This window comes from Roseateles subflavus, from assembly GCF_030285365.1.
Classification (GTDB): Bacteria; Pseudomonadota; Gammaproteobacteria; order Burkholderiales; family Burkholderiaceae_C; genus Roseateles_B; species Roseateles_B subflavus.
This window is the reverse complement of record NZ_JASVDS010000005.1, coordinates 112,870-334,775: the sequence shown is the minus strand read 5'-3', so window position 1 is coordinate 334,775 and position 221,906 is coordinate 112,870. Positions and strand designations below refer to the sequence as shown.

General features: G+C 70.9%; 211 protein-coding genes, 5 tRNA genes and 1 pseudogene (2 of these 217 only partly in view). 86 read left to right on the top strand and 131 right to left on the bottom strand.

The window, feature by feature from the left end:
• Together QRD43_RS18320 and QRD43_RS18315 are read left to right on the top strand one after the other, a co-directional pair.
• On the top strand, positions 1–546 hold the 3' portion of the coding sequence (locus QRD43_RS18320) for a branched-chain amino acid ABC transporter substrate-binding protein (RefSeq protein WP_285983944.1). The gene continues 594 nt to the left of window position 1, outside the view; the window shows 546 of its 1,140 coding nt (coding positions 595–1,140); its start codon lies beyond the left edge, outside the window; its stop codon occupies positions 544–546.
• 274 nt (positions 547–820) lie between these two features.
• On the top strand, positions 821–1,711 hold the full coding sequence (locus tag QRD43_RS18315) for a hypothetical protein (protein WP_285983943.1): 891 nt from the start codon (positions 821–823) through the stop codon (positions 1,709–1,711).
• Here the strand turns inward: QRD43_RS18315 and QRD43_RS18310 are convergent.
• Positions 1,680–2,978, bottom strand: coding sequence for a mechanosensitive ion channel family protein (locus QRD43_RS18310; protein ID WP_285983942.1), 1,299 nt, complete (start codon positions 2,976–2,978; stop codon positions 1,680–1,682). The two genes, QRD43_RS18315 and QRD43_RS18310, sit on opposite strands and share 32 nt — an antisense overlap.
• 65 nt (positions 2,979–3,043) lie before the next feature.
• Positions 3,044–3,979, bottom strand: coding sequence for a histone deacetylase family protein (locus tag QRD43_RS18305; protein ID WP_285983941.1), 936 nt, complete (start codon positions 3,977–3,979; stop codon positions 3,044–3,046).
• Between the two features lie 72 nt (positions 3,980–4,051).
• On the opposite strand from QRD43_RS18305, the gene QRD43_RS18300 reads away from it, so the two are divergent.
• The 3 genes from QRD43_RS18300 to QRD43_RS18290 are packed head-to-tail and all read left to right on the top strand — an operon-like array spanning position 4,052 to position 8,154.
• Complete coding sequence (locus tag QRD43_RS18300; RefSeq protein ID WP_285983940.1) at positions 4,052–4,990, top strand: AAA family ATPase; 939 nt, start codon at positions 4,052–4,054, stop codon at positions 4,988–4,990.
• 6 nt (positions 4,991–4,996) lie between these two features.
• Positions 4,997–6,052 (top strand): DUF58 domain-containing protein, encoded by a 1,056-nt coding sequence (locus QRD43_RS18295; RefSeq protein WP_285983939.1) that lies wholly within the window; start codon positions 4,997–4,999, stop codon positions 6,050–6,052.
• A complete protein-coding gene (locus QRD43_RS18290) occupies positions 6,049–8,154 on the top strand; it encodes a transglutaminase TgpA family protein (RefSeq protein WP_285983938.1) in 2,106 nt (701 codons plus the stop codon). Before QRD43_RS18295 ends, QRD43_RS18290 begins: the two co-directional genes overlap by 4 nt.
• A 273-nt stretch (positions 8,155–8,427) precedes the next feature.
• Here the strand turns inward: QRD43_RS18290 and QRD43_RS18285 are convergent, their stop codons facing one another.
• On the bottom strand, positions 8,428–8,913 hold the full coding sequence (locus QRD43_RS18285) for a hypothetical protein (protein ID WP_285983969.1): 486 nt from the start codon (positions 8,911–8,913) through the stop codon (positions 8,428–8,430).
• Positions 8,914–8,966: 53 nt separating this feature from the next.
• On the opposite strand from QRD43_RS18285, the gene QRD43_RS18280 reads away from it, so the two are divergent.
• From QRD43_RS18280 to mltB, 8 genes are all read left to right on the top strand, one after another.
• Positions 8,967–11,555 (top strand): ImpA family metalloprotease, encoded by a 2,589-nt coding sequence (locus QRD43_RS18280; protein ID WP_285983968.1) that lies wholly within the window; start codon positions 8,967–8,969, stop codon positions 11,553–11,555.
• Positions 11,556–11,696: 141 nt separating this feature from the next.
• Complete coding sequence (locus QRD43_RS18275; RefSeq protein ID WP_285983937.1) at positions 11,697–13,307, top strand: helix-turn-helix domain-containing protein; 1,611 nt, start codon at positions 11,697–11,699, stop codon at positions 13,305–13,307.
• Entirely contained in the window at positions 13,300–14,904 is a 1,605-nt protein-coding gene (locus QRD43_RS18270; RefSeq protein WP_285983936.1) for an AraC family transcriptional regulator ligand-binding domain-containing protein, read from the top strand. The genes QRD43_RS18275 and QRD43_RS18270 overlap by 8 nt, the downstream gene beginning before the upstream one ends.
• Positions 14,905–15,035: 131 nt before the next feature.
• Complete coding sequence (locus tag QRD43_RS18265) at positions 15,036–16,388, top strand: Gfo/Idh/MocA family protein (RefSeq protein WP_285983935.1); 1,353 nt, start codon at positions 15,036–15,038, stop codon at positions 16,386–16,388.
• Positions 16,389–16,445: 57 nt separating this feature from the next.
• Positions 16,446–17,156, top strand: a complete 711-nt coding sequence (locus QRD43_RS18260; protein ID WP_285983934.1) for a DUF4386 domain-containing protein — start codon at positions 16,446–16,448, stop codon at positions 17,154–17,156.
• Between the two features lie 76 nt (positions 17,157–17,232).
• The gene (locus QRD43_RS18255; protein WP_285983933.1) at positions 17,233–18,030 is read left to right on the top strand and encodes a hypothetical protein; all 798 of its coding nucleotides are present in this window, start codon (positions 17,233–17,235) and stop codon (positions 18,028–18,030) included.
• Positions 18,031–18,040: 10 nt separating this feature from the next.
• On the top strand, positions 18,041–18,778 hold the full coding sequence (locus QRD43_RS18250) for an MOSC domain-containing protein (RefSeq protein WP_285983932.1): 738 nt from the start codon (positions 18,041–18,043) through the stop codon (positions 18,776–18,778).
• A gap of 277 nt (positions 18,779–19,055) precedes the next feature.
• Positions 19,056–20,264, top strand: a complete 1,209-nt coding sequence (gene mltB / locus QRD43_RS18245) for a lytic murein transglycosylase B (RefSeq protein ID WP_285983931.1) — start codon at positions 19,056–19,058, stop codon at positions 20,262–20,264.
• A gap of 10 nt (positions 20,265–20,274) precedes the next feature.
• Here mltB and QRD43_RS18240 read toward each other — a convergent pair whose 3' ends face one another.
• Positions 20,275–22,728, bottom strand: coding sequence for a DNA internalization-related competence protein ComEC/Rec2 (locus QRD43_RS18240; RefSeq protein ID WP_285983930.1), 2,454 nt, complete (start codon positions 22,726–22,728; stop codon positions 20,275–20,277).
• 67 nt (positions 22,729–22,795) lie between these two features.
• On the opposite strand from QRD43_RS18240, the gene QRD43_RS18235 reads away from it, so the two are divergent.
• The 3 genes from QRD43_RS18235 (at position 22,796) to ubiM (ending at position 25,399) form a co-directional block, all read left to right on the top strand.
• Entirely contained in the window at positions 22,796–23,263 is a 468-nt protein-coding gene (locus QRD43_RS18235; protein WP_285983929.1) for a RidA family protein, read from the top strand.
• Entirely contained in the window at positions 23,263–23,775 is a 513-nt protein-coding gene (locus tag QRD43_RS18230; RefSeq protein ID WP_285983928.1) for a disulfide bond formation protein B, read from the top strand. The genes QRD43_RS18235 and QRD43_RS18230 overlap by 1 nt, the downstream gene beginning before the upstream one ends.
• Before the next feature lie 367 nt (positions 23,776–24,142).
• Positions 24,143–25,399 carry a 5-demethoxyubiquinol-8 5-hydroxylase UbiM gene (gene ubiM, locus QRD43_RS18225; protein ID WP_285983927.1) on the top strand — a complete coding sequence of 419 codons (1,257 nt, stop codon included), beginning with the start codon at positions 24,143–24,145 and terminating at the stop codon, positions 25,397–25,399.
• A gap of 94 nt (positions 25,400–25,493) precedes the next feature.
• Here ubiM and QRD43_RS18220 read toward each other — a convergent pair whose 3' ends face one another.
• From QRD43_RS18220 to QRD43_RS18195, 6 genes are all read right to left on the bottom strand, one after another.
• A complete protein-coding gene (locus QRD43_RS18220; RefSeq protein WP_285983926.1) occupies positions 25,494–25,772 on the bottom strand; it encodes a hypothetical protein in 279 nt (92 codons plus the stop codon).
• Entirely contained in the window at positions 25,769–27,631 is a 1,863-nt protein-coding gene (locus QRD43_RS18215) for a gamma-glutamyltransferase family protein (protein ID WP_285983967.1), read from the bottom strand. Before QRD43_RS18215 ends, QRD43_RS18220 begins: the two co-directional genes overlap by 4 nt.
• Before the next feature lie 171 nt (positions 27,632–27,802).
• Positions 27,803–29,191, bottom strand: coding sequence for a DUF1501 domain-containing protein (locus QRD43_RS18210; RefSeq protein WP_285983925.1), 1,389 nt, complete (start codon positions 29,189–29,191; stop codon positions 27,803–27,805).
• An 11-nt stretch (positions 29,192–29,202) separates the two neighbouring features.
• Positions 29,203–30,960: a DUF1800 domain-containing protein gene (locus QRD43_RS18205; RefSeq protein WP_285983924.1), complete on the bottom strand. Its 1,758-nt coding sequence runs from the start codon at positions 30,958–30,960 to the stop codon at positions 29,203–29,205.
• Positions 30,961–31,227: 267 nt separating this feature from the next.
• On the bottom strand, positions 31,228–31,866 hold the full coding sequence (locus QRD43_RS18200; protein WP_285983923.1) for a CoA transferase subunit B: 639 nt from the start codon (positions 31,864–31,866) through the stop codon (positions 31,228–31,230).
• 39 nt (positions 31,867–31,905) lie between these two features.
• Entirely contained in the window at positions 31,906–32,607 is a 702-nt protein-coding gene (locus QRD43_RS18195; RefSeq protein ID WP_285983922.1) for a CoA transferase subunit A, read from the bottom strand.
• Positions 32,608–32,782: 175 nt separating this feature from the next.
• Here QRD43_RS18195 and QRD43_RS18190 point away from each other — a divergent pair, with 175 nt between their 5' ends.
• Together QRD43_RS18190 and QRD43_RS18185 are read left to right on the top strand one after the other, a co-directional pair.
• Positions 32,783–33,184, top strand: coding sequence for a PaaI family thioesterase (locus QRD43_RS18190; RefSeq protein WP_285983921.1), 402 nt, complete (start codon positions 32,783–32,785; stop codon positions 33,182–33,184).
• A gap of 11 nt (positions 33,185–33,195) precedes the next feature.
• Positions 33,196–33,750: a LuxR C-terminal-related transcriptional regulator gene (locus tag QRD43_RS18185; RefSeq protein ID WP_285983920.1), complete on the top strand. Its 555-nt coding sequence runs from the start codon at positions 33,196–33,198 to the stop codon at positions 33,748–33,750.
• A 10-nt stretch (positions 33,751–33,760) separates the two neighbouring features.
• Here the strand turns inward: QRD43_RS18185 and QRD43_RS18180 are convergent, their stop codons facing one another.
• Positions 33,761–34,030 carry a DUF2789 family protein gene (locus QRD43_RS18180; protein WP_285983919.1) on the bottom strand — a complete coding sequence of 90 codons (270 nt, stop codon included), beginning with the start codon at positions 34,028–34,030 and terminating at the stop codon, positions 33,761–33,763.
• 197 nt (positions 34,031–34,227) lie between these two features.
• Between QRD43_RS18180 and QRD43_RS18175 the strand changes: the two genes are divergently transcribed.
• Positions 34,228–34,713 (top strand): CBS domain-containing protein, encoded by a 486-nt coding sequence (locus QRD43_RS18175; protein ID WP_285983918.1) that lies wholly within the window; start codon positions 34,228–34,230, stop codon positions 34,711–34,713.
• A gap of 26 nt (positions 34,714–34,739) precedes the next feature.
• Here QRD43_RS18175 and QRD43_RS18170 read toward each other — a convergent pair whose 3' ends face one another.
• Entirely contained in the window at positions 34,740–35,303 is a 564-nt protein-coding gene (locus QRD43_RS18170) for a hypothetical protein (RefSeq protein ID WP_285983917.1), read from the bottom strand.
• A gap of 165 nt (positions 35,304–35,468) precedes the next feature.
• Here QRD43_RS18170 and QRD43_RS18165 point away from each other — a divergent pair, with 165 nt between their 5' ends.
• Positions 35,469–36,251: a hemerythrin domain-containing protein gene (locus QRD43_RS18165; protein WP_285983916.1), complete on the top strand. Its 783-nt coding sequence runs from the start codon at positions 35,469–35,471 to the stop codon at positions 36,249–36,251.
• Between the two features lie 77 nt (positions 36,252–36,328).
• Here QRD43_RS18165 and QRD43_RS18160 read toward each other — a convergent pair whose 3' ends face one another.
• The gene (locus QRD43_RS18160; protein WP_285983915.1) at positions 36,329–36,742 is read right to left on the bottom strand and encodes a hypothetical protein; all 414 of its coding nucleotides are present in this window, start codon (positions 36,740–36,742) and stop codon (positions 36,329–36,331) included.
• 269 nt (positions 36,743–37,011) lie between these two features.
• On the opposite strand from QRD43_RS18160, the gene glf reads away from it, so the two are divergent.
• Entirely contained in the window at positions 37,012–38,178 is a 1,167-nt protein-coding gene (glf, locus tag QRD43_RS18155; RefSeq protein ID WP_285983914.1) for a UDP-galactopyranose mutase, read from the top strand.
• Between the two features lie 144 nt (positions 38,179–38,322).
• Here the strand turns inward: glf and QRD43_RS18150 are convergent, their stop codons facing one another.
• Complete coding sequence (locus QRD43_RS18150) at positions 38,323–39,216, bottom strand: YihY/virulence factor BrkB family protein (protein ID WP_285983913.1); 894 nt, start codon at positions 39,214–39,216, stop codon at positions 38,323–38,325.
• Between the two features lie 98 nt (positions 39,217–39,314).
• On the opposite strand from QRD43_RS18150, the gene QRD43_RS18145 reads away from it, so the two are divergent.
• Positions 39,315–39,587 carry a GlsB/YeaQ/YmgE family stress response membrane protein gene (locus tag QRD43_RS18145; RefSeq protein WP_285983966.1) on the top strand — a complete coding sequence of 91 codons (273 nt, stop codon included), beginning with the start codon at positions 39,315–39,317 and terminating at the stop codon, positions 39,585–39,587.
• A gap of 60 nt (positions 39,588–39,647) precedes the next feature.
• Here QRD43_RS18145 and QRD43_RS18140 read toward each other — a convergent pair.
• Together QRD43_RS18140 and QRD43_RS18135 are read right to left on the bottom strand one after the other, a co-directional pair.
• Positions 39,648–40,805: pseudogene (locus QRD43_RS18140) on the bottom strand (cation:proton antiporter domain-containing protein); the annotation flags it as partial.
• A gap of 116 nt (positions 40,806–40,921) precedes the next feature.
• The gene (locus tag QRD43_RS18135; RefSeq protein WP_285983912.1) at positions 40,922–42,463 is read right to left on the bottom strand and encodes a UDP-glucose dehydrogenase family protein; all 1,542 of its coding nucleotides are present in this window, start codon (positions 42,461–42,463) and stop codon (positions 40,922–40,924) included.
• A 150-nt stretch (positions 42,464–42,613) separates the two neighbouring features.
• Between QRD43_RS18135 and QRD43_RS18130 the strand changes: the two genes are divergently transcribed.
• From QRD43_RS18130 to QRD43_RS18120, 3 genes are all read left to right on the top strand, one after another.
• Positions 42,614–44,452 (top strand): carbamoyltransferase family protein, encoded by a 1,839-nt coding sequence (locus QRD43_RS18130; protein WP_285983911.1) that lies wholly within the window; start codon positions 42,614–42,616, stop codon positions 44,450–44,452.
• 69 nt (positions 44,453–44,521) lie between these two features.
• The gene (locus QRD43_RS18125; RefSeq protein ID WP_285983910.1) at positions 44,522–44,728 is read left to right on the top strand and encodes a hypothetical protein; all 207 of its coding nucleotides are present in this window, start codon (positions 44,522–44,524) and stop codon (positions 44,726–44,728) included.
• 286 nt (positions 44,729–45,014) lie between these two features.
• Positions 45,015–45,587, top strand: a complete 573-nt coding sequence (locus QRD43_RS18120; RefSeq protein ID WP_491572017.1) for a YiaD family glycine zipper/OmpA-like lipoprotein — start codon at positions 45,015–45,017, stop codon at positions 45,585–45,587.
• 23 nt (positions 45,588–45,610) lie between these two features.
• Here QRD43_RS18120 and QRD43_RS18115 read toward each other — a convergent pair whose 3' ends face one another.
• The gene (locus QRD43_RS18115) at positions 45,611–45,844 is read right to left on the bottom strand and encodes a DUF6496 domain-containing protein (RefSeq protein ID WP_285983908.1); all 234 of its coding nucleotides are present in this window, start codon (positions 45,842–45,844) and stop codon (positions 45,611–45,613) included.
• Positions 45,845–45,958: 114 nt separating this feature from the next.
• Between QRD43_RS18115 and QRD43_RS18110 the strand changes: the two genes are divergently transcribed.
• Positions 45,959–48,484 (top strand): catalase, encoded by a 2,526-nt coding sequence (locus tag QRD43_RS18110; protein ID WP_285983907.1) that lies wholly within the window; start codon positions 45,959–45,961, stop codon positions 48,482–48,484.
• Positions 48,485–48,522: 38 nt separating this feature from the next.
• Entirely contained in the window at positions 48,523–49,341 is an 819-nt protein-coding gene (locus QRD43_RS18105; RefSeq protein ID WP_285983906.1) for a DUF2334 domain-containing protein, read from the top strand.
• A 29-nt stretch (positions 49,342–49,370) separates the two neighbouring features.
• Here QRD43_RS18105 and QRD43_RS18100 read toward each other — a convergent pair whose 3' ends face one another.
• Positions 49,371–50,546: a glycosyltransferase family 4 protein gene (locus QRD43_RS18100; RefSeq protein WP_285983905.1), complete on the bottom strand. Its 1,176-nt coding sequence runs from the start codon at positions 50,544–50,546 to the stop codon at positions 49,371–49,373.
• Positions 50,547–50,635: 89 nt separating this feature from the next.
• Complete coding sequence (locus QRD43_RS18095; protein WP_285983904.1) at positions 50,636–51,634, bottom strand: SDR family oxidoreductase; 999 nt, start codon at positions 51,632–51,634, stop codon at positions 50,636–50,638.
• Between the two features lie 115 nt (positions 51,635–51,749).
• Here QRD43_RS18095 and QRD43_RS18090 point away from each other — a divergent pair, with 115 nt between their 5' ends.
• The 5 genes from QRD43_RS18090 to QRD43_RS18070 all read left to right on the top strand — a co-directional run bounded on the left by QRD43_RS18090 (position 51,750) and on the right by QRD43_RS18070 (position 55,176).
• A complete protein-coding gene (locus QRD43_RS18090) occupies positions 51,750–52,130 on the top strand; it encodes a hypothetical protein (RefSeq protein WP_285983903.1) in 381 nt (126 codons plus the stop codon).
• Entirely contained in the window at positions 52,127–52,690 is a 564-nt protein-coding gene (locus QRD43_RS18085; RefSeq protein ID WP_285983902.1) for a hypothetical protein, read from the top strand. Before QRD43_RS18090 ends, QRD43_RS18085 begins: the two co-directional genes overlap by 4 nt.
• Positions 52,691–52,706: 16 nt before the next feature.
• Positions 52,707–53,627, top strand: a complete 921-nt coding sequence (locus tag QRD43_RS18080) for a DUF4142 domain-containing protein (protein WP_285983901.1) — start codon at positions 52,707–52,709, stop codon at positions 53,625–53,627.
• Positions 53,628–53,655: 28 nt separating this feature from the next.
• Positions 53,656–54,165 (top strand): CBS domain-containing protein, encoded by a 510-nt coding sequence (locus tag QRD43_RS18075; protein WP_285983900.1) that lies wholly within the window; start codon positions 53,656–53,658, stop codon positions 54,163–54,165.
• 132 nt (positions 54,166–54,297) lie between these two features.
• Positions 54,298–55,176: a PRC-barrel domain-containing protein gene (locus tag QRD43_RS18070; protein WP_285983899.1), complete on the top strand. Its 879-nt coding sequence runs from the start codon at positions 54,298–54,300 to the stop codon at positions 55,174–55,176.
• A gap of 120 nt (positions 55,177–55,296) precedes the next feature.
• On the opposite strand, the gene QRD43_RS18065 is transcribed toward QRD43_RS18070, so the two are convergent.
• Positions 55,297–55,566: a hypothetical protein gene (locus tag QRD43_RS18065; protein ID WP_285983898.1), complete on the bottom strand. Its 270-nt coding sequence runs from the start codon at positions 55,564–55,566 to the stop codon at positions 55,297–55,299.
• A gap of 133 nt (positions 55,567–55,699) precedes the next feature.
• On the opposite strand from QRD43_RS18065, the gene QRD43_RS18060 reads away from it, so the two are divergent.
• A complete protein-coding gene (locus tag QRD43_RS18060; protein ID WP_285983897.1) occupies positions 55,700–56,122 on the top strand; it encodes a hypothetical protein in 423 nt (140 codons plus the stop codon).
• A 15-nt stretch (positions 56,123–56,137) separates the two neighbouring features.
• On the opposite strand, the gene rpoN is transcribed toward QRD43_RS18060, so the two are convergent.
• Entirely contained in the window at positions 56,138–57,658 is a 1,521-nt protein-coding gene (gene rpoN, locus QRD43_RS18055; RefSeq protein ID WP_285983896.1) for an RNA polymerase factor sigma-54, read from the bottom strand.
• Positions 57,659–58,183: 525 nt separating this feature from the next.
• Between rpoN and QRD43_RS18050 the strand changes: the two genes are divergently transcribed.
• The 4 genes from QRD43_RS18050 to QRD43_RS18035 all read left to right on the top strand — a co-directional run bounded on the left by QRD43_RS18050 (position 58,184) and on the right by QRD43_RS18035 (position 62,674).
• Positions 58,184–58,489 (top strand): BON domain-containing protein, encoded by a 306-nt coding sequence (locus QRD43_RS18050; protein WP_285983895.1) that lies wholly within the window; start codon positions 58,184–58,186, stop codon positions 58,487–58,489.
• A 70-nt stretch (positions 58,490–58,559) separates the two neighbouring features.
• Positions 58,560–59,699, top strand: coding sequence for an AI-2E family transporter (locus QRD43_RS18045; RefSeq protein ID WP_285983894.1), 1,140 nt, complete (start codon positions 58,560–58,562; stop codon positions 59,697–59,699).
• Between the two features lie 35 nt (positions 59,700–59,734).
• Positions 59,735–62,098, top strand: coding sequence for an ATP-binding protein (locus tag QRD43_RS18040; protein ID WP_285983893.1), 2,364 nt, complete (start codon positions 59,735–59,737; stop codon positions 62,096–62,098).
• A 114-nt stretch (positions 62,099–62,212) separates the two neighbouring features.
• Entirely contained in the window at positions 62,213–62,674 is a 462-nt protein-coding gene (locus tag QRD43_RS18035) for a PA2169 family four-helix-bundle protein (protein ID WP_285983892.1), read from the top strand.
• A gap of 31 nt (positions 62,675–62,705) precedes the next feature.
• Here the strand turns inward: QRD43_RS18035 and QRD43_RS18030 are convergent, their stop codons facing one another.
• The 4 genes from QRD43_RS18030 to QRD43_RS18015 are packed head-to-tail and all read right to left on the bottom strand — an operon-like array spanning position 62,706 to position 64,294.
• Positions 62,706–62,876 (bottom strand): YetF domain-containing protein, encoded by a 171-nt coding sequence (locus QRD43_RS18030; protein WP_285983891.1) that lies wholly within the window; start codon positions 62,874–62,876, stop codon positions 62,706–62,708.
• Between the two features lie 52 nt (positions 62,877–62,928).
• On the bottom strand, positions 62,929–63,474 hold the full coding sequence (locus QRD43_RS18025; protein WP_285983890.1) for a hypothetical protein: 546 nt from the start codon (positions 63,472–63,474) through the stop codon (positions 62,929–62,931).
• Positions 63,471–63,983, bottom strand: a complete 513-nt coding sequence (locus tag QRD43_RS18020; protein WP_285983889.1) for a hypothetical protein — start codon at positions 63,981–63,983, stop codon at positions 63,471–63,473. The genes QRD43_RS18025 and QRD43_RS18020 overlap by 4 nt, the downstream gene beginning before the upstream one ends.
• Positions 63,980–64,294, bottom strand: a complete 315-nt coding sequence (locus tag QRD43_RS18015) for a hypothetical protein (protein WP_285983888.1) — start codon at positions 64,292–64,294, stop codon at positions 63,980–63,982. Before QRD43_RS18015 ends, QRD43_RS18020 begins: the two co-directional genes overlap by 4 nt.
• A gap of 270 nt (positions 64,295–64,564) precedes the next feature.
• Here QRD43_RS18015 and QRD43_RS18010 point away from each other — a divergent pair, with 270 nt between their 5' ends.
• The 3 genes from QRD43_RS18010 to QRD43_RS18000 are packed head-to-tail and all read left to right on the top strand — an operon-like array spanning position 64,565 to position 67,429.
• Positions 64,565–65,386: an SDR family oxidoreductase gene (locus QRD43_RS18010; protein ID WP_285983887.1), complete on the top strand. Its 822-nt coding sequence runs from the start codon at positions 64,565–64,567 to the stop codon at positions 65,384–65,386.
• The gene (locus QRD43_RS18005) at positions 65,383–66,012 is read left to right on the top strand and encodes a D-glycero-alpha-D-manno-heptose-1,7-bisphosphate 7-phosphatase (protein WP_285983886.1); all 630 of its coding nucleotides are present in this window, start codon (positions 65,383–65,385) and stop codon (positions 66,010–66,012) included. Before QRD43_RS18010 ends, QRD43_RS18005 begins: the two co-directional genes overlap by 4 nt.
• A gap of 46 nt (positions 66,013–66,058) precedes the next feature.
• Positions 66,059–67,429, top strand: a complete 1,371-nt coding sequence (locus QRD43_RS18000; protein ID WP_285983885.1) for a glycosyltransferase — start codon at positions 66,059–66,061, stop codon at positions 67,427–67,429.
• Here the strand turns inward: QRD43_RS18000 and QRD43_RS17995 are convergent.
• Entirely contained in the window at positions 67,348–68,919 is a 1,572-nt protein-coding gene (locus QRD43_RS17995) for a sigma-54-dependent transcriptional regulator (protein ID WP_285983884.1), read from the bottom strand. The two genes, QRD43_RS18000 and QRD43_RS17995, sit on opposite strands and share 82 nt — an antisense overlap.
• Positions 68,920–69,601: 682 nt before the next feature.
• Here QRD43_RS17995 and QRD43_RS17990 point away from each other — a divergent pair.
• Positions 69,602–72,520, top strand: a complete 2,919-nt coding sequence (locus QRD43_RS17990; protein WP_285983883.1) for an ATP-binding protein — start codon at positions 69,602–69,604, stop codon at positions 72,518–72,520.
• Between the two features lie 14 nt (positions 72,521–72,534).
• Here QRD43_RS17990 and QRD43_RS17985 read toward each other — a convergent pair whose 3' ends face one another.
• Positions 72,535–74,751, bottom strand: coding sequence for a hybrid sensor histidine kinase/response regulator (locus tag QRD43_RS17985; protein ID WP_285983882.1), 2,217 nt, complete (start codon positions 74,749–74,751; stop codon positions 72,535–72,537).
• A 317-nt stretch (positions 74,752–75,068) separates the two neighbouring features.
• Between QRD43_RS17985 and QRD43_RS17980 the strand changes: the two genes are divergently transcribed.
• The 4 genes from QRD43_RS17980 to QRD43_RS17965 are packed head-to-tail and all read left to right on the top strand — an operon-like array spanning position 75,069 to position 79,429.
• The gene (locus QRD43_RS17980) at positions 75,069–75,590 is read left to right on the top strand and encodes an adenylyltransferase/cytidyltransferase family protein (RefSeq protein WP_285983881.1); all 522 of its coding nucleotides are present in this window, start codon (positions 75,069–75,071) and stop codon (positions 75,588–75,590) included.
• Positions 75,587–76,519, top strand: a complete 933-nt coding sequence (locus QRD43_RS17975) for a bifunctional heptose 7-phosphate kinase/heptose 1-phosphate adenyltransferase (RefSeq protein ID WP_285983880.1) — start codon at positions 75,587–75,589, stop codon at positions 76,517–76,519. The genes QRD43_RS17980 and QRD43_RS17975 overlap by 4 nt, the downstream gene beginning before the upstream one ends.
• Complete coding sequence (locus tag QRD43_RS17970; RefSeq protein WP_285983879.1) at positions 76,516–77,145, top strand: D-sedoheptulose-7-phosphate isomerase; 630 nt, start codon at positions 76,516–76,518, stop codon at positions 77,143–77,145. The genes QRD43_RS17975 and QRD43_RS17970 overlap by 4 nt, the downstream gene beginning before the upstream one ends.
• Positions 77,146–77,164: 19 nt before the next feature.
• Positions 77,165–79,429 carry a glycoside hydrolase family protein gene (locus QRD43_RS17965; protein ID WP_285983878.1) on the top strand — a complete coding sequence of 755 codons (2,265 nt, stop codon included), beginning with the start codon at positions 77,165–77,167 and terminating at the stop codon, positions 79,427–79,429.
• Here QRD43_RS17965 and QRD43_RS17960 read toward each other — a convergent pair.
• From QRD43_RS17960 to QRD43_RS17930, 7 genes are read right to left on the bottom strand one after another with little or no spacing between them, the layout of a single operon-like run.
• On the bottom strand, positions 79,341–80,357 hold the full coding sequence (locus QRD43_RS17960) for an NAD-dependent epimerase/dehydratase family protein (protein WP_285983965.1): 1,017 nt from the start codon (positions 80,355–80,357) through the stop codon (positions 79,341–79,343). The two genes, QRD43_RS17965 and QRD43_RS17960, sit on opposite strands and share 89 nt — an antisense overlap.
• Positions 80,358–80,391: 34 nt before the next feature.
• Positions 80,392–81,342: a glycosyltransferase family 4 protein gene (locus tag QRD43_RS17955; RefSeq protein ID WP_285983877.1), complete on the bottom strand. Its 951-nt coding sequence runs from the start codon at positions 81,340–81,342 to the stop codon at positions 80,392–80,394.
• Positions 81,266–82,459, bottom strand: coding sequence for a glycosyltransferase family 9 protein (locus tag QRD43_RS17950; RefSeq protein ID WP_285983876.1), 1,194 nt, complete (start codon positions 82,457–82,459; stop codon positions 81,266–81,268). The genes QRD43_RS17955 and QRD43_RS17950 overlap by 77 nt, the downstream gene beginning before the upstream one ends.
• A complete protein-coding gene (locus tag QRD43_RS17945) occupies positions 82,456–83,475 on the bottom strand; it encodes a glycosyltransferase family 2 protein (RefSeq protein ID WP_285983875.1) in 1,020 nt (339 codons plus the stop codon). Before QRD43_RS17945 ends, QRD43_RS17950 begins: the two co-directional genes overlap by 4 nt.
• Positions 83,472–84,575, bottom strand: a complete 1,104-nt coding sequence (locus tag QRD43_RS17940) for a glycosyltransferase family 9 protein (protein WP_285983874.1) — start codon at positions 84,573–84,575, stop codon at positions 83,472–83,474. Before QRD43_RS17940 ends, QRD43_RS17945 begins: the two co-directional genes overlap by 4 nt.
• A complete protein-coding gene (locus tag QRD43_RS17935; RefSeq protein WP_285983873.1) occupies positions 84,572–85,243 on the bottom strand; it encodes a hypothetical protein in 672 nt (223 codons plus the stop codon). Before QRD43_RS17935 ends, QRD43_RS17940 begins: the two co-directional genes overlap by 4 nt.
• Entirely contained in the window at positions 85,240–86,658 is a 1,419-nt protein-coding gene (locus QRD43_RS17930; protein WP_285983872.1) for a glycosyltransferase, read from the bottom strand. Before QRD43_RS17930 ends, QRD43_RS17935 begins: the two co-directional genes overlap by 4 nt.
• Positions 86,659–86,843: 185 nt before the next feature.
• On the opposite strand from QRD43_RS17930, the gene QRD43_RS17925 reads away from it, so the two are divergent.
• Entirely contained in the window at positions 86,844–87,599 is a 756-nt protein-coding gene (locus QRD43_RS17925; RefSeq protein WP_285983871.1) for an outer membrane beta-barrel protein, read from the top strand.
• An 89-nt stretch (positions 87,600–87,688) separates the two neighbouring features.
• Here the strand turns inward: QRD43_RS17925 and QRD43_RS17920 are convergent, their stop codons facing one another.
• The 6 genes from QRD43_RS17920 to QRD43_RS17895 all read right to left on the bottom strand — a co-directional run bounded on the left by QRD43_RS17920 (position 87,689) and on the right by QRD43_RS17895 (position 93,716).
• Entirely contained in the window at positions 87,689–88,534 is an 846-nt protein-coding gene (locus QRD43_RS17920; protein ID WP_285983870.1) for an OmpA family protein, read from the bottom strand.
• A gap of 108 nt (positions 88,535–88,642) precedes the next feature.
• On the bottom strand, positions 88,643–89,044 hold the full coding sequence (locus QRD43_RS17915; RefSeq protein ID WP_285983869.1) for a DUF4398 domain-containing protein: 402 nt from the start codon (positions 89,042–89,044) through the stop codon (positions 88,643–88,645).
• 137 nt (positions 89,045–89,181) lie between these two features.
• A complete protein-coding gene (locus QRD43_RS17910; RefSeq protein WP_285983868.1) occupies positions 89,182–90,372 on the bottom strand; it encodes a glycosyltransferase in 1,191 nt (396 codons plus the stop codon).
• Between the two features lie 12 nt (positions 90,373–90,384).
• Positions 90,385–91,365, bottom strand: a complete 981-nt coding sequence (locus QRD43_RS17905; protein ID WP_285983867.1) for an amidohydrolase family protein — start codon at positions 91,363–91,365, stop codon at positions 90,385–90,387.
• Between the two features lie 12 nt (positions 91,366–91,377).
• Positions 91,378–92,667, bottom strand: a complete 1,290-nt coding sequence (locus tag QRD43_RS17900; RefSeq protein ID WP_285983866.1) for a glycosyltransferase — start codon at positions 92,665–92,667, stop codon at positions 91,378–91,380.
• Positions 92,668–92,819: 152 nt separating this feature from the next.
• Positions 92,820–93,716 carry a hypothetical protein gene (locus QRD43_RS17895; RefSeq protein WP_285983865.1) on the bottom strand — a complete coding sequence of 299 codons (897 nt, stop codon included), beginning with the start codon at positions 93,714–93,716 and terminating at the stop codon, positions 92,820–92,822.
• A 357-nt stretch (positions 93,717–94,073) separates the two neighbouring features.
• Here QRD43_RS17895 and QRD43_RS17890 point away from each other — a divergent pair, with 357 nt between their 5' ends.
• The 4 genes from QRD43_RS17890 to QRD43_RS17875 all read left to right on the top strand — a co-directional run bounded on the left by QRD43_RS17890 (position 94,074) and on the right by QRD43_RS17875 (position 98,115).
• Positions 94,074–94,430, top strand: a complete 357-nt coding sequence (locus tag QRD43_RS17890) for an HU family DNA-binding protein (RefSeq protein ID WP_285983864.1) — start codon at positions 94,074–94,076, stop codon at positions 94,428–94,430.
• Positions 94,431–94,647: 217 nt separating this feature from the next.
• On the top strand, positions 94,648–96,513 hold the full coding sequence (locus QRD43_RS17885; RefSeq protein ID WP_285983964.1) for a B12-binding domain-containing radical SAM protein: 1,866 nt from the start codon (positions 94,648–94,650) through the stop codon (positions 96,511–96,513).
• 11 nt (positions 96,514–96,524) lie between these two features.
• Positions 96,525–96,914 (top strand): hypothetical protein, encoded by a 390-nt coding sequence (locus tag QRD43_RS17880; RefSeq protein ID WP_285983863.1) that lies wholly within the window; start codon positions 96,525–96,527, stop codon positions 96,912–96,914.
• A gap of 145 nt (positions 96,915–97,059) precedes the next feature.
• On the top strand, positions 97,060–98,115 hold the full coding sequence (locus QRD43_RS17875; RefSeq protein WP_285983862.1) for a thioredoxin domain-containing protein: 1,056 nt from the start codon (positions 97,060–97,062) through the stop codon (positions 98,113–98,115).
• A 119-nt stretch (positions 98,116–98,234) separates the two neighbouring features.
• Here QRD43_RS17875 and QRD43_RS17870 read toward each other — a convergent pair whose 3' ends face one another.
• Positions 98,235–100,379 carry an alpha-amylase family glycosyl hydrolase gene (locus tag QRD43_RS17870; protein WP_285983861.1) on the bottom strand — a complete coding sequence of 715 codons (2,145 nt, stop codon included), beginning with the start codon at positions 100,377–100,379 and terminating at the stop codon, positions 98,235–98,237.
• 354 nt (positions 100,380–100,733) lie between these two features.
• On the opposite strand from QRD43_RS17870, the gene QRD43_RS17865 reads away from it, so the two are divergent.
• Positions 100,734–101,981, top strand: a complete 1,248-nt coding sequence (locus QRD43_RS17865) for an alpha/beta hydrolase (RefSeq protein ID WP_285983860.1) — start codon at positions 100,734–100,736, stop codon at positions 101,979–101,981.
• A gap of 21 nt (positions 101,982–102,002) precedes the next feature.
• Here the strand turns inward: QRD43_RS17865 and QRD43_RS17860 are convergent, their stop codons facing one another.
• The 4 genes from QRD43_RS17860 to QRD43_RS17845 all read right to left on the bottom strand — a co-directional run bounded on the left by QRD43_RS17860 (position 102,003) and on the right by QRD43_RS17845 (position 105,009).
• Positions 102,003–103,130, bottom strand: a complete 1,128-nt coding sequence (locus QRD43_RS17860) for a PLP-dependent cysteine synthase family protein (protein ID WP_285983859.1) — start codon at positions 103,128–103,130, stop codon at positions 102,003–102,005.
• A gap of 46 nt (positions 103,131–103,176) precedes the next feature.
• Positions 103,177–103,437: a hypothetical protein gene (locus tag QRD43_RS17855; protein WP_285983858.1), complete on the bottom strand. Its 261-nt coding sequence runs from the start codon at positions 103,435–103,437 to the stop codon at positions 103,177–103,179.
• Positions 103,438–103,584: 147 nt separating this feature from the next.
• Entirely contained in the window at positions 103,585–104,223 is a 639-nt protein-coding gene (locus QRD43_RS17850; RefSeq protein WP_285983857.1) for a YceH family protein, read from the bottom strand.
• Between the two features lie 3 nt (positions 104,224–104,226).
• Positions 104,227–105,009 (bottom strand): SDR family oxidoreductase, encoded by a 783-nt coding sequence (locus QRD43_RS17845; RefSeq protein ID WP_285983856.1) that lies wholly within the window; start codon positions 105,007–105,009, stop codon positions 104,227–104,229.
• A 265-nt stretch (positions 105,010–105,274) separates the two neighbouring features.
• Between QRD43_RS17845 and QRD43_RS17840 the strand changes: the two genes are divergently transcribed.
• Positions 105,275–106,960, top strand: coding sequence for an electron transfer flavoprotein-ubiquinone oxidoreductase (locus tag QRD43_RS17840; protein WP_285983855.1), 1,686 nt, complete (start codon positions 105,275–105,277; stop codon positions 106,958–106,960).
• A gap of 98 nt (positions 106,961–107,058) precedes the next feature.
• Here the strand turns inward: QRD43_RS17840 and QRD43_RS17835 are convergent, their stop codons facing one another.
• Together QRD43_RS17835 and QRD43_RS17830 are read right to left on the bottom strand one after the other, a co-directional pair.
• Entirely contained in the window at positions 107,059–107,655 is a 597-nt protein-coding gene (locus QRD43_RS17835) for a GNAT family N-acetyltransferase (RefSeq protein ID WP_285983854.1), read from the bottom strand.
• Between the two features lie 38 nt (positions 107,656–107,693).
• Complete coding sequence (locus tag QRD43_RS17830; protein ID WP_285983853.1) at positions 107,694–108,311, bottom strand: FMN-binding negative transcriptional regulator; 618 nt, start codon at positions 108,309–108,311, stop codon at positions 107,694–107,696.
• A 113-nt stretch (positions 108,312–108,424) separates the two neighbouring features.
• Here QRD43_RS17830 and pdxR point away from each other — a divergent pair, with 113 nt between their 5' ends.
• The gene (pdxR, locus tag QRD43_RS17825) at positions 108,425–109,930 is read left to right on the top strand and encodes a MocR-like pyridoxine biosynthesis transcription factor PdxR (protein WP_285983852.1); all 1,506 of its coding nucleotides are present in this window, start codon (positions 108,425–108,427) and stop codon (positions 109,928–109,930) included.
• Positions 109,931–109,935: 5 nt separating this feature from the next.
• Here pdxR and QRD43_RS17820 read toward each other — a convergent pair whose 3' ends face one another.
• The 8 genes from QRD43_RS17820 to cysS form a co-directional block, all read right to left on the bottom strand.
• Positions 109,936–110,559 carry a DUF4124 domain-containing protein gene (locus QRD43_RS17820; RefSeq protein ID WP_285983851.1) on the bottom strand — a complete coding sequence of 208 codons (624 nt, stop codon included), beginning with the start codon at positions 110,557–110,559 and terminating at the stop codon, positions 109,936–109,938.
• A 181-nt stretch (positions 110,560–110,740) separates the two neighbouring features.
• On the bottom strand, positions 110,741–111,535 hold the full coding sequence (gene map, locus QRD43_RS17815) for a type I methionyl aminopeptidase (RefSeq protein ID WP_285983850.1): 795 nt from the start codon (positions 111,533–111,535) through the stop codon (positions 110,741–110,743).
• Between the two features lie 95 nt (positions 111,536–111,630).
• A tRNA-Ser gene (locus tag QRD43_RS17810) sits at positions 111,631–111,723 on the bottom strand.
• A gap of 85 nt (positions 111,724–111,808) precedes the next feature.
• Positions 111,809–113,077 (bottom strand): aspartate kinase, encoded by a 1,269-nt coding sequence (locus QRD43_RS17805; RefSeq protein WP_285983849.1) that lies wholly within the window; start codon positions 113,075–113,077, stop codon positions 111,809–111,811.
• A 124-nt stretch (positions 113,078–113,201) separates the two neighbouring features.
• On the bottom strand, positions 113,202–114,611 hold the full coding sequence (gene tilS, locus QRD43_RS17800; protein WP_491572016.1) for a tRNA lysidine(34) synthetase TilS: 1,410 nt from the start codon (positions 114,609–114,611) through the stop codon (positions 113,202–113,204).
• Entirely contained in the window at positions 114,580–115,551 is a 972-nt protein-coding gene (locus tag QRD43_RS17795; RefSeq protein ID WP_285983847.1) for an acetyl-CoA carboxylase carboxyltransferase subunit alpha, read from the bottom strand. Before QRD43_RS17795 ends, tilS begins: the two co-directional genes overlap by 32 nt.
• A 109-nt stretch (positions 115,552–115,660) precedes the next feature.
• The gene (locus QRD43_RS17790; RefSeq protein ID WP_285983846.1) at positions 115,661–116,314 is read right to left on the bottom strand and encodes a DNA-3-methyladenine glycosylase family protein; all 654 of its coding nucleotides are present in this window, start codon (positions 116,312–116,314) and stop codon (positions 115,661–115,663) included.
• Positions 116,314–117,687 (bottom strand): cysteine--tRNA ligase, encoded by a 1,374-nt coding sequence (gene cysS / locus QRD43_RS17785; protein ID WP_285983845.1) that lies wholly within the window; start codon positions 117,685–117,687, stop codon positions 116,314–116,316. The genes QRD43_RS17790 and cysS overlap by 1 nt, the downstream gene beginning before the upstream one ends.
• A 203-nt stretch (positions 117,688–117,890) precedes the next feature.
• Here cysS and QRD43_RS17780 point away from each other — a divergent pair, with 203 nt between their 5' ends.
• The 5 genes from QRD43_RS17780 to QRD43_RS17760 all read left to right on the top strand — a co-directional run bounded on the left by QRD43_RS17780 (position 117,891) and on the right by QRD43_RS17760 (position 121,298).
• A complete protein-coding gene (locus QRD43_RS17780; protein ID WP_285983844.1) occupies positions 117,891–118,415 on the top strand; it encodes a tetratricopeptide repeat protein in 525 nt (174 codons plus the stop codon).
• Positions 118,416–118,521: 106 nt separating this feature from the next.
• Entirely contained in the window at positions 118,522–119,106 is a 585-nt protein-coding gene (locus QRD43_RS17775) for a peptidylprolyl isomerase (RefSeq protein ID WP_285983843.1), read from the top strand.
• Positions 119,103–119,621, top strand: coding sequence for a peptidylprolyl isomerase (locus QRD43_RS17770; protein WP_285983842.1), 519 nt, complete (start codon positions 119,103–119,105; stop codon positions 119,619–119,621). The genes QRD43_RS17775 and QRD43_RS17770 overlap by 4 nt, the downstream gene beginning before the upstream one ends.
• Positions 119,605–120,522: a UDP-2,3-diacylglucosamine diphosphatase gene (locus tag QRD43_RS17765; RefSeq protein WP_285983841.1), complete on the top strand. Its 918-nt coding sequence runs from the start codon at positions 119,605–119,607 to the stop codon at positions 120,520–120,522. The genes QRD43_RS17770 and QRD43_RS17765 overlap by 17 nt, the downstream gene beginning before the upstream one ends.
• Positions 120,516–121,298, top strand: coding sequence for a M90 family metallopeptidase (locus tag QRD43_RS17760; RefSeq protein WP_285983840.1), 783 nt, complete (start codon positions 120,516–120,518; stop codon positions 121,296–121,298). Before QRD43_RS17765 ends, QRD43_RS17760 begins: the two co-directional genes overlap by 7 nt.
• Positions 121,299–121,474: 176 nt before the next feature.
• Here QRD43_RS17760 and QRD43_RS17755 read toward each other — a convergent pair whose 3' ends face one another.
• On the bottom strand, positions 121,475–121,753 hold the full coding sequence (locus tag QRD43_RS17755; RefSeq protein WP_285983839.1) for a hypothetical protein: 279 nt from the start codon (positions 121,751–121,753) through the stop codon (positions 121,475–121,477).
• A gap of 2 nt (positions 121,754–121,755) precedes the next feature.
• Positions 121,756–121,998, bottom strand: coding sequence for a helix-turn-helix domain-containing protein (locus QRD43_RS17750; RefSeq protein WP_342399047.1), 243 nt, complete (start codon positions 121,996–121,998; stop codon positions 121,756–121,758).
• Positions 121,999–122,193: 195 nt separating this feature from the next.
• On the opposite strand from QRD43_RS17750, the gene QRD43_RS17745 reads away from it, so the two are divergent.
• A complete protein-coding gene (locus QRD43_RS17745; RefSeq protein ID WP_285983838.1) occupies positions 122,194–122,874 on the top strand; it encodes an XRE family transcriptional regulator in 681 nt (226 codons plus the stop codon).
• Between the two features lie 220 nt (positions 122,875–123,094).
• On the opposite strand, the gene clpA is transcribed toward QRD43_RS17745, so the two are convergent.
• Positions 123,095–125,428 carry an ATP-dependent Clp protease ATP-binding subunit ClpA gene (gene clpA / locus QRD43_RS17740; protein ID WP_285983837.1) on the bottom strand — a complete coding sequence of 778 codons (2,334 nt, stop codon included), beginning with the start codon at positions 125,426–125,428 and terminating at the stop codon, positions 123,095–123,097.
• Positions 125,425–125,793 carry an ATP-dependent Clp protease adapter ClpS gene (clpS, locus tag QRD43_RS17735; protein WP_269633306.1) on the bottom strand — a complete coding sequence of 123 codons (369 nt, stop codon included), beginning with the start codon at positions 125,791–125,793 and terminating at the stop codon, positions 125,425–125,427. Before clpS ends, clpA begins: the two co-directional genes overlap by 4 nt.
• Positions 125,794–126,083: 290 nt before the next feature.
• Here clpS and QRD43_RS17730 point away from each other — a divergent pair, with 290 nt between their 5' ends.
• Positions 126,084–126,308: a cold-shock protein gene (locus QRD43_RS17730; RefSeq protein WP_285983836.1), complete on the top strand. Its 225-nt coding sequence runs from the start codon at positions 126,084–126,086 to the stop codon at positions 126,306–126,308.
• Between the two features lie 210 nt (positions 126,309–126,518).
• On the opposite strand, the gene icd is transcribed toward QRD43_RS17730, so the two are convergent.
• The 3 genes from icd to hemN form a co-directional block, all read right to left on the bottom strand.
• On the bottom strand, positions 126,519–127,772 hold the full coding sequence (icd, locus tag QRD43_RS17725) for an NADP-dependent isocitrate dehydrogenase (protein WP_285983835.1): 1,254 nt from the start codon (positions 127,770–127,772) through the stop codon (positions 126,519–126,521).
• A 188-nt stretch (positions 127,773–127,960) separates the two neighbouring features.
• Positions 127,961–128,680: an urease accessory protein UreH domain-containing protein gene (locus tag QRD43_RS17720; protein ID WP_285983834.1), complete on the bottom strand. Its 720-nt coding sequence runs from the start codon at positions 128,678–128,680 to the stop codon at positions 127,961–127,963.
• 39 nt (positions 128,681–128,719) lie between these two features.
• On the bottom strand, positions 128,720–130,129 hold the full coding sequence (hemN, locus tag QRD43_RS17715; RefSeq protein ID WP_285983833.1) for an oxygen-independent coproporphyrinogen III oxidase: 1,410 nt from the start codon (positions 130,127–130,129) through the stop codon (positions 128,720–128,722).
• Positions 130,130–130,298: 169 nt separating this feature from the next.
• Here hemN and fnr point away from each other — a divergent pair, with 169 nt between their 5' ends.
• Complete coding sequence (gene fnr / locus QRD43_RS17710; RefSeq protein ID WP_285983832.1) at positions 130,299–131,045, top strand: fumarate/nitrate reduction transcriptional regulator Fnr; 747 nt, start codon at positions 130,299–130,301, stop codon at positions 131,043–131,045.
• A 130-nt stretch (positions 131,046–131,175) separates the two neighbouring features.
• Here the strand turns inward: fnr and QRD43_RS17705 are convergent, their stop codons facing one another.
• The 13 genes from QRD43_RS17705 to xseA all read right to left on the bottom strand — a co-directional run bounded on the left by QRD43_RS17705 (position 131,176) and on the right by xseA (position 143,570).
• A complete protein-coding gene (locus QRD43_RS17705) occupies positions 131,176–131,463 on the bottom strand; it encodes a hypothetical protein (protein WP_285983831.1) in 288 nt (95 codons plus the stop codon).
• 30 nt (positions 131,464–131,493) lie between these two features.
• Positions 131,494–131,760 carry a hypothetical protein gene (locus QRD43_RS17700; RefSeq protein WP_285983830.1) on the bottom strand — a complete coding sequence of 89 codons (267 nt, stop codon included), beginning with the start codon at positions 131,758–131,760 and terminating at the stop codon, positions 131,494–131,496.
• A gap of 9 nt (positions 131,761–131,769) precedes the next feature.
• A complete protein-coding gene (gene ccoG, locus QRD43_RS17695; protein WP_434063905.1) occupies positions 131,770–133,233 on the bottom strand; it encodes a cytochrome c oxidase accessory protein CcoG in 1,464 nt (487 codons plus the stop codon).
• 27 nt (positions 133,234–133,260) lie between these two features.
• Positions 133,261–134,175 carry a cytochrome-c oxidase, cbb3-type subunit III gene (gene ccoP, locus QRD43_RS17690; RefSeq protein ID WP_285983829.1) on the bottom strand — a complete coding sequence of 305 codons (915 nt, stop codon included), beginning with the start codon at positions 134,173–134,175 and terminating at the stop codon, positions 133,261–133,263.
• Entirely contained in the window at positions 134,168–134,347 is a 180-nt protein-coding gene (locus tag QRD43_RS17685) for a cbb3-type cytochrome oxidase subunit 3 (RefSeq protein WP_285983828.1), read from the bottom strand. Before QRD43_RS17685 ends, ccoP begins: the two co-directional genes overlap by 8 nt.
• 11 nt (positions 134,348–134,358) lie before the next feature.
• Positions 134,359–134,985: a cytochrome-c oxidase, cbb3-type subunit II gene (gene ccoO, locus QRD43_RS17680; protein WP_285983827.1), complete on the bottom strand. Its 627-nt coding sequence runs from the start codon at positions 134,983–134,985 to the stop codon at positions 134,359–134,361.
• A gap of 18 nt (positions 134,986–135,003) precedes the next feature.
• The gene (gene ccoN / locus QRD43_RS17675; protein ID WP_285983826.1) at positions 135,004–136,443 is read right to left on the bottom strand and encodes a cytochrome-c oxidase, cbb3-type subunit I; all 1,440 of its coding nucleotides are present in this window, start codon (positions 136,441–136,443) and stop codon (positions 135,004–135,006) included.
• 37 nt (positions 136,444–136,480) lie between these two features.
• Positions 136,481–136,663, bottom strand: coding sequence for a cbb3-type cytochrome oxidase assembly protein CcoS (ccoS, locus tag QRD43_RS17670; protein ID WP_285983825.1), 183 nt, complete (start codon positions 136,661–136,663; stop codon positions 136,481–136,483).
• A gap of 23 nt (positions 136,664–136,686) precedes the next feature.
• Positions 136,687–138,999: a heavy metal translocating P-type ATPase gene (locus QRD43_RS17665; protein WP_285983824.1), complete on the bottom strand. Its 2,313-nt coding sequence runs from the start codon at positions 138,997–138,999 to the stop codon at positions 136,687–136,689.
• Positions 139,000–139,185: 186 nt separating this feature from the next.
• Entirely contained in the window at positions 139,186–140,634 is a 1,449-nt protein-coding gene (locus QRD43_RS17660) for a sensor histidine kinase (RefSeq protein ID WP_285983823.1), read from the bottom strand.
• Positions 140,621–141,316 carry a response regulator gene (locus QRD43_RS17655; RefSeq protein WP_285983822.1) on the bottom strand — a complete coding sequence of 232 codons (696 nt, stop codon included), beginning with the start codon at positions 141,314–141,316 and terminating at the stop codon, positions 140,621–140,623. The genes QRD43_RS17660 and QRD43_RS17655 overlap by 14 nt, the downstream gene beginning before the upstream one ends.
• A 135-nt stretch (positions 141,317–141,451) precedes the next feature.
• Complete coding sequence (locus QRD43_RS17650) at positions 141,452–142,033, bottom strand: superoxide dismutase (protein WP_285983821.1); 582 nt, start codon at positions 142,031–142,033, stop codon at positions 141,452–141,454.
• Positions 142,034–142,196: 163 nt separating this feature from the next.
• Positions 142,197–143,570 carry an exodeoxyribonuclease VII large subunit gene (gene xseA, locus QRD43_RS17645; RefSeq protein ID WP_285983820.1) on the bottom strand — a complete coding sequence of 458 codons (1,374 nt, stop codon included), beginning with the start codon at positions 143,568–143,570 and terminating at the stop codon, positions 142,197–142,199.
• Positions 143,571–143,991: 421 nt separating this feature from the next.
• Between xseA and QRD43_RS17640 the strand changes: the two genes are divergently transcribed.
• From QRD43_RS17640 to QRD43_RS17610, 7 genes are all read left to right on the top strand, one after another.
• Positions 143,992–144,621 (top strand): MotA/TolQ/ExbB proton channel family protein, encoded by a 630-nt coding sequence (locus QRD43_RS17640; protein ID WP_285983819.1) that lies wholly within the window; start codon positions 143,992–143,994, stop codon positions 144,619–144,621.
• A complete protein-coding gene (locus tag QRD43_RS17635) occupies positions 144,618–145,049 on the top strand; it encodes an ExbD/TolR family protein (RefSeq protein ID WP_285983818.1) in 432 nt (143 codons plus the stop codon). Before QRD43_RS17640 ends, QRD43_RS17635 begins: the two co-directional genes overlap by 4 nt.
• Before the next feature lie 32 nt (positions 145,050–145,081).
• Positions 145,082–146,113: a tetraacyldisaccharide 4'-kinase gene (lpxK, locus tag QRD43_RS17630; protein ID WP_285983817.1), complete on the top strand. Its 1,032-nt coding sequence runs from the start codon at positions 145,082–145,084 to the stop codon at positions 146,111–146,113.
• 2 nt (positions 146,114–146,115) lie between these two features.
• On the top strand, positions 146,116–146,322 hold the full coding sequence (locus QRD43_RS17625) for a Trm112 family protein (protein ID WP_285983816.1): 207 nt from the start codon (positions 146,116–146,118) through the stop codon (positions 146,320–146,322).
• A complete protein-coding gene (kdsB, locus tag QRD43_RS17620) occupies positions 146,319–147,083 on the top strand; it encodes a 3-deoxy-manno-octulosonate cytidylyltransferase (RefSeq protein ID WP_285983815.1) in 765 nt (254 codons plus the stop codon). Before QRD43_RS17625 ends, kdsB begins: the two co-directional genes overlap by 4 nt.
• A 202-nt stretch (positions 147,084–147,285) precedes the next feature.
• Positions 147,286–147,942 (top strand): adenylate kinase, encoded by a 657-nt coding sequence (gene adk / locus QRD43_RS17615; RefSeq protein WP_285983814.1) that lies wholly within the window; start codon positions 147,286–147,288, stop codon positions 147,940–147,942.
• Between the two features lie 100 nt (positions 147,943–148,042).
• Complete coding sequence (locus tag QRD43_RS17610; RefSeq protein WP_285983813.1) at positions 148,043–148,801, top strand: 3-hydroxyacyl-CoA dehydrogenase; 759 nt, start codon at positions 148,043–148,045, stop codon at positions 148,799–148,801.
• A 99-nt stretch (positions 148,802–148,900) separates the two neighbouring features.
• Here the strand turns inward: QRD43_RS17610 and QRD43_RS17605 are convergent, their stop codons facing one another.
• From QRD43_RS17605 to QRD43_RS17585, 5 genes are all read right to left on the bottom strand, one after another.
• Entirely contained in the window at positions 148,901–150,154 is a 1,254-nt protein-coding gene (locus QRD43_RS17605) for a hypothetical protein (protein WP_285983812.1), read from the bottom strand.
• 70 nt (positions 150,155–150,224) lie between these two features.
• Positions 150,225–150,659: an ExbD/TolR family protein gene (locus tag QRD43_RS17600; RefSeq protein WP_285983811.1), complete on the bottom strand. Its 435-nt coding sequence runs from the start codon at positions 150,657–150,659 to the stop codon at positions 150,225–150,227.
• A 14-nt stretch (positions 150,660–150,673) separates the two neighbouring features.
• Entirely contained in the window at positions 150,674–151,102 is a 429-nt protein-coding gene (locus tag QRD43_RS17595; RefSeq protein ID WP_285983810.1) for an ExbD/TolR family protein, read from the bottom strand.
• 24 nt (positions 151,103–151,126) lie between these two features.
• Complete coding sequence (locus QRD43_RS17590) at positions 151,127–151,807, bottom strand: MotA/TolQ/ExbB proton channel family protein (protein WP_285983809.1); 681 nt, start codon at positions 151,805–151,807, stop codon at positions 151,127–151,129.
• Between the two features lie 252 nt (positions 151,808–152,059).
• Positions 152,060–152,701 (bottom strand): hypothetical protein, encoded by a 642-nt coding sequence (locus tag QRD43_RS17585; RefSeq protein ID WP_285983808.1) that lies wholly within the window; start codon positions 152,699–152,701, stop codon positions 152,060–152,062.
• Between the two features lie 857 nt (positions 152,702–153,558).
• On the opposite strand from QRD43_RS17585, the gene QRD43_RS17580 reads away from it, so the two are divergent.
• Positions 153,559–156,603, top strand: a complete 3,045-nt coding sequence (locus QRD43_RS17580) for a TonB-dependent receptor (protein WP_285983807.1) — start codon at positions 153,559–153,561, stop codon at positions 156,601–156,603.
• Positions 156,604–156,745: 142 nt separating this feature from the next.
• On the opposite strand, the gene QRD43_RS17575 is transcribed toward QRD43_RS17580, so the two are convergent.
• Positions 156,746–157,654 (bottom strand): LD-carboxypeptidase, encoded by a 909-nt coding sequence (locus QRD43_RS17575; RefSeq protein ID WP_285983806.1) that lies wholly within the window; start codon positions 157,652–157,654, stop codon positions 156,746–156,748.
• Positions 157,651–158,262: a tRNA adenosine(34) deaminase TadA gene (tadA, locus tag QRD43_RS17570; RefSeq protein ID WP_285983805.1), complete on the bottom strand. Its 612-nt coding sequence runs from the start codon at positions 158,260–158,262 to the stop codon at positions 157,651–157,653. The genes QRD43_RS17575 and tadA overlap by 4 nt, the downstream gene beginning before the upstream one ends.
• Before the next feature lie 209 nt (positions 158,263–158,471).
• On the opposite strand from tadA, the gene QRD43_RS17565 reads away from it, so the two are divergent.
• Positions 158,472–159,635: a DUF72 domain-containing protein gene (locus QRD43_RS17565; protein WP_285983804.1), complete on the top strand. Its 1,164-nt coding sequence runs from the start codon at positions 158,472–158,474 to the stop codon at positions 159,633–159,635.
• Positions 159,636–159,641: 6 nt separating this feature from the next.
• Here the strand turns inward: QRD43_RS17565 and QRD43_RS17560 are convergent, their stop codons facing one another.
• The 12 genes from QRD43_RS17560 to guaB all read right to left on the bottom strand — a co-directional run bounded on the left by QRD43_RS17560 (position 159,642) and on the right by guaB (position 172,030).
• Positions 159,642–159,863, bottom strand: a complete 222-nt coding sequence (locus QRD43_RS17560; RefSeq protein WP_285983803.1) for a hypothetical protein — start codon at positions 159,861–159,863, stop codon at positions 159,642–159,644.
• 109 nt (positions 159,864–159,972) lie between these two features.
• Positions 159,973–160,779, bottom strand: coding sequence for a FadR/GntR family transcriptional regulator (locus QRD43_RS17555; RefSeq protein WP_285983802.1), 807 nt, complete (start codon positions 160,777–160,779; stop codon positions 159,973–159,975).
• A 65-nt stretch (positions 160,780–160,844) separates the two neighbouring features.
• The gene (locus tag QRD43_RS17550; protein WP_285983801.1) at positions 160,845–161,891 is read right to left on the bottom strand and encodes an NAD(P)-dependent alcohol dehydrogenase; all 1,047 of its coding nucleotides are present in this window, start codon (positions 161,889–161,891) and stop codon (positions 160,845–160,847) included.
• Positions 161,892–161,918: 27 nt separating this feature from the next.
• Positions 161,919–163,274, bottom strand: coding sequence for an ABC transporter substrate-binding protein (locus QRD43_RS17545; RefSeq protein WP_285983800.1), 1,356 nt, complete (start codon positions 163,272–163,274; stop codon positions 161,919–161,921).
• Positions 163,271–163,756, bottom strand: coding sequence for a RidA family protein (locus QRD43_RS17540; RefSeq protein ID WP_285983799.1), 486 nt, complete (start codon positions 163,754–163,756; stop codon positions 163,271–163,273). Before QRD43_RS17540 ends, QRD43_RS17545 begins: the two co-directional genes overlap by 4 nt.
• Positions 163,757–163,832: 76 nt before the next feature.
• Positions 163,833–164,561 carry an ABC transporter ATP-binding protein gene (locus QRD43_RS17535; RefSeq protein WP_285983798.1) on the bottom strand — a complete coding sequence of 243 codons (729 nt, stop codon included), beginning with the start codon at positions 164,559–164,561 and terminating at the stop codon, positions 163,833–163,835.
• On the bottom strand, positions 164,558–165,289 hold the full coding sequence (locus QRD43_RS17530; RefSeq protein WP_285983797.1) for an ABC transporter ATP-binding protein: 732 nt from the start codon (positions 165,287–165,289) through the stop codon (positions 164,558–164,560). The genes QRD43_RS17535 and QRD43_RS17530 overlap by 4 nt, the downstream gene beginning before the upstream one ends.
• Positions 165,286–166,299 carry a branched-chain amino acid ABC transporter permease gene (locus QRD43_RS17525; RefSeq protein WP_285983796.1) on the bottom strand — a complete coding sequence of 338 codons (1,014 nt, stop codon included), beginning with the start codon at positions 166,297–166,299 and terminating at the stop codon, positions 165,286–165,288. Before QRD43_RS17525 ends, QRD43_RS17530 begins: the two co-directional genes overlap by 4 nt.
• A complete protein-coding gene (locus QRD43_RS17520; protein ID WP_285983795.1) occupies positions 166,296–167,153 on the bottom strand; it encodes a branched-chain amino acid ABC transporter permease in 858 nt (285 codons plus the stop codon). The genes QRD43_RS17525 and QRD43_RS17520 overlap by 4 nt, the downstream gene beginning before the upstream one ends.
• A 434-nt stretch (positions 167,154–167,587) precedes the next feature.
• A complete protein-coding gene (gene guaA / locus QRD43_RS17515) occupies positions 167,588–169,192 on the bottom strand; it encodes a glutamine-hydrolyzing GMP synthase (protein ID WP_285983794.1) in 1,605 nt (534 codons plus the stop codon).
• 12 nt (positions 169,193–169,204) lie between these two features.
• Positions 169,205–170,479, bottom strand: coding sequence for an MFS transporter (locus tag QRD43_RS17510; protein ID WP_285983793.1), 1,275 nt, complete (start codon positions 170,477–170,479; stop codon positions 169,205–169,207).
• A gap of 78 nt (positions 170,480–170,557) precedes the next feature.
• Positions 170,558–172,030: an IMP dehydrogenase gene (gene guaB, locus QRD43_RS17505; RefSeq protein WP_285983792.1), complete on the bottom strand. Its 1,473-nt coding sequence runs from the start codon at positions 172,028–172,030 to the stop codon at positions 170,558–170,560.
• Positions 172,031–172,344: 314 nt separating this feature from the next.
• Between guaB and QRD43_RS17500 the strand changes: the two genes are divergently transcribed.
• The gene (locus QRD43_RS17500; protein ID WP_285983791.1) at positions 172,345–172,875 is read left to right on the top strand and encodes a DUF4124 domain-containing protein; all 531 of its coding nucleotides are present in this window, start codon (positions 172,345–172,347) and stop codon (positions 172,873–172,875) included.
• Positions 172,876–172,964: 89 nt separating this feature from the next.
• Here QRD43_RS17500 and QRD43_RS17495 read toward each other — a convergent pair whose 3' ends face one another.
• Together QRD43_RS17495 and QRD43_RS17490 are read right to left on the bottom strand one after the other, a co-directional pair.
• Positions 172,965–173,318: an RnfH family protein gene (locus QRD43_RS17495; protein ID WP_285983790.1), complete on the bottom strand. Its 354-nt coding sequence runs from the start codon at positions 173,316–173,318 to the stop codon at positions 172,965–172,967.
• Positions 173,305–173,760 carry a type II toxin-antitoxin system RatA family toxin gene (locus QRD43_RS17490; RefSeq protein WP_285983789.1) on the bottom strand — a complete coding sequence of 152 codons (456 nt, stop codon included), beginning with the start codon at positions 173,758–173,760 and terminating at the stop codon, positions 173,305–173,307. The genes QRD43_RS17495 and QRD43_RS17490 overlap by 14 nt, the downstream gene beginning before the upstream one ends.
• Positions 173,761–173,806: 46 nt before the next feature.
• Between QRD43_RS17490 and smpB the strand changes: the two genes are divergently transcribed.
• Both smpB and QRD43_RS17480 read left to right on the top strand, forming a co-directional pair.
• The gene (gene smpB, locus QRD43_RS17485; RefSeq protein WP_285983788.1) at positions 173,807–174,271 is read left to right on the top strand and encodes an SsrA-binding protein SmpB; all 465 of its coding nucleotides are present in this window, start codon (positions 173,807–173,809) and stop codon (positions 174,269–174,271) included.
• 66 nt (positions 174,272–174,337) lie between these two features.
• A complete protein-coding gene (locus QRD43_RS17480) occupies positions 174,338–175,417 on the top strand; it encodes an adenosine deaminase (RefSeq protein ID WP_285983787.1) in 1,080 nt (359 codons plus the stop codon).
• Here the strand turns inward: QRD43_RS17480 and QRD43_RS17475 are convergent.
• The 4 genes from QRD43_RS17475 to QRD43_RS17460 all read right to left on the bottom strand — a co-directional run bounded on the left by QRD43_RS17475 (position 175,401) and on the right by QRD43_RS17460 (position 179,544).
• A complete protein-coding gene (locus QRD43_RS17475) occupies positions 175,401–176,603 on the bottom strand; it encodes a PLP-dependent transferase (RefSeq protein ID WP_285983786.1) in 1,203 nt (400 codons plus the stop codon). The genes QRD43_RS17480 and QRD43_RS17475 overlap by 17 nt on opposite strands.
• 100 nt (positions 176,604–176,703) lie before the next feature.
• A complete protein-coding gene (gene rimO / locus QRD43_RS17470; protein ID WP_285983785.1) occupies positions 176,704–178,104 on the bottom strand; it encodes a 30S ribosomal protein S12 methylthiotransferase RimO in 1,401 nt (466 codons plus the stop codon).
• A 75-nt stretch (positions 178,105–178,179) separates the two neighbouring features.
• Positions 178,180–178,758 (bottom strand): polyhydroxyalkanoate synthesis repressor PhaR, encoded by a 579-nt coding sequence (gene phaR / locus QRD43_RS17465; RefSeq protein WP_285983784.1) that lies wholly within the window; start codon positions 178,756–178,758, stop codon positions 178,180–178,182.
• A gap of 87 nt (positions 178,759–178,845) precedes the next feature.
• Positions 178,846–179,544, bottom strand: a complete 699-nt coding sequence (locus QRD43_RS17460; protein WP_285983783.1) for a S1 family peptidase — start codon at positions 179,542–179,544, stop codon at positions 178,846–178,848.
• Between the two features lie 415 nt (positions 179,545–179,959).
• Between QRD43_RS17460 and QRD43_RS17455 the strand changes: the two genes are divergently transcribed.
• Entirely contained in the window at positions 179,960–183,061 is a 3,102-nt protein-coding gene (locus tag QRD43_RS17455; RefSeq protein ID WP_285983782.1) for a beta-1,3-glucanase family protein, read from the top strand.
• Positions 183,062–183,162: 101 nt separating this feature from the next.
• Positions 183,163–183,693, top strand: coding sequence for a hypothetical protein (locus QRD43_RS17450; protein ID WP_285983781.1), 531 nt, complete (start codon positions 183,163–183,165; stop codon positions 183,691–183,693).
• Positions 183,694–183,744: 51 nt separating this feature from the next.
• Here QRD43_RS17450 and QRD43_RS17445 read toward each other — a convergent pair whose 3' ends face one another.
• The 4 genes from QRD43_RS17445 to QRD43_RS17430 form a co-directional block, all read right to left on the bottom strand.
• Entirely contained in the window at positions 183,745–184,635 is an 891-nt protein-coding gene (locus QRD43_RS17445; protein WP_285983780.1) for an alpha/beta fold hydrolase, read from the bottom strand.
• A 249-nt stretch (positions 184,636–184,884) separates the two neighbouring features.
• Positions 184,885–184,961 (bottom strand) — tRNA-Val (locus QRD43_RS17440).
• Between the two features lie 96 nt (positions 184,962–185,057).
• The gene (locus tag QRD43_RS17435) at positions 185,058–187,328 is read right to left on the bottom strand and encodes a RelA/SpoT family protein (RefSeq protein ID WP_285983779.1); all 2,271 of its coding nucleotides are present in this window, start codon (positions 187,326–187,328) and stop codon (positions 185,058–185,060) included.
• Entirely contained in the window at positions 187,325–188,191 is an 867-nt protein-coding gene (locus QRD43_RS17430) for an alpha/beta fold hydrolase (RefSeq protein ID WP_285983778.1), read from the bottom strand. Before QRD43_RS17430 ends, QRD43_RS17435 begins: the two co-directional genes overlap by 4 nt.
• 132 nt (positions 188,192–188,323) lie before the next feature.
• Here QRD43_RS17430 and QRD43_RS17425 point away from each other — a divergent pair, with 132 nt between their 5' ends.
• Positions 188,324–189,094 (top strand): 3-hydroxybutyrate dehydrogenase, encoded by a 771-nt coding sequence (locus QRD43_RS17425; RefSeq protein ID WP_285983777.1) that lies wholly within the window; start codon positions 188,324–188,326, stop codon positions 189,092–189,094.
• A 54-nt stretch (positions 189,095–189,148) separates the two neighbouring features.
• On the opposite strand, the gene QRD43_RS17420 is transcribed toward QRD43_RS17425, so the two are convergent.
• Complete coding sequence (locus QRD43_RS17420) at positions 189,149–189,880, bottom strand: SIMPL domain-containing protein (protein ID WP_285983776.1); 732 nt, start codon at positions 189,878–189,880, stop codon at positions 189,149–189,151.
• A gap of 194 nt (positions 189,881–190,074) precedes the next feature.
• Between QRD43_RS17420 and ompR the strand changes: the two genes are divergently transcribed.
• Both ompR and QRD43_RS17410 read left to right on the top strand, forming a co-directional pair.
• Positions 190,075–190,803, top strand: coding sequence for an osmolarity response regulator transcription factor OmpR (gene ompR / locus QRD43_RS17415; RefSeq protein WP_285983775.1), 729 nt, complete (start codon positions 190,075–190,077; stop codon positions 190,801–190,803).
• 74 nt (positions 190,804–190,877) lie between these two features.
• Entirely contained in the window at positions 190,878–192,206 is a 1,329-nt protein-coding gene (locus tag QRD43_RS17410) for an ATP-binding protein (protein WP_285983774.1), read from the top strand.
• 78 nt (positions 192,207–192,284) lie between these two features.
• On the opposite strand, the gene ispF is transcribed toward QRD43_RS17410, so the two are convergent.
• Positions 192,285–192,806: a 2-C-methyl-D-erythritol 2,4-cyclodiphosphate synthase gene (gene ispF, locus QRD43_RS17405; protein ID WP_285983773.1), complete on the bottom strand. Its 522-nt coding sequence runs from the start codon at positions 192,804–192,806 to the stop codon at positions 192,285–192,287.
• Entirely contained in the window at positions 192,806–193,516 is a 711-nt protein-coding gene (gene ispD / locus QRD43_RS17400) for a 2-C-methyl-D-erythritol 4-phosphate cytidylyltransferase (RefSeq protein ID WP_285983772.1), read from the bottom strand. The genes ispF and ispD overlap by 1 nt, the downstream gene beginning before the upstream one ends.
• 179 nt (positions 193,517–193,695) lie before the next feature.
• Here ispD and QRD43_RS17395 point away from each other — a divergent pair, with 179 nt between their 5' ends.
• Positions 193,696–195,012 (top strand): NTP/NDP exchange transporter, encoded by a 1,317-nt coding sequence (locus QRD43_RS17395; RefSeq protein ID WP_285983771.1) that lies wholly within the window; start codon positions 193,696–193,698, stop codon positions 195,010–195,012.
• Positions 195,013–195,047: 35 nt separating this feature from the next.
• Positions 195,048–196,178 (top strand): Rossmann-fold NAD(P)-binding domain-containing protein, encoded by a 1,131-nt coding sequence (locus tag QRD43_RS17390; protein ID WP_285983770.1) that lies wholly within the window; start codon positions 195,048–195,050, stop codon positions 196,176–196,178.
• Positions 196,179–196,301: 123 nt separating this feature from the next.
• On the opposite strand, the gene clpB is transcribed toward QRD43_RS17390, so the two are convergent.
• On the bottom strand, positions 196,302–198,905 hold the full coding sequence (gene clpB / locus QRD43_RS17385; RefSeq protein ID WP_285983769.1) for an ATP-dependent chaperone ClpB: 2,604 nt from the start codon (positions 198,903–198,905) through the stop codon (positions 196,302–196,304).
• Positions 198,906–199,011: 106 nt separating this feature from the next.
• Between clpB and QRD43_RS17380 the strand changes: the two genes are divergently transcribed.
• Complete coding sequence (locus QRD43_RS17380; protein WP_285983768.1) at positions 199,012–199,566, top strand: DUF1993 family protein; 555 nt, start codon at positions 199,012–199,014, stop codon at positions 199,564–199,566.
• 14 nt (positions 199,567–199,580) lie between these two features.
• Here QRD43_RS17380 and crcB read toward each other — a convergent pair whose 3' ends face one another.
• From crcB to QRD43_RS17365, 3 genes are read right to left on the bottom strand one after another with little or no spacing between them, the layout of a single operon-like run.
• The gene (gene crcB, locus QRD43_RS17375; RefSeq protein WP_285983767.1) at positions 199,581–199,961 is read right to left on the bottom strand and encodes a fluoride efflux transporter CrcB; all 381 of its coding nucleotides are present in this window, start codon (positions 199,959–199,961) and stop codon (positions 199,581–199,583) included.
• Positions 199,958–200,458, bottom strand: a complete 501-nt coding sequence (locus QRD43_RS17370; protein WP_285983766.1) for a molybdenum cofactor biosynthesis protein MoaE — start codon at positions 200,456–200,458, stop codon at positions 199,958–199,960. The genes crcB and QRD43_RS17370 overlap by 4 nt, the downstream gene beginning before the upstream one ends.
• On the bottom strand, positions 200,451–201,170 hold the full coding sequence (locus tag QRD43_RS17365) for a Crp/Fnr family transcriptional regulator (RefSeq protein ID WP_285983765.1): 720 nt from the start codon (positions 201,168–201,170) through the stop codon (positions 200,451–200,453). The genes QRD43_RS17370 and QRD43_RS17365 overlap by 8 nt, the downstream gene beginning before the upstream one ends.
• Before the next feature lie 123 nt (positions 201,171–201,293).
• On the opposite strand from QRD43_RS17365, the gene QRD43_RS17360 reads away from it, so the two are divergent.
• The gene (locus tag QRD43_RS17360) at positions 201,294–201,836 is read left to right on the top strand and encodes an Mpo1 family 2-hydroxy fatty acid dioxygenase (RefSeq protein WP_285983764.1); all 543 of its coding nucleotides are present in this window, start codon (positions 201,294–201,296) and stop codon (positions 201,834–201,836) included.
• 9 nt (positions 201,837–201,845) lie between these two features.
• Here the strand turns inward: QRD43_RS17360 and QRD43_RS17355 are convergent, their stop codons facing one another.
• The 20 genes from QRD43_RS17355 to QRD43_RS17260 form a co-directional block, all read right to left on the bottom strand.
• The gene (locus tag QRD43_RS17355) at positions 201,846–202,427 is read right to left on the bottom strand and encodes a nitroreductase family protein (RefSeq protein WP_285983763.1); all 582 of its coding nucleotides are present in this window, start codon (positions 202,425–202,427) and stop codon (positions 201,846–201,848) included.
• A 4-nt stretch (positions 202,428–202,431) separates the two neighbouring features.
• Positions 202,432–203,526, bottom strand: coding sequence for an iron-sulfur cluster carrier protein ApbC (gene apbC / locus QRD43_RS17350; RefSeq protein WP_285983762.1), 1,095 nt, complete (start codon positions 203,524–203,526; stop codon positions 202,432–202,434).
• A gap of 111 nt (positions 203,527–203,637) precedes the next feature.
• Positions 203,638–204,252 carry a LysE family translocator gene (locus tag QRD43_RS17345; protein WP_285983761.1) on the bottom strand — a complete coding sequence of 205 codons (615 nt, stop codon included), beginning with the start codon at positions 204,250–204,252 and terminating at the stop codon, positions 203,638–203,640.
• 34 nt (positions 204,253–204,286) lie between these two features.
• Positions 204,287–205,876: a glycosyltransferase family 39 protein gene (locus QRD43_RS17340; RefSeq protein ID WP_285983760.1), complete on the bottom strand. Its 1,590-nt coding sequence runs from the start codon at positions 205,874–205,876 to the stop codon at positions 204,287–204,289.
• 218 nt (positions 205,877–206,094) lie between these two features.
• A tRNA-Lys gene (locus tag QRD43_RS17335) sits at positions 206,095–206,170 on the bottom strand.
• 39 nt (positions 206,171–206,209) lie between these two features.
• A tRNA-Lys gene (locus QRD43_RS17330) sits at positions 206,210–206,285 on the bottom strand.
• Between the two features lie 21 nt (positions 206,286–206,306).
• Positions 206,307–206,382, bottom strand: a tRNA-Lys gene (locus tag QRD43_RS17325).
• Positions 206,383–206,485: 103 nt separating this feature from the next.
• Positions 206,486–207,301 carry a tRNA threonylcarbamoyladenosine dehydratase gene (locus QRD43_RS17320; RefSeq protein ID WP_285983759.1) on the bottom strand — a complete coding sequence of 272 codons (816 nt, stop codon included), beginning with the start codon at positions 207,299–207,301 and terminating at the stop codon, positions 206,486–206,488.
• 105 nt (positions 207,302–207,406) lie between these two features.
• A complete protein-coding gene (gene ybgF / locus QRD43_RS17315) occupies positions 207,407–208,195 on the bottom strand; it encodes a tol-pal system protein YbgF (RefSeq protein WP_434063903.1) in 789 nt (262 codons plus the stop codon).
• A gap of 1 nt (position 208,196) precedes the next feature.
• Positions 208,197–208,721 carry a peptidoglycan-associated lipoprotein Pal gene (gene pal / locus QRD43_RS17310; RefSeq protein WP_342399046.1) on the bottom strand — a complete coding sequence of 175 codons (525 nt, stop codon included), beginning with the start codon at positions 208,719–208,721 and terminating at the stop codon, positions 208,197–208,199.
• Positions 208,722–208,899: 178 nt separating this feature from the next.
• Positions 208,900–210,213, bottom strand: coding sequence for a Tol-Pal system beta propeller repeat protein TolB (gene tolB, locus QRD43_RS17305; RefSeq protein ID WP_285983756.1), 1,314 nt, complete (start codon positions 210,211–210,213; stop codon positions 208,900–208,902).
• A 116-nt stretch (positions 210,214–210,329) separates the two neighbouring features.
• Entirely contained in the window at positions 210,330–211,811 is a 1,482-nt protein-coding gene (gene rng, locus QRD43_RS17300; RefSeq protein ID WP_285983755.1) for a ribonuclease G, read from the bottom strand.
• 129 nt (positions 211,812–211,940) lie between these two features.
• Positions 211,941–212,543, bottom strand: a complete 603-nt coding sequence (locus tag QRD43_RS17295; RefSeq protein ID WP_285983754.1) for a Maf family protein — start codon at positions 212,541–212,543, stop codon at positions 211,941–211,943.
• Between the two features lie 5 nt (positions 212,544–212,548).
• On the bottom strand, positions 212,549–213,016 hold the full coding sequence (gene rlmH, locus QRD43_RS17290; RefSeq protein ID WP_285983753.1) for a 23S rRNA (pseudouridine(1915)-N(3))-methyltransferase RlmH: 468 nt from the start codon (positions 213,014–213,016) through the stop codon (positions 212,549–212,551).
• A gap of 3 nt (positions 213,017–213,019) precedes the next feature.
• The gene (gene rsfS, locus QRD43_RS17285) at positions 213,020–213,817 is read right to left on the bottom strand and encodes a ribosome silencing factor (RefSeq protein WP_285983752.1); all 798 of its coding nucleotides are present in this window, start codon (positions 213,815–213,817) and stop codon (positions 213,020–213,022) included.
• On the bottom strand, positions 213,818–214,453 hold the full coding sequence (nadD, locus tag QRD43_RS17280) for a nicotinate-nucleotide adenylyltransferase (protein WP_285983751.1): 636 nt from the start codon (positions 214,451–214,453) through the stop codon (positions 213,818–213,820).
• Entirely contained in the window at positions 214,444–215,379 is a 936-nt protein-coding gene (gene hemF, locus QRD43_RS17275) for an oxygen-dependent coproporphyrinogen oxidase (protein WP_285983750.1), read from the bottom strand. Before hemF ends, nadD begins: the two co-directional genes overlap by 10 nt.
• A complete protein-coding gene (locus QRD43_RS17270; RefSeq protein ID WP_285983749.1) occupies positions 215,376–216,056 on the bottom strand; it encodes a 1-acyl-sn-glycerol-3-phosphate acyltransferase in 681 nt (226 codons plus the stop codon). Before QRD43_RS17270 ends, hemF begins: the two co-directional genes overlap by 4 nt.
• Before the next feature lie 11 nt (positions 216,057–216,067).
• Positions 216,068–217,348: a phosphoribosylamine--glycine ligase gene (gene purD, locus QRD43_RS17265; RefSeq protein WP_285983748.1), complete on the bottom strand. Its 1,281-nt coding sequence runs from the start codon at positions 217,346–217,348 to the stop codon at positions 216,068–216,070.
• Complete coding sequence (locus tag QRD43_RS17260; protein ID WP_285983747.1) at positions 217,345–218,070, bottom strand: YebC/PmpR family DNA-binding transcriptional regulator; 726 nt, start codon at positions 218,068–218,070, stop codon at positions 217,345–217,347. Before QRD43_RS17260 ends, purD begins: the two co-directional genes overlap by 4 nt.
• A gap of 133 nt (positions 218,071–218,203) precedes the next feature.
• On the opposite strand from QRD43_RS17260, the gene QRD43_RS17255 reads away from it, so the two are divergent.
• From QRD43_RS17255 to QRD43_RS17240, 4 genes are all read left to right on the top strand, one after another.
• Positions 218,204–219,799: a helicase HerA-like domain-containing protein gene (locus tag QRD43_RS17255; RefSeq protein ID WP_285983746.1), complete on the top strand. Its 1,596-nt coding sequence runs from the start codon at positions 218,204–218,206 to the stop codon at positions 219,797–219,799.
• Between the two features lie 136 nt (positions 219,800–219,935).
• Positions 219,936–220,451 carry a DUF6622 family protein gene (locus tag QRD43_RS17250; protein WP_285983745.1) on the top strand — a complete coding sequence of 172 codons (516 nt, stop codon included), beginning with the start codon at positions 219,936–219,938 and terminating at the stop codon, positions 220,449–220,451.
• A 24-nt stretch (positions 220,452–220,475) separates the two neighbouring features.
• Entirely contained in the window at positions 220,476–221,627 is a 1,152-nt protein-coding gene (locus QRD43_RS17245; RefSeq protein ID WP_285983744.1) for a sensor histidine kinase, read from the top strand.
• Positions 221,624–221,906, top strand: the 5' portion of a protein-coding gene (locus tag QRD43_RS17240) for a LytR/AlgR family response regulator transcription factor (protein WP_285983743.1). The gene runs 530 nt beyond the window's last position; the window shows 283 of its 813 coding nt (coding positions 1–283); it begins with the start codon at positions 221,624–221,626; its stop codon lies beyond the right edge, outside the window. The genes QRD43_RS17245 and QRD43_RS17240 overlap by 4 nt, the downstream gene beginning before the upstream one ends.

Genomic DNA, 221,906 nt, shown 5'->3' with positions numbered 1-221,906 from the left:
GCCTCCCTGGACGCCAAGACCACCACCTTCGACGACCTGATCGCCAAGATGGCGGCCGCCAAGATCGACGGCGTGATCACCACGCTGGCCGACTTCCAGGTCGAGGCGCTGATCAAGGGCATGGCCAAGGCCGGTCTGCGTGATGCGGTCCTGCTGGGTGGCGACACCATCAAGACCAATCTGCTGCCCAAGATGGACATGCCCATCCGCGGCGTCTACTCCACCTCGCCGGTGATCGAGCCCTACGAGTTCAGCGCCGGCCGCAGCTTCGAGACCCGCTTCGCCGCGGCCACGAAGCAGGAAGTCGTGTACGGCGCCCACTACGCCTACGACGCCGTGCACTCCATCACCCTGGCCATGATCCGCGCCGGCAGCGCCGCGCCCGCCAAGGTGCTGGCTGCCATGAAGGAGCTGGACCTCCACGGCCCGGTGACCGCCAGCCTGCGCTACGACGCCAACGGCGAGCAGGCCTTCGGCACCATCAGCGTCTACGCCATCGAGAAGGGCCGCTGGGCCTCGGTGATGCGCACCCGCGACTGGGACTGAGCCTCCCCTGCCCCACGCAAACGCGACCTCCGGGTCGCGTTTTTCATGGGCGGTCGCCAGCGTCGGTGGCGCGGGTCCGCGCCGCTGGCCGCGCCCTCCCGGACGACAGGGGCGCCGCGGCAGTGGACGGTCGTTCGCTGACCGCCCATCGCTCCACGTCCCCGCAGGATCCGTCAACGATCCGTCGCGCCATCGCTCCTACACTGCGCCACCGTCGTCCTGAGCGACCGTCCGCCCGGAGCGGACTTTCTTTGGTCTTTTCCTACGAACCATCATGCAAATCCTGAAGCGCCGCGTTCTCCTGTCCAGCTCACTGGCCCTCGCCTCGGTCCTGGCGGCCTGCGGCGGCGGTGGCGGCAGCAGCGGTAGCAGCAACAGCGGTGCAGGCACGCCGAGCACCCCGACGCCCATCGCCGCGACCATCAACGAAGGCAACTACCTGAACGCCGTGGCGCTGACCGGCCTGGCCGCCGACCGGCTGGACGACGTCAACACGATGATTGCCTACCTCTACAGTGCCGTGATCGCGACCCAGGGCCTCACCGGCAGCTATCCCTGCCCCCTGGGCGGCAGCGTCAACGTCGGCCTGCAGGGCAGCTCCTACACCTTCACCGCGCAGGGCTGCCGCTTCGCCAGCTACACCGTGCAGAGCGGCACCATCACCGCCACCGGCGCCAGCGCCAGCCTGGTCAACGGCGTGTACTACCTGATGGGTGGCAACTTCGCCTTCACCGACGTGGACTACCTGAGCCAGGCGCAGTCGGGCAACCAGGTGATGAACGGGCAGTTCAAGCTGGTCCGCAACGGGGACCTGAGCCTGGACGCCAGCGGCCAGGCCAGCGTGCGCCGCAACGGCCGCACGGACACCTACACCCAGCTGCAGGTCCGCACCGGCACGCCGGACACCCGCACGCACGAAGTGCAGATCGACAAGCTGGCCTTCCGCCTGGAGACCCCGCGCTTCCCGCTGGCGCTGACCGTGGCCGGTGACAGCCGCACCGGCACCATCACCGCCACCGACAGCTCGAGCATCACCTTCACCCAGCAGACGACGGCCTACAAGTACGAGCTGCGCCGCACCACCGGCGCCGCCCCGTTCTACACCGCCACGCTGACCGACAGCGACGCCGCCTTCAAGGCCGCGCTGGAGGAGATGCTGAAGTAAGCCCGGCCGCCTGATGCAGCACCCGCTGCGGATAGGGGATCTCCACCCCCATCCGCCGCAGGGTGCGCAGGATGCTGAGATTGACCTCCGAGCGCACGCCGCCCTGGCCGTTCTCGGGGTCGCAGATCCAGAAGACGACGGTCAGCTCCAGGCCGTCGGCGGCGAAGTTGCTCAGCTGCACGGTGGGCACCGGCTCCTGGAGCACGCGCGGCACGCCGGAGACGGCCTCCACGAGGGCCGGCATCACGACGTCGAGGTCCGCCGCGTAGTCGACCTGCACGAGCGTGGTGATCAGCACCTTGGGGTCGGCCAGGGAGGAGTTCTCGACGCGCGTCGTGATCAGCGTCTCATTGGGCACGATGGCCTCGCGGCCGTTCAGGGCGCGGATGACGGTGTAGCGGGTCTTGATGTCGGAGATGCGGCCCTCGAAGTTGTCGACCTTGACCATGTCCCCGATGCGCAGCGAGCGCTCGGCGAGGATCACGAAGCCCGACACGTAGTTGGCCGCCAGCTTCTGCAGGCCGAAGCCGATGCCCACGCCCAGCGCGCCGCCGAGCACGCCCAGGGCCGTGAGGTCGATGCCGGCCGCACTGAGCGCCACCAGCAGGCCGATGAAGAGCAGCACGGCCCGCGTGAGGTTCACGGCGATCTTGCGCAGCGAGAGGTCCGTCGTCGCATTGCGCAGCAGCCGGCCCTCGATGACGGCCGACAGCCACAGCGCCAGCACCATCACGAAGACGGCGGTCAGGCTGCCCTCGATCATGGCGCGCAGCGTGACCTGCGTGGAGCCCATCTTCCAGGAGATGTTCTCGAGCTCCTCCATCACGGCCGGCAGGATGCCGGTGATCCACAGGATGGAGCCGCCCCAGGCCAGCCACGAGACGCTGCGCTCCAGGAAGCCGACCCAGCGGGACTCCGGCATGGCCGCGCGCAGCACGCGGGCCGTCAGGCGGATCACCACCAGGGACACGAGCACCGGAATGATCAGCTTGAACACGGCGGACTTGATGCCCAGCAGCGGCAGCGTCCGCCGGGCGGCGAAAGCCGCCACCAGGGCCAGCACGGGGAAGAGCACGCCATCGACCACGTGGTTGCCGAACAGGACCGAGGCGGGGCGCTCCGGGGCGAAGCGCTTCAGCCGCGAGACGATGAGCCAGGACAGCGCGAGGCAGCCCAGCATCAGGGTCAGCTCCAACAGGGCCGAGGGGGTGGCGAAGGAGGACAGCAGGCGCTGGACCTCTTCGAAATCAAGGGATTGGGTACTCATGCACTCTCTTCAGAAACCGAAAGGGCGGCCTGCAGCCGCCCTTGAACGCCTTGCGCCGGGAAAGATCAGACGCCTGTCAGAACCCTGAGGTGGGTTCCCACGCTGCGCGCCAGGGCCCCCAGATGGTAGCCGCCCTCCAGCACCGACACGATGCGGCCCTGGCAGTGGCGGGCCGCCATGTCCTTGATGCGCAGGGTGATCCACTCGTAGTCGGCCTCGACGAGGCCGAGCTGGCCGAGGTCGTCCTCGCGGTGGGCATCGAAGCCGGCCGAGACGAAGATCATCTGCGGGCGGAAGCGCTCCAGCGCGGGCATCCACATGGCCTCGATCATCTCGCGGATCTCCCCGCCCCGCGTGTAGGCCGGGATGGGGACGTTGACCATGTTCTCGCCCTTGGGCACCGCGCCGCTGTAGGGATAGAGCGGGTGCTGGAAGATGCCGACCATCAGCACACGGTCGTCGCCCGCGAGGATGTCCTCGGTGCCGTTGCCGTGGTGCACGTCGAAGTCCACCACCGCGACGCGGTCCAGGCCCCGCACGTCCAGCGCATGGCGGGCGGCGATGGCGACGTTGTTGAAGAAGCAGAAGCCCATGCTCTGGTCGCGCGTGGCGTGGTGGCCGGGCGGGCGCACCGCGCAGAAGGCGTTCTCGGCCTGGCGGTCCAGCACGAGGTCGGTGGCCCGCACGGCCGCGCCGGCCGCGCGCAGGGCCGCGCTCCAGGTGTAGGGATTGGCGATGGTGTCGGGGTCGATGGCCTTGCACTCGCCGCTGGCGGCCACGGCCTCCAGCACGTCGCGGATCTCGGCCACGTAGCCGTGCGTGTGGGCCAGCTCGACGTCCTTCAGCTGGGCCAGCGGCGCGTCATGGCGCGACAGCGCGATGTCCAGGCCGTTGGCGATCAGCCAGTCGTCGATGGCGTCCAGACGTTGCGGGCATTCGGGGTGGCCGGCGCCCATGTCATGGCGGCGGCAGTCGGGGTGACTGAGGAAGGCGGTGGACATCGCGGGCACGGTCTCCAGGAACTCTTGTCGGGCCGAGCGCACCCCGCGCATTTGCGCTATGGTGCGAGGCCTATGCAAGACCTTTCCCCCGCCAGCATCGCCCGACGGTTCGAGGCCCTGTCGCTCCAGATTAGCACGATCATCCGTGGCAAGGCCTTACAGATCGAGGATTGCCTGACCTGCCTCATGGCGGGGGGGCATCTGCTCATCGAGGACCTCCCCGGCGTCGGCAAGACGACGCTGGCGCACACACTGGCGGTGTCGCTCGGGCTGCGCTACTCCCGGGTGCAGTTCACGGCGGACCTCCTGCCTTCCGACCTCCTCGGCGTAAGCCTCTACGAGCGCGAGCGCGGGGGCTGGCAGTTCCATCCCGGCCCCGTCTTCGCGCAGGTGCTGCTGGCCGACGAGATCAACCGCGCCGGCCCCAAGACGCAGAGCGCGCTGCTGGAGGCCATGGAGGAGCACCAGGTCTCGGCGGACGGCCAGACCCACGCGCTGCCCCGCCCCTTCTTCGTGATCGCTACGCAGAACCCGAGCGAGCAGCTCGGCACGCACCCGCTGCCGGAGTCCCAGCTGGACCGCTTCCTCATGCGCATCAGCCTCGGCCTGCCGGACCGCGCCGCCGAGCGCGAGATGCTGCTGGGCCAGGACAGCCGCGAGGCCATCCGCCATCTTCAGGCGCTGATGCAGCCCGAGGAGCTGCTGGCCATCCAGGCGCGGATCCCGCAGGTGCACGCCTCGCCGGCCCTGCTCGACTACCTGCAGGCCCTGCTGGAAGCGACGCGCTCGGGGCAGTGGTTCAGCGACGGCCTCTCGCCGCGCGCCGGCCTGGCGCTGCTGCGCGCCGCCCGCGCGCGCGCCCTGATGCGCGGCCGCGACCACGTCACGCCGGACGACCTGCAGGGCATCCTGGCCCAGACCATCGCCCACCGCCTGCGCCCGCGCCCGGGCAGCGGCCGCGGGGCCGTCGAGCAGGTCCGGGCGATGCTGGAAGCCGTGCCCCTGCCCTGACCGCCCATGGCCTCGCCTGCAAGCCGCTGGCAGCGTTGGTGGAGCGCCCGCCACCCGCGCGCCGACACCCATGCGCTCACGCAGCGCAACCTCTACATCGTCCCCACGCGGCCCGGGCTCTTCTTCGCCGCCACGCTGCTCGTGCTGCTGGTGGCCTCGATCAACGAGCAGCTGAGCCTCGGCTTCGCGCTGAGCTTCCTGCTGGCCGGCGCCGGCCTGGCCTCGATGCACGCCACGCACGGCAATCTGCGCGGCCTGGACCTCGACCTGCGCCCGCCCGCGCCCATCGAGGCCGGCGCCGAGGCCCCGCTGCTGCTGCGCCTGCACAACCGAGGATCCGCCCGCTACGGCATCGCGCTGACGGCCGACGGCCGCGAGTGGCGGCAGTTCCTGCGTCCGTTCAAGTCCACGCCGTCCGACGCCATGCGCGGCGCGAGCTGGGCCGACGTCCCGGCGCAGGGCCATGCCCAGGTCCAGGTCGCGCTGCCGGCGCTGCCGCGCGGCCTGCACGAGATGCCCACGCTGCGCATCGAGACCCGCTTCCCCCTCGGCCTGTTCCGGGCCTGGAGCTACTGGCGGCCGGCCAGCCGTGTGCTGGTCCACCCCAAGGCGGAACCCGCGCCGCCCCCGCTGCCCACCGGCAGCGGTGAGGGCCTGCGGCTGCCCCTGCCCGCCCAGGGCGGCCGCGGGGGCGATGAGGTCCAGGGCCTGCGCCCCTACCAGCGCGGCGACCGCCCCCGGGACATCCACTGGAAGAAGGCCCTTCCTCAGGGCGACGCGGCCCCGCAGTGGTGGGTGCGCGACCGCCAGACGCCGCAGGGCCAGGAGCTGTGGCTGCGCTGGGAGGACGCCGCCGGGCTGGACGAGGAAGGCCGCCTGTCCCGGCTCTGCGCCTGGGCGCGCATCGCCGAGGCCCAGGGCCTGCGCTATGGCCTGCGCCTGCCCGGCGTCCGCCTGACGCCGGATGGGGGTGACGCCCACCTGCAGGCCTGCCTGCGCGCCCTCGCGATGCACGGCTTGCCCGACGCAGCCGCCGCGCGGGGTGACGAGGTGCAGCCATGAGCGCCGCGCCAGGCAAGACCTGGCCCTGGCAGGATCCCCGTTGGCGGCGGCCCGGGCGCGAGGCGCGGGACACCTTCTTCCTGCTCGGCCTGATCGCCGCAACGCTGCTGCCCCACGCCGACCACCTGCCGCCCTGGAGCCTGGCGCTCGGCGCCGGCCTGCTCGGCTGGCGGGCCTGGCTCGCCGCGGGCAGTCGCCCGCTGCCCGGCCGCTGGACGCTCGCGGCGGTGCTGGGCGTGGCCGTGGTGCTGATCGCCCTGCAGTTCCGGACGCTGCTGGGCCGGGAGCCCGGCATCACGCTGCTCGTGCTGCTGATGGGCTTCAAGACCCTGGAGCTGCGCGCGCGGCGGGACGCCTTCGTGGTGTTCTTCCTCGGCTTCTTCCTGGTGCTGACCCACTTCCTCTATTCGCAGTCCCTGCTGACCGCGCTGTGGACGCTCGGCTGCACCTGGGGGCTGCTGACCGCGCTCGTGCTGGCGCAGATGCCGCTCGGCCAGCCGCACCTCGCCGTGGCCGCCCGCCAGGCGGCGCGCGTCACGCTGTGGGGGCTGCCGGTGATGGTCGCGCTGTTCCTGCTGTTCCCGCGCATCGGGCCGTTGTGGGGCCTGCCGGCGGACGACGTCGGCCGCACCGGGCTGTCCGATCGCCTGGAGTTCGGCAGCATGAGCGAGATCGCCAACGACAACAGCGTGGCCCTGCGTCTGCGCGTGATCGAGGGCCAGCCCGCTCCTCGCGAGTGGTACTTCCGCGGCACCGTCCTGAGCCGTTTCGATGGCCGCCGGTGGACAGCCTCCGACGCCCTGCCCCCGGGCGAGCCGCCTCTGCCGCCGGCGCAGGCCCAGGCGCGCGCCGCCGGCCCGACGCTGCGCTACGAGCTGACCCTGGAGCCGCTGCGCATCCGCCTGCTGCCGATGCTGGAGCAGGCCCCGGGGAAGGCGGGCGATGCCCTGGACCTGGACGAGTTCCGCGTGCAGCTGGACCGTGAGCACGTCTGGCGGGCGCCGCGGCCGCTCACGGAACGGCTGCGCTTCCAGCAGGTCGCTCGGACGGGGCAGACCGCGCTGCCGCAGCAGCTCGCGCCGGTGGAACTCGCGGACTACCGGGCGCTGCCGCCCGGCCTCAATCCCCGCAGCCTGGCCTTCGCCCGCCGCCTCGCCCAGCAGCCGGGCCTCGCCGGCGAGCCCGAGGCCCGGCGCCCCGAGGCCTACTCGGCCGCCCTTCTGAAGCATCTGCACGAGCAGCCCTTCACCTACACCCTCGCCCCCGGCCGCTATGGCGAGACGAGTCCGCACCTGGTGGACGAGTTCTGGTTCGACCGCCGCCTGGGCTTCTGCGAGCACTTCGCCAGCGCCTACGTGGTGATGATGCGGGCCCTGGGCGTGCCCGCCCGCGTCGTCACCGGCTACCAGGGCGCGGACCCGGAACCCCAGGACGGCTTCTGGGTGGTGCGTCAGTCCAATGCGCACGCCTGGGCCGAGTACTGGCAGGACGGCCAGGGTTGGGTGCGCGTGGACCCCACCGCCGCCGTGGCCCCGGACCGCATCCGTCTCGGCCAGACACTGGAGGTGCCTGCCGGCCTGGTCGGCAGCGTGCTGGGCACCGTGAGCCCCGATCTCTGGCGCCGGCTGCGCAACGTCTGGGAGACGCTGGACAACCGCTGGCAGCAATGGGTGCTCGGCTATTCGAGGCAGGAGCAGTTCAACCTGCTGCAGAAGCTGGGCTTCGAGAACCCGGACTGGACAGCGCTCGGCCAGGCCGCGGCGGGGCTGATCGCGGCGGTGCTGGTGCTGGGCCTGGCCTGGAACGCCTGGCTGAGCCGTCCGCACGATGCCTGGACCCGCCAGCGCCTGCGAGTGCAGCGGGACCTGCGCCGCGTGGGCGTCGACGCGCCGATGCACTTGAGCTACACCCGCTGGGCCGCCCTGCTGGAGACCCGCCACGGGGCCCTCGCCGAGGAGCTGGCCCCCCTGCTGCGGGACTGGGACCGGCAGCGCTATGCCCCCGCGGCCCCCGCGGCCCCCGCGGCGGACGGCGCCGCCCTGCGGGCCACCCGGCGGCAGTGGCAGACGCGCCTGCGAGCGCTGCAGCGACGGCTTCGCTGACGCCACCACCACGGGGCGGCGTCCGTGCGCCGGCCCCTGCGCGCGGTCGGTGAGCGTAAGTGTTCTGTAACAGAGCGCCGGCGCCATATCGGTGCCGCGGACCCCGCTTCTAGACTGGCGCCCCCTGTGACGACCCCCGGATGCCCTGCCGCCCGCAGGCCCGCGCGCGGTCCTCGCGCACTCCAGAACGAATCCCCCCGTCGACGATGCAGTTCGCTTCCCCGCCCAGCCCCCGGTCCGTGCCGCCCCTCACCCTGTGCCTGTTGTCCTGCCTCATCCTCGCCGCCTGCGGTGGCGGCGGCAGCACGACGGGTGCGGTCCAGGCGCCGGACGCCGCGGCCTCCAGCCCCGACGCCTGGGTGGACCCGCTGCCACCGGGCGTCGAGCCCGCCACACCGCCCGGCACCAGCGCCTCGGCCGTCCTGCCGCCGGACGGCTCGACCCCGTCGGATCCGGCCCCTGATCCTGCGCCAGCGCCGGCCCCTGTGCCCGCCCCCGTGCCTGCCCCTGCCCCTGCGCCGACACCTGCACCCGCACCCGCACCCGCACCCGCACCCGCACCTGCACCTGCACCCGCACCTGCACCTGCACCTGCACCTGCACCCGCACCCGCACCCGCACCAGCACCTGCACCTGCGCCCGCACCTGCACCTGCACCTGCACCTGCGCCAGCACCAGCACCAGCTCCGGCTCCGGCACCTGCGCCAGCTCCCACACCCACACCCACACCCACACCCACGCCTGCGCCCGCACCGGCACCTACACCTGCTCCCACGCCGGTTCCCACGCCCACGCCCGCCGACCCCGTTGCGCTGGCGGCCCAGTCCGGCGATGCGCGCGCCCTCACGGCGGCAGACCAGCCGACCCTGCTGAACCGCGCCATCACGCTGGCCTCGGGCTACCGGGACACGCAGATGGCCGTGGTGCGGGACATCCTCGGCACCGAGGCCGCGAGCCTCGTGCTCAACCATACGACCAACAGCGTGACGGTCGGCATCCGCAAGAGCAGCATTGCCGTGCCGCTCCTGACCGCCGATGGCGGGCAGGGCATGGCCGCGCTGGCCATGAGCGGCAAGGGGCGTGGCCTCGTCTATGGCGCGGACGTCCTGTCCTGGATGGCGGGCACGACGCGTGAGCAGCAGCACCTGCCGGTCTTCCGCCGCGCGATGAACTGGGTGCTCACCGGCAACGCGAACACCGCGCCGCCGGCGTCCACGACGCTGCGCTTCGGCGTGGCCGGCTACAACGGCGCCACCGTCAAGCAGTACCTGCAGCGCACCGGCACCGAGAGCGTGCTGCAGACCTGCGCCGTGGCCGACCCGGCCAACACCTGCTGGCGGCAGCTGGACCTGATCGTGATGGGCAACAGCGTGGCGGACAACCCGGCGCTGGGCACCCTGGTCCGCACCTACCTCGATGCCGGCAAGGCCGTGGTGATGATGCAGCCGAACTGGAACGTGTCCGGCGGGCTGCAGCGCGCCGCGTCCGGCCTGGGCATCGGGCTGGGCGGCTATCCGGGCAACTACTTCGCGCCGGCCACGGCCGTGTCCATCGGCGCCGGCCGCAGCAGCGCCGACCTCCTGGCCAAGGCCGACCAGTTCGGCAGCCTGATCGCCTCGCTGCGCCTGCTGCCTCGCACCGACCTCACCCTCGACTTCTCGGCCAACGCCGACGCGCTCAAGCCCATCTCCGCCGTCGGCGCCATGATCGCCTCGATGGAAAGCGGGGGCAGCCCGCTGTTCAGTGACCCGGACGCCCTGCTGTACCGCTACCTCGTCCTCTGGGCGGACGTCCAGCGGCCGTCCGTGCGCTACGGCTCGCCGCTGTCCGTCAAGGGCAATGCCGGCGACTTCCTGCGCACCTACGCCTCGGATGCCTGGGTCGCCTACCAGCGCTCGACGACGACGATCCCGCCCAACGGCGCCGGCGACTACATGCCCGCCCAGGCCAAGGACATGGCCGTCAGCGGCGACTGGGAGACGATCACCGTCACCCTTGCGCAGACCGGCGGCGTCACGCTGATCGGGCGGGCCTCCGTGCCGGGCAAGCCCGTGCAGGTGGAGGTGGCCGATGCCGCCGGCGCCAGCAGCCTCTCCCTGCAGACCAGCCATCTGCGGACCTGGGGCAACCCGCTCACGGACAGCGTCTACGCCCGCCCGCTGAAGCCCAACTCCTACGCCGTGCCCCTGCGCGGCAAGGTGGACTTCGTGTCGCCCTTCGGCGGCCCGCTGATGCTGGGCTACGCCGGCGCCACGGCCAACTCCGTCGTCACGCTGCGGATCAGGGGCAGCGCCCGGTACGCCCACCTGGACTTCACCAAGTCCCCCACGCAGGCCGAGATCGACGACGCCGTCGCCGCGCTCAAGAAGGGCAACTTCGGCTGGCAGACCAACAAGTTCGTCGGCGGCGAGGTCCAGCAGATCACCAAGTACGCCGTCAGCGCGATCGGCACGAGCGACCCGCGCAAGTACGTGCTGGACAACCTCAAGGGTGGCCTGTTCGACAGCAACCACTTCGCCAACGGCTACCGCAACATGCCGATGTCGGACAAGGCCGCCGCCCTGTGCAGCAGCTTCGGCTGGGACTGCAGCGGCCCGGTCCACAACGCTCCGGGCGTCCAGCATTTCGTGGGCTGGATCGCGACCTGCGGCTTCCTGTGCTCGGGCAATCCCTCCGACGGCTCGGCCGGCCTGAACGTGGGCTGGGGCTGGGCGCATGAGCTGGGGCACAACACCGTCCAGCGCGTGATGCACATCGCGCCGGGCGGCGTGGGCTGCCTCGTGGAGTGCGACAACAACATCCTGGCCAGCGCCACGATGCTGCGCATCTACGAGACGCTGGGCATCGACACCGGGCACAACCTCGACCACCCGGGGCTCTACGCCATGCTGCTGGCCAGCCGTGGCGCCGGCCTCACCGGCGAGGCCCTGCGCGCCAACATGCAGCAGCGCCTGTGGGCCGGCAGCTCGCAGGATCCGATGCGCGCCGTGCACTTCCAGCTCGCCTTCCTCTACGCCCGTGAGCGCTACGGCCTCGCCCAGCCGACGATGCTGACCACGCTCGAGTTCTTCCAGCTCCTCACCAAGGCCGACCGGCTCGTGGCCAAGGCCTGGGACGCCGGCAACCGCGGCAAGTACGCCATGGGCCGCTACGCCAGCAACACGATCAAGAACGAGGACCTGCTCTACGTCCTGAGCTCCAAGATCATCGGCCAGGACCTGAGCAAGACCTTCGAGATGTACGGCCTGCCCCTGAGTCCGGAAGCCCTGGGTTCGGTGCAGGACCTGAAGCTGCCGCTCGCCGCACGGGCCTTCTACGCGCTGCCCGCCGGCAAGCACAACCGGCTCGCCACGGGCCGCTGGGTCGACATCGAGGCCAAGGTGCCGGCCTACCCCTTCTGAGCGTCGCCGCCGCGGGTCCCGGACGGGCCCGGCCCGCGGCCGAGGGGGTGCATGCGACAATGCAGGCCCTCCAGCCGCAGGTCGAGGCCCTGCCTTCGGGCCCCCGGCGACAGAGATTCCACCGCCTTGAATGAGAAGTTGATGAAAGGCCTGGACCTGTTCTTCCTCCAGCCGCTCTACGCGATGCTGGCCGACTGCCCCACCCTGCTGCGCCTGCTCGAACGCCGGTATGGGCTGCGCCCCGTCCTGCGTCAGGGCGAGGCCCGCCTGGGCACCTCCGAGCTGCTGAACCTGCTGGAGACCCTCCACGTCCACGGGCGTCCGCATGCCGGTGCCTGGCTGGCCCAGCGGGTCGACGTCAGCGTGGCCGGCGGCTTGACCTACTACCTGCGCAGCCATGCCCGACTCGGTGACGCGATCCGCGAACTCCTGCGGCTGCGCCGCCACCTGCTGCCGGACGGCATCGTCAGGTACGCGCACGATGCCGACGGCATCGAGCTGCAGCTGCGTCCGGCCTACCAGGAGCAGCGGCTCGGGCGCGTGCTGCGCTACGAGGCGATGACCGTGTGGCTGCACGAGCTGCTCTCCCGCTGCGTCGCGACGCCGCTGCCCCTGCTGGCCGTCGGCCTCATGAGCCCGCCGCCCGAGGGCGACAGCGCGCTGGAGGCACAGCTCGGCCGACGCATCGACTGGCTGCAGGACCACTGCACGATCCGCTATGCCCGCGAGGCGCTGGACATGCCGCTGCCCGGGCACAGTCCCGCCCTGCTCGTGGCCCTGCGCCCCATGATGGACGAGTGGCAGCTCGGGGTCGCGGCCGAGGCGTCGTCGTCCATCGCCCTGCAGGTGCAGGAGTGGCTCTCCCGGCAGGCGGACCTGTGCCAGGTGACACTGGACCAGGCCGCGCAGGCCCTCGCCCGCGGCGCGAGCACGCTGCGCCGTCACCTGCACCAGGAAGGCCATCGCTTCCAGGACCTCATGCTCGCCCAGCGCCGGGCCCGGCTCTTCCGTGCCGTGGCCTATGGCGAACAGCCGCTGGGCCAGCTGGCCGCCGAGCAGGGCTACTCGGACCGCGCCGGCCTCGAGCGCGCCTTCGTCAACGGCTTCGGCTGGCGGCCGGCCCAGCTGCGGCGCACGCTGGAGACCCTCACGCCCGAGGGCGCGCTGCGCTCGCAGGCCGCCCTGAACTGGGAGCTCGACACCCAGCTGGACGAGGACAGCGCCGCCTGGCTCTGGCAGGCCCGCCGACGGCAGGCGGCGCATGCGCTCGACTGCCGCCTGCAGCTGGCCCGCGCCCTGCGCCACGAGATGCCCGAGGACGCCGCGCCGGGGGATGCCGACCTGGTGGCGGCCCTGGCCCAGGGCGGGCGCTGGTGGATCTCGCGGCAGGAGGCACAGGGCAGTGGCACAGTGCCCGACCCGTCCCAGCTGGCCCTCGCCGCGCACCTGCTGCAGGCCGCGCGCCTGGGCACGCAGGCCGTTCTGCTGCGCCTGAGTCGCCTGCGCCTGGCCCTGGCCGACCAGCAGCCGGACCCCTGGGCCGACGCGCTGCGGCGGGCCGACGCGCTCGTCCGCCCCCTGGAAAGCGGGGACCTGGTCGACGCGGAGGCCCCACCGCCCGCGAGCGGCGACGCCGGCAGCTGGGAGGCCCTGGCCCGGGAACTCTGGGACGCGGGGCCCGCAGCACCGGCTGTCGCTGCCGCCTCCCCCGCGCTGGATGCACCGCCCGAGGCCCTCACCCGCCATGGATGAACTGCCGCAGGTGCTGGTGGAACTCCGCCAGCTGCAAGGGCTCTACGAGCTGCTCGCGTCCCGGCCCGCCCTGTTGCAGGGCCTGGAGTCTCGCGGCCTGCTGGCCCGCGTCGCGCCCAATGACACGCGGCTGCAGCCCCCGGCGCTGGCCTTCGAGCTGGGCGAGTTCCTGCATGCGCACGGGGAGCACCACATCAGCGCGCGGCTCGCTGCCCTGGCGGACCCGAGCGCGGGCGACGGGCTGCACTACTTCGCCCGCAGCTGCGCGAGCCTGCGGGAGGCGCTGGCCTCGCTGATGCAGCACCAGGCCGACTGGTTGCCCGGCGGCCAGTTCCAGCTGCGCGAGGACGCCGACACGCTCGAGCTGCGCATCCTCCCGCACGCGCCGTCGCCGCCGCTCGGGCAGCTGCTGTTCTGGGAAGGCACGCTGATCTGGCTGCATCGCGCGCTGCAGCAGTGCGTGGACCAGCCCGTCGCCGCCAGCGCCGTGGCCGTCATGACCCCGGCCACACCGCAGGCCGCCGTGCTGGAGCGGCTCCTGGGCTGCCCGGTGCAGTTCGGCGCCGGCCACTTCAGCCTGTGCTGGCCCGCGCGCTGGCTGGACCACCCCCTGCCCGGCAGCCATCCCGCCGTGCGGGCCCGCCTGGCCGGCTGCTTCGACAGCATCGCGCGGCGGCGGCAGACGCCCGTCCCGCTCTGGCACCACGTGCTCGACGCCCTCGAGACCGCCCCCAGCCCCGCCGAGCTGGGCATGGTCCCCGTGGCCGCCCGGCTCGGGCTCACGCCCATCACCCTGCGCCGGCGCCTGGCGTCCGAAGGCCGGCAGTTCACGGCCCTGCTGGCGGCCTTCCAGCGCGAACGTGCCTTCGACCTGGCCGTCGTGCAGGGCCACTGCGAGGCATCCGTCGCGGAGCGCCTGGGCTATGCGGGACGGGTGCCGCTGGGCCGGGCCTTTCGCGGCTGGTACGGCACCACGCCGGACCGCCTGCGCCAGACGCTGGTCGCCCTGCAGGGACTCGGGGCGGGCCAGGACTGGGCCTCGCCGCTGCACCTGCCCGCCTGGCCCGGCCTGCCGTCCCACGGCGCCGACACGGCGCAGGACCCGGCCCAGGATCCGGTGCTGGACCCGGTGCCATGGACCCACGCCCTGGGCGAAGCCGGCAGGGCGTGGCGGGGCGCGACGACGCTGGTGACGACGTCGGCGATGCCCCCCACCCGCTCGGCCCCGGACGCGCAGCGCCTGCAGCACCTCGCCCTGGCGCGCCGCTGGCTGCAGGGCCGCCCCCGCGCCGGCGCACCGCGCCCGCCTGCCGCGCGGGCCGCCCTGCCCGCGAACCCGCTGCCGGCCGGCTCGCTCCTGCCGGCCTCCCGCCACCTCGGCGCGCTGCTGCTGTGGCGAACCGTGGGCCTGGACGCGTCCGGCCCGCAGGGCCCGCACGGCGCCGCGCCCGTCCTGTCGCCCGACTCCTGTGCCCACGACCGGCGGCGCTTCGGCGTGGACCGGCAGGCCCTGAGCCATCTGCTCCTCGCCGCCTGGAGCCTGCCGCCGGACTGCCTGCAGGTCCTGGGGCGCTCGGCAGACGCCCCCGCGCCCTGAGCCTCGGCCGTGGCGGCCACGAGCCGCACAGCGCACGATTGCGGGTAAGTCCCGCTGATGCGGCGGCGCCCCGACCGCGAACATTCAGCCCGCCGCCACGCGACGGCGCCCCCGCGCCGCACCCCTCAGCCATGCAACGTCGTCACTTCCTCAGCACGCTCGCCGCCCTGGGCCTCTCCACCCAGGCGGGCGCCGTTCCCGGCGGCCAGCGCCCGCCCCTGCGCCTGGCCATGATCGGCACGGGCATGCGGGGTCAGGTCTTGCTCAAGGAGCTGCTGCGGCGGCCGGACGTCGAGGTCGTCGCCCTGTGCGACATCGAGCCGCTCATGCTCAGGAAGGCGCTGACCCAGTGCGAGAAGGCCGGCCGCGCCGCGCCGCAGGTCTTCGGCGAGGACGGCGACGTGCAGGCCTACCAGCGGCTGCTGGCGCTCAAGGGTCTGGACGGCGTCGTCATCGCGACGCCCTGGGAATGGCATGCGCCCATGGCCATCGCCGCGATGCAGGCCGGCGTGCCGGTCGGCTGCGAGGTGGTGGCGGGCATCAGCCTGCAGGACCACTGGGACGTGCTCGAGACGCAGCTGCGCACCCGCACGCCCTACATGCTGCTGGAGAACGTCTGCTTCCGCCGCGACGTGATGGCCGTGCTGCAGATGGTGCGCGCGGGCCTGTTCGGCGAGCTCGTGCACCTGCAGGGCGGCTACCAGCACGACCTGCGCGCCGTGAAGTTCAACAGCGGCGACCCGGCGCGGCCCTACGGCGGCGGCGTGGAATTCGGCGCCAAGGGCTGGAGCGAGGCGCGCTGGCGCACCCAGCACGCGGTGCGACGCAACGGCGAGCTCTACCCGAGCCACGGCATCGGCCCCTGCGCGATGTTCGCCAACATTCACCGCGGCAACCGCTTCACCCACCTCAACAGCTTCGCCAGCAAGGCCCGCGGCCTGCACGACTACGTGAGCCGCAAGATGAAGGCCCCGGCCGAGCACCCGAGCCGCCAGGTGCAGTTCCAGCTGGGCGACGTCGTGACCACGACGCTGGCCTGCGAGAACGGCGAGACCATCCTGCTGCAGCACGACACCTCGCTGCCGCGGCCCTACTCCCTCGGCTTCCGCGTGCAGGGCACTGAAGGGCTGTGGATGGACGTCAACCACTCGATCCATCTCGAGGGCCGCAGCCCCGCGCACCAGTGGGAGGACTTCCAGGCCTACCAGGACCGCTACGACCACCCCCTGTGGAAGCGCTACGCGGCCGAGGCCGAGGGCGCCGGCCACGGCGGCATGGACTTCTTCGTCATCCACGCCTTCGTCGAGGCCCTCAAGGCGCAGGCCCCCATGCCGATTGACATCTACGACGCGGTGGCCTGGAGCGCCATCACGCCGCTGTCCGAGATGTCCATCGCCCAGGGCTTCCGGACGCTGGAGTTCCCGGACTTCACGAAGGGCCTGTGGAAGTCCCGGCAGCCGCTCTTCGCGCTCGGCGACGCCTGAGCTGCCGCCCTCCCTCCTCAACCCCGACACGGCGCTGACCGGCGCCGCAGCGTCCCCATGAAGACCTTCGAACAGCATCCGCAGGGCTACCTGCGCCTGGCCGGGCTGGCCTATCTCGCGAACATCGCCCTGGGGCTCTTCGGCGAGGTCGTCGTGCGTGGCACGCTGGTGGTGGCCGGTGACGGACCGGCCACGGCCGCCCGCATCGCGGAGAACGCCGGGCTGTGGCGCCTGGGCCTGGGCGGCGACCTGCTGATGCAGCTGCTGGACATCCCGCTGATCGTGGTCTTCTACCTCCTGCTGCGCCCCGTGAGCCGCCCGCTGGCCCTGATGTCCACGGCCTTCAACATCGTCCAGACCGCCGTGCTGGTCGCCAACAAGCTCTCGATGCTGGCCCCGCTGCTGCTGGTCACCGCGCCGGCCGTGCCGGACCTGGGACCCCAGGTGCTGTTCTGGGTGCGACTGCATGCCCATGGCTTCGGCATCGGCCTGATCTTCTTCGGCGTGACCTGCCTGCTGCGCGGCTGGGTCATTGCGCGCTCCGGCGTGCTGCCCCGGGCGCTGGGGGTCCTGCTGATCGCGGCCGGTGCCGGCTACCTCGTCAACAGCTTCGCCCTGCTGCTGGCGCCCACGCTCGCCAGACACCTGTTCCCCTGGGTGCTGATCCCGTCCTTCGTCGGTGAGCTGGCGCTCAGCCTGTGGCTGCTGGCGCGGGGCCTGGACGTGCAGGCCTGGCACGCGACATGGGCGCCACGCCCCGGACCATGACCGATGGCGCGGCGGGGGCGGCCCTCCACAATCCGCCGGCAAGACATCCCCACCGCGCGCTCCCCCAGGTCACCGCATGCCGCTCCTCACCCGCCCCCAGCTGATCGAAACCCTCCAGGCGGCCGTGGCCGCGCACCCGGACGTCGACGCGGCCTGGGAAGGCGGCAGCGCGGCCTTCAGCTACCGCGACGAGCTCTCGGACATCGACGCCGTGCTCGTCGTGGCCGACGAGGCCATCGAGCCGGTGTTCGCCGCCGTCGAGGCGGCCCTGGCGGCGCTCTCGCCCATCGCCCTGCTGCACGAGGTCACCGGGACCAGCGGCTACCGCCAGCGCTTCTACCGCCTGCGGGACTGCAGCGAGTTCCTCGTCGTGGACCTCGTGCTGATCCGGCGCAGCGACCCGCTGCTGTTCCGGGAAGTGGAGCTGCACGGGCACGGCCGCGTCTGGCACGACCGGACCGGGGTGCTCCATGAGGTCCACCTCGACGTCGAGCAGGACCTGGCTGCGGCCCGGGCCCGCATTCCGGTGCTGGCCACGGCCTTCGAGATGTTCCAGCACATCCCCACCAAGGAGCGGCAGCGCGGCCGTGCCGTCGAGGCGCTGCACTTCTACCAGTCGATGACGGTGCGCCCGCTGATGGAGGCGCTGCGCCTGCTGCACTGCCCCGCACGCCGCGTCTTCGGTCCGCGCTACCTGGCCCGCGACCTGCCGGCGGACGTCTGCCGGCGCCTGGAGCGCCTGAGCTTCGTGCGTGACCTCGAGGATCTGGCCACGCAGCAGGCCGCGGCCGAGGCCTGGTTCCACGAATGCCTGGCCCTCCTGCGCCGCGAGGGGCCGGGCGCCCGGCAGGCGCTGTCGCCCCAGGGCCGCTGAGCCCCGTTCGATGCCCCGCATGACGGCGATGACGCTGGGTTCGGTGGCCGCCTTGTGGCGCTACCCCGTGAAGTCCATGGGCGGCGAGTCCTGCGCCGCGCTGCACTTCGAGGCCCGCGGCGTGGTGGGCGACCGGCTCTACGCCGTCCGCCATCCCGAGGGCAGGTTCGGCAGCGGCAAGACCACGCGGCGCTTCCGCCAGATGGACGGGCTGCTGGACTTCAGCGCCCGCTATGAGGACGATGCCCACGGAGCCCCCCGGCCCGTGCTGCACTTTCCCGATGGCCGCACGCTGAGCGGCGACTCGCCGGCCCTGGACGAGGCGCTGTCCGACGTGCTGGGCCAGCCCGTGACCCTGGCCCGGGAGGCGGCCGTGTCGCACTTCGACGCGGGGCCGGTGCACCTGCTGACCTCGGCCTCGCTGCGGAGCCTCGGCGCCGCGCTGCCCGGCGTGGACGTCGACGCACGGCGCTTCCGCCCCAACCTCGTGATCCAGTGCGAGGTCCCGGACCTGGCCGAACTGGGCTGGATGGGCCGCACGCTGCGCCTGGGCGATGCGGTCCGGCTGACGATCAGCGCCGCCACCGAGCGCTGCGGCATGGTGGTCGCGGCCCAGGACGGGCTGGCGAAGGAAGCCGGCGTGCTGCGTCACCTCGCCCAGGTCGCCGACATGAAGTTCGGGGTGTATGCGCAGGTGCGCGGGCCCGGTCGGGTCCGTGTCGGCGATCCGGTGTCCCTGGAGCCCTGAGCGAACGGGCGCCGGGCGTCGCCGCGGGCCCGGGGCGACGGCGGTATGAACCCGGTGCGGGCCAGGCGCTACGCAGGCACTGCGCGGGCACTGCGCGGGCACCATGCGGGCGTTCTCCGGACGCCAGCCTGGCGCCTGCGGCCCTGCCGGCCGTGGCTGGCCCCTGGTGACGCATGTTGCGGCTGGTGACCCGCGGGCGGCATGGCGGCCGGCGAATCCCTTATGCTTTGCGCCCGCCTTCCCGCAATCACTCCGCCAGCGTCCGCGCTTTCCCATCTTGCTGCAGCCTTCGATCCTCCGCCGCCCTCTTCTTGCCCTGGCCCTGCTGGCCGCCGGTCTGCTGGCCGCGCCCCTTCTGCAGGCCCAGGAGGCCGCCTCGGCGCCCGCTCCGGCGTCGGCCAGCGCCGCGGCCAAGAAGAAAGGCCAGAAGAGCCCGGCCGCCACCGCGAAGGCGGCAGCGGCCAAGGCGGCCCAACCCCACCGTCACGCCAAGGGCGGGACGGCGCCCGGCAGTGCCGACGCGCGCGCCCCCGCGCTCGGCCAGACGCCCGCCGTCCTGGCCTTCGCCGCCGAGCACGCGGCCTCGCTGAACCAGAGCCCGGAGCAGGTGGCCGCCGTGCTGGCGCAGGCCCGCATCCTGCCGAGCGTGCAGCGCCTGATCATGCCCGCGCCCGCCGGCACGGCGAAGGACTGGATGGCCTACCGCGACCGCTTCGTCGAGCCCCGCCGCCTGCAGGCCGGCCTCGCGTTCTGGGAGGCGAATGCCGAGGCCCTCGCGCGCGCCGAGGAACGCTATGGCGTGCCCGCCGAGATCGTGATGGGCATCATCGGTGTGGAAACCTTCTATGGCCGCATCATGGGCGGCTTCCGCATCCTCGACGCCCTCGCCACGCTGAGCTTCGATTTCCCCACGGGCCGCAGCGACCGCAGCCCCTTCTTCCGTGAAGAGCTGCGCCAGTTCCTCCTGCTGTGCCAGCGCGACGGCCTGGACCCGCTGACGCTCAAGGGCTCCTACGCCGGGGCCATGGGCCTGGGCCAGTTCATGCCCGGCAGCTGGATGCGCCACGCCGTGGACTTCGATGGCGACGGCCATGCCGACCTCATCAACAGCCCCACGGACGCGATCGGCTCCGTCGCCAACTTCCTGGCCCAGCACGGCTGGCAGCGCGGCATGACGACCGACTACAGCGTCGCCGCGCCCTCGGGCACCGCCGAGCGCGCGCAGCTGCTGGCCCCCGATGTGCGCCCGAGCTTCACGCCGGCCCAGATGCAGGCCCTGGGGGCGCAGCTGTCGGAGGGCGGGCAGGAGCACCCGGGCCCGCTCGCGCTGATCGAGCTGCAGATGGGTGACGCTGCGCCGGTCTACGTGGCCGGCACCGACAACTTCTATGTGCTGACCCGCTACAACCAGTCCGCCTACTACGCCATGGCCGTGATCAGCCTCGGCCGCAAGCTGGGGCAGATGCGGCGGGCCGGCACCGAGTGAGGCGGCCGCCTCAGGGTTCCTCGGCCAGGGCCTCGGCCGGCCCCGCCTCGTCCGGGACGGGCTGCGCCACCAGCCCCCGCTCCTGCCAGTAGCGCGGGTCGCGGTCCCGCTCACAGCGAGGCCAGGCCGCCCCGCTGGGCCAGGTCCACGCCCCGCAGCCCGCGCTCTGCCACACCGGGATGCCTGCCTGCGCAAAGCGTGCCAGCACGTCGGCGTGGGGATGGCCGAAGCGGTTCCGGTAGCCGGCCTGCGCCAGCGCCAGGCGCGGGGAGACGGCCGCGATGAAGGCGGCCGTCGAGGACGTGTGGCTGCCGTGGTGCGGCAGCAGCAGCACATCGCTGCGCAAGACCTGACCCCGCGCCAGCAGGGCGGCCTCGTCGGGCGCCTCGATGTCGCCCGTCAGCAGGGCGCCGTGGCCGTCGGCGTCGATGATGCGCAGCACGCAGGAGCGGTGGTTGGGGCGCGCCGCCGCCCGCGTGCGCGGCACCTCGGGCGGGCCGGGATGCAGGACTTCGAAGTGAACGCCGTCCCAGTCCCAGGCCTGGCCTCGCTCGCAGGGCACATGGGCCTGGCCCGCCAGCAGGGCATGGCCGGGCGGCAGGCTGCTGCGCAGCTGCGGCGGTGGCCGCTGGCGCAGCAGCACGGGCGCGCCGCCGACGTGATCGAGGTCCTGGTGGCTCAGCATCAGGGTGTCGAGCGGCGTCCAGCCCAGCGCGCGCATCAGGGGCAGCAGCACGCGCTGGCCGGCGTCCGCCCCGCTGCCCCAGCGCGGGCCGGCGTCGTAGAGCAGAACATGCGCGCGGGTGCGCACCAGCACGGCCGTGCCCTGCCCCACGTCGGCCGCCAGCAGCTCGAAGCGACCGGGCGGCGGATGCGCCACCACCGGCCACAGCAGCCCCAGCAGCATCGGCAGACCCGCCAGCCGCCAGGACCGCGGCAGCGGCAGCACCAGCAGCGCGGCCCCGAGCAACGCCGTCGCCTGCGCCCACCCCGGCGCCACCGGCACGCTCCATACCGCCGCCGGCCAGGCTGCCATCCAGCTCATCAGCGCCAGCCCGTGCGAGGCCAGCCAGGCGCCGAGCGTCCACAAGCCGGGCCAGGCCAGGCCCGCCAGGGCCAGCGGCGTGAGGACGAAGCTCACGAACGGGATGGCCAGCAGATTGGCCAGCAGCCCCACGAGGGACAGCTGCTGGAAGAGGATCAGCGTGAGCGGCGCCAGGCCCAGGGTCACGAGGCCCTGCTCCCGCAGGAGCCCCACGAGGCGCCCCCGCGCGCCGGAGGCCGGCGGCCGGCGCCCCTGGCTCATCAGCAGCGCCACCGCCCCGAAGCTGAGCCAGAAGCCCGCCTGGCTGATCGCCCAGGGGTCCAGCAGCCCCACGAGCCAGGCAGCGCCCAGCAGACTCATCGGCCAGGGCCAGCGCCAGGCGCCGTGCTGCAGGACGGCCAGCCCGACCAGCATCCAGACCGTGCGCTGGGCCGGCACGCCCCAGCCGGAGAACGCCGCGTAGGCCGCTGCCGTCAGCACGCCCATCCAGAGCCCCGCGCGCGGCGCCGGACAGGCCAGGCACAGGGCCTCGCTGCGGCGCCACAGCGCTGTCACCAGCCCCGCCATGCCCCAGGCGAACATCGTGATGTGCATGCCGCTGATGGCCACGAGGTGCGCCACACCGGTGTCCCGGTAGACCTGCCAGTCCGGGCCCGGGATGGCGGCCTGGTCCCCGAGGCTCAGGGCGGCCAGCAGGCCGGATGCACTGCCGGCGCCCAGGCGCGCCTGCAGCCGCTCGCGCCAGGCCTCGCGCCAGTGCGCCAGGCAGTGCCAGGGCGCCTCGGCCAGGCGCTGCGGCGGCCCCGGACGGATCTGGGCGCGGGCCTCCAGGTCCTGCTCGAGCATCCACAGCGCCTGGTCGAAGCCGTGCGGATTGGCGAGGCCCGCGGCGCGCTGCAGCCGCAGGCGCAGCTGCCAGCGCTCGCAGGCCCGCCAGGCGGACTGGCCCGCGGCCGGATAGCCCAGCGCCAGCACCTGCCGCGGCGCCCCGGGCGGCAGGGTCTGGCCCGGCAGCGCGCTCAGGCCCAGCACCAGCCGCCACCCCGGCGCCCCACCGAAGCCCTGCACCGCTTGCGGCAAGCCCAGCACCTCCGCCTGGACCGCGATCTCCCGCCCCTCCAACGCCGGCTCGAGCCGGGCCTGCAGCCGCGCCTGCGCTCGCCAAGCGCCGCTGCCGAGGCCGCCCAGGCAGCCGGCGAGCAGGCCAAGGCCCAGCAGCGCCGGCACGCACCGGCCGACGCACATCCCGACGCACCGCCCGGCCCGGCGCGACACCCGCAGCAGGGCCAGCAGCAGGACCAGCACCGCGCCGCCGGCCAGCATCAGCGCCGGGCCCGGCGAGGGCGGCAGCGCGGGCAGCTGGTGCAGGAGCGCGAGGCCCAGCAGCCAGCCGATCATGAAGGCGGCCGGCATGCGCATCGGCACCCTTTCTGTCACGGGTGTAGGATGCCGGCCAGTTTTTCACCAATCCCCTGCGAGAGCCGCCATGAGCACCCCCAACTCTGTGTATGACCGCCTGAACGCCCTGGGCATCACCCTGCCGCCGCTGGCCGTGCCGGTGGCCGCCTACGTGCCCTTCGTGCGGACCGGCAACCTGCTCTTCCTGTCGGGCCACCTGGCCAAGAAGGACGGCGCCGTGTGGGTCGGCAAGCTGGGCCAGGACCTGGACACCGCCACCGGCAAGCAGGCCGCGCGCCACGTCGCCATCGACCTGATGGGCACCCTGCACGCCGCCGTGGGCGACCTGAACAAGGTGCGCATCGTCAAGCTGATGAGCCTGGTGAACAGCGCCCCCGACTTCACCGAGCAGCACCTCGTCACCAACGGCTGCTCCGAGCTGCTGGCCGAGGTCTTCGGCGAGCAGGGCAAGCACGCCCGCAGCGCCTTCGGCGTGGCGCAGAACCCGATGGGCGCCTGCGTCGAGATCGACCTCGTCGCCGAAGTGCTGGCCTGATGTTTCTGCGCCCCTCCCCCTGGCCGGGCCGCGTGCTGGCCCTGGTCTGTCTGAGCAGCTTCGGCTCGCTGGCCATGGCCCTGGTGGCCCAGCACTACTTCGACGTGCGCCCCTGCCCGTGGTGTGTGATGCAGCGGGGCGTGTTCCTGCTGCTGGGCCTCGTCTCGGGTCTCGGCTGGCTGCTGGGCCTGCAGGGCCGGATGAAGCCGCTGCGGCTGCTGAGTCTCGTCCTCGTGGCGGGTCTGGCGCTCGCCGGGCTGGCCGCGGCCGTCTGGCAGCACGAAGTGGCCGCGCAGTCGGCCAGCTGCAACATGACCTTCGCGGACCAGCTCGTGATGGCCCTGCACCTCGATGAGAGCCTGCCCTCGGTCTTCATGGCCACGGCGGGCTGCAACGAGGCCGCCGCCTACCGCCTGCTGGGCCTGCCCTACGAGGTCTGGAGCGGCCTGCTGTACACGGTGCAGGCCCTGGCGGCCGTCTGGAGCCTGCGCACGCTGCGCAACGAGCGCTGAACCCGCGGCCGCGGCGCCAGGGGTCTCCCGACCCATCGCGCGCCCGTCCCCTGCGACGCCCCGCCCGTGCATCGGCCGGGGCGTTTTTTATGCGTCGACCGGTCCTGGCGCCACCGCAGCCATCCCGGGCACGGGCTCGGCGCCCGCCCGGGAGCACGCGCTCGCCGCCCCGCTTTGCGGCCCCCGTCTCTGCGGCCCCCCGTCTGTGCCCCCCCTCGACAGGGCCTACCCGGGTCGCGGCCCGGCGCACGCCGGGCGTCAGGACGTCCGCCTGACGCTGCCCGCCTCTCGGCCGCCTCGCTGACCAGGATCAAGCCGCCGACCGCGCCCCTGGGCTACCCTGCTCGCGCTTCCAATGCCGGCCCTCGTGCCCCCCCGCATCGTGCAGACCTCGACCCCTTCCGATTCCGTCCTGATCATCGGCGCCGGCCCCGCGGGCCTGTCCATGGCCGCGGCACTGGCCGACATCGGCATGGCCTCGACCGTGCTGGAGCAGGCGCCGCTGGCGTCCATCGCCGAGCCGCAGGAGGACGGCCGCGAGATCGCCCTCACCCACCGCGGCATGGGCGTGCTGCAGCAGCTCGGGGCCTGGGGAGACCTGCCCCCCGAGGCGATTTCCCCGCTCAAGGCCGCACAGGTCTTCAACGGCCAGGATGCGCGCTTCCTGGGGTTCACCGCCGAGGGCCAGGGCACGGACCGCCTCGGCCATCTCGTGCCCAACCACTGGCTGCGGCAGGTCGCCTACCAGGGCGTGTGCCGCCGGCAGGAGCTCGTGACCCTGCGCTGCGGCACCCGCGTGGCCAAGCTCAACCTGCTGGCCCAGGGCGGGCGGGCCGCCGAGCTGGTGCTGGAGAGCGGCGAGCGCCTCAGCGCGCCGCTGGTCATCGCCGCGGACAGCCGCTTCTCCGCCAGCCGCCGCCTGGCCGGCATCGGCGCCGACCTGCTGGACTTCGGTCGCAGCGTGATCCTGTGCCGCATGCACCACGAGCTGCCGCACCAGCACACCGCGCTGGAATGCTTCCACCACGGCCACACCATGGCCTGGCTGCCGCTTCAGGAGCACCTGGCCTCGCTGGTGCTGACCGTCAACGCGGACGAGGCCCAGGGCCTGCTGGATCTCCCGGATGAGGCCTTCCTCGACTGGGTCCAGACCCACAGCCAGGGGCGCCTCGGCACCCTGCGCCTGGCCGGGCCACGGCACTTCTATCCGCTCGTCGCGACGTATGCGCGCCGCTTCGTGGCCCGGCGCTTCGCGCTCATCGGGGACGCCGCCGTGGGCATGCACCCGGTCACGGCCCATGGCTACAACTTCGGACTCTATGGCGTCGAAACGCTGGCCCGGGAGCTGCAGATGGCCCGCCGCCACCGCCCCGGCGCCGACCTCGGCGACACCGTGCCCCTGGAGCGCTTCGAGCGCGAACACCGCCGCGCCACGCGGCCGATCTATCTGGGCACCAATGCCGTGGTGAAGCTCTTCACCGACGAGCGCCCCCTCGCCCGCGCCCTGCGCCAGGGTGTGCTGCAGGGCGCCGCGCACCTGCCGCCGCTCAAAGCCCTGATCAGCCAGCAGCTCACGGGCAAGGGCCCCTCGCTGCTGCGGCAGATCCGGGCGCTGGCGGGCTGAGGCCGCGCTGGCCGCGCCGCGCGCGGGGATCCGCGTCCGGGCGGCACCCGGCGCGCGGAGGCTGCGCGGACGGCCCGTGGACGGCCCGCAGAGCTCACACTGACGCGAACGGGTGACGACGCTGAGCCCGCCGCTCACGCGCAAGCAAAGCCGGCCCGAGCCACAGGGACACCGGGCCGAGCGTCCCGATGGACACGGCCAGGCCCAGCAGCAGGGACTGCCCCAGGTCCCCGGCCAACAGCCACCGCACCCCGACGGACATCACCAGCACCGCGATCAACTCCGCAGCCAGGCACCACGCGATCGTGCGGCCCCAGGGGCCCAAGGAATGCCACAGGCCGCGCAGGGGCCGCGCAGGGGCCGGTTCACTCATTGATCCGCCCCCCGGGCCGCGCCTTCCCGGCGCGGATCCGCGGCGCCGAACCAGCCGGCGCCCTGGCGCTGCAGGCCATGCAGGCCGCTGGTCATGTCCCGCTCAACCACCGTGTGACCGCGGGCCTTGAGCGCCTCCTTCGTGGCCGCCGGGAACTGGCCGGCCTCGAGCACCGTGGGCCCGTTGAAGCTCGCGACATTCGGCAGCGCGAAGGCCTGCTGCAGATCCAGGCCCCAGTCCTGGACGCCGATGAGGCTCTTGGCCACGTAATGGATGATGCCCTGCCCGCCCGGGCTGCCCAGGCTCATCATCAGCCGGCCGTCCTGCGGGTTGAAGACCAGGGTCGGGCTCATGCTGGAGCGCGGCCGCTTGCCCGGCTCGACGCGGTTGGCCACGGGCCGGCCCAGGGCGTCACGCGGCACCAGTGAGAAGTCCGTCAGTTCGTTGTTGAGCAGGAAGCCGCCCGGCAGGCCGGTGCCGCCGTCACTCATGACGTGGGCGCCGAAGACGGCCTCGATGGTCGTCGTCATGGCGACGGCACGGCCCTCACGGTCCACCACGCTGATGTGGCTGGTGCCGTACTCCGGCTGGGCGGCCATCGGGGCATAGGCGCTGCGCTGGGGCGCCGGCTGCCCGGGCTGAGCCTGACCCATGCTGCGCTCGCCCACAAGGCGGGCGCGCTGGCGGAGGTAGTCCGGGGCCAGGAGCGTCTCCCAGCGGCCGCCGGGCGCCTGCACGAAGTCCGGGTCGGCGATGTACTGGTTGCGGTCGGCGAAGGCGAGGCGCGCGACCTCGGTGTAGCGGTGCAGCCAGTCGGCGCCGGGCTTGCCGGCCTGCAGCGCCTCGGCGGCCGGCACCGGCGGCAGCATGCCCAGCATCTGCATGATCGTGAGATGGCCCGACGAAGGCGGCGGGAAGCCGCACAGGCGCCAGGGCTGGCGGCCCGGACCGGACCAGTCCGTGCACAGCGGCTCGCGCTCCTTCGGGCGGTAGGCCGCAAGGTCGGACAAAGCCAGCGTGCCGGGATTGACGGGATGGCTGCGCACGCGCCGCACCAGGTCCTCGGCGATGGGGCCGCGGTAGAAGGCCTCGGCGCCCTCGCGGGCGATGCGGCGGAACACCTCGGCCAGGGCCGGGTTGCGCAGCAGATGGCCGCGGGGCCAGGGCTTGCCGGCGGCGTCGAGGAAGTAGCGGGCCGCCACGGGGTCCTTCGCCAGGAACTCGTCCTCGGCCAGCAGCTTCTGGAAGCGGGCGCTGACGGGGAAGCCCTGCTCGCTCAGGCGGATGGCCGGCTCGAACAGCTGCGCCCAGGGCAGGCGCCCCTCGACCGCGTGCGCCTGCGCCAGCATGCGCAGGAGGCCGGGGGTGCCGACGCTGCGGCCGCCCACGACGGCCTGCATGAAGGGCATGGGCTTGCCGTCGGGCTGCAGGAAGAGCGACTCGTCCGCGGCGGCGGGGGCCGTCTCGCGGCCGTCGAAGGCGCGCAGACGGCGGCCGTCCCAGTGCAGCAGGAAGGCGCCGCCGCCGATGCCGCTGCTCTGGGGCTCGACCAGCGTCAGCACCATCTGCACGGCAATCGCGGCGTCCAGCGCATTGCCCCCCGCCCGCAGCATGGCCACGCCGGCATCTACCGCCAGCGGGTTCGCGGCGGCCACGCCCCCGTGCGGGAGCCGCCAGCCCGGCTTGTCTTCCCAGCCGCTCTCGCTCTCGGGCTGGGCCTGCTGGGCCGCGAGCGCGGACGCTGCCGCTGAGGAGGCCGCCGACGGCGCCGGCGATGGTGTCGGCGACAGTGACGGCGACGTCAGCGGCGCCTGCGCACAGCCGGCAAGACCTGACCCCAGGAGGGCCAGCGCGGCCATCACCGGCAGCACAGGCCGGCACGCGGCGGCGAGCGCCGGGCTGAAGGGCGACGGGCGCGGGCGGGCAGTGGCGCGACGGGACGGCGTGCGGTCAGGGGCGATCAGGCTCATGGCAGGCGATGGATCCGTGAATGGCGGCCAGTGTAGGCCGGCCGCCCGCCGCTGCCATCCTCAAACGAAATAACCCAGATCCTTCACCGAGTAGTTGCCGATCTGCGGCAGCACGCCCGGGAGGTCGGTGGCGCTCACGCCCATCCAGCTCGCGAGCGTGGCGCCGAGCTGGTCCACGGAGGTGGTCGGCAGCAGGCGGCCCTGGCCGACGTCGTCCGGCCCGTTGACGGTGACCGAGGGCAGCTGCCCCCAGAAGCGGCCGCCCTTGACGGCGCCGCCCATCACGAAGTGGTGGCTGCCCCAGCCGTGGTCGGAGCCGTCGCCATTGCTGCTGAGCGTGCGGCCGAAGTCCGAGGCGGTGAAGGTGGTCACGGCGTCGGCGATGCCCAGCTCGACGGTCGCGTCGTAGAAGGCGCCCATCGCCTCGCTCACGGCCGTCAGCAGGCCCGGGTGCTGGTTGGGCAGGAAGTCGTGCAGGTCGAAGCCGCCCATGGAGACGAAGAAGACCTGCCGCTTGACCCCGAGGCTGGCGCGCGAGCCGATCAGCTTCGCCACGATCTGCAGCTGCTGCGCCAGGCCGTTGTTGGGGTCGAAGACGGTGGTGAGCGGCGGCAGCGCATTGAGCGCGCTCGAAACGATGGTCTGGGCCGACAGCGAGCGGGACACCACCCGGTTGAGCTCCTGCTCCATCCAGTGCGAGCGCGGCGCGGTGATCAGCGTGCGCAGCGCATCGGCGCACTGCTGGGAGCCGTAGAGCGGCTTGGTGACGGCATTGACGGCCACGGCGCCGTTGGTGGCGACCTGGTACTGCACCGCCTGCTGGCCGGCCATGAAGACCGCATTGCCGGAGGCGTTGATGCAGGTGAAGGTGGTGTTGCCGTTGCCGGACAGGAAACGGTCGCCCATGCGCCCGCCCCAGCCGGTGACGGCACCTTCGGGACTCGACGCCTGCCAGACGCTCTGCTGGTCGTTGTGGGAGAAGAGCTTGGGCGGCAGGGGCACGCTCTGGGCCTTGTACTGGGCCAGCGTGGTCGGCTGGATCAGCGTGCCGACGTTGAGCTGCACGCCCAGGCGGCCGCTGTCGAAGAGCGTCTTGAGCCGGCCCATCTGCGGCGCCAGCGCCATCTGGCGGGCATCCGGCAGGGCAATGCGCGGCGTGAGCGCCGTGGCGGCCAGCTGGTCCCGCGGCGTGGCGATGGCCCCGCGGATCGTGGCATAGGACGCGTAGCTCGTGGCGTCGTAGGGCACGAGCGTGTTGCCGTAGTCGTTGCCGCCGTAGAGGAAGACGCAGACCAGCGCCTTGTAGTCATTGCCGGCCGTCTGGGCGGCAGCCTCGCCGAGCGCGGCGAGGTTGAGCGCAAAGGGCGCGGCGGTGCCGGCCAGGCCGAGGGCGGAGGCGCGGCGCAGGAACTCGCGGCGCTGCAGCTGGGGAAGCTTGCTGGGATGCATGGCGGCGCTCCTTACTTCTGGATCAGGTATTCGGGGCCGGCCATCAGCATGAGGATGGCGGCCCGGATGCGGTTGAGGCGGCCGGCGTCATTGGCCACATTGCTCGCGGCGATCGCGCCGATGGCATTGGCGATGAGCGTCTGCGTGCCCGCGCTGACGGTGTCGCCGGCCAGCAGCAGGGCCAGCTGCGCCACGAGCCGGGGCGGCTCCAGCGCCAGCGCGTCGAAGGCGGTGTAGACCGGCTTGAGCTCGCCGATGCCGTTGGCGATCACGCTCTGCATGAAGTTCAGGTAGCCCGCCACCGTGCTCTCGTTGAGCAGCTGGAACTCGGGCGCGGTGACCTTGTTGTCGCCCAGCACGGAATTGGGCGGCACGTAGCCCGGGCGGAAGAAGTTGAAGACCGAGGGGCTGCGCAGCGGGCTCTGGCCGAGGCGGTTGGCGGGGTTGCTGAGGTCCCCGATGTTCCAGAGCTCCGTCGGCGACGTGAGGCCCGCCAGGCGCGCCCACTGCACGAAGCGCTGCACGGGCTCGCGCAGCTTGCCGGTATCGAGGCCGCTGCCGGGGCTGCGCGCCTCGATGTCGAGCAGGATGGCCTTGATCACCGACTTCATGTCCCCCCGCTGGCCCTGCCCGTTGTCATTGAAGACCGTGGCCACGCGCTGGACGTAGGCCGGGCTGGGGTTGGAGCAGACCAGGCGCTGGATCAGCTGGCGCGAGAAGAAGGGCGCGGTGTTGGCGTGGTTGGCCAGCGTGTCCAGCACGATCTTCAGCGCCGCCGGGCCGTCCGCCGTGGCGGGGATGTCGACGTTCAGCACCTTCTTGGCGCCCGTGGAGAAGCGCGCCGGGTTGTGGACCATCGGCTTCTTCATGAAGCCCGGGTCGGTGGCGCTGGCGCCGTCGAAGTCCCAGCCCGTCAGCACCCGCGCCAGCTCGGTGATGTTGGACTGCTGGTAGGTCTCGACCGGCTTGCCGCCGCTGAGCACCGGCGTGCCGTCGAGCCGCAGCTGGTACAGGCCGATGCTGAAGAGCTGCATCACCTCGCGGGCGTAGTTCTCGTCCGGCACGCGGCCCGTCTTGGGATCTTCCTTCTGGTTGCCCCGCATGTTGAGGTAGGAGCCCATGGCATTGGACAGCGTCACGCCCTCCAGCAACTCGCGGTAGCTGGTGAAGGCCTTGGCCTCCAGCATGTCGAGGTAGGTGGCGACGGCCATGCCCCGCCAGGTGACCGGGATGCCGGCCATGGAGACCACGAAGATCTCGCTCAGGGCCAGCACCACGCGCTGGCGCAGGGTGTCCGGCGAGCTGATGAGCTTGCGCCAGATCGTGTTGTCCACGCCCCGGAAGTCATTGCGGAAGTCGACGGCGCCATAGCCCTTGGCGACCATCCAGTCATAGTGGCTCTGGCTCAGGGGCTTGGCGAACTCGGCGTCCAGCCAGGCGGCATAGCCCCGGGCCTTGACGGTGGCGATGTCTTCCGGGGTGGCGCTGAAGCCGGCCTGGTTCAGGAAGCGGGCCGCCGTGGCGTCCGTCGGCGGGGACGGGACGGGCATCGGGACGGGCGTCGGCGTCGGCGTCGGCGTCGGCGTCGGCGTCGGGGTGGGGGTGGGTGTTGGGGATGCCCCATCGCTGCCGCCCCCACCTCCGCAGGCCGCCAGCGGCAGCGCGGCGGCCAGGGCGATCAGGCCCGCGGGAAGCGCCGCGCCGTCGGCGGGAGGCGGAACCTCGGGGCGGACGGCGGGCTCGGCATCGAGAAGGTCGGAGGCAGACATGACGGGCTCCAGGCAGGAGGAGGGAGGCACAACCCGCGCAGCCTAGGGCATCTGTTTGTCCGCCATGCGAATCATGGGAGTCAACTCGCAAGCATTCGTTAACGATGTCCCGGCGCGCAACCGATCCGAATGCCAACGCTGACAAGCACTTGGCGGGGGACAGGCGCCGGGCGGCTTGACGCTTCTTTACCTGCTCCCTGCCGGGGCCGGCCTTCAGGCATGAAAAAACCGGCCCGAGGGCCGGCTGTCATGCAGGAGGCTGCGGGCTCAGATCAGCGGGACGCCCGTGCGGCTCTGCACGAACTCACGCGTCACGCCATCCGCCAGTTCGACGAGCTTGAGGCCGTCCGGCGTCACGTCCATCACGGCGAGGTCGGTGATGATGCGGTTCACGACGCCCTTGCCCGTCAGCGGCAGGGTGCACTGCGGCAGGATCTTGAGGTCCTCGGTGCCGTCCTTCTTCTTCGCGACGTGCTCCATCAGCACGATGACGCGCTTGACGCCGGCCACGAGGTCCATCGCGCCGCCCATGCCCTTGACCATCTTGCCGGGGATCATCCAGTTGGCCAGGTCGCCCTGGGCCGTGACCTGCATGGCGCCGAGGATGGACAGGTTGATCTTGCCGCCGCGGATCATGGCGAAGGAGTCGTGGCTGCCGAAGATCGACGAGCCCGGCAGCGTGGTGACGGTCTGCTTGCCGGCGTTGATGAGGTCGGCGTCGACCTCGTCCTCCGTCGGGAAGGGGCCGATGCCCAGCATGCCGTTCTCGCTCTGCAGCCACACGTCCATGTGCGAGGGCACATGGTTGGCCACCAGCGTCGGGATGCCGATGCCGAGGTTCACGTAGAAGCCGTCTTGCAGTTCCTGGGCAGCGCGTGCTGCCATCTGGTCTTGGGTCCAGGCCATGTCAAATCTCCAAAAAGGGCAGTGCGCTGAGCCGCGGGGTCACGCGGCGCTCCGGGTGGTGCGCTTCTCGATGCGCTTCTCGGGCGTGGGGTTGTGCACGATGCGGTGCACATAGATCCCGGGCAGGTGGATGGCGTCCGGATCGAGCTCGCCGATCTCCACGACCTGCTCCACCTCGACCACGGTCAGCTGGCCGGCCATCGCGACGGCCGGGTTGAAGTTGCGCGCGGTGCGGCGGAACACGAGGTTGCCGCTCTTGTCGGCGATGTGCGCCTTGACCAGCGACACCGCGGGCGTGAGGGCGCGCTCCATCACGTAGGTCTGCCCGTCGAACTCGCGCAGCTCCTTGCCCTCGGCCACGAGGGTGCCGACGCCGGTGCGCGTGAAGAAGGCCGGGATGCCGGCGCCGCCGGCGCGCAGCTTCTCGGCCAGCGTGCCCTGGGGCGTGAATTCCAGCTCCAGCTCGCCCGCCAGGTACTGGCGCTCGAATTCCTTGTTCTCGCCCACGTAGCTGGAGATCATCTTCTTGATCTGGCGCGTCTCCAGCAGCTGGCCGAGGCCGAAGCCGTCCACGCCGGCGTTGTTGGAGATGACGGTGAGGTCCTTGACGCCGCTGTCGCGCAGCGCGGCGATCAGGGCTTCGGGAATGCCGCACAGACCGAAACCGCCCACGGCCAGCAACTGGCCGTCCTTGACGATGCCGTCCAGGGCCGCGGCGGCGCTGGGGTAAAGCTTGTTCATCGGGATCTCCTGGTGGAAAGGCGCGCCGCAGCCCGCGGCAACAGCGCCGAAGCGTACTACGTAAGCCTTTACGTAGTCGTTACGTAAAATTGACTATCGTCAGGTCCGCTCGGGCCCGGTCATCCGGCCGCCCTGCCCCCTCCCCCTGTCCCTGCCCCTTCCCCCCGGAGACGCCATGAACGCCGAAGCCCTGCAAGCCGCCATCCCCGAGATCTTCGCGCCCTGGATCGCGGCCATGGGCCTGGAGGTCGAGCAGGCGGAGGCCGGGACCGTGCAGCTGCGCCTGCCGATCCGCCCGGCGTTCGTGCATGTGGGGGGTGTCCTGTGCGGGCAGACGGCCATGGCCGCGGCCGACACCGCGATGGTGCTGGCGATGATGAGCCAGCTCGGCGCCTTCAAGCCCATGACGACCGTGCAGCTGCAGACGAGCTTTCTGCGCCCGCTGAGCGGCTCGCATGCCACCGTGAAGGCGACGGTGCTGCGCAGTGGCCGCAGCCTGGCCTTCGGCAGCATCGACCTCCTCGACGAGCAGGGCCGCCTGGCCGTGCAGGCCACGACGACCTACGCCCTGCTCTGAGCGCCCCACGCATGGGCCTCGACTACCGCACCGCCTTCCACCAGGCGCCCGTGGGGCTGATGCTCTCGGAGCGCCGCCTCATCGTGGACTGCAACGAGCAGGCCCTGGCCATCTTCGGCGCGACGCGCGAGCAGCTCATCGGCCAGAGCTTCGCCCTGCTCTACCCGAGCCCGGACGAGTTCGAGCGCATGGGCGAGCGCATCGCCGCCAGCCTCGACGCCCGCGGCTACTACGCCGATGACCGGGTGATGAAGCGCGTGGGCGGCACCGGGATCGGCGAGCTCTTCTGGTGCCATGTGGCCGGCCGCGCGCTGCGGCCCGAGGAGCCGCATGCCCAGGGCATCTGGAGCTTCGAGGACCTCTCCGCGCGGCGCCGCATCACCGGAGACCTGACCCCGCGCGAACGCGAGATCGCCGCGCTGCTGATCGAGGGGCTCACGAGCAAGCTGATCGGCCGTCGCCTGGAGATCAGCCCGCGCACCGTGGACGTCTACCGGGCGCGGCTGATGAAGAAGTACGAGGCGGCGACGACGCCCGAGCTCGTGCACAAGCTGCTGCAGGGCTGAGCGCCGCACCTCATTCCAGCGCCTCGTCCTCATCCCCCGAGAGGTGCGCGGTGCGCAGGGCGGTGCTGAGCTGGTCCACCAATTGCGCCCAGTCGGCATTGGCGGCCAGCTCCTCGCTCAGCAGCTGGGCCTGGGAGGTCGTCCAGAACGGCGCCTCGTGGAGGCGCAGGCCGGGGTCCAGCGGCGAGTGCTGCCAGAGGAAGTGCCGGATCTCCTCGGGGTGGTCCGGCAGGCCGAGCTGGGCGAAGAGTTCCGAGAAGCGGTGGTTCATGGGGGTCATGGCGGGAAGTCCTGTGTGCCGTCGCCCGTGCCTGCGGCAGGCCGCGTGCCATGGCATGCCAGGCCCTTTGCAGGGGCTGCCGCAAGAACTGCCGCTGACCGTGCCGGTGGCGCGGCCGCGAAGTCGCGCCACCGCCGTCCGGGCGGGCGGGCACGGGCCTTGCCCCTGTGCGGTTCACGGACATTGCAGGAGGACCCATGACCCAAGCCGCCGAGATCATGACGCCGGACCCCGTCTCCATCGGCCCGCGCGAGACGCTGCAGCGGGCTGCACAGCTCATGGACGAGCTCAATGTGGGCGCCCTGCCCGTCTGCGAGCAGGGCGAGGTGCTGGGCATCATCACGGACCGGGACATCGCCGTGCGGGCCGTGGCGGCCGGTCTGGACCCGGCCGCCACGCGCGTGGGCGACATCATGAGCGGCACCGTGCGCGTGTGTGCGGGCGATGCGGATGCGCGCGACGTGCTGGCTGAAATGGCGCGCGTGCAGATCCGGCGGCTGCTGGTCGTCGATGGCGACCACCGGCTGGTGGGCGTGGTCTCGCTGGGCGACTTCGCGGCGCGCTACCCGGCCGGCGTGGAGTCCACGCTGCGCGCCATCTCGCTGCCGGCACGGCCCGAGCGGCGCAGCGCGGGGCGCCCGGGCGCCGAAGCCGTGCGGGCCCCGGCCGCCTCTCTGGGCTGAGCCGGGCGCCCGGGCCGGTCCGGGCTTCAGATGCCCGCGGTGCGGCCCTGCATCGCCTGCCACTGCGCCTCGACGTAACGCGCGTCCTCCTCGCTGCGCGGCCGCAGGCTGAGCAGGATGCCGCCGTCGCGCAGGCCCGATTCATAGGCCTTGACGCGCTCCTCCGGGATGTTCCAGCCGATGAGGGCGCCGACCAGGCCACCCGCCGTGCCCCCCAGGCCGGCACCGGCCAGGGCGGCGGCCAGCGGGCCGGCGATGACGAGGCCCAGCCCCGGGATGGCCAGCGTGGTGCCGGCCGCCGCAATCCCCGCGACGAGCGCCCCCAGCGCGCCGCCGATGCTCGCGCCCACGCCCGTGCCTTCGGCCGCCTTGGTGCCCAGCTCGGTGGGACGGGCCTCGTCGGCCGGGAAGAGCCGGTGGCGGGTGGATTCGGACATCAGCACATTGACGTCCTCCCGGCGGTAGCCCCGGTCGACGACCACCTGGTAGGCGCGCTCCGCGGCGTCGCGGTCGGGGAAGAGCGCCGTGACATGCGGCGGCGTGTGGGCGCTCGCGGAGGCGGGCGTGTGGGGCGTGGTGATGTCGGTCATGGCGAGGGTCTCCGATGGGAACGAGGGAGGAAGGCGCACGCGAGGGCCGCTGGCCCGGCGTGTGGTGGGGCCCGTGAGGCAAATGCCGTGCCGGCCCCCCGCCCGTCACGCCCATCCCGGCATGTGGATTGCCTTGCCGCCCACACCCTAGTCTTGGAGGCCCTCATGCCCACAGCCCCGTCCGGTGACACCGCCCGTGCCGGCACCAGCAGCCGCGTCAGCCGCTCCCGCAGCGGCACCAGCAGCCGCGCCCTGTCGAAGGCGCGCAACGAACTCATCTCCCAGCTCAAGGACGACCACCAGCGGGTCAAGAAGGCCTACTCCAGGTACCGGCGGCTCGACGCCGAGCAGGACGCCGACACGCGCGCGGCCCTCGTGACGCAGGTGCTGGACGAGCTGGAGCTTCACGCCCGCCTGGAGGAGACGCTGCTCTACCCGGCGGCCCGGGAGGTCCTGGAAGACACGGATCAGATCAGCGAGGCCGTGGTGGAGCACGAGATGCTGCACCTGCTGATCGGCCAGCTGCGGGGCCTGCCGCCCGGCACCGACGAGCACCAGGCGCGCTTCACCGTCCTGTGCGAGTACACCCTGCACCACGTGAAGGAAGAGGAGCGCGAGATGTTCCCTCAGCTGATGAAGGTGAAGCTCGACTGGCTGCAGATGGCCCGCGAGTTCGGGGAGCGGCGTGCGGCCTACTGCTCGGACGGCGGCGAGGAGGGCGACGCCACGCCCCAAGACCGCTCGCGCGATGACGGCGTGGGCCGCCTGGGCATCGGCACCGACGAGCCGCCCGAAGCGGCGGACGGCGGCAGCGACGACGCGGCCACGCCGCCGCCCGAGGCACAGACCGGCCGGACGGGGAAGTCCGCCCGCGCCGCCTCGGGCCAGGCCAGCCGCTCGCCCGGTGGGCACGCAGCGGGCCACGGCGACGAGAAGGAAAGCGCCTGAACGGGCCTTGACGGGCGCCCCGAGGCGGGCGCCCCGGCGGGCCGGGCGTCCGCGGCGCCCGGCCCGCCTCGAGTGCCTCAGCGGCTCAGCCGCGCCAGCAGCAGCCCGAAGGCCGCGGCGACGGCAATGGCCTTCACCGGATGCTCGCGAACCGTGCAGCGCAGGCTCTCGGCCCAGGCTTCGCCGTCTTCGCGGACCATCCCGGCCTGCCGGCGCACCGTGCCACGCGTGGCCCGCAAGCCGCTTTGCAGACGCAGCAGCCGCGGCACCGCCGCATCGGCCAGATGGTCGATGCCGGCGTGCAGGCGCTCCACCCAGCGGTCCAGGCGCTCCTGGTCCGTGGGGTCGACATCGAGCTTCGACGCGTCGCCCGGATCCGTCGAGGCGGTCGAGCCGGTCGAGCCGGTCGAGCCGGTCGAGCCGGTCGATGCCCCGGAGGCTCGGGGGCGGGCCTCGCCGCCGGCGCTCAGCAGGTCGTCGCCGATCGACACGCGGGCGGGCGAGGACGAGGCAGGCGACGGAGCGGCCGACGAAGGAGCCGAAGGAGACGAACGCGTCGAAGAAGGCGAAGAAGGCGAAGAAGGCGAAGAAGCCGAAGGAGGCGGAGAGGACGGGGAGGACGGGGAGGAAGCGGGAGACGATGGCGTCATGGATCACCTCAGGGTCAGGGTGTGGACAGCGGCCACGGAGGCTGCCGCGGCGGCAATCCTCATGCCGGGTCCTGCCGGTGCCGCGGGCATGCGGCCTGCCGAAGCGCCGCATGCAGACCTACCGGCAACGCTTCTCCCCTCGCACCGGCGGCACGGCCGGCTTCGACACCCTCATCGTCGGCGCGGGCTTCGCCGGCTGCGTGATGGCCGAGCGCCTCGCCAGCCAGGCCGGCCAGCGCGTGCTGGTGGTGGAGAAGCGGTCGCACATCGGCGGCAACGCCTGGGACCACTACAACGCCGACGGGCTGCTCGTGCATCCCTACGGCCCGCACATCTTCCACACCAACTCGGCCGAGGTGTTCGACTACCTCTCGCAGTTCACGCGCTGGCGCCCCTACGAGCATCGCGTGCGGGCCAGCGTGGACGGGCAGCTGCTGCCCATCCCCATCAACCTCGACACCGTGAACCGGCTCTACGGCCTGCGTCTCAGCAGCGCCGAGGTCGAGACCTTCTTCCAGCAGCAGGCGGAGGCGGTGGACGCCGTGCGGACCTCGGAGGACGTGGTGGTCTCCCGCGTGGGACGGGACCTCTACAACAAGTTCTTCCGCGGCTACACGCGCAAGCAGTGGGGGCTGGATCCTTCGGAGCTCGATGCCGGCGTGGCGGCGCGCGTGCCGGTGCGCAGCAGCCGGGACGACCGCTACTTCACCGACACCTACCAGGCGATGCCGCTGCACGGCTATGCCCGCCTGTTCGAGAACCTGCTCGCGCACCCGGGCATCCAGGTGATGCTGAACACGGACTATCGCGACATCGTGCACTGCGTCCCGTGGCGGCACATGGTCTACACGGGCCCCATCGACGCCTTCTTCGATCACTGCTTCGGCGCCCTGCCCTATCGCAGCCTGCGCTTCGAGCACCTCACCCGGCCGCTGCCGGCCGGCCGCGAGCACCTGCAGCCCTGCGGCACCATCAACCACCCCAATGAGCAGCCCTACACCCGGGTGACGGAGTTCAAGCACCTCACCGGCCAGCTGCACCCCGCCACGGCGTTGGTCTATGAGTACCCGCAGGCCCAGGGCGACCCCTACTACCCGGTGCCGCGCCCCGAGAACACGGCGCTCTTCCGCCGCTACGAGGCCGAGGGCGCACTGCTCAAGGACGTCACCTTCATCGGTCGACTCGCCAGCTACAAGTACTACAACATGGACCAGGTGGTGGCTCAGGCCCTGAGCCAGTTCCGGCGGCTGGTCCTCGCTCCCGCCACCACCCCCTGAGGAGAGACGCCATGAACGACCCGCGATCGCCGAGGACGCCGGCACGGTCCACCCCGGTTCCCGCCGCCGACGCCGCCACGGCGGCCGACAGCACGCCCTCCGTGGCCGGCGAGGAAGACCCGGGCTCCGCGCTCGACTCCCTGGTCACGCCCCCGGCCGACGCCCCCCGCGATCCGGCCCGGCCGGCACCTTCGGGACCACCACCGCGCGGGTGATCTCCGCACCCAGCAGGAAGATCAGCGCCGCGTAGTAGACCCACAGCAGCAGCACGACCAGCGAGGCCGCGGCGCCATAGGGGGAGGTCACGCCGCTGCGGGCGATGTACAGCGCGATGAGCGACTTGCCCAGCGTGAACAGCAGCGCGCCGACCATCGCGCCCGGCAGCACGTCCCGCCAGCGCAGCGGCACCTGGGGCACCCATTTGTAGATCATGCCGAACAGCAGGCTCACCAGGCCCGCGCTGAGCAGCAGATCGGCCAGCTGCGCAAGCACGAGCAGGGACTCGAGCCCGGCCTCCCAGCGCGCACGCAGGGCCGCCAGCGCCGCGCTGAGCAGCAGCGAGACGATCAGCAGGAAGCCCAGGCTCAGCACCAGCCCCAGGGCGCGCACGCGCGAGCGCAGGATCTTCCAGACCCCGCCCCGGGCCTGCGGCGGCACGTGCCAGATGCGGTCCATCGCGTTCTGCAGCTCACCGAAGACGGAGGTCGCACCGACCAGCAGGCTCAGCACGCCCAGCCCGACGCCCGCGAGCCCCGCCGCGGGGCGGTCGAGGCTGCTGATCATGGCGTCGAGCAGCCGGGCGATGTCCGAGCCCGCGACCCCGCCGAACTGCGCGAGCACCGCCTCGCGCGCCGCGGGCACGCCCACCACCAGCCCGGCGAGCGAGATCACGATCAGCAGCAGCGGCGTGAGCGAGAACAGGGTGTAGAAGGCGATCGCCGCGCCCATGCTCGGCGCGTAGTCGTCGAGCCAGGACTCGCCCGCCTCCCGCAGCACCTGCAGGACGCGACGCAGCGGACGCCAGGGCCCGGCGCTCATGCGACCCGCCTGTCCGGGCTCAGGGCCACGCCCTCGATGGCACAGCGTTTGCCGCAAGGCCCTGCCTGGCCCCGTCGGGCCGTATAGGAGGCTTCTTCATGGTCAATCTCATCGTGCTGCTCGTCATGGGCGGCCTGATCGGCTGGGTCGCCAGCCTGTTGATGCGCACGGACGGGCAGCAGGGCCTCCTGCTGAACGTGGTCGTGGGCATCGTCGGGGCCGCGATCGCCGGCATCTTCATCACGCCCATCCTGGGCATTCCCACGATCAACCAGGGCGTCTTCAGCGTGGGCGCGCTGCTGGTGTCCCTGCTGGGCGCGGTGATCCTGCTGGCCATCGTCAACCTGTTCCGGCGCGGCCGCCCGCGCTGAGGGCTCATCCGGCCCGCGCGGCGGGCGCGCGCGCTGATGCCGGTACGCCGTCATGAGCGGCGTCACCGACACGCCGTGCAGCAGGATCGACAGGGCGATGCTCACCAGCGTCGCCCCGGCCACCCCCTCCGCCACCGCCCCCACCAGCCCCGCCTGCAGCGCATGGCACAGGTAGAACAGCGAGCCCAGCCCGCGGATGCCGAACCACGCCAGCAGGCGGCGCTGACGGCGCAGCAAGCCCGTCCCCGGCAGCACCAGCCGCACCGACAACGGCCGCACGAGCAGCAGCAGCGTCAGCGCAAAGCCCAGCATCGCCGCACTGATGCGCACGCTGTGCAGCGCCAGCCCCAGCGCCAGCACGGAGGCGGCCTCCACCAGCCGCTCCACGCGCGAGCCGAAGCCGTCGATGCGATCCGGCAGGGACAGCGACGCCAGATCCCCCTCCGTGTCCGGGCTGCGCGACGACGACGGCAGCAGCACCAGCCCCGCGCAGAAGACGAGCAGGAAGGCCGACGCCTCGGTGGCACGCGCCAGGCCGCTGGCCAGCGCCACGGTGCCGACGAACAGCAGCTCGTCTCGCGCCAGCAGTTCGCCGCGTCCCACGCACCAGCGCAGCCAGGCGCCCAGCAGGCGCCCCAGGCCGAGGCCGAGCAGCCCGCCGCCCACGATGGGCCACAGCAGGTCCTGCAGCCACCAGCGCGGACTGCCTGCCGGGCCGCCCACGCCCAGCGCATGCAGGCCCAGCCAGCCCAGGGCCAGCATCACGGCCGGGAAGGCCGTGGCGTCGTTGAGGGCGCCCTCGGCGGTGAGCACGCGCCGCACGGCATCGCCGTCCGTGTCCGAGCGCATCTGGACCTCGGAGGCCAGCACCGGGTCCGTGGGCGCGAGGATGGCGGCGAGCAGCAGGGCCGCCGGCCACGGCAGCCCCAGCCACTGGGTGGCCGCGATGCCGCCCGCGAGGATCGCGAGCACCATGCCCGGCCCCGCCATCCGCGCTGCGGCCCGCCAGCTGCCCCGGTCGAGGCGCCGCCGCAGGCGCAGGCCGATGCCGAACAGCGACATCAGCAGCGCGAACTCCGTCGCCAGGTGCAGCGCGGGCACGGCCACTTTCCAGTCCCCCACAGGCAGCGCACCGACCAGCAGGCCGGCCAGCCAGCCCGCGACGAGGTACACCACCGCCGCCGTGAGCGGCAGGCGCCGGCGCCATCGGTGAGACACCGCCAGCGCCAGCAGCACGGCGCCCGTCAGCAGAAGCAGGAGCGTCCCCACCGCGAGGCCTCGGGCACGTGGCACGCAGCGGGTCGACGGGGCGCCACCATCCCTCGTCGCCCTCTTCAGCCCGCCGGCAGCAGGCTCGCGCCGGCGGGCCGGCGGGAGGGTGCCGGGTCCGGCCGTGCGGCGTCAGGGCACGGGTTCCCGTCCTGCGCCATGCGCTCGGCCGCCTGTGCCCTGCCGGCGCCGCGCCCGATGCCGCGGTAGTCCAGCCCCGCCGCCGCGAGCAGCGGGCCGGCCAGTGCATTGCGACCGTCCAGCACCAGCGCGCCGCGCATGCGGGCGCGCAGCTGGCCGGCGTGCACTTCGGTGAACTGCGGCCACTCGGTGACCAGCAGCAGCGCATCCGCCTGATGCAGCGCCCGCAAGGCGGTGGGGGCCAGCCGGAAGCCCGGTGCGTCGCCGAGGGCCTCGCGGGCGCTGATGCCGGCGAGCGGGTCGTAGGCCTGCACCTGCGCGCCGCGCCGACACAGGGCGCGCACCAGCGCCAGCGCGGGCGCATCCCGCACGTCGTCCGTGTGCGGCTTGAACGCCAGGCCCCACACGGCCACGCAGCGCCCGCGCAGGTCCTCACCCAGCGCCTCGCACAGCCGACGCTCCAGCAGGCCCACCATGCGCTCGTTGCTGCGGGCGATGGCGTCCAGCATGGGCGTGGCCTCCCCGAGCGCCGCAGCGGCATGGCGCAGGGCCTGCAGATCCTTGGGCAGGCAGGAGCCGCCGAAGCCGCAGCCCACCCGCAGGAACTGCGCCCCGATGCGCGGGTCCAGGCCGACGGCCGCGCGCACCTGTTCGATGTCCGCGCCGAGCGGCTCCGCGAGCAGCGCCAGCTCGTTCATCAGGCTCAGCCGGGCGGCCAGCATCACGTTCGAGGCGTACTTGCACAGCTCGGCGCTGCGCAGGTCCATCGCCAGGAAGGGCCGCTGAGCGCAGGTCAAGGGCGCATGCAGCGCGCGCAGCACGTCCAGCAGGGCCGCATCCTCGCTGCCCGCGACCACGCGCGCCGGCCGCAGAAAGTCCTGCACCGCCAGCCCTTCGCGCAGGAACTCCGGGTTGGACGCCACGCTGACGGGCCAGTCCCGTTGGCGCCGCCGCAGCCCCTCGCGCAGCCGCGCCTGCACCCGCTCGCCCGTGCCGACGGGCACGGTGCTCTTGATGACGACCTGCGCCGGCCCGGCGAGGTGGCGGGCGATGTCGTCGGCGGCCGCCATCACCTGCGTCAGCGCGGCGCTGCCGTCGGCCTGCATCGGCGTGCCCACGGCCACGAAGAGCAGCGCCGGCGGCGCGAGCCCGTCGCCGGCCAGGGCCGCCAGCGTCGCCCGCGGCCCGCTCGCGATCCGCAGCCGGCCCGCCCGCAGCTGCTCGTGCAGCAGCTCGGCGAGCATCGGCTCATGAAAGGGCACCCGCCCCTGGCGCAGCTGGCGCAGGCGGCGCGGCTCGGGCTCGATGACGTCCACGCGGTGCCCCAGCCAGGCCAGGCACGTCGCGGTCACGAGGCCCACATAGCCCGCACCGAAGACGGCGAGCGGCCGCCCCGGCAGCCCGGCCGCGGGCGGGCTCGCCCTCGGGGGCAGCGGGAGTCGGACTTCAGGCAGCAGGCGTTGCATGCGCCGGCCGCGGCAGCTGGCGTTCCCGGCGCGGGCACCGGCCGCTGCGTTCCCGGGGCCGACGGTCCGCCCGGATTTGCCGCAGAACTTGCCGCCGCGCGGGCGAGGCGCTTGCCCCAGGCGCGGCTTCACGCACTGACGGACGTCCGCATGATCACTCTGGGAATCAACGCCTGCTTCCACGACCCCGCGGCGGCGCTCGTGCGCGACGGCCGCGTCGTGGCCGCCGCGGAGGAAGAACGCTTCACCCGCATCAAGCACGGCAAGCGTCCGCTGCCCTTCACGGCCTGGGAGCTGCCCTGGCATGCCATCGACTACTGCCTGGGCGAAGCGGGCCTTGGGCTGGCGGACGTCGATCACGTGGCCTACAGCTTCAACCCCCATCGCTTCATCGATGGCAGGGCACGGGAGCACGGCGGCCTGCGGCTCCCGCTGGAGCCCTCGGCCGCCGGGCGCGGGCCCTGGGAGAACCCCTGGGACCCCCTCTTCGCGAGCTATGTGAGCTGCGCGCCGCGGCTGCTGGTGGACGCCGTGCCGCATCACCTGCGGGCGCGCTTCGCCGGTGTGCGCCACGAGCAGGCGCCCTACGAATGGCACTTCGTCGCCCACCACCTGTGCCACCAGGCCAGCGCCTTTCTCGCCGCGCCCTTCGAGCGCTGCGCCGTGATGACGCTGGACGGCCGGGGCGAGCGGGCCACCACCAGCTACGGCGTCTACCGCGAGCACCGCTATGGCGCGCTGGGCGAGGTGCATGTCCCGCATTCCCTGGGCCTGCTGTACGAGCGCGTGACGGCCCACCTCGGCTTTGTGCATTCGAGCGACGAGTACAAGGTGATGGCGCTGGCGGCGCTCGGCAGCCCGCGCCATGCGGCGGTGCTGCGCGCGCACCTGCAGCTCGGCGAGCAGGGGCAGTTCGAGCTGCTGCCCCTCGACCTGGCCCAGGCGTTCGGCCCGCCGCGCGGCCCCGGCGAACGGCTTGAGGAGCGCCACCTGGACCTCGCCGCCTCGCTGCAGGACCTGCTGGAGGACGCCGTGCTGCAGCTCGCCCGCTGGCTGCGCGAGGCCAGCGGCGAGACCCGCCTCGCCCTGGCCGGCGGCGTGGCCTTGAACTGCGTGATGAACGCCCGGCTGCGGGACAGCGGTCTCTACGATGCCGTCTGGGTGCAGCCGGCGGCCGGAGACGCCGGCACCGCGCTCGGCGCCGCGCTGTGGGTCGATGCCCGCGAGCGGCTCACCGAAGGCGCTGCGGACGCCAGTCTCGACCGCAGCGACGCCCAGCCGCACGCGACCGGCCTCGTCTACCCGCTGGCGCCGCGGCGATGGGAGATGCGTGACGCCTTCCTCGGCCCGGCCTACGAGGACCAGGAGATCGAGGCCCTGCTGCAGTGGGCCCGGCTGGACTACGAGCCGCTGGACGACATCGCCGAGCGCACCGCGGAGCTGCTCGCCGCCAACCGCATCGTGGGATGGTTCCAGGGGCGCATGGAGTTCGGGCCGCGCGCGCTGGGGGCGCGCTCCATCCTGGCCTCGCCCATCGATCCGGCCATGCAGGCGCGGCTCAACGAGCTCAAGGACCGCGAGGACTTCCGGCCGGTGGCGCCCGTGCTGCCGCTGGAACGGCTGGGCGACTGGTTCGAGCCCTCGCAGGCCCGCGGCGGCGAATCGCCCTTCATGCTCTTCACCCATCGCCTGCGCCCGGGCCGGCGCGAGCGCATCCCCTCCGCCTGCCACACGGACCAGAGCGCCCGCGTGCAGACCGTCCGCCGCGAGGACCAGCCGCGGCTCCATGCGCTGCTCCTGGCCTTCGAGCGGCATGGCGGCGTGCCGGTGCTCATCAACACCTCCTTCAACGTCCGGGGCCAGCCCATCGTCTGCACGCCGCGCCACGCCCTCGAGGCGTTTGCCAGCACGCCGCTGGACGCGCTGGTGATCGGCCGCTTCCTGGTGGTGAAGCCGGACTTGCGGCAGAAGCTGCCCGCGGCGGCCTGACACCCGGGCATGGGGCTTGCCGCCCCGGGACTGTCGGCGCAGGGACCGACGCCACGCAAAGGATCCGCCATGACTCAACAGAACCGCAACGACAGCCACAGCGACAGCCCCCACGACGGCCGCAAGGACACCCGCAACGACGGCCAGGCCGAGAAGAAGCCCGGCACCGAGGCCCGCAAGGGCCAGGACGAGCCGCGCAAGTCGCAGGCCGGCGCCACCAAGCAGGAAGCCGAAGGCAAGAGCCGCCAGACACCGGCCCAACAGGACGGCGAGTAAGCGACGCTGGCATTGCCGCCATGCCTGCGGGCCTGGCGCGGCGGCCCTCGCTCGGCCCGCCGCGCCCGTCACCCCTCCCCCGGGCGCTCGTGTGCGCGCCCTCTTGGCCCGGACCGCAGGGTCCGGGCCCTTTTTATTTGATGGGTCCCCTGGCGGGCCCGGGAGTGCTGCCATGTTCGAACCATCCCGACCCCTCACCCTTTGCGCCCGCCCGGCCCGCACGGGCTGGCGGCCTGCCCTCTGGTCCACCGTGGCCGCGAGCAGCCTGCTGGGGGCCTGCGCCTCCATGGACGACACCGGCCGGCGCACCGCCACGGGCGCCGCCGTCGGGGCCGCCACCGGCGCGGTGCTGAGTTCCGCCACCGGCGGCAGCACCGGCACCGGCGCCGTCATCGGCGGCGCGCTGGGGGCCATCGCCGGGCATGCCTGGTCCCGCCGCATGGAAGACAAGCAGCGGGCGCTGGAGCAGGCCAGCGCCGGCACCGGCATCGAGGTGAGCCGCACCGCGGACAACCAGCTGCGCCTGCACGTGCCAGGCGATGTCTCCTTCGACACCGGGCGCGCCGACCTGCGGCCCGGCATGCGCCCGGTGCTCGACCGGTTCGCGCGCGAGTTCTCCGGCGGCATGCGCGTCACCATCGTCGGCCACACCGACAGCAGCGGCAACGACGCGCTGAACCAGCCGCTGTCCCTGCAACGCGCGGAGACGGTCCGGGACTACCTGGCCGCCCGTGGCGTGCCCACCTCCCAGATGGTGGTCGCCGGCCGGGGCTCCCGCGAGCCGCTGGCCAGCAATGACAGCGAACAGGGGCGCGAGCGCAACCGCCGCGTCGAGATCCTGCTGAGCGAGCAGGGCTGAGGCGGCCCTGCAAGCTGCTGGGGTCAGGTCTTGCCCGGCGGCGGGGGCACCTTCGCCCCCGCCTTGCGTGCCCGCGACAGCCCGATGGCGATGGCCTGTTTCGGGTCCGTCACCACCTTGCCACTGCGCCCGCTGTGCAGGTCGCCCTGCTTTTCCTCGTGCAGGGCCTTGGCGACCTCCTGCTGGGCCCGCGGGCCGTACGTGCGCCCGGTCGGGGAGGCGGGACTCTTGCTTGCCAGCGTGGATGCCTTGCTCATGGTTCGCTCCTGCCTGTCCTGTGCTGTGGCCTGTCAACCGCGACGGGCCTGGGCAGGAGCGGCAATCGCCATACCCTGCCCGCCCTCTTTGCAGGGCCATCCCAAAGGACTTCCATGACGCCCGCCAAGCCCCCCTCTCCTTCCAGGAAATCCCCGCGCGCCTCCTCGCGCCCGCCGCCCGCCGCCGGGGCCGCGCCGCCGGTCGGATCGGCCCTGAGCACGGTGTCCGGCCCCTCGACGGTAGCGCTCGATGCGCGCGGCCTCGAGGCCACCCGGACAGCGGCGCAGGCCCGCCTCCTGCAGCGCGCCGCCGGCGTCGAAGCGATGGCCCAGGCCATGCCCGCCAACCGGCACAAGGCGGCGGAGTACGGTGCGGCGCAGGCGCTCACCCCGCCCGCGGGCGAGCAGGTCCCGCCCGGCCATGACGACCTCACCGCCAGCACGCTGACCGAGCACCAGGCCTCGCACAAGCTCGGCGACGGCCTGCCGCGCACCGGCACGAACGCCAGCAACGAGTCGCTGGACCGCGTGCGCGTGGACAGCAGCGCGCAGGCCCTGACGAGCAACCAGGGCGTGCGCGTGGCCGACAACCAGCACTCGCTCAAGGCCGGCCCGCGCGGCCCCGCCCTGTTGGAGGACTTCCTCCTGCGCGAGAAGCTCACGCACTTCGACCACGAGCGCATCCCCGAGCGCGTGGTGCATGCGCGCGGCACCGGCGCGCATGGCTACTTCGAGTGCTACGACGGCCTGGCCGAGCTGACGATGGCGGCGCCCTTTGCCGGGGCCGGCAAGCGCACCCCCGTGTTCGTGCGCTTCTCCACCGTGGCCGGCGAGCGAGGCTCGGCAGACACCGTGCGCGACGTGCGCGGCTTCGCCGTCAAGTTCTACAGCGAGGACGGCAACTGGGACCTCGTGGGCAACAACATGCCCGTGTTCTTCATCCAGGACGCCATCAAGTTCCCGGACCTCGTGCACGCGCTCAAGCCCGAGCCGCACCACGCCATGCCGCAGGCCTCCAGCGCCCACGACACCTTCTGGGACTTCGTCTCCCTGATGCCCGAATCGACCCACATGCTGCTGTGGCTGATGTCCGACCGCGCGCTGCCCCGCAGCTACCGCATGATGCAGGGCTTCGGCGTCCACACCTTCCGCCTGGTCAACGTGCAGGGCGAGAGCCGCCTGTGCAAGTTCCACTGGTCGCCCGTGGCCGGCACGCACGCGCTGCGCTGGGATGAGGCGGTGAAGATCGCCGGCGCCGACCCGGATTTCCACCGCCGCGACCTCTGGGAAGCCATCGAGGCCGGACTGCAACCCGAATGGGAGCTGGGCCTGCAGGTCTTCTCCGAGGCCGAGGCCGGGGCCTTCGACTTCGACGTGCTCGATGCCACCAAGCTCGTGCCCGAGGAGCTCGTGCCCGTGCGGCCCGTGGGGCGCCTCGTGCTGACGCGCAACCCGGACAACTTCTTCGCGGAGACCGAGCAGGTCGCCTTCTGCACGGCCCACCTCATCCCGGGGCTGGACTTCACGAGCGACCCGCTGCTGCAGGGCCGCGTGCATTCCTATGTCGACACCCAGCTCACCCGCCTGGGCGGGCCCAACTTCCACGAGATCCCGATCAACACGCCGATCGCGCAGGTGCACAACCACCAGCGCGACGGCCTGCACCGGCAGGCCATCGCCCGCGGCCGGGTGGCCTACGAGCCCAACTCGCTGGCAGGCGGCTGCCCCTTCCAGGCCGGACGGCTGGGCTTTGTGAGCTTCCCGGAGGTCGTCGAGGGCACCAAGCTGCGCGCCCATCCCGAGCGCTTCGCCGAGCACTTCGCGCAGGCGCGGCTGTTCTGGCGCAGCCAGACGCTGGTCGAGCAGCAGCACCTGGTGGCGGCCTTCCGCTTCGAGCTGTCCCGCGTGCAGGTGCCGGCGGTGCGCGTGCGCGTGCTGTCCCTGCTCGCCGCGGTGGATAGCCGGCTGGCGAGCGCCGTCGCCGCCGGGCTGGGCCTGCCGGTGCCACCTGCCGCCCCCACCCTGGCCCACCCGGCCCATGCTGGCGCCGACACGCCGCCCCACGCCCCGGCCGACGCCCCCGTGTCCAGCGCGCTGTCGATGCTCGCCCGTCCCGGCGACGGTCAGCCGGCCGGCCGCCGTGTCGCGCTGTTCAGCCAGACCGGGATGGACGTCGAAGGCCTGCTCGCCGTGCACGCGGCCCTCCTCGCCGCGGGCGCCGTGCCGCGTTTCGTGGGGCATCGGCTCGGAGCGCTCGATCCCACGCCCGCCCTCGGGCCCCTGCAGGTCGAGGCCACGCTCGAGGCCCTGCCCTCCGTGCTGTGGGACGCCCTCGTGCTGCCCGACGCGCGATCGGCCGACGGGCGCGGTCTGCCGCTGCAGCACCAGGCCGAGCTCGTGGACTTCGTGCGGGACCAGTACCGCCATGGCAAGCCCCTGCTCATGCTGGGCGACGCCGCCGAGCTGCTGCGCGCCGCCGGCGTGCCCGAGGCGCTGCTGGACGGCGAGCCGGAGATGGGCCTGTTCCGTGGCGGACCGCCCGACGATCCCGCGCTGCGGGTGGATGCGGACGTCGTCGGGGCCTTCATCGCCAGCCTCGGCCGCCCCCGGCACCTGGCCCGCGAAGGGCTGATGGGCTAGCGGCCCGCCCCTGGGCGCACGCCTTGCCGGTGGCGCCCATGACTGCTCCCACCCCCGCCCCCCATCGGAGCGCCGCGGCCGGTCCGGCCCGCCCCCTGGCCGATGCCCTGCTGCCCGGGCAGAAGCTGCTGGCCGCCGTCATCCACGACGTCGCCCCGGAGACCTGGTCCCGCTGCCGCATCCTCGTGGCGGCGCTGGAGGGCCTGGGCATCGCGCCGCTCAGCCTGCTCGTCGTGCCGCATTACCACGGCGGGCCCCGCAACGTGGCCTTCGAGCGCTGGCTGCTGCAGCGGGCCGCCCTGGGCGACGAGCTCGTGCTGCATGGCTACGACCACCGGGACCCGCTGACGCCCCAGGGCCCCGCGCAGCGCTGGCTGCGGCGCGTCTACACCGCCGGGGAGGGCGAGTTCGCGGCGCTCGACCACGACGAGGCCCTGCGCCGGCTGCGGGCGGGTCGCGACTGGATGGGCTCGCTGGGCGTGCGGCCGGCCGGCTTTGTGGCGCCCGCCTGGCTGATGAGCCGCGGGACGTGGGAGGCGCTGCGCGAGCAGCCGCTGCGCTACACCTGCACGCTGCGCGAGGTGACGCTCCTGCCGCAGGGGCCCTCGCTGCGGTGCACGGCGCAGGTCTGGAGCAGCCGCTCGGCCTGGCGGCGGGCGGCCTCCATCGCCTGGAACGGCGCGCTGCGCCGACTGCAGTCCGACCGCCTGCTGCTGCGCCTGGAGCTGCACCCGGCCGATGCCGGCCACGCCTCGACCTGGGCGTCCTGGCGCGACGTCGCCATCGCGGCCATGGGCCAGCGGCGGCAGGCCGTCCGCCTGGAGCAGCTGGCCGATCTGCTGGCCGACACGGCCTGACAGGGCCTGACAGGCCCTGTGAGAGGGACTCAGACGGCCGGGGCCTTGAGCGCCTCGGCGGGCGCCGGGGCCTCGCGCAGGGCCAGCAGCGCCGCCTCGAAGGCCGCCAGCACGCCGGCGTGCGGATGCTTGAGGGCCGTGGCGCGTGCCTGCCGCCGCAGCGACTCGTACACGCTCGGCGGCGCGGCGAAGCGCAGCACGCCGTCGAGGAAGGCCGTGTCATCCCCCACGGTCGCCAGGAAGCCGTTGACGCGCGGCACGATGAGATCGCCCGCGGCCGCCGTGTTGAAGGCCAGCACCGGCAGGCCCGAGGCCATGGCCTCCAGCGTGACGTTGCCGAAGGTGTCCGACAGGCTCGGGAACAGGAAGGCATCGGCACTGGCATAGCAGCGCGACAGCGCCTCGCCGCGCAAGGTGCCCAGGAAGCGGACCGCCGGATAGCGCCGCTCCAGGCGCGCCCGCAGCGGCCCGTCGCCCGCGACGACCATGCGGCAGTCGGGGCGGGCCCGGCTCAGCAGCGCGTGGGCCCTCAGCGCCAGCTCCACGTTCTTCTCCGCCGCCAGGCGTCCGACGTACAGCAGCACGATGCCCCGCTGCGCCTGCCAGTCCTGCCGCAGGGCGTCCGATCGCCAGGCGGGCGAGAAGCCCTCGGTGTCGACCCCACGCCCCAGCCACTGCAGCTGCGTGAAGCCCCGCGAGGCCAGGTGGCGGTAGGTCGTCATCGAGGGCACGAAGGTGCGCTGCGTGCGCTGGTGCAGCTGCCGCAGGCCGGCCTCCACGAGCGGGCTCAGCCAGCCCAGGCCGTAGTAGCGCGTGTACTGGTGGAAGTTGGTGCGGAAGTCCGCGCTCGCGGGCAGGCCCAGGCGCCGGGCGGCCAGCAGTGCGGCCCAGGCCAGCGGGCCGGGGGTGGCGAGGTGCACCTGCTCGACCTGCATGGCCTGCATCCGCGCCGCGAGGGACGCGACGCTGGCCAGCCCGAAGCGCAGGTCGGGATAGACCGGGATCGGGCAGCCGCGAGTGAGCCACTGGTCTCCCTCGCCCCCCGCGCCCGCCTCCGCCGGCCCGGGCCGCTCGTGGGCCTGCGCGGGCCGGATGAGGTCCACCAGATGGCCGCGGGTCCGCAGGTGGCGCACCACCCGCTCGACGCTGAGGGCCACCCCATTGACTTCGGGCGGATAGGTTTCGGTGACGTAGGCGATGCGCACGGACGCTCCTTGCGTTCGGGGAGGGGCGGACAGAAGGCCTCAGGCGGCAATCCGTGCGCCTGCCCCCGCGGCCCGGGGCGTTCAGCCGCTCAGATCGCGCCGACGCTGCCGGTCACCGGCAGCACCAGGCCCGTGATGTAGGAGGCGCACACGGGCGAGGCCAGGAAGACATAGGCGGGGGACAGCTCTTCGGGCTGCGCGGGCCGCTTCATGTCGCTGTGGCGGCCGAACTCGGCGACCTGCTCGGCGCTCAGGTCCGCGGGATTGAGCGGCGTCCAGACCGGCCCCGGCGCCACGGCATTGACGCGGATGCCCTGCGGCAGCAGGTTCAGGGCCAGCGACTTGGCGAAGGCGTGGATCGCGCCCTTGCTCGTGGCGTAGTCCAGGAGCCTGGGGTTGCCGCGCAGGCCGGTGGAGGAGCCCGTGTTGATGATGCAGGCGCCGCGCTTCAGGTGCGGCAGCGCGGCCCGGGCCATCTGCAGATAGCCATCGATGTTCGTCTGGAAGGTCAGGGCCAGCTGCTCGCGGTCGATCTCCAGCAGCGAGTCGGCGTGACGCTGGTAGGCGGCGTTGTTCACCAGCACGTCGAGCCGCCCGAGCTCCGTCACGCAGCCGCGCACGGCCAGCTCGCAGAAATCGGGGTCCCGCACGTCCCCCGCCATCAGCACGCAGCGCCGGCCCTCGGCCTCCACGTGGAGGGCGGTCTCCCGGGCGTCATCGTGGGAGCGGTGGTAGACGATGCAGACGTCCGCGCCCTCGCGCGCGAACAGCACGGCCACGGCCCGGCCGATGCCCGAGTCCGCCCCGGTGATGAGCGCCACCATGCCCTCGAGCTTGCCGCTGCCGCGGTAGTGCTCGGCCCGATAGCGCGGGGGCGGCTCCAGCGCCGATTCCGCCCCCGAACCCGCCAGGTGCTGAGGCGGCAGGGCGGACGGATGAGGCGTGGGGCCCGTCTGGATCGCCTCGTCCCTGGCGCTCGACGACGTGGGGGCTGCTGTGGGGGCTGCTGTGGGGGCTGCTGTGCGGGCTGGCGTGGCGGCAGGGGTGGCGGCAGGCGCCGGCGGGTGCCGGGAGCGGGGATCGGCCATGGCGGGACTCCTCAGAGGCATCAGGCGGGTGGGGGCAAGGCGCGCGCCGGAGTCGGCGCGGGTGCGGAGATTGCAGGCCGTCGAGCCGCCCCGTCCCGGGTGGCAGGAGAAGCCGATGCCCACCACCCCCTTGCCCCTCGCCCAGCCGGTGGCCATGCCCATGGCCCTGCTCATCACCCCGCTGCTGCCCCCCCCGCCGGCGTGGGAGGCCCACATCAATCCGCCGATCCCGCCCGAGCTGCCGCCGCTGTCACCGCCGCCGCATGGGCCGCAGCGCTCGCCCGACCCGCCGCCGCCGGAGATCGACGAGCCGGAGCCCATCGAGAGGCCGCCCCCCGTGCGGGAGCCCCCGGAGATTCCGGCGCCGATGGGGCGGCGCGGCGATGCCCGGGCCCGCCGGGACGCGTCCCCCGCTCTGCCGCAGGATTTGCCGACAGGTGTGCCGCTTCGGGCATGCGGCGCCGGCCGCGCTCCGCGGCCGCCGAACGGCGCATGAGCCGGCCGGCAGGCCCGGCCCCGCTGCTGCGCCGCATCCTGCAGCGCGGCGCCTGCGCGGCGCTGGTCTCGGGCCTCCTGCTGGTGCGCCAGGGCCGGCGGGACGCCTGCAGCGGGGCAGCACCGCTCAATGCCATCAGCCACTGGCTCTGGCCCGAGAGCGCGCTGCGCCAGTGCGGGCTGAGTGCGCGCTACACGCTGGTGGGCGCGATCATCCACTGGGGCGCCTCGTGCTTCTGGAGCGCGATCTACGAGGGCCACCGCCAGGCCGGTGCACCGCCGCCGCGCGCGCGCCCGCCCAGCCGGAGGCCGCCGGCGCCGGCGAGCGAGGTGCCGAGCCACGACCTCGTCAACGCCCTCGCCCTCAGCGCCATCGCCGCCTGGGTCGACCTGGTGCTGGTGCCGCCGCGCCTCAGCCCGGGCTTCGAGCGGCACCTGAGCGACGCCAGCCTGTGCCGCGTCTACCTCGCCTTCGGGATCGGGCTGGCCTGGGGCGGGGCGCGCGGCCGGCGCGCACACCGATTGCCTCCCGGCACGCGCCAGCTTCATGTTGAAAGCTGATGACAGGAGGGATCCGATGAAGCCATCCCATCGAACGCACCGTCTGACCCCGCTGGCCCGCTGGCTCATCACCGCCGCGGTGGTGAGCCTGGTCGGCGTCACCGCCGGCCCGTGGCCGGGCGCCGTCGCCGCGCCGCTGACGGGCGCACCCGCCCTGCAGTCCACCCCCCCATCCACCCAGGGGCAGCCGCGCGCGTCCAAGCCGACGCGCGCGCCCGCGGCCTCCGGGCCGCATTCCGACGGCGCGGACGCCGTGCTGACGGACCGCCAGCGCGCCGACAACGCCTCGGGGGGCCGGCTCAAGCGCGCGGACCAGCAGTTCCTGACCCAGGCGCTGGCCTCGGGCACGGCGGAGGTCGAGCTGGCCCGTCTGGCGCAGAGCCGCGCGCAGAACGCCGAACTCCAGCGCTTCGCCGAGCACCTCGTGGAGGACCACACCCGCGTGAACGGGGAGCTGCGGGCGCTCGGCAGCCGCGCCGGCCTGGACTGGCCCGAGAACCGCGGGATGCCGTCGGGCAGCACGAGCGGGAGCGGCCCCGCGGGCGCCGCCATGGCCTCCTCGTCCGCCAGCGCCTCGCCCCTGCCGTCCGATGCCGCCTCCGGGGCGCCGCCCGGGGCTGGCCTGCGGACGACACCCGGCACGGCCGTGAACAGCGGGAGCAGCGGGAGCGCCGGCATGGGCACGCCCGCGCTGTCCGCCTCGGCGCAGCGCACGATGGAGCGGCTGCAGGGCCTGAGTGGCGCGGACTTCGACCACGCCTTCGTCCAGCAGATGGTCAGCGACCACAAGCGCGCCGTCGCCGACTTCCAGCGCGCGGCTGCCAGGGCCTCGGACAGCGACGTCCGGCGCTTTGCCCAGCAGACGCTGCCGAGCCTGCAGGCGCATCTGCAGCAGGCGCGGACCCTCGGCGCGCGTCTCGCCAGCCGTTCGCGTTGATGGCGGCGCCATCGCCCCGGGAGACTCCATGAACAAGGTATCGGATGTGATGACGCGCGGGGTACAGCCCCTGACGCCGGATGACAGCATGCTGCAGGCCGCGCAGGCGATGGAGATGCTGGAGGTGGGCGCGCTGCCCGTGTGCGAGGGCGGGCGCCTCGTCGGCATGGTGACCGACCGCGACCTCGTGCTGCGCGGTCTGGCCCAGGGCTACCCGCCCGCCACGCGCCTGGACGGTCTCATCTCCCGGCAGGTCCAGAGCTGCCACGAGGACGACGCGCTGGACGACGTGCTCCAGCGCATGGCGGACACCGGCATGCGGCGCCTGCCCGTGCTGGACGGGTCCCAGCACCTGGTCGGCATGGTCACCCTGCGCGATGTGGCGGCCAAGGCCGTGAAGCGCCTCGGCGCGGCGCGCGCCGGCGAGGCGCTGTCGGACACCGCCCGGCCTCCCGCCACGTCCCGCGCCGGCCCGCGCACCCGCGGGACCACGAGGGGCGGCACGGCGAAGGATCCGTCGCAGCAGGTCGGTTCCTGAGGGCTGCCGATCTCGTGCACGGGCGCGATGCGTCCGCGAAGAAGAACGGGGGCATGGGAATGGGACTTGCCGGAGAACGGGGACCGCCTCGCCAGCGCGCGGCGGTCAAGCCCCTCAACTTCGGAGTCCCCCATGCATGACCACTTCCATCGAGCCCCTGGCCGTGGGCGCTGCCGCTTCCTGCTGACGGCCCTGGCCCTCGGCGCTGCCTCGCTCTCGACCTCGGCCGCCCTCGCGCAGGCCGCCTCCGTTCCCGGCCATCCCGCCCCGCAGACGTCCGCCACCCCACCGGCCACACCGGCCACCGCCCGGGATGCCCGCGTCAGCCAGCTGATCGGCAAGGACGTGCGCAATCCGCAGGGCGAGAAGCTCGGGGAGATCAACGACCTCATCGTCGACGTCAACAACGAGGTGGTGCACTACGCCATCCTCTCCTTCGGCGGATTCCTGGGCGTGGGCGACAAGCTCTTCGCCTACCCGCTCAATGTGTTCCGGCATGCCTCCGACAAGGACGAGCTGGTGCTGGACATCGACAAGGAGAGGCTGCGCCGCGCGCCTGGCTTCGCCCGCAACCACTGGCCGGACTGGGGCTCGCCCGACTACAGCAACTCGGTGCGCCGCCATTTCGGCGAGGCCGACCGGATGACGCCGCGACCCAATGCGCATCTGCTCCGCGCGAGCAAGCTGATGGGCAAGAACGTCGATGACAACAACGGCCGCGGCGCGGGCGAGATCCAGGACCTGGTCGTGTCGATGTCCACCGGGCGGCTGCGCTACGCCGTGCTGGAGTTCGACCGCGCCTGGAACATGAACGACAAGCTGCTGACCCTGCCGATGAAGGCCCTGCGCTTCCCGGCGCAGGAGCGGGCCAATGTCGTGCTGCTGGTGCCGCGCGAGCAGCTCGACGCCAAGCAGGGCTTCGAGAAGCGCCAGTGGCCGGACGTCAACGACCCGACCTTCCGCCGCCAGGTGGACAGCTCGCTGGAGCGCCTGGGCGCCGCCGTGCGCTGACGACGCACGCCGAAGCTCGCCACGCCCCGGGGACGCGACGGCCCGGGGCGTGGCGTCATGAAGAAAGCCGGCCTCACGCATCGGAGTGCCGGCTTTCTTTCGAAGACAGGGCGGGAGGCGTCAGGGCGTCGCGCTCGCGCCGGAGGCCGGCACGGTCGGCTGGGGCATGGGCGACGAGGCGGGCAGGTCGGGCTGGACGCTCCGGTTGTCGGGGGCCGGCACCTCGCTGCGGCGCTGGCAGGCCGACAGCGAGGCCACGGCCAGCGCACAGACGATGAGTACGCGCGCCGGGCGCGCCGCCGTGGACGGGGGGCAGGTCTTGCCCTTCGCGGGCACGCCCGGCGGCTGACCCGGTGCAGCACCCAGCTCATTCACCTTCACTTGCATCATGTCGATCTCCTCAGGGCACGGCGCCATTGCCGTCGCCCCGACGGGAGCAAGCCGTGTGCCCTGCCCGCCCCCGGGGTCCGGCTTGCCTGGCACGGGCTGGACATGCCCCGTCCGTCACATCGAAGGACCTCCGATGACGCACCCCAGCGACCGACCGCGCAAGCCCGCCGCGCCGGACCGGCGGCCGCCGGCCGTCATGCCCCAGCCCCACCCCCAGGCCGGCCCGCCCGACCCGCCGGCACGTCTGCGCGGCCATGGCCCGGTCGCGCCCGGCTCCCCAGAGCCGGCCGATGACCACGAGCTGGCGCTGCCGCACGAGCGGGACGAGTCCACGGGTTCTGCCTCGACGGGCCAGGGTGGCCGCGGCGAGGCCGGGCGCCGGCAGCGGCGTGTGATGCAGCAGGCCGCGGACGACCTCGCCCAGGGGCAGGTCGACACCGACCTGCATGCCCCCCCCGGGCTCGACGCCGAACGGCGCGACGCGCTGCTGGCGCCCGCCACACCGGCCACACCGCCCGCCACCCCGCCCGTCACGCCCTCCAAGCGCCGCGGATGACGCGACGGCCCGGGATCAGTGGTGCTGTCGTCGCCGCTCGACCGCGTCGATCTTCAGCATCTGCCGGTACTTGGTGACGGTGCGCCGCGCGACGACGAGGCCCTGACGGGCGAGCAGCCGGGTGATGTCGGCATCCGACAGCGGCGCCGAGGGTTTCTCGGCCTCGATGATGTCCTTGATGAGCCCCCGGATGGCCGTGCCCGAGCAGGGGCTGCCGTTGCTGCTGACGATGGCGCGCGAGAAGAAGTACTTGAGCTCATAGACGCCGCTGGGCGTGGCGAGGTACTTGTTGTTCGTGACCCGGGACACGGTGGACTCGTGGATGCCCACTTCATCGGCGATCTCCTTCAGCCCGAGCGGCTTCATGGCCATGGCCCCGAACTCGAGGAAGTGCCGCTGCCGCTTCACGATGGCCTCCGCGACATCGAGGATGGTCGCGAAGCGCTGGTCGATGTTGCGCAGCGTCCAGCGCGCCTCCTGCAGGTGGCTGGCCATCTCGCCATCGCCCTGGCGCCGGTGGCGCTGGAAGAGCTCGGCGTAGATCTGGTTCATGCGCACCTTGGGGATGACCGCCGGATTGAGCTGCACGCGCCAGCGGCCGCCCACCTTGGACGTCAGCACGTCGGGCACGATGTAGCCGGCATGGCTGCTGCTGAAGCGCCATCCCGGGCGCGGGTCCAGGCGGCGCAGGCGCAGGCACACCGCCTCGGCCTCGGCCGGCGTGATGCCCAGACGCTCGGCCAGGCCGTTCATGTCCCGCGAGGCCAGCAGCGCGATGTGCTCGCGCACGATGCGCTCCGCCAGGCGGCGCGTGTGCTCGCAGGGAATGCCGGGCAGCTGCAGGCAAAGGCTCTCGGCCACGCTGCGGGCGCCGACGCCGGGCGGGTCCAGGGCCTGCACGCGACGCAGGGCGATGTTCATCTCGTCCTCGTCCGCCGCCGGGTCCAGGCCACTGAGCGGCGCCAGCTCCTCCAGCGGCGTGCGCAGGTAGCCATCGTCATCGACGGACTCCGCCACGATGCTCGCCAGCACGCGGTCGCGCACGCTCAGCTTCAGCACCCGCAGCTGGCCCAGCAGGTGCTCGTGCAGATTGATGGGCACGGGCGTGAGGTCCAGCGCGCCGAACTCGCCGTCGTCCGCACGCCCGCTGCCACCGCTCTCGGCCCGCCAGATCTCGCGGTCATCCAGCCCCTCGCCCTCGCCGTCCGGCAGATCGGAGCTCACTGGCGCCACGCTCTCGAGCCGGTCCTCGAAGGGGCGGTCCAGCCCGACCTCGGTCGGCACGTCGGCCGCCGTGTCGTGGTGTCCATCGACCGCCCGCGTCTCGGCCATCGAGGCCATCGCCGGCAGCGGCGCGCCCTCCTCCGCCCCCTCGGCCGTTTCCAGGAAGGGGTTGCGCCCGAGCAGGTCGTGCACCATGGCGCTGAAGTCGAGTGAGGACATCTGCAGCAGCCGGACGGCATGCTGGAGGCGGGGCGACAGCGCCTGCGTCTGCCGCTGCGCCGTGCGGAGTTCGTGGAAGATCATCAAGGGCATGCTCCAGTCGTGTGAGTGAGGGAGCGCCCGCCAGGGGCGCCGTGTGGCCGGTGATTTGCAAGTCCCATGCCGACCCGCTCCGCAACGGCCGATGACCGGCGCTGCGGACCGCGTGCCAGCCCGCGCCGCAGGTGCCGGATTTGCCCGCTCTGCCGGGCGCGGCGCGGGGCCACTGACGGTCGATGTCCCGTGTGTAAGCAGGCGTAGCCCGGCGTCGCGGTGAGGCCCCGCCGTTCGCTTCGTGGACAAGGGCCGCCAGCGCCAGCGCCGCCGCCGGCGACACCGGCAAGATTTGCCGCAACTTCTGCTGGCCCGCCGCCGCGCCTCGCTTCCTCTCATCCCCCGCCCGCGAAGACAGCGGCACGGGCGCGGCGTTTGCCCGAGCCGGCGGCGGGCCTGTCCCGCTCCCTCAACTTCAGGAGCACACGCATGAAGCATCTCGAGGCCCTCGGCCGGTCCACCCTGACATCTCACGCCCCCCTCCGCCGGGCCCCCCGCGCTGCCGGGGCCGTCCGCGCCGCTGCCGTGGCGACCGCCGTCCTCGCGCTCGCCCTCGGCGGGCTGCAGGGCTGCGCCGTCACCAGCGGCCAGAGCTCCGTCGGCCAGTATGTGGACGACGCCACCATCACGACGCGCGTCAAGGCCCGCATGGCCGAGGACCCGACGGTGGCCGCGATGCGCATCAAGGTGGAGACGCTCAAGGGCGAGGTCCAGCTCTCCGGCTTCGCCACCAGCCAGGCGGAGAAGGACAAGGCCGGTGCCATCGCGGCCGCGGTGCCCGATGTGAAGGGGGTGCGCAACAGCATCGTCGTGAGCAAGCCGGACCAATGACCGCCCTGCGCCTAGCCCTCGTCATGGCCGGGCCCGCCGCCCCTCGGCCGCCGCCCGTGGACGCTGCGCAGTGCCGCAGGAGCGCCTGACCGCCTGGACCGTCCTGCGTCACGCGTGGGCGGTCCGGGGGCTGTTCCTGCTGGCCCTGGTCTTTGCGCTGCGGGAGGCCCGCTCCTTGCTGGTGCCCGTCGTGATCGCCCTGCTGCTGGCCATCGTGCTGACGCCGGCGATCCGCTGGCTGCACCGGCGGGGCATCGCCCAGCCGCTGGGTGCGGCGATCTTGGTGGGGGCGCTGCTGGCGGTGGGCGGCACGGTCGTGGCGCTGCTGGCGGAACCGGCGGCGCAGTGGTGGGACCGCGCGCCGCGGACGATCGGCGCGGTGCTGTCCCGCATCGACCGCTGGCGCGGCGAACTGCCGGGGCTGGTGCCCTGGGTGAGCGGACGCCCCGGTGCGAGCCTCGAGGCCGCGGACTCGGTGAAGGCCAAGCTCGCCAGCGAAGGCGTGGCCCTGACCGGATCGCTGCTGACTCAGGGCGTGGGCTTCACCTTGTCGGCCGCATCCACGGTCATCCTGCTCTATTTCCTGCTGGCGTCGGAGCACTGGCTGCTGTCCCGCTGCATCGAGGCCCTGCCCGCGCGGCGGCGTCTGCGCGCGCTCGTGCTGGGCGGTCTGCGGGCCTTTCAGCGCGACCTCTCCCGCTATGTGCTCACGCTGACGCTCATCAACCTCGGCGTCGGCTTCGCCACGGCCCTGGTGATGAGCCTGCTGGCGCTGCCCAATCCCGGCCTCTGGGGCGTGGCCGCGGCCTTGCTCAACTTCGTGCCTTACATCGGCCCCTGGGCCACGGCTGGCGCCCTGACGCTGGCGGGGGCCATGGCGGAGTCCAGCGGCCTCGCCCTGCTGCATCCGGCACTGGGCTTCCTGGCCATCCATGCGGTGGAGAGCAATCTCGTGAGCCCCTGGCTGATCGGGAGCCGGCTGGCGATCAATCCGCTGTCGGTATTCCTGTCGGTGCTCTTCTGGGGATGGCTGTGGGGCCTGGCGGGTGCTCTGATTGCCGTCCCCTTGCTGATCAGCCTGCGCTGCATCTGTCGTCGCAACCGTAAACTGCGCATCGTGGCACTCTACCTCTCTGCCAGCAGCCGCCCCTGTGCAAGCCTGCGAAGCTTGCTGGGCCCCGGCCGATCGGCGCCCAAGGTCCCGGGTTGAAGTGGGTCACCTCCTGGCGTGTTGGATATCGGCCCATGCTTGAACGCGATGATGTCGATCGCCCGATGAGCCCCCTGCGGGTGCCGGGCTGGCGCCGGCTCGGCCAGCGGCTGAAGCATCTGCTCGGCCGCGCCGTCACGCCGGCGCTGTCGCTGCGGGCGCGCCTGGTGTGGCTGGTCCTGGCCGTCGCCCTGCCCGGCACCGTGGCCTCCCTCTGGACGGCCTGGGGCGCCAGCGAGGAACGCCAGGCCCGCCAGCTGAGGGACGACGCGCGGGCGCTCGCCATGAGCGTGGACCGCGAGCTGGCGCAGCGCGCGACCATCGCCCGTGTGCTGGCGCTGTCCGGCGAGCTGGACCATCTCCCGTCCCTCGACGCCGTGCCGCTGCAGCGCCTGCAGGAGCAGGCCGCACGGGCCATGCAGGGCCTGGAGGGCTGGGTGCAGCTGAACACGGCCGACGAGGTGCTGTTCAGCACCCGCGGCGTCGGGGGTGACACACCAGCCGCCGCGCCACCGGGCTCGCGCCAGCCGCGCGCACCGGGCGCGTCGCCGCTGGCGAACCGGCCGGTGGTGGACGGGCTCGTCGAGGGCCAGGCCCTGCCCCCCGGCGTGCCGGCGCATCTCTCGCTCCTGCAGCCGGTCGAGCGCCGGGGGCAGGTGCTGGCCAACGTCGAGGTCACGCTCCTGCCGCAGGAGATCCGGCGCCTGGTCGATCGCCAGGAGCTGCCGCCGGGCTGGCGGGCCGCCGTGCTCGACAGCCGCGGTCAGGACCTCACGCATGTCGCCGGGGCCGACTCCCCGCGCGTCGACCTCGGCACCTGGCCGGCGCTGCAGGCGCAGATGCAGGCGCACGACGAGGCGCTGTTCCGGGGGGCCGATCCCGCCGGCGCGCCCGTAACGGCCTTCTTCAGCACCTCGCCGCAGGGGTGGAGCGTGCTGCTCATCGCGCCGCCCGGCGGCCTCGGTGCACCGGCCGCGCAGCCGCTCGTGCCCATCCTCGCCACGGCCCTGGTCCTGATGGCCACGGGGATCGCGGGCGCCCTGTGGCTGAGCCGGCGCATCGCCCGGCCGCTGGACGAACTGACCTCGATGGCCCAGTCCCTGCAGTCGGGCCGGCCGCTGCGCGAGCGCCAGACCGGCATCGCGGAGTGGGACAACGTCTCGCGCGCCCTGGTCAGCGCCAGCGAGACGATGCGCCAGGCCCGCAGCGAGCTGGAGCGCCGGGTGAGCGAGGCCGTGGAGCGCACGCGCGCCAACGAGCAGCTCAGCTCGCGCAGCCAGCGCATCGCCGCGCTGGGCCGCCTCACCGGCGGTGTGGCGCACGACTTCAACAACCTGCTGGGCATCATCAGCAACAGCGCCCACCTCATCCAGCGGCATGTCCAGGCCGAGGGCGTGCAGGTGCCGCTGGGCGCGATCCGCCGCTCGGTGGAGATCGGCAGCCGGCTGACGCAGCACCTGCTGCGCTTCGCCGGCCAGCAGTCCGTGCATCCGCAGGCGCTGGACCTCGCCAGCATGTTGAACGACCTGCGGGTGCTGCTCAGCACCGTGCTGGGCAAGCGGGTCGAGCTCAGCATGGACCTGCAGCCGAGCCTGCTGCTCGTGACGGTCGACCCGTCCGAGCTGGAGCTGGCCCTCATCAACATCGCGCTGAACGCGCGGGACGCCCTGAACAGCAGCGGGCGCGTGCACTTCGCGCTGCGCTACGCCCGCCCGGAGGAGACTCAGGGGCTGGCACCGGGCGAGTACGTGCTGATCGAAGTGGCCGACAACGGTCCCGGGATTCCGGCGGACATCCTGCCGCGCGTCTTCGAGCCCTTCTTCACCAGCAAGCCGGCCGGACGCGCCACCGGCCTCGGCCTGAGCCAGGTCCTCGGCTTCTGCGTGCAGGCCGGCGGGACGGCCTGCATCGCAAGCCCGCCCGAGGGCGGCACCGTGGTGTCCCTGCTGCTGCCGGCCACGCAGAACCGCCACGGCACCGGGCCGGCCGGCGGCCCGCCGGCCAATGGCAGCCTGGCCGGCGCGCGCGTGCTGCTGGTGGAGGACAACGAGGAGCTCAGCCGCATCACGGCCTCGCTGCTGCGGTCCTTCTCCTGCCAGGTCATCTGCGTCTTCAATGCCGACGAGGCCCTGCGCCGCTTCGGCACCGGCGCCGGCATCGACGTGGTGCTGTCGGACGTCATGATGCCCGGCCGCATGGATGGCCCGACCCTCGTGCAGGCCCTGCGCGCCCTGCGCCCGGAGCTGCCCGCCGTGCTGATCAGCGGCTACAGCGACGTCCAGCGCGAGGCGCCGGGAGTCATCATCCTGCGCAAGCCCTGCTCGCCGTCCCAGCTGCTGGACGCCCTGCGCCGGGCCATGGCCAGCCACCGCCCGTCCGCCGACGCCGAGGCGCACTGAGCGAACGCCCGCCCGCCGCGGGCATGAGGCTTGCTGCCCGACAGGCGGGCGCCGGGCGCATGAAGACCCGATGCCCTTGATCCACTCTTGAATCCACTATCCGGAGGCCCAGCCATGGACAAGGACGATGTCATCGACACGCTCAACACCCTGATCGAGACCAGCAAGGACGGCGAGCACGGCTTCACCGCCTGCGCCGAGCACGTGCGCAGCGCCACGGTGCGGCAGATCTTCGCTGCCCGGGCGATGGAGTGCCGCGAAGGCGCGCTGGAGTTGCAGCGCCTGGTGCGGGAGTACGGGGGCAAGGCCGAAGATGAAGGCAGCGTCGCCGGCGCCATGCACCGCGGCTGGGTCAGCGTCAAGGGCACGCTGGCGGGCTACACCGACCTGGCCATGCTCGAGGAATGCGAGCGGGGCGAGGACGCGGCGCTGGCCCGCTATCGCAAGGCCTTGCAGCAGGAATTGCCGGCCGACGTGCTGCTGGTGGTGCAGCGCCAGATGAGCGGCGTGCAGCGCAACCACGACCAGATCCGCCGGCTGCGCGACGAAGCCCGTCAGCACGAGCACGGCGGCTGAGTCCCGCGGGCTTGGAACGCCCCGCGGCCGCTCAGTCCTTCGGCACGACGGTGATGCGGCCGTCGCTCTCCCTGCGGGCGCTGTCCACCTGGTCCAGCGCTCGCAGACCTGCCCGGTGCAGCGCGGCCATCAGCGCCTCCCGCGTGATCATCTCGCGCCGCAGATGGGCCTGCAGCACCTCCCCCCGCCGCACCAGCAGCATGGCGGGCGGCTCAACACCTCCGCCCAGGCCGGCGGCGGCGGCCAGGCGGGGGTCATGTCTTGCCTTTGGCGTCGTGCGAGGGAGCGGCTGCGCCGGGCCCCGCGCTCGACGGGGGCCGGTCGCCCTGCCCGCCGGCAGCATGGGGGCGAAGCCAGCGCTCCGCCAGGGCGGCCAGCTGGGCCTCGGCGGCGCGCTCGATCGCGGGCTGCACCATTTGCCGCAGCAGGGGCCACGCAGCGGCCACCAGGACGGCACCGAGCCCCGGCAGGGGGTGCGGCGCTTCGGCCGCCGGTTCCCGCCAGGAACGCCGCCCCCCGCTCGGCCCCTCACTCGGCCCCGGCCCCCGGCGCCGCCACAGCAGCGCCAGCAGCGCGCCGCCGGCCAGCCCGATGACCCCGGGCACGAGGGCGGACCGGGCCCATCGCAGGGGAGAGGTCTGCTGTTCGAGCGCCCCCCAGGCGTGCCGGATCTCCCGCCGTCGTCGCGCCATGCGCTGCTCCACGGCCTGGAGCTGCAGGTCCCAGGGCGCTTCGCCGAGGGCGGCGTTGCGAGGGGGGCGGCCCTGGCGGTCAGGCCCATGCCCAGGCACTGCGCTCATGGTGTCGACCTCCCCTGCCGCGCGCCCTGGCCTGCCTCCTGCCGCAGCGGTGCGTGCTCGTCCGGCGCTCCGGATTCCGGGTCCGGGACCAGCTGCCGCCGCAGCGACTCCCACGTCAGCAGCGACCGCAGCAGGCGCGCCTGCGACAGGCACAGCGCCAGCACGCCCGCATTCGCAAGCACGACGACGGCGCAGGCCAGCGGCACGCTCAGTCCCGCCTCGGTCAGCACGACGGCCAGCCCGGCCCAGAAGGAGAGCCAGGCGGTGAGCAAGGCCGCCCAGGCCAGCAGCGTGAGCCACAGAAGCCGCTCCATCACCTGCCACGCCCGCTGAAGTTCGAGCGACAGCAGCTCCAGACCGTCCCCCAGCAGCCCCAGCACGCTCAGGACCAGGGTCTGCAGCCCGCCGAGCCAACCGGACTCGCCCGGCGCCGAGTCATCGTGCGGCGCCTGCGCCTGCCCGGACGGTGGGGCCTGGGCGGCGTCCGTCTCGCCCGCCGACGGCCTCACCGGGAGAGCCTGGCGAGGAGCACGCCCAGGGCCAGCGCCGCGGCGATGGTGGTGAGCGGATGCTCGCGCACGCTGCTGCGCACGCCATCCCGCCATTCGCGGCCCAGCTGCCGCATCTGGTCGGCGCGGGCATGGAGCATCTCGCCCGTGGTGTCCAGCTGGTCCCGCAGCTTCTCGGCGGCCGGCGCGGTCTGTTCCTCCAGGCGATCGATCGTGTGGTGAGCCCCCTCGGCGGCGCGGTGCACCAGGTCGGCGGGCGATTGCGAACGGTCCTCGGACGCTGACTCGGCGCCCCCCTGCTTGTGGTTCATGGCCATCGTGATGTCCTTTCGGTGGTGTGCGGATTGCAGTAGCACGCGGCGGGCTCGCCGTGACGACCGGGGCATCAGCTGCCCCACCGGCGGCCCCCGCGCGGCCGGAGGCCCTGGCCACCGGCAGCCCCGATCGGCAAGGCGCATGCCGAGGCCCGGGGGCAACGCCCGCCCGGCGCCGCGGGGCCGCGTGCGAGGCGAGGGCCGGGCACGCGCCCTGCTCCCCTGCCGCCGTCCTGAACTCCACGCCTGAGCGCGCATCGCCCGATCATGAACAGCCCCCTGTCCATCACCGCCCCGGTCGACACCCACACCCCAGCGGCCCCCGACGACCTCGCCCGCGAGGCGGCGCGCCCGGCCACGCAGGACCGCCCGCTGCGCGGCCGCGTGGTCCTGATCACGGGCGCCGGACAGGGGCTCGGCGCCGCGCTCGCCCGGGAGCTGGGGGCGCAGGGCGCGCGGCTCGCGCTGGCCGACCAGCACCCGCAGCGCGCCGAGGACGAGTCCGCCGCCCTGGCCGGCGCCGGCATCGAGGCCCGCGCCTATGCGCTGGACGTGGCCGACCCCGCCCAATGCATCGACGTCGTGACCCGCGTCGACCAGCACTTCGGCCGGCTCGACGTGCTGGTCAACAACGCCGCCACGGACGTCACCGCGCCGATGGACGAGCTGACGGTGCCGGACTGGCTGCGCATCCTGCACACCAACCTCACGGGGCCTTTCGTGCTGAGCAAGTACGCCGCCGCCCGGATGGCCGACCACGGCGGCGGCCACATCGTCAACATCGCCTCGACCGCCTCCAAGCGCGCCTGGCCCAACGCCAGCGCCTACCACGCCAGCAAGTGGGGCCTGCTCGGCCTGTCCCATGCGCTGCACGCCGAGCTGCGGCCGCAAGGCATCCATGTGTGCGCCGTCGTGGCGGGCGGCATGCGCACGCCCTTCCTGCTGGACCGCTTTCCGACGCTGGACCCGGCACTGCTGCAGGAGCCGGCCGCCGTGGCGCGGGCCATCCGCCACGTCCTCTCGCAGCCGGCCGGCAGCTGCGTCGCCGAGATCACCGTGCTGCCCGAGCGGGAGACCTCCTGGCCATGAGGGCGCCGCTGGTCGAGCGCAGCGGGCGCCTGGACGGGCCACCGGCCGGCACACGCCGCGTGCTGCGCCCGGCCGTGTTCATCGACAAGGACGGCACCCTCGTCGAGAACGTGCCCTACAACGTCGACCCGGCGCGGCTGCGCTTCATGCCACAGGCGGGCCGGGTGCTGCGGCGGCTGGCCGATGCGGGCTTCGCGCTCGTGGTGGTGAGCAACCAGAGCGGCATCGCGCGCGGCCTGTTCACGGCGGCCGACCTGCTGAGGCTGGAGGCCGCGCTGCGGCTGCGCCTGCTCGAGGCGCATGGCGTCGACCTCGACGCCATGCTCAGCTGCCCGCATCTCCCCGATGCCCGCGGCGCGCCGGCCTGCGCCTGCCGCAAGCCGGCGCCCGGCCTGCTGCTGCAGGCGGCCGCACTGCTGGCGCTGGACCTGCGGCGCTCCTGGATGATCGGCGACACCCTGGACGACGTGGAGGCCGGGCATCGCGCCGGCTGCCGCGCCCTGCTGTTCGACAGCGGCGGCGAGACACTCTGGCGGGCCGGCCCGCTGCGGGAGCCCCAGCAGCGCGTGACGCACTGGAGCACGGCCGGGGCGCTGATCCTCGCAGACGCCCGGGGATGGCGCTGAGCCGGGCGCCGGCAGCACTGGGAACGGCACTTGCTGACGGCTCCCCATGCCCTTGCCTCCTCCCCCGATGCCCGCACGGGGCGCCACCGCCCCGCTGCCCTGCCCCGCCGGCCCGGTGCCGCGGGCCCTCGCCTCCCCTCACGCCGCGCCGCATGTGCTCGATGCCACGATGTTCTGGAGCAGCCAGGCGACGGGCGGTGTGCGTCGCGTGCTGTGTGCCAAGCGGCAGCACCTGATCGCCGCCGGCTGGCGGCACACGCTGCTCGTGCCGGACCTTGCCGGCGACCCGGTCCTGCTGGCCGCCAGCGCGCAGGACGCCGGGCAGGTGCTGTGCTGCGGCGGCCTGCGGCTGCCGCGCTCGGGCGGCTACCGTTTCGTGCTCGACCGTGCCGGCGCGGTCCAGCGGATGGTGCAGGCGCGTCCGGATGTGATCGAGGCCGCCGATCCCTATGTGCTCGGCTGGGGCGCCCGCGAGGCCGCCCAGCGGCTGGGCATTCCCGCCGTCGCCTTCTGCCACAGCCACCTGCCCGCGCTGCTGGAACGCTGGGGGCATGCCACCCTCGGCCGGCACGCGGCGCGCTGGGCGGCGCAGCGCGCCCGGCGCTACCTGGTGGCGCTGTACGGCGGCTTCGATGCCGTCCTGGCCCCCAGCCCTGCGCTGGTCGCCCAGCTGCAGGACTGGGGCCTGCCCCAGGCGGACTACCAGCCGCTGGGGGTGGACGGTCGCATCTTCCGCCCGGCCGCCCATCCGCAGACCTGCGCGCGCTGGCTGAAGCAGGCGCTCGGTGTTCATGCCGACACGCGTCTGCTGCTCTACTGTGGCCGCTTCGCCCCGGAGAAGCGCCTGCCGCTGCTGGCCGCCGCGGTGCGCGCCCTGGGGCCGGGCCATCTGCTGGTGTGCGTCGGTGCCGGTCCCTGCGTGCCCGAAGGCCCGCAGGTGCGCGTGCTGCCGCCCGAGCGCGAGCCGGCGCGCCTGGCGCAGCTGATGGCCAGCTGCGATGCCTTCGTCCATGCCGGCGACCAGGAGACCTTCGGCCTGGCGGCGCTGGAGGCGATGGCCTGCGGGGTGCCGGTCGTGCTGTGCGACCAGGCGGGCCTGGGCGAGCTGGGGGCGGACCTGGCCCTCACCGTCCGGGGGGACCGGCCGGGCGTGTGGGCCGAGGCCATGCGCGCGGCGCTGGACGCTCCCGACCCCGCCCGCCGCCAACGCGCACTCGCGCGGGCCCGCGCCCTGGACTGGACGGCCGTCACCGCGCTGATGCGCCAGCGCTATGCCGCCCTGCTGCAGGGCCGCCGGCCCGCCGAGGCGGCCCCCGCCCCTGCGCCGGCACCGGATCAGGATCGCCCGCCGAGCTCCGCATCACTGGACGAGGCCGCGCCGCCGTCCGCCGCCGCATACTCCTTGAGGCGGTTGTAAAGCGTCTTCAGGCTGATGCCCAGCACGGCGGCGGTGCGCTCCTTGTGCTGCTTGTAGTGCTGCAGCGTGGCCAGGATGAAGCGCCGCTCGATCTCCGCCATGGAGCAGCCGATGGGCAGCACCAGGGCGTCCGGCACGCTGGCGCCAGGGGCAGGGCCCGGCTCCGACTCCCGGCCTGCGACGCCCCGGGCCGGCAGACCGGGCACGCCCAGGCCGGCAGACTCCGCCGGGACCGCCGCGGGCTCCGTCGGGAAGGCGGCCGACACCGCCGGCGGCACCGGCACCGGTGCGAGGTCCACCGCCAGCCCTGCCTCGGCGCCCTCGGGCGGCGGCAGGTCCGCCGCCGGCAGCCATTGCTCGTTGATGATCTCGCCCCTGGCCATCACATAGGCCCGCTGCACGGCGTTGCGCAGCTCGCGCACATTGCCCGGCCAGCGGTAGCGGCACAGGCGCTCCATGGCCGCGGCATTGAACTGCTTGGCTTGCCCCTCCTTGGCCGAGATGGCCCGCAGGAAGTGGCCGGCGAGCAGGGGGACGTCGCTCAGGCGGTCGCGCAGCGGCGGCAGCTCGATCGGGAAGACGTTGAGCCGGTACAGCAGGTCCTCGCGCAGCTTCCCCGCCTCGACCGCCTGGATCAGCGGCCGGTTCGAGGCCGCGATCACGCGGACGTCGGCCTCCATCGTCTGCGTCGAGCCCACGCGCATGTAGCGGCCCGTCTCGAGCACGCGCAGCAGCTTGACCTGCAGCTCCAGCGGCATCTCCGTCAGCTCGTCAAGGAAGAGCGTGCCGCCGGAGGCGCGCTCGAAGAAGCCCTGATGCTGGTGGTCCGCGCCCGTGAAGGCGCCCTTCTCGTGGCCGAAGATCTCGCTCTCGATGAGGTTGGGCGAGATGGCGCCGCAGTTCACCGCCAGGAAGGGCTTCTTGCGGCGCCGGCTCAGGTCGTGCACCGTCTGGGCCACGAGCTCCTTGCCGGTGCCGCTCTCACCCTGGATGAAGACCGACACCCCCGTGCCCGCCACGCGCGAGATCTGCTCGTAGACCGGCAGCATGGCCGGGGCGCGGCCCCACAGGTGGCCGAAATTGCCGGCCTGCGCCAGGTGGGCATGGAGGTCCGCCACTTCGGCCTGAAGGACGGCCGGGCGCATCACGCGCGAGAGCACGCCCTGCAGATGGCGCAGGTTGATGGGCTTGACGAGGTAGTCCGCCGCCCCGAGGCGCAGCGCCTGGATGGAGGTCTCGAGCGAGGCGTGCCCGGTGATGAGCACAATCTCGGAGTTGGCGACCAGCTGGGCGTCCGTGAAGAGGTCCATGCCGTTGCCGTCCGGCAGTTCGAGGTCCAGCAGCACCAGATCCGGGGGCTGCATCGCGACATGCCGCCGGGCATCGCGCAGGCTGTAGGCGACAGACACCGTGAAGTGCTCCGCCGCGATCAGCGCCTGCAAGGATTCCGCCGCGTCGCCATCGTCATCCACGATCAGCGCATGTGCCACACCATTCCCCTTCTTGAAGTCCGAGCCGGTGCCTCGAATCAGGCCCCCGATCCCCGCCGGGGCGAGTGCATCTTGCAGCGCCAGCGCCTCAAATGCACGCCCCACCCACGGGTATTTGCATCAGCTTGTGACAAGCCCTGCGATGCATCAAGATGACAAGCCCTCGCATGGCACGGCAGGCACGCGCGTTGCCCTCCTCGGTCATTGACTGTCCACGGAGCCTTCCATGCTGATCACCGAGCGTCCTCCTTGCAAGTCCGTGCCGGCGCTGCCGTGCGATCACCGCCTGCAACGCTGCATGACCTGGGTCGGCCTGTGGGTCCTCGGACTCGGCAGCGCCTGCTGCGTCTGGCGCACACACCGACGGCGGAGCCTCGACCGCTGACGGCTGCCCGGCCCACACGGCAATCGGCGTTCCCGCCGCTGGTGCCGACGCCCACGCCGCCCTGCGCATCGCGCGCCCCATCGCGGTCTGCGGGGCGGCCTCTCCCGCCCATCCCTTGATCGGGTCCGCCCCGTGAGCCACCGTGCATTCACGGGGAGGCCCGGAGCCCCGACGCTTCCCTACACACACCCACCATCGATGTGCTTCAATAGCGCGCCAGGCGTCTCTCCCCCCCCGCAAGCATCCGGAGACCCGGAGCCTGACAAGACCACAGAGCATCCATAGGGGCACGAACCCATGCCAACCGCAGGGAGCCCGAAGCGCTGGCAAGCGCACGCCTACGCGCTGACGACAGCCCTGCTCGTCACCGCCCTTCAGCTGTACCTGGCCCGGCACGGGCCGAGCACCGACGCCGGTGGCGGTCTGCCAGGCCGCGCGCTGACCGCCGTCAGCCACTTCCTGGGCTGGGAGCTCGGCCTGGCCCTCGACGGATGGACGCCCGATCTGCCCGCCCGGCTTCTCGACGGGGCGGTGCTGCCCCTGGCGCTGGTGTTCTCGCTGTACTTCGGCGCTGCCGCCGGCCTCACGCTCCTGAGCGCCTCCTGGGCCCTGCCCTGGCTGCTGAGCCTGACCCTCTCCAGCCCCGGCCCGCCGACGCCGCCCGCCGAGCTGCTGGTGAAGGCCTTGTGCGGTGTGCTCCTGATCGGGCTGGTGGCCCGGCACACGAGGCGGCAGGACGCGGCGCGCGACCGGGCCGCGTCCACCGAGCGCCTGCACATCGAGAACGCCGGGCTGGGTCTCGTCGAGATCGACCTGCAGCGGCGCAGCGTACAGGCCTCGGCCCGCTTCGCCGAGATGCTGCAGCTGCCCTGGCAGGCGACCGCCGTGCCGCTGGACGAGTGGCTGCGCCAGCTCCCCGCGCCGAGCGCCCAGCGTCTGCACCTGCTGCTCGACGAGCTCGGGTCCCGCCGCGAGCCGGTCTTCCTCCATGAGCTGAACCTGACCGACGCCGACGGCCTGCCCTACTGGATCCTCCTGAGCGGGCAGGTCCGCGCCGACGCGCAGGATGGCGCGCGCCATGTGCAGGCCGCCGCCATCGACATCACCGCCCGCAAGCGGGCCGAGGCGGACCTGCTCGGCGTCAAGGCCTCGCTGGGCGCCCAGCTCGAGGACCTGCATCGGCTGCACGAGCTGAGCATGCGCCTGCTGGTGCCCGGCACGCTCGACACCCAGCTGCAGCAGGTGCTGGCCACGGCGCTGCAGATCCATGGCAGCCAGCACGGGATGATCACGGTGCAGGAGGCAAACCTGCCGCGGCGCTCGGTCCAGATCGGCTTCTCCGACGTGCCGGGCGAGGCGCTCGACCGCATGGCCACGGAGGGCGGCCTCTGCGGCATCGCCATGCGGGAGCGCACCCGCGTGCTGGTCAGCGACCTCCAGCGCGACCCGCGCTGCCATGCCATGCGCGAACTCATGGCCCGGCATCAGCTCCATGCCGTCCATGCCCTGCCCCTGCTCAACGACCGCGGCGAGCTGATGGGCGCCATGAGCGTCTTCCTGCCCGAGGCGCGCCTGCCGAGCGCCCGGGAGCGGGCGGCCATGGACATGTGCGCCAACAAGGCCGCGCACTTCATCGAGCGCGCCCGCTCGCGGGCGGAGCTGGAGGCCTCGGAGCTGCGCTTCGAGTCGGTGCTGGATGCGTCGGCCGTGCCCTTCGCCGTGTTCAGCCCGCTGCACGGCACGCGGGGTGAGGTCGAGGATTTCCGCCTGGACTACCTCAACACCGCCGCGACCCGGGTCCTGCGGCGCACGCGCGAGCAGGTCATCGGACGGCCGGTGCTGAGCATTCACCCGGGCTTCTGGCAACAGCGGCCGGACGTGCTGACCCATGCCCGGCGGGCGTTGCGCCAGGGCGAACCCTGCGAGTTCGAATTCACGCTCCCTGCCGACCCCGCGGGCCGCGGGCCCGGCCAGACCTTCCACTGCATCGCCTCGCCCATGGGTTCCTCCGTGGCCCTGTGGGCCGCCAACGTCAGCGATCGCATGCATCACGATCAGCTGCTGCGCGACGCCGACCGGCGCAAGGACGAGTTCATCGCCACGCTGGCGCACGAGCTGCGCAACCTGCTCGCGCCCATCCGGCAGGCCGCCCATCTCTCCAGCGCGACCGGTGCCAGCGAGGAGCAGAAGCGCTGGGGCAACGAGCTGATCGACCGGCAGGTCCGCCACATGGCACTGCTGCTCGACGATCTGCTCGACATCTCGCGCATCGCCCGCGGCGCCCTGCTGCTGCGCCTGGAGCGCGCGGAGCTCGGCAGCATCGTCTCCCATGCGGTCGAGGCCGTGCGCCCCCTGATCGATGCCAAGCAGCACCAGCTGCTGGTCGAGCTGCCACCACAGCCGCTGCGCTTCGATGCGGATGCCTTGCGACTGTCGCAGGTGATCGCCAACCTGCTGAGCAACGCCGCCAAGTACACGGACGCCGGCGGCGTGATCCGACTGCGGGCCGAGGCTGCGCACGGCTCGCTGTGCATCGAGGTGAGCGACAACGGCATCGGCATGCCGCCGCAGTCGCTGTCGGAGGTCTTCCACATGTACACGCGCCTGGGCAGCGGCGACGAGGGGAAGCCCGGCGGCGGCCTGGGCATCGGCCTGGCGCTCGCGCGCGGGCTGGTGAGCCTGCACGGCGGCCGCATCAGCGCCTTCAGCGCGGGCCCCGGCTGCGGCAGCCACTTCACGGTGCGCATTCCCTTGCTGCACATCAGCCAGCCCGCCGCGCGAGAGCCGGCGCCGCACGCCAGCGACGAGACGACGCCGCCGACACGCGCCCGCCACGTGCTGATCGCCGACGACAACGAGGAGGCGGCCCAGACCCTGTCCGCGCTGCTGCAGATGCACGGCCACCGCGTCACGTGCGCCTACAACGGCGAGCAGGCCGTGGCGGCGTTCCGCGCCGACGCCGCCGATGTCTGCCTGCTGGACATCGGCATGCCGCTGCAGGACGGCAAGGAGGTGGCCCGCGCGATCCGGGCGTTGCCGGGCGGGGAGCGGCCCGTGCTGATCGCCATCACCGGCTGGGGCCAGGAGGCGGACCGCCGGGAGGCGATCGCAGCCGGCTTCGACCACCACCTCACCAAGCCCGTGGACCCCGAGCTGGTGCTGCGCCTGATCGCGCAAGCGCCGGGGGCCGAGGCCGCCTCGATGCCCTCGCCGTGAGCCGTGAGCCGGGCTCAGCCCGGCTCGGCCAGATGGGCGATGCGCAGCAGCTCCGCCGGGTCGGCGGGCTTGCTCAGGAAGGCATCGAAGACGTCCTCGGCCAGCTGCACCTCGAGCTGGGCCCGGCTGAGGCCCGACAGCGCGGCCAGCACGATGTGCCGGCCGTGCCGAGCCCGCAGCTGCTGGGCCACCTGGACGCCCGACAGCCGGGGCATGTCGATGTCGAGGAAGGCCACCTGCGGCGCCCACGAGAGGCCCAGCTCCACCGCGTGCAGGCCGTCGTGAACGCAGGCCACGTCGAAGGACTCGCCGCGCAGCAGGGCCGCCAGGGTCTCCGCGGCATCGACGTTGTCGTCCGCCACCAGCACCCGCCGCCCGGCCAGCGAGGGCTGTCCGCCCGGCGCCTCGGGCGACGGCACCGACGCGTCGGCGGGCGCGCGGCTGAGCGGCAGTCGCAGGGTGAAGACGGCGCCGCGGCCCGGCCCCTCGCTGTGCCCCACCAGCGTGCCGCCGTGCTGCTGGGCAAAGGCCTGCGCGATGGTGAGGCCGATGCCGAGGCCCTCGTTGCTGCGCTCCCGGCCCTCGCGGAGGCGGACGAACATGCCGAACATGCGCTCGGCCTCCTGGCTCGTGAAGCCGACGCCGGTGTCCGACACGGTGATCCGCGCCGACGCCTCATGCCGGGTCACGACCATCTCGATGGTGCCGCCCGGCGGGGTGTAGTTGCAGGCGTTGTTGAGCAGGTTGGAGATGACCTGGATCAGCCGGACGCCGTCCACATCGACATGCAACGGTTCGGGCGGGCAGCGGACCGTCATCGTCTGCCGCTTCGCCTGCACGCCCGGCGCCGCCACCTCCATCGCCTGGCGGACCAGCTCGTTCAGGTCCAGCCGCTCGCGACGCAGGGCCAGCTGCCCGCGGTCGATGCGACTCACGTCGACCAGGTCCTCGATGAGGCGGGCCAGCGTGCGGATCTGGCGGTCCATCATGGCCTCGATCTCGGCCCGGCGCTGGGGCTCGGCCGTCCCCGGCAGCAGGGCCAGGCCCGTCCGCAACGGCGCCAGCGGATTGCGCAGCTCGTGCGCCAGCAGCGCGAGGAAGCGGCTCTTCTTCTGCGCCGCCTCCTGCAGGTGCTGTGCCTGGCGCCGGAGCTCCTCGTGGGTCACCCGCAGCTCCTCGTCACGCGCCTGCAGGCGCTCTCCCGCCGTCTGCAGCGCCCGGGCGAGCTGCTGCAGTTCCAGGAGATGCGTCTTGACATGCAGCGCCGGCACGGAAGCCGGCAGCGCCTCGGCCGCCGTGGCAAGGGCCGCGATCGGGCGGGAGATCAGCCGCCCGAGCCATGCCGCGATCAGCAGGGCGGCCGCCAGCGAAGCGGCCAGCCCGGCCAGGGTCAGGAAGGCGGCCCCCTGCATGCCGCCGGTCACGGCTTCGGCCGGGAGCGCATAGGCGATGGACCAGCCGGTGAGATCGGATCGCGAGAAGGCGGTGTAGGTCTCCACGCCCTCCAGCGTGGTGCCGCGGAACCAGCCCTGGCTCTTGCCGCGGGTGTGGGCGTCGTAGTCCCGGGAGGTCGGCGTGCCCGGCTGCACACGGGGCAGGCGCGCGATGAGACGCCCGTCCGTCCCCACGACGCCCGTCATCGCGCCCGGGGGCAGGCGCTGCGCCTCCAGCACATCCTGGAAGATCCGCGGATTCAGGACGGCCGTGAGCACATAGGTCACCTCGTTCTCCATCAGCACCGGCAGCCGCACGGCGATGCCCGCCTGCCCGCCCAGCTTGGGCGCCTGCGAGACATTCCCGATGGCCGGCGCGCCGGTGCTGAGCGACTTGCGGAAGGACTCCGGCTCGACGAGGTGCCGGATGAGGGTCGTCCCCCACGGCAGTCGCGCATTGACGAGCTGCACCCCGTCCGGCGCCGCCAGCGTGATGTTCTGCCAGCCCTCCTGGGTCTGCAGCACGGCCTGGGCATCCGTGTGAAAGGACTGCAGGTCGTGCTGGCTGAGACTGCGAGAGGCGCTCAGCGCCCGCAGCGCGTCGATGCTGCTCAGCAGCCGGGCATCAATGGTGCCGATGGTCGCGCTGTTTCGGGCCAGGGCGGTGTGGACGAGGCTGTCGCTCTCGCGGTCGACGAGCAGCCAGGCGGCGGTCGCGCAGAAGACGACCAGCGGCACCACCGCCGCCAGCGCGAGCAGCAGCAGGCTGGACTTCACGTGGACGACCGGCAATGCCATTCTCAAGCCCTTCTCAAGCCCTTCACAGGCGCTTCTCAAGCCGCTCTCACGACGCCGCTGCCGTCGCCAGCCGCCCGCCCCTGCGTTGCCGAAGCCAGCACTATGACCGACCCACCCGCGGATTCCTGCCCTGCAGTTGAAAGCTGGCGTAACCGGATTTGACGTGCCGCGGTGACCGCTCGGGCCGGCTGGGGCTTGCCGCAAGTTCTACCCGGCCGCCGGCGGGGCCCCGCATCTCCCGAAGGGCCAGCGGCCGGTCCATGCAGGCACGGCGCGTGCCCAGGGCCGGGATCACTCCTTCACGCAGACGGGGCATCGTGCAGCACGCCTGGGACAGCTCAAGCAAATGCCTGGAACCGGCCGCACTGGCGGTCCTGGCCTCCGCTCTGCCGCGGCCGCTGGTCTTCACCAACGGCGTCTTCGACCTGCTCCACGTGGGCCATGTGGCCTGCCTGGAGCGCGCCCGGCGGCACGGCGCCTGCCTCGTGGTGGCGCTCAATGCGGACGCCTCGGCCCGCGGCCTGGGCAAGCCGGGCGAGCGGCCGGTCCTGCCGCTGGCGCAGCGGGCGCGGCTCGTCGCGGCGCTGGGCTGCGTGCGCTGGGTGAGCTGGTTCGACGCGCCCACGCCGGCCCTGCTGATCGAGGTGCTGCGGCCCGAGGTCTACGTGAAGGGCGGCGACTACCGCGCAGAGGCGCTGCCGGAGACCCGGCAGATCGCGCGCTGGGGCGGGCGCACCCTCATCGAGCCCTATCTGGACGGCCACTCGACCACCGCGATGCTGGCGCGGCTGCGGCACCGGTCGGGCGACCCCGACCGCCGTCGGCAGGAGGTGCCATGAGGGCCGAACCGCAGGTGCTGGTCGTCGGGGACTGCATGCTGGACCTCTACCTCGAAGGCGCCGTGCAGCGCATCTCGCCCGAGGCGCCCGTGCCCGTGCTGCGCATGCAGCGGCGTTCGCCACGCGCCGGCGGGGCCTCCAATGTGGCCCTCAACCTCGCGAGCCTCGGGTGTCCCTGCAGCCTGGCCAGCTCGCTGGGCGAGGACGCCGCCGGCTTCTGCCTGGAGCAGCTGCTGGACCACCCGCACATCAAGCGCCACTGGGTGCGCAGCCCGCTCTTCCCCACGACGCAGAAGATCCGCCTGGTGAGCCAGCGCCAGCAGCTGCTGCGCATGGACATCGAGCAGCCGGTGCCCGCGCCGGTGGCGGAGGCGCTGATGTCACTCGTACGGCCGCTGCTGCCACGGCACCGCTACCTGCTGCTGTCCGACTACGGCAAGGGCACCCTGCACGAGAGTGCGCAACTGCTGCTCGACGCGCGCCGGGCCGGCTGCCGGACGCTGGTCGATCCCAAGAACCCCGACCTCGGGGCCTACCGCGGGGCCTGGCTCCTCAAGCCCAATCTGGCCGAGCTGCAGGCGGCGCTGGGCGACTGGGCCGACGAGGCGGCGCTGCGGCGCCGGGTCGATGCGCTGCTGGCGAGCCTCGAGATCGAGCACCTGCTGGTGACGCGCGGCGCCGAAGGCATGACGCTGTACTGCCGCGGCGGTGCGGTGCTGCAGGTGCCGGCCGAGACCCGCGAGGTCTACGACGTCAGCGGCGCGGGCGACACGGCGCTCGCCGCGCTGGCCTGCTTCCTGGTGCGCGGCGCAGGACTGGAGCAGGCGGTGCGCATGGCCAACCGGGCGGCCGGCATCGTGGTCGGCAAGTTCGGCACCGCGCGGCTGAGCCTGGCCGAACTGGGCATCTTCGAGGACGACCTCGCATGAACGAAGTCCCCAGCTCCCAGGCGACGGCACCGGCCAGCGCGCAGACGGACGGGCGCCCGCCCCTCTTCGACACGCTGCTGCGCGAGCACCTCGAGGTCTTCGTGGCGCTGCACCGGCAGCAGATGCTCGTCGGCCGCATGGCCTGGCAGATGAGCGCCGCCCTGCGCGCGGGTCACAAGCTGCTCTTCTTCGGCAATGGCGGCTCGGCCGCCGACTGCCAGCATCTCGCCGCGGAGTTCGCCGGCCGCTTCCGCCGCGAGCGCCGGCCGCTGGCCGCGCTCGCGCTCACGACCGACACCTCGGTCCTCACCTGCGTGGCCAACGACTATGGCTACGACGAGGTCTTCGCGCGCCAGGTCGCCGCACTGGGCCGCCCGGGCGACTGCGCCGTCGGCATCTCGACGTCGGGCAAGTCCCGCAGCGTGCTGCGCGCCCTGGCCGTCGCCCGCGCAGCCGGTCTGCACACCCTGGGACTCACGGGTCGCGACGGCGGCTACATGCCCAGCTTCTGCGACCAGTGTCTTGTCGTGCCCCACGAGGACACGGCGCGGATCCAGGAAGCCCACCTGTTCGTCGGCCACGCCCTGTGCGCGCAGATCGAGCAGCAGCTCGGCCTGGCCGGCTGAGCCTCCCGCAGCGGCCGCCGTGTTCAGCTCCTTCTGGATGGGCGGCTACGAGGGCGCGGACCACGTGAACGCGCAGGGGCAGGCGCTGGACATGGGGCGGGCGAGCGGTCACCTGGACCGCCTCGACGAGGACTACCGCCGCGCCGCACGCCTGGGCCTGCGCACGCTGCGGGAAAGCATCGGCTGGCGCCTGAGCGAGGCGCCCGGCGGCACGCTGGACCTGCGCCGGGTGCACCGCGTGGCGCAGGCCGCGCGGCGAGCCGGCGTCCAGCCGCTGTGGACACTGATGCACTACGGCGTGCCCACCGACCTCTCGCTCTTCGACGACGCCCTCATCGCGCGCTTCGCCCGTTTCGCCGCGGCGGTGGCGCGCACGCTGCGCCCGCTGATGCCCGGCCCCCGCGTGTACACGCCGATCAACGAGATCAGCTTCCTCGCCTGGGCCGCCACCAGCGGCGGCCTGCTGCGGGACCCGGGCGCGCCCGAGGCCCTGCGTGGCCTGGATGCGGCCAGCACGGCGCACAGCGGCTACGACGTCAAGCGCCGGCTCGCCCGCGCGGCGCTGGCAGCGATGGCGGCCATCCGCGCCGAGGATCCCGAGGCGCGCTTCCTGCACGTGGAGCCGCTGGTGCACGTGGCCCCGCCCCTCGACCGCCCCGATCTGGCCCCACTCGCGCAGCAGATCCGCGACTACCAGTGGCAGACCCTGGACCTGCTGTGCGGGCGCCTGGAGCCGGCACTCGGCGGGCACCCCCAGGCGCTGGACTGCCTGGGCTTCAACCACTACCACAGCAGCCAGTGGGAGGCGCCCAGCGAGGCACGACTGGCCTGGCATCTGCGCGACCCGCGCCGCCTGCCGCTGCACGCGCTCCTGCACGAGGCCTGGCGGCGCTACGGGCGGCCGCTGGCCCTCGCCGAGACCGGCCACGTGGGCATGGGCCGCGCCGCCTGGCTGCACGAGGTCGCGGGCGAGGCCCGCCAGGCCCGGGCCAAGGGCGTGCCACTGGCCGGCGTCTGCCTCTACCCGCTGCTGGACCGGCCGGACTGGCAGGACGCCACGCGCTGGCACCGCTGCGGCCTGTGGCACGTGGACGATGCGGCGGCGGGCGGCCAGCGCCATCTCGTCCAGGCCTGCGCGGGCGCGCTGCGCGACTGGCAGCGGCAGGCCTCCCCCCACGAACGCCGCCTGCTCGTGCTGCTGCCCGCCCGATGGGAGCGGCTGGAGGCGGGCCTGCAGCGGCTGTTGCGGCAGCTGGCGGCGGCGTCCTTCGAGGTGCTGGTGGCCGAGCCCCCCGGGCCGTCCCCGGGACCCGCCGAGATCCGCCGCCATGCGCTCGGTCCGGCGATGAGCCTGCTCGTGCTCCACGGCCTCGGCCCCGGGGGCTGGGCCCTGCAGGCCGGCCCGGCCCTCGCCAGTCTGCGCGCGGCGCTCGGGCCGGGCCCGTCCGGCGGCACGGCCGTCTGGCTCATGCGCCCTCCCGACGGCATCCCGATGGCGCGGCTGGCCCGGGCCGCCTTCCCGGACGCCGCGCTGATCTGGCAGCCGCGGCCGCAGGCGGCGGTGGCGCTTCCGCCGGGACTCGCCGCCCGGGACCTGCTCTTGTGCGAGTCCCCCGGCCTGCGCCGCGCCTGGGCCGCGCGCCATCCCCGGACGCTGCCGCTGCCCCGGGGCCTGCCCGCGGACCAGCTGCGGCCGCCGCCGGCGGGCAGCTACGAGGCGCAGGAGGCCGAGCGCCTGCTCGGGCCGCGCACCGGGCCGCGTCTGCTGCTCCCGGCCATGGCCGACGCCGCGCCCGACCCGGCCCTGCTGCCCTCGCTGGTGGACCTGCTGCTGACGGCACTGCCGGGCTGCCGGCTCTACCGGCTCGGGCCGCCCGGCCCGGCGCCGGAGCCCGCGCCCATCACGGCCCTGGGTGAGCTGGCGCCCGAGCTCCTGCCCGGCGTGCTGTGGGCCTGCGATGCGGCACTGCTCCCGGCCCGTGGCCGGCCCGAGCTGCTCGCGCTGGCCCGGGCCGCGGGGCTGCCGGTGCTGCGCCTGCCCGCCCTCAGCGGGCAAGACCTGACCCCGGCCCTGGCTGACGTCATCGCACAGGGGATCGGACGCCCGCGCTCGACCGAACGCCGGGTCCATGGGGCGTGGCGCCGGCGGCGTGCGGCCCACACCCGCGCCTACCGGGCCGCGCAGACCCGGCTGTTCACGGCCCTGGCGGACGTGCTGGCGCAGGCGGCAGCGGTCGCGACCCGGGAGCCGGACGCGGCCCGTCCACGCCCAGGCGGGCCCTGAAGTAGTCCACCGTGCGCCGCAGGCCCGTGTCCAGATCGACCTGCGGCGTCCAGCCCAGCCACTGGCGCGCCAGCCGGATGTCCGGCCGGCGGCGGCGGGGATCGTCCGGCGGCAGCGGCCGGCAGACCACGCCCGAGGCACTGCCCGTCACCGCCTGCACCCGCGCGGCCAGCGTCGCCATGCTGCATTCCTCGGGATTGCCGAGGTTCACCGGGCCGCGCAGCCCGGAGGCCATCAGGGCGATCAGGCCGCGCACCGTGTCGTCCACATAGCAGAAGCTGCGGGTCTGGGTGCCGTTGCCGTAGAGGGTCAGCGGTTCGCCGCGCAGGGCCTGCACGATGAAGTTGCACACCACGCGCCCGTCGCCCGGGTTCAGCCGCGGACCGTAGGTGTTGAACAGGCGGGCGATGCCCACATCGGTGCCCAGCTGCTGCGCGTAGGACAGCAGCATCGCCTCCGCGCAGCGCTTGCCTTCGTCGTAGCAGGCGCGCGGGCCGACCGGGTTCACATGGCCCCAGTCCTCCTCCTGCTGCGGATGCCGCAGCGCGTCGCCGTAGACCTCGCTCGTCGAGGCCTGCAGCAGCCGCGCCCCGCTGCGACGGGCCAGCTCCAGGAGCTGCCAGACGCCCAGCACACTGGCGAGCACCGTCTGCACCGGCTGGCGCTGGTAGAGCGCGGGGCTCGCGGGGCAGGCGAGGTTGAAGATGCGGCTCACCCCTTCGGCCTCGGGCGGGGGCGGGAGGCAGACGTCGCCGTGCACGAAGCGCAGGCGCGGATGCTCGAGCAGGGGCGCGAGGTGCTGGAGGTCGCCGCTGCTGAGATCGTCCAGCGCCATCACCTCGCAGCCGAGCGCCAGCAGCTGCTCGCACAGGTGGCTGCCCAGGAAGCCGGCGCCCCCCGTCACGAGCACGCGCTCGCCCGGTCGCAGGGGCGCCAGCGGGGGGGGGGTGCGGAGGTCGGGCTCATCGGCAGACCTCGGCCAGCAGCTGCTGCCAGTCACGAACGAAGCGCTCGATGCCGAAGCGCTCCCGCGCCAGCTGCCGGCCGGCACGCCCCCATTGCGCCGCGAGCGCGTGGTCCTCCAGCAGCGCCTGCATCGCGGCGGCGACCCGCTCGACGCGTGTGTCGATGAAGCCGTTCTCGCCGCTGCGGATCACCGTGGACAGCTCGGTCGTCGCCAGCCCCACCACCGGCATGCCCAGCATCATGGCCTCGATGAGGGCGAGGCCGAGGCTGGTGTAGCGCGCCGGGTGGAAGAAGAAGCGGTGCGCCGCCATCAGGCGCGGCAGCTGCCGGTGGCCGATCTCGCCGAGCCCGCCGGGCAGGCCCTCGCTGCCCATGCCCGCGAGGCTCAGCGGCACCGACGACTGCAGCGTGAGGTAGAGATCGGCCCCCAGGCGCCGACCGCGTCGCTGGAGATGGTTGACGACCACCAGCCCGCGCGCCCAGCGCCCCTGCCAGGGGATGTCCTCCAGCGGGGTCACGCCATGCTCGATCACGCGGACCGGGCAGCGCCCGGCGTCCCACATCAGCGCGTTGAAGGGCGTGACGTGCACCAGCATGGTCTGCGGATCGTCGGCCCAGTGGACGGTGGCGGTCGGATGGGCCTGCGGGGGATCGTGCTCCAGCACCAGGCGCGGCAGGCGCTGCTGTGCCGGGCTCAGCAGGCTCAGGCGGTCCTCCTCCCAGGCCTGGCGAGACTGGTAGAGCACGGCGTCGAAGGCCATCGCATGCAGCGCCTCGGCCGGCGCGTCGTGCACATTGGCACCGAAGGGCAGGTCTCCGCAGCGGCCGCTGCGGGACGGCAGGCCGGAGCTGTCCTTCACCAGGAAGAAGTCATGCGGGACCTGGCTGAGGTTGTAGAGGTAGTTGCCATGCACGTGCCAGGTCAGGATGCGCAGACGACGCGCCATGGGTGGCTCCCTTGAAGGTGGAGAGGGACAGGGGGACGGCCGCCGGGGCGGCCGTGATCGGCGGCAGGTCCAGCACGGACTGCAGCGCCTCGAGCACCTCGTAGACACTCAGCGCGTGCGCGCAGCCATGGCCCGTGGGGCACTCGCGGTGGGCGCAGGGGCGGCAGGGCGCGGGCTTGCTCAGCACGCGATGCAGCGCCGGGTCGGGGGGGGCCCAGCGCGACACGTCGCCGCCACTCGAGACGATCAGGCTGGGCACGGCCAGCGCCGCCGCGATGTGCGAGACGCCCGTGTCATTGGCGATGAGGCCGCGCGCCCCGGCGATCAGCGCGCCCAGGGTCCACAGGCTGGTCAGGCCGACGAGGTTGTCGCAGGGCGCCCGCATCAGGTCCTCCAGCTGCCGGGCGAGTGGCAGTTCCGCGGCGCTGCCGCTCAGCACGATGCGGTAGCCCGCGTCGTACAGCGCGTCCGCCACGGCCGCGAAGCGCTGGGCCGGCCAGCGCCGCGAAGCCAGCTGCGCGCCGGCGTGCAGGCACACATAGGGCGCGTCCGCAGCGAGGCCGGGCCACACCTGCCCCAGGGCCTCGCGGTCCCCGGGCCGCAGGGGAAAGCTCAGGCGCTCGTCCACGGCGGGCATCCCGAGGTGACGGCACAGCGCCAGCAGGCGCTGGCTCTCGTGCCCGTGCTCCGGCCAGGGCCTGAAACGAAGTTCCTGACCGGGCGGCACCCAGCCGCCCGCGCGGTGGAAGCCCGCGCACAGACGCGCCCCCAGCAGCGCCACGAGGCCATTGCTCGCCGTGCCGCTGCCGTGCAACTGCACGGCCAGGTCGAAGCGCTGGCGCTGCATGTCGGTCAGGAAGGCCGGCAGCGCCTCGGGCCGCAGGGGCTGTTCGTCGAGCCCGGGCCAGCCGGGGAGGCCGATCCAGCGGTCGACGACCTCGTGCCGCGTCACGAAGCCCTGTGCCCAGGGCAGACCCAGCAGCGCGATGTCGGCCTCGGGAAAGCCCGCCCGCAAGGCACGCAGGGCCGGCCCTGCGCACAGCAGATCGCCGAGCCCCAGGGCGCGCAGCACCACGATGCGGCGCACCTCGCCGGGCACGGCCAGGGAATGGCTCATAGGAACAACACCTTGAAATGCAGGGCGCCGCGCAGACGCCAGTACACCGAGAGAAACGGGATCAGCGCCGAGGTCAGCAGCACCTCGCCCACATGCGAGGGCGTGCGCGCCGTGTGGCGCAGGCGGCGGGCCGCGAAGGCCAGCACCAGCGCCAGGGCCGCCGCCAGCGCCGCCGCCGCGCCCCAGGCGGGCCCGGTCGACATCAGCAGCGCGCCGAGGACCGTCAGCGCCACGATCAGGTAGTAGTCCCAGGGCGGCCGCTGCCGCACCCGCACGCGGTAGAGCTGCGGATGCTTGCGGTACAGCAGCGCGTCGAAGAAGACATTGCGCTGCTGACGAAGCGACACGCCCCAGGACTCGCGCCGCACGGGATGCCACACCAACGCCTGCTCGCAGCGGCCGACCGTGCCCAGCGCCTCGAGGCGGAACTGCAGGTCGGCGTCCTCGCGCCAGGGGCGCTGGAAGCGCTCGTCGAAGCCGCCGACAAGGACTAAGGCGGCCCGCCAGACGAAGGCATTGGCGGTCACGAACTCGGCACGTTCGAGGCCCCGCGTCATCAGCTCGTGGTCCGTCGGCGGGCGCTCCCGGGCGCGTCGGCGCGGCACGCGCACGCGCCCCGCCTGCGCGAGCCACTCCGGCCGCATGCCGACGAGGCCGTGGTGCAGCCAGTGGCGGTCCGCAATGGTGTCGTCGTCGGTGAAGGCCACGAGCGGCGCCCGCGCGGCACGCCAGCCGCAGTTGCGCGCCACGGCGGGCCCACGTCCCGTCGACGGGCGCAGGCAGTGCAAGGCCGGCGCGCCCGGCCGCTGCGCCAGGCGCTCCACCAGGCGCAGCACCGCGTCCTCGTGGCCATCGTCGACGACGAGGACCTCGTAGCAGGCCGTCGCCAGCGTCTGGTCCAGCAGCGCCGCCAGACAGCGCTCCAGCAGCGCCGGCCGCCGGTAGGTGGGCACGACAACGGACACGAGCAGCGGCAGAGGCACCTGCAGCGGCGGGCCTTCCGAGCGCATGCTCATGACGGTGCCCCCGCCAGCAGCTCCAGGGCGGCCTGCGCCACCGCCGCGGGCGGCACGCCGCGCAGGCAGGGATGCTGGGGCAGCGGACAGCGGCTGCGCAGGCAGTCGCGGCAGGGCACCTCGTGGCTCAGCACGCGGGAGCGCACGCGCCAGGGCGTGTGCTGGGGATTGGTCAGGGCATACACGTCCACGACCGGCGTGCCCAGCGCCGCGGCCAGGTGCACCGGCCCGCTGTTGTTGGCGACAAGCACCCGGGCGCCTGCCACCAGGGCGGCCAGCTCCCCGATGCTCAGCGGCTCGGAGACCACGAGGGGCGCCCATCCCGGCACGGGCTCTCGCAGCGGCGCCAGCAGCGACGACTCGCCCGCCCCCGCACACACCACGAGCGCGAGGCCCGTCGGCGCGCTCGCGCGCAGCTGCGCCATCGCCGCCGCAAAGGCTTCGGAGGGATAGCGCCGCGACGGTGCGGTGGCGCCCGGATGCAGCAGGACATAGGCCTGTCCGGCGCCGAGCCCGAGTGCCTCCAGCCGCTGCCGCATCCGCTCATCGTCCGCCGGCTGGCGCGTGAACCGCAGGCGGGCGTCCCGGGCTTCGAAGCCGACACTCGCCACGAGATCGAGCTGCCGCTGCACCTCATGCCGCATGTCCGGCCCCAGCACATCCGACTCCGGCAGGCGATCGCTCAACAGCCCATAGGCCGGCTCGCGGCTGTGAGCCAGGCGCAGCGGAATGCCCGCCAGGCGGCACAGCAGCGCCGCGGGCAGCGCGCTCTGCGTGCAGGTGCTGAAGATGAGGGCGGCGTCGAATCGCGCCCGCCGCAGATGCCGCAGCAGCGCGCGCTCGGCGTGGCCGGTGACGGCCTCGACGGGCCCCCGCACCCAGGGCGCCTCGAAGGGGATCACCTGGTCCAGCTCCGGCAGGTGCGGCAGGAGGCCGGCCGCGGCGGGCGAGGTCAGCAAGGTCAGGCGCGCCCCGGGCAGCGCCGCACGGACCGCCGCCATGGCGGGCGTGCACATCAGCACGTCACCCAGGCCATCGAGCCGGACCAGCAGGACCCGCCGGGCCTGCTGCCAGCGCGGCGTCGTCGCGGTGCCGCTCATGGACGGCAGGCGCAGGGGGTGGCGGCCGGCGCGGTGGGCCCCTCGCCCTCGAACTCCGCGGGCGGATGCCCGTCGCAGCGGAGGATGAAGGCCGCCGCATCGACGAACTTCATGGGCACATGCCCGCGCAGCAGCGGCCAGCGGCGGCGCAGGGGGCGCCCCGGCTCGATCAGCCGGACGCTGCGGCAACCCGCCCGCCGGCTGGCCGCACCCAGGCCCTCCTCCCAGCTCAGGAACCAGCCCCGGCGCAGGTCCAGGCGATGGCATTGCGCCGTGTGCTGCAGCACGTCGGGCAGCTCCTTCGGGGTCACCGGTGCGAGGATGCCGGCCGGATGCACCTGGCCTTCCTCGGCCAGGCGCTGCAGCAAGGCCCGGTTCGCGCCGGCGGAGCGCATCGCCTGTGCCGCCGGGTCCTGCGCGCCGGGCTCCGCCATCTCCGCCCCGTTGACCAGCACCACGCGATAGCCCCGCAGCTCCAGCGTCTGCAGCGCGGCGAGCGCCCGGGGACGCCAGTGCACGGCCTCGACATCGGCCGCGTCGGGCAGGTGCCAGTCCAGCACGCAGGCCTCGGGCACGAAGACCGCAGCGCGCCCCGGCAGCGGCTTGCGGCGGCTCGCGCGGTGACCGTACTGGTCGGTCCGCATGCCATGCAGCGCGTCGCCGTTCATGCCTTGGCTCCCCAGGCCGCGACGGCCGATGCGGGCTCGGACCACAAGGGCGTCCGCGCGGGCAGCAGAGGCTTCATGCCCACCGCCCCCGCCGGCACCCGGCCCAGCCCCGCCGGCAGCAGCCCCAGGCCGTGGGCCGCGGTTGCGGTCACGGGCTGGCTGCGCTCGGCCATCACGCGGCGATAGACCGCCTCCAGCCGCGCGGCGACCTGGTCCCAGGTGAACATGCGGCGCACGCGCCCGAGCCCGGCGCGCCCCATGGCCTCCGCCTGCTGCGGATGCTGGCGCAGCCAGTCCAGATGGGCGGCCAACGTGTCGGCGTCCATGGGCGGCACGAGATAGCCGGTGACGCCGTCCACCACGGTGTGCTGGATGCCGCCCACGGCGCTGCCGATCACCGGGCGGGCACAGGCCATGCTCTCCAGCGGCGTGATGCCGAAGGGCTCGTACCAGGGCGTGCTGACGAACACATCGGCAGCCTGGTAGTAGCTCGCCAGCTCCGGCCGACTGCGGCGCCCGATGAACTGCACGCGGTCCTTCACGCCCAGCGACTGCGCCAGCCGGCGCAGCCGCCCGATCTCCGGCGTGAGGCGCTCGTCCGGCTGCTCCGACTCACCGCCCACGACCAGCAGACGCGCCCGGCGCGGGCACTCGTCGTTGTGGATGCCCGGCAGGCGGGACAGCGCGCGGATGACGTTGTCGATGCCCTTGCGCGGCACGAGCCGGCCCAGCTGCAGCACGATGAAGTCCCGCGGCGACAGGCCCAGACGGGCCCGCGCCGCCTGCAGGTCGCCAGGGCGGAACTCGTGCAGGTCCACACCGCAGGGCACCTCGGTGATCTGGCGCTCGGGCAGGTGGTAGTGGGTCATCAGGTCCTGCCGGTCCTGGGGGCACTCGGCGATCACGCGGTCCGCGCCGTGCGCCACCTGGCGCTCCAGGTCCACACGTTCCACCGGAAAGCTGTCGGCCCCGGCCTGATGCAGGCGGCGCACCGCGCCCAGCGCGTGGAAGGTCACGACCAGCGGCAGGCCCAGACGCCGCTGCAGCTGCAGCCCGGCTAGGCCCGACATGAAGAAGTTCGCGTGCACGAGGTCGCAGGGCGGCAGCCGCCGCAGCAGCGCGCGGGCCTGGAGCTCGAAGTCGCGCACATGCGGCAGCAGCTGCTCCTTCGGAATGAACTGCGCCGGGCCGGCGTCCAGGTGGTGCACGCGCACGCCCTCTCCCATCGGCTGCACCGCGGGCAGCTCGGGGCTGTCGCGCCGGGTGAGCACCTCCACCTCATGGCCGCGCCGGGCCAGCGCCGCCGCGACGTGGGCGACGTAGATGTTCTGCCCGCCGGCGTCCACGCTGCCGGCCTGGGCCAGGGGCGAGGCATGTTCGCTGATGAGGACGATGCGTAGGGACCGGGCTGCCATGGCGCCTCCGTGCTGTGTGTCGTGCCCAGCCAAGGCAAGTGCAGTGCCCGCCGCGCCCGACGCTCTGCGGCAAATCTTGCCGACACCGCCCTGGCGCCATGGCATGGCACTTGCCGACCGGATGGTGGCAACTGCCTTGATGGCATGCGTCCGTTTCCAACCTGAACATCGCAAAGGAACTCAAGATGTATGTACGACATGGCCTCAATTCCGGAGCACCGGCGCGCAGCGCATCTTGGCGCGGCAGCCTCTGCCTGGCCCTGATCGGCGGCCTGGCCGCGACGGGCGTCGGCGCACAGACCGGCACGGGAACCACCGCCGGAAGCACCACCGGCACCGGCATGGGCGCCTATGCCAGCGCGACCGAGCCCGGCCTCGCCCAGCAGGACCAGCATGGGGGCGGGGGCAGCTACGGCAGCGCCTATGCCGGCAGCGACTACTCCTGGATCCCCTACACCCGCCGCGGCTACGTCGGGGTCAGCCTCGGCAACTCCGACTACGACACGCCCTGCGGCCCTGCCCCCTTCAGCTGCGACAACCGCGACCGCTCCGTCGCGATCTACACCGGGGGCATGTTCAATGACTTCCTCGGCCTGGAAATCGGCGCGCGCCACTTCGGCAAGGTCAACCGCGCCGGCGGCGCGGTCCGTGCCTATGGCGCGAACATCAGCCTCGTCGGCATGCTCGACATGGAGAACGTCAACTTCTACGTGAAGGCGGGCGCAATCTACGGGCACACCAAGCTGACGGCGGATCCGCTCTCCGGCGTCCCGGTCGGTACCGCCACGGGTTGGGGGCCGTCCGCCACGATCGGCGTGGGCTTCAACTTCAACCGCAACTTCAATGTGTCGATCGAGCGCAGCCGCGACCGCTTCCGCCTCGCCGGTAGCGGCCGCACCTATGTGCAGAGCACGAGCCTGGCGCTGAAGTACCGCTTCTGACGTCCCGCGTCGGGCGTTTCGCGACTGATGTCGCCGACGCCCCAAGCAAAGAGGCCCCGCGGGGCCTCTTTGAGTTGGACCGGCGGCCCTCAGCGATAGTTCAGGCGCCCCTGCTCGTCGGAGAAGAGGATCTCCACGCGGCGGTTCTGCTGCCGGCCCGCGGCGGTGGCGTTGTCGGCAACGGGGTATTCCTCCCCGAAGGCCCGCACCTCCACGCGGTCCGGGGCGACCCCCGAGCGGACCAGTGCGCCGCGCACGGCCTCGGCACGGCGCTGCGACAGCCGCTGGTTCATGGCCGCACCGCCGGTGCTGTCCGTGAAGCCCTCGATCAGGACGCGGCGCTCGGGATGCTGGCGCAGCACCTCGGCCAGACGCTCGAGGGAGCGGCGCACGCCGGGCTGGAGCTCGGCGCGACCCGTGGCAAAGAGCATGTCCTTGAGCACCACGGTCAGCCCGCGCTGCGTGCTGCGGGCGTCGAGCTCCGCGAGATCGCGCTGCAGGCGGGCGGCCTGGTTCTGGGCGTCGGTCGCCGTGCGCCGCGCGTCCGCCTCGCCGGCACGTGCGCGGGCCAGTTCGGCGTCGCGGGCCTGCAGCTGCAGGCGGTCGCGCTCGGCGCCGGACTGCTGCACCTGCGCGTCCGCATCCCGCCGGCTGGCCTGGGCGCGCAGGGTCTGGAGGTCGACGCTGGCGAGATAGGCCAGATGGCGGGTCTGCTCGAGGTTGCGCTCGTCGCTGTAATAGCGCTGGGCACGGGTCAGCATGCCTCGCACCTGGGCCAGCTCGGCCGAGGCCTGGCGCTGGACCGTCGGGTCCGCCGCCGCTTCACGGTACTCGCGCTCCGCGGCATCCAGCGCCGGATCGCGCTCGGGCAGGGTCTGGCAGGCAGCCAGCGCGCTGACGGCGACGGCCGTCAAGAGGGTCTTGAGTTCTCGCATGGGGTCTCCTGCAATCAAGGAATGGGAGGAGCAGGCTGCAGCGGCGCGGCGCACCGGCTCCGCAGCGCGTCAGCACAGACGTTCCGCGCCGACGTGCTGCGCACACGTTCAGCGCGATGCCGCGATACCCGGCGGCCGGGCGGCGCTGCGCTGCAGCTCATCGCGCAGCGCCTGCATGGACTGCTGCACCTCCGCCAGCGCGCGCTGCGAGCGCTGCTGCGCCGAGCGCGCACGGGCGAGCTCGGCGTCGGCCGCAGCCTCCTCGGCGAGGCGATGCGCGCGCAGGCGGTCGGACGGCACGAGCTGCCGGGCCCGTTCCAGCTTGGCGCGGGCGCGCGACAGCTCGGGCCCGGACAGCGCCTCGGCGCCGTCGCTGCGAGCCGCGTCGATGGCGACCTGGGCCGCCGCCACCGAGGCCGGCGGACCGCTGGGAGTGGCGCAGGCCGCCAGGATCAGCAATCCTGCGATCAGTGATGCGGCACGCAGCCGTCTTGCAGAAGAATGTGTCATGGCCTTCCTTTGGGTTCCTGGGCCTCGACGTAGGGCAGCTTTCATGCCCGACTGGCCGGCAATGAAGGCGGTCTCACGCCCGCCAGACTCGTGCTGCGGGCGGTCTCACGCCCGCCAGACTCGTGCTGCGGGCGGTCTCACGCCCGCCCGAGGACACTGACGTCTTCCAGGCGATGCGGCTCGCGGGCCTGGCGGGCCAGGGCCTGCATCAGGCTGGCGACGCGGTCGAGGCTGGGTCGCAGGTCCAGCCGCTGCACCATGTCCCGGCGGGCCGCGGCGCCCATGGCCTGGCGCCGCGCGGGCGCCTCGAGGAGCTGGCGGATGCGGGCGGCCAGGTCCTCGATGTCGCGCGGCGCCACCAGCCAGCCGCTGACGCCGTGCTGCACGATCTCCGGCATGCCGCCGACGCGCGTGCCGACCACGGGGACGCCGCTGGCCAGGGCCTCCATCACGGCCAGGGGCATGGCCTCGGAATGCGAGCAGGACACCAGCACGTCGAGCTCGCGGTACAGCGTGGGCATGTCATCCCGCTGCCCCGCCATCCGCACGCGGTCGCCAAGGCCGAGGCGCGCCAGGTCCGCCTCCAGCGCGCCTCGCAGGGGCCCCTCGCCCACCATCACGAAGCGTGTGCCCGGCGGCAGCCCCTCGGACAGCAGCGCCGCCGCGCGCAGGAACTGCTCGGGGCCCTTCTCCGGCGAGAGGCGCCCGACAAATCCCACCAGCGGCGCCACCGTGTCCAGGCCCAGTTGCTGGCGCAGGCCGTCCAGGGGGCGCGGGCCGGGATGGAAGCAGCGGGTGTCCACGCCGTTGGGCTCGCAGCTCAGCCGGCGGCGATCCACCCCGACGCCCAGCGCATGCAGGTAGCTGTGGCGGCACACCACGCTCAGGTGGCTGCGGACGGCGCGGTGCACCTCCAGGTCCAGCAGCGTGATCTGCCGGCCATGGATGGTGCACAGCAGCGGCAGGTCCGTGAGGCGCGACACCAGCCCGCCCAGTGCGTGCGCATTGGGCAGATGCGCGTGCAGCAGGTCCACGCCGGTGCTGCGGGCCAGCGCCTGGCCCAGCTGGGCCGCACTCCAGGCCGGGTCCTCGGGCATGGGGATGCAGACCACGTCCGCCCCCAGGGCCCGCATGGCCGCGCTGAAGCGGCCTTCGTAGGGGCAGACGACGGTGATGCGGAAGCGTTCCCGTGGCAGATGCTGCAGCAATCGCTCGACCCAGCATTCCATGCCGCCGACGATGGCGTTGCCCACGAGCTCCATCACATGGATGCGCCGGGTGGCGAGCGCGCTGCCCGGCCCGGCGGTGGCGACGGTCTGACCCGGCATGGGTGGGCGTCCTCAGCAGCAACGCCCGAGCAGCGCGAGCCGCGGGCTGCCGCGGCGCAGGTGCTGGGCGAGGCCGGGCGAGGCATCCGGCGCGCTCAGCGGCGGTGCGGGCGGCCCGGGGGGAAGCGGTGGGCGCCCGGTGGCGGCCGGGGATGGCACCGGCAGATCCGCCGGGCGTCCCCTCGCCGGCAGGCGCAGCCACGCCGCCGCCGTGCCCCAGAGGATCTGCTCGCGGGCCGCCGCGTCCAGGCCCAGCTCGTCCATCAGCGTCTGCACCCAGCCGCAGCGCTCGCGCAGATGCGCCCCGCTGCAGGGGAGGAAGCAGTCGCTGCCGAACTGCAGCGATCCGGGCCCGAGCACCTCCAGCATGCGGGCCAGCACTTCGCGCCGGTAGGGGGGCGGTGGGCCGAAGGAGATGTCCAGGCGGAACTGCGCCTCCTCGACCGGCACCTGGTGGATGCGGTCGATCAGCGTGACGGCCAGGGCCTCGTCCGTCCAGGGCCAGCCCATGTGGGCCAGCGTCACGCGGGCACCGGGATGGTCGCGCAGGGCCTCGAAGTAGGCGGGGCGGCAGAAGCGCCCCGAGCGGCCGTCGATGAAGATGCCGCTGTGGAAGAGCATGGGCAGCGCCAGCGCCGATGCCACCTCGTAGACGCTGTGGGCGCGCTCCTCGAAGGGGTACCAGCCCGTGGGCACCATCTTGACGCCGTGCAGGCCCAGCTGCTCGATGGCATGGCGCAGGTCCTGTGCCGCGTGGTCATGCCGGGGATCGACGACGGCGAAGCCGGTCAGGCGGTCCTCATGACCGCGCACCAGGCGCGCGAGGTGGTCGTTGGCGCGGCGCAGCGAGCCGGCATCGCCCAGCGAGTAGCCGGGGCTCAGGAACGGCGCCAGCAGCACGGCGCGCTCGATGCCGGCCTCGTCCAGCGCATGCAGCACACCGGCGCTGTCTTCCCTGCCGCTGCAATGCAGGTGGGCATCCAGGATCCGCATGGCGGGCCCGGCTCAGCTGCGGCCGGAACGCAGCGCCCAGACCCGCGTACCGCCAGCGCCGGCGGTCGGCGGCAGCGGCACCGTCCGCCGGGACGTGGCCAGCACCGCCTCGGCGCCGGCGTCGGCGGGCTTGCCGATCCGCAGCCCAGCGCCCGCCGGGGCGGCCTTCCGCTGCGCCTCGACCTGCCGACGCTTCAGCGCCGCCTCGAGCAATGCCTGCACGACCTGCGCGCAGCCGTCCCACGAGTAGGAAGCCACGACGTCCATGGCGTGCGTCAGCCGCTGGCGGCGCTGGGCGGGCGTCTCGTGCAGGGCCTGCTCGCAGGCCTCCACAAAGGCCTCGCCCGCCCGGGCCGTGCGCACCACGGCACCGTAGAGCCGCAGGACATCGGGCACCGGCGTGCTCACCACGGGCTTCTCGCCCGCGAGGTACTCCAGCGTCTTGGTGGGACTGATGAAGCGGGTGGCATCGTTCAGCGCAAAGGGCATCAGGCAGACGTCCCAGCCCTCCATCAATGCCGGCAGCGACGGGTAGCGCTGCATGCCGATCCAGTGCAGATTGGGCCGACGAGGCAGGCTCGCCGGATCCACCTTCACGACCGGCCCGGCCATCACGATCTGCCAGTGCGGGCGCGCATCGGCCAGCTGGGCCAGCAGGGCCAGGTCCATGCGCTCGTCGATCACGCCGAAGAAGCCGAGGCGCGGATGCGGCAGGTGGCCCTGCACCTGCTCGGCATGCTGGCGGGCCTCCTCGCTGGCGGAACCGGGCTGGAAGTGCTCGACGTCCACCGCGCTGGGCATGCAGTGCACGTCCGGTCGCAGCGCGCGCTTGGCATCCGCCAGCCCGGGGCCGCCGGCCAGCACGACATCCGCCAGCGCCAGCAGCTCCCGCTCGCGCGCGGGGAGTTCGGGGGAGGCGCCCTGGAAGGCGGAGAGCTCGTCCATGCAGTCGTAGGCCCACAGCGCGGGATCGAGGTCCCGCGCCAGCGGCAGCGCCAGGGGCGTGTAGAGCCAGGCGATCGGCGAACGGAGGCCTCGCTCCCGCAGCGCCTGCCGCAGGACGGGGCGCAGCAGCTGCGCCTGGGCCAGGTCGAAACCCCGGGCCGGCAGCGGCGTGCGCGGCGTCAGGACCTCGATGGAACGGCCCTGCCAGCTGCTGTCCAGCCGGACGGGGCCGGGGTCGTGAATCGGCTCCTCGATGAAGAGCACGGGTCGGTGCAGCGCCAGCCGGGACATGAGGTGCTGGGGCCGCTGGTAGACGAAGGACCAGCGCAGATGGCTGAAGACGACAAGGGGTGACATGGAGTTCCTGATGCCCGCGCCAGGGTGAGGGACGCATGCCGATGGCGTCCTGCCGCTGGCGCAGGCGGGGGCTCGAGGCGGGCGGCCCCTGCTGTGTCAGCCCGCTCGACGGCAGGGCTGGCGGGCATCGCAGGGCGCCGCCCGGGCGTGACTTACTTGGTCTTGCCGCTGGAGGCGCTGCCGCCGGAGCCGGAGGACGAGCTGCCCGGCGTGCCGGACGAGCCCGTGCTGGCGCTGCTGCCATGGCCCTCGCTGCCCGGGTCCGTGTGATGGCCGCTCGTCTCGCTGCCGCTGCCCGAACTGCTGCCCAACTGCTGCGGGCGCTGGCTGCGCCATTGGCTGAACTCGTCGGAGAACTTGCGATAGCGGTCCTGGCGCCACGACTGGTAGTCGTTGTCCAGGTTGCGCATCTGCTCCGTGCGCCACTGGTGGTAGTCGGGATCGAAGTGCGTCTGCTGGCCGCCGTGGTCGCCGTAGCCACCGTTGCCGCCCATGCCACTGCTCATCCCGCCCATGCCGCTGTGCAGGCCACCCTGGCCGCCGTAGCCGCCATGGCTCATGCCCGCCGTCGTGCCGGAGCCGCCGTAGGAGCCGCCCTGCCCCTGCAGGGACTGCCACGGGCGTGCCATGTCCTGCTGCCCGCCCGGATAACCCCCCTGGTAGCTGCCGCCCTGGTAGCCCCCGCCGTAGGAACCGGACTGCCCCCAGGGCATGCTGCCTGGGTGGCCGCCGAACTGACCATACGGGCTGTGCTGGCTGGCGACGTCGCTGCCGGCGCCGGGGTAGTTCGGCCCGTAGCGGCCGCCATTGGCATCGCCATCGCCGCGGCCGAAGCCGCCTTGCTGAGCGCCGTAGCCACCGCCCAGGTGCTGCTGGCTGCCCTGATAGCCGCCCTGGTAGCCCCCTTGCGGGCCCTCCTGGTACGGCGTGTGCGGCTGGCCTTCCTGGCCTGGGGCGCGTTGGTTCGACCAGTCACCGTAGTTGCTGCCACTCTGGCTGCGATGGCCCTGGTCCTCGTGGCGTCCCTGGTTTCGACCCTGCTGGTTCATGTTGCATCCTTTCCGATGATTCAGTCGTCATGTCGTGGTCCGACGCCAGCGGGGCGGCTGGCGCTCCACGTCGGTGCGCCGGACCTGCCGGAAGGTGGCAAGCGCCATTCCCGGCAAAGTGCGCCCGGCCGCCGCCGGCGCCGGCCCAGCGCTGTCCGGCAGGTGACATCGCCGCCCTGCCTCCGGCCGTCCGGGCCGGGGCCGGAGACCCCGTGGGCATGGGACTTTCCCGCGGTCGAGGCCCTGCAGCCCCCTGCCCTTGGGACTTTTGCGCACGAGCCGGCTGGCAGGCCCCTGTTTATGGGGCACAATCCGCGCCGCCCGAGCCTGTTCGGGCTCAACCAAACAGTCACACGAATGAACAAGACCGAACTGATCGAACACCTGGCTTCCAAGCACGAGCTGACCAAGGCCGAAGCCGGCCGCATCGTCGAAACCCTGCTGGACGCCGTGGTCACCACGGTGAAGAAGGGTGGCTCCGTGTCCATCCCCGGCTTCGGCTCCTTCAAGCAGCACGCTCGCGCTGCCCGCACCGGCGTGAACCCCAGCACCGGCGAAAAGATCAAGATCGCCGCCGCCAAGCTGCCGAAGTTCACCCCGGGCGCTGGCTTCAAGGCCGCCGTGGACCCCAAGGCCGCCGCTCGCAAGGCCGCCAAGGCTGAGGCCAAGCCGGCTGCCAAGGCTGCCAAGCCCGTCGCCAAGAAGAAGAAGTAATCACCGCGCAGGCCCCGCGCCTGCCCCGTGATGCTCGAGCCCGCTGTGGCGCACGCCGTGCCACGCGGGCTTTCTCTTTGGCGTGCCAAGTTGTTCGCATGCCAGCGGTGCCGGGGCCGCGTACAGTTCACGCAGACCCGCCCTCCACTCCACTCTCGCCCGCCCCGCCACCGTGCCCGCCGTGACCGACCTGCGCGTGCTTGCGCTCATCCCCCCGATGACGCAGCTGAACACGCCCTACCCCTCGACCGCCTACCTGACCGGTTTCCTGCGCTCACGCGGGCTGCACTGCGAGCAGCGCGACCTGGCGCTGGCGCTCGTGCTGGCGCTGTTCTCGCGCGAAGGCCTGCAGGGCATGCGCACGGCGGTGGAGGCGCTCGATCGCCAGCAGCAGACGGCACAGACGCGCAGCTTCGCCGAGCAGTTCCCGGCCTACGAGGCCACGATCGAACGCGTCATCGGCTTTCTACAGGGCCGCGACCCCACGCTGGCGCACCGCATCAACACCCGGCAGTTCCTGCCCGAGGGCGCGCGCTTCGCCGCCATCGACCACTACCTGGCCGACGAGGGCGAGGACCCGCTGGCCTGGGCCTTCGGAGCGCTGGGCCTGCAGGACCGCGCCCGCCATCTGGCCACGCTGTACCTCAACGACCTCGCGGACGTGCTGCGCGACGCCGTCGATCCGCGCTTCGAGTTCGTCCGCTATGCCGAGAGCCTGGCCACGGCGCAGCCGCATTTCGACCCGCTGGCCCAGGCCCTGGCGGCCGCGCCCAACCTCATCGACCGCACCCTGCAAGACCTGACCCTCGCCGCGATGGACGAGGTGAAGCCGGACGTCGTGCTGCTCTCCGTGCCCTTCCCCGGCGCCGTCTATGCCGCACTGCGCATGGGGCAGACCATCAAGGCGCACCGGCCCGGCGTGACGCTCATCCTCGGCGGCGGCTTCGTCAACACCGAGCTGCGCGAGCTCTCCGAGCCGCGCCTGTTCGACTACGTCGACTTCGTCACCATGGACGGCGGCGAGCGCCCGCTGCTGGCGCTGCTGGAGCATCTGGCCGGCCAGCGATCGGCGCAGCGCCTGGTGCGGACCTTTGTGCGGGAGGACGGCGAGGTGCGCTGGCGCCATCTGGCCGAGCCCGACATTCCCTTCGAGGACGTCGGCACGCCCACCTGGGACGGCCTGCCCATCGACCGCTACCTGTCGCTGCTGGACATGCTCAACCCCATGAACCGGCTGTGGAGCGACGGGCGCTGGAACAAGCTCACCGTGGCCCACGGCTGCTACTGGAAGAAGTGCAGCTTCTGCGATGTCTCGCTGGACTACATCTCCCGCTACGAGGGCGCCACGGCCGCCACGCTGGTCGACCGCATCGAGGCGATCGTGAAGGAGACGGGGCAGACGGGCTTCCACTTCGTCGACGAGGCGGCGCCGCCGAAATCGCTGAAGGCGCTGGCCGCCGAGCTGCAGGCGCGCGGCACCGCCATCAGCTGGTGGGGCAATGTCCGCTTCGAGAAAACCTTCACGCCCGAGCTGTGCCAGCAGCTCGCGGACAGCGGCTGCATCGCCATCTCCGGCGGCCTCGAGGTGGCCTCGGATCGCCTGCTGAAGCTGATGAACAAGGGCGTGAGCGTCGAGCAGGTGGCGCGGGTCACCAAGGCCTTCGCGGAGGCCGGCGTGCTGGTCCACGCCTACCTGATGTACGGCTTCCCCACGCAGACGGTGCAGGACACCGTGGATGCGCTCGAATACGTCCGCCAGCTCTTCGAGAACGGCTGCATCCACAGCGGCTTCTTCCATCGCTTCGCCTGTACCGTGCACTCGCCGGTGGGCCTGAACCCCGAGCAGTTCGGCGTGCAGCTGCTGCCGCTGCCCGAGGGCCGTTTCGCGAAGAACGATGTCGGCTTCGTCGACCCCACGGGCACCGACCACGACGCCATGGGCCGCGCGCTCAAGAAGGGTCTCTACAACTTCATGCACGGCATCGGTGTGGACGAGGACGTGCGCCGCTGGTTCGACGTCCGCGTGCCCAAGCCCACCGTCAAGCGCGGGCACATCGCGCGGGCGCTGGCGCAGCGGGATTGACGGGCGTCGGCATGATGCATCTGGGCTTCGCCTGGATCTGGGTGATGAGCGGGGTCGTGATCGCGGTCGCGCGGCTCGCGGCGCCGACGGCGCTGGCCGGCTTCGCACTGCTGCTGCCGCTCGCCGTGCTGCTGTGGCTGCGCAGCCGATGGCGCGCGCTGCTGCGCCCGCGGCCGGGCGTGCGGGCGCTGTGCTGGATGGGTCATGCGCTGACGGCGGCCGCCGCCCTCTGCTTCGCGGCCCTGAGTACGCCATGGGCCGGAGACGGCAACGCCCTGGGATTCGGACTCCTCATCGGCCTGCTGCTGTCGCCCCTGCCCATGATCGGGGCGGCCGCCTGGATCCTGCAGCTGCTGCAGTGGGCACGGTCGCTGAGGCGCCCCGGCCGGGGCCGCCCCTGACGCCCCGGTTCACAAAGGGTTGCCATTGCCCCCCACGTCCGGGCCGGCCCGCCGACCGTGCCGTGGAATACTGCCGCGGCCTCGCGGCCGGCATCGCCCGGCGAGCGTCGAGGCGCCATCCAAAATGATTCGGAGGGAGGATCCCATGCTTGCATCCACAACGCCCACCCCGCCGTGCCACGCCAGCGCACGCCGCGCCGTCGTCGCCCTGAGCCTGGCCGCCGGTGCGCTGTCGATGGCCCATGCGCAGGCGCCGCAGGGCCCGGGCGCCACGCCGCTCACGCCTTTCCCGCGGGCCACCGAGTACGTCCGCCACATCAACCCGCTCGAGCAGGGCACGCTGCCGATCTCGCCGCCGGAGCGCAAGTCCGGCGGCGGCATGCAGAGCCGCTGGCGCATGAACTACGAAGGCGCCGTGAGCGTGGTCCAGTATGACCACAAGAATGACGACAGCCCGCTGCTGATCGCCCGCCATTACGCCGGGCAGCTGAAGGCCCAAGGCTACGAGCTGGTGACGATCTGCGACATGCCCTGCCAGGCGCCGGACGGCAGCTCGGACAGCTCGCAGAGCTGGCGCAACGAGTTCGACATGGTCGGCAAGAAGCTGGACCTCTACCGCTTTGGTCACCACGGCCTCTACTTCATGGCCTACAAGCCCGATGCCATTGCGGCCGTGCGCGTGGGCCAGTTTGGCGAGCGTCCCGTGTCCACGGTCAAGCGGGTGCAATCCGCCAGTCTGGATCTCGGGCCGCTGAAGGCCTGGATCGCCCAGCAGCAGGCACCGACCCCGTCCGCCGCCCTGCCCCCGCCGCCGCAACGCACGGCGCCCTCGGCATCGGCCGAGCCGCCGGCCGGCCCGCCGAAGATCACCGACATCGCCCCCAGCGATCTGGCGAAGTGGCTGACCGACCATCCGACGCGACGCGTGGTGCTGCAGCTCACCAGCTTCGACCCCAAGTGCGGCCACTGCGCCCGCGCCAACCCGGTCTATGCCGCGCTGTCCAGCCGGCCGGTCCCCGAGGGCACGGTGTTCCTGCGCATGAGCTTCCAGCCCTGGCAGAGCGTCGGGCAGAGCCCGGTGGCCCAGCAACTGGGTGTCAATGGCCTGCCGACCTACCTCGTCATCGAGGGCGGCCAGCAGACCCGCCGCCGCAATGGGGACTGGGACGAGGCGACGCTGCGCCGTGAGCTGATCGACTGAGGCCTCGGGCGCGCCCCGTGCGCCCCTCGACGCAACGCCGCCCCGGTGTCGAGACCGACACGCGGGGCGGCTTGCCATCAAGGGCGCTACCGGGCCGAGTCAGCGCCCGCCAGACCTGCTCAGGGCTGCCACGGCACCGTTACCGTCGCCGTCCCGCTGGCCGGCGTGGTGAAGGTGTGGTTGGCGCCGCCTTCCCAGGTGACGGCCGCGCCGTTCTTCTTGATGAACTTGAACTGCAGCGTGGTGCTGGCCGGCACGCTGACGTCGTAGTACCAGTTCGGGTAGCTGGTGACGACCTGGTTGAAGGCCGGGCCCACGGGCGTGCTGGTGCTCCAGCCACTGAGCTCGAACTTGTCACCGGTCAGGTAGACGTTCTCGCCCAGCGCCGTCGTGGCATTGGTGACGATGAAGCGCACGGTCACCTGCGGGCCGCTCAGCAGCTGGTAGCCGGCATAGGCGTTGCTGTCCACGGCGCTGGCGTTGCGCACCTTCACGGCGTAGCTGCCGGCGGCGATGGACGGCACGGTGACCTTGATCTGGCTGTCCTCCCAGCTCAGGATGCTCGCGCCGGTGACGGCCGTGCTGCCGAAGAAGACGGAACCCTTGGTGGCGCCGAAGCCGCGGCCGTCGATCGTCAGCACATTGCCCGGCTTGCCCATCATCGGGCCCACATGGCCGAGCGTCGGCGATGTGACGGCCGGAGCGGCCTGCCAGACGGCGACCGCGCCGGCGCCGAGCACGAAGTTGGGCACCGCGCCACTGCTGCCCACGCTCAGCGAGCCGCCGCCCAGCAGTCCGCCCAGCACATCGGGGTAGCTGCCCGCCGGCAGGGCCGTCACGAGGCCGCTGATCGTCGTCGCCGTCGTCGCGCTGCGGTTGACCGCGACCAGCACGCCCTGCGTGCCGAACCTGCGCTCGTAGATGTAGACGTCCGGGCTCAGCCAGCGTTCCTGCTGCGTGCCGTAGGCCAGCGCGGCATTGCTCTTGCGCAGGGCGGCGAGTTTCTTGATGAGCTGGTAGGCCGGCGTCGTGGTGCCGAAGCCGCTCATCATGGCGCGGTTGTTCGGATCGCCATTGCCGGTCATGTACTGCTCGCTGCCGTAGTAGATGGCCGGCACGCCGCGGGAGGTCAGCGTGATGGCCAGCGCCTGTTCGAGCTTGCGCTGCGGCGCGCCGATCTGGTGGAAGCGGTCCATGTCGTGGTTGTCCACGAAGGTGACCTGGTCGATCACCTGGCGGTACTGGCCGGCGGTGTCGACGAGGGTCTGGTGCAGGTCCTGCATCGTCTTGCTGCCGTCGCGCAGCACCTGGCGCATGCGCTGGGCGAACTGGAAGTCCAGCAGACTCATGCCGCTGCTGTTGGCGAAGCCGTGGTTGTTGCCGTCCACCTCATTGACGCCGAGGAACCACTCGCCGAAGGTGAAGACGGGCTTGTAGCCGTGGATGTGCGCCATCCAGTTCTTCTGCCATCCGAAGGGCATGTGCTTGACGGCGTCGACGCGCAGGCCGTCGACGCCCAGGTCCAGCCAGCCCTGGATGGCGGACTTGAAGTAGCCGTCCACCGTGGCGTTGTGGTGGTTCAGGTCCGCGAGATCGAAGAGGTTGCGGTAGATGCCGTCCTCCAGCGTCGCGAAGGTGGTGCCGCCGTTGTGGTGGAACAGCCCGGACGGGTCGCTGCTGTAGCTCGCCATCAGCGTGCCGTTGTTGAAGAGGCGGCCGTTCTCGGCGAAGGCAGTGTTGGCCGGATCGGCCGGCGAGCTGTGGTTGGGCGCGAAGTCGATGATGACCTTGATGCCGGCGTTGTGCGCCGCCGTGATCAGCGCCTGGAAGTCCGCGATCGAACCGAAGGCCGTGTTGGGCTTCTTGAAGTCGCGCGCCCAGTAGCCGTGGTACGAGGTGCTGGGCGTGCCCGAGTAGTTGATGACGGCGCTGATGTTCTCGACGGGCTGCGAGATCCACAGGGCCGTCACGCCCATCCCGGTGAGGTAGCCATCGCTGATCTTCTGGGTGATGCCTTTCCAGTCTCCGCCGCAGTAGAGCTTGAGCTGGGTGCAGCCGGCGCTGAAGGCCGGGCCCGTCGGGTTGTTGCTGGCGTCCCCGTCCTTGAAGCGGTCGGTGACGATCTGGTAGACGACGTCGGTCGCGAAGCTCTGCTTGTTGGACACATGGGTGTCCGGGCTGGCCAGGGCCAGGGAGGCGGCCGCGGCGAGCAGGCCGAGGGCGAGCCAGGGCCGCGCAAGGCGGCCGGCGCTGAGGGTAGGCATGTCTCTTGTCTCCGGTGTCAGGCCTGTGCCGGCCCGTCAGGGGTGGGTGATGGGTGATCCCCCCATGCCCCCGCGAGTCAAGAAGCCCGCAGGTGGCAAAAGTAGTATTGCTACATTTTTGGCAATCAGTATCGGGAGGATCACCAGGGGATTTCATGACGACACCCATACAAATAGCGTCATTCAGGCACACAAGCCTGCGTGCCGGCCGTGACAACCCGGGCGGTTGCAAATGTATTTTTGATACATCCTCGGCGAGGCGCTGAATCGCTGGGCGCACAGACTCGCAGGGCCGCCTCGCGCAGGCGCGCGAAGGCATCACACAATGGCGGCACAACGAGGGGAGCACACGCCATGTCCGAACAGGGGAAGGAGCGGCCCGACCAGCCGCTCGCCAAGAATCACGCCACGACGCTGCGGCGCCTGATGCCGGTCGCCACGCTGTGCCTGCTGCTGGGCGCCTGTGGCGGCAGCGGCGGCGGCAGCACCCCGGAGAAGCCCGTCGAGCCCGTGGAGCCGCCGGTCCTGCCCGTGACGGGCCCGGGTGAGCTCAAGTCCGCGACCGCACTGAAGCTGCTGAGCAGCAGCGACATCCAGTCCGCCCTCACCGCCGCCGGCCCCAAGGCGCCCGCGGTGACGGCACGGTACGCCGTCCAGACCTGGCGCCTGAACTACCTCACCGTGGACGCCACCGGCGCGAGCGTGGAGGCCTCGGCGCTGGTCTGCATCCCCGTCAAGCCGACCGGCAGCCGCAGCCCGGTGCTGAGCTACCAGCACGGCACCACGACCAAGGACGCCGAGGCGCCCAGCAACCATGCGACGCCCGACGAGGCGGCCGTGGTGATGGCCTCGGCCGGCTATATCGTGCTGGCCGCCGACTACGTGGGCTACGGCGCCAGCAAGGGCCGGCCGCACCCCTACCTGCTCTCGACGCCGACCGCCGCCGCGGTGAACGACCTCCTGACCGCCGCGCGCTACTGGCGCTACACCCAGGGCATCAAGGACAACCGGCAGCTCTTCCTCGGCGGCTATTCCGAGGGCGGCTACGCCAGCGTCGCGGCCTTCCGGGCACTGCAGGGCGGCAGCAGCGAGCTCAAGGCGCAGCTGCAGATGACAGTGGCCGGCGCCGGGCCCTACGAGGTCGACCGCGCGCTGGACGACCTGCTGGCCAAGGTCAAGGCCGAGAACAAGGTGCTGGGCGCCCTGCTCAACCCCGGCTTCCTCAAGCTGCTGGGCGACGGTGACCGGCGCAAGGTCCGCGACCTGCTGCTGAGCAAGGCCATCGGCGATGACGCCGACGTCGTCTTCGACCCGACCTTCCTCGATCTCTACCTCATGGATGACGTGGCCGGCATCGAGGCCCGCAGCAACGTCTACAACTGGCTGCCCGCCCTGCCGCTGCGGCTCTATCACGGGCGTGACGACGCCACCGTGAGCTACCGCGCCTCGAGCGACACGCTCACCGCCATGCAGCAGCGCGGCGCCGGCAGCCTCGTCACGCTGACGGACTGCCCCGCGCAACCGTCGGGCCACCTGGACTGCGTGCCGCCGTTCTGGAACTACATGCTGCAGCAGTTCGGCACGGCAGCGAAGGACCTCTGAGCCAGACCGGCCGGCGCGCGGTCAGGCCGTGCGCAGGGCGCCGGCCAGCGCCCAGCCGCCGAGCAGGGCCGCGGGCCACTGCCCCTTCTGCAGCAGGGCCGCCATGGCGATGACCTCGGCCTCGCAGCCCAGGCCCTGCGCCTCGCGCCAGGCCGCGTCGTGGTAGGTGTGGCGGTAGCGCTCGCCGCTGTCGCACAGCAGCGTGACCACGGAGCCCTGCTCGCCGCGCTCTCGCATCTGCTGCGTGCAGGCCAGGGCCGCCAGGAGATTCGTGCCCGTCGACGGGCCGACCGGCCGCCCGAGATGCTCGCTGAGCGCCAGTGTGGCCGCCAGCGACCACACATCCGGGAGCTTCACCATGGCGTCGATCACCGACGGCAGGAAGCTCGCCTCGACCCGCGGGCGCCCGATGCCCTCGATGCGCGAGCCCTGCTCGATGCGCAGGTCCGGATCGCGGCTGAGGTAGTGTTCGAAGAAGACCGAGCGCTCCGCATCGGCCCCGCACACCAGCGTGGCGTGCCGCGAGTAGCGCACGAAGCGCCCCATTGTCGCCAGCGTGCCGCCCGTGCCGGCGGAGCAGACAATCCAGTGCGGCACCGGATGCGCCTCCTTCTTCATCTGCTCGAAGATGGACTCGGCGATGTTGTTGTTGCTGCGCCAGTCCGTGGCCCGTTCGGCGTAGGTGAACTGGTCCATGTAGTGGCCGCCCAGCTCGCGCGCGAGGCGCTGGGACTCGACGTAGATCTGCGTCGGGTCCTGCACGAGGTGGCAGCGGCCGCCCTGGAACTCGATGGCGCGGATCTTCTCGGTGGACACCGTGGCCGGCATCACCGCCACGAAGGGCAGGCCCAGCAGACGCGCGAAGTAGGCCTCGGAGACCGCCGTGGAGCCGCTGGAGGACTCCACCACGGTGCTGCCCTCGTGCAACCAGCCGTTGCACAGGGCATAGAGGAACAGCGAGCGCGCCAGGCGGTGCTTCAGGCTGCCCGTGGGATGGCTGGACTCGTCCTTGAGGTAGAGGTCGATGCCGGGAAAGCCCGGCAGGCCCAGCGCGATCAGGTGGGTGTCGGCGGAACGCTGGAAATCGGCCTCGATGCGGGCGATGGCCTGGCGCACCCAGTCGTGCGCGGGAGCGGTGGTGGCATGCATGGCGGCACTGTAGCAGTGCCGCCCGCCGCCTCGCCCTGAGCGGGGATCAGCGAGGGCCGGAAGGGGTCATGGAACGACCGGCCTGGGACGTCTGCTTGGACAGGCTCTCGCCATTGGTCACCTGGATGCCGGAGGGCGTGTCGCGGTTCTTGCGCGGCAGACGCGAGCCGGTGAGGTACTCCGGCTCCTCGCGCTCGGCGCGGGCCTTCTGCTCCTCCGGCGTGTCCGGCGTTCCGGCGCAGGCACTCAGGCCCGAGACAGCGACAAAGGCGCCCAGCATCAGCCAGGCAGACATCTTCTTGTTCATGCGGATCCCCTTGTTGAGGCCCGCAGTGTAGGCGGCAGGCCGGCCGCTGCGGGCCGCGCACTCCTCGCGGCAGGATCGGCAATCGCACGGCGCCCGTCGGGCGCGGCCCGCCCCTCGGGCAGGCTCCGCGACGGGTGCCGACGGCGCTCAGCCCTGCAGCCCCAGCTCCGCCATCAGGCGGGCGACCTGGGCCTTGAGCGTGTCCACCTCGGCACGCAGCTGCTGCAGTTCCTCGTCGCGCGCGCCCGCAGCCCGGCCCTCCGCGGGTGCGGCCTGCAGCAGATCGGCGGACACCGCCCCGCACAGCTGGTGCGCCCAGCGCTGCTCCCGGGCGCCCGGCGCGCGGGGCAGCTTCACGGCCAGGGCGGGCTCGCGCGCCGCCAGCTCGTCCAGGAAGCCCTCCACGGACGAGATGTCGGCGAAGCGGTGCAGGCGCTCGGTGTTGAGCCGCAGCTCCGCCGCCGTCAGCGGGCCGCGCAGCATCAGCACGGTCAGCAGGGCCTCGGCCTGGCCCGGCACGCCGTAGACGCGCCGCAGGTTGTGCTCGAAGCGGACGACGCGGCTGCCGCTCACCTCGTGCACCAGGCTCATGCCCTTGAGCTCGTTGAGCGCGTCCAGCACCTCGGGCTCGCTCAGGTTCATGACCGGGTCACGCGCCGTCTTCTGGTTGCAGCCCTGGGTCAGGGCGTTGAGGGACATCGGGTAGCTGTCCGGCACGGTGTGCTGCTTCTCGACCAGCACGGCCAGCACGCGCGCCTCGGCGGCGCTCAGATCACGCAGGCTCATCGATCAGACTCCGAAGCCGTCGTCTGCCTGGATCACGGCACCGTTGATGAAGTGGCTCTCGTTGGCGCACAGCATCAGCAGCGTGGTGTCGAGGTCCTGCGGGTGCCCCACGCGCTTGCGCGGCAGCAGCTCGATGAGCTTCTTCCCCTGCTCGGTGCCCCAGTGGTGGTGGTTGATCTCGGTGTCGATGTAGCCGGGGCAGATGGCGTTGACGTTGATGCCGAACTTGCCCCACTCCAGCGCCATCGCGCGGGTCATGTGGATGACCGCCGCCTTGCTCATGGAATAGACGCCGATCTGGCTCAGCACGCGCAGGCCCGCCATGGAGGCGATATTGACGATGCGCCCGCCCGTGAAGGTGCCCGGCGCCGCACCGCGGGCTCGCGCCAGCATGCGCTTGCCCACTTCCTGGGCCACGAAGAAGGCGCCGCGCACATTGGTGTCCATCACGAAGTCGTAGTCGTCGACGGAGACGTCGGTGAGCTTCTGCGTGGTGCTCACGCCGGAGTTGTTGACGAGGATGTCGATGGTGCCCATCTCCGTCTCGGCATGGGCCACGGCCGCCTTGATGGAGTCGAGGTCCGTGACGTCCAGGGCCACGACGTGGGCGTCGCCGCCCGATCCCTCGATCTCGGCGCGCAGATCCTTGAGGCGCTCGATGCGTCGCCCCGCCAGGACCACGCCCGCACCCGCCTTCGCCAGGGTCCGCGCGAACTGCGCGCCCAGGCCGCTGCTGGCGCCCGTCACCAGGGCGACGCGCCCTGCCAGATCAATGCTGTAGCTCATGGATCACATCCTTCATGCAATGTCCGGGAGGATGTTAAGCCCTGGCGGCAGGGCCAAGGCATCCGGCTTGCCGTCCGCGATGGGCGGCCACACGCCATCGGGATCTCCACCCGGCTAGAGCCGCGGCTCTAGGGCCGGGCACCACAAAAATAGCACGATCGTTCTATTTTCTCTGCACACCAGTAGAATGCGCCGCAATTGTGCCAAGTCGGGGCCTGGCCCTGCCGCGCGGCAAACCCCATTTGCAAATCCTGAAGGACACCCGATGACCAGCGAAGAACTTCTGGCCCAGTTCGGCCCACGCGAGAACATGGAATACGACGTGGTCGTCGTGGGCGGCGGCCCCGCCGGCCTGGCCACGGCCATCCGTCTGAAGCAGCTGGCCGCCGAGAAGGGCCAGGAGCTGTCGGTCGTGGTGCTGGAGAAGGGTTCCGAGCCCGGCGCGCACATCCTCTCGGGCGCCGTGATGGACCCGCGCGCGATCACCGAGCTCTTCCCCAACTGGAAGGAGCTGGGCGCGCCGCTGAACCAGCCGGTGTCGGCCGACCAGGTGCTGTTCCTCTCGCAGGACGGCGCGCGCGACACGCCGCAGTGGCTCATCCCCGAGTGCTTCCACAACCACGGCAACTACGTGATCTCGCTGGGCGCCGTCACCAAGTGGCTGGGCGAGCAGGCCGAAGCCCTGGGCGTGGAGATCTTCCCCGGCTTCACCGCCGCCGAGATCGTCTACGGTGAGGACGGCAGCGTGCGTGGCGTGGCCACGGGCAACGTCGGCGTCGGCCGGGACGGCGAGCCGCACGACGGCTTCCAGCTGGGCATGGAGCTGCTGGGCAAGTACACCATCTTCGCCGAGGGCGCCCGCGGCCACCTGGGCAAGCAGCTGATCGCCAAGTTCCAGCTGGATGCCGGCAAGGACCCGCAGTCCTACGCCATCGGCATCAAGGAACTGTGGGAAGTGCCGGCCGGCCAGGCCAAGCCCGGCCTGGTGGTGCACACCGCCGGCTGGCCCGCGGACCACGAGACCTACGGCGGCGGCTTCCTCTACCACCTGGAAGGCAACAAGGTCACGCTGGGCTATGTGGTCGGCCTCGACTACAAGAACCCCTGGCTCTCGCCCTTCGAGGAAATGCAGCGCTGGAAGACGCACCCGAGCATCCGCCCGCACATCGAGGGCGGCAAGCGCATCGGCTACGGTGCCCGCGCCATCACGGCCGGCGGCCTGCTGTCCCTGCCCAAGCAGGTCTTCCCCGGCGGCGCGCTCGTGGGCTGCGATGCCGGCTACCTGAACGCCGCCCGCATCAAGGGCAGCCATGCCGCCATCAAGACCGGCATGCTGGCCGCCGAGGCCGCCTTCGAGGCCGTCACCGCTGGCCGTCAGCACGACGAGCTGAGCGCCTACCCCGCGGCCTTCGAGAAGAGCTGGCTGCACGAGGAGCTGGACCGCTCGCGCAACTTCAAGCAGTGGTTCAAGAAGGGCAACACCGTCGGCACGCTGATGACGGGCATCGAGCAGTGGCTGCTGCCCAAGCTCGGCTTCAAGAGCCCGCCCTGGACGATCCGCCGCGAGCTGCCGGACCACGTGTACCTGCGTCCGGCCGCGGAGTGCGCCAAGATCGACTACCCCAAGCCCGACGGCAAGCTGACCTTCGACCGCCTCTCCTCGGTGTTCATCTCCAACACCAACCACGCGGAAGACCAGCCGGTCCACCTGACCCTCAAGGACGCCAGCGTGCCGGTGACGCTCAACCTGGCCAAGTTCGCCGGTCCGGAGAGCCGCTACTGCCCGGCCGGTGTGTACGAGTTCGTGAAGAACGAGGACAACAGCGACCGCCTGCAGATCAACGCGCAGAACTGCGTGCACTGCAAGACCTGCGACATCAAGGACCCGACGCAGAACATCGTCTGGATCACGCCGGAAGGTGGCGGCGGCCCGAACTACGCGGGCATGTAAGCGCCCCCGCCTCCCCAAGGAAAGCCCGCCTCGTGCGGGCTTTTTCGTGGGCGGACGGCCGGCCCGGCAAGGTGCCGGGCGGCCGCCGGCGCGCGGCCTCAGGCCATGCCCGCGAGCCTGGCCTTCACGGCCGGCCACTCGCTGTCGATGATGGAGAAGTAGACGGTGTCGCGCACCCGGCCGGAGGCGCACACGATGTGCCGGCGGAAGATGCCCTCCTGCACGGCGCCGATGCGCGCGATGGCAGTGCGGGACTTCTCATTGAGCGCATCGGTCTTGAGCTCCACGCGATGGGCCCCCAGCGTCTCGAAGGCATGGGTCAGCAGCAGGGTCTTGGCCTCGGTGTTGACGCCCGTGCGCTGGTGCCGGGCCGCCACCCAGGTCCAGCCGATCTCCAGGCGGCGGTCCGCCGCCGAGATGTTGCCGAAGCGCGTGTTGCCCACGAGCTCGCCCGTGCCGCGGTCCCGGATCACGAAGGGCAGGGCCAGGCCGCGTGCCTGCTCGGCCAGGGCCGCCTCCACGTAGGCGCGCATCTCAGCCGCCGTGCCCACGCTGCTCGGGATCCAGCGCCACAGCTGCGGATCGAGGCCATGCACGCACAGGCCCTCGACGTGGCCCAGGCTCAGGGGCTCCAGCTGCACGAGACGGCCGGTGAGAACGACAGGGCGGATGTCCAGGGGGTCAGGTCTTGCCATGATGCTGTCAGGAAACGGTTGATGATGAAGGGACGGGCTCACAGGCCCAGCTGCCGCATCCAGCGCGCCATGGCGGGCGAGGAACCGGCCTCGAAATGCTCGATCAGCCGCTGCCGCTCGCCGGCCGCGCGGTTCTGGCTCAGCTTGGCCTTGCCCTGCACGGACTGCACCGCCACGCGCAGGCCGACGATCGCCCCCAGCAGGCTCCGCTGGAAGTCCTCCGGCAGGCCCTGCCATTGCGCGACATAGGCCGGATCCCGCGGCTCGATCAGGCGCTTGAGAAGCCGGTCCTTGGACAGCGCGTCGTCCACGCGATGCAGCGTGCCGAGCACCTCCAGCGCCAGGTAGTTCCAGGTCGGGACGTTGCGCGGGCTGTCGTAGTGGGCGGGTGACACGTAGGCATCCGGCCCGGTGAAGACGAGACGGACGGCCTGCCCCTCGGCCAGGCCCGCCAGGTGCGGATTGGCACGCGCCAGATGACCCTCGAGCCACGATTGCTCCCCGTCGTCGACCCACACCATGGGCAGGTGCAGCGCGAGAGCCGGCGCCGCGGCGTCGCGGGCATCGGCCGCCACGAGCAGCGCGAGCGGGTGGGCCTGCACCAGCTGGCGCTGCAGGGAGGGGTCGTCGAGCTGGAAGTGCGGGGGGGTGTACATGCGGCTGTAGGTAGGGGTTCGGGGCGGAGTCGGTGACGATTTCGAACGAAGCATAGGCCGCGCATTGGTACGATCAAAGAGCCAATTCAATCAATATCGGACGGACCAATACCATGAACTCGCCGCCTCTGCCCGCCCTGCCCTTCGACGTTGCCGGCATCCGGCTGGACGGGCCCGGCCCGCTGGCACGCCAGCTGGTCGAGCAGCTGCGCCAGCGCATGCTCCAGGGCCAGCTGCCGGCCGGTGCGCGCATGCCGGCCACGCGGGATCTGGCAGCGGCGCTGGGCGTCTCTCGCAACACGGTGGTCCGCGCCTTCGAGCATCTGCTGGACGAAGGCCTGATCAGCAGCCGGGTCGGCGACGGCAGCTACGTGACGCCGCCCTTGGCCCAGATGGCTTCGCCCCTGGCACGGCCGCCCTCGCGCGCGACAGCGCCGGCCCAGGCCCCCGAGCCGCAGACCCCGCGCTGGCAGGCTCTCCAGCACTTCACGCCGTCCCGCACACCGGACGGCCCGGTGCGGGCCTTCCGCTGGGGCAGCCCCGCCATGGACCTGTTCCCGGCCGCCCTGTGGTCACGACTGCAGGCACGCGCCTGGCGACGGCACAGCGTCAGCGATCTGGCCTACGGCGATCCGGCGGGCCTCCCGGCGCTGCGCGAGTGGCTGGCGGACTACCTGCGCAGCGCCCGGGGCCTGCCCTGCAGCGCCGAGCAGATCCTCATCACCGGCGGGGCGCAGCAGGGCATCGCGCTGGCGGCCCTGGCCCTGCTGGGGCCGGGCGACGAAGCGGCCACGGAATCGCCCGGCTACCGCTCCGCCGCCGCCGCGCTGGCCCTGCAGGCCACCCGGGTGCATCACGTGCCAGTCGACGCCGAGGGCCTGCGCCCCGCGGCCCTGGAGGCGCTCGGGTCGCGCTGCCGGCTGCTCTATGTCACGCCCTCCCACCAGTTCCCCACGGGCGTGGCGATGAGCCTGCAGCGCCGGCTGGATCTGCTCGCCTGGGCCCGCCGGCAGCAGGCCTGGATCCTCGAGGACGACTACGACAGCGAGTACCGCCATGTCGGCCTGCCGCTGGCACCGCTCGCGAGCCTGGACACCGCCGGACGGACGCTCTATGTGGGCAGCCTGTCCAAGCTGATGTTCCCGGGCCTGCGCCTGGGCTACCTCGTGGCCCCGCCGGCCTGGCTGCCGACACTCGCCCGCCTGCGTTCGGTGCTGGACCGGCACAGCGCCTGCATGGACCAGCAGGTGATGGCCGCCTTCATCGCCGAGGGGCACTTCCTGCGCCACGTGCGGCGCATGCGCCGTGCGGCCCGGGAGCGGCGCGACGCCCTGCTCGACGCCTGGGGCCGGCACATCGCCCCGCTGGGCCTGCCCCTGCCGGCGCCGGAGGCGGGGCTGCACGCCTACCTGCCGCTGCCCAGCGCGGCCCTCGAGCAGCGCCTGACCGAGGCGGCCGTGCGGGCACGGCTCGAGGTCGGGGCGATGCGGCGCGTCGGCGGTCTGCCGGACAGCTCGGCGCGCGCCGGGCTGGTGCTGGGTTTCGCGGCCGTGAGCGCAGCGGGCCTGGGCGACGCGGTCGCGCGCCTGGCCCAGGCCTGGCGGCCGGAGATCGGCTAGCCGGCTCAGCGGCAGGCGCGGGCGTCGCTCAGGCGCCGATGCAGCGCCTGTTGCACGAGCGGGTTGTCACGGTTCTGAATCTTGCTGATGTCGATCTCGATCTCGCGGATCTCGGCCGCCGACGCGCAGGCCCGCGGCGCGGGCGCCCAGGGTGCCGGCGCGCCCTCGTCCGCCTGCACGGCGCGGACCACGCCGCGCTCCATCACCACCACCACGCGGCTGCTCTCCCGCTGGTAGCTCCAATGGCTGTAGACGCTGGCGCCGTCCTGCACCGTTCGCGAGCGATCGGGTTGCCCGAGGACGGCCAGCACCTGCGCTTGCGTCATGCCGACGCTCACCGGGCCGACGTCGCCGACGGCCGGCAGCGGCCCGACGCTGCGCAGCCCGGCGCGCGGGCTGCCGCTGCCCGAGGGCGTCAGCGACGGTGTGGAGGGCACGGTCAGCGGCGCGGGCAGCGGCGCGAGCGTCCGTTGCTGCTGTCCGGCCGCGCAGGGCGCCTGCTGGTAGACGACGCGCCCGTCGGCATCGGTGCACTGGACCTGCGCAAAGGCCAGCGCGGGGAGGCTCAGGAACAAGGACAGCGCCATGGCACGTCGGGCACAGGCAGGCAGGGCGGGCAGCAGCATCATGGGCACTCCGGGGTCAGGACGGTCACGGACTCGCAACGGCACGGCCGTTGAGTCCCGCATCCTGCACTAACGCGCCAGCGGCGCGCCCGCTGACCGCCTCCACGCGAAATCAGCGCAGAGCCGGCGCCGTAGCAGGGACACCGGAGCCGGCCATCGCACGGCGGCCGGCACCCAGACCCGCTCAGGCGATGGGCGGATAGGCCCCCAGGCCGTCCGGCCAGGTGGTGAGGACCTCGAAACCCGTGTCCGTGACGAGCACCATGTGCTCCCACTGGGCGGACAGCGAGCGGTCCTTGGTGACGACGGTCCAGCCGTCCTTCATTTCCTTCACCTCGCGGCGCCCGGCGTTGATCATGGGCTCGATGGTGAAGATCATGCCCGGCACCAGCTTCACCCCTTCGCCAGGGCGGCCGAAGTGGTTCACGTGCGGGGCGTCATGGTAGATGTCGCCGATGCCGTGGCCGCCGTACTCGCGCACGACGCTGTAGCCGTCGCGGAAGGCGATGCTCTGGATGGCATGGCCGACATCGCCCAGCGTCGCGCCCGGCTTCACCTGGCGGATGCCGGCGCACATCGCCTCGTAGCAGGTGTTCACGAGCCGGCGGGCATGCAGCTTGGGCTCGCCCGCGAAGAACATGCGGCTGCTGTCCCCGAACCAGCCGTCCTTGATGATGGCCACGTCGATGTTGACGATGTCGCCGTTCTTCAGGATCTTGGCCGGCGTCGGGATGCCATGGCAGACGACGTCATTGACCGAGGCGCAGATGGTCTTGGGGAAGCCGTGATAGCCGACATTGGCCGGGATGACCTTCAGCTCATGGACGATGAAGTCATGGCAGATCCGGTCCAGGTCCTCCGTGCTGACGCCGGGCTTCACGTGCTCGCCGATCATGGCCAGCACCTGGGCCACCAGGCCGGCGGCCTCGCGGGCCTTGGCGATCTCTTCCGGGGTGCGGATCTTCACAACGTTGTTCATGTCACAAGACTTCCACAGCAGCAGGCACTGGGTCAATGAAGGAACAATGAAAAAACCCGCCACAAGCACGCTTGGGCGGGTTTCTCAATACTGTCTGGCGGAGACGGAGGGATTCGAACCCTCGATGCAGGTTTTGCCCACATACTCCCTTAGCAGGGGAGCACCTTCGGCCACTCGGTCACGTCTCCAGCAGAGCCTCGCAGTATAGCAGCGGTTTTTGAGCCCCTGCTACAAATTCCCGACTTTTTTCAGAAAAGCACGGGAGAGGCCAGATCAGGTGGCCGGCTGGTCCAGGTCGAAGGCCCGGTGCAGTGCGCGCACGGCGAGCTCCATGTACTTCTCGTCGATGACCACGCTGGTCTTGATCTCGCTGGTCGAGATCATCTGGATGTTGATGCCTTCCTCGCTGAGGGAGCGGAACATCTTGGACGCCACGCCCACGTGCGAGCGCATGCCGATGCCCACGATGGAGACCTTGCAGATGCGCGGGTCACCCATCACCTTGGCGGCGCCGGTGGCCGGGGCGACGGTCTTCTCCAGCAGCTCCAGCGTGCGCTGGTAGTCGTTGCGGTGCACGGTGAAGCTGAAGTCGGTCTTCCCGTCGTGCGAGACGTTCTGGATGATGACGTCGATGTCGATGTTGGCCTCTGCCACGGGGCCGAGGATCTGGAAGGCGATGCCCGGCTTGTCAGGCACGCCCAGCAGCGTCACCTTGGCCTCGTCGCGGTTGAAGGCGATGCCCGACACGACGGCTTGTTCCATGTTTTCGTCCTCTTCAAAAGTGATCAGGGTGCCGGACTTGGCTTCCTCGTTGATGTCGATGTCCCAGGCCGTGAAGCTGGACAGCACGCGCAGCGGCACGCGGTACTTGCCGGCGAACTCCACCGAGCGGATCTGCAGCACCTTGGAGCCCAGCGAGGCCATCTCGAGCATTTCCTCGAAACTGATGCTCTTGAGGCGGCGCGCCTCGGGCACCACGCGCGGGTCGGTCGTGTAGACGCCGTCGACGTCGGTGTAGATCAGGCACTCGTCCGCCTTCATGGCGGCGGCAATGGCCACGGCCGAGGTGTCGGAGCCGCCACGGCCCAGCGTGGTGATGTTGTTGTGCTCGTCGATGCCCTGGAAGCCGGTGATGACCACCACCTTGCCGGCGGCCAGGTCGGCACGGACGCGCTTGTCGTCGATGCTCTCGATGCGGGCCTTGGTGTAGGACGAGTCGGTCGCCACGGGCACCTGCCAGCCGGTGTAGCTGACGGACTCCAGCCCTTCGGCCTGCAGCGCGATGGCCAGGAGACCCACCGAGACCTGCTCGCCGGTGGCGGCGATCATGTCCAGCTCGCGCATCAGCGCGGGGCTGCTGCTGGCGGGCGAGAGCTCCTTGGCGAGGCCCAGCAGACGGTTGGTCTCGCCGCTCATGGCCGAGGGCACCACCACCATCTGATGGCCCGCACGCGCCCACTTGGCGACGCGCTTGGCCACGTTGCGGATACGGTCGGTCGAGCCCATCGAGGTGCCGCCGTACTTGTGAACGATCAATGCCATGGTTGTGAAGATGCGCGGAGTTGGAGGGGGTTTCTTGCGCCGCGGTCGCTGGGGCCGATTCTAAGGTTGGGCTTGGCGAAGCACGAAGCCCTGCCAGCGCGGCGGCGAGGGCATCAGCCCCGCGTCAGCGAGCGTCCGGCAGCCACCTCAGGCGCAGGCGCGGTCCCTCCCCCTGCCCCCGGCAACGCGCATCCAGGCCCAGGGCCGGCACCCACAGCAGACGCGGCGGGGCGCCCGTTTCCCCAGGGAAATCGGCATAAACCAGCGGCCCCCCCCGCCCCAGCGCGGGCACGCCCGCGGCCTGCCAGGCCTTCTTCAAGGCCCGCGGCGGCGTGCCCGGCGCGCGCTGGAATTGCTCGCTGCCTTCGCGTGGACGCAAGATCACATTGCGCAATAGCGATGAGCCCACCCATTCCGACGAAGGCTCAGCGACCCCTTCCACGAGCGCGACGTGCCAGCAACCGGCGAAGGCCGGGCAGGCGTGGAGGCCGGGCGTGCTGAGGTCCATGCGACAGGCCTGCGCCGGTGCCACGGCCGGCACGGGCAGCACCAGCAACTGGCCCTGATGCTTCTGGACCACCCGCCGGCCCGCCGGCCAGGAGGCGCCGGCGGGCGCCGCGGCGGCCTCGTCCAGCAGGCGGGTCACCAGGCTGGCGGGAGCGGACTGAGGCAGCGACCGCTGCAGCCAGTGCCGCAGCAGATTGCTCAGGCGCGGGCGGGACAGGGCCTCAAAGGCCGCCAGCCGCAGGGCCGGCAAGGCACCAGGCGCCGGCTCGAGCCAGCGCTGCGCGTCGTCCTGCGCCAGTTCTGCCAGCAGCTCGCCGGCCTCCTGCGCCCAGCGCGCGGACTGCGCCAGCGCGGCCTCGGCGCCCGGAAACGCCGCCTGCAAGGCGGGCCACCCCTGAAGCCGCAGCCGGTTGCGGGCGAAGCGCGGGTCGGCGTTGCTCTCGTCCTCGATGTGGACCAGGCCTCGCGCCTGGACGTAATGCTCGATGCGCGCGCGCGGCTGCTCCAGCCAGGGGCGCGCCCAGACCAGGCCCCCGCGCGCCTGCTGCCGCGGCATGGCGGCCAGCCCAGCCAGACCGGCCCCGCGCAGGGCCTGCAACAGCCAGGTCTCCGCCTGGTCCCGCCGGTGATGCGCCAGCATCAGCAGCGAAGCGCCCGCCGCACGGGCCATGGCCTGCAGCGCCGCATGCCGGCCGCTGCGGGCCCAGGCCTCGATGCTCTCGCCCGCCGCGGGCACGCCGTCGAGCCGGTGCCACTGCAGCGTCACGGGCAGCCCCTGCCCGCGCCAGGTCTCGACCTGCCGTTGCAGATGGGCCAGCCAGGCGTCCGCGTGGGGGCTCAAGCCGTGATGGACATGCAGCCCCAGCACCCGCAAAGCAAAACCCTCATGGGCCAGGGCCTGCGCGCAGCGGGCCGTGGCATGCATGAGGGCGGTGGAGTCGCGGCCGCCGCTCCAGGCGACGGCCACGCAGGCGCCGGAGGCGCCGGAGTCAGGCTCAGCGATTCTTGGTGTCGCCGAATCGGCCATAGGCCTGCAGGCGCTCGTAGCGGCGGTCCAGCAGCTCCTTGGGCTTGAGGTCCGACACCTGGCGCAGGGCATCCGAGAGCGCGCGCTTCAGGTTGGAGCACATCTGCTTGGCGTCGCGGTGAGCACCACCGACCGGCTCATTCACGATCTTGTCGATCAGGCCCAGGGCCTTCAGGCGGTGGGCGGTGATGCCCAGCGCCTCGGCAGCGTCGGGCGCACGCTCGGAGGTCTTCCACAGGATGGAAGCACAGCCTTCCGGCGAGATCACCGAGTAGGCCGAGAACTGCAGCATCAGCACCTGGTCCGCCACGCCGATGGCCAGCGCCCCGCCGGAGCCGCCTTCACCGATCACGGTCGCGATGATAGGCACTTCCAGCTGCGCCATCTCGAAGATGTTGCGGCCGATGGCCTCGGACTGGCCGCGCTCCTCCGCACCGATGCCGGGATAGGCCCCCATGGTGTCGATGAAGGTGAAGACCGGCAGGCCGAACTTCTCGGCCAGCTTCATCAGGCGCAGGGCCTTGCGGTAGCCCTCGGGACGCGGCATGCCGAAGTTGCGCAGCGTGCGCTCCTTGGCATCGGCACCACGCTGGTGGCCCACGACCACGCAAGGCTGGCCGTTGAACCGGGCGATGCCGCCCACGATGGCGGCGTCGTCGGCGAAGTGGCGGTCACCGTGGAGTTCCTGGAACTCGGTGAAGACGTCCTTGCAGTAGTCCAGCGTTTGCGGACGCTGCGGGTGGCGGGCGACCTGGTAGGTCTGCCACGGGGCCACGCTGGAGTAGATGTCCTTGGTGAGCTGCTGGCTCTTCTTGGAGAGGCGGTCGATCTCCTCGGAGATGTCGACGGCGGACTCGCTCTGCACGTAGCGCAGCTCTTCGATCTTGGTTTCGAGCTCGGCAATGGGCTGCTCGAATTCGAGGAAATGTTTCTTGCTCATCAGTCGTCCTGATTTCAAAGCGCCCGCCGCGGGGGCCCGAGGGCCGGCGGCGGAACCGGGTCGGCGGATTCACCCTTCGTGGGGGCTGGTGCAGCCGAGACGGAATGGGCTAGTACTCCACCGGTAGCGGATCGAGACTTCGCCAAATGTACCATGTGGCTACCGAGCGGTAGGGGGCCCAGGCCTCCCCCACTTCCCGCGCTTCGGCCCGCGAGACGGGTTCGCCGGAGAAGTAGTTTTCGCTGATGCCCTTGAGCAGCCCGACGTCGTCCAGCGGCATCACATTGGGGCGCATCAGGTGAAAGATGAGGAACATCTCGGCCGTCCAGCGACCGATGCCGCGGATGGCAACCAGCTCCTCGATGATGGCTTCGTCGTCCATCTGCGTCCATTGGCGCACATGTACGCGGCCGGCCTCGAAGTGCTCGGCCAGGTCGCGCAGGTATTCCACCTTGCGCACGGACAGCCCGGCGGCCCGCAGCGCCGCGATGTCCAGGGCCAGCACCGCGGTGGGCTGGATGCGGTGCACGGCCCCCCCCACCAGCGCCAGGAACTTGTCCCAGACGGACTGCGCGGACTTCACGGAGATCTGCTGCCCCACGATGGAGCGGGCCAGCGTGGTGAAGGCGTCCGCCTTGCTCTGCAGGCGGGCCTCACCGAACTGGGGGATGAGCTTCTTCATCACCCGGTCGCGCTTGACCAGGTGCCTGCAGGCCTCATCCCAATACTCCGGGGTGACCCCGGCCGCTGCCGAGCGCCCCATCAGGCCTTCATCCAGGTCGTGCCGGCGGGCGAGTCCTGCAGCACGATGCCGGCGTCCAGCAGCGCCTTGCGAATGCGGTCGGCCTCGGCGAAGTCCCGGGCGGCCTTCGCGGCGGCACGGGCCTCGATCTGGGCCTGGATGGCGGCCTCGTCCAGCGTGCTGCCAGCCTGCAGGTAGGCGCGGGGCGACTGCTGCAGCAGGCCCAGCGTGGCGGCCAGCGCCTTCAGCAGGCCGGCCTCCTCGGGCGAGCGGCTGCGGTTGACGCTGGACGCCAGGTCGAAGAGCACCGCCAGCGCCGCCGGGGCGTTGAAGTCCTCGTCCATGGCCGCACGGAAGGCGGCGGCCACCGGATGGGTCCAGTCGATCGTGACGTCAGCCGCCTCGACGCCGTCCAGCGCCGTGTACAGGCGGCGCAGCGCCTGGCGGGCATCCTCCAGGGCGGCATCGCTGTAGTTGATCGGGCTGCGGTAGTGGGTACGCAGCATGAAGAAGCGCACCGTCTCGCCGTCGTAGCTCTTGAGCACGTCCTGGATGGTGAAGAAGTTGCCCAGGGACTTGGACATCTTCTCGTTGTCGACGTTCAGGAAGCCGTTGTGCATCCAGGTGCGCACGAAGGGCTTGCCGAGGGCCCCCTCGCTCTGGGCGATCTCGTTCTCATGGTGCGGGAACTGCAGGTCCAGGCCGCCGCCGTGGATGTCGAAGGTCTCGCCCAGCACGGCGCAACTCATGGCCGAGCACTCGATGTGCCAGCCGGGACGGCCCGGGCCGTAGCGGCCGTCGTACTTGGCGTCCGCCGGCTCGTCGGCCTTGGCGGCCTTCCAGAGCACGAAATCGAGCGGGTCATGCTTGCCCTCATCCACGGCCACGCGCTCGCCGGCGCGCAGATCGTCGAGGTTGCGACGGGAGAGCTTGCCATAGCCCGGGAACTTGCGCACGGCGTAGTTCACATCCCCGTTGCTCGCCTGATAGGCCAGGCCCTTCTCCTCGAGCAGGCCGATCATGTCCAGCATCTGGCCGACGTACTCCGTGGCGCGCGGCTCGTGCGTCGGGCGCTCGACGCCCAGGGCACCGATGTCGCGGTGCATGGCGTCGATCATCTCGTCCGTCAGCTGACGGATGCTGATGCCGCGCTCCAGGGCCCGCTTGATGATCTTGTCCTCGATGTCCGTGATGTTGCGGACATAGGTCACCCGGTAGCCCGAGGCCTTGAGCCAGCGCTGGACCACATCGAACGCCATCATCATGCGGGCATGCCCCACGTGACACAGGTCGTAGATGGTCATGCCGCAGACGTACATGCGCACATGGCCAGGCTCGATGGGGGCGAAGGGCTCGACCGCGCGGGTCAGGGTGTTGTAGATGCGCAGGGACATGGACTCGCAGGGCGAAAGTAGGGGCTCGCAGGGCGAACTCAGGGCGAACCGGAACGAAAGCGTGACGCCGGGCAAGGGCATCGCCGCCAAGGCGCGGTGCCGGAGGGAGCCAGCTTATAGAATCATCCAGTATACCGATTGGGCCTTCGCGGCCCTGCCCACCTGTCCACCTGCCCATGAAGCTCCGCCTCCCCGGTTTCGCCATGTCCGCCCTCCCCGCCCTGCTGATGGCCGCCAGCCTGAGCTTCGCCGGGCCCGTCCTGGCGGCGGGTGAGCTGGAGAAGGCCCAGCAGCAGTGGCTGCAGGGCCACCAGGCCGACGCCAAGAAGACGCTGGAGCAGGCGCTGGGCGAGGACCCCAACAACGCCCGCGTGCGCTTCGCCCTGGCGCTGATGCGCATGGAATCCGGTGAGACGGCCCAGGCCGAGACGCTGCTGCGCCACCTGACCGAGGACTTCCCGGACCTGGCGGACCCCTTCAACAACCTCGCCGTGATCCTCGCCGGCCGTGGCGAGCTGGACGCCGCCCAGGACGCGCTGCAGCGCGCCGTGGCCCTGCAGCCCGACCACGTCCAGGCCCAGGAGAACCTGGGCGACGTGCTGCTGCAGATGGCCGCCCGCGCCTATGGCATCGCCGCCCGACCCGGCCCCCAGAGCTCGGTCAACGCCGGCCTGAAGCTGCGCCGCACGCAGGAACTGCTGCGCCACCTGAACGGCCCGGCCCGCTGAGCGAGAATGCGGCAGCCGCCCCGGCCGCCGCGCGCTCGCCCCGGTGAGATGCGCCCGGCACGACGGGCATCCCTCCAGAACCATTTGCCAAGGGAGTCCACGCCACATGGCCCACCACCTGCCGCCTCTCACCTGCCTCCGCGGCCTGCTGGCCGCCGCCCTGCTGCCCCTGGCGCTCAGCGTCCAGGCCCAGCAGGTCAAGCTCTCCACCACCGTGGGCGACATCTGCGTCGAGCTGAACGCCGAGAAGGCCCCGAAGACCGTGGCCAACTTCGTCCAGTACGTGAAGGCCGGCCACTACAACGGGGTGATCTTCCACCGCGTGATCGACGGCTTCATGATCCAGACTGGCGGCTTCACCGACAAGCTCGTGCAAAAGCCCACCCGTGCGCCGATCCCGCTGGAAGACAAGTCGGACCTGAAGAACCTGCGCGGCACCATCTCGATGGCCCGCACCGCCTTCCCTGACTCCGCCACCTCGCAGTTCTTCATCAACGTGGCTGACAACACCGGCCTGGATGCCGAGAACTCGAACACCGGCCGCGGCTATGCCGTCTTCGGCCAGGTCGTCGCCGGCATGGACGTCGTCGACAAGATCCGCGCCACGCCGGTGGAGGCCAAGGGCGCCTTCCAGCACCTGCCGGCCACCCCCATCTTCATCAACAAGGCCACCCTGGAGTGCAAGCCATGAGCAAATTCGTCGAACTGACCATCAACCTGAACGGCGCCGCCAAGGTCATCAAGCTGGAGCTCGATGACGCCAAGGCGCCCATCACCGTGGCCAACTTCCTGAGCTACGTGAACAAGGGCCACTACGACGGCACGATCTTCCACCGCGTGATCAAGCGCTTCATGATCCAGGGCGGCGGCTTCACGGCCGACATGAGCCAGAAGCCCACCGACGCCCCGATCCAGAACGAGGCCAACAACGGCCTGAAGAACGCCCAGTACACGATCGCGATGGCCCGTACCAACGCGCCGCACTCGGCCTCGGCCCAGTTCTTCATCAACGCCATCAACAACGACTTCCTGGACTTCAAGTCCGAGTCGCCCTCGGGCTGGGGCTATGCCGTGTTCGGCAAGGTCGTGGCCGGCGCCGACGTCGTGGGCGAGATCGAGAAGGTCCGCACCGGCAACAAGAACGGCCACGGCGACGTGCCTGTCGAGGCTGTCGTGATCGAGAAGGCTGTTGAAGTCCAGGGCTGAGCCCCTGCCCTGCCTGGATGAACTGCCAGGCGAGTGGATCGCCCCGCCTCACTGGCGGGCGATCGACTTCATCTCGGACCTGCACCTGTCCGAGCACACCCCCTGCACTCGCGCGGCCCTGGCTCACTACCTGAGCCACACGGCGGCCGACGCCGTCTTCCTGCTGGGGGACATCTTCGAGGTCTGGATCGGCGACGACGCCCGACACCAGCCCGAGGAAGCCGCACTGCTCGCCCTGCTGCGGCAGGCCAGCACGCGGACACCTCTCTTCTTCATGGCGGGCAACCGCGATTTCCTGTTCGGCAGCGCTGCCGCGCAGGACGCCGGCCTGACCCGACTGGCCGACCCCTGCGTGCTGCAGGCCTTCGGGCGGCGCCTCCTGCTGAGCCATGGCGATGCCTGGTGCCTGGAGGACCGGGACTACCAGGCCTTCCGCGCCCAGGTGCGCGCCGCCACCTGGCAGCAGACCTTCCTGGCGCAAGCGCTGGATGCGCGTCGGCGCATCGCCCGGGGCCTGCGAGAGCGCAGCATGGCGCAAAAAGCGGGGGTCGCCGATCGCCCCGAGCTGTGGGCGGACCTCGACGCGGACGCCGTGCGCCAGGCCTTGCAGGCGCGGTCCTGCGAGCGGCTGATCCATGGCCACACCCATCGCCCCGCCCGGCACGTGCTCGGCGACGGGCGGCACCGGGACGTGCTCAGCGACTGGGATCTCGACCACCCGCCCTTGCGCGCTGACGTCCTGCGGCTGAGCACCCAGGGCTTGCTGCGGCTGTCGCTGCCCGAGGCAGAAGGCCCGTTCATCGCTGGGCTGCAGGCCGCCGCCACGCCAACGGCCCTGCCAGCGTCCGCCCCGACGACCGACGCCGACGGTCCCGACACCCCCACCCAACCACCATGCTGACGCGGCTCCTGCAGTCCTGGCAGGCGCGGCGCGAGCAGCGACAGCTGGCACGCCATGCCATACCCGACGCCTTGTGGGCGCTGACGCTGGCCCGCTATCCCTTCATCGGCCGCCGCAGCGAGGCGGATCTCGCGTCGCTTCGGCGCCTGTGTTCGTTGTTCCTGGCCCGCAAGGAATTCCACGGCGCCGGCGGCTTCGAGGTCACGGACGAGGTCGCCGTGGCCGTGGCTGCCCAGGCCTGCCTGCCAGTGCTGGCGCTTGGGCTGGCGGCCTACGACGGCTTCGTGGGCATCGTGATGCACGAGTCGGAGGTCGTCGCGCCTCGCGAGGTGATGGACGAGGATGGCGTCGTGCATCACTACGAGGAAGAGCTGGCCGGCGAGGCCATGGAGGGCGGCCCCCTGATGCTGGCCTGGAGCGAGCTTCAGCCCGATCCGGCCCTGGGCGCCGGGCCGGTCTACAACGTGGTGATCCATGAGTTCGCCCATGTGCTGGACATGGCCAACGGGGCGCCCGACGGCATTCCCCCGCTGCCCTCGGCCGCCGCGACCGAGGCCTGGATCGCGGTGATCGACCCGGCCTGGGAACGGTTCTGCGAGCAGGTCGATGCCGGCATCGAGACGGTCATCGACCCCTACGGCGCGGAATCCGTCGAGGAGTTCTTTGCCGTGGCCACGGAGGCCTTCTTCGTCGAGCCGCAGCTGCTGCAGCAGAGCGACCCGGCCCTCTACGCGCTCTTTGCCAGCTTCTACCGCCAGGATCCGGCCGCCCGCTGAGCCGGGTCACGAGACCGCGCACAAGACTGCGCACAAGACCGCCCACGAGACCGCCCACGAGACGGCCCACCCGGCGGGGCAATCTGCCGGGCAGCACACCGGGCAGCACGCCGGGCGACGCCTCCCGGCACGTCGCCGCCCCCGACACGCCCGGGCGACGGCGCCACAGCAGGCGGCTAGTCGATCGCGTCCGACGTGCAGACCAGCAGGCGAGCCAGCACGTAGGCCAGATCGTCCGCCGACAACACCGCCACCACCTCGCGAGCCGTCTCGAGGGCCTGGGCGATGTTGTGGTCCCCCGCCAGCGCCGATCGCAGACGCTGGAAGACGTCGAATGGAAGGACGTCATAGGCGTAGGCGACGCGCAGGACGAGCCGGTCGATGCGCGGCGGAACGCTCGCTGCCGGCTCGGGCGGAGGCGCCGGCCCGGGGGCATCGGAGGAAGCGGGCGCCATGCTCAGGGCCCACGCTTCAGACCGAGGGCCACCGCCACGCGGTGCCCCTCCCCATACAGGCCCTTGTTCACCCCCCGCACCACCTCCGACACCGTGCGGTACTTGAAGCCGTGCTGTCGCGCGAACTCGCTCAGGGTGATGCCCTGCATCTGAAGCGTCCGTTTTGCCGCTGCGGGCGACGCCTGGTCTTGCAGAAACCGCTTACCACCTTCCGCGACCAGACCATCCGTTTGTTGATTGCTCATGATGGTTGCTGATGTCCTGTTGAACTGCAGCCACTGTAGTTTCAACAAATGGAATTCACATCATCAAAACAGTTGATTCTGTTTCCATACGTGAGACATGGGTCAGTTCATCCCCTCGATTGATGACATAGTGAGACCATGGCGCTGTCATTTGTGGGTGTCTGCTGCGGAAAAAGCGCGTACAGTCAATGCACTGTGACCCATCCCGTTGACCCCCAAGATTCCACGAACGTGGGCATTGGCGACCGCCTTCGAGCGGAGCGCCAGCGGCTCGGCTATGCCCAGGCGGACTTTGGTGCCGCCGTCGGCGTCAGCAAGACCACCCAGTTCAACTACGAAGCCGGCGACCGCAGCCCGGATGCCCGCTATCTGCGCAGGGCGGCAGCGCTGGGCATGGACCTCCTGCTCGTCATCACCGGGCGCAAGGACGACAGCGGCGCCGAACGCTACGTCCGCGTCCCCGCGCTGCCGGAGCGGCCGGCCCGCGGCCTGGCCGCCGCCAATGAAGACGCTGCCGCCTATGACACCCGTCAGGACGTCAGCGGCCTGTGCTTCGGCAAGGACTGGCTCGCCTCGCGCCAGCTGGAGGTCGGCAAACTGACCGTGGTGACGGTGCGGGGGTCGGCCATGGAAGGCACGCTGTCCGACGGGGACCAGGTGCTGATCGACCAGCAGGACATCACGCCCCGCAGCGGCTACGCCTATGCGCTGCGCCAGGGTGAGGAGCTGCTGGTGCGGTACTGCCAGATGCTTCCGGGGCGCGTGCTGCGGGTGACCAGCGCCAACCCGGCCTTCGCGGCCTACGACGTGGACCTGTCAGCCGCCCCCGACCTCGAGGTCATCGGCCGCGTGGTGGCCTCCGTCCACGAATGGTGAACAGCGGCATCCGGCGCCACGCCGGGGGGCAATGCCGGCCTGGCATCCGGCCCAACCGCTGACCCGACGTCTGGCCCGATATCCGGTCCGATATCGGGTCCGACTCCAGGGCGCACGCTGCATCGATACCCGCCTGTCCGTACGGCAGACGCCATCGAGAGCATGAAAAACGCGCCCCTCGGGGCGCGTCTGTCAGGAGCCAGGTCGCTCGCGTCGAACGTCAGCCCGCCGTGGCGGCCTCCGCCTTGGGCGGCTTGCTGTCGGACTTCTTGCCGGCCGGCTGAATGTCCAGCTGCACTTCGCCGGCGGCATCGACATCCACCTTCAGGCGCCCGCCATCGACCAGTCGGCCGAACAGCAGCTCGTCGGCCAGCGCCCGCCGGATGGTGTCCTGGATCAGGCGCTGCATCGGCCGCGCGCCCATGAGCGGGTCGAAGCCCTTCTTGGCGAGTTGCTGGCGCAGGGCGTCGGTGAAGGTGACCTCCACCTTCTTCTCGGCCAGCTGGCTTTCCAGCTGCAGCAGGAACTTGTCCACCACGCGCAGGATGATCTCCTCGTCCAGCGCACGGAAGGACACGATGGCATCCAGGCGATTGCGGAACTCGGGCGTGAACAGGCGCTTGATGTCCGCCATCTCATCACCCTGCTGGCGCTGGGTGGTGAAGCCGATGGTGGACTTGTTCATGATCTCCGCGCCCGCATTCGTCGTCATGACGATGATGACATTGCGGAAGTCGGCCTTGCGCCCGTTGTTGTCGGTCAGCGAGCCGTGGTCCATGACCTGCAGCAGCACGTTGAAGACGTCCGGGTGCGCCTTCTCGATCTCGTCCAGCAGCAGCACGCTGTGCGGCTTCTTGGTGACGGCCTCGGTCAGCAGGCCGCCCTGGTCGAAGCCCACATAGCCCGGAGGCGCGCCGATGAGGCGGCTCACGGCGTGGCGCTCCATGTACTCGGACATGTCGAAGCGGATCAGCTCGATGCCCAGGATGTAGGCCAGCTGCTTCGCCACCTCGGTCTTGCCCACGCCGGTGGGGCCCGAGAACAGGAAGCTGCCGATGGGCTTGTCCGGCTTGCCGAGCCCCGAGCGCGCCATCTTGATGGCGGCGGCCAGCGCGTCGATGGCGGGATCCTGGCCGAACACGACGCTCTTGAGGTCGCGGTCCAGGCTCTTGAGCTTGCCGCGGTCGTCGCTGGACACGCTCGCCGGCGGGATGCGGGCGATCTTGGCGACGATGTCCTCGACCTCGGCACGCGTGATGGTCTTCTTCTGCTTGCTCTTGGGCAGGATGCGCTGCGCGGCGCCGGCCTCGTCGATGACGTCGATCGCCTTGTCGGGCAGGTGGCGGTCGTTGATGTACTTGGCCGACAGCTCCGCCGCCGCCTGCAGGGCGCCCAGCGCGTACTTCACGCTGTGATGCTCCTCGAAGCGCGACTTCAGCCCCTTCAGGATCTCGATGGTCTGCTCGACGGACGGCTCCGCCACATCCACCTTCTGGAAGCGGCGGGACAGCGCGGCGTCCTTCTCAAAGATGCCGCGGTACTCGGTGAAGGTGGTCGCGCCGATGCACTTCATCGCGCCGGAGCTCAGCGCCGGCTTGAGGAGGTTGCTGGCGTCGAGCGTGCCCCCCGAGGCCGCGCCCGCGCCGATGAGCGTGTGGATCTCATCGATGAAGAGGATGGCGTTGGGCTGGTCCTTGAGCTGCTTGAGCACGGCCTTCAGGCGCTGTTCGAAGTCGCCGCGGTACTTGGTACCGGCCAGCAGAGCGCCCATGTCCAGGGAATAGACCTGGGCCTCGGCCAGGACGTCGGGGACGTCGCCCTCCGTGATGCGCCAGGCCAGACCCTCGGCGATGGCGGTCTTGCCGACACCGGCCTCGCCCACCAGCAGCGGGTTGTTCTTGCGTCGGCGGCACAGCACCTGCACCACGCGCTCCACCTCGGCCTCGCGGCCGATCAAGGGATCGATCTTGCCGTCCTTGGCCTGCTGGTTGAGGTTCTGGGTGAACTGCTCCAGCGGCGAGCCCTTGGAGCCCGAGGCCGCGCCGTCCCCCTCCTCGCGTTCCGCATCGGAGCCGCTGCCTTGCCCGTCCTGGCCCTTCGGGGGCTCGGGCGGCTCGCTCTTCTTGATGCCGTGGGCGATGTAGTTGACGACGTCCAGGCGCGTCACGCCCTGCTGGTGCAGGTAGTAGACGGCATGGGAGTCCTTCTCGCCGAAGATGGCGACCAGCACGTTCGCGCCGGTCACTTCCTTCTTGCCGCTGCCGGTGGACTGCACATGCATGATCGCGCGCTGGATCACGCGCTGGAAGCCGAGCGTGGGCTGGGTGTCCACCTCCTCGGTGCCGCCCACCGTGGGCGTGTTGTCCTTGATGAACTGCGCGAGGCTCTTACGCAGGTCATCGATGTTGGCCGAGCAGGCGCGCAGCACTTCCGCCGCGGACGGATTGTCCAGCAGCGCCTGCAGCAGATGCTCGACGGTGATGAATTCGTGGCGCTGCTGGCGCGCCTCGACGAAGGCCATGTGCAGGCTGACTTCAAGTTCTTGGGCAATCATGCGGCCTCCATAATGCACTGCAAGGGATGGCCGGCACGCCGTGAGGCGGCCAGCACCAGTTCGACCTTGGTCGCGGCCACATCCTTGGTGAAGACACCGCAGACGCCGCGCCCTTCGTGATGGATCTTGAGCATGATCTGGGTGGCCGTGTCCAGGTCATGGCGGAAGAACTCCTGCAACACCATCACGACAAACTCCATCGGGGTGAAATCGTCGTTGAGCAGCAGCACCTGGTACAGGCGCGGAGGCTCGGTTTTCTGGGGAACGCGCTCGAGGATGACGGTCCCGTCCGCATCGTCACGGCCCGGCACCGCGCCGGGCGGCTGGCCCGGCGGCACGGGGGGCTGGTTGGGAAGATCTGGCATGGACCGATTCTATAGAGAGGCACATGGCCTCACATGCCGCTGGCTTGATCATGATTCAAGGACGGGGGCTTGAATATGTGATCTGCAGGGCGCGGTGCGGCCATATTCGCGCCATATGCCACGCCAGGCTGCGTTTCGGCACGGCCGCGGCGGCCACCCCGCAAAGTCTGACAGGTTGCGGCCCCCGCCACCGGCACATCCGCACCTCGGGGGAGGCCCCGAATTGACACAAAGGCGACAGAGCTTTGAGAATCCGCCTCGGTGCGTTAGACACCGGGATGGAGAAGGAAATGCAACAAGGAACCGTGAAGTGGTTCAACGATGCCAAGGGTTTTGGCTTCATTGAACCGGAGCAAGGTGGCGAAGACGTGTTCGCCCATTTTTCGGCGATCCAGATGGAGGGCTTCCGTACCCTCAAACAGGGCAGCAAGGTCAGCTTCGAGCTGGTGGCTGGCCCCAAGGGTCAGCTGGCCCAGAACATCACGCCGATCGGCGGTGAAGCCGCCCTCAGCTGACCCGCACGTCAGCCCCTAGGCGCCTGCAGTGCGCCCCTGCCATCAGGGGTGTGTTGCAGGCGTTTGTCATTGGTGCCAGGCGGGGCGCGCCGCGAAGGCGCACCCAGCGCCCGCCTGTGCACCAGGGCCGCCCTTCCGTCCAGCGGGCGGGCAAAGAAAAAGGCACCCGAAGGTGCCTCGTCATGCGGGATGCGGCTTGCGCCGCAGCCATCACATGTGGTCAATCATGACTTGACCGAAACCGGAGCACGACACTTGCGTGGCGCCGTCCAGCAGGCGGGCGAAGTCATAGGTGACCTTCTTGCTCAGGATGGACTTTTCCATCGACGAGATGATCAGGTCGGCAGCCTCCAGCCAGCCCATGTGGCGCAGCATCATTTCGGCGGACAGGATCTCGGAACCGGGGTTCACGTAGTCCTTGCCAGCGTACTTCGGCGCGGTGCCGTGGGTGGCTTCGAACATGGCGACGGAGTCGCTCAGGTTCGCGCCGGGGGCGATGCCGATGCCGCCGACCTGGGCTGCCAGGGCGTCAGACACGTAGTCACCGTTCAGGTTCAGCGTGGCGATCACGGAGTACTCGGCCGGGCGCAGCAGGATCTGCTGCAGGAAGGCGTCGGCGATGGAGTCCTTGACCACGATGTCCTTGCCGGTCTTCGGGTTCTTGAACTTGCACCACGGGCCGCCGTCGATCAGCTCGGCGCCGAACTCGGTCTGGGCCAGGGCGTAGGCCCAGTCACGGAAGCCACCTTCGGTGAACTTCATGATGTTGCCCTTGTGCACGATGGTCACGCTGGGCTTGTCATTGTCGATGGCGTACTGGATGGCCTTGCGCACCAGGCGCTCGGTGCCTTCCTTCGACACCGGCTTGATGCCGATGCCGGAGGTTTCCGGGAAGCGGATCTTCTTGACGCCGAACTCGTTCTGCAGGAAGGCGATCAGCTTCTTGGCCTTGTCGCTCTGGGCCTCGAACTCGATGCCGGCGTAGATGTCTTCCGAGTTCTCACGGAAGATGACCATGTCGGTCTTGTGCGGTTCCTTGACGGGGGAAGGCACGCCCTTGAAGTAGCGCACCGGACGCAGGCAGACGTAAAGGTCCAGCTCCTGGCGCAGGGCCACGTTCAGCGAACGGATGCCACCGCCGACGGGCGTGGTCAGCGGGCCCTTGATGGACACCACGTAGTCCTTCAGGACCTGCAGGGTCTCTTCGGGCAGCCAGACGTCGGGGCCGTAGACCTTGGTCGACTTCTCGCCGGCGTAGATCTCCATCCAGTGGATCTTCTTCTTGCCGCCGTAGGCCTTGGCCACCGCTGCGTCGACGACCTTGATCATCACGGGCGTGATGTCAAACCCCGTGCCGTCACCCTCGATGTAGGGAATGATCGGCTGGTCGGGCACATTCAGGGAGAAGTCGGCGTTGACCGTGATCTTCTGCCCGCCTTCGGGCACCTTGATGTGTTGGTACATGTGTAGTCGTCTCCGCTAGTCGCGAGGTTGGTTGCGGCGGGGTGCCGCCATAAAGAAATCGATTCTATGCCAGCAGAGCTTTCACGGGCCTGATACGACGGCCCGTCTGGCGTTTCAATGCGGTTTCACCCGCGGTCGTCGTCCGCGGCTGACGAGCGGGGACCGGTTTCAGGGCCATGCCCGGGCGTTCAGGCGCAATAGGCCTGGATCTGCGCCCAGACGCCATGACCGAGCGCCCAGCCGGCACTGAGCACCAGGCCCAGCCCGCCCAGGCGCGTGGCCCAGCGCATGCCGCGGCCCTCCTCCACGGCGCCGAGGCCGAGGAGCTTCCACAGGAGGGCCGGCCCGACGGCCAGCCCCAGGCCGGAGGTGAGCGCGAAGGCGCCCATGACGGCGGCACCGCCCGCGGCACCGTTCGCCAGCGCCGCCAGGAGCAGAGCCGACTGCAGCAGGCCGCAGGGCCAGGCGACCCAGCCGAGGCCAGCCAGCAGCGAGCGCCAGCGCGGACGGCGCGGCACGCTCAGCGCCGGCCCGCCGGCCGCGAGCGCCGCCACGCCGATCGCGTTGTCACGGCTGCCCTCGCGCCCGAGAGCCGAGAGCCAGGCCGGCTGGCGCGCCTTCCACAGCAGGTAGAGCCCCAGGCCCAGCGCGCCCAGGTGCAGCAGCAGCCACAGCGGACGCAGCCAGGCCACCGTCTGCCCCCAGTGCGCCATCAGGGAGACGCTGGAGGCGGCCACGGCCCCAGCCGCGGCGTAGCTGAGCAGGCGCCCCGCCTGGAAACTGAGGTGGGCGACGCTGCGTGGCGACCCCTCGCTGAGCGCAGCGCAAGGCGCGCCGCACATGACGGCGCAATGCGGGGTTCCCGCCAGGCCCATCAGGAGGGCCGAGCCGACGAGCGCTGCTTCCATGGGCGGCAATGATGCGCGAAAAGTCCGTTGCCTGGCGCGTCAGATGATGCGCGAGAACTGCGCGCGGGTCCGGTCGGCCTGGAGGTAACGGTCAAAGACCATGGCCACCGCCCGCACGAAGTACCAGCCCAGCGGCGTGACCTGGATGGCTTCGGGCTCGACGACGACGAGCCCCGTGTCCTGCATGGACGTCAGCAGCTCCAGTTCGCTGCGGAAGTAGTCCCGCACGCGGATCAGGTGGGCCACCTCGATGGACTCGAACTCCACCCGCCCCTGGCACATCAGGGCCATGATCATGGCGCGACGCACCAGGTCGTCCCGGTTCAGCGCCAGGCCACGCTGGATGGGCAGCTGGCCCTGGCGGATGGCGTCGTAGTACTCGGGCAGCGTCTTGGCGTTCTGGCTGTAGGTCGCCCCGACGCGGCCGATGGCCGAGACGCCCAGGCCGATCAGGTCGCAGTCCGGCTGCGTGCTGTAGCCCTGGAAGTTGCGGTGCAGGCGGCCCTGCCGCTTGGCGACGGCCAGCGAGTCGTTGGGCAGCGCGAAATGGTCCATGCCGATGTAGGCATAGCCAAGGCCCACGAAGCCGCTCAATGCCGTCGACAGCATGGTCAGCTTGGAAGCGGCGACCGGCAGCTGCGTGGCGTCGATGCGGCGCTGCGGCTTGAAGCGCGTCGGCAGGTGCGCGTAGCCGTACAGCGCGATGCGGTCCGGGCGCAGCGTGGCGACCTGCTGGATCGTGCGCTGGAAGCTCTCCGGCGTCTGCTGCGGCAGGCCGTAGATCAGGTCGACATTGGTGGACTCGAAACCGAGCGCGCGCGCGTCCTGCATCAGCGCCTCGACCATCTCGTAGCTCTGGATGCGGTGGACCGCCTTCTGCACCTCAGGATCGAAGTCCTGCACGCCGAAGCTCAGGCGGTTGAAGCCGAGGCTGCGCAGGTGCTTCAGGCGATCCGAGGTGACGGTGCGGGGATCCACCTCGATGGAAATCTCCGCCCCCGGCGCCAGGCGGAAACGCTGCTTGATGGCGTCCATCAGCTGCGTCAGTTCCTCGTCGCTCAGGAAGGTGGGCGAGCCGCCACCGAAGTGCAGCTGCGACAGCGCCTGTGCGCGGCCGAGCTCGGCCATGGTCAGGTCCATCTCCTGGATCAGCACCTCGAGGTATTCCGCCGCACGGTCGTGGTGCTTGGTGATGACCTTGTTGCAGGCACAGTAGTAGCAGACCGACTCGCAGAACGGCACGTGGATGTACAACGACAGCGGCGCCCCGCCGCCCACCACACCGCCCTGCGCACGCTGGTTCAGTGCCTGCCTGTACTGCTCGACAGAGAACGCCTCGACGAAGCGGTCGGCCGTGGGATAGGAGGTGTAGCGCGGGCCGGACACATCGAAACGGCGCAGCACGTCTTCGGTGATGCCCGGCAGGGCGGCAGTGGTGATGGTTTCCATGTCGCCACTGTGCCAAGCCTGCACAAGCACTGATTGACCTGTATCAAGATTGATCAAAAGCCGCGGGTAAACAATGGCCCCAGCCTTGAGGAGCGTCATGTTCAACCCATCCCCTGCCCCGGCCGCGGCTATTGACAATTCGCCGCTGAACTCGCAGTCCCAGCCCATAATGCGCACCATGAATACCCAGACCCCGATCAAGATCGAGCCCTTCAAGGTCGCATGCTCCAGCTGCAACCTGCGCGAGCTTTGCCTGCCCGTGGGCCTATCGCAATCGGACCTGGACCAGCTGGACAACCTGGTGGCCACGCGCCGCAATGTGTCCCGCGGGGACACCCTGTTCCGCACCGGCGATGCCTTCCAGTCGCTGTACGCGGTGCGCACCGGTTTCTTCAAGACCTGCGTGTCCTCCGAAGACGGCCGTGACCAGGTCACCGGCTTCCAGATGGCCGGCGAGCTGCTGGGCCTCGATGGCATCAGCAATGACCGCCACTCCTGCGATGCCGTGGCGCTCGAGGACAGCCAGGTCTGCGTGATTCCCTACAGCCAGCTCGAGGAACTCTCCCGCGAGTTCACCGACCTGCAGCACCAGTTCCACAAGATCATGAGCCGCGAGATCGTGCGCGACCACGGCGTGATGCTGCTGCTGGGCTCCATGCGTGCCGAGGAGCGCCTCGCCGCCTTCCTGCTGAACCTCACCCAACGCCTGCAGGCGCGCGGCTTCTCCGCCTCCGCGCTCGTGCTGCGCATGACCCGCGAGGAGATCGGCAGCTATCTGGGCCTCAAGCTCGAGACCGTCAGCCGCACCTTCTCCAAGTTCCAGGACGAGGGCCTGCTCGAGGTGAAGCAGCGCCAGATCCGCATCATCGACCAGAACGGCCTGCAGAAGCTGGTCAACACGGCGCACTGCACCTGACGCCAGCGCCCCCGAACGAACAAAGCCCGCTCTCGAGCGGGCTTTTTGTTGGGCGATGTTCGGGCGCGATGGCGGCCGGAGGTCAGCGTACGCGGGGACGCGTCTGGGGGCGCCAGGCCACCCCGGCCGCTCACTGCGGCCAGCGGCGCGGATGCCCGGGCACGGCGTCGGCCGGCAGCCGGGCCAGCAGGAGCGTCATCGACGACGCCAGGCTGATCAGCACCCAGAAGGCCATGAAGGCCAGCGTGTAGACCGCCTCGCGGCTCAGCTGCACGGGGGCGGCGCCGAACCAGCTGAGGTCCATGGGGTCGACGAGCGTGAAGACCAGCGCTTCGGTGACGCCGGCCATCACGAAAGCCGGCCAGAGGATGTGCATGGCCCAGCGCGCCGGGCCCGGTTTCTCACCTATCAGTCCCATCCCGGTGTCCTCCAGATGGACTGCGGCGGCTTACTTGCCGCTCGCGGGACCGCCAGTGGCGGCATGGTTGCGGGCCGCGATGGCGGGCGCCAGGGCCGCGGCCTGCGGGCCGTCAGCCGCGCTGTCGGCAGAGACGCGCTGCTGCGTCTCGATCACCGGGTCCGGGTGCTTGATGGCCATGCCCAGCGTCAGGAAGCTGGCGCAGACCACCGCGGCCGGCCCGCCGACGACGAGCCACATCATGCGCTCGTGCCACCAGGCACGCGGCGGGGTCGAAGCAGTTTGCGAGTCACTCATGTTGCGCTCCTAGCGGGGAACCACGAAGGTGGATTTTTCGGCCAGCTGGCGTTGTTCCTCGCCAATGGCTGCATCACGGACGATGCGGAAATGGATCTCATGGGCACCGCTGCCCGCCGATTGTGCTGTCTGCGGCGGGACGCGAAGCGACACGGACACCCAGCGCGCCTCGGCCGGACCGACGCTCATGTGCAGCGGCTGCGTCATCGCCAGGCCCTGCAGGCCGTCGGCGGTCACGGTGTAGGACTGCGTCTGCTCGGTCGCGTTCATGACCTGCAGGCGGTAGACGTTCTCGATGAAGCCATCGTCCACCAACCGGGCCAGCGAGGCGCGGTCCCGCACCACGTCGACCTTGAACGGCGTGCGCGTGAGCATGTGCCAGAACAGCGCGATGCAGATGATGACGAGGATGCTCGAGTAGACCAGCACGCGTGGCCGGAACATGCGGCGGATCAGCTGCGTGCGGCTCAGGTGCTGGCTCAGGCCGTTCTGCGTGTCGTAGCGGACGAGGCCACGCGGGTAGCCCATCTTGTCCATCACGCCATTGCAGACGTCGATGCAGGCGGCGCAGCCGATGCATTCGTACTGCAGGCCGTTGCGGATGTCGATGCCGGTGGGGCAGACGTGCACGCACAGATTGCAGTCGATGCAGGAACCCAGGCCGGCAGCCTTGATGTCGATCTTGCGGCCGCGGGAGCCACGCGGCTCGCCGCGCTCCGCGTCGTAGCTGATGATCAGCGTGTCCTTGTCGAACATCGCGCTCTGGAAGCGCGCGTACGGGCACATGTACTTGCAGACCTGCTCGCGCATGTAGCCGGCGAACAGGTAGGTGGCAAAGCCGTAGAACAGCACCCAGAACAGCTCCCACGGCCCGAGGCCAAAGGCCGCCACCTCGGTCGCCAGGACCTGGATGGGGGTAAAGTAGCCGACGAAGGTGAAGCCCGTCCAGAGCGCCAGGGCGATCCACGCCGCCTGCTTGCCGCCCTTGCGGATGAACTTGTCGAGGGACCAGGGAGCGGCGTCCAGCTTCATGCGGGCGGCGCGGTCGCCTTCGAACTTGCGCTCGATCCACATGAAGATCTCGGTGTAGACCGTCTGCGGACAAGCGTAGCCGCACCACAGTCGACCGGCGACTGCGGTGAAAAGAAAGAGCGCGTAGGCTGAGATCAGCAGCAGCGCCGTGAGGTAGATGAAGTCCTGCGGATACAGGACCATGCCGAAGATGTAGAACCGGCGCGCACCGAGGTCGAACAGGACCGCCTGCCGCGCATTCCACTCCAGCCAGGGCAGCCCGTAGAACAGGAGCTGCGTGAACCAGACCAAGGCCCAGCGCCAGCGGATGAACCATCCGCTGACGGCCTTGGGGTAGATCTTCTTCTGAGCCTGGTAGAGCGACACCATCTCGCGGGCTGCATCATCGCCCGGGAGGGCTTGATTCGGGGCGCTCGAGGAGGTGTCGCTGCTACTGCTCATGGGGATCAATCCTTGCTGCGTTGGACGTTACTGGGCGGCGACGGCGGTGCCCTGCGACAGGCTCCACACATAGGCACCCAGGACGTGGATCTGCTCGGGGCTCAGGCGCGAGGCATGGGCCGGCATGACGTTGTTCTTGCCGTTGTTGATCATGGCAATGACAGCGTCCTCGCCCCAGCCGTGCAGCCAGACCTTGTCGGTCAGGTTCGGGGCACCGATGGCCTGGTTGCCCTTGCCATCAGGACCGTGGCAGGCCGCGCAGGCGCCGAACTTGGCCTTGCCCAGCTGGGCAGCGATCGAGTTGTGCGGGCTGCCCGACAGGCTCAGCACATAGTTCGCCACGTTCTTCACGTCCTCGGGACCACCGATGGCCGCGGCCATCGGGGGCATCACGCCGTTGCGACCGCCGTTGATGGTCTGCACGATGGTCTCGTGCGCGCCGCCGTACAGCCAGTCGTTGTCGGTGAGGTTCGGGAAGCCCTTGGAGCCCTTGGCGTCGGAGCCGTGGCAGCCGGCGCAGTTGTTGGCGAACAGGCGCTCGCCGATGGCCATGGCCGACGGATCCTTGGACAGGGCCGCCGCGTCCATCGCCTGGTACTTGGCATAGACGCCTTCCAGGGCCGCACGGGCCTTGGCCTGCTCTGCCTCGTACTGGCCGGCGCTGGACCACTTGAGGGTGCCCTCGCTGCTGCCCAGGCCCGGGTACATGGCCAGGTAGATGCCCGAGAACACCACCGTGATCACGAACAGGCCCATCCACCAGCGAGGCAGCGGGTTGTTCATCTCACGCAGGTCCACGTCCCAGACGTGGCCGGTGGTGTTGTCGTCGGCCATCACCCGACGACGGCTGGCGATGATCAGCAGCACCAGGCACAGGACCAGCCCTGCGATGGTGGCGGCTGCGACAAAGGTCGACCAGCCGCTGGAGAAAAAGTCACTCATTGCGGCCTCCTTGCGAGGAGAGTGCGCCGGGGGCCTGATCGTCCATCAGGGGCAGACCGCCCAGCTCGTCAAAGGATTGCTTGTTCCGCTTGGAGAACGCCCAGGACACGATGCCCAGGAAGATCACCATGGAGAACAGCGTGAAGGCGATGCGGATGTCATTGACGTCCATGAGAGGCCTCCTTACTTCTTCAGGGCGGTGCCCATCACCTGCAGGTAGGCGACGACGGCATCCAGCTCGGTCTTGCCCTTGACTTCCTCGCCAGCCTTGGCGATCTCGTCATCGGTGTAAGGCACGCCGACCACACGCAGGGCCTTCATCTTGGGCGCCATGTCCGCCGGATCGACCATGGCCTTGGTGAGCCACGGATAGGCCGGCATGTTGGACTCGGGGACCAGGTCACGCGGGTTGTTCAGGTGGATGCGATGCCATTCGTCGCTGTACTTGCCGCCCACGCGGTGCAGGTCGGGACCGGTCCGCTTGGAGCCCCACTGGAAGGGGTGGTCGTACACGAACTCGCCCGCCACGGAGTAGTGGCCGTAGCGCAGCGTCTCGGCGCGGAAGGGACGGATCATCTGCGAGTGGCAGTTGTAGCAGCCCTCGCGGATGTAGACGTCCCGGCCGGCCAGCTGCAGCGCGGTGTAGGGCTTGAGGCCTTCGACCGCCTGGGTGGTCGAGCGCTGGAAGAACAGCGGCACGATTTCCACGATGCCGCCGACGACCACCGTCAGCAGCACCAGCACGATCATCAGGAAGTTGCTGGTCTCGATCTTCTCGTGACCGGAAACGGCGTGGTTGTTGTTAGCCATGTTGAGTTCTCCCTTGCCTCAGGCGTGAGCCGCGACAGCGGGGACAGGTTGTGCCTGCACCTTGCCGACGCCGACCGTCTTCACGACGTTCCAGGCCATGATCAGCATGCCGCCGAGGTACAGCAGGCCACCGCACAGACGGATGACGTAGAAGGGATAGGTCGCCTTGACGCTTTCGACGAAGGTGTAGACCAGGGTGCCGTCAGGATTGACCGCACGCCACATCAGGCCCTGCATCACGCCGGCGATCCACATCGCGGCGATGTACAGCACGATGCCGAGCGTGGCGACCCAGAAGTGCAGCTCGATGGCGCGCTTGGAGTACATCTCGGTGCGGCCGAACATGCGCGGGATCAGGTGATACAGCGAACCCATGGAGATCAGGCCCACCCAACCCAGGGCACCGGAGTGCACGTGGCCGACGGTCCAGTCCGTGTAGTGGCTCAGGGCGTTCACCGTCTTGATCGACATCATCGGACCCTCGAAGGTCGACATGCCGTAGAACGACAGGGACACGATCAGGAACTTCAGGATCGGGTCGTCACGCAGCTTGTGCCAGGCACCCGACAGGGTCATGATGCCGTTGATCATGCCGCCCCAGGAGGGAGCCAGCAGCACCAGCGAGAACAGCATGCCCACCGACTGCGCCCAGTCGGGCAGCGCGGTGTAGTGCAGGTGGTGGGGGCCCGCCCACATGTAGGTGAAGATCAGGGCCCAGAAGTGCACGATCGACAGGCGATAGCTGTACACCGGACGGCCGGCCTGCTTCGGGATGTAGTAGTACATCATCCCCAGGAAGCCTGCGGTCAGGAAGAAGCCCACGGCATTGTGGCCGTACCACCATTGCACCATGGCGTCCTGCACACCGGCGTAGGCCGAGTAGCTCTTGAACAGGCTCACCGGGATGGCGGCGCTGTTGACCAGATGCAGCAGGGCGACGGCGATGATGAAGGCACCGAAGAACCAGTTCGCCACGTAGATGTGGCGGATCTTGCGGATGCCGACGGAGCCGAAGAACACGATGGCGAACGAGACCCAGACCAGCGTGATCAGGATGTCGACGGGCCATTCGAGCTCAGCGTATTCCTTGCCGGACGTGATACCCAGCGGCAGCGTGATCGCTGCGGCCAGGATGACCAGCTGCCAGCCCACGAAGGTGAACCAGGCCAGGCCGGGCGCGAACAGGCGTGTCTGGCCGGTGCGCTGCACCACGTGGTAGCAGGTGGCAAACAGCGTGCAACCACCGAACGCGAAGATCACCGCGTTGGTGTGCAGGGGCCGCAATCGGCCGTAGCTGAGCCAGGGAATTCCGAGATTGAGCTCGGGCCATGCCAGCTGGGCGGCGATGACCACCCCCACCAGCATGCCCACGATGCCCCACAGGACGGCCGCGAGCGCAAACGCTCTGACGACACCGTCCTCATAAACCGGCCCGGCCGGCTGAGCGACACTTGCCATTGACGTGCTCCTTCACACTTGATTGACCACTGGATTCTTAGGGGATTACTTTGTTCATGGCTTGATCGCCATCAACCCCCTGAGATTCATCGTCCAGAATGCGCTCGCCTTCGCGCTCGAGATCGTCCAGCTGGCCACTGTTGATGGCCCAGCCGAACACCCCGACGATCAGCAGCACCAGCACCACCGACATCGGAATCAGCAGATAGAGAATGTCCATGTCATGCGCCCGACCGCCTGGGGTCAGGTCTTGCTTTCCCGCGCCAGGCGCAGGGCGTTGAGGATCACCAGCAGCGAGCTGCTGGCCATGCCGATGCCCGCGGCCCAGGGCGGCAGCCAGCCCGTGAGCGCCAGCGGGATGCAGGCGGCGTTGTAGACGGCGGACCAGGCCAGGTTCTGGCGGATCACGCGGCGGGTGCGCAGGGCCAGTGCACGCATGCGGGCCAGCTCGGACAGGCGTCCGGACAGCAGCACGGCATCCGCCTGCGTCCGCGCGATCAGGGCGCCCTGCCCCATCGCGATGCTGGCGTCGGCCCGCGCCAGCACCGGCGCGTCGTTGATGCCGTCGCCCAGCATGAGCACCCGGCGGCCCTGGGCCTGCAGCGCCTCGACGCGCGCCAGCTTGCCCTCTGGCGTGGCCCCGCCCGTGGCCTGCGCGATGCCGGCGGACTGTGCCACGGCCGCCACGCGCTCGGGGCGGTCCCCTGACAGCAGCTCGACCTGCAGACCCAGCCCCTGCAACGACTGCACGGCAGTCACGGCATCAGGGCGCAGCGACTCCTCGAACTGCAGGGCGAGCCGGGCCTGCCCGTCGCAGCTCAGCAACAGCTGGGCCGAGGGCAGCTGCGGGCAGGCCGGCGCGGCCCAGCCGCCCGCACCCAGGCGCCAGCGCCGGCCCTGGGCGTCCGTGGCCTCCATGCCCTGCCCTCGATGCTCGACGACGTCGTGCAGCTCGACATCCGCTTGCGCCTCGAAGGCCGCCAGCGCCGCCTGGGCAAAGGGATGCAGCGACTGCCGCCCCAGTGCCTGCATCACCGCCAGATCCGACGCCGACGGCTCCTGGGGCCAGGTCTTGCCCAGGCGCATGCGGTCCTCGGTCAACGTGCCCGTCTTGTCCATCACCACCGTGTCCACCTGGGCCAGCGTCTCCAGCAGGTCCAGGCGCGACAGCAGCACGCCGCGGCGCGCCAGCAGGCCCGTGGCCGCGAGCCAGGCCGACGGCGCCGCCAGCGACAGGGCGCACGGGCAGGTCACGATCAGCACCGACACCGCCACCCACACGGCCCGCGAGGGATCGATCCAGCTCCAGGCGACGGCCGCACCGGCTGCGAGCACCAGCACCCCCCACAGGAAGGGCCCGGCGGCGCGATCGGCCAGCCGCAGCTGGGACGGCCGCTGCGTGAGCGCGCTGCGCATCAGCCGGACGATGGACTCATAGCGCGTGTCGGCGCCGAGGCCGCGCACCTCCATCAGCACGGGCGCCTGCAGATTGACGCTGCCGGCCACCAGCGCATCACCGGCGGCCTTGCTCACCGGCAGGGACTCGCCGCTCAGCAGGGATTCGTCCGCCGCGCTGGCACCGTCGAGCACCACGCCGTCGCCAGGGAAGGCCTGCCCCACGAGGATGCGCACGCGATCGCCGACCCGCAGGTCGGAGACGCCTACGGCGACGAACTGCCCGTCGGGCTGCTGCCGCTGCACCAGCTCGGGCAGGCGGTCCCCCGCCAGCTCCAGCGAGCGTGCGACCTTGTGCCGCGCACGCAGCTCCAGGTAGCGCCCGCCCAGCAGGAAGCTGACGAACATCGTGAGCGAATCGAAGTAGACCTCGTGGCCGAAGATGCCGGCCGGGTCGAAGACCGCGCCGGTGCTGGCGACGAAAGTCACCAGCAGACCGAGCGCCACCGGCACGTCCATGCCAAGGCTGCGGGTGCGCAACTGGCGCCAGGCCGCGCTGAAGAAGGGGCCGGCCGAGAAGAGCATCACCGGCAGGCTGAGCACCCATTCGCCCCACTGCAGCAGATTGCGCAGGTCCGGCTCCATGTCACCCGGGGCCGCGACGTAGATGGGCGTGGCCAGCATCATCACCTGCATCATCAGGAAGCTGGCAACGAAGAGACGCCACAGCGCCTGGCGGTGCTCCTTCTCGCGCAACTGGCGAGCGGGCGCGGCAAGATCCGGCACCGCCCCATAGCCTGCCCGCTCGATGGCCTGGATCAGGCGGGACACCTGCGTCTGCGCGGGATCCCACTGCACCTGGAGGCGTTCGGCGGCGCTGTTGACCCGGGCCTCGAGCACGCCGGCCTGTCCCAGCAGGGCGCGCTCGATGAGGCCGGCGCAGGCGGCGCAATGCATGCCGGAGAGCTGCAGCTGCGAGCGGCCGAGGCGGCGCCCGCCTTCCTCGCGCCAGTCGGTGTAGCGGTCCAGTTGCGCGGCATCGTCGCAGGCCGCGGACGGGCCCGCCATCGCCGGGTCGGCGGCGCCGGCCGCAGGGGCGGGCACCGTGGCGGCCGCTCCCGCAGGTGGGTTCAATGCGGCGGCGCTCAGCGTGGCACTCATGGGCTGGGGCGTCCTGCTCTCGGGGCTGAAGGGCACGGAATCCGGCGGACTCCGTCAAGCCACGAATCTAGCCAAAGCACGCCAAAGAGGCATGACTTATGTCAAGACCAGCCCCAGATTCCGCCAGAACGCCACAGTCTTGCGTCCCGCTGGTACGCCTGGCGTCCAGACCGCGGCCCGCGTCCCTCAGGCCAGCGGCAGGCGCCAGACCAGCTCCAGGCCGTCGAACTCGGGCCGGCTGCGCGCCTCCCACCGTCCGCCGAGGCGCTGGATGACGTCCCGGGCGATCGCCAGGCCCAGGCCGGTGCCATCCTGCGCCCGCACATCCGCCCGCTCGCCGCGCCAGAAGGCCTGGCCCAGCCGCGCCAGATCGGCGCTCGGCACGCCGGGGCCGTCGTCGCTGATGCGGATGCACGCCCAGCCCTCCTCGGCCTGCAGCCGGACCCTGATGTGCCGGCCGCCATAGCGCAAGGCGTTGTCCACGGCGTTGCTGATCGCCTCGCCGAGCCACAGGGGATGCGCCCGGGCCTCGATGGGCTGCTGCGGCGTCTCGTCGAGCTGCAGCTGGATCTCCCGCCCTCGCCGCACGGCCTCCAGCGCCAGCGGCTCCACGGCCTCATGGATCAGGGGCCCGAGGGCCAGGGTCTCGACGCCCTGCAGCTGCATCAGCGCCGCCTCGGCGCGGGCCAGCGTCAGCAGCTGGGCGATCAGCTTGCCCATACGCTCACTGGACTGTTGCAGACCGTCCAGCAGCGGCGCCGTCCGCCCGGCCAGGGGACCGCCGACGCCACTGAGCTCCGCCCCCAGCTCCTGGCTCAGCACCCGCAGGCCTGCCACCGGCGTTCGCAGCTGGTGCGCGGCATCCGCCACGAAGCGGCGCTGCAGGGCCACGGCGTCCTCGACGTTGGCCAGCAGGCTGTTGATCCGCTCGATCAGGGGCAGCACCTCGGCCGGCACGCCCTGGACGGACAGCGGCCGCCAGTCGCTCGGCTCGCGGCTGGCCACCTCGGCCGCCACCGCTCGCAGCGGCGCCACGCCGCGGCGGATGCCCCAGGCCAGCAGCGACAGCGTGAGAAAGCCCAGCCCCAGCGTCGGCACGGCCATCACCGTCAGCACGTCCAGCACCAGGCGCTGACGCTTGTGCAGCGTCTCGACGACCAGGATGCTGACGTGCCGGTCCAGCATGGGCGAGGCGATGGAGAACAGCGCGCCACGCACCGGCTCGTCCCCCATGCGGGCGTTGTAGAGCATGGGCCGCTCGAAGGCGCGGCGCGAGACGCGCTGCAGCGGCGGCGGCACCGCGGCGTCGCCCGCCAGCACCCGGCCCTGCTCGTCCAGCATCGCATAGTTGCTCAGCTCGGTCTGGTCCCAGGTGAGCAGCTCGAAGTACTGCCGGCTGACGTCCAGCAGCGGCCCGCGGTCCGTCCAGACGACCTTGCCGGCCAGCGCCGTGGCGGAGTCCTGCAGGCCGCGGTCGAAGGCAGCATCCCCCGCCACGACGGCCAGCTCGTAGGCGCCGAAAGCTGCCACCGCAAGCCCCAGGGACCAGATCCAGGCCAACGGTCGCAGCAGCTGGGCCCGCAGGCTGCGCGCACGCCGCGGACCGGCCGGCAGCGCGCCCTCAGCCGTCTGCACCGACGGTCTCTCCCGGCTGCGCCTGGTCGATGGCATAGCCAAAGCCCCGCACCGTGCGGATGGCCACGCCCAGCTCGACGAAGCGCTTGCGCAGCCGGCAGACGTAGACCTCGACCGAGTTCTCGCTGAAGTCGGACTCCCAGCTGGAGAGGCGCGCCACGATGGCGTCCTTGCTGACCACGCGGCCCGGGCGCTGCATCAGCATCTCCGTGAGGGCGTACTCGCGCGGGCTCAGCCGCACGATCTCGCCCTTGTGGCTCAGTTCCTTGTGCGCCAGGTCCAGGCTCAGCGCCCCCAGCACCAGGCAGTCGCTCGTGCGCCCCTCGGCGCGGCGCTTGAGGGCCCGCAGCCGGGCGATGAGCTCGCTCAGGTCGAAGGGCTTGACGAGGTAGTCGTCCGCACCGGCGTTGAGGCCGCTCACGCGGTCCGCCAGTTCATCGCGGGCCGTCAGCAGCAGCACCGGCAACTTGAGGCCCTGGGAGCGCCACTCGCGCAGCACGGTCATGCCATCGACCCCCGGCAGGCCGAGGTCCAGCACCGCCAGGTCGAATTGCCCCATCAGACCCGGCGCCAGAGCCGCGCGCCCCTCCTGGAGCAGGTCCACCTGCCAGCCTTCGCGCTCCAGCGCCCGGGCCACGCCCAGGCCCAGGGCGGCATCGTCTTCGACCAGGAGCACTCGCATCGCACACCATCTACTGCAGGGGAAGGCGTCGATTGTGCCGCCTGCGGGCAAGAAAAAAGACCGGCACGGGGCCGGTCTTTCACTGAGGCGGCACGGAGGCGACATCGCTGCCGCCCACGCGCCATAGCGCGGGGCTCAGGCGAAGTTGGCCTGAGCGAACTCCCAGTTCACCAGATTGGACAGGAAGGTCTCGACGAACTTCTGGCGCAGGTTGCGGTAGTCGATGTAGTAGGCGTGTTCCCACACGTCGACGGTCAGCAGGGCCTTGTCGGCGGTGGTCAGCGGCGTGCCGGCGGCACCGGTGTTGACGATGTCCACGCTGCCATCGGCCTTCTTGACCAGCCAGGTCCAGCCGGAACCGAAGTTGCCGACGGCGCTCTTCACGAAGGCTTCCTTGAAGGCGTCGTAGCTGCCCCACTTGGCGTTGATGGCCTCGGCCAGCGCGCCGGTGGGAGCGCCGCCGCCGTTGGGCTTCATGCAGTTCCAGAAGAAGGTGTGGTTCCAGATCTGGGCGGCGTTGTTGTAGATGCCGCCGCTGGAGGTCTTGACGATCTCTTCCAGCGTCTTGCTCTCGAACTCGGTGCCCTTCTGCAGATTGTTCAGGTTCACCACGTAGGCGTTGTGATGCTTGCCGTGGTGGAACTCCAGCGTCTCGGCGCTGTAGTGGGGAGCCAGGGCGTCCTTGGCATAGGGCAAGGCGGGCAGGGTGTGTTCCATGGTGGGTCCTCTCGTTGTCGATGGTGGAAGGGTCCGTGGCCTGACAGGGTGCCAGGGCCCGCGAGACGAAATCCAGGCGCGGCGACGGGCCGCCGCACGCGGTGCCGGGGCATTGTAGGCAGAGCCGCCAAGACCCTGGGGGATCCAGGCGCTTTGATCTGCCTCAGCCTTCGGCGGATTTGCGGGGGCGCCGGGCCGCCGTCTTGCGTGCAGGCGCGGCAGGCGCGGCAGGCGGGGCCTCGGCGCCCGCGCTTCCCAGGCTCAGGACGGCCATCGCCGCCTCCCCGTCGGCCAGCACCGCGCGCAGCGTCTGGCCGGCCTGCAGCTGGTTGACCGACGTCAGCGCCCGGCCCTGGCCATCGTCCAGCCAGGCATAGCCGCGGGCCAGCACCTGCTGGGGGTCCAGGGCCGCCAGCCGGGCCGCCAGGCCGTCCAGCCGCTGGCCACCCGCGCGCAACAGCTGCGGCGCGCTCGTGCGGTGGCGCTGGGCCAGGTGCTCCAGGCGCTGCGCCTGCAGTGCCTGCCAGCGCGGCAGGACCTGCCCCCAGCGCTGCGCCAGCAGGGCCACCTGCCGCCGCTGGCGCGCCAGGCCCTCGGCCGGCCGCGCCAGGCGCAGGGCGACACGGTCCAGGCGCTGCGCCGCGGTGTCCAGCTCCCGGTGCACGCGACGCTGCAGGAGATGCTGCAGATGCGCGAGCTGCCCCAGGCACTCCTGGCGCGAGGGTGCGGCCAGCTCAGCCGCGGCCGTGGGGGTCGGGGCGCGCAGGTCCGCGGCCAGGTCGGCCAGGGTGATGTCGGTTTCATGGCCGATGCCCGCGATGACCGGCAGCGCGCTGGCCGCCATCGCCCGGACTAGGCGCTCGTCGTTGAAGGCCCACAGGTCCTCCAGCGATCCGCCGCCCCGGCACACGATGAGCACTTCGGCGTCACGGCGCGCATTGGCCTGGGCCAGTGCGGCCATCACGCTGGCCGGTGCATCCGCACCCTGCACAAGACTCGGGTACACGAAGACCTCCACATGCGGCGCCCGGCGCTCCAAGGCGGTCAGCACATCGTGCAGGGCCGCACCGGCGGTCGAGGTGATCACCCCGATGCGGCGGGGGAAGGCCGGCAGCTCGCGCTTGCGGTCCGCATCGAAGAGACCTTCCGCCTCCAGGCGCGCCTTGAGCCGCAGGAACTGCTCGTACAGCGCCCCGGCGCCAGCGCGGCGCATGGACTCCGCCACGAACTGCAGGTCGCCCCGCGGTTCGTACAGGGCCACCCGGCCACGGATCTGCACCCGCTGGCCGTCGGCCGGCTGGAAGTCGAGCATCGCTGCGGTGCGGCGGAACAGCGCACAGCGCAGCAGCGCATTGCCGCCGTCGGCGTCCTTCAGGCTGAAGTAGCAGTGGCCGCTCGCGGCGCGGGTGAAGCCCGAGAGCTCCCCCTCCACGGTCACGCTGGCGAAGCGGCTGGCGAGGCTGTCGCCGATGGCGCGGACGAGCCCTGCGACCGACCACGTGAGCCGTGCCGATGCGGGTTTGAAGCCCTCATCCATGCGCCAGCCCAGTATCCATGCGGGTCCAGAACTCCACAGCCGCGCCAATCAAGGCTTTGCGGCCCATCCACCCCGTCATGCCTGCGTCACAGACACATAAACGCTTGTTTTTCAACACCTTTTTCCTGCTCAAAAATGCAGCAATCTGAGCCAGGCCTCGATTTGACGGGCCCTGGCGACACCGGCTGACAGCTTGCCCACAAAGTTATCCACAGGCTCGGTGGATGACTTGCCGGCCCGCGCCACGGGCGCCTGAACCGGCCGGCGCGAGCACCGCGCCTGCCGGCGGGTCGGTGCCGCTTTACGGGAGCGCGGCTCTCACGTCTACTTGCAAACCTGGGTCCGGGCGGGGTGGCTTCGCGCCATAATCCCGCGCGCAGCGTCCGTGCTGCAGACCTGCGAAACCGCCGAGGGGTAGCCTTTGTTTTCGATCATACAAGCCGCTGGCTGGCCGATCTGGCCCTTGCTTCTGTGTTCCATCGTCGCCATGGCCTTGATCATCGAGCGCCTGGCCAGCCTGCGCCCGCAGCGCATCGCCCCGCCCAAGCTCGTCGAGGAGGTGATCGCCGTCACGCAGCAGCAGATCCCGCCCGCTGACGTCGTGAACAAGCTCTCCGACAGCTCCCTGCTCGGCCAGGTCCTGGCCACCGGCCTGCGGGCCTGCGTGCTCGAGCCTCGCATTCCCGAGCCGAAGCTTCGCCTGACCTTCGAGCTGGCCGGCCGCGGCGCCATCCACCAGCTCGAGCGCTACCTCAACACGCTGGGCACCATCGCCACGGCCGCGCCGCTGCTGGGCCTGCTGGGCACCGTGGTCGGCATGATCGAGATCTTCGGCAGCCAGGGCCCGAGCGGCAACAACCCTGCCCAGCTTGCCCACGGCATCTCGATCGCGCTCTACAACACCGCCTTCGGCCTGATCATCGCCATCCCCTCGCTGATGTTCTACCGCTATTTCCGCGGCCGCATCGAAGCCTATGTGCTCGAGATGGAGGAGTCCTGCGATGCGCTGCTGGGCCACCTCATGCGCCTGACGCAGGGCGGCTCGCGATGAAATTCCGCCAGCGTCAGGGCGAGGAGCCCGAGATCAACCTGATCCCCTTCATCGATGTGCTGCTGGTGATCCTGATCTTCCTGATGCTGTCCACCAGCTACTCGAAGTTCACCGAGCTGCAGATCACCCTGCCGACCGCCAGCGCCGACCCGCTGAAGGATCGCCCGAAAGAGATCATCGTCGCCATCTCGGCCGACGGGCACTACGCCATCAACCGCCAGCTCATCGAGGGCCGCTCGGTGGACATCCTGGCCGCCGCCCTGGCGCAGGCCGCCCAGGGCAGCAACGGCGTGGACCCCGAGACCACGATCACCGTGTCCGCCGATGCCGCCGCCGCCCACCAGTCCGTCATGAATGTGATGGACGCCGCTCGCCGGGTGGGGCTCGCCCGCCTGACCTTCGCGGCCCAGGGCACGAGCGGCAATTGAGCGCCTGAGCGCGCTCGCGGAGCCTCGATTCCATGAGCTGGCAGGAGCGGCTGCAACGCGCCTGGGCGACCGACGATGCCCTCGCGCAATGCCTGCGCCCGCTGGGAGCGCTGCACGCGGCCCTGCTGAAGCTGCGCGTCTGGGCCTACCGGACCGGGCGTCGCCGCAGCACGCCGCTGCCGCGCCCCGTGATCGTCGTCGGCAACTGGATTGTCGGCGGCGCCGGCAAGACGCCCGCCACGCTGGCGCTGCTGGAACTCCTCACCCGGCACGGCTGGCGCGCGGGTGTCGTGTCCCGAGGCTACGGCCGCCGGGATGACGCACGGACCCTGCTCGTTCGCCCGGACAGCCTCGCGGCGGATGTCGGGGACGAGCCGCTGCTGATCCATCTTCGAAGCCGCTGCCCGGTCGCCGTCGGGCGTGACCGCATCGCGGCGGCCGAAGCGCTGCTGGCGGCCCACCCGGCGCTGGACCTCCTCGTCGCCGACGACGGCCTGCAGCACTGGCGCCTGCCGCGCCAGCTGAGCATCGTCGTCATCGACGACCGCGGCCTCGCCAATGGCCGCCTGCTGCCGGCCGGACCGCTGCGCCAGCCCGGCCCCCTGCCCGCCCCACCCGGCAGCCGTGATGACACGCTGGTGCTCTACAGCGCCGGACGCGTCACCACGGCGCATCCCGGCTTCGTGGGCACCCGCCGCCTCGCGGGTGCCGTACGGCTGCAGGATTGGTGGCAGGGGCAGCCCGCCCGCCTCGACGCCCTCCAGGCCCTGCGCGGCCGGCCCCTGCTCGCCTGCGCGGGCCTCGCGCGGCCGACGCCCTTCTTCGACATGCTGCGGGCCGAAGGCCTGGACATCCGCCCGCTGCCACTGCCAGACCACCACGACTTCACCCCCCTGCCCTGGCCGGCGGGCAGCCCGACGGTGGTGCTCACCGAAAAAGATGCTGTGAAGCTCTCCCCGGATCGCATCGGCACCACGGAGGTGTGGGTGGTGGCGCTAGACTTCAGGCCCGAGATTGCTTTCGAGCAGGCCCTGTGCACCCGCATCGAGGCCCTGCTCCGCTGAACATGGACACGCGACTGCTGGAAATGCTGGTCTGCCCGATCTGCAAGGGCCCCCTGGAACACGTGCGCGAGGGCGATCGCCGCGAGCTGGTCTGCCACGCCGACCGCCTGGCCTTCCCCATCCGGGACGGCATCCCCGTGATGCTGGAGAACGAGGCACGTTCGCTGGACGCCGCCAGCCCGGGCGCGCAGCCCGCCGAGCCGGCATGAGCTTCCACATCGTCATCCCGGCCCGCCTGGCCTCCACGCGCCTGCCGAACAAGCCGCTGGCCGACCTGGCCGGCCTGCCGATGATCGTGCGCGTGGCCCAGCGGGCGGCGATGGCGGGGGCCCTGCAGGTGGTCGTCGCGACCGACGCCGCCGACGTGCAGGCCGCCTGCGAGGCCCATGGCGTGCGTGCCCTGCTCACGCGCGCGGACCACCCCAGCGGCAGCGACCGCCTGGCCGAGGCCGTGGAGTTGCTGGCGCTGGCGGACGACGCCGTCGTGCTGAACGTGCAGGGCGACGAGCCCCTGATCGACCCCGCCATGATCCGCGCCTGTGCCGAGCTGCTCCTGAGCCGCCCGCACTGTGCGATGAGCACCGTGGCCCACGGCATCGACAGCGCCGAGGAGTTCGCCAACCCCAATGTCGTCAAGCTGGTCTGCGACGCGGCGGGCCATGCGCTGTACTTCTCGCGCGCACCGCTGCCCTGGTGGCGCGACGCGCCCGGCGGCGGTGCCCAGCCCTACCCCGGGGCGGTGCTGCGGCATGTGGGGCTGTATGGCTACCGCGCCGGCTTCCTGCGGCGCTTCCCGCAGCTGGCGCAAAGCCCGCTGGAGCAGATCGAGGCCCTGGAGCAGCTCCGGGTGCTGTGGCATGGCGAGCGCATTGCCGTGCACGTGAGCGACACGCGGCCGGGACCGGGCGTCGACACCCCGGAAGACCTGGCGCGGGTGCGGGCGCAGTTGGCCGCCGATGCCGCGCGCTGAGCGCGGTTGACGTCGCGGGGCCTCGGCAAAGAGGCGCGTCCCGGCCTCTGTCTAGCGCAAGCAAGCCTTGCCGGAAACCTCGGGTTACACCGCATGAACAGCCGGGAGCCCGTCAGCCAGGCGAAGGCTGGCGCGTGATATTCTCCCCGGCAGTTTGTCGGAGCACCGGGCAGGTGCGCCCCCTTGAGTATTGAGGACCCCCATGCGACTGATTCTTCTCGGCGCCCCCGGCGCTGGCAAAGGCACCCAAGCCGCCTTCATCTGCCAGAAATTCGGCATCCCCCAGATCTCCACCGGCGACATGCTGCGCGCCGCGATCAAGGCCGGCACCGAGATGGGTCTGGCCGCCAAGAAGGTCATGGACGCTGGCGGCCTCGTGAGCGATGACATCATCATCGGCCTCGTGAAGGAGCGCATCGCCCAGCCGGACTGCGCCCAGGGCTTCCTCTTCGACGGCTTCCCCCGCACCATCCCCCAGGCCGATGCCATGAAGGCTGCCGGCGTGAAGCTGGACTATGTGCTGGAAATCGACGTGCCCTTCGAGGCCATCATCGAGCGCATGAGCGGCCGCCGGGTGCACGTGGCCTCGGGCCGCACCTACCACGTCAAGTTCAATCCGCCCAAGGTGGAAGGCAAGGACGACGCCACGGGCGAAGACCTCATCCAGCGTGACGACGACAAGGAAGAGACCGTCCAGAAGCGCCTGGAGGTCTACTCGGCCCAGACGCGCCCGCTGGTGGACTACTACTCGAGCTGGGCCGCCCAGGGCGACGCCCAGGCCCCGAAGTACCGCCGCATCGAAGGCATGGGCTCCGTCGACGAGATCACCAGCCGCGCCATGGCGGCCCTGTCGGCCTGACCCGCGTCACAAAAATCCTCCCAAGCCGCTGTTCAGCGGCTTTTCTTTTGCGGGAGAATTGACGTTTACGTTAACGTCAGTTGTTCAGGAGACAACAAGCATGGACATCGCAAACAAGGTTTTCATCGTCACCGGCGGCGCATCGGGTCTGGGCGAGGGCACGGCCCGCATGCTGGCCCGTGAAGGCGGCAAGGTCGTGATCGCCGACCTGAACGTGGAAAAGGGTGAGGCCCTGGCCGCCGAGCTGGGCGGCGCCTTCGTGAAGGCCGATGTGAGCCAGGAAGCCGACGCGCAGGCCGTCGTGGCCAAGGCCGTGAGCCTGGGCAAGCTGATGGGCCTGGTGAACTGCGCCGGCATCGCCCCGGCCGCCAAGACGGTCGGCAAGGACGGCGCCCACGCCCTGTCGCTGTTCCAGAAGGTCATCAACGTGAACCTGGTCGGCAGCTTCAACATGATCCGCCTGGCCTCGGAAGCCATGTGCAAGAACGAGCCGGAGGCGACCGGCGAGCGCGGCGTGATGATCTCCACCGCCTCGGTGGCCGCCTATGACGGCCAGATCGGCCAAGCGGCGTATGCGGCATCCAAGGGCGGCATCGTGGGCATGACCCTGCCCATCGCCCGCGACCTGGCCCGCAATGGCATCCGCAACATGACCATCGCCCCCGGCATCTTCGGCACGCCCATGCTCTTCGGCATGCCCCAGGAAGTGCAGGACGCCCTGGCCGCCAGCGTGCCCTTCCCCTCGCGCCTGGGCCGCCCGGACGACTACGCCAAGCTGGTGCACCAGATCGTCACGAACGACATGCTCAATGGCGAGGTGATCCGCCTGGACGGTGCCATCCGCCTGGCCCCGCGCTGAGGACCGCCCTCCCGCCCGCACCACCCGGTGCAGGCGGGCGACGGCAGACAAGAAAAAACGGCCCCGAGGGGCCGTTTCTCATGGGACGCGAGGTCTCAATCAGCGCTTGGCGCCGCGAGCGTAGACGCTCCACAGGCGCGCCATGTCCTGGACGCCATCGGTGCCCTTGACCGAGCGCCAGGCCGCCTGGGCCTTGGTCACGTCGCCACCCTGGAAGTAGGCCAGGCCCTGGTAGAGCTTGGCGTCTTCCGGGCGCTTCAGGTTGCCCTTGGCAATACCCTGCTCGATCAGCTTGGCACCCTTGGCACCTTCGCCGCGGAAGGCGTAGGCCAGGCCCAGCGTCACCAGGGCGTTGCCGTCCTTGGCATCCTGGGCTTCCTTCTCGGCAGCGGCAGCACCGGCCTTGGCCTCGGCCACCTTCTTGACGATCAGGTCCTGCAGACGCTTGTGACGAGCGCCTTCGTTGCCCTGGCCCAGCGTGCCGGCAGCGAAGCCCTTGTCGATGATCTGCTTGCCTTCGTCAGGGAAACCGGCCTGCACGGCCAGCTGAGCCGACTCCATGTAGTCGTTGGCATCCTTGAAGTTGCCGGTGGCCAGCTTCAGGCGGTAGATGTCCAGCGAGAAGCGGTCAGAGAAGCTGGGCTTCTGCTGCACGCGGCTCAGGACGTCCGCCCACAGTTCCTTGCGGGGGTAGTAGGTCAGCAGCTTCTCGAGGGCCGAGGCCTCGGTGTTGCTGTCCTTGGCCTTCATGGCGGCGTTCAGCAGCAGGTTCAGCTTGTTCTGCGAAGGCGTGCGGCCGGCGCGCTCATCGGCGGCCACTTCTTCGCTGGTCTCCTTGATGATGGAGACCATGTCACCCGACAGATACTGCGCCTGCGACAGCACTTCCTTCATGGTGGCGCTGGTGCCGCCTTCCTTGAAGTAGCGTTGCGCCCAGGTCAGCGCCTTGGCGTGGTCACGGTTGCGCAGGTAGGTGCCGGCGATCGACTCGATCATGCGCAGCTGGTCGGCAGCGCCGAGCTTGCCGCTGGCCTTCAGGGCCTCGAAGCCCTTGACCATGGAGTCGGTGTCGGATGCGCCCGAAGCGGCGGCGACACGCATGTATTCCAGCTGGTAGTTCTCGCTGGCGGTACGGCCGGACACCGCCTCGGCGTCCCGCACCTTGCCCAGCGCTTCCTTGTACTTGCCGGCCTTGATCAGGGCGCCCGCCTCCTTCAGAGGCTTGCCGATCTCGGGGCGCACGCCTTCCGACTGCGCACTCGCCTGGGAAAAACCGATCTCTCCCTGGGGGCCGGCACCCAGAACCAGAGCCATGGCGCCGACGGCGGCCGTGGCCAGTGCCTTGATTTTCATTGTTTCATCTCCTGACGTGAAAAGACGCGCGGCCCTTGCGGACAGCGCGTCCATGAAGTCTACGCAAGTTTTACTTGACGAACTGCTCGTTGCCGACGATGCCCATCTTGGTCACACCGAGGCGTTGAGCGGCTGCCAGCACCATGGCCACGCGGCCATAGTCCACCAGCTTGTTCGGCTTGATGTGGACTTCGGGCTGATCGGGACCCGGCTTGGCGGCCTCGATCAAGCGAGCCTCCAGCTGGTTCTTGTCGATCTGCTCGTTGTTCCACAGAACGGTGCCGTCGAAGTCGATGAAGATCTCGACCACCACCGGCTCCTTCACTTCCGTCGGAGGCGGTGCGCCGTTCGGCATGTTCATGTTCACCGAGTGCAGCTGGATCGGGATGGTGATGATCAGCATCACCAGCAGCACCAACATCACGTCAATCAGAGGCGTGGTGTTGACATCCATCATCACATCGGCTTCGTCCCCGCTGGACGAACTACCAACATTCATTCCCATGCTGTGCTCCTGCCTCAACCACCGCGCGCAGGCGGCTCGGTGATGAAGCTGATCTTCATGATGCCGGCACGCTGGCAGGTGTAGATCACCTTACCAACGGATTCGTAACGAGCCTTTTCGTCGCCACGAATGTGCACCTCAGGCTGAGGATTCAGCACGGCCACCTTCTTCAGACGCTCGAAGAGAGCATCCGTGTCCGGCACGTTGGCGGTTGCCCAGTAGATGTCGCCATCCTTGGTAACCGCGATTTCGATGTTCTCCGGCTTGGTGACGCGAACCAGGTTCGTTTCCTTGGGCAAGGAAAGCGTCACCGATTGCGTGACCACCGGAACGGTGATCAGAAAGATGATCAAGAGCACCAACATCACGTCCACGAGGGGCGTGGTGTTGATGGTCGAGACCACTTCATCATCGCCGGAGGAGGATCCGACGTTCATTCCCATGATGGAACTCCGGGATGAATTGGATTAGCGCTTGACTTGACGGCTGCCCATCAGGACGCCATGCAGGTCGGAAGCGAAGGCGCGCACTTGCGACATCACGGCCTTGTTGCGGTTCACCAGCCAGTTGTAGCCCAGCACGGCAGGCACAGCGACGGCCAGACCGATGGCGGTCATGATCAGGGCGGCGCCCACGGGGCCGGCGACCTTGTCGATCGAAGCTTGGCCAGCCACGCCGATCTGGGTCAGGGCCTGCAGAATGCCCCACACGGTACCGAACAGGCCGATGAAGGGAGAGGTCGAGCCCACGGTCGCCAGGAAGCCCAGGCCGCCTTGCAGACGGGTGTTGACTTCGCCGACGGCGCGTTCGACGTTCATGGTCACCCAGGTGTTGTGATCGATGTTCTCGGTCAGGGCACCTTCGTGGTGGTCAGAGGCTTCGACGGCGCTCTGGGCGATGTAGCGCATGGCGCCGGTCTCGCTCAGGGTCTTGATGCCGTCTTGCAGGCTGGCCTTCTTGAAGAAGGTGGCGCGAGCTTCCTTGGCTTCCTTGGCCAGCTTGGAGGTGTCCCACAGCTTGGTGAAGAGGATGTACCAGGAACCCATGGACATCACAGCCAGGATGGCCAGGACCATCTGGTCGACCACGTTGCCGTGGGCGACGATGTTGCCCAGGCTGTAGGGGTTCTCGGTGGACTTTTCAGTCACGGGAGCGGCAGGAGCGGGAGCGGCGGCTTCAGCAGGAGCTGCGGTTTGCTCGGCAGGCTTCTGGTCCTGGGCATGAGCAACCATCGGCGACACGGCCAGGGTCGCAGCAACTGCGATTGCCGCGATCAAGGCGGAGATACGAGAGATCATGGAGTCAACTCCTACGCAAAGAAAACTGAAGTTCAGTTGAGAAAGTGGGGCCAGGTGCCAGCCCCTTCTTGTGTCGAGAACCGGGCGTGCGGCCCGGATTCATCAGTCGATGTTGAACACGAAGTCCTGTTCGAACACGTGATCGCCAGGGCACTCGTAGGTATCTGCCAGTGCCTGGGAAATGGCGTTCTGCATGGCGCGCTGCGCCTTGCGATCGCTCGCCGCCTTGATGACGGTCAGTTCGACGCCGACCACGCGGCCGGCCTTCACCGTGGCCGTGGCCTTGAATTCAGCACGGCCAGACCAGTTCACCGACGGCACTTCCGGCTTGCCCATCTTGGTGCAGACCATGGCAGCGGTCTTGGGACCGGTCACGGCAGGCTTCGGTGCGGGCGGTGCCGGCGTAGGCTGCGGCGTCGGGCGCACTTCGGTCGCGGGCGGGCGATCAGAGCTCTGCATCTGGATCGGGGCCGGGGGCGCCGGAGCCGTCACCTGGACTTCAGGAGGCGGAATGAACGGAGGCGGCGGAGCCTTCATGTCAGGAGGCGGCGGGACCACCTTCTCGACGGGAGGCGGCGGCTTCTTCACCTCTTCAATGACCTTGGTCTCGATCGGCGCGATGGCCTGGACCACCTTCTTCGCCAACCCGCTCGCCAGGGCGTAGGCCATCAGCACGTGGACTACCACCACGACGCCAAAGCCCGTCAGCCGCGACGAACTGTTGTTCTCCTGCGCAAAGTTCATGCGCGCTCCTTCAAAAGACTTCGAAAAACTCAGCAACACGTACCGCTCAAGGCGGCACAACAAAAAAGGACGCCCCGTGAAGCGACCCCTTCTACGCAGGTGGATGCCCAGTCTCCAAAGCAACCACCCTTCACTCGACGCAGGACCGGCAATGTAGCAGCAAGCGACACAGGTCTGACTTCAAGCGGGTTACCGACATGCCCAATAGTTCCGGGCACGCCTCGGGACGCGCGCGCAGAACTCCGCGGCCATGCAGCAGAGGCGAAATGATACGCGAGAGCCCTCTCTAGACCGGTTCGGGCTTACCCCGAGCTTTCAAGACGCCTTCTGTGCTTGGACGCAGCCGACCGGCGCCGCATCAACCGGTATTCTACTGGTCCCATCGTAATGCATCGGCGCCGGTCGCGCACCCAGCGGGGCCCCCGAGGGGCGTTTGCACTTGGACAGTACCTGCCACGACGCTTTGTTGCTCACCAATCACAAGGGTATACGCGCAGCCATTCGTCATGGAGATGCCATGCGTCATGGCCCCAGATGATCTCCGTAGCGCACAAATACTCAGCGCTGACAGAAGCTTGGCAGCACTTTGAACGGAGCTGCTTGAAGGCGCCCAGGTTTGCTGCGCTCGCACATCATGGGCTAACCCTAAGGGGCCCCCTCTCCAAAGTTCTGAAAATCGCCCACGCAGTTTCTGCTTGCCGCGCCAACCACGCGCCTCACGAAGGTCGTCACGGTGAGTCAAGTCAAGACTGAATGCAGTCTTCCTAACAAATGAGGGTTTTCCTATGACAGTTCGAGTGAATGAAGGCTCCCTGACCTTTGCACGTCGGTCAGCGGTTGCAGTTGCTGTGGGCCTCATGGTGGCGTCTAGCGCCGTCTACGCCCAGTCCACCACCAACAGCACGGTCTACGGTGTGGTCGTCGCCAAGCCCGGCACCACCATCCAGCTGGAGAACGTGGCGACCGGTGCCAAGCGCGCCGTCACGCCGGACGCCAAGGGCCAGTTCCAGGCCTCGTCCCTGCCCCCCGGCACCTACCGTGCCCAGCTGATCGTCGACGGCAAGGTCACCTCGACCGACACCATCGAGCTCGTGGCCGGCCAAGGTTTCGAACTGAAGTTCAGCGCCGCCACCACCGCCGCCCTGCAAACCGTGGAAGTGACTGGCCGCCGCCAGGTCATCGACGTGTCCCGCTCCAACAGCGGCGCCACCTTCACCTCGAAGGACATCGCCCGCCTGCCGGTGCAGGAAAACGTGGCCGCCGTGGTGCAGCTCGCCCCCGCCACGACCCGCGCCGACTTCCGCTACGGCAACAACGCCGCCAGCTTCGGCGGTTCCGGCTCGTCGGAAAACGCGATCTACATCAACGGTTTCACGGCCACGAACGGCATGTTCCAGGTCGGCTACTCGTCGCTGCCCTTCGGCGCGATCGCCTCGACCAACGTGATCACCGGCGGTTACGGTGCCGAATTCGGCCGCTCGACCGGCGGCGTGATCAACATCAACACCAAGTCGGGCTCGAACGACTGGGAAGTCGGTGTCGGCGCCTCCTGGTCGCCCAAGGCTCTGCGCGCCAAGCAGCGCGACATCCGCTACGGCAACACCGGCGCATTCCCGGCCACCGACGGCACGCTGTTCTTCTACAACGGCGATGACAGCTACGACGAGAAGCGCCTGACCGCCTCCATCGCGGGTCCGATCATCAAGGACAAGCTGATGTTCTACTTCGCCGCTGAGCGGACGGAGATGACGCATGAAGGCACCCGCCTGGCCTCCAACAGCGTGGACGCCGGCAAGACGGGTTGGCTGGAACAGACCCGCACCACCCCCCGCTCCTTCCTGAAGCTGGACTGGAACATCTCCGACAACCATCACCTGGAGTACACGGGCATCCGTGACACGGTGAAGTCGAAGGACCGCTACTTCGGTTTCGACTACAAGACCCTCAAGCGCAACGACGTGCTGGGCGGTGGCGCCGACTTCGAGAACTACGCCGCCGGCGTGCCGTTCCTGAGCGCCACGGGTGCCGCCATGTCGGCTCCGCAGGGCGCCAACCTGGACATCATCAAGTACACCGGTTACATCACCGATGACCTGACCGTCCAGGCCCTGGCCGGCAAGAGCAAGACCGTTCGCGTCCAGAGCCCGCTGAACTACATCCCGGGCCTGTATCCGGTGAACGCCGCCGTGGACGCTCGCGCCCCGGGCATCAACTACACCCCGTCGCAGGTCCAGGGCTTCACGTCCAACCTGCTGCGTGACGATGCCCACGACGAGAACACCGGCTACCGCCTCGACGTCGAGTACCGCATCAACGACCGTCACACGGTCCGCGCCGGTATCGACTCCAACCACATCAAGGCAGCCAACGGCAACTCCGCAGCGGGTGGCGGCAGCTACACCTACCTGCGTTCGGACAATCCGAACGAGGTGAGCTCCGGCATGACCGCATCCCCGGCCTCGACCGGCAGCCCCCTGGGCAAGCTCGGCTACTACGTCAGCGAGAACCACCTGCTGCAAGGCGCCACGCCTGAAGTCAAGCAGGCCGCCCAGTACATCGAAGATCGCTACCAGGCCACCAAGGACCTGCAACTGGTCTTCGGCCTGCGCAACGAGCAGTTCACCAACCTGAACTCCCTTGGCGAGACCATCATCGAGAAGAAGCGCCAGCTGGCTCCCCGCTTCTCGGCTACGTGGGACGTCAATGGCGACGCCAGCATGAAGGTGTACGGCACGGCGGGTCGCTACCACCTGCAGATCCCGGCCAACCTGGCCGTGCGTTTCGCCGGCGGTTCGCTGAACACGCAGAACTTCTACACCTACACCGGCGTGGATCCCGTCACGGGCGCTCCGCAAGGCAAGGTCTCCATCGGCAATGTCTACTCGCCCAACAACGAGTACGGCGTGCCGCCGGACGCCCGCGTGATCGCCTCGAAGGACATCCGCTCCAACACGCAGGACGAGTTCGCCATCGGCTTCGAGAAGGCCCTGGGCTCCGAGTACGTCGCCGGCATGCGCTTCAACTACCGCAAGCTGGTCAGCTCGATCGACGACGTGTCCGACACCCGTCCGTTCAAGAGCCACATGACGGCCGCCGAGTACGACTACTTCGCCGGCAACTGGGGTGGCAGCCTGTTCAACCCGGGCCAGGACAACACCTTCATCGTCCCCGTGGGCGAGACCGTGGTCAACGGCAAGACCGTCCAGACCATGAAGGAAGTGGCCATCAAGTGGAGCGAGTGGGGCTTCCCCGAAGGTCTGAAGCGCAACTACATGGCGCTGGACTTCTCGCTGGAACACCCGATGCGCAACGGCTGGTACGGCAAGGTGACCTACACCCTGGCCAAGAGCACCGGCAACACCGAAGGCCAGCAGAAGTCTGACAACGGTCAGGCTGACGTCGGCTTCACCTCGGTGTGGGACTTCCCCGAGATCATGATCAACGGCAGCGGCCCCCTGCCCAACATGCGCCGCCACCAGATCAAGGCCATGGGTGTGTATGAGCTGAGCGACCAGTTCTCGGTCTCCGGCAATGCCCTGCTCGCCTCCGGCCGTCCCCGTTCGTGCTCGGCCACGCTGCCTGTCGACCAGGATCCGGCACACCTGAGCTCGGGCTATGGCTCCATCTTCTACGTCTGCAAGGACGCTCCTGGCCGCGGTGGCCTGGGCTTCCTGCCGTGGGAGACCCGCCTCGACGTGGCTCTGATGTACAAGCCCAGCTGGCTGAAGGGCCTGACGCTGAAGGCGGAAGTCTTCAACGTGTTCGACAAGCAGACCATCACGGCCGTCAACGAAGCCTACAACTCGGCCAGCGGCGCCCGCAGCGCCCTGTACCAGATGGAACAGAACTACACGGCTCCCCGTGCTGTGACCTTCTCGGCACAGTACAACCACAAGTTCTGATCAAGGCTTGACGCCCCCTGCTCTCCCGCTTCGGTGGGAGAGCCCCAAAAAAAAGGCCCTGATGGCGACATCAGGGCCTTTGTTCTTGTGCGGGCGCCCGGACGTCGGGGCGCCATGGCCCCGCCCCGCCCCGGCCCGGGGCTCAGTGCCCCCAGGCAGCGATCACGTCGCGGCCCTGGACGACGAGGTCCACGCGATGCCCCACGGGCAGGCAGACCTTGGTCGGGACATGGCCGAAGGGCAGCCCGGTCAGGATGGGCGTCTTCGTGCGCGAGCGGACGGCCTCGACGGCACTCTTGAGCGTGTAGCCGCGGTCCAGCGGCGACTTCTTCCAAGCGCTGAAGTCGCCCAGGATGACCGCCTTCTGCTCATCCAGGAGGCCTGCCTGCTGCAGCTGCAACAGGCTGCGCTCGACCCGGTAGGGGTGCTCGTTGACGTCCTCGAGGAAGAGGATCCCGCCCTTGACGCGCGGGAAATGCGGCGTGCCGAGCAGCGAGTTCACGATGCTGAGGTTGCCGCCCCACAGCGTCCCGCGGGCCTCCAGGCCGTCGAAGCCGGCCTCGGTGCGGAAGCCGATGGCCTCCAGTTCGCCGTGCATGGCCTCCAGGAAGCAGTCCTGGGTAACGTCATCCACACCGCCGTCCTCGTCGGTGCGGCCGAAGTCCTCGCAGGCCATCGGGCCGGCCCAGGTGACGGCCTTGGCATGCTTGAGCAGACCGAGATGCAGGCTGGTGAGGTCGCTCAAGCCCACCCAGCGCGTGCCCTGCTCGACGCTGCGGGCGAGCAGGGGCCAGTCGATCTGATCCAGCAGCCGCGTCATGCCGTAGCCCCCGCGAGTGGCCATGGCCACGGACGGCGCGGCAGCCGCCACGCGGTGCAGAGCCGCCAGACGCGTGGCGTCATCACCCGCGAAGCGCTGGTGCTTCGCCAGGGCCGCCTCGTCGATGCTGACCTCGAAGCCCAGCGCGCTGAGCCGACGGGCGGCACGGCGCAGGGGTTGGGCCTGCGGCAGAACGCCGGCAGGGGTGTAGAGGATCAGGCTGGTGCTCATAGGCTGGGGAAGTCCTTGGGGAAAAAGTCCAGCGGGCTGGCGTCGCCCACCGGGATGCTGGAGTCGTCGGACCGCGCGGCGGCGGCCCGCCGCTCATCGCGGCGCTGGCGGGCGGCCGCGCGCCGCTCGGCAAAGAACTGGCGCAGGAGCTGGGCCGCCGGCTCGGCGAGCACGCCGCCCTGGATGCAGGTGTGGTGATTCAGCTGCCGCTCGCCGAAGAGGTTGAGCACCGAGCCGGCAACACCGGTCTTCGGGTCCGGCGCGGCGAACACCACGCGCTTGAGCCGGGCATGCATCATCGCCATGGCGCACATGGCGCAGGGCTCCAGCGTGACGAAGAGCTCGCACTCGGGCAGGCGGTAGTTGCCGAGCAGTTGCGCGGCATGGCGCAGGGCCACGATCTCGGCGTGCGCCGTCGGATCGTGTGTGGTGATGGGACGGTTGTAGCCGGTGGCAATCACCTGCCCCTGGCGCATCAGCACGGCACCCACGGGCACCTCGCCCACGAGCCAGGCGTTGTGGGCCTGGTCCAGCGCCAGGCGCATGGCGTAGTCGTCGGCCGGCGAGCAGGGCGGGGCGTCCGGGGCGGTGGAGGCGTGTTCGGTCATGGGGTTTCCCAGTGTAGCAAGCCCCTTTCAGCGCTCGATGGGTGCCGTCGCGAGGGACCGGGGATGCCGTCCCCGACGGTGCACCGGCGAGGGCACGGGCCTGGCCCCCTGCGCAGGACTGAACGGCCGTCCGCGAAGGCCTCATCCACGCCCGGTCTTCGCCGCCCGCATCCGGGCCGCGCTGGCGCCGGGACGTATGCTCGCTCCCCATGCAGGAGAGCCTCTTTCCCCCCGACCCGGCCGCCGCGCCCGCCCCGCCTGGGCAGCCGGGGCGGCGCGCGACCGCCTCTGCCTCCAAGCGGGCGGTGGGGCCGGCCCATGACGGGGCAGACGACGAGGCAGACGACGGCGCCGATGACGGCGCCGATGAGCGGATCGACGCCCCGGCGCCGGGCAGCCCCAGGACGCGTGGCATCCAGCCGGCGGTCCCGACGCCCGAGACGCTCGCCCTGGCGGCCGACCTGCCCTCGCTGATCCGCCTCGGCGGCTCCACCTGGAGCTATCCCGGCTGGGCCGGTCTGGTCTGGGACAAGCCCTACAGCGAGTCCCAGCTCGCCCGGCGCGGCCTGCAGGCCTACGCGCGGCACCCGCTCCTGCGCTGCGTCTGCGTGGACCGGACCTTCTATCGGGGTCTCACGGTCTCGCAGTACGAGCAGCTGGCCCAGCAGGTCGGGGACGATTTCCGCTTCCTCGTGAAAGGTCCCGCCCTGGTGTGCGATGCCCAGATGCGCGACGAGCAAGGGCGCGGCCGGCAGGTCAACCCGGCCTTCCTGGATCCGGACCTCGCGCTGCAGGACTTCGTGCGCCCCGCCATGGAGGGCCTGGGGCACAAGCTGGGTGCCCTGGTGTTCCAGCTGAGCCCCCTGCCCCCGGCGTGGCTGGATCGCATGGACGACTGCCTGGCCAGGCTGGACCGCCTGCTCAGCGCCCTGCCGGACCTGCCGGAGCTGCACCAGCGCTGCCCTCAGGGCGTCATCGCCATCGAAGTGCGGGACGCCCAGTGGCTGACGGACGGCTTCGTGCAGGTTCTTCGGCGCCATGGCGCCAGCTACTGCCTGGGCCTGCACCCCAAGCTCCCGGCGATCGACGATCAGCTGTGGGTCCTGCGCCGCCTGTGGCCCGCTCCCCTCGTCTGCCGCTGGAACCTCCATCGGCGCCACGGCCCCTTCGGCTACGAGGACGCGGAGCAACGCTACGGCGACTACTCCCGACTGGTGGATCCCGACCCCGACACGCGTCGGGTGCTCGCCCGGGTGGCCCGTGCCACCGCCGCGGCGGGCTGGCCCGTCTACATCGGCATCAGCAATCATGCCGAGGGCTGCGCGCCGCTGTCGGCGCTGGCCCTGGCGGCCGGCATCCGAGAGGCCGCCTGAGCTGCCTCAGGGTGCGGCAGCCTCCGACGCCCGCTGGGCCGCCTGATCCACCAGGCCCTGGACCTGCTCGCGCACGGCCTCGGTCTGAGCGCGCGGCTCGGCCGGGGCGCCGGCGCCGGACGCCGCCTCGGGGGAAGCAGCCTTCAGCTGCTGCGTCGAGTGCTTCGCGTTGAACATCACGATGGTCAGCACGATGAGCAGACCGACGATGCCGACGATGGCGCGCATGGAGAACTCCCCGTCAATGCGTCATTGAGTCTCACGACCCGGAGCGGGCATCTTCTCATGCCGACGGCGGGCCGGCCCCGGCACCGGCCAGCAGGTCGGCAGGCCCGGCTCAACCTTCATCGTGTCGGGGCCGGCGCCGCTGGCGTTTCATCTCGGAGTCCAGCAGCAGGCGGCTGCGCAGGGCGGCCTGCACGGCATCGAGATGGCGCTCGGTATCGACGATGTGCGCAAGCATCAGCCGCGACACGAGTGCCGCATCCTGCCGGCGCGCTGCCGCCAGGATCCGGCGGTGGTACCGTACCGCGGCCTGTCCGAGCTGCTGATAGGCCTCCGGAGAGGCATGGACGGATCCCACGACCATGGTCTGCAGCAGCGCGTTGATCAGCTTGCAGTGAAAGCGCAGGAAGGGATTGGGGCAGGCGTCCGCCAGGATGTCGTGGAAGTGCAGGTCCTCCGTCCTCTGGTGCATCAGGCAAGACGCCCCGGCGATCGGTTCGCAGCAGTCGATGGTGCGATCCATCGCCGCGAAGTCCTCGCTCGACAGATGGGGCACGGCTTCCGCGGCCAGCGCAGGCTCGACCAGGCGCCGCACCGCGTAGATGTCTCGGACATCGATGTCCTGGAAGAAGAGGTAGTTCTGGAGGAACTGAAAGGTCCGGTCCAGCGAGACCGCCTCCATCGTGGCACCGCCTCCCGGCCCGGTACTCAGGCGGATCAACCCCTGAACCTCCAGCGCCTTGAGCGCCTCGCGCATGCTGCCGCGGCTGACGCCGAAGTGTTCCAGGAGGTCCAGCTCCCGTGGGAGGCGCGCACCCGGGCGAAGGTTCCGTTCAGTGATCCAGCGCTTGATCTGCTCCACCACCAGATCGCCGCGCTTGAGCGCCCGCGGGGCCGCGCTGCCCTCGTGCCAGTCCATGGAAGACTCCTGGGAGTCTCGGGCTCGCCCAACGGACCGGCGGGCGGATGCGGGTGGCTTGGGGCTCAACGCAACGAGCCCATGTCAATGACAAAGCGGTAGCGCACATCGCCCCGGTCCAGGCGCTCGAAGGCCGCATTGATGTCCTGCATGCGAATGCGCTCGATGTCGCAGACGATGCCATGGGCGGCGCAGAACGACAGCATGTCCTGCGTCTCGGCGATGCCGCCCAGTGACGATCCAGCGAGGCGGCGTCGCTGCCCGATCAGGCTGGTGGCACGGACGGACTGCGCCTGCGGCGAGATCCCCAACAGGACCAGCGTGCCGTCGCAACGCAGCAGGCCGGACAGCGCATCCAGGTCCACCGGCGCAGAGACGGTGTTGAGGATGAGGTCGAAGGCCCCCCGCAACTGCGGCTCCGCACCGAAGTCGCTCGAGCTGTGGAAGGCGTGGGCCCCCAGCCGGAGCGCATCGGCCTGCTTGTGGGGCGAATGGCTGAGGACGGTCACCTCGGCCCCCATGGCTCTGGCAAGCCGCACGCCGACATGGCCCAGCCCGCCGAGGCCCAGGATGGCCAGCCGAGTGCCCGGCCCGACCTGCCAATGACGCAGTGGCGAATAGAGCGTGATACCCGCGCACAGCAGCGGCGCGGCGGCATCGGACGGCAAGGCATCGGGCATCGCCACCGTGAAGGCCTCGTCGACCACGATGGCCGTGGCATAGCCGCCGTAGGTGCGGGTGAGCCCGTCGCGCTCCAGCCCGTTGTAGGTGGCCGTCATCCCCTGCTGGCAGTACTGCTCGAGGCCTGCGCGGCAAGGCTGGCAATGCCGGCAGGCATCCACGAAGCAGCCGACGCCGACACGCTCGCCCGCGTGCCGGTGCTGCACGGCCGCCCCCACCGCCGTGACGGTACCGACGATCTCGTGCCCCGGCACCATCGGGAACAGCTGCCGTCCCCATTCGCCGCGAGCCTGGTGGAGGTCGGAGTGGCAGACACCGCAGAAATCGATGTCGATGAGGACGTCATGGGGTCGCAGCGCACGGCGCTCGACCTGCCAGGGCGTCAGCGGCTCGCCGCGACGCTGGGCTGCGAAGGCTTGGGCCAGATACATGGGAGGCTCCCTCCGTGAGAAGGCGGTTCAGTGCTGCCAGGGCGGCGCGGCCATGGGCTCGGTGCGGATCTCGGGCGGCCAGACGACGCGCCGCTCGCCGTCCGGGCGCCACTGGTTGACGCCGATGGCACGGAAGCCCGGGCCGAAGCGGGCGTTGTGATTGCGCTCGAACGCCCAGCGTGCCGTCACCCCGACGAGGTCCGTCGCCTCCAGGGACCGCACGAGCGCGTCCGGCGTGGCGGCCCCTTTCTCCAGGGCCTGCTTGAGGATGAAGAGCGCGTCATAGGTGTAGCCGCTGGTGTAGTCCGGTGACACCTTGAAGCGGGCGACGTAACGGTCGTACCAGGCGATGGTCCGGGGTGTCATCGCAACGCGCTGGCCGCCCGTCATGAGGTTCATGTGGCTCACCGCGCGACCGTCGGTGTCCTTCCAGAACCGCGTCGAGGCGCCGGAGGCATTGACGCCGACCATCGGCGGCCCCTGCATCTCGCCCCACTGCTTGACGTAGATGGCGCCGTCAACGTGCGAGGACAGGTCGATGATGTACTGCGGATCGGCCCGCAGGAGCTTGGTCAGCAGCGGCTTGAAGTCCTTGGTGTCGACGTCGAAGGCCTCCTCGGCGACGATCTTCACCCCGGCCGCCGCGAGCCCCTGCTTCAGCGGCGGCAGCAGGCCCTTGGCCCACACGGCGTTCTCCGACAGGATGGCCGCGCGCACGAGCCCCCGTTCCTTGAGCAGGAAGCGGACGGCGAAGTCGCTGAGCGACCCCGCCATCTCGTCGGTGGTGTGCATGACGCGGAACCAGTACTGGTGCCGCTCGCGGTCCTGCGTGACGCGGTCGGAGAGCTGCAGGGTGGCCGCCCCGGTCGAGAGGAACGGGACCTTGTAGCGCACCATCTGGTCGACAACGGCCAGCGCCGAGCCACTGGACGCGGTGCCGATCACGGCGACGACCTGGTCCGAGAGCGCCAGCTTCTTGTAGGCATTGGCGGCACCATCCGGCTTGTACTCGTCATTCGCGAGGACCAGCTCCACCGGACGGCCGCCGATCCCGCCGGCGGCGTTGATGTCGTCTGCGGCCAGCCGCGCAGCATTCAGCAGGCCGTCGCCCGGGGGAGTGTTGAACGGGGCGATCACGCCGATCCGAATGGCATCCGCCGCCCGCACGGGCAAGGCCAGGCTCAGCGCCGCGGCGGCCAGCACCAGCAGCAGTGCAGTCCCGAGCGTGCGCCGGCGCGCGCGCATGGCCAGCGCCCGCGCAGGGTCCCGCAGGAAAGTGCCGGGCACCGATCGCAGCCAGGCCAGGCCGCCAGGCGCCGCTCCCGGCTGCCGTGGACCGACGAGGCCATCGGGTGCCTGCTGCGCAATCGTCATGTGTTTCATGGCTTGAGCTCCATTGATCGAGAGGGGTTCAGAAGGCCTGCCTCGGCGGCCGCCGCGGCAGGCGGATGGGGTCGATGCCCTGACGTGAGATGCTCCCGCCGGGCGGCCATGATCTCGACCTCGAGCATCCAGCGGGCATCGACCAGGCCGGCCACCCACACCAGCGTCATCGCCGGCTTGATGCTGCCGAAGTAGCGGTGACGGATCTCGGCAAAAGTGGCCATGTCGCACTGCGGCTTGAGGTAGCCCGTGAACTTCACGACGTCGTCCCAGCCCATGCCCGCGGACTGCAGGATCTCGCTCAGGTTCACCATCACGAGCTCGACCTGACGCCCGAAGTCAGCAGGCACGCCTCCTTCCGGATCGACACCCACGGTGCCGGAGCTGATCAGCAGCCGCGCCTCCGCAGGCACGACGAAAGCATGCGAGTAGCGATGCCGATAGGGCGGCGCGATGGTCTGGGGATCGATCAGCTGGTTCATGGTGGGAACTCCTTCCGGGAACAAGAGCAGGTACGAGAGCGAGGCTGGGCGGTCGGGCGGGGTGCAAAGGCCGGGCTCACAGGCCCAGGTAGGCCTCACGGACGCCGGGATGGCTGGCGAGCTCGTCGCTGGGCCCCTCCAGCACGACCCGCCCCCCCTCCAGCACGTAGGCGCGATGGGCCAGGTCCAGCGCGGCGCGCGCGTTCTGCTCGACGACCAGCGCCGAGAGCCCCTCGGCGTTGAGCTGACGCAGGACGCTGAAGATGCGCTCGACCATCAAGGGTGCGATGCCGAAGGAAGGCTCGTCCAGCATCAGCACGACGGGGCGCGACATGAGGGCCCGGGCGACGGCCAGCATCTGCTGCTCGCCCCCGCTCATCGAGCCCGCGCGCTGGCGCCGTCGCAGTTGCAGGACCGGGAACAGCGTCCCCATGCGCTCGACGTCGGCGCCGATGGCTTCGCGGTCCCGGCGGAGGTGGGCGCCGAGCCGGAGGTTGTCTTCCACGCTGAGATCGGCGAAGAGCTGCCGGCCCTCGGGACAATGGATGAGGCCCGCCTGCACGATGAGCTGGGGCGCCCGCCCCTGCAGTTCCCGCCCCTGCAGCAGCACCCGGCCCTGGCTGGGCAGCAGGCCGGAGACCGCGCGCAGCAGCGTGGTCTTGCCCGCACCGTTGGGCCCGATCAAGGCGACGATCTCGCCGGCCGCGACGTGCAGCGACACGCCCTCGAGCACGGGCACGGAGCCATAGGCCGCGTGCAACTGGTCAACGTGCAGCGCCATGCTGCCGTCGTGCTGCGGGCTCATGCGGCGTCCCCTAGACGGCCGAGGTAGGCCTCGATCACACGCGCGTCACGGGCGATCTGCGCGGGCGGCCCTTCCGCGAGGCGCTCGCCGAAGTTCATCACGAGCACCCGGTCCATCAGCGGCATCAGCTCCCGCAGGCGGTGCTCGATGACGACGGTGGTCCCCCGGTCGGCGCGGCGCTCCTGGAGGCACCGGATGAGCGTCCGGATGGCCGGCAGGCCCAGCCCCGAGAAGGGCTCGTCCAGGAGCAGCACGGCGGGCTCCTGTGCCAGCGCCCGGCCGATATCCAGCAGGCGCAGCTCGCCCTGGTTGAGGGACTCGGCGGGGGCCTGGGCAAGGGCCCCGAGCCCCAGCGCCTCGAGCAGCGCCATGGCCCGCAGGCTGCATGCCGAAGGGGGGAGGCCCCGGCCGGGCGCGCCCAGCGGCAGCATCAGCACCTCGATGGTCCGCAGCCCCACAAAGGGCCGGACCAGCTGAAACGTGCGGGCCAGGCCGGCCCGCGCCACCTCGTGGGCGGACCGCCCCACCAGCTCCGCCCCCGCCAGGCGCACCGAGCCGCGATCGGCCCGGTGGAAGCCGGACATGAGGTTGAACAGGCTGGTCTTGCCGGCCCCGTTCGGCCCGATGATGCCGAAGAGCGTGCCCGCCTCGACCTGGAAGGACAGCGACTCCACCGCCCGCACACCACCGAAGCGCTTGCTCAGCCCCTCCACTGCCAGCAGCGTCATGAGGCCTCCCGGATGTCGTGCTCGTGGTCGTGGGGGTGGGCGCCAGCACGGCCGGCCGCGGCGCGACCCGGGCCGACCACCCGACGTACGGCAGCGGCCAGGCCGTCGGGGAACAGGCAGACCAGGGCAATCAGCAGGCCGGTGAAGAGGAGGGCCCGGTAGGGCTCGGCGGCGCGCAGGCCCTCGTTGACGAGGGTCAGGGTCGCGGCCGCGAGCGCCGGCCCGACCAGCGTGCCTCGCCCCCCGATGGTGGCCAGCAGCACGACCAGCACGCACAGGCTGCCGGCCAGCAACTCCGGATTCACCTGCATCTGCGTGTGACCATGCAGCCCGCCTCCGATGCCGGCGAGGAAACCGCTGAGCGTGAAGGCCTCGACCTTGCAGCGGGCGGTGTCCAGCCCGCAGGCCTGTGCCGCCTCCTCGTTGTGGCGTGTGGCTCGCAGGATCAGCCCCCGCCGCGAGCGCTGGAAGGCCAGCATGGCGCCCATGCTCATCGAGAAGAAGAGCAGGCAGACGAGCAGGTCGCTGCGGGCCTCCCCGGTGAAGGAGCGCAAGCCGGACAGGCCCTCCTCCCCGCCCGTCACACCGGACAGCAGATAGGCCAGCTTGAAGCCCACCGCCGCGCAGGCGAGGGTCGCCAGAGAGAAGTACGGGCCGCGCAAGCGCAGCGTCAGGCCGCCAATGGCCGCACCGAGCAGGGCCGCCGCCACGGCGCCCGCCGGCACGGACAGCCATGGTGAGAGCCCGAGGTGCCGGCCCAGCAGGGCCGAACCATAGGCGGCCATGCCGATGAACAGGGCGTGACCGAAGTTGTCGAGCTCGGTGGGGCCGCTGAACAGGTCCCAGCTGGCGGCGTACTGGGCGTGCAGCACGGCCACGATCAGGACCTCATGCAGGTAGATGCTGGTGCCGAAACACGCTGCCGCCACCGCGGCCAGCACCGCCATGACGAGCAACAGGTACCCGCCTGAGCGACCGTCGAACACGGTGGGACGTCCTGGGCGCCTCATGCGCTTCTCCGCGCGATCAACCCAGAGGGCCGCAGCACCAGCACCGACACGATGACGAGCAGCGCCACGAGGTCGGCGTACTGGTCCGAGAGCGCGAAGGTGGTCAGCACCTCGGCCAGGCTCAGCAGGAAGGCTGCCATCACAGCTCCCGGCAGGCTGCCCAGGCCGCCCAGGATGGCAACGGCGAAGGCCTTGACGAGCCAGTAGGCCCAGAGGGTCGGGACGACCGTGATGAGCGGCGCCACCACCGCGCCCGCCAGCGCCGCGAGCCCCGCGGAGAGCACCAGCGTGCCCGTGAGCACGGCCGAGGCGTCGATGCCCACCAGCGCCGCGCCCTGGCGGTTCTGGGCGACGGCGACGAGCGCGCGGCCGTGGCGGCTGAAGCGGAGAAAGGCGCCGAGGCCGGCCAGCAGGGCCAGGGACAGCGGCAGCAGGAGCACCTCCAGGCGCAGCAGCCGGACACCCAGCCAGGTGTCGCTGCCAGGCAGCAGGGACGGCACGGCCGTCGCACTCGAGCCGAAGGCCAGACGCAGTGCCTGTTCGATGAACAGCGCCACGGACAGCGTCATCACCATCGCATACGACGTGGACTGCGGCCGCCGCTGAAGCAGGGTCCGGTGCAGAAGCGCGGACAGCAGGCACACGGCCAGCACGGCCAGGGTGATGGCCAGCCCGAGCCAGCGACCGCCCAGGACGCGCTCATAGAAGAAGTGGGTGAAGTAGCCGCCGAGCATGAAGAGCGTGCCGTGGGCGAGATTGAGCACGCCGCCCACCGAGAACACCAGCACGAAGCCCACGGCCACCAGCGCATAGAGCGCGCCGCGGCTCAGCGCATAGACGGCGATCTCAAGCATGGCGGACCGCCCGCCGGCAAAGGCGCGACACGGCAGCGGCACGGGACCGCCCCACCTGGGCACCCTGGACTGTCGAAAGCGGCATGTCGGGCCTCACTCATTAATTTATGATGATAAATATAATGAATTCGGCAAATCCATGCACTGTGAATGTTGACAGGTACTTACCCGAACATCCGCGCCGACCTGCAGGATCGCGCCCATCTCGTCGGGCTGTGATGCACGGGGTCGGTCCGATCCCGGGCAGCGCCAGCCCGCCTGGTGGCGTGAGATCGGCCTGCGACTGGTCCGCGGTATTTATGCCCATTCTTGCCCCTCCCGGGCCCGGAGCGGGCGGCATCCAGGCCCGGAATCGGGCAAAAAAAAGGAGAGCCCGGGGGCTCTCCTCTGGGACCGGGCCGACGCCGCCGTGCGGCGTCAGCGCGGGCGCTGCCTCACTCCCACTCGATGGTCGCGGGCGGCTTGGACGAGACGTCATAGGTGACGCGGTTGATCCCGCGCACCTCGTTGATGATGCGGCCCGACACCTTCTTCAGCAGGCCATAAGGCAGCTCGGCCCAGTCGGCGGTCATGAAGTCGCTGGTCTGCACGGCGCGCAGGGCCACCACGTAGTCGTAGGTGCGGCCGTCGCCCATCACGCCCACGCTCTTGACCGGCAGGAAGACGGTGAAGGCCTGGCTGGTGAGGTCGTACCAGGTCTTGCCCGTGGCCTCGTCCTTCCAGTTGCGCAGCTCCTCGATGAAGATGGCATCGGCACGGCGCAGCAGGTCGGCGTAGTCCTTCTTCACCTCGCCCAGGATGCGCACACCCAGGCCCGGACCCGGGAAGGGATGCCGGTAGACCATCTCGGGCGGCAGGCCCAGGGCCACGCCCAGCTCGCGGACCTCGTCCTTGAACAGCTCGCGCAGCGGCTCCAGCAGCTTCAGGCCCAGCTGCTCCGGCAGGCCGCCCACGTTGTGGTGGCTCTTGATGGTCGTGGCCTTCTTGGTCTTGGTGCCGCCGCTCTCGACCACGTCAGGGTAGATCGTGCCCTGCGCCAGGAAGGTGGCGCCCTTGTGGCCCTGGCCGCTGGCCTTGAGCTTCTCGGCCTCCGCCTTGAACACATCGACGAACAGGCCGCCGATGATCTTGCGCTTCTTCTCCGGGTCGGTGACGCCGGTGAGCTGGCCGAGGAAGAGCTCGCTGGCATCCACGCGGATCACCTTGGCGTGCAGCTTGCCCTCGAACATGTCCATGACCATGTCGCCCTCGTTCAGGCGCAGCAGGCCGTGGTCGACGAAGACGCAGGTGAGCTGGTCACCGATGGCACGGTGGATCAGGGCCGCGGCCACGCTGGAGTCCACGCCACCGGACAGGCCGAGGATGACTTCCTCGTCACCCACCTGCTCGCGGATCTTCTGCACGGCTTCCTCGATGTAACCGCCCATGACCCAGTCGCCCTTGCAGCCGGCGATGTCCCGCACGAAGCGGGTCAGCAGCGCATGGCCCTGCACGGTGTGGGTCACTTCCGGGTGGAACTGCACGGCGTAGTAGCGCTTGGCCTCGTTGGCCATGCCGGCGATCGGGCAGCTGGGCGTGGAGGCCATCAGCGTGAAGCCCGGGGGCAGCGCGGTGACCTTGTCGCCGTGGCTCATCCAGACCTTGAGCATGCCGTGGCCTTCCGGCGTGACGAAGTCCTGCAGGCCGTCCAGCAGCTTCGTGTGGCCGTGGGCCCGGACCTCGGCGTAGCCGAACTCGCGGTGGTCGCTGGCCTCCACTTGGCCGCCCAGCTGCACGGTCATCGTGAACATGCCGTAGCAGATGCCCAGCACGGGAACGCCCAGATCCCACACGGCCTGCGGCGCGCGCAGCTCGTGGTCCTCGTAAGTCGACGCATGGCTGCCGGACAGGATGATGGCCTTGGGCGCGAAGCTGCGGATGAAGTCATCCGAGACGTCGTTCGGATGGATCTCGCAGTAGACATGGGCCTCACGGACGCGGCGGGCGATCAGCTGGGTGACCTGGGAGCCGAAGTCGAGGATCAGGACTTTGTCATGCATGGTGGTGCTCACTCAGTGGCCGGCCGGCGCCGGGGCAGCGCTGGCCGAAGGGGTGGCCCGCGCGAAATGGCGCCAGGCGAAGAACAGGGACAGTGCCTGCAGCGCGGCACAGAAATAGAAGGGTGCGCCGGCCAGCCAGTCGGTCGGCGGCACGTCGGAGACGAGGTACATCAGGCCGGGGCCGATCACGGGCGCCAGCACCGCCATCACGCTGTTGAGGGACGACACCGCGCCCATGGTCTCGCCCTGGGTACGCGCATCCGCCGCGTTGGAGATGAGGCTCTGCAGCGCCGTGCCGGCGGCGAAGCCCAGCACGTTGACGACGATGGGCACGAACATCATCCAGCCCTCGGTGGCCCAGCCCCAGAAGGTGTTGGTGAGCACCGAGGACGCCAGGCCCCACATGACGAGCTTGTGCGCCGGGAAGGCCTTCAGCAGGCGGGGCATCAGGAAGCCCTGCACGATGACCGACATCACGCCCACCGCGAACAGCGACAGGCCGTTGGCCTTCGGGCCCCAGCCGAACTTGTGCGTGGTGTAGAGCACCCAGCTGCTGTGCAGGATGAGCTGTGCCAGGCCGCTCAGGCCCAGCACGAAGACCAGCCCGCCGACGCCCTTGAGCTGACCCAGCCGGCTGAGCGCGCTCACGGGATTGGCCTTGCGCCATTCGAAGGGGCGGCGGAGCTCGGGCTTGAGCGACTCCGGCAGCACGAAGAAGCCGTACAGCCAGTTCACCAGCGCCAGCGTGCCCGCCACGAAGAAGGGCAGGTGCAGGTTGATGTCACCCAGGATGCCGCCCATGGCCGGCCCGAGGATGAAGCCCATGCCGAAGGCCGCGCCCAGCATGCCGAAGCGCTTGGCGCGTTCTTCCGGCGCGCTGATGTCGGCCACGTAGGCGTTGGCGACGGCGGCATTGGCCTGCATCGCGCCGCTGACCAGGCGCACGGCCACCAGCATCCACAAGGCGGTGGCGGTCGCGGTGACGAAGAAGCTCAGCGCCAGGCCGCAGAAGCCGATGAGCATCACCGGCCGGCGGCCGTAGCGGTCGGACAGCGAGCCCAGGATGGGCGAGCCGAAGAAGTTGGCGATGCCAAAGGCGAAGGCCACCGCCAGGTAGGCCAGGTTGTGCTCGGCCGGCGTGCGGGCGAAGGTGCCCACCAGCGGCGGCAGCACCGGGATGATGAGGCCGATGCTGATCATGTCGATCAGCACGGCGATCATGATGAACAGCATCCCGGCCTGGCGCTCGGTCTTGGGAACGGGGGCGGGAGTTTCAGACACGGACATGGCTTGGGCTCTTGGCGGCGGCGGGGCCGGAATGAAAGCAGGGGCGACCTGCGTCGCCCCTGTCATCCGCTTGCCGGCTTATTCCGAACGGTAGTTCGGCGCTTCCTTGGTGATCTGCACATCGTGGACATGGCTTTCGCGAATGCCCGCGGCGGTGATCTCGACGAACTCGGCCCGCTCGTGCATCTCAGCGATGGTGGCGCAACCGCAGTAGCCCATGGAGGCACGCACGCCGCCGGCCATCTGGAAGACGATGGCGACCATGGAACCCTTGTACGGCACGCGGCCTTCGATGCCCTCGGGCACCAGCTTGTCCGCGTTCGGATTGGTGGTCTCGTCGTTTTCCTGGAAGTAGCGGTCCGCAGAGCCGGCCTTCATGGCGCCGATGGAGCCCATGCCGCGGTAGCTCTTGTACGAACGACCCTGGTAGAGGATCACTTCGCCCGGGGCTTCCTCGGTGCCGGCGAACATGCCGCCCATCATCACGGCGCTGGCGCCGGCGGCGATGGCCTTGGCGATGTCCCCGGAGTAGCGGATGCCGCCGTCGGCGATCAGCGGCACGCCCGTGCCCTTGAGCGCGGTGGCCACGTAGTCGATGGCGGTGATCTGGGGCACGCCCACGCCGGCCACGATGCGGGTGGTGCAGATGGAGCCGGGGCCGATGCCGACCTTGACGCCGTCAGCGCCCGCCTCGACGAGGGCCAGGGCCGCCGCGCCGGTGGCGATGTTGCCGCCGATGACGTCGATCTGCGGGAAGTTCTTCTTGACCCAGCGCACGCGCTCGATGACGCCGGCGCTGTGGCCGTGGGCGGTGTCCACCACGATGGCATCGACGCCGGCCTTGACCAGCAGCTCGACGCGCTCTTCCGTGCCGTCGCCCACGCCGACCGCCGCGCCGACGCGCAGCTTGCCTTGCGCGTCACGCGCGGCGTTGGGGAAGTTGGTCTGCTTGGTGATGTCCTTCACCGTCATCAGGCCGCGCAGCTCGAAGGCGTCGTTGATGACCAGCACGCGCTCCAGCTTGTGCGTGTGCATCAGCGCCTTGGCCTCGGCCAGCGAGGCGCCTTCCTTGACCGTGATCAGGCGCTCGGCCGGGGTCATGATCTCGCGCACGGCGGCGTCCATGCGGGTCTCGAAGCGCAGGTCACGGCCGGTCACGATGCCGACGACCTTGCTGCCGACCAGCACCGGGAAGCCCGAGATGCCATGGTGCTCGGACAGCGCCTTGACCTCGCGGACCGTGGTGTCGGGCGTGATCGTGATGGGATCGCGCAGCACGCCGGACTCGTAGCGCTTGACCCGCGCCACTTCGGCCGCCTGCTGCTGCGGCGTGAGGTTCTTGTGGACGATGCCCATGCCGCCTTCCTGCGCCATGGCGATGGCGAGGCGGGATTCCGTGACCGTGTCCATGGCGGCAGACACCAGGGGCAGGTTGATCCGGATATTGCGGGTCAGCTGGGTAGCAAGGCTGGTGTCGCGGGGCAACACCTGGGAGAACGCAGGCACCAACAACACATCGTCGAAGGTGAGCGCTTTTCCAAGAAGGCGCATGAGGGTGGCTCCAGACGCAAAGCGGCATTATAGGGAAGTCCCGCGAGGCCTGCCGCCCCTCATGCCCGCCGCCCCGCGAATTCGGGGCCGGAACCGGGCGCCAGCCCCGTCGGCACGGCCCTGCCCCGGCCCTCCCCGCTTCGCTGAAGCGCCCATGAACGGGGGCTCGCCGTGAACTATGGCCTTGGCACGAACACAGCCGCCCGGTAGCGTCAAGCGGGTTTCACATTCACTGACAACTGACGAGCCTTGCATCTGGGTTTGACCGGAGCCCGGCACTACACTTTGCGGGATTGACTTGGAAAAGAACTGACATGTCGTTGCGCCTCTCCCCCCTCTTTCAGCTGCTCACCCTGAGCGCGCTGGTGCTGTTCGGCCCGGCCGCCGAGGCGCAATGGAAATGGAAGGACGCCAGCGGCAAGGTTCAGTACAGCGACCTCCCGCCCCCCGCCAGCGTGCCCGAGAAGGACGTGCTGCTGCGTCCGCCCGGCGTGCGCACCACCGTCGTGCCCTACGGCTCGGCACAGGCGGCGGCCGCCAGTGCAGCGGCCGCAGCCTCTGCCAACGCCGCCGCCCAGGCCACGGCCAAGAAGGAAGGCGAGCAGCAGGGCAAGGCCAAGAAGGAGGCTGAGCAGGCACAGGCCCGCAAGGCCGAGGACGAGAAAAAGCTGGCCACCGCGCGGGCCGAGAACTGCGTCCGCGCCCGTCACAACCTGACCCTGCTGGACGCGGGCACGCGTGTCGCCACCATGAACGAGGCCGGCGAGCAGAGCTTCATGGATGACAAGCAGCGCGCCGCCGAACGCGAGCGCGTGCAGGGTGTGATCAAGAGCGACTGCCGCTGAAGCTCTGGCGGCCGCAGGGCAGCGATGCCCGCCCCCCCGCCAGCCGCCCCTTCCGGAAGACCCACGGCGCCCTTGGCGCCGTTGTCGTTTCAGGTGCCGGACTTGTTGCCCAGCGGCCGATGGCGCGAGACGATGCGCCGCCCTGTGGCCCGGTAGCGCTGGCGTCGCGCCTCCTTCGGATCCACCGTGAGCGGGCGGTAGACCTCCACGCGATCGCCCTCGCGCAGCACCGTCTCCAGCGCCTGCACGCGCCCCCAGACGCCGACCACCAATGCCCCCGCGGCCTCCAGCCCCGGGCGATCATCGGCAAAGCGCGGCGAGGCCGCCAGCGCCTGCGCCACCGAGCTGCCCGGCGTCAGCGTCAGGCGCTCGGCGCACACGCAGCCCGGTCGCGGGCTCCAGACCAGCTCGACGCGCACGGATCCAGCCTCAGCGGGGGCCATAGACCACCTCGGCGCGCTTCACGAATGAATCCACGAAGGTCGCGGCGATGCGATCGAACACCGGGCTCACCACCGCCTCGAGGGCTGTGCTGGAGAAGGCGTAGTGCAGCTCGAACTCCACCTTGCAGGCCTGCGGCGCCTGCCCCGGCGCGCTCGCCAGCGGGATGAAGGTCCAGTCGCCTTCGAGCACCGAGAACGGGCCGTCGACCAGGCGCATGGCCACGCGCTCGTGCCCATCGTGCGTGTTGCGCGTGGAGAAGGACTGCCGCACGCCGGCGATCGACAGGCCCACGCGCGCCGTCACGCCGTCCTCGTGCGTCTCCAGCACCTCGGCGCGGTCGCACCAGGGCAGGAACTCGGGGTAGCGCGGGATGGCCGTCACCAGGTCGTGCATTTCCTGGGGCGTGTACCAGAGCAGAACGGACTTCTTCACATGCTTCATACAATGACGGGATTGTATTGGCCGCCCGCGGCCCGAATGAGCCTCCATGTCCATCGCTGAAAACCGCCGCGCCCGATTCGAGTACCACATTGAAGAGCAGTACGAAGCCGGCATCGTGCTCGAGGGCTGGGAGGTCAAGGCCATCCGCGAGGGCCAGGTGCAACTGCCCGACGGCTATGTGCTGATCAAGGACGGCGAGCTCTTCCTCATCGGCTGCCGCATCAACCCGCTGCGCACGGCGTCCACCCACGTCAGCCCGCTGGCCGACCGCACCCGCAAGCTCCTGATGAAGAAGGAGCAGATCCGCCGCCTCATCGGCAAGGTGGAACAGCGCGGCTACACCATCGTCCCGCTGAACCTGCATTACAAGGACGGCCGCGTGAAGGTCGAGATCGCGCTGGCCAAGGGCAAGGCCCAGCACGACAAGCGCGAGACCGAGAAGAAGCGGGACTGGGAACGCGAGAAGGGCCGCCTGATGCGCCACAAGGTCGGCGGCCCCGCCAAGGACTGACGCCAACCGTCACACCCGGCGGCGGGCGTTGCGCCCATACTGTCCTCCTGCATCTGGGGGACCGCCATGAACGAACACCACCTCCGAGCCGACGCGCTGCTGGACCTGCTCCGGCGCGCCCCCAAGGCCGAGCTGCACCTGCACATCGAGGGCACGCTGGAGCCCGAGATGATGTTCGCGCTGGCCGCCCGCCATGGTATCCCCCTGCCCTGGCCTGACGTCGACACCCTGCGCCGAGCCTACGACTTCCAGGATCTCCAGAGCTTTCTCGACCTCTATTACGCCGGGGCCAGCGTGCTGCTGCAGGCGCGTGACTTCGAGGACCTGGCCTGGGCCTACTTCCAGCGCGCGCGGGCCGACGGCTGCGTGCGCTGCGAGATCTTCTTCGACCCGCAGACCCACACGGACCGTGGCGTGCCGCTGGCCTCCGTGATGCAGGGGCTCAACGCGGCCATCGCCCGCGCACGCCGCGAGCTGGGCCTGAGCGTCGGCCTCATCCCGTGCTTCCTGCGCCATCTCAGCGAGGAAGCCGCGCTGGACACGCTGGAGGCGCTCAAGCCCTGGCGGGACGATCTGCTCGGGGTGGGGCTGGACAGCAGCGAGCGAGACCACCCGCCCGAGCAGTTCGCCATGGCCTTCGCCGCCGCCGGCGCCCTGGGCCTGCACCGCGTGGCCCACGCGGGCGAGGAAGGGCCGCCGGCCTACATCTGGGACGCCCTGCGCAGCCTGCATGCCGAACGCGTCGACCACGGCGTGCGCTGCCTCGAGGATCCGGCGCTCGTCGCCCACCTGCGGGAGGCCGGTACGCCGCTGACCGTCTGCCCGCTCTCCAACGTGAAGCTGCGCGTGGTGCCGCGCCTGGAGGATCACGCCCTGCCGCAACTGCTCGCCGAGGGGCTCTGCGCCACGGTCAACGCGGACGATCCCGCCTATTTCGGCGGCTACCTGATGGACAACATCGAGGCCTGCACGCGCGCCCTGCCCCAGCTGGGCCTGCGCGAATGGCACCGCCTGCTGGACAACAGCCTCGCGGCCTCCTTCGCGCCGGACATCGACAGGATCGCCTGGCGCGCCCGTCTGGCCCGTGACTTCGCGGCGGCCGGCTTCGACCCGGGCGCCGCGCCGGACCTCAGCCCAGACGCCTGAGCGCCTGCGCCAGATCGGCCTGGAGGTCGTCGGCCGACTCCAGCCCGAGAGCGAAGCGCACGATGTGGCCCGCCGCATAGGGCAAGGCCAGCGAGCGGCTGCGGCTCATGTTGTAGGGCACGGCGAGGCTCATCGGGCCGGCCCAGGAGTAGCCGATGCCGAAGAGCTCGAGGGCATCGACGAAGGCATCCACCTGGGCCGCCGTGTACTGCGGCTGGAACACCGCGGAGAACAGGCAGGCCGCGCCCCCCCGGCTCAGCTCGCACCAGTGTGCATGCCCCGGCGAACCGGGCAGTGCCGGGTGCAGCACCTGCGCCACTTGCGGCTGCGCCTGCATCCAGCGGGCCAGCTGGCGCGTGCTGGCGTCCTGCGCGCGGTAGCGCAGCTCCAGCGTCGGCAGGCCGCGGAGCACGAGCTCGACATCGTTCTGCCCGAGACCGTAGCCCAGGTGCTCGTGGCAGTCATTGAGGCGATCGTGCAAGGCCTGCTCGCGGGTGTAGACCGCGCCCATCAGCACGTCGGCGCCCCCCGAGGGGTACTTGGTGAGCGCCTGCATGGAGATGTCCACGCCGAAGCCGGGCTCGCGGTCCGGCAGCAGGTCGAAGGGCTGGAAGGCCACGCCCGCGCCCCAGGTGTTGTCCAGCGCCGTGGTGATGCCGCGGGCCTTGCAGGCGCGGATCAGGCCGACGAGGTCGGGGAACTCCAGCGTGATGGAGCCCGCCGCCTCCAGCCACACCAGGCGCGTCTTCTCGCCCAGCATCGCCTCGAAGGCCGGCACGTCCAGCGGATCGTAGACGCGGTGCGAGATGCCCAGGCGCGGCAGGAAGCCCGTGCAGAGATGGCGGTTCTGGCCGTAGACGTTGTCCGGGATCAGCACCTCGTCGCCGGGCGACAGCAGGCCGAGGCTCACCAGCGTGACGGCCGAGAGGCCACTGGGCGTCAGCAGGCAGTGCTCGGCGCCCTCGAGCGTCGCCAGGCGCGCCGCGAGCGTGTAGGACGTCGGCGTGCCGTGCAGGCCGTAGCGGTAGCTCTGACCGTCGCGGGGGCGGTAGGTGTGCAGGTCCGCGGTGTCCTTGAACAGCACCGTCGAGGCCTTGAAGACCCCCACCGGCATGGCGGCCCAGCCTTCAGGCGGCTGGTAGGGATGGTGGATCTGCTCGGTGGCGATGGCGCGCTTGGGCTTCATGGGCGGGGTGCGAAGTAGCGGGCCCGCCCGGGACATGCCGGGCACCGGCCCTGGAAGACGGCGCCGGCCGGGGTGCCCCGGCGCGGCGCGGGAGCAGACCTCAGATGGGCAGGCCGATCAGGTCGTGGCCTTCGGCGGCCACGATGCGGGCGCGCGTGAACTCGCCCACCTTGAGCGTCTTGCTGGCCTTCTCGGGCGGCAGCAGGCGCACCGTGCCGTCGATCTCGGGCGCATCCGCATAGCTGCGACCCACGCCGCCCTTGCGGCCCAGGGCCGGGGCGGAATCGACCAGCACCTGCATCGTGGCGCCGATGCGGCTGCGCAGCTTGTCGATGGACACGGCCTCGGCCACCTCCATGAAGCGTGCCTGGCGCGCGTTGCGCACCTCGTCCGGCAGCGCGCCGGGCAGCTCGTTCGCCGAGGCGCCGGTCACGGGCGAATAGGCGAAGCAGCCGGCGCGGTCGATGCGCGCTTCCTTCATGAAGTCGAGCAGGTACTCGAACTCGGCCTCGGTCTCGCCGGGGAAGCCGGCGATGAAGGTCGAGCGGATGACGATGTCCGGGCAGACGGCGCGCCAGGCCTGGATGCGCTCCAGGTTCTTCTCGCCGTTGGCCGGGCGCTTCATGCGCTTGAGCACGTCCGGGTGGGCATGCTGCATGGGCACGTCGAGGTAGGGCAGGATCAGGCCTTCGGCCATCAGCGGCAGCACCTCGTCCACGTGCGGGTAGGGGTAGACGTAGTGCAGGCGCACCCAGGCGCCGTGCTGCTTCGCCAGCTCACCCAGCTGCGCGACGAGGTCGAACATGCGCGTCTTGACGGGCTTGCCGTCCCAGAAGCCGGTGCGGTACTTGACGTCCACGCCGTAGGCGCTGGTGTCCTGGCTGATGACCAGCAGCTCCTTGACGCCGGCCTCGAACAGCGCGCGGGCCTCGTTCAGCACGTCGCCGATCGGGCGCGAGACCAGGTCGCCGCGCATGCTGGGGATGATGCAGAAGGAGCAGCGGTGGTTGCAGCCCTCGCTGATCTTCAGGTAGGCGTAGTGCTTGGGCGTGAGCTTGATGCCCTGCGCCGGCACCAGGTCGATGAAGGGATCGTGGGGCTTGGGCACGTGCTGGTGCACGGCGTCCATCACTTCCTGCGTGGCGTGGGGGCCGGTGACGGCCAGCACGCTCGGGTGCACCTCGCGCACGAGGTTGTCGGTATTGGCACCGCTCTTGGCGCCCAGGCAGCCGGTGACGATCACCTTGCCGTTCTCGGCCAGGGCCTCGCCGATGGTGTCCAGGCTTTCCTTGACGGCGTCATCAATGAAGCCGCAGGTGTTGACGATCACCAGGTCCGCGCCGGCGAAGGTCTTGGAGGTGTCGTAGCCCTCGGCCCGCAGCTGGGTGAGGATGAGTTCGGAGTCGGTCAGGGCCTTGGGGCAGCCCAGGGACACAAAACCGATCTTGGGGGCGGGCGTGGCCGCGACGGCCTCTTGGCCCGTGGAGGTGGATGCGCTCATCCCGCGATTTTAGGCGGTGGCGCCCGGCGCGCGCGGTGCCGCCTGCCCGGCGGCCCGCAAAATGCCGCGAGGGCCCTACTTCTTGCCGCCAAAGCCGGGCATGCCCGGCATCCCCGGGAACATCGCCCCCGCCTGCTGCATCTGCTCCTGCATCTGGGTCAGGAGGTGCTTGCTCTGCTCCATGTAGCTGCCCATCAGGCCCTGCATGGCGGGGGACTGGCCGCTGAGGAACTGCGTCCAGAGCTCGGGGCTGAAGGGCATGCCCTTGCTCTGCTCGACGAAGCGGCCCTGCAGGTCGGTGAAGGTCTGCAGGTTCTTCTCGAGGTAGGCGCCCATGACGCCCTGCATGGCATGGCCGTAGAAGCGAATGATCTGCTCGAGGATCTGGGTCGAGAACATCGGCACGCCGCCGGTCTCCTCCTCCAGGATGATCTGCAGCAGGATGGAGCGGGTCAGCTCCTCACCGGTCTTGGCGTCCCGCACCTCGAAGCTCTGCCCCGCGAGGACCATGGCCTTGACGTCGGCCAGCGTGATGTAGCTGCTGGTCTGGGTGTCATACAGGCGACGGTTGGGGTACTTCTTGAGTACGCGCGGCCCGGCCTTGCCAGCCGGATCCTGGGTGGACGACGCCTTGCCTCGACGGGCAGTGACCATGGAGAACTCCTCGATAGCGAGCGAGGATTCTAGGAGCGCCCCCCGGCACCGTCCGGACGGGTTTTCCCCGGCGTCCGGCGACAGGGCTCAGGGGCGGGCGCCCCGCAGGAATTCCGCCACCACATCCGCGGGAATGGCATAGGTGATGCCGGTCGGCGCGCTGAGTGCCGACTCGCGCGTGCCCTTGATGAGCACCATGCTCACCACGCCCAGCACAAGGCCGCTGTCCGGGTCGAAGACCGGGCCGCCGCTGTTGCCGGGGTAGGCGGTCACGTCGAGCTGCATCACCGGGAAGTTGCCCTCCCGCAGCTGCCGGATCGCACGGGGCGTGAGCGCCTGCGCCACGGGCGGCGGGAGCACGACGTCCGTCATGGCGGCCAGCACCCCGCGATGGGTCACGGCCGTGTAGCCGACGGCGCCGGCCAGCGGAAAGCCCATCAGGGCGATGTCCATGCCCTCGCGCAGCTGCTCCACGCCCGCCAGGCGCAGCGGCCGCACGGGCGCGCCGTCGAGAGCCAGCAGCGCGAGGTCCCGGCTCGTGTCCTGCGCGAGGACCTGCGCCGTGCGCTGGCTCCACTTGCCCTTGCCCTCGGGCACCTGCACCGCGAGCCGGCGCCCCTCCACCAGCGAGGCACTGTCCGGGATCACGTGCGCGTTGGTCAGCACATGGCGCCCCTCCAGCACCCCGAAGCCCGTGCCGCGGAAGCCGAAACGCGGCGTGTCGGTCTCGGCATAGGTACCGATCATGACGACCGAGGGCTTGAGCTGCTGGACGGTCTCCGGCAAGGCCGCCTCCACCCACCCGGGCCAGCCCGAAGCACCCAACGCAAGCCCGGCACCGAGCCCGGCCAGCCACCGCCGGCGTGCGGCCGTGCCGGCGCCTGAATGTCGGTGCTGCGTCATGCGTCGTCCCTTCTGCGTTGCCCACTGATGGGGCCGCATCATCGCATCACCGGGCCCACCCCGTCCCCGTGAGCGCGGCACCCGGACACCAGGGCGTGCAGGTTCAGCTCGCAAAACGTGAAAGCGATTTCATCTTGATATGTTTTCATATATTTCGACGCCTCATCGGGTCATTACCGATCTATCAAAGAAAGCGCTTTCATTTCAGAATCCAGCCTGCAGTACAGAGCAAACACGAGCGCTGCCCAGGCGCCGGAGGGATCACCCCCCACAAGCCAAAAAGACTGGAGACAAGCCCATGATCCACCCCCTCCTCGGACTGATGCGGAGGCTGCTCTGCGCCGTCCTCGCCCTGTCCCTCGGGTTCCTGCCCACCCAAGCCGCTGCCGCCACCACGCCCTACACGGTCGGCGCGGAGCTCTCGGGCGGCATCGCCACCCTCTGGTTCAAATCCGATGCCGGCGCGAGCTGGGCCGACGCCCACTACCGCCTCGCCGGCGGCGCCCCGATGAATGTGCGCATGAGCTACAACAGCAGCGCAGCCCGCTTCGAGACGACGTTCCCGGCCAGCGCGGGCCAGTCGCTCGCGCACAGCTTCACCTACTTCACCGGGGGCGCCGCCTATGACACGGCGCCGGGCAGCCTCGTGCTGCCGGGCGGTGGAGGGGGCGGCAGGACGCCTCTCGCGCCGACCTTCTCCGTGCCGGCCGGCCCCTACGCCGCGCCGCTGAGCCTCACGATCAGCACCGGCACGAGCGGCGCCACCCTCCGCTACACCCTGGACGGCAGCACGCCCACGCCCAGCTCGACGGCCTACACCGCCCCGCTCTCGCTCACGACCAGCGCCACCGTCCAGGCCATCGCCGTGCTCAATGGCCTGAGCTCGCCCGTCAGCAGCGCCAGCTACACCCTCACCCCCGGCGGCGGCACCGGCTACACCCAGGGCGTGGACTACGCCGCGGGCGTGGCGACCTTCTGGTTCGCCCGGGACCTGGCCAGCACAGCCTGGGTCGACGTGCACTACGACGCCGGCAGCGGCCAGCAGAACGTCCGCAGCAGCTACAACAGCGGCGCGCAGCGCTTCGAGTTCAGGACCGCCCTCCCCGCCGGCGCCACGGTCAAGTACAGCTTCACCTGGTTCGCCAACGGCAGCGGCGCGGCCGACAGCCCGCTGTTCGTGCTCACCCTGGGCGGGGGCGGTGGTGGCACGGCCGCCGCGCCGACCTTCTCCATCCCCGGCGGCAGCTATGCCGGCCCGCAGCAGGTGAGCCTCGCCAGCAGCACGCCCGGCGCCGTGATCCGCTACACCCTCGACGGCAGTACCCCGACGAGCGCGTCGCCCGTGTACGCCGGCCCCATCGCCGTGAGCAGCAGCCTGACGATCAAAGCCTACGCCAGCGCCACCGGCATGACCGACTCCCCCGTTGCCAGCGCCAGCTACACCGTCAGCACCGGCAACGGCGGCTTCTCGCAGGGCGTGTCGGAGCTGGGGGCCACGGCCACGGTCTGGTTCAAGCCCGCGGCGGCCCAGCGCTTCGTGATCCTGCACTACCAGGTCGGGACCGGGGCCCAGATCAATCCGCCGATGGCCTACAACCCGACGCTCGCCCGCTACGAGACCGTGGTGAGCGGCCTCGGCACCGGCCAGCGCCTGACGTACAGCTTCACCTACGCCCCGGTGTCGACCGCCCAGACCGACACGCCGGTCTACAGCTACGTCATGGGCACCGGCAATGGCATCCCGAAACCCAGCTTCAGCCCGGCCGGCGGCAGCTTCAGCGGGCCGGTCAGCGTGAGCCTCTCGACCCTGGCCGCCGGGGGCGTGATCCGCTACACGACCGATGGCTCGGCCCCGAACGCGCTGTCGCCGCAGTACACCGGCCCGATCACCGTCACGACGGCCCAGACGCTCAACGCCCTCAGCGAACTGAGCGACGGCAGCCAGTCCGGCATCGCCAGCAGCACCTACGTGGTCGCGACGCCCGGCGGGCAGGTCGCGGCGCCCGTGTTCTCGCATGCGGCCGGCAGCTACGGCTCGCCGATTCAGCTGACCCTGGCCACCAGCACCACCGGCGCCACCGTGCGCTTCACGACGGACGGCAGCACACCCGGCGCGAGCTCCGAGGCCTACGGCGGCCCGCTCCCGCTGACCGCGGCGGCGACGGTGCGTGCCATCGCGCTCAAGCCCGGCATGACGCCCTCCAGCATCAGCCAGGCGAGCTACCGCATCGGCACCGGCACGGGCGAGACCTGGGACGGCCTGACCACCTTCCGCATGGTCAACGCCACGCGCGGCAAGTTCAGCGATGCGCAGGTCTACTGGGCCATCATCGGCAAGGACTGGCACACGGGCCAGTTCGTCCATGTGAATGCCCAGGGCCAGCTCGTGCCCATGAGCCTCGGCGACAACGGCGCGCTGATGAAGAACGGCCTGCCCTACAGCAACTACTTCTTCACCCTCGCGCAGCAGCAGTCGGTGACCATCCCGCCGATCAACTCGGCACGCATCCTCTTCAGCGTGGGCAGCCCGATGTACATCTGGGTCAACGCCGACGCCAACGGCCGCATCGCCTATGCCGGCGCCAACATCGAGAACCCGCCCGATCCGAACATCGACGTCACCTTCGACTTCGGGGAGTTCGCCATCCTGCCGCCCGGCAGCCAGCCGCAGGGCCTCTTCGTCAACACGACGCGGGTGGACCAGTTCGGCTTCCCGCTGCAGCTCACGGTGACCGGCCTGGACGGCTTCACGCAGACCGTCGGCGAGTCCCTCACCGAGACGCGCGAGGAGCTCTTCGCCAAGTTCATCAATGACATGCCGCCGGCCTTCCACGGCCTCGCCCAGGCCCCGCATGCCCCCTACCGCATCATGGCGCCGGCCCACGCCACCTTCCAGCCCGGCCAGGCCCAGGAGCACTACCTGGACGACTACATCAGCGCCGTCTGGACCCAGTACGCCCAGCAGGACCTGGTGCTCGACCTGCGCAACGGCTGGGGCACGTTCCGCGGCCGGGTGAGCGGCAACGTGATGCGCTTCACCGATGCCAGCGGCGGCGTGTACTTCATCAACGGCAAGCCCAGCACGGCGATGGTGATGCTTGGCAACGGCCTGCTCGACGACACGAGTGGCGGCCCCACGAACGCCGGCAAGCAGCTGCAGTTGCAGGCCCAGCTGTGCGCCGCGCTGAACCGGCGCGTCGCGCACCTGCCCTTCGCCAGCTGGTGGGACCCGGCCGCGCACTACCCGGCGGGTCAGGCGGCCAACCACTTCGCGCGCTTCTGGCACGAGCACAGCCTGAACGCCCTCGCCTATGGCTTTGCCTATGACGACGTCGGCGCGCGCAGCCCGTCCGTCCACACGCCGTCGCCCCGGACGGTCACGTACACGATCGGATGGTGAGCACCGCACTGCGGCGGGGGCACCCCCGCGGGCTGCCGGTGGGCCGGCGCGGACGCGCTCTCGGACGCGCTCTCGGGCGCTCGATCGGCGCGGTCCTGGGCGTGAGCCTGCTCGCGCTGGGCGCGTGGTGGCAGGGCATGGCGGCCGGGACGCCGGAGGTGCCCGCGCCCGCGCCGGCGGTGGCCCACACGGTTGCCTCGGCGCCCGCCACGGCAGCCCGGCCGGCCCCGGCGATGGCCCCGTCGATGGAAGCGCTCCCCGCGGCCGACCTCGTCCGCGTCCTCGCCTTGCAGCAGGACCGGCACGGACGTTGGCTGGCCCGACTGCAGGTGGGGAACGGCGCCCCGCGGCTGGCGCAGGTCGGCGACGGGCTCGCGCGCGGCGTGCGGGTGGAGCGCATCACCGCGGACGGCGTCACCGTTCGGCGGGGTGCGCAGCTGGAGCAGCTGCCTGCCGAGGGTCGCGTGGCGCGCCGGGAGGCGCCGCCCGAGCCGCTGCCGGCGCTGCGCACGACGGTGATCGCCCTGCCACCCGGCCAGCAGGCGCCGAGCCGCGATGCGGTCGAGCGTGCCATCGGGCGTGCCCTGGAGCGGGCCGCCCCTCGGCCCGTCGGCGAGTCCACCGGGCGCTGACGGCGCACGCGCGGCACCGGGAAGACCCCGGGGGCCCACGGCCCCCGTTCTTCATGCGCCGTCGACGCTCCGCAGGAAGTCCAGGAGCGCCGCCGCCGTCTCGTCCGGGTACTGGTCCACGAAGAAGTGCCCGCCCGGCAGCGAGGCTGTCCGCACGTCCCGGCAGCGCTTGCGCCATTCCGCCGGGATGTCGAAATGCTGGTTCATCACGCCGGCCGCGCCGAAGAAGACGAGCGTCGGGCATGTCACCCTCGTGGCGGCATCCGACTGGTCCAGCGCCAGGTCCACCGTGGCCGCCGCCCGATAGTCCGAGCAGGAGCCGTGGATCATGGCCGGATCGCGCCAGGACTGCCGGTAGTCGGCCAGCTGTACGGGATCGAAGTCGCTCAGCCGCGTCTTGCCCCAGCCCAGCAGGCAGGTCTCGTAGAAGAAGTCGGGGTCCGCCTGGATCAGCCGCTCCGGGAAGGGCTCGGGCTGCTGCAGGAAGTACCAGTGCCAGTAGGTTGCCGACAGCCGATGGTTCGTGTCCATGAACATGGTCAGCGTGGGCACGATGTCCATGACCGTGAGCGAGCGCACGGCCGTGGGATGGTCCAGCGCCAGGCGATGCGCCGTGCGCCCGCCGCGGTCGTGGCCGACCACATGGAACGACGCGAAGCCCAGCTGCTGCATCAGGCTCACCTGGTCCTGCGCGAAGGCCCGGAACGAGTAGTTCGAATGGTCCGGCAGACAGCGCGGCTTTGACGACCGCCCATAACCCCGCAGATCCGCGGCGACCACCGTGAAGTGCCGGGCCAGCTGCGGCGCGACCCGGGCCCACATGGCCCGCGTCTGCGGAAACCCGTGCAGCAGCAGCACGGGCGGCCCGGACCCGCCGACGTGATACGCGATGTCGACATCGCCCACGCGGGCCTGGGCGGACGTGAATCCGGGGAAGTCCATGGGCGGCTCCTGCTCGTCTGGCGGACCCGGCTGCCGAGGAGCAGCCGTGTGCAGCGATGGTAGCCGGGCAAGGGCGGCCTCTCATGGCAGTGCCGCAGCACAGCAGCGCGGCCTCATGGAAGCGCGGCAGCGCCGCAGCGCGGGACCTCTGCCCTGCACCCTCCGGACCCGCCAAGAAAAAAGCCCGGCAACCTATGCAGTTACCGGGCTTTTTAGGGCTCCTTGCTTTGCAGCAAGGCCTACCAAATTTGGTAGGCGCGATTGGATTCGAACCAACGACCCCCACCATGTCAAGGTGGTGCTCTAACCAACTGAGCTACGCGCCTGAAGAGCTTCGCACTATAGCATGGATTTTTCGGTGTTGTCCAGTTTCTGGAAATTTTCTTCAAAAAGATGCGAGGCGGGCGATGGGCGGCCAGGGCTCAGCGGCGGCGCGCGCTGCGCACGCCGCTCACCTGCGTCACGGCCTGCAGGACCTTGGCGAGGCGGCCGGAGTCGCTCACCTCCACGGTCAGGCTGATCCAGCTGTTGGAACCCTTGCTCTGCTTGCTGGGCTGCAGGCTCATGGCGGTGACGTTGAGCTTCTCCTTGGCGAAGACCTCCAGCACGTCGCGCAGCAGGTGCTGGCGCTCCAGGGCGTCGATGATGACGTCCACCGGATAGGCCAGGCTCTGCCCCGCCTTGCCGGACTGCTCGCCCCAGGTGACGGCGATGACACGCTCGGGCGCGCGCTGGGCCATCTCGCGGAAATTGCTGCAGTCGCAGCGGTGGATGGCCACACCCTTGCCGCGGGTGACGTAGCCGCTGATCTCGTCCGGCGGTGCCGGGCGGCAGCAGCGGGCCAGGTTGGTCAGCAGTGAATCGACCCCCACGACCAGCACACCGCCCTGCCCCGCGCCCTTGCTGCCGGCCTTGGTGCGGCGCAGGGCGAGCTGCTCGTCGCTCTCGGGCTGCTGTTCCTGAGGACGCAGCAGCAGCTCGATGTTGCGCAGGGAGTATTCGTCCTTGCCCACCACCTCGAACAGCGCATCGGCATTCTTGAAGCCCAGGCGCGAGGCCAGGTCCTCCAGCTTGATGGCGGTGCGGCCCTCGCGCTGCAGCAGCTTCTCGACCAGCTCGCGACCCTTGGCCACGGTCTGCGCCTGCGCCTGCGCATTGAACCAGGCACGGACCTTGGCACGGCTGCGCTGGCTCTGCAGATAGCCCAGCTCGGCATTGAGCCAGTCCAGCGAAGGCCCGCCGCCTTCCTTGAGCGCGCTGATCTCGATGGTCTGGCCGCTCTGCAGCGGGGTGTTCAGCGGCACCATCTGGCCATCGACCTTGGCCCCGCGGCAGCGGTGGCCGAGGTCGGTGTGCACGGCGTAGGCGAAGTCCACGGGCGTCGAGCCCGCGCTCAGCTCCACCACGGCCGACTGCGGCGTGAAGACGTAGATGCGGTCGTCGAAGACGCCCGTCGCCTCGTTGCTGACGTAGTCCCGCTCCCAGGCCAGCAGCTGGCGCAACACCGCCTTGCGGGCCTGTGCGACCTGCTCCTCGAAGTCCCCCGCGGCCGCCACGCCGGCATAGCCCTTGGTGCCGGCCTCCTTGTAGGCCCAGTGCGCCGCCACGCCATGCTCGGCGTGCTCGTGCATGGCACGGGTGCGGATCTGCACCTCCATGGCCTTGTCGTCCGCGCCGCGCACCACGGTGTGCAGCGACTGGTAGCCATTGGGCTTGGGCTTGGCGATGTAGTCGTCGAACTCGCCCGCCACGGGCTGGTACTTCTCGTGCAGGTGGCTCAGCACGGCGTAGCAGTCCGCCACGTCCTTGACGATCACGCGCAGGGCGCGCAGGTCGAAGACGCGCTCGAGGCTGAGACTCTTGCCCTGCATCTTCTTCCAGATGCTGTAGAGGTGCTTGGGACGGCCCTGCACCTCGGCCTCGATGCCCAGGGCGCGCAGCTCCTGCACCAGGCCCACGCGCGCGAACTCGACATTGACCTCGCGCTCCAGCCGCTTCTCGTCCAGGCTCCTGGCGATGGCCTTGTAGGTCTCGGGCTCGAGGAAGCGGAAGGACAGGTCTTCCAGCTCCCACTTGATCTGCCAGATGCCCAGGCGGTTGGCCAGGGGCGCGAAGACCTGCAGCGACTCCGTCGCCAGCGCCTGCGGGCACGGCTTCTTGCTGGCGGCGTAGAAGCGCAGCGTCTGCAGGCGCGAGGCCAGGCGCAGCAGCACCACGCGCAGATCGCGCGAGAAGGCCAGCAGCATCTTGCGCACGCGCTCCGTCTGCTGCTGGCGTTGCTCTTCCTCGACCAGCGCCTCGCGCGCCGCACGCTGGATCTGCACCAGCTTGCGCGTGTGCGTCACCAGGCTGGCGTAGCTCTCGCCGAAGGCCTTGGTGACGATCTCCTCGGGCTTGTTGAGGAAGTCGCCCGCATAGACGAGATAGGCCGCCGCCTGCATCGCGGGCGCGGCGCCGACGCCCGCCAGCAGGGCCGCCACGCCATCGGCATGGGCGAGCGCATCCTCGCCGGTGTCCAGGGGCTGGCCGCGCAGCAGCGGCTCGGCAAAGGCCCGGGCCCGGGCCACGGGCAGCAGCGGCGGCGCATCGGTGTGCGGATCGACGCCGGGCAGCGCGGTCGGCAGGTCGGCGTCGGCCAGCGCGACGATGGGCGCAGCGTGCTCGGCGGCGTGAGAAGTGACTCCGGTCTTCATGCGCGCTTCAGGAACTCCTCGACCACGGCGATCTGCGCCGCGTCGCTGAACATGGGGGCATGCCCCGTGCCGGGGATCTCGACCAGCTCGGCGCGCGGGCCGCGCTGCGTCATGGCCTCGGCGGTGGCGCGGGAGAGCAGGTCGGACTCGGCACCGCGGATGAGCAGCGTCGGCATGCGCAGGCTGTCATAGCCCGCCCACAGCATCTGCTCGGCCGCCCGGGCGATCTCCGGCGTCACGGCCGCCACCGCCTGCGCAATGGCCGGGTCGTAGTGCAGCTTGAGCTGATCGCCCTCGGGACGGAACATGGGGCGGCTCAGGGCGAGCCAGTCTTCGTCGCTGAAGGTGCCGAAGCCCGCCGAGATGGTGCGCAGATAGGCGGCACCCTCCTCCACCGTGCGGAAGCGCAGCGGCTGGCCGAGGTAGCTGCCGATGCGCTGCAGCGCCGCGGGCTCGATGCTCGGGCCGACGTCGTTCAGCACCAGACGGCGGATGGGGGTGCCGGGCAGCGAAGCCAGGCCCAGGCCGATCAGCCCGCCCATGGACGTGCCGACCCAGTCCACCTGCTCCACATCCAGCCGGGCAATGAGCGTGACCATGTCGGCCACATAGGTGGGGATCTGGTAGGCGGCGGGATTCCTGAGCCAGTCGCTGCGGCCGCGGCCGACGACATCCGGGCAGATCACGCGCCAGTCGCGGCTCAGGTGGCGGGCCAGGCGGTCGAAGTCACGGCCCTGGCGGGCCAGGCCGTGCGCGCAGACCAGCACGCGCGGGTTGTCCCGGGCGCCCCATTCCCAGTACGCCATGCGGTGCAGGCCGGTGGCGCTGAGGCAGCGCAGGGTATTCAGCAGCGGTTCAGACATTGTTTGTATCCTCGCGAGGAGCACGGGGCCGTCCCGCAGTCCACCAGCCCTTGTCGGGCCCTGGCAGGCATTCTGCACCGGCTTGCAGGCCCCTCCATCGAAAGCCCAAGCAGACCCAAGAAAGGAATTCACATGTTGAAAGGCAAGACCGCCCTGGTGACCGGTTCCACGAGCGGCATCGGTCTGGGCATGGCCCTGGCCCTGGCCCGCGAGGGCGTGAACATCGTGCTGAACGGCTTCGGGGACGCCGAGGGCCCGCAGGCCGAGGTGGCCGCGCTGGGCGTGAAGGCGGGCTACCACGGCGCCGACATGAGCCGGCCGGACGACATCGCCGCGCTGATGGCCTATGCCGAGCGCGAGTTCGGTGGCATCGACATCCTGGTGAACAACGCCGGCATCCAGCACGTGGCGCCGGTGCAGGACTTCCCCGCCGAGCGCTGGGACGCGATCATCGCCATCAACCTCAGCTCGGCCTTCCACACCACGCGCCTGGCGCTGCCGGGCATGCTGGCCAAGGGCTGGGGGCGGATCATCAACGTGGCCTCGGTCCACGGCCTGGTGGCCTCGGCCCAGAAGTCGGCCTATGTGGCGGCCAAGCACGGGCTGGTGGGATTCACCAAGGCCGTGGCGCTGGAGACGGCCACGAGCCCCGTGACCGTCAATGCCATCTGCCCCGGCTGGGTGCTGACGCCGCTGGTGCAGAAGCAGGTCGACGCGCGCGCCGCCGCCGACGGCGTGGACAACGCGGAGGCCAAGCGCCGCCTGCTGGCCGAGAAGCAGCCCTCGCTGCAGTTCACGACGCCCGAGCAGCTGGGCGCACTGGCGGTGTTCCTGTGCTCGGAGGCCGCGTCCAATGTGCGTGGCCAGGCCTGGAGCCTGGACGGCGGCTGGACCGCCCAGTAAGCCGGAGCGAACGCGTCCAGGGGGCCGCCAGCGGCTGCGGGCGCCCCCCGTGGCTCAGCGCTTCATCACGACGGAGCCGTTCACGTTGACGGCCACCGTCGCCTTGCCGGCCTCGACGGGCAGCGCCTCGTCCATCGGTGCGGCCGCGGCCTTCATGCGCAGCACGGGCGCCGCCATGGGCATGGGCGCGGCGTCCTGCGTGTTGACGCTGACCTCGCCGATGTCATAGGCGCTGAAGCCGAACTGCTTCGCGTACTCCGCGGCCCGGGCCTTGAACTGGGCGATGGCCTGCGCCACCACCGCGTTCTCCTGCTGCTCGCGGGCCTCCTTGGACAGGCTGTAGCCCACCCGCGCAATGCTCATGGTGCCGATGCGGCCGGTGAGCTCCGAAATGGCGCCGATGTTCTTGCCCTCGACCATCAGCTCGGCCGAGCCCTGCCAGCCGTTGATGTAGGTCTGGCCATTCTTGCTGCCGTAGCGCGGGTACATGGAGAAGTTGCCCGTCTGCACCTCGACCTGGCCCGGCTTGGCGATCTTCTTCGCCTCGGCCAGCGCCGCGTCCAGGGCCTGCTTGAGGGCCAGCTGGACCGCGGCGGCGTTGTTGCCGTCCTTGGTGGTGGAGAAGACCACGCCGAGCGTGTCGCGCGGGACCTCCACACTGGCCGTGGCGGACAGGTTCAGCCGGTCCCGGGGCAGCGGGCTCGCGGCCTGCTGGGCGGCCGCCGGCAGTGCGGCCGCGGCCAGGACGAGACCGGCCCAGCCGGCGCGTTGCAGTCGATTCTTCATGCATTCCTCCTTGCAGACAGTGCAGCCCCGACCATAGCAGCACGGGGCCCGCGACCCCACAACGGACGGCGCCGCCGGGCCGTTGGCAGCGCCAGGCCGAGGTTGTTACCAAACCGTAACGACTGTTGAATCGGTTGCGATTCATGGGGCGAACAGGCCCACAATGGCGCTGTTACATTTTCCCGGAGTCCCTCATGAGCACCAGCAACCGCGCCAACCGCATCCTCGTCGTCGATGACGATGCCCGCATCCGCGACCTGCTGCGTCGCTACCTGACGCAGGAGGGCTTCGAGGTGCTGCTCGCGGAAGACAGCAAGGCGCTGAACAAGCAGCTGACCCGCGAGACGGTGGACCTCATCGTGCTGGACCTGATGATGCCCGGCGAGGACGGCCTGTCCATCTGCCGCCGCCTGCGCGCCGCCAACGACAGCACGCCCATCATCATGCTCACCGCCAAGGTCGAGGAAGTGGACCGCATCGTGGGCCTGGAGGTGGGCGCCGACGACTACCTGGCCAAGCCCTTCAACCCGCGCGAGCTGCTCGCCCGCATCAACGCCGTGCTGCGCCGCCGCCCGGCCATGGAGGCGCCCGGCGCGCCGTCCAAGGAGCCGATGACGGTCAGCTTCGGGCCCTTCGAGTTCGACCTGGCCCTGCGCCGCCTGTCCAAGAACGGCGAGCCCCTGCCCCTGACCACGGGCGAGTTCTCCATGCTCAAGGCCCTCGTGCGCCACCCCCGTCAGCCGCTCTCGCGTGACAAGCTCGCGCAGCTGGCCCGCGGCCGCGAGTTCGAGCCCTTCGACCGCAGCCTGGACGTCCAGATCTCGCGCCTGCGCAAGCTGCTGGAGTCCGACCCGGCCCAGCCCCGCTACATCCAGACGGTCTGGGGCGTGGGCTACGTCTTCGTGCCTGACGAGAACAGCTGATCCCCTCTCCCGCCGACGCCGGCCCGCCGAGGCCGCCGTCGCCCGACGCTGCCCGCCGGACACGCCGAGCGCCCATGCCGCAACCGCCCAAGATCCTCGCCTTCAATCTGTTCTGGCGCACCTTCGCACTGCTGGCCGCGCTGCTGGCCGGCGCGGTGTTCGCCTGGCAGCTGACCTTCCGGGCGCTGGACGCCGAACCCCGCGCCCTGGAATCCGCGCACCAGCTGGCGGGCCTGGTGAACCTCTGCCGCTCGGCCATGGCCGCGACGGATGGCGTCAACCGCGTGGCGATGATCAAGTCGCTGACCTACACGCGGGACATCCAGGTCGAGGTCGCCGAGGCCACGGACCAGTGGGTGGACTACGGCAACAGCAGCTTCACCCGCCAGCTCGTCCAGGCCCTGCAGCAGCGCCTGGGCGCCGACACCGTGGTGGCCGGCAGCCTCAACGGGGACGCCGGGCTGTGGGTGCGCTTCAGCATCGAGACCGAGCACTACTGGCTGCGCACCAATCCCGAGCCCATGTCCGCGAAGCTCACCGCCAACTGGTGGTGGCTGCTGATCGCGCTGCTGGTGACCATCCTCGGCTCGGCCCTCATCGCGCGGCTGATCAACCACCCGCTGCGCGAGCTGGCCACGGCCGCCGGCCGCATCCGCGAGGGCGAGTACGACTCCCGCCTCGACGAGAGCACGCTCACCAGCGAGATCCGCGAAGTCAACATGGGCTTCAACCGCATGGCGCGGGACCTCGCCAAGATGGAAGAGGACCGCAGCGTGATGCTGGCCGGCATCTCCCATGACCTGCGCACCCCGCTGGCGCGCCTGCGGCTCGAGGCCGAGATGAGCGTCACCGACGAGCTGGCCCGCCAGTACATGGCGCAGGACATCGACCAGCTCGACGCCATCATCAACAAGTTCATGGACTACGCCCGCCCCAGCGAGCTGGCCCTGCACCCCATCAAGCTGCGCGACGTGGCCGAGCGCGAGGCCCAGGGCTTCCGCGACCCCTCGCAGATCCGCATCCAGAACAACGTGCCGGCGGACATCAAGGTCTGGGCGGACGAGGTCGAGCTGGGCCGCATCTTCCTGAACATCATGGAGAACGCCCGCCGCTACGGCCACCTGCCGGACCTGCCCACGCTGATGCTGGTGACGGCCAAGGTGCAGGGCGCGGAGGTGCTGATCACGCTGCGCGACCACGGGCCCGGCGTGCCGCAGGACAAGCTCGACAAGCTCACCACGCCCTTCTTCCGCGGCGACGCCGCCCGCACGGCGGCCACCGGCGCGGGCCTGGGCCTCGCCATCGTCGAGAAGTCGGTGCAGCGCCAGGGCGGCAAGCTCTCCATGCGCAACGCGGACGACGGCGGCCTCGTCACGCAGATCCGGCTGCGCAGGGCGCAGTAAGGCGCAGCAATGCCCCCGGGGCGCGGGCCGCGGGGCCCTGCCCGTCGGCCTCACCGCCAGGACATCAGCCGGCACGCATCAGCCGGCACGCATCAGCAGGCACACCGCCCGCGTCTCGATGGCGCGGCCTTCACCGACCGGGCCCATCTTCTCCGCCGTCTTGGCCTTCACGTTCAGGCGCTCCACGGGCAGGTCCAGCACCTGCGCGAGGCGCTCGCGCATGGGCACGATGTGCGGCGCCATCTTGGGCGCCTGCGCGACGATGGTCGTGTCGATGTTGACGAGGGCCCAGCCGGCCTCGCGCACCCGGCGGTGCGCCTCGGCCAGCAGCACCATGGAATCGGCGTTCTTGAACTCGACCGCGGTGTCGGGGAAGAGCTTGCCGATGTCGCCCAGCGCCGCGGCGCCCAGCAGCGCGTCCGTGATGGCGTGAGCCAGGGCGTCGGCGTCGGAGTGGCCGAGCAGGCCGTGGGTGTGCGGGATGGTCACGCCGCCGAGGATCAGCGGGCGTCCCGTGACGAGCTGGTGGGTGTCCCAGCCTTCGCCGATGCGCAGGTCCAGCGGTGAGAAGGCGGTCGTGGAGGGGGCGGCAGCAGTCATCAACGGGTCCTCAGCAGGCGTTCGGCCAGCTCGAAATCGGCCGGGTAGGTCACTTTGAAATTCTCCAGGGGCGCCGGCACGAGTCGCGGCTGATGGCCGAGGGCCTCGACGGCGCTGGCCTCGTCCGTGGCGGCATCGCCCACGTGGCGCAGCGCGGGCTGCAGCAGGCCCAGGCGGAACATCTGCGGCGTCTGCGCGGCCCACTTGCCACGGCGGTCCACCGTGGCGTGCACGCGGCCCTCGCGCTCGTCCTTGAGCGTGTCGGCCACCGGCAGGGCCAGGAGGCCGCCGACCTCGTCGTCCGCACAGGCGGCCATCAGCGCCAGCACCCACGCGGGGCGCAGCAGGCAGCGCGCGGCATCGTGCACCAGCACCCAGTCCTGCGGCTGCGCGCCGCGCGCCTGCAGCTCGAGCAGGCCGTTGGCGACGCTCTCGGCCCGGCTCGCACCGCCGCAGCGGGCGACCCAGGCGCGCTCGCCCGTGAAGCCAGGCACGGCCTGCTCGAACTGATCGTCTTCGGGCGAGAGCACGACGAGCGTGGCGTCCAGGCCCGGCACGGCCTGCAGGGCCGCAAGGGTGTGCGCCATCAGCGCACGGCCCGCCAGGGGCACGTACTGCTTGGGCTGAGTCGCGCCGGAGCGGCTGCCCACGCCGGCCGCAGGCACCAGGGCGAAGCAACGGGGCTGCACGCCCACGGTGAAGGAATCCATGGGTGGATTGTAGGAAGAGCCGCGACCCTTCCCACGCCGGGCACCTCGGTCACAGAATGGGTCCCACGGTGTAAACACTGAGAACAAATGGCATCAGAACGGCGGCATGACTTCAAGACAAGCCGCCGTCGCGGTTCTTCAATGGCGGCACTCGCTCCTCACCGCCCCCGACCTTCGCCATGACGACCTCCCGCCCCTTCCTGCAGCGCCTGGTGCTCGTGCGCCCCGGCGAAGGCCGCGCGCTGCTGTGGGCCGCGGCCTACTTCTTCTTCCTGCTGCTGAGCTACTACCTGCTGCGGCCGGTGCGCGAGGCCATGGGCATCGCCAAGGGCGCGGACAAGCTGCCCTGGCTGATGAGCCTCACGCTGCTCGTGATGCTGGTGGCCAACCCGCTCTACGCGCGCCTCGTCTCGCGCTGGCCGCGCCGCCGTTTCATCCCGGCCGTGTCGCATTTCTTCGCGGCGAACCTGCTCGTCTTCGTCGGCCTCATGACGGCCTGGCCCGGCGCCGTGTGGCTCGGCTATGCCTTCTATGTCTGGCTGAGCGTGTTCAACCTCTTCGTCGTCTCCGTGTTCTGGAGCCTGATGAGCGATGTGTTCCGCGAAGAGCAGGGCCGGCGCCTCTTCGGCCTCATCTCGATGGGCGGCACGCTGGGCGCCGTCGCGGGTGCCGCACTCACCGACGCCCTGAGCCGCGGCAGCTGGGGCGTGCAGCTCGGCCCGGCGGCCCTGATGGGGCTCTCAGTGCTGGCGCTGGAACTGGCCGTGGCCTGCATGGGCGCCTTGCGCCGGCACTTCGGCGTCTCCGAGCAGGCGCAGCCCGAGCGCGAGCCCGGCCCCTCGGCGCTGGAAGGCTGGCGCGCCATCGCCGGCTCGCGCTATCTGCAGGCGCTGTGCGGCTACATGCTGCTGTACGCCCTCACCTCGACCTTCCTCTACCTCAGCCAGGGCGAGATCGTGGCCCACAGCTTCGCCAGCGGCGCCGAGCGCACCGCCGCCTTTGCCCGGCTGGACCTGTGGGTGAACGTGCTGACACTGGCGACCCAGCTCTTCCTCACCGGGCGCCTGCTGCGCTGGCTCGGCGTGAGCGGCGTGCTGCTCGTGCTGCCCACCCTCACGCTGGCCGGCTTCGGCGCGCTCGCCCTGTGGCCCACCTTCGCCGTGCTGGCCGCCGTGCAGGTCCTGCGCCGCGGCCTGCACTACGCCGTCGACCGGCCGGCGCGCGAGCTGCTCTACATCCCGCTGGGCCCCGAGGAGCGCTACAAGTCCAAGCCCTTCATCGACACCTTCGTCTACCGCGTCGGCGATGTGCTGGGCGTCTGGGCGCCCACGCTCATGAGCCTGCTGGCGCTGCCGGTCAGTGCCGCCGCGCTCGGCTTCGCCGGCCTGTGGCTCTGGAACGGGCACGGCCTGGGCCGGCTCGTGAGCCGACGGGCGGCCGCACCGGAGCCGCCACCGCCGACCGCTTCATCCACGGTCTCCCACGTCCGGTCCTGAACACCTCCCCTCTCCTGACCTGCAAAGGAAGTCCCATGAGTCCCACGAAGCCCTCCCGACGTCACCTGATGCAATGGACCGCCGGCCTCGGCGCGATGAGCCTGATGCCACTGGCGCAGGCAGCCGGCGAAGCCCCGGCCAAGCCCGCGCCCAAGCGCATCCTCGTGCTGGGCGGCACGGGCTTCCTCGGCCCGGCCATCGTCGAGGCGGCCCGCGCACGCGGCCACACGCTGACGCTCTTCAACCGCGGCAAGACCCGGCCGGGCCTCTTCCCTGACGTCGAGAAGCGCCAGGGCGACCGCGACCCGCTCAAGGGCGAGGGTCTGAAGTCCCTCGAGACGGGCGAATGGGACGCCGTGATCGACGACTCCGGCTACTACCCCCGCATCGTCGGCGCCTCGGCGCAGCTGCTGGCGCCGCGCGTCAAGCAGTACCTCTACATCTCCAGCATCAGCGCCTACAAGGAGCCCGTGCCGGTGGGCGGCAACGAGGACACGCCGCTGGCCGTGCTCGCCGATCCCAAGGTGGAGACCATGGGCGCGCGCTTCGAGAACTACGGCGGGCTCAAGGCCGCCTGCGAGGCCGCCGCGGCCCAGGCCCTGCCCGGCCGCTGCACGGTGATCCGCCCCGGCTTCATCGTCGGCCCGGACGATCCCACCGGCCGCTTCACCTACTGGCCCGTGCGCTTCGACAAGGGCGGCGAGATCGCCGTGCCCGGCGCGCCCACCGACCCGCTGCAGCTCATCGACGTGCGAGACCTCGCCGCCTGGCTGGTCCACCTCGTCGAGCAGGGCACCATCGGCACCTTCAATGCCCTGGGCCCGGCCGAGCCCATGACCTGGGGCCGCGTGGTCGAGGCCTGCCGCCAGGTGGCCGGCACGCCGGGCACCGTCACCTGGATCCCGGGCGAGTTCATGGCCAAGCAGGAAGACCTCGACTTCCCCATCTGGGCGCCCTACGTGGGCGACACCAAGGGCTTCCACACCTGGAGCACCCAGCGATCGGTGAAGGCCGGGCTGAAGTTCCGCCCCGTGGAGCAGACCGTGGCCGACACGCTCGCCTGGTACAAGACCCAGCTCAAGGAAGAGAAGGGCCGCGTGAAGCTGGCCTTCAGCCCCGAGCAGGAGGCCACGGTCCTGCAGCGCTGGAAGCAGGCCAAGGGCTGATCGCCCAGGCCATGAGAAAGGGCGTGACCCTCGCGGGTTCACGCCCTTTTTTGCGCGCTCTTCACGCGCCTGTCAGGCCCTCTTGCCGGGCACCCGCGCGGGTGCCCTGGGCCATGACCGCGCTCAGTGCACGACGCGCCCGAAGCTGAACTCCCCGTCCTGGACCTGCACCGGGATCACGTCCTTGGGACCGAAGCGGCCCTGCAGGATGAGCTTCGAGAGCGGGTTCTCGATGCGCTGCTGGATCGCGCGCTTGAGCGGCCGCGCCCCGAAGACCGGATCGAAGCCCACCTTGGCCAGCTCGGCCAGGGCGTCCTCGCTGACGTCCAGCTTCATGTCCAGCTTCGCGAGGCGCTCCTCCAGCTGGCGCAGCTGGATCCTCGCGATGGACTGGATGTGCTGGGCATCCAGCGCATGGAAGATCACCGTCTCGTCGATGCGGTTCAGGAACTCCGGGCGGAAGTGCTGCTTGACCTCGCCCCACACCGCGTCGCGGATCACCTCCTCGTCCTGCCCGGCCAGCGCCATGATGTGCTGCGAGCCGAGGTTGGAGGTCATCACGATGACGCAGTTCTTGAAGTCCACGGTGCGGCCCTGGCCGTCGGTCAGGCGGCCGTCGTCCAGCACCTGCAGCAGCACGTTGAAGACGTCCGGGTGGGCCTTCTCGACCTCGTCCAGCAGCAGCACGCTGTAGGGCTTGCGGCGCACGGCCTCGGTCAGGTAGCCGCCCTCGTCGTAGCCCACGTAGCCGGGGGGCGCGCCGATGAGGCGGCTCACGGAGTGCTTCTCCATGAACTCGCTCATGTCGATGCGGACCATGTGGTCTTCGCTGTCGAACAGGAAGCCCGCCAGCGCCTTGCACAGCTCGGTCTTGCCCACGCCCGTGGGACCCAGGAAGAGGAAGGAGCCCAGCGGCCGGTTCGGATCGGACAGGCCGGCGCGCGAGCGGCGGATGGCGTCGGCCACCGCGGTGATGGCCTCGTCCTGGCCCACCACGCGCTGGTGCAGCTTGTCTTCCATCTGCAGCAGCTTGTCGCGCTCGCCCTGCATCAGCTTGGACACCGGGATGCCCGTGGCGCGCGAGACCACCTCGGCGATCTCCTCGGCGCCCACCATCGTGCGCAGCAGCTGGGGCGCAGCGCCCTGCTTCGCCTTGCCGGCCTTGTCGCTCTCCTTGGCCTGCGCCTCCTTCAGGCGCGTCTCCAGCTCCGGCAGCTTGCCGTACTGCAGCTCGGCCACCTTGTTGAAGTCGCCCTTGCGCTTGAGCTCCTCGATCTGGAACTTGATGCGGTCGATCTCCTCCTTGACCTGCGCCGAGCCCTGGGCCGTGGCCTTCTCGGACTTCCAGATCTCCTCGAGGTCCGCGTACTCGCGCTGCAGCTTCTCGATCTCGTCCTCGATCAGCTCGAAGCGCTTCTGCGAGGCCTCGTCCTTCTCCTTGCGCACGGCCTCGCGCTCGATCTTCAGCTGGATCAGGCGGCGGTCGAGCCGGTCCATGGCCTCGGGCTTGGAGTCGATCTCGATCTTGATCTTGGCGGCGGCCTCGTCGATGAGGTCGATGGCCTTGTCCGGCAGGAAGCGGTCGGTGATGTAGCGGTGCGAGAGCTCGGCCGCGGCCACGATGGCCGGGTCGGTGATCTCGACGCCATGGTGGACCTCGTACTTCTCCTGCAGGCCGCGCAGGATGGCGATGGTGGCCTCCACGGTCGGCTCGTCCACCAGCACCTTCTGGAAGCGGCGCTCCAGGGCGGCGTCCTTCTCGACGTACTTGCGGTACTCGTCCAGCGTGGTCGCGCCGATGCAGTGCAGCTCGCCGCGGGCCAGGGCCGGCTTGAGCATGTTGCCGGCGTCGATCGCGCCCTCGGCCTTGCCCGCGCCGACCATGGTGTGGATCTCGTCGATGAAGAGGATGATGCGGCCTTCGTCCGCCGCCACTTCCTTCAGCACGGACTTCAGGCGCTCCTCGAACTCGCCGCGGTACTTGGCCCCGGCCAGCAGCCCGGCCATGTCCAGCACCAGCACGCGCTTGTCCTTGAGCGACTCCGGCACCTCGCCGTTCACGATGCGCTGGGCCAGGCCCTCGACGATGGCGGTCTTGCCCACGCCGGGCTCGCCGATGAGCACGGGGTTGTTCTTGGAGCGACGCTGCAGCACCTGGATGGCGCGGCGGATCTCGTCGTCGCGGCCGATCACCGGGTCCAGCTTGCCCAGGCGGGCGCGCTCGGTGAGGTCCAGGGTGTACTTCTTCAGGGACTCCCGATTGCCCTCGGACTCCTGCGAGTCCACCTTCTGCCCGCCGCGCACCGCCTCGATGGCCGTCTCCAGGCCCTTGCGGGTGAGGCCGTGGCCGCGCACGATGCCGGCGAGGTCACTCTTGGCGTCGGCCAGGGCCAGCAGGAACATCTCGCTGGCGATGAATTGATCTCCGCGCTTGGAGGCCTCCTTCTCGGCCGCCTGCAGCAGGCTCACGAGGTCGCGGCTGGGCTGGACCTGCTGGCCCTCGCCCTGCACCTGCGGCAGGCCGTTCACGATGCTGTCCAGCGCCGTCTTCAGCGCCGGCAGACGAACGCCGGCACGCTCCAGCAGGGCGCGCGGGCCCTCCTCCTGGGCCAGCATGGCCTGCAGCAGGTGGGCGGGTTCGATGTAGGGGTTGTCGCGCGTGACGGCGCCGCTCTGGGCCTCGGCCAGGGCTTCCTGGAAACGCGTGGTGAACTTGTCGACTCGCATGGCTTGATCCTCCGTTGTCGTGCAAGTGGGCGCCGGGCGTCGCATTTCAAGGGCCTGAACCTCGACCGGCCGCCGACTCGCGCCCGTCCGGGTCAGAATGCGGCGCATGTCACAGCCGACCGCCACCCCCGTCTGCACCGTCGCCGCCGAGCCGCCGGGCGCCCTGCAGCTCAGCACCGTGCCCACGCTCCAACGCTACCTCCGCCAGCTCGACGGCCTGCTTGATCTGGCTCAATCACACTGCCGGCGTGGGCCGGCGGACGAGGCCCCGCTGCTGGCCACCCGCCTCGCGCCGGACATGCTCCCGCTGCACACGCAGGTCCTGATCTGCGGCAACTTCGTGCCGCGCCTGCACGCCGTGCTGCGTGGCACCGAGGTGCAGTACCCGGCCTGGCCGCAGGACCTGGCCGGCCTGCGATCCCAGGTGGCGGCGCTCCTGCGCCAGGTCGAGGGCTGGACGCCGCAGGACTTCGCGGCGCCGGAGCGCCCGGTCGAGGGCGACGCGGGCCAGGCCTGGCTGCGGATGCCGCTGCGCGCATGGATCCACGAGTTCGCCCTGCCGAACTTCTTCTTCCACCTGAGTGCCGTCTACCTGCTGCTGCGCCAGCAGGGCCTGCCACTGGGCAAGGCGCAGTTCGACGGCCTGCACCGCTACGGCTGAGCGCCGCGCCAGACTCAGCTGAGCGCGGCCCGCATCAGCGCCAGGCCGGCGGCCGCGGCCATCAGCGAGCCCAGCACGTGCACGCCCGTGTGCACGAGCGCGAGGCCGACGTCGCCGCGCTGCAGCAGCGCGAGCGACTCGCCGGAGAAGCTCGAGAAGGTGGTGAGCCCGCCCAGGAAGCCGGTCACGACCAGCAGGCGCGCCGTCTCGTGGGGCATGCGGCCGAACCACTCCAGCGCCAGGCCGATCATGAAGCCACCGGCCACGTTCACCAGCAGCGTGCCGAGCGGAAAGCCCGTCCAGCGGGCATTGAGCCACAGCCCCGCGCCCCAGCGGGCCAGTGCCCCGGCGCTCGCGCCCAGGGCGATCGCCGCCACCTGCAGCGGCAGGCTCATGCCGCGGCTCCGGCGTTGTCGGAGGTGATGCCCCAGCGCGCCAGCGCGGCGTCGTCCACCTCGCGGGCGTCGACCCAGCGCGCGCCATCCGGGCCGTGCTCCTTCTTCCAGAACGGCGCCTGCGTCTTGAGGTAGTCCATGAGGAACTCGCAGGCCTGGAAGCCCTGCCCGCGGTGCCGCGAGCTGACGAACACGCCGACGATCTGCGCCCGCGGCGCCAGCGGCCCCACGCGGTGGATCACGCGGGCGGCGCGGATGTCGAAGCGGCGGTGCGCCTCGTCGATCATGGCCTCGATGGCGGCTTCCGTCATGCCCGGGTAGTGTTCGAGCTCCATCAGCGAGATGGCCTCCACGCCGGGCTGGCCGTCGCCGCCGCGCACGGTGCCCACGAAGCTCACCACCGCCCCCACGCCGCCGTCGTCGGCACGCAGGGCGGCGCACTCGGCGCTGAGGTCGAAGTCCTCGGTCTGGATGCGAACGCGCGGCAGCTTAGTCATGGCCGGGATTCTGCCCCAGCGCCGCCAGGGCGGGCGCGTCCAGCAGCGCGATGCCGCCGTAGCGCAGCGCGATGAAGCCCTGCGCCTCCAGCGACTTCAGCGCCTTGTTCACCGTCTGGCGGCTCACGCCCATCATCAGCGCCAGCTGCTCCTGCGGCAGGCGCAGTTCGCGGGGCGGGGCCTCGGGCGCGGGGGTCAGGTCTTGCTCGCCATAGCCCTGTGCGACCTGCAGCAGGCGCCGGGCGAGGCGCGCCTCCAGCGGCAGACGGGCGATGTCCTCCAGCACCTCGAAGGTCTGGCGCAGCTTGGCGCAGGCCAGGCGGGCGATGCTGCGCCAGTGCGCCGGGTTCGCGCCGAGCCAGTCCAGCAGCGCCGCCTCGGGCACCAGCCACAGGCGCGAGGGGCCATCGGCCACCACGTCGTGGGTGCGGGGCAGGCCGTCCAGCAGCGAGATCTCGCCGAACCACTGCCCCGGCTCCAGCCACGCGAGCAGGCTCTGCGAGCCGTCCGGGGCCAGGCGCCCGACCTTCAGCGCGCCGTCCAGCACACAGCACAGGCCCGCCGAGGACTGCCCCCGATGAAAGAGCCGCTCGCCATCCACCAGGCTCAGCCCGTGGCCGAGCGAGCGCAGGGCCTCCTGCAGGGCGGGCTCGCAGCGGGCGAACCAGCGGCTCCCGGCCAGGGCCCGGTGATCGGCGGCGTCGAGTGGCATGGGCGTCCGGACCTTCAGGCGCGGGTGTGGGTTTTGGAAGGGGCCAAGTGTCGAATGTTTGACAGTACGAATGCTCGCCGCTGCCTAAGCTGATGGATATCAAGACAAACGTGGAGACCCGCCATGGCCAGCCCCTTCCGCCCTGCCCTGGACCTGATGGCCCAGTACGCCGCCTACCACCGGGACCGCCGCAACATCGCCACGCACTTCGTGGGCATCCCGCTGATCGTGTTCGCCATCGGGGTGCTGCTGGCGCGCATCCCGCTGGCCGTGGGCGGTCTGGAGGCGAATGGCGCCTGGCTGCTGTGCGCCGTCACGGCGCTGTGGTACCTGACGCGCGGTGCCCTCGTGCTGGGCCTGGCGACCGTGGCCGTGAACGCCCTGCTGATGGCCCTGGCCACGCCCTTCGCCCAGGAGACGACCGCCGCCTGGCTGACCGTGGGCGTGGGCAGCTTCGTGGTCGGCTGGATCATCCAGTTCGTCGGCCACTACTACGAGGGCCGCAAGCCGGCCTTCGTGGATGACCTCGTGGGCCTGCTCGTGGGGCCGATGTTCGTCGTCGGGGAAGTGCTGTTCGCGCTGGGCTGGGGCAAGGACATGCTCGCCACCATCGAGAGCCGCGTGGGCCCCACGCTCATCCGCGACGCCCAGGCCCCGCAAGCCTGAGCCCGCCGTTCAGGCGCGCCCCGGCCAGCGCTGCAGCACCGCGTCCGCTGCCGGCTTGCGCGACGCACGGCCAGGCTTGGCTGCGGTGCCCAGGGCGATCCAGCCCAGCAGCGTCTCGCCGGGCTCGCAGAAGGCCGCCACGATGTCGGTGTCCCGCACCTTGGCCCCGGAGAGCATCTTGGCGCCATAGCCCATCAGGTGGGCCGCATTGAGGAAGTTCGCCAGCGCGCCGCCCACGCAGGCCCACTGCTCGTGCGCGGGGACCTGCGGGTGGCCCATGTCGATGCGGGCCACCACGGCCACGGTCACCGGCGGGCGCAGGGCCCGCTCGGCATCGAGAGCCGCCCCCGCCTCGTCCTTGCCCGCGCGCCGCGCCGCGGCCGCGAACAGCGCCGCCATGCGCTCGCGCGCCTCGCCGCCCACCCACTTGAAGCGGAACGGCACCAGCTCGCCATGATCCGGCCCGCGCAGCGCGACCTCGACCATGCGCTGCAGCTGCGCCTCGTCCGGGCCCGGCTCGACGAGATGCTTGGGGCCGACGGAATGCCGCGCCAGCAGTGCCTGCAGAAGGTCGGGAGCGGCCGCGCTCATGGCCTCAGCTGTTCTTCGAGATGGTGATGGTCGGGAACTTTGACGAGTAGTCCTTCGCCTGGCTCGCGATGCGCGCGGCCACCTGGCGCGCGATGCCGCGGTAGCGCTGCGCGATCTCGCCATCGGGGTCCGCCACCACGCTCGGGCGGCCGGCGTCGGCCTGTTCGCGGATGGACATCGCCAGCGGCAGCCCGCCCAGATACGGCAGGCCGTACTGCGCGGCCATCTTCTGGCCGCCCTCGGCGCCGAAGATGTGCTCGGCATGGCCGCAGTTCGTGCAGATGTGCACCGCCATGTTCTCGACCAGACCGAGGATGGGCACGCCCACCTTCTCGAACATCTTGAGGCCCTTCTTGGCGTCGATCAGCGCGATGTCCTGCGGCGTGGTCACGATGACGGCGCCCGTCACGGGCACGCGCTGCGACAGCGTCAGCTGGATGTCGCCGGTGCCGGGCGGCATGTCGACGATGAGGTAGTCCAGGTCGTGCCAGTTCGTCTGGCGCAGCAGCTGCTCCAGCGCCTGCGTGGCCATGGGGCCGCGCCAGACCATGGCCTGGTCCTCGGCGACGAGGAATCCGATGGACATGAGCTGGACGCCATGCGCCATCAGGGGCTCCATGGTCTTGCCGTCCTCGGACTGCGGCTGGCCGCTGGCCCCCATCATCAGGGGCTGGCTCGGGCCGTAGATGTCGGCGTCGAGCAGGCCCACGCGGGCGCCCTCGGCCGCCAGGGCCAGGGCCAGGTTGGCCGCGGTGGTGCTCTTGCCCACGCCGCCCTTGCCCGAGGCCACGGCCACGATGTTCTTCACGCCGGGCAGCAGCTGCACGCCGCGCTGCACGGCATGGGCCACGATTCGGGTGCTGATGCGGATGTCCACGCGGGCGATGCCGGGCACGCCGAGCGCCGCGGTGGTCAGCGACTTACGCAGCGTCTCGTGCAGGCCGGCGGCCGGGTAGCCCATCTCGAGCTCGAAGCTCAGGGCGTCGCCCTCGATGCGCAGCTGCCGGATCTGCTTGCTGCTGACGAAATCCTGCTGGGTGACAGGGTCGAGGACGCGCTGCAGGGCCTGCAGCACCAGGGCTTCTTGATTCATGCTCATGGGGGACTCTCGCAAGCCGGGCAGTCTAGCCCAGGGGACCTCGGCAAACGAGCGAAGGCCTTGAAAGGCCCGCCGCGCGAGGGGTTGCGCGCGCGGGCGCCGCGCGAGGCCTCAGCGCCCGGCGCGCGCCAGGGCGAGGCCGAAGCCGATGAACACGAGCCCGCTGCCGCGCTGGAACCAGCGGCGGCCCCGGGCCGAGCCGAGGAACTGCCGCACCGACTGCGCCGCCCAGGCGTAGAGGCTGTGGATGAGAAGCACCAGCCCCGCATAGCTGAGCACCAGTAGCACGAGCTGCGGCCCCGCCGGCCGGGCCGGGTCCACGAACTGCGGCAGGATGGACAGGAAGAAGACGATGGCCTTGGGATTCGTGAACTGCAGCGTCAGGCCCTCGAGGAAACGCCGCGACGGGCTCAGGACGGGCGCCTGCCCGGCGTCCGCCCAGTCCTGGGCCGGGGCACGCCACAGCTTGATCCCCAGCCACACCAGATAGCCCGCGCCGAGCAGCTGGATGACGGTGAAGGCCAGCGCCGACTGTGCCAGCAGCAGCCCGAGGCTCGTGGCCGAGATGCCGGCTACCACGGCTGCGCCTGCCGCCACGCCGGCAATGCCCGGCAGGCTGCCGCGCCAGCCGAGCCGCAGGGCGTTGTTGAGCGAGAGCATCACGCCGGGGCCGGGGCTGGCCACCGTCGCCGCGGCCACGAGCAGGAAGAGCAGGTACAGCTTCATCGCGCCATGCTAGCCGGCCTCGGCCGGCCGCGGTTCAGTGCAGCGGGCACAGGCCGGGCTTCTCCGGCGCCACGATGGACCATTCCACCTGCAGATGCGGGCCGGTGCCACGCCGCGTCCAGGGCAGGTCGATCTGCCCCTGGGCATAGGCCTGCTCGCGCAGGTCGTCGACGGCGGGCGGCAGCTGGCCCAGGTCGCGCACGTCGACCACGATCAGGGCCCCGCACTGGCGGATCATCTCCGGCTTCACCCAGGGGGACTTCTGCGGGTCGGCGTCGAGGAACACCAGCGGGTGCGTCGGCGCATGCACCGAGACATTGCCCGCCAGCCACGTCTCGCCCACGACGATGTGCAGTGCCCCCGGCTGGTGCTTGCGCCAGACGGCATCGACCTGCGCGGCCAGGTTCTGGGCGGGGAAGTTCGCGCGGGCCGGGCGGTCCTTGAGGTCCACCAGCCAGCCGTTGACCACGACCTGGCTCAGCGCCATCAGCAGCTCGAAGACGACCGCGATGGTGAGCGCCGTGCGCACCATGCGATGGGGCTCATGGGCCGGCACGAAGCGCATCAGCCACAGGCCCAGCACCACGAAGAAGGTCGCGGCCCAGGCGGATCCCAGCTTCACGCCGGCCACGCCCAGCAGGGACGTCAGCAGCACCGGGCCGAGGGCCATGAAGGTGATGAAGCGCGCTTCCGGACGCTCGGGCGCGTCTGCCAGCGGCCACCGCGCCTTGCCGCGCAGCAGCCCTGCCATCAGCCCCGTCGCCAGCAGCAGCGGCAAGGCGCGGCCGAACTGGATCACCACGAAGTTGGCCAGCCGCCCCCAATGGCCAAGCGTGGAGGCATCGTTCTCGCCGTTGACGGCCTTGCTCACGTAGCCGAGGCTCGGCGCGCCCTCGCGCAGCAGCCACTGGATGTGCGGCGCGAACAGCACCGCAGCCACCAGCAGGGCAAGACCTGCCCCCAGCCAGGGGCGCAGGCGGCGCATGCGCACGTCCTGGAGCATCCACAGGCCCAGCACCGCCAGCCAGATGAGCGCGCTGTACTTGGTCAGCATGCACAGCGCCGCCGCGAGACCGGCCAGCAGCCAGCGGCCCCAGCCGCCCTCGCGCACGGCCAGCAGGCCCGTCCACAGCAGCAGCGCCACGGGCATGAGCTGCACCGTGTTGTGGTTGGCCATGATGCCGTGGATGCCGTGGTAGATCAGCAGGCTGCTCAGCAGCACGGCGCTGAGCGCGCGTGCCGGCGACATCACCAGCAGGCCGATGCGCCAGACCATGTAGAGCATCAGCACCACGCTCAGCTGCGCGGCGAAGAAGGTCACCCAGATCGAGTTGCCCAGCAGCGTGGTCCAGAAGCTGAGCCACCAGGTCGGGAACGGCGGATGCTTGTAGTAGCCCCACTGCAGCGACTGCTGCCAGACGAGCTGCTCGATGTTGTCCCAGGGCGGCGCACGGTGGGTCAGCGCGGAGCTGACGACCCACAGCAGCAGGTGAAAGACCAGAAAGCCGACGAGCAGGCGGCCAGCGTCGCGGCGGCTCTGCATGTCCAGCTGCCAGGGCCCCAGGCGCAGGCCGACGCCCCGGGGCGCCGCGCCCAGGCTGAGGGTGTCCTTGCTGCTGTCCATCGCCCTGTGATCCCCGGAATCCATGCCGCGCCGGGAAGAGGCGCGGACAAACCCCGAATGATACTGAAACAAATCTTCACAGGCGCGTCGGCGGTCGGGATTGGCACCTTGAAGCGGCCGGCAAGCGTGCAAAGGCGCACGAGGAGCGACCGGCACCGGGCCGAGCACACAGCGCAAAACAAAAAGGGACTCGTCTTTCGACGAGTCCCTGTCTGTTTTGGTGGGCCCTGTAGGATTCGAACCTACGACCAACGGATTAAGAGTCCGCTGCTCTACCAACTGAGCTAAGAGCCCAATCCCTCATCGCCTTCGATCACGCCTGCCAAGAAAACTTGGTGGGCCCTGTAGGATTCGAACCTACGACCAACGGATTAAGAGTCCGCTGCTCTACCAACTGAGCTAAGAGCCCGTGATCGAAACCGACCGAAACTGGTGGGTTGTGCAGGATTCGAACCTGCGACCAACGGATTAAAAGTCCGCTGCTCTACCGACTGAGCTAACAACCCGAGCCTTGTTGAGCTACGGCTGCCTCAACGACCCGGCTTGTTTAAAGCCGTTTGCTTCAGCGCTGTACTCATCAGCAGAGCCTCAGATTATAGGAGCAGTTTTTCAGTCCGCGCAAGAGGTTTGCAAAAATTCTTTCACCAGCTCCGCGGCGGCAGTCATGCCGAAGGCCGCGGTGACCATCACGCTGGAACCATAGCCCGCGCAGTTGAGGCTGCCGTCCACCGGGCCCGGCGCGCCCCCGTCCACGGCGCAGGCCGCCTCCGGTCGCTGCACCGCTTCGCGCGAGAACACGCAGCTCACGCCCATCTTGCCCTGCCGGGCCAGGCCGTGCTCCTTGCGCAGGCGCTGGCGCAGGCTCGCCAGCAGCGGGTCGTGCGTGGTGAGGGCCAGGTCTTGCACCTCCAGCAAATGCGAGGCTCGCTTGCCGCCGGCAGCGCCGACCGTCACGAAGGCATGGCCCGTCTGCCGCGCCCAGGCCGCCAGCGCCGCCTTGGCACGTACCTGGTCGCAGGCGTCGATGAGGCCGTCGATCGCCCGCCCCTGCAGCAGATCCGGCCAGTTGCCCGGCTCGACGAACTCCTCGATGCCCACCACCCGGCACTGGGGATGGATATCGCGGATGCGGTCCCGCAGCGCGTCGATCTTGGCCATCCCCACGGTACTGCCCAGCGCCTGGATCTGGCGGTTGATGTTGGACTCCGCGACCTGGTCGAGGTCGATCAGCACCAGCTCGGCCACGCCGCAGCGTGCGAGCGCCTCCACGGCCCAGGACCCCACGCCGCCCACGCCCACCACGGCAAAGCGCGCGCCGCGCAGGCGCTGGTAGTCGCGCTCGCCATACAGACGGCGCAGGCCGCCGAAGCGGCGCTCGCTGTCAGGGTCCGCAACGGCGGGGATGGGCGGGGGCTGTTCGCTCATGGCGTTCATGGTGACACATCAGAAATGCAAAACCCCGCCTGAGCAATCCGGGCGGGGTTCGGGGAATCGTGAGGATGGGGCCAGGTCTTGCCTGACCCGCCATGACTACTTGAGGGCCTTGAGTCGTTCCTTGGCGGCTTGCGCTGCCTCGGTGCCGGGATAGGCCTTCACGAGATCTTCCAGACTGCGCTTGGCGGACTTCAGGTCCTTGAGCTCGATCTGGCAGTTGGCCAGGGCCAGCAGGGCCTCGGCGGCACGCGGGTGCTCGGGGTTGGCCACGATCAGCGACTTGAAGCTGGTGATCGCGTCGCGGTAGTCGCGCTTGCCGTACTGGGCATTGCCCAGCCAGAAGCGGGCCGAGTCGGCGTAGCCGCTGGCGGGATAGCGCTTCAGGAAGGCATTGAAGCCGGACACGGCCTCGGCGAAATCACCCTTGCGCACGGCGCCGATGGCGGCTTCGTACTGACGGCGTTCCTCGGGATCGACGTTGAATTCCTTGCCGTCGAGGCTGACCTTCTGCGGCTCCAGCGGCTTGAGGCGGGCGTCCAGGTTCTGGGCCTGGTCGGTGACGCGGCGCTGGGTTTCGGCGAGGTCGCGGGCCAGCTGCTCGTTCTGACCGCGCAGCTTGGCGATCTCCACGCGCAGGGCCTCGATCTGGGCACTGAGGTCCAGCAGGCTGCGCGCTTGCGCCGACTGCTGGTCCTGGGACTGCGAGCTCAGCTGCTCCTGGCGGACGCGCTGGGCGTCCTCCATCTGCTGCAGCTTCGCCCGCAGGTCCAGGATGGCCTTGCGGGCCTCGTCATCCTCGAACAAGCCGGCACGCGCCGGCAGGCTCACGGCCAGGGTCGCGCAGACCAGGGCCAGGGCACTCAGACGGGGTCGCAAGGCCTGCATCTCACTTGTCCTTCAGTTCGACGCGACGGTTCTTGGCCCAGGCTTCCTCGTTGTGGCCTTCCACAGCAGGACGCTCCTTGCCAAAGCTCACCGGCTCAGCCTGGCCAGCGGCCACGCCCAGCAGGCTCATGGACTGAGCCACGGCCTCGGCACGCTTCTGGCCCAGGGCCAGGTTGTACTCGCGGCCGCCGCGCTCGTCAGCGTGGCCTTCCAGGCTCAGCTTGACCTTGGCGTTGTTCTTCAGACGCTTGGCGTGGGCTTCGATCAGGGGGGTGTACTCACCCTTGACCACGAAGCTGTCGAAGTCGAAGAAGACGGTGCGGCCCTTGGCGTTGGCGGCGTTCAGCAGCTCGGAGTCCAGGTCCACGGTGTTCACCTTGGTCACGGGCGGCGGCGTTTCCTTCTGGACGACCGGGGGCTGCGCGGGCGGGGTCACCACCGGTGCCGGCTCTTCCAGCTTGGTCGACGAGCAGGCGGCCAGACCGGCAGCCACGAGCACACCCAGTGCCAACTTGTGCAATTGCATCATTTCTCTCCTTGGATCCTCAATGTCCGTTTGTTCACTTCGAACGCATCCGGCGGCCGAGGCGGTCCCGGCTCGGGCCGTATTTTGACTCAAAGCCCACATGACTTCGGGCACAGGCCACGATCAGATGGAACCAAATGCTGCCGGGGGGTCATGAATGGCGGTCGCCCCCACCCCTTCAGCGGCCGAACGGCCCCCACGTCGGCTCGCGCACATCGGCCGTGCTGGCCACGAGCTTGGCCTTGATGCGGCCGTCCAGCGTCGTCGTCATCAGCACGTCGCGGCCGCCGGCCCGCGTGGCGTAGACGATCAGCTTGCCGTTGGGCGCGAAGCTGGGGCTCTCGTCGTCGGTGGACTCGGTGATCTTCTGCGACTGCCCCGTCACGAGGTCCATCACGCACAGGCGGAACGTCGAGCCGCCCTCGCGGGTGATGAAGGCCATGGTCTTGCCGTCCGGGCTGAGGGACGGGCTGATGTTGTAGCTGCCGTTGAAGGTGACGCGCTGGGCCTCGCCTCCAGTGGCCGGCATGCGGTAAATCTGGGGCGAGCCGCCGCGGTCACTGACGAAGTAGATCTGCTGGCCGTCCGGGCTGTAGACCGGCTCGGTGTCGATCGCGCGGGTCTGGCTCAGGCGGCGCGGATCCCCGCCGTTGCGGCTGATGGTGAAGAGCTGCGAGCCGCCGGCCAGCGACAGCGTGAGCGCCAGGCGCTGCCCGTCCGGCGAGAAGGCCGGTGCGCTGTTGGAGCCGCGGAAGTCGGCCAGCGCACGGCGGCGGCCGGTGGAGAGGTCCTGCAGCCAGACCACGGCCTTGCGCGTCTCGAAGGACACATAGGCGATCTCGCGCCCTTCCGGCGACCACGCCGGCGAGATGATGGGCTCGGGGCTGTTCAGCGCGATCTGGCCGCCCTCGCCGTCGGCATCGGTGATGCGCAGCTGGTAGCGCGGGCCGGTCTTGGTGACATAGGCCATGCGGGTGGCGAAGACGCCGCGGTCGCCCGTGAGCTTCTGGTAGATGCTGTCGGCGATGCGGTGGGCGGCCAGGCGCACGTCGTCGGGGTGCACGGCCTGGGCCTCACCGCCCTGGTCCTGCCCGCGGACGACGTCCCAGAGTTTGTGCCGCACGTCGAGCCGGCCGTCCGCCAGGCGGGCGATGGAGCCGGCGGCCAGGGCGTCGGCCTGCTTGCCGCGCCATTCATTGAAGTTCGGGCTGATGGCCTCCGAGAGCCCGGCCGGCGTGGCCACGGAGCGGAACTGGCCGCTGCGCTCAAGGTCGGCCCGCACGATCGCGGCGACGGACTGGCCGGCCAGCGACTCGTCCCGGAAGTCTGCGATGGCGATGGGGATCTGCGTCCCGCCCACGCCGGAGATCTCGACGCGGAACTGGGCCCGGGCCGGCAGGCTGAAGGCGGCGGCGGAGGCCGCGCAGGACACCAGCAGGCGGCGGCGCAGCGGGTTGCTCGGGGACGGGACGGGCAGGAAGGTGCGGTTCATCGGCGAGTCGGGAAGTCAGCGTTCGGACGCAGCGCACGTCGGCTGCAAGGGCCGCCAGGACGCGAGCCCGGCGGCGGTCCGCCGATTGTGCCGCAGGCGGCCTCCCCTGCCGGGAATCACAGTAACACGATGTCGTAGTGCTCGGTCTGGTTGGTCGGCTCGGCGGTCAGGGAGATGGGCCGCCCGATGAAGTCCGAGAGGCCGGCCAGGTGCTGGCTCTCCTCGTCCAGCAGCATCTCGACCACATTGGCCGCCGCCACCACGCGGAACTCCTTGGGCGCGAACTGCCGCGCCTCGCGCAGGATCTCCCGCATGATGTCGTAGCAGACCGAGCGGGCCGTCTTGACCTGGCCGCGGCCCTCGCAGGTCGGGCACGGCTCGCAGAGCATGCGCGCGAGCGACTCGCGGGTGCGCTTGCGGGTCATCTCGACGAGGCCCAGCTGCGTGAAGCCCCCCACGGTGACCTTGGTGCGGTCCTTGGCCAGCTGCTTGCGGAACTCCGACAGCACCGAGGCGCGATGCTCCTCGCGGGTCATGTCGATGAAGTCCACGATGATGATGCCGCCGAGATTGCGCAGGCGCAGCTGCCGGGCGATGGCGCCGGCCGCCTCGAGGTTGGTCTTGAAGATCGTGTCGTCGAAGTTGCGGGCGCCGACGAAGCCGCCGGTGTTGACGTCGATCGTCGTCATCGCCTCGGTCTGGTCGATGATGAGGTAGCCGCCGGACTTCAGGTCCACCCGGCGCGCCAGGGCGCGATCGATCTCGCCGTCGATGTTGTGGAGGTCGAAGATGGGCCGCTCGCCGCGGTAGTGCTCGAGCTTGGCCACGGCGGCGGGCATGTACATCTCGCCGAAACCGTGCAGCACCTCGTACTGCATGCGGGAGTCGATGCGGATGGAGCCCGTGCGCTCGCTCACCAGGTCCCGCAGCACGCGCTCGACGAGGCTCAGGTCCTGATGCAGCAGCGTGCCCGGCGGCGAGCGGAAGCTGCGCTCGCGGATCGTCGCCCAGGTCTTGCGCAGGTAGGCGATGTCGGAGCCCAGCTCCTCGTCGCTCGCGTCCTCGGCGTTGGTGCGCAGGATGAAGCCCCCGCCGCCGCCCTCGTCCGCCTTGCCCACCAGGGCCTGCATGCGCTGGCGCAGCTGCTCGCGGGTCTCGGGCGAGCCGATCTTCTGGGAGATGCCGATGTGCTCGTCCTGCGGCAGATGCACGAGCATGCGCCCGGCGATCGAGATCTGCGTGGACAGCCGCGCGCCCTTGGTGCCGATGGGGTCCTTGATGACCTGCACCGTCAAGGCCTGACCCTCGAAGACCAGGCGCTCGATGGGCGTGGGCGTGCCGCTCTCGGCATGGTGGCCGCGGCCCGTCTGGCCCGCGATATGGAGGTCGGCCACGTGCAGGAAAGCAGCGCGCTCCAGGCCGATGTCGATGAAGGCCGACTGCATGCCCGGCAGCACGCGCGCCACCCGGCCGGAGTAGACGTTGCCGACCAGGCCGCGCTCCAGGGTGCGTTCGACGTGCAGCTCCTGCACGGCGCCGTTCTCGACCACGGCGACGCGTGTCTCCTGGGGAGACCAGTTGATGAGGATATCTTCCATTGCTTGGGCTCCAGCGCTCGCGCCAGCGGTGGCATCACCGCTGGCGCCAGCGTTCGAGGCGGCGTCTTGCACGTCGGCGCAAGACCTGACCCCATCATGCCAGGGTCCGGGCGGCGGGGGCCGCGGCCGTCAGACCTTCAGGCCGAAGTCCGCCAGCAGCTGCGCGGTCTCGTGAAGGGGCAGGCCCATGATGCCTGAATAGCTGCCGGCGATGTGGGAAATCCAGGCCGCGGCCTGGCTCTGGATGGCATAGGCGCCGGCCTTGCCCATGGGCTCGCCGCTGGCGGCGTAGCGGCGCAGCGCCTCGTCGTCGACGGTCGCGAAACGCACCGTCGAGACGCTGACGCGCAGCGCCCGGCGCGCGCCCTCGCCCACGGCCACGGCCGTCAGCACGCGGTGCTCCTGGCCATTCAGGCAACGCAGCGTCGCGAGCGCATCGTCCGCATCGCGGGGCTTGCCGAGGATGCGGCTGCCCAGTGCCACCGTGGTGTCGGAGCACAGCACCGGCGCCACGGGCAGGCCGCGGCGCTGCCGTCGCGCCAGAGCCGCATCGAGCTTCGCGAGGGTCACGCGCTGCACGTAGGCATCGGGGCTTTCGCCCTCGCGCTCGGCCTCGAGGGCTTCCGCGTCCTCGTCGGCACCGGGCAGCAGCAGCTCGTGCCAAACGCCGATCTGCTCCAGCAACTGGCGGCGGCGCGGGCTCTGCGACGCCAGGTAGATGAACTCAGCCATGGGCCTCACTCGCGGTGGTAGGGATGGCCTTCCATCACGGACCAAGCCCGGTACAGGGCCTCGGCCAGCAGCACGCGCACGAAGGCGTGCGGCAGCGTGAGATCGGAAAGTCGCAGCAGCTCGTCGGCCTTGGCCTTGAGGTCGGGGTGCAGGCCGTCGGGGCCGCCGATGAAGATGGCGACGTCGCGACCATCGCCCTTCCAGCGTTCCAGACGCTCGGCCAGCTGCTTGGTCGTGACGCGGTCGCCGCGCTCATCCAGCACGATGCGCCGCACGCTCTTGGGCAGCGCCGCCTCCAGCCGCTGGCCTTCCGCGGCCATCAGCTGCTCGGGGCTCTTGCCGCCCCGGGGCTCGGCCTTGACGGCCTTGAGCTCCAGGCGCATTTCCGGGGGGAAACGCTTGGCGAAGTCCTCGTAGGCCTCGTCCGCCCAGCCGGGCTGACGCTGGCCCACGGCCATCAGCAGGAGACGCATGCCTTACTTGGCAGCCTTCTTCGCGGCGGGCTTGCGAGCCACGGGCTTGGCGGCAGGCTTGGCCGCCGACTTGACCGGCGCACGCTTGGCCGCCGGCTTGGCCGCGGCCTTCACCGGGGCCTTCTTGGCGGCCGGCTTCTTGGTGCCGACCTTCACCGTCACGGCTTCCTTGGTGCGGGGGCTCAGCTCGGTGCTGCGGCGCTTGGCCGGGGCCTTGGCGCCGGGCTTGGCGGCGGTCTTGGTCGCGGCGACCTTGGTGCCGGTGGTCTTGGTGGCGGCCTTCTTCGCGACCGGCGTCTTGGCCGCGGCCTTCTTGGCTGCCGGCTTCTTGACGGCGGCCTTCATGCCGGCGGTTTCCTCGCTGACAGCCTTGGCGGCCGGCTTCTTCGCGGCGGACTTCTTCGCGGGCTTGTCCTCGCTCGCGTCCTCCGAGGCCTTGACCAGCTTGGTCTCGCCGGTGGCGACCTTCAGCTTGACCGGCTTGCCGCCCCAGATCTCCTCGAGGTGGTAGTACTCGCGGATGGCGGGCTGCATCACGTGCACGACGGCGGCGCCGCAGTCCACGATGATCCATTCGCCGTTGTCCTCACCCTCGGTGCGCATCACCGCCATGCCGCGGCCCTTGACGGTCTCGCGAACGCTGGAAGCCAGGGCCTTGGTCTGACGGTTGCTCGTGCCAGAGGCGATGATCACGCGCTCGAACAGGGGCGAGAGGTGCTCCGTGTTGAAGACGACGATGTCTTGCGCCTTGACGTCTTCCAAACCATCGACGATGGCTCGCTGCAGTTTACGAATGTCCATTCAGTGCTCGCTGTAAAGACGGTGCTGGGCAATATAGCGCGCAACCCCGTCGCCCACCATGGGCGTGATGTCCTCGCCACGCTGGCATTGCCCGCGCACGAGGGTGGAGGAAATCTCCAGGGCCGGCATGTCCAGCCGGACCACGCGATGAGCCACCGCCGCCACCTCGGGCGCCGCGCTCACCGCCTGACCTGCCCGGGCCGCGACGGCCAGGGTGAGTCGCTTCAACAGTTCCTGCCAGCGATGCCAGCTGGCGAGGCGCGCGTACTGGTCCTGGCCGATGACCAGGAACCATTCGCGCCGCTCCGGAAAGCGCAACTGCAGCGCCTCCACGGTATCGATCATGTAGCTGGGCCCGGGACGGTCCAGCTCGGTGGTGTCGACCACGAAGCGCGGCTCGCCGGCGACCAGCGCCTGCACCATCGCCAGACGGTGCGCCGGCGATGCCAGCGTCCGGCCCTTCTTCTGCCAGGGCTGGCCCGCCGGCAGCCAGCGCAGCCCGGCCAGGCCCAGTTGCTGCAGGGCCGTGCGGGCGAGGCTCAGGTGCGCGAGATGCGGCGGGTCGAAGGAGCCACCGAACAGCCCCACGGGGCCGGCAGTGCCGGTGCCCGTGGCGGTGTCCGGGCTCAGAGCCATAGATGCGTGGCCTTCTCGCTCGCCCAGTCGCGCGGGCGAAGGAAGTCGGTATAGAGCCGCGCCTCGGGCGTGCCCGCCTCCGGGTGCCAGTCATAGCGCCACTTCACGAGCGGCGGCATGGACATCAGGATGGACTCGGTGCGCCCGCCCGACTGCAGGCCGAACAGCGTGCCGCGGTCGAAGACGAGGTTGAACTCGACGTAGCGGCCGCGCCGGTAGGCCTGGAAGTCGCGTTCGCGCTCGCCGTAGGCCAGACCCTGGCGGCGCTCGACGATGGGCACGTAGGCCGGCAGGAAGGCATCGCCCACGGACTGCATCAGGCCGAAGGCGGCATCGAAGCCGCCCTCGGCGTGGTCGTCGAAGAAGACGCCGCCGATGCCGCGCGGCTCGTTGCGGTGCTTCAGGAAGAAGTACTCGTCACACCACTGCTTGAAGCGCGGGTAGTGCTGGGCGCCATGCGGCTCCAGCGCGGCCTGGCAGGTGCGGTGGAAGTGCTGGGCGTCGCGCTCGAAGCCGTAGTAGGGCGTGAGGTCCATGCCGCCGCCGAACCAGACCACCGGCTCGGCCCCCGCCGGCAGGGCCGCGAACATGCGCACGTTCATGTGGACCGTGGGCACGAAGGGGTTGTGCGGATGCAGGACCAGGGACACGCCCATGGCCTCGAAGGGCGCGCCGGCCAGCTCGGGCCGGTGCTGCGTGGCCGACGGAGGCAAGACCCGACCCCGCACGTGCGAGAAGTTGCAGCCACCGCGCTCGAAGAGGCCGCCGTTCTCGATCAGGCGCGTCAGGCCGTCGCCCTCCAGGCGCCCGCCGGGCTCACGCTCCCAGCCGTCGCTGATGAAGGGCTGACCGTCGAGCTGCTCCAGCCCGTGGATGATGCGCTGCTGCAGTCCGAGCAGGTAGTCGCGCACCAGCTGTGTGTTCATCGCTTGGAGCCTTTCAGGGTGATCGGGCTGGCCTGGTCGGGCCGCTTGCCCTTCACGGGGGCCAGGTATTGCGCGAAGTGGGCGAAGTCCCGCTCGGGCTGGCCGCACAGCTGCACGAAATGGGTGAGGTCGACCACCCGGCGCTCGAAGTCGAAATAGGCCAGGCCCACAGGAATGCCCGCCTGCACCGCCACGTGGTAGGCGCCGGAGCGCCAGCCGTCGGTCCGCGAGCGCGTGCCCTCGGGCGCCAGCGCGAGCCAGAAGATCTGCTGACGCTGCTGGGCCGCACGCACCTGGGCGACGGTGTCCGCCACCACGCCGTTGGCGCTGGAACGTTCGACGGGAATGCCCCCGATCCAGCGCACCCAGGACCCGAAGACGGGCAGCTTGAAGAGCGAGTCCTTGCCCCAGAACTTCAGCTCCAGCCCCAGGCCCCACTTCGCCAGGACGCCGATGACGAAGTCCCAGTTGGAGGTGTGGGGGTAGACCATGATGACCCCCTGCCGTGCCGGCAGCCCGCTGTACACGAGGCGCCAGCCGAAGAGGCGCAGGAGGCCGCGTGCCAGGCGGCTGCCCGGCCGGCGCAGGCGCTCGCCGCCCTCGATCACGCGGGGCATGCCGGGCTGGCCGTCGGGCGAGCTGGGAACGAAGGACGACACGGTGGGGGTGCTGCTCATGGACCGGCCGATCAGCGCTTGATGGCGCGGTAGCCGATGTCCTGGCGGAACTGCATGCCGTCGAACTGGATGCCGTGCAGCGCCTGGTACGCGCGCTGCTGCGCGGTGCGCACCGATTCGCCCAGCGCCGTCACGCACAGCACGCGGCCGCCGTTGGAAAGCAGCTGGCCGTCCTTCAGGGCCGTGCCGGCCTGGAAGACGATGGCATCCTCGGTCTCGGCAGGCAGGCCGGAGATCACGTCCCCCTTGCGCGGGTTCAGCGGGTAGCCCTCGGCGGCCATCACCACGCCCAGCGCCACGCGGCGGTCCCATTGCAGCTCGACCTGGTCCAACGTGCCGTCCGTGGCGTGCAGGAGCACCTCGAACAGATCGCTCTTGAGGCGCATCATGATGGGCTGGGTCTCGGGATCGCCCATGCGGGTGTTGAACTCGACGGTGCGGGGCTGGCCCTGGTCGTCGATCATCAGCCCGGCATAGAGGAAGCCGGTGAAGGGGATGCCGTCGCGCGCCATGCCCTGGATCGTGGGCATGATGATCTCGTGCATGGCCTTGGCGTGGACGTTGGGCGTCACCACCGGCGCGGGCGAGTAGGCCCCCATGCCGCCGGTGTTCGGGCCCTCGTCCTTGTCGAGCAGGCGCTTGTGGTCCTGGCTGGTGGCCAGGGGCACGACGTGGCGGCCGTCGCACAGCACGATGAAGCTGGCTTCCTCGCCCTGCAGGAACTGCTCGATGACGACGCGCGCGCCGCCCTCGTTGTGGACCACCCCGAGCTTGTTGTCCTCGAGGATCCAGTCGATGGCCTCGTGCGCCTCGGGCAGCGTCATGGCGACGACCACGCCCTTGCCCGCGGCCAGGCCGTCGGCCTTGATGACGATGGGCGCGCCCTGCGCATCCACGTACGCATGGGCGGCGGCCGCGTCGCTGAAGGTCTCGTAGGCGGCCGTGGGGATGCCATGGCGCTTCATGAAGTCCTTCGCGAAGGCCTTGCTCGATTCCAGCTGTGCAGCGGCCTTGGTGGCGCCGAAGATGCGCAGGCCGCGCGAACGGAATTCATCGACCACGCCGGCCGCCAGGTAGGCCTCGGGGCCCACGACCGTCAGCGCGATCTTCTCGGCCTGCGCGAAGTCGGCCAGGGCCTTGACGTCGCTGAGAGCCACGTTCTTGAAGCGCGCATCCTGCGCCGTGCCGCCGTTGCCGGGGGCCACATAGACGTGGCTCACGCGCTCGCTCTGCGAGAGCTTCCAGGCCAGGGCGTGCTCGCGGCCGCCGTTGCCGAGGACGAGGACCTTCATTGTTCGATGCTCGCGTTGTGATAGACCTCCTGGACGTCGTCCAGGTCCTCGATCACGTCCAGCAGCTTCTGCATGCGGGCGGCGTCGTCGCCGGCGAGGTCGATGGTGTTCTCGGCACGCATCGTGACCTCCGCGATCTCGGCGGTGAGGCCGGCCGCTTCCAGCGCGTTCTTGACGGCCTCGAAGTCGCCCTGGGCGGTCAGCACCTCGATGGAGCCGTCGTCACCCGAGATCACGTCCTCGGCGCCGGCGTCCAGGGCCACTTCCATGACCTTGTCCTCCGACGTGCCGGGCGCGAAGACCAGCTGGCCGCAGTGCTTGAACTGGAAGGCCACCGAGCCTTCCGTGCCCAGGTTGCCGCCGTGCTTGCTGAAGGCGTGACGCACCTCGGCCACGGTGCGCACGCGGTTGTCCGTCATGCAGTCCACGATGATGGCCGCGCCGCCGATGCCGTAGCCCTCGTAGCGGATTTCCTCGTAGGTCACGCCGTCGAGGTTGCCGGTGGCCTTGTCGACGTTGCGCTTGATGTTGTCCGCCGGCATGTTGGCGGCCTTGGCCTTGTCGATGGCCAGCCGCAGGCGCGGGTTCATGGCGATGTCGCCGCCGCCGGAACGGGCGGCCACGATGATTTCACGGGTCAGACGGGTCCAGACCTTGCCCCGCTTCTCGTCCTGACGGCCCTTGCGGTGCTGAATATTGGCCCATTTGCTATGACCAGCCATATGTCTTGTTCTCCGGGTCGGCCGCCTGGCGCCGGACGTGATTCCCCTGTGGAATTCCGTGCGCTCCAGCCGTGATGGTGTTGGATAGACTGCGATTTTAGCTTTCGCCACCACCTCTTCCCCGGAGCCCCGCATGGCCGACCCCATCCTGCTCGCCCGACACGGCGAGATCGAGTGCCACCTGCTGCCCGCCCTGGCCAATCGCCACGGGCTCATCACGGGTGCCACCGGCACCGGCAAGACCATCAGCCTGCAGAAGCTGGCCGAGAGTTTCAGCCTGCTCGGCATCCCCGTCTTCATGGCCGACATCAAGGGCGACCTCACCGGCATCTCGCAGGCCGGCCAGCCCTCGGAGAAGCTGCAGGCGGTGCTCAAGGAGCGCGCCCTGGACGTCCCCGCTCCCGTCGCCTGCCCCACCACGCTGTGGGACGTCTTCGGCGAGCAGGGCCACCCCGTGCGCGCCACCATCTCGGACATGGGACCGCTGCTCATCGCCCGCATGCTGGCCCTGAACGAGACGCAGACGGGCGTGCTGCAGCTCGTCTTCAAGATCGCCGACGACCAGGGCCTGCTGCTGCTGGACCTGAAGGACCTGCGCGCCATGCTGCAGCACGTGGGCGAGCATGCCAGCGAGTTCACGACGCAGTACGGCAATGTCTCGGCGGCCTCCATCGGCGCCATCCAGCGCGGCCTGCTGCAGATCGAGGCCCAGGGCGGAGACAGTTTCTTCGGCGAGCCCATGCTCAACATCGCCGACTTCATGCAGACCGACGCGGGCAAGGGCGTCATCAACATCCTGGCGGCCGACAAGCTCATGGCCGCGCCCCGCCTCTACGCCACCTTCCTCCTGTGGCTGCTGTCCGAGCTGTTTGAGACGCTGCCGGAGGTGGGCGACCTGGACAAGCCCAAGCTCGTCTTCTTCTTCGACGAGGCCCACCTGCTGTTCAAGGATGCGCCGGATGCGCTGGTCGAGCGCATCGAGCTGGTGGTGCGCCTGGTGCGCTCCAAGGGCGTGGGCGTCTACTTCGTGACCCAGAACCCGCTGGACATCCCCGACACCGTGCTCGGTCAGCTGGGCAACCGCGTGCAGCACGCGCTGCGCGCCTTCACGCCCCGCGACCAGAAGGCCGTCAAGGCCGCAGCCGAGACCATGCGCGCCAAGCCGGGGCTGGACATCGCCACCGCCATCAGCGAGCTGGGCGTGGGCGAGGCCCTGGTGAGCCTGCTGGACGAGAAGGGCCGGCCAAGCATCACGGAACGCGTCTTCGTCCTGCCCCCGGGCAGCCGGATCGGCCCGATCACGCCCGAGCAGCGCCAGGCCCTGCTGCAGCACTCGCTGGTGGCCGGCGTCTACGAGACGCTGCTGGATCGCGAGTCCGCCTATGAACGCCTGAAAGGTGCCGCACCGGCCGCCGCGGGGGCGCCCTCTCGCGCTGGCACGCCAGCCCCGGCTCCCGCCGGCGAATCGATGGCCGACGAGGCCCGGCGCGCGATGCAGCGCGGTTCGGCCCCGGCCCCGGCTCCGGCGCCCGAAGCCAGCGGCGGGCTGATGGACGGTCTCAAGGACGTGCTCTTCGGCAGCACGGGCCCGCGCGGCGGTCGCCACGAGGGGCTGGCCGAGGCTGCCGCGAAGTCCGCCCTGCGCAGCATGGGCAGCTCGCTGGGCCGCGAGATCGTGCGCGGCGTGCTGGGCAGCATCCTCGGCGGGGGCGGCAGCCGGCGTCGCTGAGGGGGCGGCGCGCTGCATTTCGCGCCGCGCCACCGCCGTTCGCGACGGGTGCCGTCGCCTCGTCGCGCCCCCGCAGACGCCTGGCAGGGCCGCCGGCACAGTGCAGCCATCGACACCCCGCTTCAAGGAGCCCACGATGAGCAGCACCGCCCTCCCCCTGATCCTCGGCCAAGTCCCCGCCTGGGTCTGGTTCCTGCTGGTCGCCCTGGTCGCCCTCGGCCTCTCGCAGACCCGTGACCGCTGGGTCAGCGCCGCCCGGCTGCGCCGCATGCCGCTGGCCTTCGTCGCCTTCTCCGCCTGGAGCACCGTGGGCGCCTTCGGCTGGCAGGCCTTCACCGTGCTCGGCTTCCTGGCCGGCCTCTCGGCCACCCGCCAGCTGATCGCCGCCAGCGGCTGGCCCGGCGCCGCCCGCCACGATGCCGGCCGCAACGCCTACTTCGTGCCCGGCAGCTGGGCGCCCCTGGCCGTGATGATGGGCATCTTCGCGATCAAGTTCCTGCTCGGCATGACTCTGGCCATGAGCCCCGCGCTGGCACAGCAGGCGCCCATGGTGCTGGGCGTGAGCGCCCTGAACGGCGCCCTGGGCTCGATCTTCCTGGCCCGCTCCCGCAACCTGATGAAGCAGGCCGCGCCAGTCAGCCCGCTGGCCTGAGACGCTGCTGCACAATCGCCCGCCATGAGCGCCACGCCCTCCGCCTATCCCATGAGCCCCCCCGAGCAGCGAGGCTGGCACCACTTCCTGCGCCACGGCGCCCTGGCGGCCCTGTGGTGCGGGGTGATCGGGCTGCTGCTGGCGGCGCTGTCCGGCTGGCACCGCCCCGGGACCCAGGTGATCTACTCCTTCTGCATCGGCATGAACTGCTGGCTGCTGATTGACGGCGGCCGCCTGCTGATCGCCCGGCGTCTGCGCCGGCGCTACCCCGGCTGCGAGGGCTTCGAGCACGGCTGGCCGGGCTGGCCCTGGATGGTGGTCTGTGTGATCGGCGGCGCGCTGGGCGGCTTCACGATCGGCCAGCTCCTGGGGGACGCCCTCACCGGCCTGCGCACGCGCAGCCTGTGGTCGGCCCAGTGGAGCCAGCTGGCGACCACGCTCACGATCACCGGCCTGGCGTCCCTGGGCGGCACGGCCTTCTTCTACACGCGGGGCCGGATGACCGCCGCGCAGATGGAGGCCGAGCAGGCCCGCCGGGTCGCGGCCGAGACCCAGCTCCTGCTGCTGCAGGCGCAGCTCGAGCCGCACATGCTGTTCAACACGCTGGCCAATCTGCGCGTGCTGATCGGGCTCGATGCCACCCGCGCCCAGACGATGCTGGACCAGCTGATCGCCTTCCTGCGCGCCACGCTGGAGGCCTCACGCGTCGGCCATCACCCGCTCCAGACCGAGTTCGCGCGGCTGCAGGACTACCTCAGCCTCATGCAGGTGCGCATGGGCGAGCGCCTGCAGGCCCGCTTCGAGCTGCCGCCGGCGCTGGCCGGCCTGTCCCTGCCGGCGCTGCTGCTGCAGCCCCTCGTCGAGAACGCGATCAAGCATGGCCTCGAGCCCCAGATCGAGGGCGGCGTGCTGGAGGTCTCTGCCCGTCTGCAGGGCGAGGACTGCCTGCTGATCGTCGCGGACAGCGGCCGTGGCCAGGCGGCCTCCCCGGGCACCGCCGGCACCGGATTTGGCCTGCAGCAGGTCCGGGACCGCCTGCAGGCCCGCTACGGCGATGCCGCGGGCCTCAGCCTGAGCTACCCCGCCGAGGGCGGCTGCCGCATCGAGATCCACATCCCCCATCGCCTGATGAGCGCCCCTGCCCCTGGACCGGCGCCAGCCCCCACCGCCTCATGAACCCCATCGCCCTGATCGCCGAAGACGAGCCCCTGCTGGCCGAGCACCTGAAGTCCGAGCTGCAGCAGCTGTGGCCGGAGCTGGCGCTGCTGCCCATTGCGCCGCACGGGCAGGCCGCCGTGGACCTGGCCCTGGCCCGCCGCCCGAGCCTGTGCTTCCTCGACATCCGCATGCCCGGCCTCAGCGGGCTCGAGGCCGCCGCGGCGCTGGCCGAGGACTGGCCCGACGACACGCCCTTCCCCTTGCTGGTCTTCGTGACCGCCTTTGACCAGTACGCCC

Excerpts from the sequence above, each read along its gene's own strand:
- QRD43_RS18315 (WP_285983943.1), top strand. The coding sequence starts at position 821 with ATGCAAATCCTGAAGCGCCGCGTTCTCCTGTCCAGCTCACTGGCCCTC.
- QRD43_RS18310 (WP_285983942.1), bottom strand. The coding sequence starts at position 2,978 with ATGAGTACCCAATCCCTTGATTTCGAAGAGGTCCAGCGCCTGCTGTCC.
- QRD43_RS18305 (WP_285983941.1), bottom strand. The coding sequence starts at position 3,979 with ATGTCCACCGCCTTCCTCAGTCACCCCGACTGCCGCCGCCATGACATG.
- QRD43_RS18300 (WP_285983940.1), top strand. The coding sequence starts at position 4,052 with ATGCAAGACCTTTCCCCCGCCAGCATCGCCCGACGGTTCGAGGCCCTG.
- QRD43_RS18295 (WP_285983939.1), top strand. The coding sequence starts at position 4,997 with ATGGCCTCGCCTGCAAGCCGCTGGCAGCGTTGGTGGAGCGCCCGCCAC.
- QRD43_RS18290 (WP_285983938.1), top strand. The coding sequence starts at position 6,049 with ATGAGCGCCGCGCCAGGCAAGACCTGGCCCTGGCAGGATCCCCGTTGG.
- QRD43_RS18275 (WP_285983937.1), top strand. The coding sequence starts at position 11,697 with ATGAAAGGCCTGGACCTGTTCTTCCTCCAGCCGCTCTACGCGATGCTG.
- QRD43_RS18270 (WP_285983936.1), top strand. The coding sequence starts at position 13,300 with ATGGATGAACTGCCGCAGGTGCTGGTGGAACTCCGCCAGCTGCAAGGG.
- QRD43_RS18265 (WP_285983935.1), top strand. The coding sequence starts at position 15,036 with ATGCAACGTCGTCACTTCCTCAGCACGCTCGCCGCCCTGGGCCTCTCC.
- QRD43_RS18260 (WP_285983934.1), top strand. The coding sequence starts at position 16,446 with ATGAAGACCTTCGAACAGCATCCGCAGGGCTACCTGCGCCTGGCCGGG.
- QRD43_RS18255 (WP_285983933.1), top strand. The coding sequence starts at position 17,233 with ATGCCGCTCCTCACCCGCCCCCAGCTGATCGAAACCCTCCAGGCGGCC.
- QRD43_RS18250 (WP_285983932.1), top strand. The coding sequence starts at position 18,041 with ATGCCCCGCATGACGGCGATGACGCTGGGTTCGGTGGCCGCCTTGTGG.
- QRD43_RS18240 (WP_285983930.1), bottom strand. The coding sequence starts at position 22,728 with ATGCGCATGCCGGCCGCCTTCATGATCGGCTGGCTGCTGGGCCTCGCG.
- QRD43_RS18235 (WP_285983929.1), top strand. The coding sequence starts at position 22,796 with ATGAGCACCCCCAACTCTGTGTATGACCGCCTGAACGCCCTGGGCATC.
- QRD43_RS18230 (WP_285983928.1), top strand. The coding sequence starts at position 23,263 with ATGTTTCTGCGCCCCTCCCCCTGGCCGGGCCGCGTGCTGGCCCTGGTC.
- QRD43_RS18220 (WP_285983926.1), bottom strand. The coding sequence starts at position 25,772 with ATGAGTGAACCGGCCCCTGCGCGGCCCCTGCGCGGCCTGTGGCATTCC.
- QRD43_RS18215 (WP_285983967.1), bottom strand. The coding sequence starts at position 27,631 with ATGGCCGCGCTGGCCCTCCTGGGGTCAGGTCTTGCCGGCTGTGCGCAG.
- QRD43_RS18210 (WP_285983925.1), bottom strand. The coding sequence starts at position 29,191 with ATGCATCCCAGCAAGCTTCCCCAGCTGCAGCGCCGCGAGTTCCTGCGC.
- QRD43_RS18205 (WP_285983924.1), bottom strand. The coding sequence starts at position 30,960 with ATGTCTGCCTCCGACCTTCTCGATGCCGAGCCCGCCGTCCGCCCCGAG.
- QRD43_RS18200 (WP_285983923.1), bottom strand. The coding sequence starts at position 31,866 with ATGGCCTGGACCCAAGACCAGATGGCAGCACGCGCTGCCCAGGAACTG.
- QRD43_RS18195 (WP_285983922.1), bottom strand. The coding sequence starts at position 32,607 with ATGAACAAGCTTTACCCCAGCGCCGCCGCGGCCCTGGACGGCATCGTC.
- QRD43_RS18190 (WP_285983921.1), top strand. The coding sequence starts at position 32,783 with ATGAACGCCGAAGCCCTGCAAGCCGCCATCCCCGAGATCTTCGCGCCC.
- QRD43_RS18185 (WP_285983920.1), top strand. The coding sequence starts at position 33,196 with ATGGGCCTCGACTACCGCACCGCCTTCCACCAGGCGCCCGTGGGGCTG.
- QRD43_RS18180 (WP_285983919.1), bottom strand. The coding sequence starts at position 34,030 with ATGACCCCCATGAACCACCGCTTCTCGGAACTCTTCGCCCAGCTCGGC.
- QRD43_RS18175 (WP_285983918.1), top strand. The coding sequence starts at position 34,228 with ATGACCCAAGCCGCCGAGATCATGACGCCGGACCCCGTCTCCATCGGC.
- QRD43_RS18170 (WP_285983917.1), bottom strand. The coding sequence starts at position 35,303 with ATGACCGACATCACCACGCCCCACACGCCCGCCTCCGCGAGCGCCCAC.
- QRD43_RS18165 (WP_285983916.1), top strand. The coding sequence starts at position 35,469 with ATGCCCACAGCCCCGTCCGGTGACACCGCCCGTGCCGGCACCAGCAGC.
- glf (WP_285983914.1), top strand. The coding sequence starts at position 37,012 with ATGCAGACCTACCGGCAACGCTTCTCCCCTCGCACCGGCGGCACGGCC.
- QRD43_RS18150 (WP_285983913.1), bottom strand. The coding sequence starts at position 39,216 with ATGAGCGCCGGGCCCTGGCGTCCGCTGCGTCGCGTCCTGCAGGTGCTG.
- QRD43_RS18145 (WP_285983966.1), top strand. The coding sequence starts at position 39,315 with ATGGTCAATCTCATCGTGCTGCTCGTCATGGGCGGCCTGATCGGCTGG.
- QRD43_RS18135 (WP_285983912.1), bottom strand. The coding sequence starts at position 42,463 with ATGCAACGCCTGCTGCCTGAAGTCCGACTCCCGCTGCCCCCGAGGGCG.
- QRD43_RS18130 (WP_285983911.1), top strand. The coding sequence starts at position 42,614 with ATGATCACTCTGGGAATCAACGCCTGCTTCCACGACCCCGCGGCGGCG.
- QRD43_RS18125 (WP_285983910.1), top strand. The coding sequence starts at position 44,522 with ATGACTCAACAGAACCGCAACGACAGCCACAGCGACAGCCCCCACGAC.
- QRD43_RS18120 (WP_491572017.1), top strand. The coding sequence starts at position 45,015 with ATGGACGACACCGGCCGGCGCACCGCCACGGGCGCCGCCGTCGGGGCC.
- QRD43_RS18115 (WP_285983908.1), bottom strand. The coding sequence starts at position 45,844 with ATGAGCAAGGCATCCACGCTGGCAAGCAAGAGTCCCGCCTCCCCGACC.
- QRD43_RS18110 (WP_285983907.1), top strand. The coding sequence starts at position 45,959 with ATGACGCCCGCCAAGCCCCCCTCTCCTTCCAGGAAATCCCCGCGCGCC.
- QRD43_RS18105 (WP_285983906.1), top strand. The coding sequence starts at position 48,523 with ATGACTGCTCCCACCCCCGCCCCCCATCGGAGCGCCGCGGCCGGTCCG.
- QRD43_RS18095 (WP_285983904.1), bottom strand. The coding sequence starts at position 51,634 with ATGGCCGATCCCCGCTCCCGGCACCCGCCGGCGCCTGCCGCCACCCCT.
- QRD43_RS18090 (WP_285983903.1), top strand. The coding sequence starts at position 51,750 with ATGCCCACCACCCCCTTGCCCCTCGCCCAGCCGGTGGCCATGCCCATG.
- QRD43_RS18085 (WP_285983902.1), top strand. The coding sequence starts at position 52,127 with ATGAGCCGGCCGGCAGGCCCGGCCCCGCTGCTGCGCCGCATCCTGCAG.
- QRD43_RS18080 (WP_285983901.1), top strand. The coding sequence starts at position 52,707 with ATGAAGCCATCCCATCGAACGCACCGTCTGACCCCGCTGGCCCGCTGG.
- QRD43_RS18075 (WP_285983900.1), top strand. The coding sequence starts at position 53,656 with ATGAACAAGGTATCGGATGTGATGACGCGCGGGGTACAGCCCCTGACG.
- QRD43_RS18070 (WP_285983899.1), top strand. The coding sequence starts at position 54,298 with ATGCATGACCACTTCCATCGAGCCCCTGGCCGTGGGCGCTGCCGCTTC.
- QRD43_RS18065 (WP_285983898.1), bottom strand. The coding sequence starts at position 55,566 with ATGATGCAAGTGAAGGTGAATGAGCTGGGTGCTGCACCGGGTCAGCCG.
- QRD43_RS18060 (WP_285983897.1), top strand. The coding sequence starts at position 55,700 with ATGACGCACCCCAGCGACCGACCGCGCAAGCCCGCCGCGCCGGACCGG.
- rpoN (WP_285983896.1), bottom strand. The coding sequence starts at position 57,658 with ATGCCCTTGATGATCTTCCACGAACTCCGCACGGCGCAGCGGCAGACG.
- QRD43_RS18040 (WP_285983893.1), top strand. The coding sequence starts at position 59,735 with ATGCTTGAACGCGATGATGTCGATCGCCCGATGAGCCCCCTGCGGGTG.
- QRD43_RS18035 (WP_285983892.1), top strand. The coding sequence starts at position 62,213 with ATGGACAAGGACGATGTCATCGACACGCTCAACACCCTGATCGAGACC.
- QRD43_RS18030 (WP_285983891.1), bottom strand. The coding sequence starts at position 62,876 with ATGCTGCTGGTGCGGCGGGGGGAGGTGCTGCAGGCCCATCTGCGGCGC.
- QRD43_RS18025 (WP_285983890.1), bottom strand. The coding sequence starts at position 63,474 with ATGAGCGCAGTGCCTGGGCATGGGCCTGACCGCCAGGGCCGCCCCCCT.
- QRD43_RS18015 (WP_285983888.1), bottom strand. The coding sequence starts at position 64,294 with ATGAACCACAAGCAGGGGGGCGCCGAGTCAGCGTCCGAGGACCGTTCG.
- QRD43_RS18010 (WP_285983887.1), top strand. The coding sequence starts at position 64,565 with ATGAACAGCCCCCTGTCCATCACCGCCCCGGTCGACACCCACACCCCA.
- QRD43_RS18005 (WP_285983886.1), top strand. The coding sequence starts at position 65,383 with ATGAGGGCGCCGCTGGTCGAGCGCAGCGGGCGCCTGGACGGGCCACCG.
- QRD43_RS18000 (WP_285983885.1), top strand. The coding sequence starts at position 66,059 with ATGCCCTTGCCTCCTCCCCCGATGCCCGCACGGGGCGCCACCGCCCCG.
- QRD43_RS17990 (WP_285983883.1), top strand. The coding sequence starts at position 69,602 with ATGCCAACCGCAGGGAGCCCGAAGCGCTGGCAAGCGCACGCCTACGCG.
- QRD43_RS17985 (WP_285983882.1), bottom strand. The coding sequence starts at position 74,751 with ATGGCATTGCCGGTCGTCCACGTGAAGTCCAGCCTGCTGCTGCTCGCG.
- QRD43_RS17975 (WP_285983880.1), top strand. The coding sequence starts at position 75,587 with ATGAGGGCCGAACCGCAGGTGCTGGTCGTCGGGGACTGCATGCTGGAC.
- QRD43_RS17970 (WP_285983879.1), top strand. The coding sequence starts at position 76,516 with ATGAACGAAGTCCCCAGCTCCCAGGCGACGGCACCGGCCAGCGCGCAG.
- QRD43_RS17955 (WP_285983877.1), bottom strand. The coding sequence starts at position 81,342 with ATGGCGCGTCGTCTGCGCATCCTGACCTGGCACGTGCATGGCAACTAC.
- QRD43_RS17950 (WP_285983876.1), bottom strand. The coding sequence starts at position 82,459 with ATGAGCCATTCCCTGGCCGTGCCCGGCGAGGTGCGCCGCATCGTGGTG.
- QRD43_RS17945 (WP_285983875.1), bottom strand. The coding sequence starts at position 83,475 with ATGAGCATGCGCTCGGAAGGCCCGCCGCTGCAGGTGCCTCTGCCGCTG.
- QRD43_RS17940 (WP_285983874.1), bottom strand. The coding sequence starts at position 84,575 with ATGAGCGGCACCGCGACGACGCCGCGCTGGCAGCAGGCCCGGCGGGTC.
- QRD43_RS17935 (WP_285983873.1), bottom strand. The coding sequence starts at position 85,243 with ATGAACGGCGACGCGCTGCATGGCATGCGGACCGACCAGTACGGTCAC.
- QRD43_RS17930 (WP_285983872.1), bottom strand. The coding sequence starts at position 86,658 with ATGGCAGCCCGGTCCCTACGCATCGTCCTCATCAGCGAACATGCCTCG.
- QRD43_RS17925 (WP_285983871.1), top strand. The coding sequence starts at position 86,844 with ATGTATGTACGACATGGCCTCAATTCCGGAGCACCGGCGCGCAGCGCA.
- QRD43_RS17920 (WP_285983870.1), bottom strand. The coding sequence starts at position 88,534 with ATGCGAGAACTCAAGACCCTCTTGACGGCCGTCGCCGTCAGCGCGCTG.
- QRD43_RS17915 (WP_285983869.1), bottom strand. The coding sequence starts at position 89,044 with ATGACACATTCTTCTGCAAGACGGCTGCGTGCCGCATCACTGATCGCA.
- QRD43_RS17910 (WP_285983868.1), bottom strand. The coding sequence starts at position 90,372 with ATGCCGGGTCAGACCGTCGCCACCGCCGGGCCGGGCAGCGCGCTCGCC.
- QRD43_RS17905 (WP_285983867.1), bottom strand. The coding sequence starts at position 91,365 with ATGCGGATCCTGGATGCCCACCTGCATTGCAGCGGCAGGGAAGACAGC.
- QRD43_RS17900 (WP_285983866.1), bottom strand. The coding sequence starts at position 92,667 with ATGTCACCCCTTGTCGTCTTCAGCCATCTGCGCTGGTCCTTCGTCTAC.
- QRD43_RS17895 (WP_285983865.1), bottom strand. The coding sequence starts at position 93,716 with ATGAACCAGCAGGGTCGAAACCAGGGACGCCACGAGGACCAGGGCCAT.
- QRD43_RS17890 (WP_285983864.1), top strand. The coding sequence starts at position 94,074 with ATGAACAAGACCGAACTGATCGAACACCTGGCTTCCAAGCACGAGCTG.
- QRD43_RS17885 (WP_285983964.1), top strand. The coding sequence starts at position 94,648 with ATGACGCAGCTGAACACGCCCTACCCCTCGACCGCCTACCTGACCGGT.
- QRD43_RS17880 (WP_285983863.1), top strand. The coding sequence starts at position 96,525 with ATGATGCATCTGGGCTTCGCCTGGATCTGGGTGATGAGCGGGGTCGTG.
- QRD43_RS17875 (WP_285983862.1), top strand. The coding sequence starts at position 97,060 with ATGCTTGCATCCACAACGCCCACCCCGCCGTGCCACGCCAGCGCACGC.
- QRD43_RS17870 (WP_285983861.1), bottom strand. The coding sequence starts at position 100,379 with ATGCCTACCCTCAGCGCCGGCCGCCTTGCGCGGCCCTGGCTCGCCCTC.
- QRD43_RS17865 (WP_285983860.1), top strand. The coding sequence starts at position 100,734 with ATGTCCGAACAGGGGAAGGAGCGGCCCGACCAGCCGCTCGCCAAGAAT.
- QRD43_RS17860 (WP_285983859.1), bottom strand. The coding sequence starts at position 103,130 with ATGCATGCCACCACCGCTCCCGCGCACGACTGGGTGCGCCAGGCCATC.
- QRD43_RS17855 (WP_285983858.1), bottom strand. The coding sequence starts at position 103,437 with ATGAACAAGAAGATGTCTGCCTGGCTGATGCTGGGCGCCTTTGTCGCT.
- QRD43_RS17850 (WP_285983857.1), bottom strand. The coding sequence starts at position 104,223 with ATGAGCCTGCGTGATCTGAGCGCCGCCGAGGCGCGCGTGCTGGCCGTG.
- QRD43_RS17845 (WP_285983856.1), bottom strand. The coding sequence starts at position 105,009 with ATGAGCTACAGCATTGATCTGGCAGGGCGCGTCGCCCTGGTGACGGGC.
- QRD43_RS17840 (WP_285983855.1), top strand. The coding sequence starts at position 105,275 with ATGACCAGCGAAGAACTTCTGGCCCAGTTCGGCCCACGCGAGAACATG.
- QRD43_RS17835 (WP_285983854.1), bottom strand. The coding sequence starts at position 107,655 with ATGGCAAGACCTGACCCCCTGGACATCCGCCCTGTCGTTCTCACCGGC.
- QRD43_RS17830 (WP_285983853.1), bottom strand. The coding sequence starts at position 108,311 with ATGTACACCCCCCCGCACTTCCAGCTCGACGACCCCTCCCTGCAGCGC.
- pdxR (WP_285983852.1), top strand. The coding sequence starts at position 108,425 with ATGAACTCGCCGCCTCTGCCCGCCCTGCCCTTCGACGTTGCCGGCATC.
- QRD43_RS17820 (WP_285983851.1), bottom strand. The coding sequence starts at position 110,559 with ATGATGCTGCTGCCCGCCCTGCCTGCCTGTGCCCGACGTGCCATGGCG.
- map (WP_285983850.1), bottom strand. The coding sequence starts at position 111,535 with ATGAACAACGTTGTGAAGATCCGCACCCCGGAAGAGATCGCCAAGGCC.
- QRD43_RS17805 (WP_285983849.1), bottom strand. The coding sequence starts at position 113,077 with ATGGCATTGATCGTTCACAAGTACGGCGGCACCTCGATGGGCTCGACC.
- tilS (WP_491572016.1), bottom strand. The coding sequence starts at position 114,611 with ATGGCCGATTCGGCGACACCAAGAATCGCTGAGCCTGACTCCGGCGCC.
- QRD43_RS17795 (WP_285983847.1), bottom strand. The coding sequence starts at position 115,551 with ATGAGCAAGAAACATTTCCTCGAATTCGAGCAGCCCATTGCCGAGCTC.
- QRD43_RS17790 (WP_285983846.1), bottom strand. The coding sequence starts at position 116,314 with ATGGGGCGCTCGGCAGCGGCCGGGGTCACCCCGGAGTATTGGGATGAG.
- cysS (WP_285983845.1), bottom strand. The coding sequence starts at position 117,687 with ATGTCCCTGCGCATCTACAACACCCTGACCCGCGCGGTCGAGCCCTTC.
- QRD43_RS17780 (WP_285983844.1), top strand. The coding sequence starts at position 117,891 with ATGTCCGCCCTCCCCGCCCTGCTGATGGCCGCCAGCCTGAGCTTCGCC.
- QRD43_RS17775 (WP_285983843.1), top strand. The coding sequence starts at position 118,522 with ATGGCCCACCACCTGCCGCCTCTCACCTGCCTCCGCGGCCTGCTGGCC.
- QRD43_RS17770 (WP_285983842.1), top strand. The coding sequence starts at position 119,103 with ATGAGCAAATTCGTCGAACTGACCATCAACCTGAACGGCGCCGCCAAG.
- QRD43_RS17760 (WP_285983840.1), top strand. The coding sequence starts at position 120,516 with ATGCTGACGCGGCTCCTGCAGTCCTGGCAGGCGCGGCGCGAGCAGCGA.
- QRD43_RS17755 (WP_285983839.1), bottom strand. The coding sequence starts at position 121,753 with ATGGCGCCCGCTTCCTCCGATGCCCCCGGGCCGGCGCCTCCGCCCGAG.
- QRD43_RS17750 (WP_342399047.1), bottom strand. The coding sequence starts at position 121,998 with ATGAGCAATCAACAAACGGATGGTCTGGTCGCGGAAGGTGGTAAGCGG.
- clpA (WP_285983837.1), bottom strand. The coding sequence starts at position 125,428 with ATGATTGCCCAAGAACTTGAAGTCAGCCTGCACATGGCCTTCGTCGAG.
- clpS (WP_269633306.1), bottom strand. The coding sequence starts at position 125,793 with ATGCCAGATCTTCCCAACCAGCCCCCCGTGCCGCCGGGCCAGCCGCCC.
- QRD43_RS17730 (WP_285983836.1), top strand. The coding sequence starts at position 126,084 with ATGCAACAAGGAACCGTGAAGTGGTTCAACGATGCCAAGGGTTTTGGC.
- icd (WP_285983835.1), bottom strand. The coding sequence starts at position 127,772 with ATGTACCAACACATCAAGGTGCCCGAAGGCGGGCAGAAGATCACGGTC.
- QRD43_RS17720 (WP_285983834.1), bottom strand. The coding sequence starts at position 128,680 with ATGGAAGCAGCGCTCGTCGGCTCGGCCCTCCTGATGGGCCTGGCGGGA.
- hemN (WP_285983833.1), bottom strand. The coding sequence starts at position 130,129 with ATGGAAACCATCACCACTGCCGCCCTGCCGGGCATCACCGAAGACGTG.
- fnr (WP_285983832.1), top strand. The coding sequence starts at position 130,299 with ATGCGCACCATGAATACCCAGACCCCGATCAAGATCGAGCCCTTCAAG.
- QRD43_RS17705 (WP_285983831.1), bottom strand. The coding sequence starts at position 131,463 with ATGGGACTGATAGGTGAGAAACCGGGCCCGGCGCGCTGGGCCATGCAC.
- QRD43_RS17700 (WP_285983830.1), bottom strand. The coding sequence starts at position 131,760 with ATGAGTGACTCGCAAACTGCTTCGACCCCGCCGCGTGCCTGGTGGCAC.
- ccoG (WP_434063905.1), bottom strand. The coding sequence starts at position 133,233 with ATGAGCAGTAGCAGCGACACCTCCTCGAGCGCCCCGAATCAAGCCCTC.
- ccoP (WP_285983829.1), bottom strand. The coding sequence starts at position 134,175 with ATGAGTGACTTTTTCTCCAGCGGCTGGTCGACCTTTGTCGCAGCCGCC.
- QRD43_RS17685 (WP_285983828.1), bottom strand. The coding sequence starts at position 134,347 with ATGGACGTCAATGACATCCGCATCGCCTTCACGCTGTTCTCCATGGTG.
- ccoO (WP_285983827.1), bottom strand. The coding sequence starts at position 134,985 with ATGGCTAACAACAACCACGCCGTTTCCGGTCACGAGAAGATCGAGACC.
- ccoN (WP_285983826.1), bottom strand. The coding sequence starts at position 136,443 with ATGGCAAGTGTCGCTCAGCCGGCCGGGCCGGTTTATGAGGACGGTGTC.
- ccoS (WP_285983825.1), bottom strand. The coding sequence starts at position 136,663 with ATGGACATTCTCTATCTGCTGATTCCGATGTCGGTGGTGCTGGTGCTG.
- QRD43_RS17665 (WP_285983824.1), bottom strand. The coding sequence starts at position 138,999 with ATGAGTGCCACGCTGAGCGCCGCCGCATTGAACCCACCTGCGGGAGCG.
- QRD43_RS17655 (WP_285983822.1), bottom strand. The coding sequence starts at position 141,316 with ATGCGAGTGCTCCTGGTCGAAGACGATGCCGCCCTGGGCCTGGGCGTG.
- QRD43_RS17650 (WP_285983821.1), bottom strand. The coding sequence starts at position 142,033 with ATGGAACACACCCTGCCCGCCTTGCCCTATGCCAAGGACGCCCTGGCT.
- xseA (WP_285983820.1), bottom strand. The coding sequence starts at position 143,570 with ATGGATGAGGGCTTCAAACCCGCATCGGCACGGCTCACGTGGTCGGTC.
- QRD43_RS17635 (WP_285983818.1), top strand. The coding sequence starts at position 144,618 with ATGAAATTCCGCCAGCGTCAGGGCGAGGAGCCCGAGATCAACCTGATC.
- lpxK (WP_285983817.1), top strand. The coding sequence starts at position 145,082 with ATGAGCTGGCAGGAGCGGCTGCAACGCGCCTGGGCGACCGACGATGCC.
- QRD43_RS17625 (WP_285983816.1), top strand. The coding sequence starts at position 146,116 with ATGGACACGCGACTGCTGGAAATGCTGGTCTGCCCGATCTGCAAGGGC.
- kdsB (WP_285983815.1), top strand. The coding sequence starts at position 146,319 with ATGAGCTTCCACATCGTCATCCCGGCCCGCCTGGCCTCCACGCGCCTG.
- adk (WP_285983814.1), top strand. The coding sequence starts at position 147,286 with ATGCGACTGATTCTTCTCGGCGCCCCCGGCGCTGGCAAAGGCACCCAA.
- QRD43_RS17610 (WP_285983813.1), top strand. The coding sequence starts at position 148,043 with ATGGACATCGCAAACAAGGTTTTCATCGTCACCGGCGGCGCATCGGGT.
- QRD43_RS17605 (WP_285983812.1), bottom strand. The coding sequence starts at position 150,154 with ATGAAAATCAAGGCACTGGCCACGGCCGCCGTCGGCGCCATGGCTCTG.
- QRD43_RS17600 (WP_285983811.1), bottom strand. The coding sequence starts at position 150,659 with ATGGGAATGAATGTTGGTAGTTCGTCCAGCGGGGACGAAGCCGATGTG.
- QRD43_RS17595 (WP_285983810.1), bottom strand. The coding sequence starts at position 151,102 with ATGGGAATGAACGTCGGATCCTCCTCCGGCGATGATGAAGTGGTCTCG.
- QRD43_RS17585 (WP_285983808.1), bottom strand. The coding sequence starts at position 152,701 with ATGAACTTTGCGCAGGAGAACAACAGTTCGTCGCGGCTGACGGGCTTT.
- QRD43_RS17580 (WP_285983807.1), top strand. The coding sequence starts at position 153,559 with ATGGTGGCGTCTAGCGCCGTCTACGCCCAGTCCACCACCAACAGCACG.
- QRD43_RS17575 (WP_285983806.1), bottom strand. The coding sequence starts at position 157,654 with ATGAGCACCAGCCTGATCCTCTACACCCCTGCCGGCGTTCTGCCGCAG.
- tadA (WP_285983805.1), bottom strand. The coding sequence starts at position 158,262 with ATGACCGAACACGCCTCCACCGCCCCGGACGCCCCGCCCTGCTCGCCG.
- QRD43_RS17565 (WP_285983804.1), top strand. The coding sequence starts at position 158,472 with ATGCAGGAGAGCCTCTTTCCCCCCGACCCGGCCGCCGCGCCCGCCCCG.
- QRD43_RS17560 (WP_285983803.1), bottom strand. The coding sequence starts at position 159,863 with ATGCGCGCCATCGTCGGCATCGTCGGTCTGCTCATCGTGCTGACCATC.
- QRD43_RS17555 (WP_285983802.1), bottom strand. The coding sequence starts at position 160,779 with ATGGACTGGCACGAGGGCAGCGCGGCCCCGCGGGCGCTCAAGCGCGGC.
- QRD43_RS17550 (WP_285983801.1), bottom strand. The coding sequence starts at position 161,891 with ATGTATCTGGCCCAAGCCTTCGCAGCCCAGCGTCGCGGCGAGCCGCTG.
- QRD43_RS17545 (WP_285983800.1), bottom strand. The coding sequence starts at position 163,274 with ATGAAACACATGACGATTGCGCAGCAGGCACCCGATGGCCTCGTCGGT.
- QRD43_RS17540 (WP_285983799.1), bottom strand. The coding sequence starts at position 163,756 with ATGAACCAGCTGATCGATCCCCAGACCATCGCGCCGCCCTATCGGCAT.
- QRD43_RS17535 (WP_285983798.1), bottom strand. The coding sequence starts at position 164,561 with ATGAGCCCGCAGCACGACGGCAGCATGGCGCTGCACGTTGACCAGTTG.
- QRD43_RS17530 (WP_285983797.1), bottom strand. The coding sequence starts at position 165,289 with ATGACGCTGCTGGCAGTGGAGGGGCTGAGCAAGCGCTTCGGTGGTGTG.
- QRD43_RS17525 (WP_285983796.1), bottom strand. The coding sequence starts at position 166,299 with ATGAGGCGCCCAGGACGTCCCACCGTGTTCGACGGTCGCTCAGGCGGG.
- QRD43_RS17520 (WP_285983795.1), bottom strand. The coding sequence starts at position 167,153 with ATGCTTGAGATCGCCGTCTATGCGCTGAGCCGCGGCGCGCTCTATGCG.
- guaA (WP_285983794.1), bottom strand. The coding sequence starts at position 169,192 with ATGCATGACAAAGTCCTGATCCTCGACTTCGGCTCCCAGGTCACCCAG.
- QRD43_RS17510 (WP_285983793.1), bottom strand. The coding sequence starts at position 170,479 with ATGTCCGTGTCTGAAACTCCCGCCCCCGTTCCCAAGACCGAGCGCCAG.
- guaB (WP_285983792.1), bottom strand. The coding sequence starts at position 172,030 with ATGCGCCTTCTTGGAAAAGCGCTCACCTTCGACGATGTGTTGTTGGTG.
- QRD43_RS17500 (WP_285983791.1), top strand. The coding sequence starts at position 172,345 with ATGTCGTTGCGCCTCTCCCCCCTCTTTCAGCTGCTCACCCTGAGCGCG.
- QRD43_RS17495 (WP_285983790.1), bottom strand. The coding sequence starts at position 173,318 with ATGGCCCCCGCTGAGGCTGGATCCGTGCGCGTCGAGCTGGTCTGGAGC.
- QRD43_RS17490 (WP_285983789.1), bottom strand. The coding sequence starts at position 173,760 with ATGAAGCATGTGAAGAAGTCCGTTCTGCTCTGGTACACGCCCCAGGAA.
- smpB (WP_285983788.1), top strand. The coding sequence starts at position 173,807 with ATGTCCATCGCTGAAAACCGCCGCGCCCGATTCGAGTACCACATTGAA.
- QRD43_RS17480 (WP_285983787.1), top strand. The coding sequence starts at position 174,338 with ATGAACGAACACCACCTCCGAGCCGACGCGCTGCTGGACCTGCTCCGG.
- QRD43_RS17475 (WP_285983786.1), bottom strand. The coding sequence starts at position 176,603 with ATGAAGCCCAAGCGCGCCATCGCCACCGAGCAGATCCACCATCCCTAC.
- rimO (WP_285983785.1), bottom strand. The coding sequence starts at position 178,104 with ATGAGCGCATCCACCTCCACGGGCCAAGAGGCCGTCGCGGCCACGCCC.
- phaR (WP_285983784.1), bottom strand. The coding sequence starts at position 178,758 with ATGGTCACTGCCCGTCGAGGCAAGGCGTCGTCCACCCAGGATCCGGCT.
- QRD43_RS17455 (WP_285983782.1), top strand. The coding sequence starts at position 179,960 with ATGATCCACCCCCTCCTCGGACTGATGCGGAGGCTGCTCTGCGCCGTC.
- QRD43_RS17445 (WP_285983780.1), bottom strand. The coding sequence starts at position 184,635 with ATGGACTTCCCCGGATTCACGTCCGCCCAGGCCCGCGTGGGCGATGTC.
- QRD43_RS17435 (WP_285983779.1), bottom strand. The coding sequence starts at position 187,328 with ATGAAGACCGGAGTCACTTCTCACGCCGCCGAGCACGCTGCGCCCATC.
- QRD43_RS17430 (WP_285983778.1), bottom strand. The coding sequence starts at position 188,191 with ATGTCTGAACCGCTGCTGAATACCCTGCGCTGCCTCAGCGCCACCGGC.
- QRD43_RS17425 (WP_285983777.1), top strand. The coding sequence starts at position 188,324 with ATGTTGAAAGGCAAGACCGCCCTGGTGACCGGTTCCACGAGCGGCATC.
- QRD43_RS17420 (WP_285983776.1), bottom strand. The coding sequence starts at position 189,880 with ATGAAGAATCGACTGCAACGCGCCGGCTGGGCCGGTCTCGTCCTGGCC.
- ompR (WP_285983775.1), top strand. The coding sequence starts at position 190,075 with ATGAGCACCAGCAACCGCGCCAACCGCATCCTCGTCGTCGATGACGAT.
- QRD43_RS17410 (WP_285983774.1), top strand. The coding sequence starts at position 190,878 with ATGCCGCAACCGCCCAAGATCCTCGCCTTCAATCTGTTCTGGCGCACC.
- ispF (WP_285983773.1), bottom strand. The coding sequence starts at position 192,806 with ATGACTGCTGCCGCCCCCTCCACGACCGCCTTCTCACCGCTGGACCTG.
- ispD (WP_285983772.1), bottom strand. The coding sequence starts at position 193,516 with ATGGATTCCTTCACCGTGGGCGTGCAGCCCCGTTGCTTCGCCCTGGTG.
- QRD43_RS17395 (WP_285983771.1), top strand. The coding sequence starts at position 193,696 with ATGACGACCTCCCGCCCCTTCCTGCAGCGCCTGGTGCTCGTGCGCCCC.
- QRD43_RS17390 (WP_285983770.1), top strand. The coding sequence starts at position 195,048 with ATGAGTCCCACGAAGCCCTCCCGACGTCACCTGATGCAATGGACCGCC.
- clpB (WP_285983769.1), bottom strand. The coding sequence starts at position 198,905 with ATGCGAGTCGACAAGTTCACCACGCGTTTCCAGGAAGCCCTGGCCGAG.
- QRD43_RS17380 (WP_285983768.1), top strand. The coding sequence starts at position 199,012 with ATGTCACAGCCGACCGCCACCCCCGTCTGCACCGTCGCCGCCGAGCCG.
- crcB (WP_285983767.1), bottom strand. The coding sequence starts at position 199,961 with ATGAGCCTGCCGCTGCAGGTGGCGGCGATCGCCCTGGGCGCGAGCGCC.
- QRD43_RS17370 (WP_285983766.1), bottom strand. The coding sequence starts at position 200,458 with ATGACTAAGCTGCCGCGCGTTCGCATCCAGACCGAGGACTTCGACCTC.
- QRD43_RS17365 (WP_285983765.1), bottom strand. The coding sequence starts at position 201,170 with ATGCCACTCGACGCCGCCGATCACCGGGCCCTGGCCGGGAGCCGCTGG.
- QRD43_RS17360 (WP_285983764.1), top strand. The coding sequence starts at position 201,294 with ATGGCCAGCCCCTTCCGCCCTGCCCTGGACCTGATGGCCCAGTACGCC.
- QRD43_RS17355 (WP_285983763.1), bottom strand. The coding sequence starts at position 202,427 with ATGAGCGCGGCCGCTCCCGACCTTCTGCAGGCACTGCTGGCGCGGCAT.
- apbC (WP_285983762.1), bottom strand. The coding sequence starts at position 203,526 with ATGAGCATGAATCAAGAAGCCCTGGTGCTGCAGGCCCTGCAGCGCGTC.
- QRD43_RS17345 (WP_285983761.1), bottom strand. The coding sequence starts at position 204,252 with ATGAAGCTGTACCTGCTCTTCCTGCTCGTGGCCGCGGCGACGGTGGCC.
- QRD43_RS17340 (WP_285983760.1), bottom strand. The coding sequence starts at position 205,876 with ATGGACAGCAGCAAGGACACCCTCAGCCTGGGCGCGGCGCCCCGGGGC.
- QRD43_RS17320 (WP_285983759.1), bottom strand. The coding sequence starts at position 207,301 with ATGAGCGAACAGCCCCCGCCCATCCCCGCCGTTGCGGACCCTGACAGC.
- ybgF (WP_434063903.1), bottom strand. The coding sequence starts at position 208,195 with ATGCAGGCCTTGCGACCCCGTCTGAGTGCCCTGGCCCTGGTCTGCGCG.
- pal (WP_342399046.1), bottom strand. The coding sequence starts at position 208,721 with ATGCAATTGCACAAGTTGGCACTGGGTGTGCTCGTGGCTGCCGGTCTG.
- tolB (WP_285983756.1), bottom strand. The coding sequence starts at position 210,213 with ATGAACCGCACCTTCCTGCCCGTCCCGTCCCCGAGCAACCCGCTGCGC.
- rng (WP_285983755.1), bottom strand. The coding sequence starts at position 211,811 with ATGGAAGATATCCTCATCAACTGGTCTCCCCAGGAGACACGCGTCGCC.
- QRD43_RS17295 (WP_285983754.1), bottom strand. The coding sequence starts at position 212,543 with ATGGCTGAGTTCATCTACCTGGCGTCGCAGAGCCCGCGCCGCCGCCAG.
- rlmH (WP_285983753.1), bottom strand. The coding sequence starts at position 213,016 with ATGCGTCTCCTGCTGATGGCCGTGGGCCAGCGTCAGCCCGGCTGGGCG.
- rsfS (WP_285983752.1), bottom strand. The coding sequence starts at position 213,817 with ATGGACATTCGTAAACTGCAGCGAGCCATCGTCGATGGTTTGGAAGAC.
- nadD (WP_285983751.1), bottom strand. The coding sequence starts at position 214,453 with ATGGCTCTGAGCCCGGACACCGCCACGGGCACCGGCACTGCCGGCCCC.
- hemF (WP_285983750.1), bottom strand. The coding sequence starts at position 215,379 with ATGAACACACAGCTGGTGCGCGACTACCTGCTCGGACTGCAGCAGCGC.
- QRD43_RS17270 (WP_285983749.1), bottom strand. The coding sequence starts at position 216,056 with ATGAGCAGCACCCCCACCGTGTCGTCCTTCGTTCCCAGCTCGCCCGAC.
- purD (WP_285983748.1), bottom strand. The coding sequence starts at position 217,348 with ATGAAGGTCCTCGTCCTCGGCAACGGCGGCCGCGAGCACGCCCTGGCC.
- QRD43_RS17260 (WP_285983747.1), bottom strand. The coding sequence starts at position 218,070 with ATGGCTGGTCATAGCAAATGGGCCAATATTCAGCACCGCAAGGGCCGT.
- QRD43_RS17255 (WP_285983746.1), top strand. The coding sequence starts at position 218,204 with ATGGCCGACCCCATCCTGCTCGCCCGACACGGCGAGATCGAGTGCCAC.
- QRD43_RS17250 (WP_285983745.1), top strand. The coding sequence starts at position 219,936 with ATGAGCAGCACCGCCCTCCCCCTGATCCTCGGCCAAGTCCCCGCCTGG.
- QRD43_RS17245 (WP_285983744.1), top strand. The coding sequence starts at position 220,476 with ATGAGCGCCACGCCCTCCGCCTATCCCATGAGCCCCCCCGAGCAGCGA.